The sequence below is a fragment of the Mycobacterium paraffinicum genome, from assembly GCF_001907675.1.
Taxonomy (GTDB): domain Bacteria; phylum Actinomycetota; class Actinomycetes; order Mycobacteriales; family Mycobacteriaceae; genus Mycobacterium; species Mycobacterium paraffinicum_A.
Genome location: NZ_MPNT01000006.1, coordinates 57672 through 237935, shown reverse-complemented (window position 1 = coordinate 237935; position 180264 = coordinate 57672). Strand labels below are relative to the sequence as shown.

Annotated in this window: 156 protein-coding genes, 1 tRNA gene and 3 pseudogenes (1 of these 160 cut by a window edge); 83 read left to right on the top strand and 77 right to left on the bottom strand. The window is 66.6% G+C overall.

Translation table 11 applies throughout. The features are described 5' to 3' along the window. The first annotated feature begins 1 nt into the window (after position 1). Both BRW65_RS09635 and BRW65_RS09630 read left to right on the top strand, forming a co-directional pair. Complete coding sequence (locus BRW65_RS09635) at positions 2–2191, top strand: ATP-binding cassette domain-containing protein (RefSeq protein ID WP_244168050.1); 2190 nt, start codon at positions 2–4, stop codon at positions 2189–2191. A 76-nt stretch (positions 2192–2267) separates the two neighbouring features. Further along, complete coding sequence (locus BRW65_RS09630; protein ID WP_073873886.1) at positions 2268–4220, top strand: acyl-CoA dehydrogenase; 1953 nt, start codon at positions 2268–2270, stop codon at positions 4218–4220. Between the two features lie 30 nt (positions 4221–4250). Here BRW65_RS09630 and BRW65_RS09625 read toward each other — a convergent pair whose 3' ends face one another. After that, a complete protein-coding gene (locus BRW65_RS09625; protein WP_432206411.1) occupies positions 4251–4733 on the bottom strand; it encodes an LppP/LprE family lipoprotein in 483 nt (160 codons plus the stop codon). A 297-nt stretch (positions 4734–5030) separates the two neighbouring features. On the opposite strand from BRW65_RS09625, the gene BRW65_RS09620 reads away from it, so the two are divergent. The 3 genes and pseudogenes from BRW65_RS09620 to BRW65_RS32895 all read left to right on the top strand — a co-directional run. Then, entirely contained in the window at positions 5031–9251 is a 4221-nt protein-coding gene (locus BRW65_RS09620) for a bifunctional nitrate reductase/sulfite reductase flavoprotein subunit alpha (protein ID WP_073873939.1), read from the top strand. A 108-nt stretch (positions 9252–9359) separates the two neighbouring features. Next, on the top strand, positions 9360–9671 hold the full coding sequence (locus BRW65_RS09615) for a hypothetical protein (protein WP_244168049.1): 312 nt from the start codon (positions 9360–9362) through the stop codon (positions 9669–9671). Positions 9672–9751: 80 nt separating this feature from the next. After that, positions 9752–9892: pseudogene (locus BRW65_RS32895) on the top strand (rhodanese-like domain-containing protein); the annotation flags it as partial. 15 nt (positions 9893–9907) lie between these two features. Here the strand turns inward: BRW65_RS32895 and BRW65_RS30910 are convergent. The 12 genes from BRW65_RS30910 to BRW65_RS09545 are packed head-to-tail and all read right to left on the bottom strand — an operon-like array spanning position 9908 to position 22452. After that, complete coding sequence (locus BRW65_RS30910; protein WP_084187780.1) at positions 9908–11623, bottom strand: molybdopterin-dependent oxidoreductase; 1716 nt, start codon at positions 11621–11623, stop codon at positions 9908–9910. A gap of 22 nt (positions 11624–11645) precedes the next feature. Beyond that, complete coding sequence (locus tag BRW65_RS09595) at positions 11646–12137, bottom strand: CAP domain-containing protein (protein WP_432206410.1); 492 nt, start codon at positions 12135–12137, stop codon at positions 11646–11648. Between the two features lie 11 nt (positions 12138–12148). Further along, positions 12149–12766 carry a hypothetical protein gene (locus tag BRW65_RS09590; RefSeq protein WP_073873884.1) on the bottom strand — a complete coding sequence of 206 codons (618 nt, stop codon included), beginning with the start codon at positions 12764–12766 and terminating at the stop codon, positions 12149–12151. Continuing rightward, complete coding sequence (locus BRW65_RS09585; protein ID WP_139272959.1) at positions 12763–13419, bottom strand: Mce protein; 657 nt, start codon at positions 13417–13419, stop codon at positions 12763–12765. The genes BRW65_RS09590 and BRW65_RS09585 overlap by 4 nt, the downstream gene beginning before the upstream one ends. Before the next feature lie 13 nt (positions 13420–13432). After that, the gene (locus BRW65_RS09580) at positions 13433–14911 is read right to left on the bottom strand and encodes an MCE family protein (RefSeq protein ID WP_073873882.1); all 1479 of its coding nucleotides are present in this window, start codon (positions 14909–14911) and stop codon (positions 13433–13435) included. Then, positions 14912–16033 carry a virulence factor Mce family protein gene (locus BRW65_RS09575; RefSeq protein WP_073873880.1) on the bottom strand — a complete coding sequence of 374 codons (1122 nt, stop codon included), beginning with the start codon at positions 16031–16033 and terminating at the stop codon, positions 14912–14914. Beyond that, positions 16030–17376 carry an MCE family protein gene (locus BRW65_RS09570; RefSeq protein ID WP_073873878.1) on the bottom strand — a complete coding sequence of 449 codons (1347 nt, stop codon included), beginning with the start codon at positions 17374–17376 and terminating at the stop codon, positions 16030–16032. The genes BRW65_RS09575 and BRW65_RS09570 overlap by 4 nt, the downstream gene beginning before the upstream one ends. Beyond that, entirely contained in the window at positions 17373–18545 is a 1173-nt protein-coding gene (locus BRW65_RS09565; protein WP_073873876.1) for an MCE family protein, read from the bottom strand. The genes BRW65_RS09570 and BRW65_RS09565 overlap by 4 nt, the downstream gene beginning before the upstream one ends. Further along, entirely contained in the window at positions 18542–19555 is a 1014-nt protein-coding gene (locus tag BRW65_RS09560; RefSeq protein ID WP_073873874.1) for an MCE family protein, read from the bottom strand. The genes BRW65_RS09565 and BRW65_RS09560 overlap by 4 nt, the downstream gene beginning before the upstream one ends. Before the next feature lie 11 nt (positions 19556–19566). Continuing rightward, positions 19567–20835 carry an MCE family protein gene (locus BRW65_RS09555; protein WP_073873872.1) on the bottom strand — a complete coding sequence of 423 codons (1269 nt, stop codon included), beginning with the start codon at positions 20833–20835 and terminating at the stop codon, positions 19567–19569. Positions 20836–20839: 4 nt separating this feature from the next. Further along, positions 20840–21688, bottom strand: a complete 849-nt coding sequence (locus BRW65_RS09550; protein ID WP_073873870.1) for an ABC transporter permease — start codon at positions 21686–21688, stop codon at positions 20840–20842. Further along, the gene (locus tag BRW65_RS09545) at positions 21685–22452 is read right to left on the bottom strand and encodes an MlaE family ABC transporter permease (protein WP_073873868.1); all 768 of its coding nucleotides are present in this window, start codon (positions 22450–22452) and stop codon (positions 21685–21687) included. Before BRW65_RS09545 ends, BRW65_RS09550 begins: the two co-directional genes overlap by 4 nt. A gap of 607 nt (positions 22453–23059) precedes the next feature. On the opposite strand from BRW65_RS09545, the gene stf0 reads away from it, so the two are divergent. The 3 genes from stf0 (at position 23060) to BRW65_RS09535 (ending at position 25275) form a co-directional block, all read left to right on the top strand. Beyond that, positions 23060–23863 (top strand): trehalose 2-sulfotransferase, encoded by an 804-nt coding sequence (stf0, locus tag BRW65_RS09540; RefSeq protein ID WP_073873866.1) that lies wholly within the window; start codon positions 23060–23062, stop codon positions 23861–23863. Between the two features lie 124 nt (positions 23864–23987). Next, the gene (locus tag BRW65_RS31695; protein WP_167374022.1) at positions 23988–24152 is read left to right on the top strand and encodes a hypothetical protein; all 165 of its coding nucleotides are present in this window, start codon (positions 23988–23990) and stop codon (positions 24150–24152) included. 4 nt (positions 24153–24156) lie between these two features. Further along, positions 24157–25275, top strand: coding sequence for a YeiH family protein (locus BRW65_RS09535; protein WP_073873864.1), 1119 nt, complete (start codon positions 24157–24159; stop codon positions 25273–25275). A gap of 16 nt (positions 25276–25291) precedes the next feature. Here BRW65_RS09535 and BRW65_RS09530 read toward each other — a convergent pair whose 3' ends face one another. Further along, positions 25292–27367, bottom strand: coding sequence for a family 2A encapsulin nanocompartment cargo protein cysteine desulfurase (locus BRW65_RS09530; protein ID WP_244168048.1), 2076 nt, complete (start codon positions 27365–27367; stop codon positions 25292–25294). After that, entirely contained in the window at positions 27354–28277 is a 924-nt protein-coding gene (locus BRW65_RS09525) for a family 2A encapsulin nanocompartment shell protein (protein ID WP_073873862.1), read from the bottom strand. The genes BRW65_RS09530 and BRW65_RS09525 overlap by 14 nt, the downstream gene beginning before the upstream one ends. Positions 28278–28663: 386 nt before the next feature. On the opposite strand from BRW65_RS09525, the gene BRW65_RS09520 reads away from it, so the two are divergent. The 8 genes from BRW65_RS09520 (at position 28664) to BRW65_RS09485 (ending at position 37516) form a co-directional block, all read left to right on the top strand. Beyond that, positions 28664–29941 carry a thioester domain-containing protein gene (locus tag BRW65_RS09520; protein ID WP_073873860.1) on the top strand — a complete coding sequence of 426 codons (1278 nt, stop codon included), beginning with the start codon at positions 28664–28666 and terminating at the stop codon, positions 29939–29941. Positions 29942–29950: 9 nt separating this feature from the next. Beyond that, positions 29951–30883: a cysteine synthase A gene (gene cysK, locus BRW65_RS09515; RefSeq protein WP_073873858.1), complete on the top strand. Its 933-nt coding sequence runs from the start codon at positions 29951–29953 to the stop codon at positions 30881–30883. A 2-nt stretch (positions 30884–30885) separates the two neighbouring features. Then, positions 30886–31572, top strand: coding sequence for a serine O-acetyltransferase (gene cysE, locus BRW65_RS09510; protein WP_073873856.1), 687 nt, complete (start codon positions 30886–30888; stop codon positions 31570–31572). A 7-nt stretch (positions 31573–31579) separates the two neighbouring features. Next, complete coding sequence (locus BRW65_RS09505) at positions 31580–31999, top strand: thioredoxin family protein (RefSeq protein ID WP_073873854.1); 420 nt, start codon at positions 31580–31582, stop codon at positions 31997–31999. A gap of 154 nt (positions 32000–32153) precedes the next feature. Next, a complete protein-coding gene (locus tag BRW65_RS09500; protein WP_073873852.1) occupies positions 32154–33275 on the top strand; it encodes an LLM class flavin-dependent oxidoreductase in 1122 nt (373 codons plus the stop codon). Continuing rightward, entirely contained in the window at positions 33272–34393 is a 1122-nt protein-coding gene (locus BRW65_RS09495) for an LLM class flavin-dependent oxidoreductase (RefSeq protein ID WP_073873850.1), read from the top strand. Before BRW65_RS09500 ends, BRW65_RS09495 begins: the two co-directional genes overlap by 4 nt. After that, positions 34390–35775 carry an NtaA/DmoA family FMN-dependent monooxygenase gene (locus BRW65_RS09490; protein WP_073873848.1) on the top strand — a complete coding sequence of 462 codons (1386 nt, stop codon included), beginning with the start codon at positions 34390–34392 and terminating at the stop codon, positions 35773–35775. Before BRW65_RS09495 ends, BRW65_RS09490 begins: the two co-directional genes overlap by 4 nt. 94 nt (positions 35776–35869) lie before the next feature. Further along, positions 35870–37516 carry an NAD-dependent malic enzyme gene (locus tag BRW65_RS09485; RefSeq protein ID WP_073873846.1) on the top strand — a complete coding sequence of 549 codons (1647 nt, stop codon included), beginning with the start codon at positions 35870–35872 and terminating at the stop codon, positions 37514–37516. Positions 37517–37682: 166 nt separating this feature from the next. Here the strand turns inward: BRW65_RS09485 and BRW65_RS09480 are convergent. Further along, a tRNA-Asn gene (locus BRW65_RS09480) sits at positions 37683–37755 on the bottom strand. A gap of 129 nt (positions 37756–37884) precedes the next feature. Here BRW65_RS09480 and BRW65_RS09475 point away from each other — a divergent pair. Further along, positions 37885–38163: a hypothetical protein gene (locus BRW65_RS09475; protein ID WP_073873844.1), complete on the top strand. Its 279-nt coding sequence runs from the start codon at positions 37885–37887 to the stop codon at positions 38161–38163. Here BRW65_RS09475 and dnaG read toward each other — a convergent pair. From dnaG to BRW65_RS09460, 3 genes are read right to left on the bottom strand one after another with little or no spacing between them, the layout of a single operon-like run. Then, positions 38138–40129 carry a DNA primase gene (gene dnaG / locus BRW65_RS09470; protein WP_073873842.1) on the bottom strand — a complete coding sequence of 664 codons (1992 nt, stop codon included), beginning with the start codon at positions 40127–40129 and terminating at the stop codon, positions 38138–38140. The genes BRW65_RS09475 and dnaG overlap by 26 nt on opposite strands. A 30-nt stretch (positions 40130–40159) precedes the next feature. After that, on the bottom strand, positions 40160–40768 hold the full coding sequence (sodC, locus tag BRW65_RS09465) for a superoxide dismutase[Cu-Zn] (RefSeq protein WP_073873840.1): 609 nt from the start codon (positions 40766–40768) through the stop codon (positions 40160–40162). Positions 40769–40821: 53 nt separating this feature from the next. Continuing rightward, complete coding sequence (locus BRW65_RS09460) at positions 40822–42087, bottom strand: deoxyguanosinetriphosphate triphosphohydrolase (protein ID WP_073873838.1); 1266 nt, start codon at positions 42085–42087, stop codon at positions 40822–40824. A gap of 89 nt (positions 42088–42176) precedes the next feature. Between BRW65_RS09460 and BRW65_RS09455 the strand changes: the two genes are divergently transcribed. Continuing rightward, a complete protein-coding gene (locus tag BRW65_RS09455; protein ID WP_073873836.1) occupies positions 42177–44171 on the top strand; it encodes a TPM domain-containing protein in 1995 nt (664 codons plus the stop codon). A 23-nt stretch (positions 44172–44194) separates the two neighbouring features. Here BRW65_RS09455 and BRW65_RS09450 read toward each other — a convergent pair whose 3' ends face one another. The 3 genes from BRW65_RS09450 to BRW65_RS09440 form a co-directional block, all read right to left on the bottom strand. Beyond that, positions 44195–44509: a hypothetical protein gene (locus tag BRW65_RS09450; RefSeq protein ID WP_244168047.1), complete on the bottom strand. Its 315-nt coding sequence runs from the start codon at positions 44507–44509 to the stop codon at positions 44195–44197. 166 nt (positions 44510–44675) lie between these two features. After that, a complete protein-coding gene (locus BRW65_RS09445; RefSeq protein ID WP_073873832.1) occupies positions 44676–45890 on the bottom strand; it encodes a PPE family protein in 1215 nt (404 codons plus the stop codon). Between the two features lie 227 nt (positions 45891–46117). Continuing rightward, positions 46118–47515: a glycine--tRNA ligase gene (locus BRW65_RS09440; protein ID WP_073873927.1), complete on the bottom strand. Its 1398-nt coding sequence runs from the start codon at positions 47513–47515 to the stop codon at positions 46118–46120. 242 nt (positions 47516–47757) lie between these two features. Here BRW65_RS09440 and BRW65_RS09435 point away from each other — a divergent pair, with 242 nt between their 5' ends. From BRW65_RS09435 to BRW65_RS09425, 3 genes are all read left to right on the top strand, one after another. Then, entirely contained in the window at positions 47758–48114 is a 357-nt protein-coding gene (locus BRW65_RS09435) for an ArsR/SmtB family transcription factor (RefSeq protein ID WP_244168046.1), read from the top strand. Beyond that, a complete protein-coding gene (locus BRW65_RS09430; RefSeq protein WP_073873828.1) occupies positions 48111–48503 on the top strand; it encodes a Fur family transcriptional regulator in 393 nt (130 codons plus the stop codon). The genes BRW65_RS09435 and BRW65_RS09430 overlap by 4 nt, the downstream gene beginning before the upstream one ends. A 141-nt stretch (positions 48504–48644) precedes the next feature. Beyond that, positions 48645–49646 (top strand): alpha/beta fold hydrolase, encoded by a 1002-nt coding sequence (locus BRW65_RS09425; RefSeq protein WP_073873826.1) that lies wholly within the window; start codon positions 48645–48647, stop codon positions 49644–49646. 4 nt (positions 49647–49650) lie between these two features. On the opposite strand, the gene BRW65_RS09420 is transcribed toward BRW65_RS09425, so the two are convergent. From BRW65_RS09420 to recO, 3 genes are all read right to left on the bottom strand, one after another. Next, positions 49651–50079: a hypothetical protein gene (locus BRW65_RS09420; RefSeq protein WP_073873824.1), complete on the bottom strand. Its 429-nt coding sequence runs from the start codon at positions 50077–50079 to the stop codon at positions 49651–49653. 113 nt (positions 50080–50192) lie between these two features. Then, positions 50193–51086 (bottom strand): decaprenyl diphosphate synthase, encoded by an 894-nt coding sequence (locus BRW65_RS09415; protein ID WP_073873822.1) that lies wholly within the window; start codon positions 51084–51086, stop codon positions 50193–50195. After that, on the bottom strand, positions 51079–51879 hold the full coding sequence (recO, locus tag BRW65_RS09410) for a DNA repair protein RecO (protein WP_073873925.1): 801 nt from the start codon (positions 51877–51879) through the stop codon (positions 51079–51081). The genes BRW65_RS09415 and recO overlap by 8 nt, the downstream gene beginning before the upstream one ends. A gap of 62 nt (positions 51880–51941) precedes the next feature. On the opposite strand from recO, the gene BRW65_RS09405 reads away from it, so the two are divergent. The 3 genes from BRW65_RS09405 to BRW65_RS09395 all read left to right on the top strand — a co-directional run bounded on the left by BRW65_RS09405 (position 51942) and on the right by BRW65_RS09395 (position 56646). Beyond that, positions 51942–53441 carry an amidase gene (locus BRW65_RS09405; RefSeq protein WP_073873820.1) on the top strand — a complete coding sequence of 500 codons (1500 nt, stop codon included), beginning with the start codon at positions 51942–51944 and terminating at the stop codon, positions 53439–53441. 84 nt (positions 53442–53525) lie between these two features. Further along, entirely contained in the window at positions 53526–55160 is a 1635-nt protein-coding gene (locus BRW65_RS09400; protein ID WP_244168045.1) for a RecQ family ATP-dependent DNA helicase, read from the top strand. Between the two features lie 28 nt (positions 55161–55188). Then, entirely contained in the window at positions 55189–56646 is a 1458-nt protein-coding gene (locus BRW65_RS09395; protein WP_073873816.1) for an aminotransferase class I/II-fold pyridoxal phosphate-dependent enzyme, read from the top strand. Between the two features lie 189 nt (positions 56647–56835). On the opposite strand, the gene BRW65_RS09390 is transcribed toward BRW65_RS09395, so the two are convergent. The 9 genes from BRW65_RS09390 to hrcA form a co-directional block, all read right to left on the bottom strand. Continuing rightward, positions 56836–57615 carry an SDR family NAD(P)-dependent oxidoreductase gene (locus BRW65_RS09390; protein ID WP_073873814.1) on the bottom strand — a complete coding sequence of 260 codons (780 nt, stop codon included), beginning with the start codon at positions 57613–57615 and terminating at the stop codon, positions 56836–56838. A gap of 345 nt (positions 57616–57960) precedes the next feature. After that, the gene (era, locus tag BRW65_RS09380; protein WP_073873813.1) at positions 57961–58860 is read right to left on the bottom strand and encodes a GTPase Era; all 900 of its coding nucleotides are present in this window, start codon (positions 58858–58860) and stop codon (positions 57961–57963) included. Positions 58861–58921: 61 nt separating this feature from the next. Then, positions 58922–60226 carry a hemolysin family protein gene (locus BRW65_RS09375; protein WP_073873811.1) on the bottom strand — a complete coding sequence of 435 codons (1305 nt, stop codon included), beginning with the start codon at positions 60224–60226 and terminating at the stop codon, positions 58922–58924. Next, complete coding sequence (locus BRW65_RS09370) at positions 60223–61518, bottom strand: hypothetical protein (RefSeq protein WP_073873809.1); 1296 nt, start codon at positions 61516–61518, stop codon at positions 60223–60225. The genes BRW65_RS09375 and BRW65_RS09370 overlap by 4 nt, the downstream gene beginning before the upstream one ends. Beyond that, positions 61515–62048, bottom strand: a complete 534-nt coding sequence (gene ybeY, locus BRW65_RS09365) for an rRNA maturation RNase YbeY (RefSeq protein ID WP_073873807.1) — start codon at positions 62046–62048, stop codon at positions 61515–61517. The genes BRW65_RS09370 and ybeY overlap by 4 nt, the downstream gene beginning before the upstream one ends. A 30-nt stretch (positions 62049–62078) precedes the next feature. After that, entirely contained in the window at positions 62079–63137 is a 1059-nt protein-coding gene (locus BRW65_RS09360) for a PhoH family protein (RefSeq protein WP_073873805.1), read from the bottom strand. 197 nt (positions 63138–63334) lie between these two features. Further along, a complete protein-coding gene (locus tag BRW65_RS09355) occupies positions 63335–64096 on the bottom strand; it encodes a 16S rRNA (uracil(1498)-N(3))-methyltransferase (protein WP_073873803.1) in 762 nt (253 codons plus the stop codon). Positions 64097–64202: 106 nt separating this feature from the next. Next, positions 64203–65348, bottom strand: a complete 1146-nt coding sequence (dnaJ, locus tag BRW65_RS09350) for a molecular chaperone DnaJ (protein ID WP_073873801.1) — start codon at positions 65346–65348, stop codon at positions 64203–64205. Positions 65349–65406: 58 nt separating this feature from the next. Further along, positions 65407–66438, bottom strand: coding sequence for a heat-inducible transcriptional repressor HrcA (gene hrcA, locus BRW65_RS09345; protein ID WP_073873799.1), 1032 nt, complete (start codon positions 66436–66438; stop codon positions 65407–65409). Positions 66439–66644: 206 nt separating this feature from the next. Between hrcA and BRW65_RS09340 the strand changes: the two genes are divergently transcribed. The 3 genes from BRW65_RS09340 (at position 66645) to BRW65_RS09330 (ending at position 68518) form a co-directional block, all read left to right on the top strand. Further along, entirely contained in the window at positions 66645–66959 is a 315-nt protein-coding gene (locus tag BRW65_RS09340; RefSeq protein WP_073873797.1) for a type II toxin-antitoxin system VapB family antitoxin, read from the top strand. Positions 66960–67038: 79 nt separating this feature from the next. Then, on the top strand, positions 67039–67638 hold the full coding sequence (locus BRW65_RS09335; RefSeq protein WP_073873795.1) for a carboxymuconolactone decarboxylase family protein: 600 nt from the start codon (positions 67039–67041) through the stop codon (positions 67636–67638). Further along, a complete protein-coding gene (locus BRW65_RS09330) occupies positions 67628–68518 on the top strand; it encodes a sigma-70 family RNA polymerase sigma factor (protein ID WP_073873793.1) in 891 nt (296 codons plus the stop codon). The genes BRW65_RS09335 and BRW65_RS09330 overlap by 11 nt, the downstream gene beginning before the upstream one ends. Here BRW65_RS09330 and BRW65_RS09325 read toward each other — a convergent pair. From BRW65_RS09325 to BRW65_RS09280, 10 genes and pseudogenes are all read right to left on the bottom strand, one after another. Next, entirely contained in the window at positions 68512–69021 is a 510-nt protein-coding gene (locus BRW65_RS09325) for a hypothetical protein (RefSeq protein WP_073873790.1), read from the bottom strand. The genes BRW65_RS09330 and BRW65_RS09325 overlap by 7 nt on opposite strands. Before the next feature lie 177 nt (positions 69022–69198). After that, positions 69199–69714, bottom strand: coding sequence for a hypothetical protein (locus BRW65_RS09320; RefSeq protein ID WP_073873923.1), 516 nt, complete (start codon positions 69712–69714; stop codon positions 69199–69201). A gap of 170 nt (positions 69715–69884) precedes the next feature. Next, on the bottom strand, positions 69885–70103 hold the full coding sequence (locus tag BRW65_RS09315; protein WP_073873788.1) for an MbtH family protein: 219 nt from the start codon (positions 70101–70103) through the stop codon (positions 69885–69887). Next, positions 70081–71376, bottom strand: coding sequence for an NADPH-dependent L-lysine N(6)-monooxygenase MbtG (mbtG, locus tag BRW65_RS09310; RefSeq protein ID WP_073873786.1), 1296 nt, complete (start codon positions 71374–71376; stop codon positions 70081–70083). The genes BRW65_RS09315 and mbtG overlap by 23 nt, the downstream gene beginning before the upstream one ends. Then, positions 71373–75785 (bottom strand): non-ribosomal peptide synthetase, encoded by a 4413-nt coding sequence (locus BRW65_RS09305; RefSeq protein WP_073873784.1) that lies wholly within the window; start codon positions 75783–75785, stop codon positions 71373–71375. Before BRW65_RS09305 ends, mbtG begins: the two co-directional genes overlap by 4 nt. Beyond that, on the bottom strand, positions 75782–82306 hold the full coding sequence (locus tag BRW65_RS09300) for a non-ribosomal peptide synthetase (RefSeq protein WP_073873782.1): 6525 nt from the start codon (positions 82304–82306) through the stop codon (positions 75782–75784). Before BRW65_RS09300 ends, BRW65_RS09305 begins: the two co-directional genes overlap by 4 nt. Beyond that, positions 82266–85296: pseudogene (gene mbtD / locus BRW65_RS09295) on the bottom strand (mycobactin polyketide synthase MbtD). Before mbtD ends, BRW65_RS09300 begins: the two are co-directional and overlap by 41 nt. After that, positions 85296–86618 (bottom strand): polyketide synthase, encoded by a 1323-nt coding sequence (locus tag BRW65_RS09290; RefSeq protein WP_073873780.1) that lies wholly within the window; start codon positions 86616–86618, stop codon positions 85296–85298. The pseudogene mbtD and the gene BRW65_RS09290 overlap by 1 nt, the downstream one beginning before the upstream one ends. After that, positions 86605–87345: a thioesterase gene (locus tag BRW65_RS09285; protein WP_208611776.1), complete on the bottom strand. Its 741-nt coding sequence runs from the start codon at positions 87343–87345 to the stop codon at positions 86605–86607. Before BRW65_RS09285 ends, BRW65_RS09290 begins: the two co-directional genes overlap by 14 nt. Before the next feature lie 20 nt (positions 87346–87365). After that, positions 87366–90875: a non-ribosomal peptide synthetase gene (locus tag BRW65_RS09280; RefSeq protein WP_073873776.1), complete on the bottom strand. Its 3510-nt coding sequence runs from the start codon at positions 90873–90875 to the stop codon at positions 87366–87368. Positions 90876–90975: 100 nt separating this feature from the next. Here BRW65_RS09280 and BRW65_RS09275 point away from each other — a divergent pair, with 100 nt between their 5' ends. Further along, entirely contained in the window at positions 90976–92640 is a 1665-nt protein-coding gene (locus tag BRW65_RS09275; protein ID WP_073873774.1) for a (2,3-dihydroxybenzoyl)adenylate synthase, read from the top strand. An 8-nt stretch (positions 92641–92648) separates the two neighbouring features. Here the strand turns inward: BRW65_RS09275 and BRW65_RS09270 are convergent, their stop codons facing one another. Together BRW65_RS09270 and BRW65_RS09265 are read right to left on the bottom strand one after the other, a co-directional pair. Then, a complete protein-coding gene (locus BRW65_RS09270) occupies positions 92649–93263 on the bottom strand; it encodes a TetR/AcrR family transcriptional regulator (RefSeq protein ID WP_073873771.1) in 615 nt (204 codons plus the stop codon). A gap of 88 nt (positions 93264–93351) precedes the next feature. Beyond that, positions 93352–94098, bottom strand: a complete 747-nt coding sequence (locus tag BRW65_RS09265) for a maleylpyruvate isomerase family mycothiol-dependent enzyme (protein ID WP_073873769.1) — start codon at positions 94096–94098, stop codon at positions 93352–93354. Positions 94099–95056: 958 nt separating this feature from the next. Here BRW65_RS09265 and BRW65_RS09260 point away from each other — a divergent pair. From BRW65_RS09260 to BRW65_RS09250, 3 genes are all read left to right on the top strand, one after another. Then, positions 95057–96439 (top strand): condensation domain-containing protein, encoded by a 1383-nt coding sequence (locus BRW65_RS09260; RefSeq protein WP_073873767.1) that lies wholly within the window; start codon positions 95057–95059, stop codon positions 96437–96439. An 89-nt stretch (positions 96440–96528) separates the two neighbouring features. Beyond that, positions 96529–97878 carry a hypothetical protein gene (locus BRW65_RS09255; RefSeq protein ID WP_073873921.1) on the top strand — a complete coding sequence of 450 codons (1350 nt, stop codon included), beginning with the start codon at positions 96529–96531 and terminating at the stop codon, positions 97876–97878. Continuing rightward, positions 97875–99122, top strand: a complete 1248-nt coding sequence (locus BRW65_RS09250) for a hypothetical protein (protein ID WP_073873765.1) — start codon at positions 97875–97877, stop codon at positions 99120–99122. The genes BRW65_RS09255 and BRW65_RS09250 overlap by 4 nt, the downstream gene beginning before the upstream one ends. Before the next feature lie 54 nt (positions 99123–99176). On the opposite strand, the gene fadD4 is transcribed toward BRW65_RS09250, so the two are convergent. From fadD4 to BRW65_RS09235, 3 genes are all read right to left on the bottom strand, one after another. Beyond that, positions 99177–100706: a fatty-acid--CoA ligase FadD4 gene (gene fadD4 / locus BRW65_RS09245; protein ID WP_073873763.1), complete on the bottom strand. Its 1530-nt coding sequence runs from the start codon at positions 100704–100706 to the stop codon at positions 99177–99179. A gap of 81 nt (positions 100707–100787) precedes the next feature. Beyond that, complete coding sequence (locus tag BRW65_RS09240) at positions 100788–101399, bottom strand: nitroreductase family protein (protein WP_073873919.1); 612 nt, start codon at positions 101397–101399, stop codon at positions 100788–100790. 45 nt (positions 101400–101444) lie between these two features. After that, positions 101445–102527: an NAD(P)H-dependent amine dehydrogenase family protein gene (locus BRW65_RS09235; RefSeq protein WP_073873761.1), complete on the bottom strand. Its 1083-nt coding sequence runs from the start codon at positions 102525–102527 to the stop codon at positions 101445–101447. A 127-nt stretch (positions 102528–102654) separates the two neighbouring features. Between BRW65_RS09235 and BRW65_RS09230 the strand changes: the two genes are divergently transcribed. Together BRW65_RS09230 and BRW65_RS09225 are read left to right on the top strand one after the other, a co-directional pair. Further along, positions 102655–103563, top strand: a complete 909-nt coding sequence (locus tag BRW65_RS09230; RefSeq protein WP_073873759.1) for an enoyl-CoA hydratase — start codon at positions 102655–102657, stop codon at positions 103561–103563. A gap of 38 nt (positions 103564–103601) precedes the next feature. Further along, positions 103602–104018, top strand: coding sequence for a PaaI family thioesterase (locus BRW65_RS09225; RefSeq protein WP_073873917.1), 417 nt, complete (start codon positions 103602–103604; stop codon positions 104016–104018). Here BRW65_RS09225 and BRW65_RS09220 read toward each other — a convergent pair. After that, entirely contained in the window at positions 103997–105016 is a 1020-nt protein-coding gene (locus tag BRW65_RS09220; protein ID WP_073873757.1) for an acyl-CoA dehydrogenase family protein, read from the bottom strand. The two genes, BRW65_RS09225 and BRW65_RS09220, sit on opposite strands and share 22 nt — an antisense overlap. Before the next feature lie 86 nt (positions 105017–105102). Between BRW65_RS09220 and BRW65_RS09215 the strand changes: the two genes are divergently transcribed. Beyond that, complete coding sequence (locus BRW65_RS09215) at positions 105103–106275, top strand: acyl-CoA dehydrogenase family protein (RefSeq protein WP_073873755.1); 1173 nt, start codon at positions 105103–105105, stop codon at positions 106273–106275. Here the strand turns inward: BRW65_RS09215 and BRW65_RS09210 are convergent. Next, positions 106264–107055, bottom strand: a complete 792-nt coding sequence (locus BRW65_RS09210; RefSeq protein ID WP_073873753.1) for a TetR/AcrR family transcriptional regulator — start codon at positions 107053–107055, stop codon at positions 106264–106266. The genes BRW65_RS09215 and BRW65_RS09210 overlap by 12 nt on opposite strands. A 269-nt stretch (positions 107056–107324) precedes the next feature. On the opposite strand from BRW65_RS09210, the gene BRW65_RS09205 reads away from it, so the two are divergent. Beyond that, positions 107325–108512: an amidohydrolase family protein gene (locus tag BRW65_RS09205; protein ID WP_073873751.1), complete on the top strand. Its 1188-nt coding sequence runs from the start codon at positions 107325–107327 to the stop codon at positions 108510–108512. Positions 108513–108523: 11 nt separating this feature from the next. Here BRW65_RS09205 and BRW65_RS09200 read toward each other — a convergent pair whose 3' ends face one another. Genes BRW65_RS09200 through BRW65_RS09185 form a run of 4 tightly spaced genes read right to left on the bottom strand, consistent with a single transcriptional unit; the run spans position 108524 to position 112421 of the window. Further along, positions 108524–109348 carry an enoyl-CoA hydratase/isomerase family protein gene (locus BRW65_RS09200; protein WP_073873749.1) on the bottom strand — a complete coding sequence of 275 codons (825 nt, stop codon included), beginning with the start codon at positions 109346–109348 and terminating at the stop codon, positions 108524–108526. Continuing rightward, positions 109345–110430 (bottom strand): hydroxyacid dehydrogenase, encoded by a 1086-nt coding sequence (locus tag BRW65_RS09195; protein WP_073873747.1) that lies wholly within the window; start codon positions 110428–110430, stop codon positions 109345–109347. The genes BRW65_RS09200 and BRW65_RS09195 overlap by 4 nt, the downstream gene beginning before the upstream one ends. Beyond that, on the bottom strand, positions 110427–111545 hold the full coding sequence (locus tag BRW65_RS09190) for a TauD/TfdA family dioxygenase (protein ID WP_073873745.1): 1119 nt from the start codon (positions 111543–111545) through the stop codon (positions 110427–110429). Before BRW65_RS09190 ends, BRW65_RS09195 begins: the two co-directional genes overlap by 4 nt. A 45-nt stretch (positions 111546–111590) precedes the next feature. Beyond that, entirely contained in the window at positions 111591–112421 is an 831-nt protein-coding gene (locus BRW65_RS09185) for an HpcH/HpaI aldolase family protein (RefSeq protein WP_073873744.1), read from the bottom strand. A gap of 53 nt (positions 112422–112474) precedes the next feature. On the opposite strand from BRW65_RS09185, the gene BRW65_RS09180 reads away from it, so the two are divergent. Then, positions 112475–113620: an acetyl-CoA acetyltransferase gene (locus tag BRW65_RS09180; RefSeq protein ID WP_073873742.1), complete on the top strand. Its 1146-nt coding sequence runs from the start codon at positions 112475–112477 to the stop codon at positions 113618–113620. Further along, positions 113620–114054 carry a Zn-ribbon domain-containing OB-fold protein gene (locus BRW65_RS09175; RefSeq protein WP_073873739.1) on the top strand — a complete coding sequence of 145 codons (435 nt, stop codon included), beginning with the start codon at positions 113620–113622 and terminating at the stop codon, positions 114052–114054. Before BRW65_RS09180 ends, BRW65_RS09175 begins: the two co-directional genes overlap by 1 nt. Here BRW65_RS09175 and BRW65_RS09170 read toward each other — a convergent pair. Beyond that, on the bottom strand, positions 114044–115564 hold the full coding sequence (locus tag BRW65_RS09170; protein WP_084187783.1) for a class I adenylate-forming enzyme family protein: 1521 nt from the start codon (positions 115562–115564) through the stop codon (positions 114044–114046). The genes BRW65_RS09175 and BRW65_RS09170 overlap by 11 nt on opposite strands. Positions 115565–115672: 108 nt before the next feature. Here BRW65_RS09170 and BRW65_RS09165 point away from each other — a divergent pair, with 108 nt between their 5' ends. After that, positions 115673–116539: an SDR family oxidoreductase gene (locus tag BRW65_RS09165; protein WP_073873735.1), complete on the top strand. Its 867-nt coding sequence runs from the start codon at positions 115673–115675 to the stop codon at positions 116537–116539. Between the two features lie 11 nt (positions 116540–116550). On the opposite strand, the gene BRW65_RS09160 is transcribed toward BRW65_RS09165, so the two are convergent. Next, positions 116551–117378, bottom strand: coding sequence for an enoyl-CoA hydratase/isomerase family protein (locus BRW65_RS09160; RefSeq protein WP_073873733.1), 828 nt, complete (start codon positions 117376–117378; stop codon positions 116551–116553). A gap of 52 nt (positions 117379–117430) precedes the next feature. Between BRW65_RS09160 and BRW65_RS09155 the strand changes: the two genes are divergently transcribed. From BRW65_RS09155 to BRW65_RS09100, 12 genes are all read left to right on the top strand, one after another. Beyond that, positions 117431–118681 carry a hypothetical protein gene (locus tag BRW65_RS09155; RefSeq protein WP_073873731.1) on the top strand — a complete coding sequence of 417 codons (1251 nt, stop codon included), beginning with the start codon at positions 117431–117433 and terminating at the stop codon, positions 118679–118681. Between the two features lie 4 nt (positions 118682–118685). Further along, positions 118686–119492, top strand: a complete 807-nt coding sequence (locus tag BRW65_RS09150) for an enoyl-CoA hydratase/isomerase family protein (protein WP_073873729.1) — start codon at positions 118686–118688, stop codon at positions 119490–119492. Positions 119493–119498: 6 nt separating this feature from the next. Then, complete coding sequence (locus BRW65_RS09145; RefSeq protein WP_073873727.1) at positions 119499–120746, top strand: acyl-CoA dehydrogenase family protein; 1248 nt, start codon at positions 119499–119501, stop codon at positions 120744–120746. Continuing rightward, a complete protein-coding gene (locus BRW65_RS09140) occupies positions 120743–121558 on the top strand; it encodes an enoyl-CoA hydratase/isomerase family protein (RefSeq protein ID WP_073873725.1) in 816 nt (271 codons plus the stop codon). Before BRW65_RS09145 ends, BRW65_RS09140 begins: the two co-directional genes overlap by 4 nt. After that, complete coding sequence (locus tag BRW65_RS09135; RefSeq protein WP_073873723.1) at positions 121555–122355, top strand: enoyl-CoA hydratase/isomerase family protein; 801 nt, start codon at positions 121555–121557, stop codon at positions 122353–122355. Before BRW65_RS09140 ends, BRW65_RS09135 begins: the two co-directional genes overlap by 4 nt. Next, positions 122352–123803: a class I adenylate-forming enzyme family protein gene (locus tag BRW65_RS09130; RefSeq protein ID WP_073873721.1), complete on the top strand. Its 1452-nt coding sequence runs from the start codon at positions 122352–122354 to the stop codon at positions 123801–123803. The genes BRW65_RS09135 and BRW65_RS09130 overlap by 4 nt, the downstream gene beginning before the upstream one ends. A gap of 507 nt (positions 123804–124310) precedes the next feature. After that, positions 124311–124970 carry a hypothetical protein gene (locus tag BRW65_RS09125; RefSeq protein WP_073873719.1) on the top strand — a complete coding sequence of 220 codons (660 nt, stop codon included), beginning with the start codon at positions 124311–124313 and terminating at the stop codon, positions 124968–124970. A 96-nt stretch (positions 124971–125066) separates the two neighbouring features. After that, complete coding sequence (locus BRW65_RS09120) at positions 125067–125429, top strand: hypothetical protein (protein WP_073873916.1); 363 nt, start codon at positions 125067–125069, stop codon at positions 125427–125429. Next, a complete protein-coding gene (locus BRW65_RS09115; RefSeq protein WP_084187776.1) occupies positions 125380–126045 on the top strand; it encodes an SDR family oxidoreductase in 666 nt (221 codons plus the stop codon). Before BRW65_RS09120 ends, BRW65_RS09115 begins: the two co-directional genes overlap by 50 nt. Continuing rightward, a complete protein-coding gene (locus BRW65_RS09110; protein ID WP_073873715.1) occupies positions 126042–126800 on the top strand; it encodes an SDR family NAD(P)-dependent oxidoreductase in 759 nt (252 codons plus the stop codon). The genes BRW65_RS09115 and BRW65_RS09110 overlap by 4 nt, the downstream gene beginning before the upstream one ends. Before the next feature lie 6 nt (positions 126801–126806). After that, entirely contained in the window at positions 126807–127694 is an 888-nt protein-coding gene (locus BRW65_RS09105; RefSeq protein ID WP_073873713.1) for an LLM class F420-dependent oxidoreductase, read from the top strand. Between the two features lie 194 nt (positions 127695–127888). Further along, positions 127889–129067 carry an amidohydrolase family protein gene (locus BRW65_RS09100; RefSeq protein ID WP_073873711.1) on the top strand — a complete coding sequence of 393 codons (1179 nt, stop codon included), beginning with the start codon at positions 127889–127891 and terminating at the stop codon, positions 129065–129067. Positions 129068–129139: 72 nt separating this feature from the next. On the opposite strand, the gene BRW65_RS09095 is transcribed toward BRW65_RS09100, so the two are convergent. The 4 genes from BRW65_RS09095 to BRW65_RS09080 are packed head-to-tail and all read right to left on the bottom strand — an operon-like array spanning position 129140 to position 134055. Next, on the bottom strand, positions 129140–130696 hold the full coding sequence (locus BRW65_RS09095; protein WP_073873709.1) for a class I adenylate-forming enzyme family protein: 1557 nt from the start codon (positions 130694–130696) through the stop codon (positions 129140–129142). Next, positions 130693–131895 (bottom strand): acyl-CoA dehydrogenase family protein, encoded by a 1203-nt coding sequence (locus tag BRW65_RS09090; RefSeq protein WP_073873707.1) that lies wholly within the window; start codon positions 131893–131895, stop codon positions 130693–130695. Before BRW65_RS09090 ends, BRW65_RS09095 begins: the two co-directional genes overlap by 4 nt. Beyond that, positions 131892–132851, bottom strand: coding sequence for an acyl-CoA dehydrogenase family protein (locus BRW65_RS09085; RefSeq protein ID WP_073873705.1), 960 nt, complete (start codon positions 132849–132851; stop codon positions 131892–131894). The genes BRW65_RS09090 and BRW65_RS09085 overlap by 4 nt, the downstream gene beginning before the upstream one ends. 7 nt (positions 132852–132858) lie before the next feature. Then, complete coding sequence (locus tag BRW65_RS09080) at positions 132859–134055, bottom strand: amidohydrolase family protein (protein ID WP_073873914.1); 1197 nt, start codon at positions 134053–134055, stop codon at positions 132859–132861. Between the two features lie 249 nt (positions 134056–134304). On the opposite strand from BRW65_RS09080, the gene BRW65_RS09075 reads away from it, so the two are divergent. Beyond that, on the top strand, positions 134305–135417 hold the full coding sequence (locus tag BRW65_RS09075) for an acyl-CoA dehydrogenase family protein (RefSeq protein WP_073873703.1): 1113 nt from the start codon (positions 134305–134307) through the stop codon (positions 135415–135417). Beyond that, positions 135417–136319, top strand: a complete 903-nt coding sequence (locus tag BRW65_RS09070; protein ID WP_073873701.1) for a TIGR03619 family F420-dependent LLM class oxidoreductase — start codon at positions 135417–135419, stop codon at positions 136317–136319. Before BRW65_RS09075 ends, BRW65_RS09070 begins: the two co-directional genes overlap by 1 nt. A gap of 7 nt (positions 136320–136326) precedes the next feature. On the opposite strand, the gene BRW65_RS09065 is transcribed toward BRW65_RS09070, so the two are convergent. Further along, a complete protein-coding gene (locus BRW65_RS09065; RefSeq protein WP_073873699.1) occupies positions 136327–136764 on the bottom strand; it encodes a nuclear transport factor 2 family protein in 438 nt (145 codons plus the stop codon). Positions 136765–136814: 50 nt separating this feature from the next. Here BRW65_RS09065 and BRW65_RS09060 point away from each other — a divergent pair, with 50 nt between their 5' ends. The 3 genes from BRW65_RS09060 (at position 136815) to BRW65_RS09050 (ending at position 139212) form a co-directional block, all read left to right on the top strand. Then, complete coding sequence (locus BRW65_RS09060; protein ID WP_073873697.1) at positions 136815–137444, top strand: cysteine hydrolase; 630 nt, start codon at positions 136815–136817, stop codon at positions 137442–137444. 101 nt (positions 137445–137545) lie between these two features. Then, on the top strand, positions 137546–138739 hold the full coding sequence (locus tag BRW65_RS09055; protein WP_073873912.1) for an amidohydrolase family protein: 1194 nt from the start codon (positions 137546–137548) through the stop codon (positions 138737–138739). After that, entirely contained in the window at positions 138736–139212 is a 477-nt protein-coding gene (locus BRW65_RS09050) for a MaoC family dehydratase (RefSeq protein WP_073873695.1), read from the top strand. Before BRW65_RS09055 ends, BRW65_RS09050 begins: the two co-directional genes overlap by 4 nt. Positions 139213–139260: 48 nt before the next feature. Here BRW65_RS09050 and BRW65_RS09045 read toward each other — a convergent pair whose 3' ends face one another. Both BRW65_RS09045 and BRW65_RS09040 read right to left on the bottom strand, forming a co-directional pair. Next, on the bottom strand, positions 139261–141651 hold the full coding sequence (locus BRW65_RS09045; protein ID WP_073873693.1) for a CaiB/BaiF CoA transferase family protein: 2391 nt from the start codon (positions 141649–141651) through the stop codon (positions 139261–139263). After that, positions 141648–143108, bottom strand: a complete 1461-nt coding sequence (locus BRW65_RS09040) for an aldehyde dehydrogenase family protein (protein ID WP_073873910.1) — start codon at positions 143106–143108, stop codon at positions 141648–141650. The genes BRW65_RS09045 and BRW65_RS09040 overlap by 4 nt, the downstream gene beginning before the upstream one ends. A gap of 261 nt (positions 143109–143369) precedes the next feature. On the opposite strand from BRW65_RS09040, the gene BRW65_RS09035 reads away from it, so the two are divergent. Genes BRW65_RS09035 through BRW65_RS09000 form a run of 8 tightly spaced genes read left to right on the top strand, consistent with a single transcriptional unit; the run spans position 143370 to position 150090 of the window. Further along, positions 143370–144542, top strand: a complete 1173-nt coding sequence (locus BRW65_RS09035; protein WP_073873908.1) for a cytochrome P450 — start codon at positions 143370–143372, stop codon at positions 144540–144542. Continuing rightward, positions 144542–145750 carry an acyl-CoA dehydrogenase family protein gene (locus tag BRW65_RS09030; RefSeq protein WP_073873691.1) on the top strand — a complete coding sequence of 403 codons (1209 nt, stop codon included), beginning with the start codon at positions 144542–144544 and terminating at the stop codon, positions 145748–145750. The genes BRW65_RS09035 and BRW65_RS09030 overlap by 1 nt, the downstream gene beginning before the upstream one ends. Next, on the top strand, positions 145747–146298 hold the full coding sequence (locus tag BRW65_RS09025) for an FAS1-like dehydratase domain-containing protein (RefSeq protein WP_073873689.1): 552 nt from the start codon (positions 145747–145749) through the stop codon (positions 146296–146298). Before BRW65_RS09030 ends, BRW65_RS09025 begins: the two co-directional genes overlap by 4 nt. Continuing rightward, the gene (locus BRW65_RS09020) at positions 146298–146711 is read left to right on the top strand and encodes a Zn-ribbon domain-containing OB-fold protein (RefSeq protein ID WP_073873687.1); all 414 of its coding nucleotides are present in this window, start codon (positions 146298–146300) and stop codon (positions 146709–146711) included. The genes BRW65_RS09025 and BRW65_RS09020 overlap by 1 nt, the downstream gene beginning before the upstream one ends. A gap of 21 nt (positions 146712–146732) precedes the next feature. Continuing rightward, the gene (locus BRW65_RS09015) at positions 146733–147842 is read left to right on the top strand and encodes an acyl-CoA dehydrogenase family protein (RefSeq protein ID WP_073873685.1); all 1110 of its coding nucleotides are present in this window, start codon (positions 146733–146735) and stop codon (positions 147840–147842) included. Next, positions 147839–148291 (top strand): MaoC family dehydratase, encoded by a 453-nt coding sequence (locus BRW65_RS09010; protein ID WP_073873683.1) that lies wholly within the window; start codon positions 147839–147841, stop codon positions 148289–148291. Before BRW65_RS09015 ends, BRW65_RS09010 begins: the two co-directional genes overlap by 4 nt. Next, positions 148288–149457, top strand: coding sequence for a lipid-transfer protein (locus tag BRW65_RS09005; RefSeq protein ID WP_073873681.1), 1170 nt, complete (start codon positions 148288–148290; stop codon positions 149455–149457). The genes BRW65_RS09010 and BRW65_RS09005 overlap by 4 nt, the downstream gene beginning before the upstream one ends. Positions 149458–149478: 21 nt before the next feature. Continuing rightward, the gene (locus BRW65_RS09000) at positions 149479–150090 is read left to right on the top strand and encodes a TetR/AcrR family transcriptional regulator (protein ID WP_073873679.1); all 612 of its coding nucleotides are present in this window, start codon (positions 149479–149481) and stop codon (positions 150088–150090) included. A gap of 36 nt (positions 150091–150126) precedes the next feature. On the opposite strand, the gene BRW65_RS08995 is transcribed toward BRW65_RS09000, so the two are convergent. Next, a complete protein-coding gene (locus tag BRW65_RS08995) occupies positions 150127–151032 on the bottom strand; it encodes an IclR family transcriptional regulator (RefSeq protein ID WP_073873677.1) in 906 nt (301 codons plus the stop codon). Positions 151033–151126: 94 nt separating this feature from the next. Here BRW65_RS08995 and BRW65_RS08990 point away from each other — a divergent pair, with 94 nt between their 5' ends. From BRW65_RS08990 to BRW65_RS08970, 6 genes are all read left to right on the top strand, one after another. Continuing rightward, positions 151127–152176, top strand: a complete 1050-nt coding sequence (locus BRW65_RS08990; RefSeq protein WP_073873906.1) for a zinc-binding dehydrogenase — start codon at positions 151127–151129, stop codon at positions 152174–152176. After that, positions 152176–152289 (top strand): nuclear transport factor 2 family protein, encoded by a 114-nt coding sequence (locus tag BRW65_RS32890; protein WP_432206406.1) that lies wholly within the window; start codon positions 152176–152178, stop codon positions 152287–152289. The genes BRW65_RS08990 and BRW65_RS32890 overlap by 1 nt, the downstream gene beginning before the upstream one ends. Positions 152290–152333: 44 nt before the next feature. Further along, positions 152334–152582 carry a nuclear transport factor 2 family protein gene (locus BRW65_RS32885; protein WP_432206405.1) on the top strand — a complete coding sequence of 83 codons (249 nt, stop codon included), beginning with the start codon at positions 152334–152336 and terminating at the stop codon, positions 152580–152582. After that, positions 152575–153408: an SDR family NAD(P)-dependent oxidoreductase gene (locus BRW65_RS08980; RefSeq protein WP_073873675.1), complete on the top strand. Its 834-nt coding sequence runs from the start codon at positions 152575–152577 to the stop codon at positions 153406–153408. The genes BRW65_RS32885 and BRW65_RS08980 overlap by 8 nt, the downstream gene beginning before the upstream one ends. Before the next feature lie 8 nt (positions 153409–153416). After that, positions 153417–154370 carry an LLM class flavin-dependent oxidoreductase gene (locus tag BRW65_RS08975; protein ID WP_073873673.1) on the top strand — a complete coding sequence of 318 codons (954 nt, stop codon included), beginning with the start codon at positions 153417–153419 and terminating at the stop codon, positions 154368–154370. Positions 154371–154603: 233 nt separating this feature from the next. After that, on the top strand, positions 154604–155728 hold the full coding sequence (locus BRW65_RS08970; RefSeq protein ID WP_244168043.1) for an NAD(P)H-dependent amine dehydrogenase family protein: 1125 nt from the start codon (positions 154604–154606) through the stop codon (positions 155726–155728). Positions 155729–155816: 88 nt separating this feature from the next. Here BRW65_RS08970 and BRW65_RS08965 read toward each other — a convergent pair whose 3' ends face one another. The 4 genes from BRW65_RS08965 to BRW65_RS08950 form a co-directional block, all read right to left on the bottom strand. Then, complete coding sequence (locus BRW65_RS08965; protein ID WP_073873671.1) at positions 155817–156365, bottom strand: hypothetical protein; 549 nt, start codon at positions 156363–156365, stop codon at positions 155817–155819. Then, complete coding sequence (locus BRW65_RS08960) at positions 156362–157600, bottom strand: cytochrome P450 (protein ID WP_073873669.1); 1239 nt, start codon at positions 157598–157600, stop codon at positions 156362–156364. Before BRW65_RS08960 ends, BRW65_RS08965 begins: the two co-directional genes overlap by 4 nt. Then, positions 157597–158829 carry a CaiB/BaiF CoA transferase family protein gene (locus tag BRW65_RS08955; protein WP_073873667.1) on the bottom strand — a complete coding sequence of 411 codons (1233 nt, stop codon included), beginning with the start codon at positions 158827–158829 and terminating at the stop codon, positions 157597–157599. The genes BRW65_RS08960 and BRW65_RS08955 overlap by 4 nt, the downstream gene beginning before the upstream one ends. A 125-nt stretch (positions 158830–158954) precedes the next feature. Next, the gene (locus BRW65_RS08950; RefSeq protein ID WP_084187782.1) at positions 158955–159485 is read right to left on the bottom strand and encodes a nuclear transport factor 2 family protein; all 531 of its coding nucleotides are present in this window, start codon (positions 159483–159485) and stop codon (positions 158955–158957) included. A 114-nt stretch (positions 159486–159599) separates the two neighbouring features. On the opposite strand from BRW65_RS08950, the gene BRW65_RS08945 reads away from it, so the two are divergent. After that, complete coding sequence (locus BRW65_RS08945) at positions 159600–161219, top strand: class I adenylate-forming enzyme family protein (protein WP_073873663.1); 1620 nt, start codon at positions 159600–159602, stop codon at positions 161217–161219. On the opposite strand, the gene BRW65_RS08940 is transcribed toward BRW65_RS08945, so the two are convergent. Beyond that, entirely contained in the window at positions 161209–161649 is a 441-nt protein-coding gene (locus tag BRW65_RS08940) for a hypothetical protein (RefSeq protein WP_073873661.1), read from the bottom strand. The genes BRW65_RS08945 and BRW65_RS08940 overlap by 11 nt on opposite strands. A gap of 111 nt (positions 161650–161760) precedes the next feature. On the opposite strand from BRW65_RS08940, the gene BRW65_RS08935 reads away from it, so the two are divergent. Then, entirely contained in the window at positions 161761–162549 is a 789-nt protein-coding gene (locus BRW65_RS08935) for an SDR family NAD(P)-dependent oxidoreductase (RefSeq protein WP_073873659.1), read from the top strand. Positions 162550–162578: 29 nt separating this feature from the next. Next, on the top strand, positions 162579–163658 hold the full coding sequence (locus tag BRW65_RS08930) for an NAD(P)H-dependent amine dehydrogenase family protein (RefSeq protein WP_073873657.1): 1080 nt from the start codon (positions 162579–162581) through the stop codon (positions 163656–163658). Here the strand turns inward: BRW65_RS08930 and BRW65_RS08925 are convergent. Continuing rightward, positions 163655–164437: an SDR family NAD(P)-dependent oxidoreductase gene (locus BRW65_RS08925; RefSeq protein ID WP_073873655.1), complete on the bottom strand. Its 783-nt coding sequence runs from the start codon at positions 164435–164437 to the stop codon at positions 163655–163657. The two genes, BRW65_RS08930 and BRW65_RS08925, sit on opposite strands and share 4 nt — an antisense overlap. A gap of 107 nt (positions 164438–164544) precedes the next feature. On the opposite strand from BRW65_RS08925, the gene BRW65_RS08920 reads away from it, so the two are divergent. Next, positions 164545–165357: a mycofactocin-coupled SDR family oxidoreductase gene (locus tag BRW65_RS08920; RefSeq protein WP_244168052.1), complete on the top strand. Its 813-nt coding sequence runs from the start codon at positions 164545–164547 to the stop codon at positions 165355–165357. A gap of 11 nt (positions 165358–165368) precedes the next feature. Here BRW65_RS08920 and BRW65_RS08915 read toward each other — a convergent pair whose 3' ends face one another. The 3 genes from BRW65_RS08915 to BRW65_RS08905 all read right to left on the bottom strand — a co-directional run bounded on the left by BRW65_RS08915 (position 165369) and on the right by BRW65_RS08905 (position 168137). Next, positions 165369–166052 carry an alpha/beta hydrolase gene (locus BRW65_RS08915; RefSeq protein ID WP_244168042.1) on the bottom strand — a complete coding sequence of 228 codons (684 nt, stop codon included), beginning with the start codon at positions 166050–166052 and terminating at the stop codon, positions 165369–165371. A gap of 88 nt (positions 166053–166140) precedes the next feature. Next, positions 166141–167196, bottom strand: coding sequence for a hypothetical protein (locus BRW65_RS08910; RefSeq protein WP_073873651.1), 1056 nt, complete (start codon positions 167194–167196; stop codon positions 166141–166143). Between the two features lie 98 nt (positions 167197–167294). Beyond that, a complete protein-coding gene (locus BRW65_RS08905) occupies positions 167295–168137 on the bottom strand; it encodes an SDR family NAD(P)-dependent oxidoreductase (protein WP_073873649.1) in 843 nt (280 codons plus the stop codon). Positions 168138–168255: 118 nt separating this feature from the next. Here BRW65_RS08905 and BRW65_RS08900 point away from each other — a divergent pair, with 118 nt between their 5' ends. From BRW65_RS08900 to BRW65_RS31690, 3 genes are all read left to right on the top strand, one after another. Beyond that, entirely contained in the window at positions 168256–169014 is a 759-nt protein-coding gene (locus BRW65_RS08900; RefSeq protein ID WP_073873647.1) for an SDR family oxidoreductase, read from the top strand. 32 nt (positions 169015–169046) lie between these two features. Then, positions 169047–169850, top strand: a complete 804-nt coding sequence (locus tag BRW65_RS08895) for an SDR family NAD(P)-dependent oxidoreductase (RefSeq protein ID WP_073873645.1) — start codon at positions 169047–169049, stop codon at positions 169848–169850. 100 nt (positions 169851–169950) lie between these two features. Beyond that, positions 169951–170988 (top strand): dihydrodipicolinate reductase, encoded by a 1038-nt coding sequence (locus BRW65_RS31690; RefSeq protein ID WP_073873643.1) that lies wholly within the window; start codon positions 169951–169953, stop codon positions 170986–170988. Positions 170989–171065: 77 nt separating this feature from the next. Here the strand turns inward: BRW65_RS31690 and BRW65_RS08885 are convergent, their stop codons facing one another. Together BRW65_RS08885 and BRW65_RS08880 are read right to left on the bottom strand one after the other, a co-directional pair. Then, positions 171066–172130: an NAD(P)H-dependent amine dehydrogenase family protein gene (locus BRW65_RS08885; protein WP_073873641.1), complete on the bottom strand. Its 1065-nt coding sequence runs from the start codon at positions 172128–172130 to the stop codon at positions 171066–171068. 12 nt (positions 172131–172142) lie between these two features. Continuing rightward, positions 172143–173381: a cytochrome P450 gene (locus BRW65_RS08880; RefSeq protein ID WP_073873639.1), complete on the bottom strand. Its 1239-nt coding sequence runs from the start codon at positions 173379–173381 to the stop codon at positions 172143–172145. A gap of 129 nt (positions 173382–173510) precedes the next feature. Here BRW65_RS08880 and BRW65_RS08875 point away from each other — a divergent pair, with 129 nt between their 5' ends. Next, on the top strand, positions 173511–174569 hold the full coding sequence (locus tag BRW65_RS08875; RefSeq protein WP_073873902.1) for an NAD(P)H-dependent amine dehydrogenase family protein: 1059 nt from the start codon (positions 173511–173513) through the stop codon (positions 174567–174569). Here the strand turns inward: BRW65_RS08875 and BRW65_RS08870 are convergent. Next, positions 174561–175706 (bottom strand): ABC transporter substrate-binding protein, encoded by a 1146-nt coding sequence (locus BRW65_RS08870; RefSeq protein WP_073873637.1) that lies wholly within the window; start codon positions 175704–175706, stop codon positions 174561–174563. The genes BRW65_RS08875 and BRW65_RS08870 overlap by 9 nt on opposite strands. 137 nt (positions 175707–175843) lie before the next feature. Between BRW65_RS08870 and BRW65_RS08865 the strand changes: the two genes are divergently transcribed. The 6 genes and pseudogenes from BRW65_RS08865 to BRW65_RS08840 all read left to right on the top strand — a co-directional run. Further along, a complete protein-coding gene (locus BRW65_RS08865) occupies positions 175844–176968 on the top strand; it encodes an NAD(P)H-dependent amine dehydrogenase family protein (protein WP_073873635.1) in 1125 nt (374 codons plus the stop codon). 53 nt (positions 176969–177021) lie between these two features. Beyond that, positions 177022–177654 carry a TetR/AcrR family transcriptional regulator gene (locus tag BRW65_RS08860; protein WP_073873633.1) on the top strand — a complete coding sequence of 211 codons (633 nt, stop codon included), beginning with the start codon at positions 177022–177024 and terminating at the stop codon, positions 177652–177654. 121 nt (positions 177655–177775) lie between these two features. After that, positions 177776–177910, top strand: a pseudogene (locus tag BRW65_RS08855) (amidohydrolase family protein); the annotation flags it as partial. Between the two features lie 43 nt (positions 177911–177953). Next, positions 177954–178748: an SDR family oxidoreductase gene (locus BRW65_RS08850; RefSeq protein ID WP_073873629.1), complete on the top strand. Its 795-nt coding sequence runs from the start codon at positions 177954–177956 to the stop codon at positions 178746–178748. Then, positions 178742–180214 (top strand): aldehyde dehydrogenase family protein, encoded by a 1473-nt coding sequence (locus BRW65_RS08845; protein ID WP_073873627.1) that lies wholly within the window; start codon positions 178742–178744, stop codon positions 180212–180214. The genes BRW65_RS08850 and BRW65_RS08845 overlap by 7 nt, the downstream gene beginning before the upstream one ends. Positions 180215–180238: 24 nt before the next feature. After that, on the top strand, positions 180239–180264 hold the start of the coding sequence (locus tag BRW65_RS08840; protein WP_073873625.1) for an NDMA-dependent alcohol dehydrogenase. It continues 1138 nt past the right edge of the window; only the first 26 of its 1164 coding nucleotides appear in the window; its start codon is at positions 180239–180241; its stop codon lies off the right edge, out of view.

Here is a 180264-nt window from a genome sequence, read left to right as displayed (position 1 = left end):
GTTGCGATTCGCGGGCACGCAGTGGGTGGCGATCGACCTGAGCCACAACGGCATCTTCGTCGACGGCGCGCGTGCCTCGACGGTCACGATTCGCAATGGTCAGGCGATCAGCATCGGTGATCCGCAGCGCGGTCCCCGGCTAGTTTTCGAAATCGCTCACCCGGCCGGTCCGCCCCGGCAGGCGCCGGCTCGACCGCCCGCTTACCCGCCGCCTCCGCCCGTCCCGCCGCAACCCGCTCATCCGGGCGATCCGAACCTACGGACCCCGACCGAGCGCGAGACCCAGCGCATGCGGGTGCTGCCGCCGCCCCAGCCGCCGGCGGCCGAACCTCCCGCCCACCCACCGCCGGCTCCGCCCGTCCGGGCGATCCCCGCGGCGGATGCACAGGCGAAGACTCCGGGCCTCATCGAGCGGATGGTCACCTCGAAATTCCGCGTCCCCCGTCCGGCCGTCGGCGCAACGGAAACCGGAAACTCCACCTATCGATTGCCGCTCCAAGCCGAGGCCCGCACCCTCGGGGTCACCGCATACCAACTGGGACTGACGGTCGACCGGCGCGACGTGTTGTCGGGCATCTCGTTCTCGGCGCGTCCGGGCACCCTCACCGCCCTCGTCGGGCCGACGGCCACCCGCAACTCCGCCCTCCTCGAGTTGCTCGCCGGGACGAGGCAGCCCAGCTCCGGGCGCGTCACCGTCGACGGCCACGACGTGCACGCAGAGCCGGCATTCATGCGCGCCCGCATCGGCATCGTCTCGCCCCAGGACCCCTTACACCGCCAGCTCACCGTTGAAAGGGAGTTGGGGTACGCCGCCGAACTGCGCCTGCCGCAGGACATCTCACCCGAGCAACGCGACCGCGTGGTCAATCAGGTCCTCGAGGAACTGGATCTCTCGGAGCACCGGTCCACCCGGATCGGCAAGCTTTCACCCGAAGTGCGACGGTGCGCCGGGCTGGCCATCGAGCTCCTCACTCGGCCGACGCTGCTCGTCGTCGACGAGCCAACCGCCGGTCTGGATGCGCAGCAACAACGTCACGTCATGACGATGCTGCGGCGCCAGGCCGACATCGGCTGCGTGGTGGTGGCGACCATGTCATCGCAAACGTCGTTGACGAACCTCGACCTGTGCGACCAGGCGCTGCTGTTGACTTCAGCCGGTACGACGGCGTTCCTGGGGCCGCCCGGGCAGGCCGAATCCGCGCTGGGCACCGCCGACTGGTCGCAAGTGCTGGAACGGGTAAGGGCGGACCCCGCCGGAACCCACCGCGCGTTTCGCGCCCAACCACCGGCGGCTCGCACGCCGCCCGAGATCGCCCCCCCGGCGCCGCCGCCCGCCGAAACCCCGCTGGGGCGGCAAGTCCGGCTGCTGGCCCGCCGCGACGTCCGGCTGCTCCTCGGCGACCGCCTCTACGTCGTGTTCCTGGTGCTGCTGCCGTTGGTGCTGGCGGCCCTGGCGCTGCTGATCCCGGGCGCTTCGGGCCTGACCCGGCCCCATGCCGGCGACGCCCACCCCCACGAAGCCATCGAGATCCTGGCCGCGCTCAACATCGCCGCGGTGATCATCGGCACCGCGCTGACGATCCGCACCGTGGCGCGCGAGCATCGCATCTTGCGCCGCGAGCAGGCGCTCGGCCTGTCGACCGTGGCCTATCTGGCCGCCAAGATCCTGGTGTTCAGCCTCGTCGCGGCGATCCTGACGGCCGTCGTGTTCGCCATCGTCATCGCCGACAAGGGCGGACCGGCGGGTGGCGCGGCCCTGCTGCACAACGCCACCGTCGAGCTCTATGTGAGCCTGGCAGTGACGGCCATCGTGTCCGCGGTGGTCGGGCTCGCCTTATCGAGCCTGGGCAAGTCGCTACGCGAAGTCCTCCCGCTGCTGCTGCCGGTGATCCTGGCCTCCGCGCTCTTCAACGGAAGCCTCGTTCAGCTCGTGAGCAAGTGGGGCTTGCAACAGATCTCCTGGTTCGTGCCCGCCCGCTGGGGCTTCGCCGCAGCCGCGTCCACGGCCAACCTGCGCCGGGTCGACCCCTTGGCCGCCGACTGCCAAACGTGGACCCACTACAGCGGCTGGTGGCTGTTCGACATGATGATGCTTGTCCTGCTCGGCGTCGCGGCGGCCGGCTTCACCCTCTACCGGCTGCGGCCGCGGCAGCGCCAAGCCCCTCAGCGCACCCCGCTCAACACGAACTGAGTCGTCGCTGACCAGCACCGCCAATTGGGATCGGGTCGTTATACCCGCGACGTGAACCGCGAGATACGGTCGGGTTATGGCGCCAGAGACCACCACCGTTGCCGACCAGCTGCGAGACGCCCTCGACGGGCGTTGGCGCGACACCAGAAACCAGCTGCGGTCCACCATGAGCGTGGACCTCTTCCGGCCGCACTACACCCCGAACACCGTGATTGCGCGCACCAAGGTGGCCGAGCAGATGAGGATCATGGCCGCCTTCGGTGCCGCCGCCGACAACTTCCGCAAGGAGCACGGCGGCACCGGCGACATCGGCGCGGCGATCACCATGATCGAGATGCTCGCCATGTCGGATCTGTCGCTGATGGTGAAGGCGGGCGTCCAGTGGGGGCTGTTCGGCGGCGCCGTCGAAAATCTGGGCACCGAGCGCCACCACGAGGCGTACGTGAAGAAGATCATCAGCCTCGAATTGCGGGGCTGCTTCGCGATGACCGAGACCGGACACGGCAGCGACGTTCAGTCGCTGGAGACCACCGCAACCTACGACCCGGCCACGGAGGAGTTCGTCATCGACTCCCCGACGCCGACGGCCCGCAAGGACTACATCGGCGGCGCGGCCGAAACGGCCACCATGGCAGCGGTATTCGCCCAACTGATCACGACCGAGGACGGCAAGCCGGTCAACCACGGCGTGCATTGCCTGCTGGTGCCGATCCGCGACGCGGAGGGCAACGACCTGCCCGGGGTGACGACGTCGGACTGCGAATACAAGGGCGGCCTCCCCGGTGTCGACAACGGCCGCATCGTCTTCGACCACGTCCGGGTCCCGCGGGTGAACCTGCTCAACAAATACGGCGACGTGGCGCCGGACGGCACCTACACCTCGCCGATCGAGAACACCAGCCGCCGGTTCTTCACCATGCTGGGCACGTTGGTGCGCGGGCGGATCACGGTGGGCGGCAGCGCCGGCGCCGCCGCCCGCGTCGCGCTGGACATCGCGACGCGATATGCGTTGCAGCGCAAGCAGTTCAGTGCGCCCGACGACGAGTCCGAGGTGCTCATCATGGACTACCTGGTGCACCAGCGCCGGCTGTTCCCTTTGATCGCGAAGTCATACGCGCTGCAATTCGCCCAAAACGAGCTGGTCAGCAAGTGCCACGACATCCAGACCGCGGACGCGGTGGACGCCGACGAGCAGCGCGAATTGGAGGCGCGTGCCGCCGGGCTGAAGGCGGCCAACACCTGGCACGCGTCGCGCGCGATTCAGGAGGCGCGCGAGGCCTGCGGCGGCGCGGGTTACATGGCGGAGAACCGGCTGGTTGCGCTGCGCGGCGACACCGACGTGTTCACCACGTTCGAGGGCGACAACCACGTGCTGACGCAGTTGGTGGCCAAGGAGCTGCTGACGGCCTACGCCGACGACATCCGCAGCATGAGCCCCGTCGAGTGGGTGCGCTTCGCCGCCAACACTGTCGGCGAGCGCGTCGTCAAACGGACTGCGGCCGAGACGATTATCCAGACGATCGTGGATGCCCGGCAGGACAGCGAGGAAGAGGGCAGCCTCTTCAACCGCGGTACGCAGATCAAGATGTTCGAGGACCGCGAGGAATATCTGCTGGCGTCCGTGGCCCGCCGGTTGCAGGCCAAATCCAAGGAGATGTCGGAGTTCGAAGCGTTCAACACGGTGCAGGACCACGTTTTACACGCGGCGTCCGCGCACATCGACCGGGTGGTGCTCGAGGCGTTCGTCGCCGGCATCGACGCCTGCCCGCACGAGGAGGCGTGCGAACTGCTGGGCATCCTCTGCGATCTGTACGCGCTTTCTGTCATCGACGACGATAAGGCGTGGTACATCGAACATCGGTACCTGTCCACCGAGCGGGCCAAGGCGGTCACCCGAGGCATCAACGATCGGTGCCGCGCGCTGCGACCGCATGCGGAGACACTCGTCGACGGTTTCGGAATCCCCGAGCAGCTGCGCTACGCCGAGATGCTGCATCCGGAGAACCTGACGGACGCCGCCACGCACTGACGCACCGCCTGCTCACGTTGTGACGCAACGCTATTGATTCGGGATCGGACCGAGCGCCTTCAGCTTACCGTCCGGGCCGATCCCGAACTTCACCGTCCCGCTACCGGTGGGACAGCACGGCTGATCGTTACCCTTCAACCACTGGTATTGAACGGCAACGGTGTCGTCGGACGGCGCTAACACGGTGATGTACGGCTTGGGATTCGGGGTGGCAGTACCGAGCGGCGTGTTGTGATCGAAGAACAGCAGCTGCTGCCCGGTGGACTCGCTGGCGATGGTCGGGATGATCTGCACCCAATAGAGCCGGCACTTTTTGGCATGTCCCCGAGCGATTTCCACCCAACTCGTACCGGGGATGGTGATGGGCACCGCCGCGATCGCCCGCCGCACCGCGTCGGGCGTCGGCCCGTCGGAATCCTTGCACGTCTCGGCCGAGGTCGGCGGCGAACTGGTTTGGTGCCCACCGCACCCCGAGGCCAGCAGGATCACCAGGATCACGATCAGCTGACGCACTCGGTGAGCTTAGCGAAGGCTGTGAATGTCCCGTTTATTTGGTCCGAGACCCCGTTCTGACAGGTCATGCATCAGGCCCCGCGGGTAGCCTGGCCGGGGTTGGCTGGTCGATGATGACCCGCCCTGACCTGGGGTTATGCGGCACTCCCGAGAGTTCACGGACGCGCTTGGGCCGGTGAGAGGAAGCCGTAAAGCGGGGGAAACTCCCGATACCCGGTGTCGAAACATCCCGGTCGCACCATTCACGTAAAGCCCGTTGTGCTCAACGGAGGGAAGGCAGGCGTGTCCACCGAGTCCATGGCGTCGAACAACGATGCCGTGAACAGCGTGTGCGCATACTGCGGCGTCGGCTGCGGCATGGTGTTGCAGGTCACAACCGATCCCCAGAGCGGCCGGCGCCACATCGGGAAGTCGGTTGGAAACAAACAACATCCAGCCAACTTCGGCCGGCTGTGCACCAAAGGTGCCACCACGTCGGACTTGCTGAAGGTGCCCGGGCGACTGGAATCGGCGTATCTGCGCGCCGACCGTGGCGAGCCCGCCCAGGCCGTCGCTGTCGAGCGCGCAATCGCCCACTCCGCCCAGCGGTTACGTGCAATCATCGATGCCCATGGCCCGGATTCCTTTGCCATGTATGTGTCGGGCCAGATGTCCATCGAGGCGCAGTATCTGGCGAACAAGCTGACCAAGGGCTTCATCGGCACCAACCAGATCGAGTCGAACTCACGGCTGTGCATGGCCAGCGCCGGCTCCGGCTACAAGCTCTCCCTGGGCGCCGACGGGCCGCCCGGCTCGTACCAAGACTTCGAACACGCCGACGTCTTCTTCGTCATCGGCGCAAACATGGCGGACTGCCATCCCATCCTCTTCTTGCGGATGATGGAACGCGTCAAGGCCGGGGCCAGACTGATCGTGGTCGACCCGCGCCGCACGGCGACCGCCGAAAAGGCGGACCTGTTCCTGCAGATCGCACCCGGTTCCGATCTCGCACTGCTCAACGGGTTACTGCACCTGATCGTCGAGAATGGGCACACCGATCCCGCATTCATCGCCGAGTTCACCGAGGGGTGGGAGGTGATGCCCAGCTTCCTGGCGCAGTACACCCCCGACGCGGTCAGCGAGATCACCGGTATTCCCGAGGACGACATCCGCGCAGCGGCCCGGATGATCGGCGAGGCCGACAATTTCATGAGCTGCTGGACCATGGGCCTCAACCAGAGCACCCATGGCACCTGGAACACCAACGCCATCTGCAATCTCCACCTGGCCACCGGCGCGATCTGCAAACCCGGCAGTGGCCCCTTCTCGCTCACCGGCCAGCCCAACGCGATGGGCGGCCGCGAAATGGGTTACATGGGACCGGGATTGCCCGGACAGCGCTCCGTCCTGTCCGCGGACGACCGCGCCTTCACCGAAGACCAGTGGGGCATCCCGCGGGGAGCGCTCCGCACGGACGTCGGGACCGGCACCATCGACATGTTCTCCCGGATGGCCGACGGCGATATCAAGGCGTGCTGGATCGTCTGCACCAACCCGGTTGCCTCCGTTGCCAATCGGAAGACGGTGCTGGCCGGCCTGGAGCGCGCAGAGCTGGTGATCGCCCAAGACGCCTTCGAAGAAACGGAGACCAACGAATACGCCGACGTGCTCCTTCCTGCGGCCCTGTGGTCGGAAGCCGAGGGCGTGATGGTCAACTCCGAGCGCACCATGACGCTCTTCCAACCGGCGATCGCAGCACCGGGCGACGCGATGCCCGACTGGCAGCTCATCGCCCGGATCGCCTGCGCGATGGGGTTTGCAAACGCGTTCAGCTACAACTCCGCCGAGGAAGTCTTCGAGGAGATCAAACGGTTTTCGAACCCCAAGACCGGCTACGACCTGCGGGGGATCAGCTACGAGCGACTACGGCGGAGCCCGCTGCAATGGCCGTGCGCACCCGAGAGCGCCGGCAACCGCAACCCCATTCGCTACCTCAACGACGGCGTCAGTCAGGCGCGGCTGGTCCGCGAGGACGGCAGCACCCCGCGGTTGGCCTTCCCCACCGAGAGTGGCCGCGCGGTGTTCTTCGCCCGCCCGCACCTGCCGCCCGAGGAAATGCCCGACGGCGACTACCCGTTCCTGTTGAACACCGGTCGCCTGCCGCACCAGTGGCACACGATGACCAAGACCGGCAAGGTCGCCAAGCTCAACAAGCTCAATCCCGGGCCGTTCGTCGAACTCCACCCGGACGACGCTGCACGACTACAGATCGCCGAGGGTGACGCGATAGAAATCGCTTCCCGACGCGGTCGCGCCGTGCTGCCCGCCGCGATCAGCGATCGGGTGCGGCCCGGCAACTGCTTCGCACCGTTCCACTGGAACGACGTTTTCGGCGAATACCTGGCGATCAACGCGGTCACCAATGACGCGGTCGACCCGATCTCGAACCAACCGGAATTCAAAGCCTGCGCCGTCGCACTGGCGAAAGTCGCTGTCCCCGTTGCAGATCCGGGCGCGGGCCCGCAGCCATCGGCGGATGTCGACGCACCAGCTCCCGTGCCCACGGAGGTACCGGAAATCAGCGTGTCACAGGTCGATGCCCTGGCCGCCCTGCTTGGTGTGGCACCGAAGCCCGTGCCGGAATTCGATGAGCTCGGCCGCTCCTATCTCGCCGGGATGCTGACCGCCCTGCGGTCGGAACCAGGTCGATGCGCGGCCGGTGTGCCGACCCTGCCGCCAAGCGCTCCCTTCGATTCGAGCACCCGGCTGTGGGTGGATGGCCTGCTCGCGGGCCTGTTCTCGCGCAACGACGCGCCCCGCGCGACGCCGGCCGCGGCGGTCAAGGAGCCGATCACCGGGCCACCCGAAGCAAAACCCGCCGAGCGCTCGCCCGTCGTCGTGCTGTGGGCGTCGCAGACCGGCAACGCGGAAGAGCTCGCCGCCGACATCGCGGCGCGACTGGGTGAGAAAAACCTGCCCGTCGCGCTGCACAGCATGGACGACTTCCCGGTGACCGAACTGCCGACGGCTCGGCAGCTGCTGCTGGTCACCAGCACCACCGGTGACGGCGACCCGCCCGACAACGGCGCCAGCCTCTGGCGGGCCCTCACGTCCGACGCCGCACCACGATTCGCCGCCACCCGCTACGCGGTGCTGGCGCTGGGCGACTCCAACTATGACGACTTCTGCGGTCATGGGCGCAAGCTCGACGAGCGGCTGGCGCAGCTGGGGGCGACCCGCATCGTCGAGCGGGTCGACTGCGAACCCGACTACGACGAGGCCGCGGCCAGGTGGCTCGACAGTGTCATCGAAGCGCTATCCCGCACGCCCGCACCGGTGGGCCCCGACGGGGGTGCGCCGGTGGCGGCAACCTCCGTGGTCGCCACGCCGCCCCGGCCGGCCGACGGGTCGAAGACAGCCGGGTACACCAAGAAGCATCCCCTGATCACCGACATGGCCCGGAACATCAAGCTCGGCCGGCCGGAATCGGCAAAAGACGTCCGGCAGCTGGTGTTTCGTCTGCCCGAGAACACCATCAGCTACGAGGCCGGTGATGCACTCGGGGTGTGGCCGCGCAACAGTGACCAGTTGGTCGATGAATGGCTGACCGTCACCGGCCTGGACGGGCAGACCCCCGTCGAGGTCGGCGAGCATGGCCTGATGTCGTTGCGCTCGGCGCTCACCGAGCGAATCGAGATCGCCCACATCAGCCGGGACCTGGTGAGGTTCGTCCAGGAGCGCACCGGCGACCCGAAGCTTGCCGAGCTGCTGAAGCCGGAAAACAAAGCCGCTCTGGCCAATTGGACGTGGGGCCGCCAGTCGATCGACCTGTTGGCACAGCATCCGGTCTCCGCGTCGGCCCACGAGTGGCTGCGGGTCCTGAAACGCCTTCAGCCGCGGCTGTATTCGATCTCTTCCAGCCCGAAGGAATGCCCGCAAGAGGTCCACCTGACGGTCTCGCCGGTGCGCTACAACTTCCAGGGCGTCCCACGCCGCGGGGTGTGTTCGACCTACCTCGCCGACCGCTCCCCCGGCGATCGGATCGCCGTTTACCTGCAGCCGTCGAGCAATTTCCGGCCCCCGAGCGATCCGGACACGCCGATGATCATGATCGGGCCGGGCACCGGCATCGCGCCGTTCCGCGGTTTTCTGCAGGAGCGACGCGCCCTGGGGCACACCGGTCCCAACTGGCTGTTCTTCGGCGAACAGCACGCCGCGACCGACTACTACTACCGCGACGAGATCGAAAAGATGTACGCCGACGGGCTGCTCACCGAGCTGGACTTGGCGTTCTCGCGGGACCAACGCGACAAGATCTACGTGCAGCATCTGATGCGCAACCGCGGGGCGGAGCTGTGGCGCTGGCTGCAGGACGGGGCGCAACTGTACGTCTGCGGGACCGCGGACCCGATGGCCAAGGACGTCGACCGCGCGCTGTGCGAACTCGCGGCCGAGCACGGCAGCCTCGACCCCGACGCTGCGAAGGAGTATGTCCGGTCGTTGAGCGCCGACAAGCGCTACCACCGCGACGTGTACTAGCCCCTCCCGCTCTCGCTCGACTCGTAATACGACGGAAACGTCACGCACCTGCCGCTGAAACAACCTCGCTGCACCATTCAGTCATTGGTCGCGCCGAGGAGGGACGTAGTGGCTCTGGATTTTGACGGGCCCCTCGAGGACACCCTGCGGGCCATCTGCCCGCTGCAATGTCGGCTGCGGCGTGGTGCGGCAGCCGACGACCAACCCGATGACCAGGTCGACTGGGCCGGGTTGCCGATCAACTTGGACTTCGCGTTCTCGCCACAGCAGCGCGACAAGGTGTACAAGCAGCACCTGATGCGAAAGCGCGGCACACAGCTTCGGCGGTCGCAGGACCGGGGCCAATGGTGCGCCTGTGACTTCGCGGCCGACGGCCGACGCGTCTACCCCGGCGACGCCGAGTCGATGTCGAGTCGGTAGCACTTCCCCGGCCCCGTCCGACTGGGCGGAGAAGAAATCACCGGGGTTGAAATTCGCGCGGGCCTCAGCGCCAAACTAGGGTGGCCGCCCTGACCGGGGGCGGGCTGACCTACGCCGCACTGAGCGACACGTGCGCCATGGCCACGGCCCTGTCGAAATTGCCCTATAACCGCGGTGCGAACTCCGACGTCAAGGAGATTCTGTCCCAGCTCCGGGGCTAAGCCCGGTCGCGGCGCTCACTGCACCTCGACGGCGACGGCCTGAATCGCATTGCCGCCGTAGCCGAACCGATTCCATTCGGCTTGCTCGGGTTGCGTGTTGCCGGCCTCGTCTGTCGCCCTTGCCCGCACCTTCATGGTCCCGGGAACAGCCCGGTGCGCGAAGAACTCCCACCACTGCCAGCTGTACCGGCGCGCTTCGCCGACCAGTCGGGCCACCTGCCACGGACCGTCATCGACACAGACGTCCACGTGGTCGATTGGTGCCGCGCCCGACCAGGCGACACCTCGTACCACGATTTGCCCGGCGGCCACCGAGCCGGCGTCGGTGGGCTCGACGATCAGGGCGCGGACGCGTTGCAGGCGGACCGGCTCACGGACGACACCGCCGTCGCGCTCGTATTCGTAGTGATACCGGTTGGTTTGGAAGAAGGCCTCGAATGGGTGGCCCACGACGTCGATCTCGGTCAGCCATTTGACCGACGCGACGGAATACCAGCCCGGGACGATCAACCGGACGGGGCGACCGTGCTGCAGTGGCAGCGGTTCGCCGTTCATCGCGTACGCGACGAGCGCACCGGCATCGCAGGCGTCCCGCACCGATAGGGCCCTCTCGAACCGCACCGGCCCCGTCGCGCCATCCACCGGCCCCGAGTCGGCGCCGCGGAACACGACATCATGGGCGCCCGCGGACAGTCCCGCCCGGTTCAGAACATCAACCAGCGGGACGCCGGTCCATTCGGCGGTGCTCGCCGCCCCGGATTGCCATTGCTCACCGTCGACTGGCGGATCGAAGTGGGCGCGACCGTTGCCGGCGCATTCCAGCGTCGCGAGCAGTGACTGTCGCGGCAAGTTGTGGAGATCGCGCAGGGAAAGGCAAAGGGGCCGCTCAACCAACCCGGTGACCGTCAACTGATACAGCTGCGGATCCAGCACCGGTGTCGCGAAGTGGTTGCGAACGTAGAAGTGGGTGGAGGGCATCACGACGCCCCCGATCAGCGCGGGGAGCGACGTCTCGCAATTGAGCGGATCCTCGCGGTGCACGACCAATCCCGGCTCGGCGCCATGGCTTACGATCGGTAACCCGGCGGCAGCCCATGCGCACATGCCGCCCGCCAGGTTCACCGCGTCGAAACCCGAGCGGCGCAACAGGGCCGTCACCGCCGCGGACCGTCCACCCGAGCGGCATACCACGACGATGCGGCGGTCGCGAGGCAGTTCGTCTTCTCGAGTGCGCACGCGCCCGACCGGAAGAAGCATCGCGGTCGGCGCGTGCTCGGTACACCACTCGTCGGGCTCACGCACGTCGAGCAGCAGAGCGCCCGCGTCGATCAACGCTTTCGCGGCTCGGGGGCCGATCTGCGGTGTATCCGAGATGATTTCACCACCGATGGCGATCGGGAACCCTGCGTTCTGCCAGGCTTCGAAGCCACCAACCAGGGTCGCGACGTCGTCGAATCCCGAAGCCCGGAGCACGCCCGCGGCCACCATCGAGCGCCGGCCGCTGGCGCAGTAGACCACCACCGGGGCCGTCGGATCCAAGGCGGAAAGCGAACCCGTCAGGTCCGGCAACGGAATCTCTCGCGCGCCGGGGATGATGCCCCGCATCGTCTCGTCGGCGCCGCGGACATCCAGCAGCTGCAATTGCGGGTCAAGGCCACGCAATTCGGCGAGCTGGCCGATGGTCAGGCGTGGCGAGGCCTCAACCAGCTTCGTGCGCGGCGCCTCGGTCATCGGGAACCTTCCTCCACACCTGTCATCGACGGGGCGCCGGTTGTCCGTACATCGCCACCACGACGGTGCGGTCCATGCTGTTCTCCGACCACACCCCCATGGAGCTGTTCGCGCAGTCGCGGATGATCGCCATGTCGTCGGGGTTGTAGTACCACTGGTTGACCAGTTCCAGGCTGCTGATGGCGATGGCCGGGTTGGTAGCGATCGTTTCGGACGCTTTGCCATGAAACCCTGCGGCGTTGGCCCGGTCCTGCGGCGTCGATCCGTCGGATCCGATGTCGTCGTTGATGTTTCGGTTATTCATCATGTCGTCGGCGTGCCACTGAGCGGCCAGCGTGAGTGCGTTATCCCTGATGACGTCGTTGGTGCAACCGACCTGGTGTTGCAGGGTGTAGACCGCGGAGACCACGGCGCTGTTGAGCCGCTTATTGTCGGCATGCGCGGTTGCCGGGGCCAGCAGCACCGGCGCAGCGAGTATCACGCCCGCGGGTAGTGCGCGTACCCATCCGATCATCACCACTCCGCTCACACCGGGTCGAAGTGCGAAACCAGCCATCGGCCGTTGACTCTTTCCAACGCCACCCGGATAACCGGCTGGGTGTCGGTCGGAGCGCCCTCGCCGATCGTGACGGTCTGATTGACGTAGAGCAAGGCCACGGCGTGGTTGGCCGTCACGGAAACGGGCGCCGCCGCACTGACCTTGGCGACCGCGGTGATGCGCTTTTCCTTGGCCCCCGGAATCACCACCTTGCGGGTCAGCTCCGTGTAGGCGTCCTTGAAATCGCCGGTGAGCCGCTCGCGTGCGGCGCCCAGATCCTTTTCCACCGAGTCCGCTTTGTAGGACAACAAGGCAACCGCGTCCTCGCTGGCGACCCGGACCGTTTCCGTGCGGACTCCGGCCAGGTCGTCGGCCGTGGCCACCACCCACTTGAAGTAGCCCGCCGTGAGCGCCAACAGCAATGCCAACGCGGGCAGCACTCCGTAGGCAACAACTCGCGACCACGGGATCGTGCGGCCCTCCTGCTCGGCGCCGGGCTCGTCTTCGGACGTCTCATCGACGTCGACGGCGTCCGATTCCTCTGGCGCCGCCGCGTCGTCGACCAGTTCCTCGCCCCGCGTAGGGGTTTCACTCAGCGTCGTCATGGCACGAACACCACGTTCGACACCTTGGCGTCGTCGCCGACCGACCGGACCTCGATCCGCATGCGCCATTCCCGCGGCGCCTCTTCGCCGCCGGCGGTCCGGGACTTCACCGCGACCGCAACCAGCACCTGGGCCGCGTCTCCGTGTTGGGATTCCAGCCCCGCATCGGTCACCGTGCCTTCGGATTTGGACTGCGCCGCCTTGACGACCTCGATGAACGGCTTGGAGCGCTGCTCGAAATCCTCGCGGAAGGCCCCGGTGGCCAGATCGATGATGCGCTGCACGTCGGCATCGACCTCCGTGTAGTTGATGGTGGTGAGGTTCACCGCACCCTGACGGGCGACCTGCACGAACAGATCGCGCTGCGCTTGTGCCTCGTGTTTCTGGTAGGCCCGGAACCCGAGCCAACCGGTCAACCCCGCCAGCACCGCCACGACGAGGGCACCGGCCAACAACGCCTGCCCGGTGTGCGACAGCCGCGGGACCACACGGTTCCACACGCGCGCGAGCCTGCTCTTGGCAGCCGGCTGGTCCTCAGCGGTGTCGTCGGCCTCGCTCGCCTGTTCAGCGATATCGTGGTCGCCGGCCGCTGTCGACTCGCCGAGTTCCTCGGCGGCATCGTTGGTTTCGTGCTTCTCGGCATCTTCAGGCATCTTGCTCCTTTGCTTAGGCCGGCGGCACCAGAAGTGACTGCCAGTTCTTGGCACGCGGGTGCGCCAGGTCGAATTCGGTGTACCGACGCCCATCTGGCCCTATGTAGTCACCGTTGGCCGGGTCATAGGTGGCGACGGCGAGCGGCGGCGGCGCAGGCGCCGGCGGCGCGGTGCCCCGCGGCGGTGGAAGCCGCGGGTCTTGTCCCGGCGGATACATCGGCACGCCCTGCCCGCTGTAGGTGGCGTTCGGGTCGCCCTTCCAGTTGTAGCCGTCGTTGAGCGGCACGTATTCTTCGTCGCTCTCGCACAATTCGACCGTGGGCGCGCGTTTCCACGGCTTGCTCTCACACGGGATGTTTCGGACCCCGCGAACGTTGAACTCCGAATCCTGCGGCACGCGGCAGAAGAGATCCGCGGCGGGCCGGTCGGGCGCATCCACGTTGGCCGGCGAGCGGCGCTGAGTCGGCGGCAGATAGCCCGTGGTGCACGGCGGCGGCAGGTTGATGTTGAGGTTGAAGTCCAGCTGGGCGCCCCGGTACTCCTGCTTGGTGTTCGAGCTGGGCACGACGATTGCGGCCATCGCCGCGATGCCCTGCGGGAAGAGCACCAAGAGTTGTTCGATGTCATGGCGGTAGACGACGGCGATGTCGCCCAGGCTGACCAGGTTCGCGAACAGCACCGGTAGCGCCGGCGACACCCGGTCGAGCAGCGCCCGGCTTTCCTCCACCCCGTTGGTCCCCTGCGTCAACAGGTCCCGCACGGCGGCGTCCTGCGCCTTGAACTGGGCCATTATGGCTGCGGTCCGATTCGCCCAAGTGGCAATCGAATCCGAGGTTTCGACCTGTGAGTTGAGCACCGGAGGCGTCTGGTCGATCAGCGCGGCGAGCGGCCCGACGGTGTTTCCCCCGGCAATGGCCAAAGCGGCGGAACCGTCGACGATCCGGGACAGCTCGGGTCCGAGGCCACCGACCGCGCGATCCGTCTCGTCAACCACCGTACGCAGGTTGTCGCGCGGGATCGCCTGCAGCGCACGGTTGGTCACGTCGAGCAGGTGTCCGATGTCGACGGGCACGTCGACTCGGCCGGCGGGAATGACATCGCCGGCTTGCAGCGCCCGGCCATGGTCGCCGTCCTTGCTGGGCTGGGGGGTGAGCTCGATGTATTGCTCGCCGATCGCCGAGCGGCTGTGCACCGACGCTTGGACGTCGGCGGGCACTTTGACGCCGGACTTGATGGCGAGCACCGCGCGGACCCCGGTCGCGGTCACGTCGACCGACTTGACCTGGCCGACGTCGGTGCCGCGATAGGTGACGACCGAGGTCTGGTAGAGCCCGCCCGACTCGGGCAGGTCGACGGTGACGACGTATTCCCCGATCCCGAACAGCGTCTCGGGCAGCTTCATGTAGTTGAATGCCATTGCCCCACAGGACAGGACGGTCACCAGCGACAGGATCGCCAACTGTATCCAGGTTCGACGGTTCAGACGCAGCACTCAGTACCCCCCGAAGTGATACGGATAGGTCAGGGGGTTGCCCGCGGTGGCGGGGCTGGGCTGCATTCCGATCGTCCGTCCCCACAGCAGTTCGAGTTGGGTGAGGTTGCCTTCCCACCGTGAGCCGGTGAAGAAGCCGGTGTCGAGGCGGCTCAAGGTGAGATCGACGATCAGGGTGAGGTTGGCGTAGTCGCCGCGGAACCAATTCCTCGCGGTCGACGCCGGCCACGGGTAAGCCACCAGGCCATCCAGCCCTTTGGTCAAGGACGGTCCCGCATCGGCGAGTGACCGCAGCACCGGCGCGATGTTGCGCAAGTTGTTGACCAGAGACTCCTTGCTCTGGCGCACGGTGTCGGCTGCGACGGCGCTGAACTTGCCGAGTTGATCGATCGCGTCGGCGATCTTGGTGCGCTCGTCGGCCAACACCTTCAGCGCCTTGGGCACGGTCGTCAACGCCTTGTCGACCACCGGGTCCTTATCGGCGAACTGGCCGACCAGCGAGTTGAGATTCTCGGCCGCGGCAATGATGTCGTCGGTCTGGTCGTTGGTCCGGGCGATGAACTCGTCCAGTTGGCGCAGCAGGCTGCGCATGTCGTTCTCGCGTCCGGCGAATGCCTTGGCGATCGACTGCGTGATCTCCTGCAGCTGCCCGATGCCACCGCCGTTGAGCAGGATCGAGACGGAAGCCAGGGTCTGTTCGGTGGTTGGATACATGCTCGCGTGCGACAGCGGGATCAGCGAACCGTCCTTCAGTTGGCCGACCGGCGGTTCGTCCTTGGGCGCCGCGAGTTCGATATGCATCGAACCGAGCAGGCTGGTCTGTCCCAGCTTGGCCGTCGCGTTGGCCGGCAGGTGTACATCGCCATTGATGCGCATGGTGACAAGCGCGTGCCAGTCCTGCAGCTGGATCTTGGTCACATTGCCGACGTTGACGTCGTCGACCCGAACGCGGGTGTTTTCCTGAATCGTGACGACGTCGGGCATTTGGGCCTGAATCGTGTAGGCACCGGGGCCGTTGCCGGAGGTGCCGGGGAGGGTGAAGGAGTTCAGTCCCTTCCAACCACAGCCGGAAAGCGTTGTGGCGCAGGCGAGACACAGCACCGCCATCAGTGCCCGCTTCATGAGACCCCCGCCGGAAGCATCAGGTCCCGCAACACCTGGTTCGAGTTGATAGTGCCGTTCGGCGCGGGTGGCGGCGCCGGCGCTTCCGCCGGTGGTGGTTCGACGGCCGCCGGCGTCGGCGCCTCGGGTGGTGGCGGTGGCGCGTCGGGCGGTGGCGCCGGAGGTGTATACCCGGGCCGCAACCAATCTTCGCTGTAGGTGATCTCGCTGGGGCGGGCCTGAGTGCCGACAAATGGGTTGAGCCCCGCCGGGATGTAGTTGTAGAGCCGGTTTTTGATGATCGGATTGATGTACTGCAAGCACAGCTTCGACACCCGGTCCAGCCGAGCCCGGGACGCCGCCTCGATCGAGCTGCAGATCCACTGCGGGATGTCGGCGAAGTTGTTCAGCGCGATGATGCCGGTCATCGCGCTTTGAGCCGGCTGGTAGATGTTGAGGAAGTTTTGGAACACCGTCGGGGCGACGTGCAGGATCTGCTTGATGTCCATGCGGCTGTCGTTCAACGCGGTCGTGACGGAGGACAGCCGATCGAACGTAACGCCCATGGCTTCCCGGTTTTCGGCCAGAAAGTCGCGTAAATCGGTCAGCGCGCCGTCGAGGCCCTTGACCGCATTGGCGACCTCGTTGGGCGTGTTCGTCAGCAGCGTTGTGACGGTGGCCAGGTTCTGGTTGAACGAGGCCAGCAGATCACTGCTGGACGACAGGGCCGAGACCAGCAGCTGCAAATTGCGGACGGTGCTGAAGATGTCGTCGGCGTGATCGCCGAGCGCGGAGATCGCGGCGGACAGCTTGATCACGGTGTCTCGGGCGGTGTCGCCCTGGCCGCGCACGTTGTCAGCGGTGGAGTTGATGAATTCGCCGAGGGAGTTCACCCCGTCCGGGGAGGTGGGCCGCAACGCCTCGGTCAGTTTTTCCAGCTGCTTGCGAAAGTCATCCCATTCGACCGGGACGGCGGTGCGGCCGAGCGGGATCGACGCGCCGGGGCTCAATTTGGGACCGCCCGAATAGGCGGGAACGAGCTGGACGGCCCGCGGAGTCACCAGCGACGGCGACAGGATCGCCGCGCGGGCATCGGCGGGAATGGCGTATTGCTTGTCGACCGAAAACGTCACCTTGGAGCTGTTGGGTTGCGGCTCGATCTTGTCGATCACACCGACCGTCACCCCCAGGATGCGCACATCGTCGCCGACGAACAGGCCGTTGGCTTCGGTGAAATATGCCGTGTAGGTGTTTCTTTCGACCTCGTTCCACAGCTTCGAGCCGACCAGGAAGGAAGCCACGGCGAGGGTGCCGACCAGGCTGACAGCGGTGAGTCGTTGCAGAGTGCGGCGGCTTATCTTCATTGTCCCCCCGGTTGGGCGTTCGCGGGCTCCGGCTCGGGCGGCGGGCCCGGCGCCGGACCCGGCGAGGGGGGCTGAGACCAAATCGGGTGCGGCGCTTGCTCCGGCGGCACGGGCGGCGTTCCGGTGGGCGGGTCCACCGACTCCGAAGGCAGCTTCTGCTCGGGGTCCAAGAACCGGTTGTACATGCGGGCGTCGATGGTCGGTCCGCTGATCTGACCCGGGATCAGGTTCGCCACGTAGGCCTTGAAAAACGGTCCGGAGCCCAGGCATTCGCCGAACGACATCGCGTAACGCTTGAACTTGGGCAGGCTCGCCTGAATGTCCTGCTTGCGGTTGTCGAGGACTTCGAGGACGCCGTTCAGCTTGTCGAGGGCGGGCTTCAGCTGAGTCCGGTTGTCGTCGACCAGCCCCGACACCTGATGTGACACCGCGGTGAGATTGTTCATCAGCGCATCGATGGAATCACGTTCGTCCAGCAGCGCCGCCAGCAGCGCATTTGAGTCCGCCACCAGAGCGGCGATCTGTTGACTGCGTCGACCCAGCACCGTCGAGACCTTGTTCGCGTTCCCCAGCAGGCTGCGCAGCTGGGCGTCGCGGTTGTTCAGGGTCTCGGAGAAACGGGCCACGCCTTCCAGCGCGGGCCTGACCTCCGACGGTGTTTGCCTGAAGGTGTCCGCCAGAGTCGTTAGAGCAGAGGATAATTGCGCGGTATCCAGTCCGCTGATCTCGGTCGTCAAGTCTCCGAGCGCGTCGGGAAGATCGTAGGGCGAGTGGGTCCGTTCCAGCGGGATGGTGCCCGAGAGCTTCCCCTCTCCGCGTGACGTGAGCTCGAGCATCTTGGCGCCCAGGATGGTTTCGGTCTTGATCGCGGCTTCCGTGCGGTCCCCCAACGTGATGAAGTTACGGACGGTGAAGCTGACTCGAACCTTGGTGCCTTCTAATTTGATGCCGGTGACCCTCCCGACACCCATGCCGGAGACCCGCACCGAGTTGCCCGCCCGGATGCCGCCCGCCTCCGAGAAGTAGGCCGCGTAGTCGTTGGTGTTCTTGATGAAGGGCAGCTTGTCGTATTTGAAGGCCGCGAAGGTCACGCACACCAAGATGAAGACACCCATCGCGCCGATCTTCCAAGGGCTTCGCCCGCCGGCTTTGGTTTCGGACTTGGTCATTGGGGCGTGCACCGCCCGCTCGGCTGGCCGAACAGCTTGATGAAGATCGGGTTGCCCCCCTTTCCGTTGACTTTCATCAAGACCTCGCAGAAGTAGAAGCCGAAGTAGTCGCCGTTGAGGCCCTGCCGGGCCAGAACTTGATAGATGTCGGGAAGCTGCTTGAGCAGGTTGTCGACGTAATCACGGTCCGACAGCACCTGCGCGGACATGCGATCCGTCTCGTGCACAACGTCTTTGATGGGCTGGCGGGCCTGGACAAGCAGGTTGGTGACCGATCCCGCCGCCGCATTGACGTAGGCCAGTCCGGTGGAGATGTCATCTTTGCGCTGCGCCAAGCCATTCACGAACTGGGACAGCTTGTCCAAGGCGCCGGAGAACTCTCGGTCGCGGAGGGCAAACGTGTGCAACACGGTGTTCAAGTTGGTGATCAGCTCGGTGATGAGCTCGCTGCGGCCGGCCAACGTCGAAGTCAGCATCGAGGTCTGGGCCAGTACCGAAGCGACGGTGCCGCCTTGACCCTGAAATATGCGGAGCAACTGACCGGACAGAGCGTTGACCTGATCGGGGTCCAACGCCCGAAACAACGGCCGAAACCCGCCGATCAGCGCATCGATGTCCAGCGCGGGGGACGTCCGCGCTGGCGGGATCGTCGCGCCCGGCGGCAGCCGGCGCGAGCCGGGCCCCTCCTCCAGGGCGAGGTAACGATCGCCGATCAGGTTCTCATAGCGCACAGCGACTTTGGTGCCCTCGGTGAGGCGGACGCCCTTGTCCACCGAGAAACCGATGGTGACGGTGCCGTCGCGCTGCAGGTGCAGGTCACCGACCTTGCCGACCTCGACCCCCGCGATGCGCACGAAGTTGCCGGACTTTAGGCCCGAGATGTTCGTGAACACCGCCTGGTAGCCGGTGCGGTCCTCGAATCGAAACTGGCCGAAGACGGCGATCAGCGTGAAAGTGAACACCGCACACACCGCCGTGAAAGCCGCGATGCGCACGATGATGGCGGACATCTTTCGTCTTTTCACGGCGGCGGTTGTCCCCCACGGTAGAAGTAGCGCGGCGCTTCCGGCGGGTTCTTCGTGGTCGGGAACCAGTTCGCCCACCACGGGTTGCCGACGGCCATGTTGGTTCGGATCTCGTTCGGGGCGGCACCCCACCCGGTGTCGGTCACCAGCGCACGCACCGGGAAGTTGGCGCTCGGGTCGGGCAGCGACCCACAGCTGGGCTTGCCTCCCGGGCCGCCGGTGGCATTGGTTTTCGGTAGGTGTTTCGGGTACCGGTACGGATCGTCACCGAACAGCAGCCCGGCGTCCAAGATCACCGAGTAGCCGTTACCGCCCAACGCGTCTCGCCCGCCGTGGTCCACGTACCACTGCGCGCCCTGGAACAAGCAGGTGAAGGTCGGCGAGTACTTGTTCAGCAGCGCCGTGGTCGGATCGAGCAGGTTGATCGACCGTACGATGTTGGATTCGTTCCTGCCGATGACGTTGATGCCGGTCTGGCTCAAGCCGACCGCCGACAACAACAGCGTGTCAAGCGACCGTTGGTTTTCGGTCAGGGTGGTGCTAGTCGTCGCCGCTGAGTCCAGGATCGACAGAATATTCTGGGCCGCGCCCGAATAGATCGCTGTCGTCTTGCCGAACAGCCTCCAGTCCTTGTCGATGGTGTCCATGCGGGGATTGACGGTCAGCAACACGTCGTTCGCCCCGGTGATCGCCTGCCCGAGCCGTTCGCCCTTGCCGCGCAACGCTTCCGAGAAGGCGGACAAAATAGCGTTCAGCTTCGCCGGGTCGATCGCATGGACCACCGACTGGAGATTCTCGAAAACGGTGTTGACCTCGACCGTCACGTTGCGGGAGTGCAGCACCGCGCCGGGCTTGAGTGGGGTCGCGCTGGGGTGTTCGGGCACGATCAGGTCGACGTATTTCGACCCGAACGCCGTGGTGGATTTGATCTCGGCCTCGAGGTTGCTCGGCAGATATTTGAACGGGCCGGGCTGCATCTTGAGCTGTAGCTGAGCCGCTTTCACGTCGGTGCCAATCGACGCCACCTGGCCGACCTGCACGCCGCGCAGCTTGACCTTGGCGCCCTGCTCCATCACGAGCCCGGCCCGGTCCGACACCAGTGTCAGCGGGATCGATTCCTGGAATTTGCCCGAGAATGCCCCCGCGGTCAACGCGATGATCGTCCCGACGAGGATGAACAGAGTCGGCGCCCACCAGATCGGATCGATTCTGCTGCGGCGAGCCCGATTCCGTGGCCCCGGGCCACTCCCCCTGTGATTGCTCATGCGGTCATCCCGACAGGTTGAAGTTGCCGGACTGCCCGTAGACGGACAACGAAATCGCCAGGCAGACAAACGCCGTGACGATCATCGATGACCGCACCGAGCGCCCGACAGCCTCCCCCACCCCGGCGGGACCACCTGTCGCGGTGAAACCGTAGTACGTGTGCACGACCATCACGCCCGTCGCCATGGTCAGCGCCGCCAGAAACGACCAGAACAAGTCGGTCGGCCGCAGGAAGGTGGAGAAGTAGTGCTCATATACCCCGCGCGACTGGCCGTAGCTGTAGATCGTCAGGAACTTGGCCGCGATGAACGACATCAGCACCGCGACGGCGTAGAGCGGGATGACGACCAGGATTCCGGCGATGATCCGTGTCGACGACAGGTAGGTGATGGCGCGGATGCCCATCACCTCCAGCGCGTCGATCTCCTCATTGATCCGCATGGCCCCCAGTTGGGCCGTCGCGCCGGCACCGATCGTGGCGGCCAGGGCCAGGCCGGCGGTGCACGGCGCGATCATCCGAACATTCAAGAAGGCCGACAGAAATCCGGTCAGCGCCTCGACCCCGACGTTGGACAGCGTGTCGTAGCCCTGGACCGCGACCAGGGCGCCGGTGGTCAGGGTGAGGAAGCCGATGATGCCTACGGTGCCCCCAATAACCGCCAAAGCTCCTGTGCCCATGCCCATCTCGGCGATCAGCCGCAATAGTTCGCCTGGATAGCGGCGTACCGCGTCGATGATGTTGGCCAGTGATTGCCCGTAAAACGCCGTCTGTTCACCGAGCTTGCGGGCGTAATCGGTGACCTTGGGGCCAACGCCGATGATCCACGACGGTTGCCGCGCTGCGTCGGTCATTTCGCGGTGACCTTCACGCCGAGCGCGGTGAGCACGATGTTGATGAAAAACAATGCCATGAAAGAAAAGACCACCGTCTCGTTGACGGCGTTGCCGACACCGGTAGGACCGCCGCCCACGGAAAGGCCCTTGTAGCAGGCGATCAGGCCCGCCGACAACCCGAACAGCGTGGCCTTGATCAGCGACGTCACTACCTGAGGAAGCCCAGTGACGAGGGTCATGCCTGCGACGAAAGCGCCGGGGGTGACGTGCTGAACGAAGACCACGAAAACGTAGCTTCCCGCCAACCCGGTGACCGCGACCACCGAGTACAGCAGAACCGCGACGAACGTGGCGGCGATGATGCGCGGAACAACCAGGGCCTGAATCGGATCGACGCCGATCACCTTCATCGCGTCGATTTCCTCGCGAATGGTGCGCGCGCCCAGGTCGGCGCACATCGCCGTCGACCCGGCACCGGAGACCACCATCGCCGTGACGACGGGCCCGACCTGCGTCACCGACGCCAGACCCGCGCCGGCCCCGGACAGGTCACCGGCGCCGATCTCGACCAACAGGATGTTCAGGACGAACACGATCAGGACCGTGTACGGGATGGACAGCATGATCGTCGGAAAGATGGAAACCCGGGCAACGAACCAGATCTGCTCGAGCAACTCCCGCCACGCCCACGGGCCCCGCACCGCGGCGACCAGCGCTTGGGCGCAAAGCACGAAGAAATCGCCCAACGCGTTCATGGGCTTCGCGATGGTGGAGCCGTTCACAAGGTTCGCCCCGCCCGACCGCCGTTCATATGGCCCAATCCCGTGTTCCATTCTCGTAATGCAATTAATGCGCCGGCAATTAGCCAGGGCGAAAGCGCCGGTTGTTGTTACACGCCGACCGCGGTGTCAATTTGCGCGCCTATGATCACGCGAGGAATTTACGGGCAAACCCAACACCGCGTCAGGGTTGGAATCAACACGAAGCTAAATTGGCCAACCGCGAGCAACCCCTCGCGCACGGCTCGTGCCGTCTGCACACCCGGCACACGAAAATAGAAGAAACCCCAGGTTGTGGCGCTGATTCCTGTTTGAGTTCAGGCCGCGGGGCTCCCAGCCGGTGGAGCGCGAAGAGACGCGGGCCAGCAAGCGGCGAATGTCGCAGACTTCGCGGAGCGGCTCGGCAGCGGCGACGCGGAATGGCCGCTCGTCTCTTGACGAGTTTTTCGTTGCCAACAAGCTAGTTGAGCGCCCACGGCCACCGTCCCATTCGGCTATCGCCGCCAAACGACACGGTTCGGATTATCGATGTTCAAAGCAAGGGTTAGGTTCAGGATGAGGCTAAAAGCACCGATAGCGACAGCATTTCCGCCCGGATACGCTTGCTCGAGTGACCGGTACCCCGTCTTCCTACCTGGTGTTGGCGTCCCAACGGAGCGGCAGCACGCTGCTGGTCGAGTCGCTGCGCGCGACCGGCGTCGCGGGCGAGCCGCAGGAGTTCTTTCAATACCTGCCGGCCACCAGCCAGGCGCCGCAGCCGCGCGAGTGGTTCGCCGGGGTGGAGGACGAATCGATCCTGAGCCTGCTCGACCCGCTTGACGCCGGGACGCCCGACCTGGCGCCACCGGAGATTTGGCGGGACTACATCCGCACGGTCGGAAGGACACCGAACGGCATTTGGGGTGGGAAGCTGATGTGGAACCAGACGCCGCTCTTGCTGAACCGCGCCAAGAATCTCCCGAATCGCAGTGGCGACGGCCTGTTGGCCGCCATCACCGACGTGGTGGGCGAAGAGCCGCTCTTCATCTATGTGCATCGGCCCGACGTGATTTCGCAGGCGGTGTCGTTCTGGCGCGCGGTGCAGACGCGGGTGTGGCGAGGCCGGCCGGACCCGGCTCGTGACGCACGCGCCACCTATCACCCCGGCGCGATCGCGCACGTCGTCACCATGCTGCGCGCCCAAAATGAGGGCTGGCGGAATTGGTTCGCCGACGAAGGCGTCAACCCGATGGAGATCCCGTATCCGGTGTTGTGGCGCAACCTGACTCAGGTCGTGGCCGCCATTCTGGAGGCGCTCGGACTCGACCCACGGCTGGCCCCCGAACCGGTATTGGAACGCCAGGCCGACCAGCGCTCCGATGAGTGGGTGGATCGGTATCGTGCGGATGCCGAGAAGCTCAGCCTACCAACCTGACCGCGGCGGAAACACCCTAAATTCAGGGCGAGCCAATCACTTGGTCCGAACCGCCCGACACGTCACCATTCCGTCAGCGGCCGTGCGGCACCCGGGCCGTCAAACGCGAACGAGGAGCGGTCACGTGGGTGAAAGCGGTCCTGGTGACGGACGCGAGGAAGAGGCCGCGCAGCGGCCCGGCTGGCCCGCGCGGCTCGGCTCGATCTCGGTGGACTGGTGGGCGACCGCGGTGGCCGGAGTAATCGTCGCGCTGGCGGTGGCCAACGTGCTTCCGAAGATTCCGTGGTGATCGGGTGAGCACCCTTCGCGCCGAGCCCGACGAGACGTCCGTCGAGGCCACTTTCACCAGCACGCGCCCGCTCGACTACGTGCCGGGCATTCTGCTTCTCATCGGCGTCGGGCTGCTGGGCAAGTACGCCCAGGTCTGGTGGAACGGGCTGGCCAAACACCACCGCTGGACCGTGCCCGACATCGAATACGTGTTGTGGGCCATCGTGATTGGGCTGCTGATCACCAACACCATCGGCCTGCACCCCATCTTCCGGCCCGGCGTGCTGACCTACGAATTCTGGCTCAAAGTCGGGATCGTGGCGCTGGGTTCGCGTTTCGTGTTGGGCGATATCGCCAAACTGGGCGGGATCAGCCTGGTGCAGATTCTGGTGGACATGACGATCGCCGGAACGATCATCATCGTCGCGGCGCGCGCGTTCGGGCTGTCGGGCAAGCTCGGCTCATTGCTGGCGATCGGAACGTCCATCTGCGGGGTGTCGGCCATTGTGGCGGCCAAGGGCGCTATCCGGGCCCGCAACTCCGATGTCAGCTACGCGATCGCGGCGATCCTGGCCTTGGGCGCGGTGTCGCTGTTCGTGCTGCCGCCGCTGGGGCATGCGATCGGGCTGACGGATCACGAATTCGGCCTCTGGGCCGGCCTTTCCGTGGACAACACCGCCGAGACCACGGCCACCGGCTACCTGTACTCCGACCATGCCGGCAAGATCGCGGTGCTGGTGAAGTCGACCCGTAACGCGCTGATCGGATTCGTGGTCTTGGGCTTCGCCCTGTACTGGGCCGCGCGGGGCCAGGCCGACGAGATCGCGCCCGGGGCGAAGGCCAAGGCCGCGTTCATCTGGGAGAAGTTCCCGAAGTTCGTGCTGGGCTTCCTGGTGGTCTCCGCGATCGCGACGGCGGGCTGGCTGACCAAGGGCCAGACCGCCAACCTCGCCAACGTGTCGAAATGGGCGTTCCTGCTGACCTTTGCCGGGGTGGGGCTCAACACCGACATCCGCCAGATCGCGCGCACCGGATGGCGACCGCTGGTGGTCGCGGTCATCGGGCTCACGGTCGTCGCCGCGGTCTCCCTGGGCATCGTGTTGCTGACGTCGCGCGTGTTGGATTGGTACACGGGCACTTAGCCGCGGGCTTGGGCCGTCAGCCGACGTTGGTGCCGCCCTCGGCGATCCTGCGCACCGCGCGGAGGAACACGTCGATCTCCTCGAACGTGTTGTAGAACGCGAACGACGGGCGAACGGTGGCCTCCAGCCCCAGCCGCCGGAGCGCGGGCTGCGCGCAGTGATGCCCGGCGCGGACCGCGATGCCTTCGGCGTTGAGCGCCTTACCCACTTCGAGCGGCTCGTGTCCCGCGAGCACGAAGGACAGCACGCTGGCCTTCTCGGTCGCGGTGCCCACCAACCGGACGCCGGGAATGTCGGCGAGGCGCGGCGTCGCGTACTCCAGCAACGAGTGCTCGTAGGCCGCGATGCGTTCGATGCCCAACCGCTGCACGTAGCGCAGCGCCTCGGTCAGCCCGACCGCGTCGGCGATGTTGCCGGTGCCGGCCTCGAACTTGGTCGGCGGCCCCTGATATAGCGAGCGTTCGATCGTCACGTCGGCGATCATGTGCCCGCCGCCCTGCCACGGCGGCGTCTCCGTCAGCGCCTCCTCCGTACCGTAGAGCGCGCCAATTCCGGTGGGGCCGTAAATTTTATGTCCCGAGAACACCAGGAAATCGGCGCCCAGCTCGGCAACATCAACGGGCACGTGTTGAATCGATTGGGCGGCGTCGATCAGCACCCGTGCCCCATAGCGATGACCCAATTCCACGATCTTGTCCACCGGGACCACCGTGCCCAGCGCATTGGACACCTGACTGGCGGCCACCAGTTTCGTCCTAGGACCGAGCAGCTCCTCGAATTCGCTCAGCAATAGGTTGCCGGCATCGTCGATCGGCGCAACCTTCAGGATCGCTCCGGTCTTCTGCGAGACGAGTTGCCAGGGAACGATGTTCGCGTGGTGCTCGAGATGGGTGATGACGATCTCGTCACCTGGTTGTAGGTGCTTGCCGCCCCACGCGTGCGCCACCAAGTTGATGGCTTCGGTGGTGCCACGGACGAACACGACGTTTTCGGAGCTTGGCGCGCCGATGAAATCGGCCACGGTGTCGCGGGCCTCTTCGTACGCGTCGGTGGCCCGGGCCGCCAATTCGTGTGCCGCGCGGTGAATGTTGGAATTCTCGTGGGCGTAGAAGTGTGACAGCCGGTCGATCACCACCTGTGGCTTCTGGGTGGTCGCCGCGTTGTCGAACCAGATCAACGGCTTTCCGTTGACGACTTCCTTCAGGATCGGGAAATCCGCCCGGATCGCGTTGACGTCGAATACCTCGTGCTCATCAGGCAGCCGTGGCACCGTCTCCGCAGCGTTGAGGAAGTAGTAGTCGCGCTCGTCGCCGGCCGGCGTGTTCGGTGTCGCGGGTGCCGCATGCGACCAGCGCCGATCGCCGACCGACGGCACCTCGGGCAACGCGAACGGCGCCGCGTATGGCGCGGACGCGGTCGAAGTCTGGTGACCGACGGGGCTGGTGGGCGCGGAGCCGGCCAGCACGCCTGGCACCGTCGGCACGATCCCATGGGTCGGCACGGCGAAGGAGCTGAGATCACCGGTGGGCAGGTACGGCTCCGCGACGCCACCCGTGGCGATACCGGCCGACGGCGCGGCCGTAGTGCCGGGAACGTTGCCGCGGGGAGCCACCGGCACCGTCTGCGGGGGTGCTTCGGGTTCGCGGGAGGTTGGGGCTGGCAGATAAATGTCCGTGAGACCCAGTGCCGGCACCGGCGCGGGATACAAGTCCGCGACGCCCGCCGCCGCCTGCCCCGCTGACGCGCCGGCGGTGGTGTCGGGCGCATTGCCCCGCGGGGCAACCGGCACCGTCTGCGGCGGCGGCTCGAGCTGGTAGGACGTCGGGGCCGGCACGTAGGTATCAGTGACAGCGAGCGCTGGCGCCGGTGTTGGGTAAACGTCTGCGGTGCCCACCGCGGTCTGCCCAGCCGATGTAGCAGCAGTCGTGTCCGGCACGCTGCCACGCGGCGCGACCGGCACCGACTGAGGGGGACTGTCCGGGCCCGGCCGGATGCTGGCGGCATACAGCTGGGTGGCCAGCGCGGCGAGCTCCGCGGCGCTGATGGGCAGGTCGCTTTCCGCGTCTACCGCTCGGTACTCACTTGTACTCATGGAACTGGTCCACGGCGACATCGTCCAGCACGGCGAGCGCGTCGTCGGTAAGCACGGCCAGGGAGGTGTAGAGGGTCACCAGGTAGGTCGCGATTGCCGACTGGTTGATGCCGGTGAATCGCACCGACAGCCCTGGCGCCTGCTCGCCGACCAGGCCCGGCTGGAACAGGCCGACCACGCCTTGGCGTTCCTCCCCGGTGCGCACCAGGATGAACTTGGTCTTGCCGTCTTCCACCGGCACCTTGTCCGATGGGATCAGGGGGATGCCGCGCCAGGTGATGAACTGCGCGCCGAACAGGCTGACCACCGGCGGTGGCACACCACGGTAGGTGGCCTCGCGGCCGAACGCGGCGATCCCCAGCGGGTGGGTCAGGAAGAAGCTGGGCGTCTTCCACACCTTGGTGATCAGCGCGTCCAGGTCGTCGGGCGCCGGAGCGCCCGCCAGGGTCTGGATGGTCTGCTCCGGAGTCGCCTGGGCCAGCAGCCCGTACTCGGGGCTGTTGACCAACTCGAACTCCTGGCGCTCCTTGATCGTCTCGATGGTCAGCCGCAGCTGCTGCGCGATCTGGTCGTGGGGACTCGAGTACAGGTCGGAGACGCGAGTGTGGATGTCAACGAGGGTCGAGATGCTCCGCAGCGTGTATTCGCGCGGGCTGGTCTCGTAGTCGACGTAGGTCTCCGGCAGCGGTTCTTCGGTGCCCGCACCCGCTTCGGCCTTGATCGCGACGCCCTCCGGGTTGACCACCCGGTTCACCCGATACAGGCCCGCTTCCACCGGCACCCAGCTGAGCAGGTGCAGCAACCAGCGGGGCGTGATGGTGGAAAGCTGGGGGACGGTCTTCGTCGCGTTGGCAAGCTGCCTAGCTGCGAGGTCGCCGAGTGCCTGAGACTCGTTTTGAGCCGACGTCATCGTGGTCCTTCCATGCTCGATCAAGCGTTGCAGCGTGGTGCGGCAGGTCCATGATCACCCGCTGTGACCAGGTTCGCGCGCCGAGCCTAGGGGACTCCGGGGACGGCGCAAAGCATTACTCCCGTGCTGAATTAAAGGGCCGTAAAGCACCCGCAATCTGACAGTGATCTTCGTCTGGGCCTATAGTGGGGCCATGCAACAGGCCGTTCAGCCGCGCTTCGTTCCTTCGCGCATCGCCGCCTGCTGTTGTTGTCGCTGTTGTTGATTTCCTGACGCCCTTAAGACGCAGTAGAAATCCCGCGCCCTGCCCTTGGATCGGGCTACCACCGCCCCGCGGTCGCCAGGCGCGCGTTCGCCAGCAGATTCTTTCAGGAAGACAACCACCCATGACAGTGATGTCACTACCCACCCGCGCCTCCGCGCCGGTGGAGACCCGCCACCGGGTTCTCGTCAAGCCGGCAACCGAAGTCGCGCGGATGACGCGCTACCGCGGGGGCACCTACTCCCATACCGTGGACACGGTCGTGTTCGCCGACGGCAGCTCGGCCCGAACCGACCTGATCAGGGTCAATCCCAACCTGCACGCGTATTCCTTGGACTTCTTCGGCATCGCGCCTCATGAGCCATCCCGATACCGCTTGGACAGCTGGTCGGCGCTACCCCACCTGCGCAGCCGCAACCACGAGGCCGAGGTCGACTGGATCCTGCGCAACTCCTTCCCGATGCGCACGACGGCCGAACTGAGCGAACAACTGCGCGCCGCGGGCACCCCCCTGGGGCGGGCCCACATCACCGAACACGAGGCGATCGCCGCCACCCAGGCCGCGGTCTGGCATTTCACCAACGGTTTGACCCTGGACACTCGGCCCCTCAACGTACCCGTCAAGGTGCGCCGAGCGGCCGGACGCGTGATGAGCTTCGAATTCGACGGCGAACCGCAACTCGGTGGTTACTCGGTGTGGGTCGACTCCGACGCCGCCGTCGGCCTGAAGCTCCAAAAGTCGACCGACGGCATTGCATGGCAAGACATTTCGCGTTCCCAGCTGACGGTGGACGCGGGCAAGGGCCGTCATCGACGCACGCTCGGAGTGGGCAGCACACTGTCGGCCAGCAGCCACGGCAGCGGCGGGCGTGGCTATCGCCATTACCGACTGATCGCGACGACCGACGCCGCCAATCCGACCATCGACCATGTTCGCTTCTGGCTGACCGGCGCCCGCCACTACCGCAATGCCGATCGAATTGTGCACCTCTACAATTATCTGATCACTGGGGCGCGCAAAGCCTCGAGCGATACGGTGGAACCACAACTAATCGATACCGAAGCGACCGCCAATTCGGAGCTCATAGGACCGTTTCAAGTGCCAATCCCGTTGACGCTCAACGTCGGTGACGGACACGAACTCGTCGGCTCCGACGGCGAGACGGTCGTCGGCACTGTGCAGGCGGGCACGGACTTTTACCTGCGGCCCGCACCGGGTACGTCCACAACGACGGTCACCGCGACAACACCGGAAATCCTCACCGGAAGGGTGCTGACCGGAATCGCGTTAGAGGGGGCAGGACATGGATTCACGCCCATTGCCCTGACCGTGCCGACGGCCGTGGCCATCGAATTCGACATCAGCTGGCAGACCGACGAGTCATGTACCGACATCGCCTGAGGAAGACAGATGAGCATCGCAGATAACGTCACACAACTGATCGGGAACACGCCGCTGGTCCGGCTGAACCGGGTCACCGAGGGGGCGGTCGCCGACGTCGTGGCCAAGCTGGAGTTCTTCAACCCCGCCAACAGCGTGAAGGACCGCATCGGCGTCGCGATGCTGGATGCGGCCGAGCAGGCGGGGCTCATCAAACCCGACACGATCATCCTGGAGCCGACGAGCGGAAACACCGGCATCGCGCTCGCGATGGTGTGCGCGGCGCGCGGCTACCGGTGCGTGCTGACGATGCCGGACACGATGAGTACCGAACGCCGAATGTTGTTGCGCGCGTTCGGCGCAGAAATAGTCCTGACGCCTGGGGCCGAAGGGATGGCGGGGGCCATCGCAAAAGCCGAGGAGCTGGCCAAAAACGACCAACGGTATTTCATCCCGCAACAGTTCGAGAACCCCGCGAACCCCGCGATCCACCGCAAGACCACCGCTGAGGAGGTGTGGCGAGACACCGACGGCAAGATCGACTTCTTCGTTGCCGGGGTGGGCACCGGGGGAACTCTCACCGGCGTCGCTCAGGTCATCAAGGAGCGCAAGCCGTCGGCGCGATTCGTGGCCGTGGAGCCCGCCGCGTCACCGGTCCTGTCCGGCGGCCAGAAGGGGCCGCACCCGATCCAGGGCATCGGTGCCGGATTCGTCCCGCCGGTGCTCGAGCTGGACCTGGTAGACGAGGTCATCGCGGTCGGCAACGAAGAATCGCTGGATATGGCACGTCGGTTGGCCCGGGAGGAGGGTCTGCTGGTCGGCATCTCCTCGGGCGCGGCCGTGGTCGCGGCGCTGCAGGTGGCCCGCCGGCCGGAGAACGCGGGCAAGCTGGTCGTCGTGGTGCTGCCGAGCTTCGGTGAGCGGTATCTGAGCACCCCGCTCTTCGCCGACCTAGCGGATTAGCCATGCTCGCGGACATTCGACGTGACATCCGGGCCGCCAGGGAGCGCGACCCGGCCCGCCCGACCACGCTGCAGGTGATCTTCGCCTATCCGGGTGTGCATGCGATCTGGGGCCACCGGATCAACCACTGGCTATGGAAGCGCGGCGCCAGGCTCGCCGCGCGGACGTTTGCGGAGGTCTTGCGCATCCTCACCGGAGTCGAGATACACCCGGGTGCGGTCCTTGGCCCGGGGCTGTTCATCGACCATGCGACCGGCGTGGTGATCGGCGAGACTGCCGAGGTGGGCGAGGACGTGACCATCTACCACGGCGTCACCCTCGGCGGTAGCGGACGGGACACTGGCAAACGCCACCCGACCATCGGCGACCGGGTGATCATCGGCGCCGGCGCCAAGGTGCTCGGCGCGATCAAGATCGGCGACGACAGCCGGATCGGGGCCAACGCCGTCGTCGTCAAGGAGGTTCCGTCGAGCGCCGTGGTGACCGGGGTACCCGGACAGGTCATCAGCCGCCACGGGCGAAGCAGCCCGGACGACTCGATGATGCCCGACCTCGTCGGCGTCAGTCTGCAGTCGCTCCTCACCCGGGTAGCCCGGCTGGAGGCGGCCAACGACGGACAACAACAGTCCGAGCTGGTGATCCGCCCACCGGAGGCCGGGGTATGGCACGGCGAAGACTTCTCCATCTGAGGATTTCGTGAGCACTCTTGTCATAGCGGGGACGGCGCTGCTCGCGGCGCTGGCTGTCGCCACGGCGGCCGGCGCGATGGTCAATCGACGCTCCGGGGTGCTGCGCGAAACTAGCCCTGATTCCCAACCGGACACGTCCGACCTTGGCTTGGCACAGACGGGGCCGACCGTGGTGCACTTCAGCGCGGCGTGGTGTGGTCCATGTGCGTCGGTGCGGCGCGTGGTCGACCAGGTCTGCGCCGCTCTTCCCGACGTGTCGCACGTGGAAATCGATATCGACGCCAATCCCGCCGCCGCCAAGCGGCTGTCGGTGTTGTCACTGCCGACCACATTGATCTTCGACGCCGACGGCCGTCAGCGCTACCGTAGCGCCGGAGTGCCGAAGGTCGGCGACCTGCGGGCGGTGTTGCAACCGCTATTGGCTTAGCCCTCGAATCATCAAGTCATCGAACGCCTTTCTACCCCCGCGCGCGGCGTGAGCTCGGCGAAGTATTACTCACGGTGAACTTAACGCGGCTACGGAATGCACGGTCACCCGCGGCGTTGCACAGTGGGTTATCGGCTGCAACGGAAGGCGTGCCATGACCGAGCTACATCTGGCCGTGGGGCTGGACGGCTACGGCTGGCACCCACACGCTTGGCGATACGCCTTCGCGCACAACGCCACCGGCGGCGGACACCTCAGCGGCCGGTACTGGGGCGCCCTGGCCGGCGTCGCGGAGCGGGGCCTGCTCGATTTCTTGACGATCGACGACTCATTCGACGCGCAGCCGGGGCGGCGGCCCGAGATATCCCCACGGCGGCTGGCGGGCCGCGCGGACGCCGTCCTGGTCGCCGCCCGCGTCGCGCCCGTCACCAGACACATCGGTTTGGTGCCCGTCGCGACCGTCACCCACACCGAGCCCTTTCACGTGTCCAAAGCGATTGCGACGCTGGACCATATCTCGCACGGCCGGGCGGGCTGGCAGGTTCGGGTGAGCGCCACCGCGCACGAGGCCGCGTTGGTGGGGCGGGGCAGCCGCATCGAGGCAGACGAGCTGTTCGACGAGGCCGCCGACGCGGTGGAGGTGGCGCGGCGGCTCTGGGACAGCTGGGAAGACGACGCCGTCATCCGTGACGTGGCGACCGGGCGTTACATCGACCGCGACAAGCTGCATTACATCGACTTCGCCGGCAAGTACTTCTCGGTCAAAGGCCCGTCCATCACCCCGCGGCCGCCGCAGGGCCAACCGGTGGTGCTGGCGCTGGCGCACGCGTCGCGGGTCTACGAGTTCGCTGCCGCCGGCGCCGACGTCGTGTTGATCACCCCGCACGACGACGACTCGCTGCGCTCGATCCTGCGCGACGTCGCCCAAGCGCAGCGGGCCACGGGTCGTTCGCTCAAGGTGTTCGCCGACCTCGTCGTCTCGCTGGCCGAAGACCCACTGACGCCCGCCGCCGCCATCTCCTCCGACGCGCACGTATTCGCCGGCAGCGCACGCCATTTGGTCGAGCTGCTCCTTCGTTGGCAGAACACCGGCGTCGACGGGGTGCGGCTGCGGCCCGCGGTCAACGCGATCGACCTGCCCCTGATCGTCGACGAGCTGGTGCCGGCGCTGCAGCGCGCCGGGGTGTTCCGCACCGCCTACCGCGACGGCGAAACACTGCGCGAGCGGCTCGAATTGGCCTCCGCACCCAACCGCTACGCGGCGGTGGCGCGGTGACCGTCACCCCGCTGTCCATCCTCGACCTGTCCCCGATCAGCGCCGGGTGCGACGCCGTGACGGCGCTGCGCAACACGATTGACCTGGCCCAGCACGCCGAACGATGGGGTTACAAGCGCTACTGGCTCGCCGAGCATCACTTCGTCGCGGTGGCCAGCTCGTCGCCGGCGGTGCTGATCGGCCAGATCGCGGCGGCCACCGACCACATCCGCGTCGGCTCGGCCGCGGTGCAGATCGGCCACACCACGCCGATCGCGGTCGTGGAGAGCTTCGGCATTCTCGATGCGTTTTACCCGAATCGTATCGACATGGGCCTGGGCCGATCGGGGCATCGGCGCAAGGAAGCCGCATCGTCGCCGCCGCCGGCACCTTCGCCCGCGCCGGGGCCGTGGCGTGAAGTCGACGGTCTGGTCATTCCCCCGCCCTTTGACCCGACACCGCTGATGAAAAGCGATCGCTTCCGCGCCCAGGCGTCGGTACTCACCCAGCCATGCGCGGTACCACCCGATTTCGCCGATCAGCTCACTGACATCGAAGCGCTGCTCGACGGTACGTACACGGTCAATGGGCAAGACCTGCATGCCGTTCCGGGCGGAGACGGCCAGCTGACTCCGTGGATCTTCGGCAGCACCCGCGGGCAGAGCGCGGAGGTCGCCGGAGCGCGCGGGCTGCCGTTCGTCGCCAGTTACCACATCACGCCGGCCACCGCGTTGGACGCGATCGGCGCCTATCGTGAAGCGTTCCGGCCGTCCGCGCGCCTGGCCAGGCCCTACGTGGTGGTCTCGGCCGACGTCGTGGTCGCCGAGGACAGCGCCACCGCACGTCACCTTGCGTCAAGCTATGGGCACTGGGTGTATTCCATCCGGAGCGGGCAGGGCGCCATCCCCTATCCGGATCCGGATCTCTGCGAGCCCCTCACGGAGGACCAACTCGGGCTGGTGGTAGACCGCACCGCAACACAATTCGTCGGCAACCCGGACGAGGTCGCCGATCGGCTGGAATTGCTGCGCCGAGCGACCGGCGCCGACGAACTCGTGATCACATCGGTCACGCATCGGCACGCCGACCGGCTGCGCTCGCACGAGCTGATCGCCAAGCGCTGGGGGCTGACCGGATGAGCGCGCGAACTGTCAAGCGCCGCAAGCAGATAATCCTCGGCGCGCATTTTCCCGGGGTCAACAACACCACCGTGTGGTCCGATCCCGACGCCGGCAGCCAGATCGCGTTCGAATCGTTCGTGCACCTGGCCAGAACCGCCGAGCGCGGACTGTTCGACTTCTTCTTCCTGGCCGAGGGCCTGCGGCTGCGCGAACACCGCGGCAAGATCCACGACCTCGACGTGGTGGGCAGACCCGACACGTTCACCGTGTTGGCCGCCCTCGCCGCCGTCACCGATCGGCTCGGTCTGGCCGGGACCATCAACACCACCTTCAATGAACCTTACGAGGTGGCAAAGCAATTCACGACGTTGGATCACCTCTCCGACGGACGCGCCGCGTGGAACATGGTCACCTCCTCCGACGCGTTCACCGGGGAGAACTTCCGCCGCGGCGGGTTCCTCGACCACGCCGACCGCTACAAGCGGGCCGAGGAATTCATCACCGTCGCCCGGCGGTTCTGGGACGGTTGGGCGCCCGATGCCGTACTCGCCGACGTCGATGCCGGAATCTACGCCGACCCCGCCCGGATCCACCCCGTCGAGCACCACGGTGCCCAGTTCGACGTCCGCGGCGTGGCCTCGCTACCCGCCGGCCCACAGGGCCATCCGGTGCTGCTGCAGGCCGGTGACTCCGACGATGGCCGTGACTTCGGCGCCCGGCACGCCGATGCCCTGTTCACGCTGCACGGATCGCTGGAGGCGGGTCAGCGTTACTACGCCGACGTCAAGAACCGCGCCGTCGCCTACGGGAGGGATCCGGACCAACTGAAGGTCCTGCCCGGCGCGACGTTCGCGCTCGGTGATAGCCCCGAAGAGGCGGAGGACAACGCGCGTCACATCCGCGAGCAACAGGTCAGCGGCCCGACGGCGATCGCGTTCTTGGAGCAAGTCTGGGGAACCGACCTGTCCGCCTACGATCCCGACGGGCCCCTGCCGGACGTCGATCCCGTCGAAAATCCCGATATCACCCGGGGACGCGTCCGCCATGGCGATCCGAAAACGGTCGCGGCGACTTGGCGGGCCCGCGCGCAAGAAGAGAACCTGTCGATCCGCCAGCTGATCATCGAGGTGACGAGTCGCCAGCAGTTCGTCGGGACACCGGCGCAGGTCGCCGACGAGATCGATCGCCATGTGCAGTTGGATGCCTGCGACGGTTTCATCCTGGTGCCACATCTGACGCCACGCGGCCTCGACGAATTCGTCGACAAGGTGGTGCCACTGCTGCAGGAACGCGGCAGCTTCCGCACCGCATACCGTGGCGCGACGCTACGCGAACACCTGGGCTTGCTGCCGGTGTCGGGCTGGTCGAGCGGTCGGCCGGGCGTCGCGGTCGGCGGCTGACCACTCCGCGCTTCGACCGCTTTTTCAAGATGCGTTCACCGCGATCGACGCTACGGTTGGCCTGAAGGGCTGAGTCACCGGAGGTGAGATTGCGATGTACGACGCGCACGCGCCGCGGATCCCGCCGGCACTGGCCTCGCCGAGCCTGAACCGGGGAGTCGGCTTCACCCATGGGCAGCGGCGGCAGCTGGGCCTGATCGGACGGCTGCCGTCGGCGGTGCTCACGCTCGACCAACAAGCCGACCGGGTATGGCATCAATTGCAGAGCCTGGCAACGGATCTGGGCCGCAACCTGTTGCTGGAGCAGTTGCATTACCGCCACGAGCTGCTCTACTACAAGGTGCTGGAAGACCATCTGCCCGAGCTGATGCCGGTGGTGTACACGCCCACCGTCGGCGAGGCCATTCAACGGTTTTCCGACGAATACCGCGGACAGCGCGGGCTTTTCCTGAGCATCGACGAGCGCGACGACATCGAGGCGGCCTTCGAAACCTTCGGGCTGGAGCCCGACGACGTGGACCTGATCGTATGCACGGACGCCGAAGCCATCCTGGGCATCGGTGACTGGGGTGTGGGCGGCATCCAGATCGCGGTGGGCAAGTTGGCGCTGTACACCGCCGGCGGGGGCATCGACCCGCGCCGCTGCATCGCGGTCTCCCTCGACGTCGGCACCAACAACGAACAGCTGCTGCAAGATCCGTTCTACTTGGGCAACCGGCACGCGCGAGCCCGCGGCGAGGAGTACGACGGGTTCGTCAACCGCTACATCGAAACCGCGCACCGGCTCTTCCCGAAGGCAATCCTGCATTTCGAGGACTTCGGGCCGTTGAACGCGCGACGGATCCTGCACGACTACGGCGAGAAGTACTGCGTGTTCAACGACGACATCCAGGGAACCGGCGCGGTGGTCGTGGCGGCCGTGTACGGCGGCTGCCACCTCACCGGGGTGCCGATGCGCGACCAGCGCGTGATCGTCTTCGGCGCCGGAACCGCCGGGATCGGGGTGGCCGACCAGATCCGCGACGCCATGGTGTCCGACGGCGCCTCCGTCGAGCAGGCCGCGGCGCAGATCTGGCCGATCGACAGGCAGGGCCTGCTGTTCGACGACATGGACGACCTGCGGGATTTCCAAGTGCCCTATGCGAAGAACCGGGCCGAGCTCGGTGTGCCGCCCGGGAACCGGGTGGGCTTGGTGGACGCCATCAAGCTCGCCTCCCCCACCATTCTGCTGGGCTCTTCGACCGTCTTCGGCGCCTTCACCGAGAAGGTCGTGCAGGCCATGACCGCGTCCTGCGAGCGCCCGATGATCTTCCCGCTGTCCAACCCGACCTCGCGGATGGAAGCCATGCCGGCCGACGTGTTGCAGTGGTCCGACGGCAAGGCGCTGATCACCACCGGCACCCCCGTCGCGCCGGTCGAATACGACGGCACCACCTACACGATCGGGCAGGCCAACAACGTGCTGGTGTTCCCCGGAATCGGGCTGGGCATCATCGTGGCGGGCGCCCGGCTGCTCACCAAGGGAATGCTGCAGGCCGCCGCGAAAGCCGTTGTGCAACAAGCGAGCCCGTCAAAACCGGGGGACTCGTTGCTGCCGGACGTCAAGGACTTGCGCGCCATCTCGACGGCGGTCGCCGAAGCCGTCTATCACGCCGCCGTCGCCGACCAGGTGGCGACGCGGACGCACACCGACCCGCGGCAGGCCGTTCTCGATACCGTGTGGACCCCGGCGTACGACTAGCGCGCTTCCGATGAGGCGGCGCCCGGGTCGTTCGGGTGCGGCGCCAGCGGCGTGGGCTTCGGCGCTCCCCTCATCGAGGCTGTAATCCTGCACGCGCGCACTCGCACATTGTCTGCAGATTTACAGGCTCGACGCGCGGAGCACCGGAGACCCAGTCTCAACCTTGCTCCCCCGCCTGGACTCGAACCAGGAACCTATCGGTTAACAGCCGAACGCTCTGCCAATTGAGCTACAGGGGATCAACACGATCGCGGGACGACTCTAGCGTACTGGCATAACCGCACCCAACTGGACAGGGACGGATCGGACGCGCACGCACCGGGCCGGGTGAGGCAGGATGGAATGGTCGATAGTCGGGAGGAACGCTTTTGATCCGGTATGTCGTGGTGCTGGGACTGGGTTACGTGCTGGGCTCGAAGGCCGGGCGCCGCCGCTACGAGCAGATCGTCGGCACCTACCGCGCGCTGACCAGCAGCCCCGTGGCCAAGTCGATGATCGAAGGGGGGCGCCGCAAGGTCGCGAATCGCATCTCCCCGGACACCGGCTTCGTGACCGTCGCCGAGATCGACGACCAAACGGCCATCATGGAGCGCGGCGATGAGCTGGCGGCCGACGAGGCCCTCACATCGTCAGATCGTCGCCGTTAGCCTGCTCCAGCAGGCTGCGGCGGTAGGCCTCCATCGCGACCAGGTCGCCGAATAGCGCGTGGTACTCGTCGCCCTGCTCGATCGGCGACATGCGCTGCAGCTTGGACTTGACCTCGGCGATCTGCCGGCCCATCCACACCTCCTGCAAGCGCGCCAGCACGCCGGCGATGTAACGCACCAGCTTCTCGTCGTCGTCGACCTGGATTGCCTCCACACCGAGCTCGCTGACCAGGCCCGCGGTGAGGTCCGAGCCGGCCCGCTGGCGCACCGCGTCGATCCACTGCGCCCCCGTCATGCCGCTCGACGTGCCGCCCGCGGCCTCGATGGCCGCACGAACCGCGGCGTAACCGGGATGGGTGAAGCTTTCGACCGGCAGGGTATCGAAGACCGGCCCGGCCAGCGCCGGGTACTGCAGCGCCGACTTGAGCGCCGCACGCTGCGGCCTGAGCGTCGGATCACGAGGGTCCGGGAGTGTGGCGGTGGGTCGGCCCGAGGCCGCGGCACGAGGCTGCTGAGCGGCGTTCCGGGCGGCGTTCGGCCCGGAACCGCCCCGGGCCGGGGCCGGCGCCTTCTTGGCCTGGCTGCGCACCCGGTCGATGACCTGCGCCACGTCGTCCCAGCCGACCCAACCGGCGAGCTGGCGGGCGTACTCGTCGCGCAGCGTGGGGTCCTTGATCTGGCTCACCATCGGTACGCAGCGGCGCAGCGCCGCGACCCTGCCCTCGGCGCTGTCCAGGTCCATCTCGGCGATCGCGGTGCGGATCGCGAACTCGAACAACGGCGTGCGCCGCGCCACCAGGTCGCGCAGCGCGCCGTCACCGGATTTCAATCGCAGGTCGCACGGGTCCATGCCGTCCGGGGCGACCGCGACGAAGGACTGTCCGGCCAGGTTCTGCTCGCCGCCGAAGGCCTTGAGCGCGGCCGCGCGCCCGGCCGCATCGCCGTCGAAAACGTAGATCAGCTCGCCGCGGAAGAAACTGTCGTCCATCATCAGCCGGCGCAGCATGGCCAGGTGCTCGTCGCCGAACGCGGTGCCACACGACGCCACCGCGGTGGTGACCCCGGCCAGATGCATGGCCATCACGTCGGTGTAGCCCTCGACGACCACCGCCTGATGCCCCTTGGCGATGTCGCGTTTGGCCAGATCGATGCCGAACATCACCGACGACTTCTTGTACAGCAGCGTCTCGGGCGTGTTGATGTACTTGGCTTCCATCGGATCGTCGTCGAAGAGCCGCCGGGCGCCGAACCCGATCACCTCGCCGGCCGCGCTGCGAATCGGCCACAGCAACCGCCGGTGAAAACGGTCGATCGGACCGCGACGGCCCTGCCGCGACAGGCCGGCCGCCTCCAGCTCCTTGAACTCGAAACCCTTGCGCACCAAATGTTTTGTCAGTGAGTCCCATCCCGACGGCGCGAATCCGCAGCCGAAGCGGTGGGCGGCGTCGGCGTCGAAGTTCCGCTCCGTCAGGTACTGGCGGGCCGGGGCGGCCTCCTCGGATTCCAGCGCGGCTGCGTAGAACTCGGCCGCGGCCGCGTTGGCCGCGACGAGCCGGCTGCGGCTCCCGCGATCGCGCTGCACACTGGTGGCCGGGCCGGTGTAGCTGATGGTGTGGCCGATCCGGTCGGCGAGCAGCTCGACGGCCTCGACGAAGGTGACGTGTTCGATCTTCTGGATGAACGCGTAGACGTCGCCGCCTTCGCCGCAGCCGAAGCAATGGAAGTGTCCGTGGTTGGGTCGAACGTGGAACGACGGCGACTTCTCGTCGTGAAACGGGCACAGCCCCTTGAGGGAATCGGCACCCGCGCGCCGCAATTGGACGTAGTCGCCGACCACTTCCTCGATGCGGACCCGCTCACGGATGGCGGCGATGTCGCGATCGGGAATCCGGCCCCGGCCCTTGGGCCGGGCATCGTCGTCCCCCGCGCGCGGGTGGTGACCCCACGAACCTGCCGGGCTGGACATCGGCTCAGTCTAGAGCGCCGAACCGGCCGGCTATCCGGTTCCGACGACTCCGCATGCCACCCGTTCCATCGCGCTGTCGGTGTTTTCCGCGCCGTGCAGCATCAAGGCTTTGCCCTGGCCGCCCACCAGGACGTCCCGGGTGAACGCGTCGGTGGTGGTGACCAGGTAGGCCGAGCCGTCCGACCGCACCTCGAGCGAGGTCAGGTCGCCGCTTTCGGGCTTGCCGGTATGCCCGGGCGCGTTGTAGTGGCCGCCGGCGGACAGGAAGTTCCCGGGCGGGCCGCCGGTCGGGGCGACGGAGTTGGGCTCGCACTTGCCGATTTCGTGGATGTGCAGGCCGTGGAAGCCCGGCGACAGGATGCCGCCGGCCACCGTCTTGACCGTGACGGTGACGTATCCGCCGGTGAAGTCGAACGTCGCCGTGGCGACCGACCGCCCGTCCGGCGTCTTCAGTTGCGCGCTGAGCGATTCGCCGCTGGGCGCCGGCGTCGTCGTCTCGCCCGAAGATGCCGGCGGGGCGCTCTTCACCGGAGGGGTGGTACCGGGCTGGGTGCTCGCATGTTGGGGTGAGCTGCAGGCGGTCATGGCGACGACGGGAAGCCCCACCGCGAGGGTGGCGATACCGCTGAATTTGGTCATGCCCGGCAGCCTAGTCCGCGGCGGCGACGCCGCTGCCGAGGGATGACACGCCGCTAACGGGTGGCCTGGCGTGCGTCGATGCGCTCCAGCCGACCCTCGGTGTACGAGGCGATCTGGTCGACGATGACCCGGAGCCGGGCACGGTCGTCGGCAGCGGTGATGAACGCCGCGGCGAAGACCGGGTCGAGCGTCTGGGGCGCCCCCGAATACAGCCACTGCGCGACGCGGTGGATCCGTTCGCGCTGCAGGGCCTGGGTGTTCAGATGCCGCGGATCGGACATGATGAACTGCAGGGCCAGGATTTTCAGCAGGGCGACCTCGGCGCGCACCAGGTCGGGCACCAGCAAGTCGGCCCGGTAGCGCACCAGCGGCCCGGGACCCGCCGCGGCGCGGGTGGTGGCGATGGCGGCCGAGGCGAATCGGCCGACCAATTCACTGGTGAGCCGCTTGAGCGCGACCGACGCCGCCAGCGTGGCGTCATACTTGCCGACCGCGGCGACCACCGGCAGTCCCGCGAGCCGCCCCGCGGCGGCCATGAAGTCGTCGGCGCTGACCCGCGAGAATTCGCTCTCGCCCAGTTTGGCCAGCGCGGCCGCCTCGTCGTCGTCGGCCAGCACGCGCAGGTCGATGCGCTGGGAGACGACGCCGTCCTCCACGTCGTGGACCGAATACGCGATGTCGTCGGCCCAGTCCATCACCTGCGCCTCCAGGCACATTCGGCCCTCCGGCGCGCGGGCGCGCACCCAGCCCGCCGGCTCGCGATCCTCGTCGTAGAACCCGAACTTGCGCCTTTGCCCGCGACGGAACCACGGATACTTGGTGACCGCGTCCAGGGATGCGCGGGTCAGGTTCAGCCCCGCGCTATTGCCTTGCTCGTCAAGCACTTTCGGCTCGAGGCTGGTCAGGATGCGAAAGTTCTGCGCGTTCCCCTCGAACCCGCCGTAGTCGGCGGCGACCTCGTCCAGGGCGCGCTCGCCGTTGTGCCCGTAGGGCGGATGGCCGATGTCGTGGGCGAGGCCGGCCAACTCGACCAGGTCGAGGTCGCAACCCAGGCCGACCGCCATCCCCCGACCGATCTGGGCGACCTCCAGCGAGTGCGTCAACCGGGTCCGCGGCGTGTCGCCTTCGCGGGGCCCGACCACCTGGGTCTTGTCGGCCAACCGCCGCAGCGCGGCGCTATGCAGCACCCGGGCACGGTCCCGGGCGAAATCGGTGCGGTGCTGGCCTTCCGTTCCCGGCAAACCCGCAGTCTTCGGCGCTTCGCGTACCCGCCGTTGACGGTCGAAGTCGTCGTATGGGTCTTGCCGATTCCTGGTCACCGACGCACAGTCTGCCAGGGAATGCCGGGCAAAGGACCGCCGCCGTGCACCGCTGTTTGCCCGCGTTGTCGCGGGGCTAAATTGGCGTCATGCGCACTGCTCGCCTGCTCGGCGTGATCGCGACGATCCTGGCGATTGGTCTGAGCGGCGGGCTGTTTGTCGCTCCCGCGGCCGGCGCGCAACCGCCCTTCCGGTTGGCGGGTTACGTCACCGACAATGCGGGCGTCCTGTCTGACTCCGGGCGCGCCGCGGTGACGTCGGCGGTGGACAGGCTCTATACGGATCAACACATCCGGCTGTGGGTGGTCTACGTCGACGACTTCTCCGGCCGGAGCGCGATGAACTGGGCGCAGGACACGATGCGCTCCAGCGATCTGGGCAACTACGACGCCCTGCTGGCCGTCGCGACCACCGGCCGGGCATACGCGTTCCTGGTGCCGTCGACCGTCAAGAACGTCAACGCACGCCAGGTCGATGACTTGCGGCACAACAAAATCGAACCCGCGCTCCACAACGGCGACTGGAGCGGCGCGGCGGTCGCGGCGGCGAACGGGCTCAACGTGGCGCCGGGTTCGTCGGGCCGGGTGGTCCTGCTGATCACACTGGCCGCCATTCTCGCCGCCTTGGCGGCCCTGCTGTTGGTCATGCGATACCGCCGGCGTCGACGGCGCGCGGCCGAATTTGCCGCGGCCCGTCGGGTCGACCCCACCGACCCCCTAGCCCTGGCCGCCGTGCCGCTGCAAGCCCTCGACGACTTGTCCCGCCAGCTGGTGGTGGAAGTCGACAACGCCGTTCGAACCAGCTCCAACGAACTCGACCTGGCGATCGCCGAGTTCGGTGCGGACCGGACCCAGCCGTTCACCGAAGCATTGGACAACGCCAAAGCCGCTCTGGTCCAAGCGTTCACGGTCCGCCAGCAGCTCGACGACAGCACGCCCGAGACGCCCGCGCAGCGCCGGGAATTGCTCACCCGGGTAGTCGTGTCGGCGGCGCGTGCCGACCGCGAGTTGGAGTCCCAGGCCGAGGCGTTCGAAAACCTGCGCGATCTGGTGATCAACGCATCGTCGCGGCTCGACGGACTCACCCAGCAATACGTTGAGCTCACCACCCGCATCGACCCGTCAGAACAGCGGCTCGCCGAGTTGCACGACCAATTCGACGCCGCCGCACTGACTTCGGTGTCCGGCAACGTCACGGCGGCGAAGGAGAGGCTCGCGTTCGCCGACCGCAACATCAGCACCGCCCGGGACCTGGCCGCCGAAGCGGTCAGCGGCCGGCAGGCCGGTTTGGTGGATGCCGTCCGTGCCGCCGAGTCCGCGCTCGGCCAGGCCCGGGCCCTGCTCGACTCGGTCGACAACGCGGCCACCGACATCCAACACGCCATCGATCGGCTGCCGTCGACCATGACCGACATTCAGGCGGACATCAAGCGCGCCGACGAGCTACTGCGGAAAGCGCATCCATCTGCCACGCCCGCGCACACCGAGGACCTGAGCGCGGCGCGCGACGCGGCCGCCCGGGCGGTCGACGTCGCCCGCGCCGGAGCATCCACCGACCCGTTGGGTGCGTTCGCCCAGTTGGCCAAGGCGGACGCCGACCTCAACGGTCTGCTGGTCACCCTGGCCCAAGAGCAGGCCGCGGCCGAGCAGCTCAACCGGTCCCTGGAGCAGGCGTTGTTCACCGCCGAGTCCCGGGTGCGGGCGGTCTCCGACTACATCGACACGCGCCGCGGCAGCATTGGCGCGGAGTCCCGAACCCGGCTAGCCGAAGGTCAACGGCACCTGCAGGCCGCGCGGGACAAGCGGGCGACCAACCCGACCGAAGCGATCTCCCACGCCAACGCGGCGTCGACGCTGGCTTCCCAGGCACAGGCATTGGCCAATGCCGACGTGCAATCGGCTCAGCGCGCCTTCGCCCGTGGCGGTGGCAGCGACATGGGCGCGATGCTGGGCGGAATCATCATCGGCAATGTGCTCAGTGGAGGCATGCGGGGAGGGTTCGGCGGCTGGAGTCCGACGTCATTCGGCGGCTCGTCGCGCGGATCGTTCGGGGGCGGCTTCATGGGTGGCGGCGGCCGATTCTGAGCCGCTCGCGTGAGGCCAGAGGGTCAGCCGGCGGCCGGTGAATGCGGTATCACACCGCCGGTGCGCGGGATTTCGAAGTGGGGTTCGGTCTCGCCTTCCCACCGCTGCCAGTCGTTCCACTGGTTGGCTTCCGCGACCACGGCCGGGGCCGGGACGTCGGCCAGCGTGTCGCCGGCGTCGACGCTCACATCCGGCTTCGGCGCCCAGTGGTCGTAGTCATCCGGCGGCACGGCCACGCCCCACTTGAGCGGAACCGACAGGCCACCGAGCATCCCCGACTCACCCCGAACCGCCGACACCGAGTCATCTGGTAGCGGCGGACCAAGAGGCAAAAGCATGTTGCCCCCTTACACAGCCGTTAGTCGAACGCTGTGGCCGAACCTACTAACACCAAGCAGCCTCATCGTAAGACAAACGTGAGGGAAATACCGGAAAACTGTGGTTTTGCGTCTGCGCAGCGCACGCCGAGGTCCCGGGCCGAAGCAGCGGAGGGCGGCCACAGCCCTAGCCGCCCTTCGTGCGCGGCACCACCTTGGGCCGCGACTGCACCACGTGTGGGTTCTCGCCGCCGCGCCGCCCCCTCTTGTCGGTCTTGTTGTCGTCGGTGCCCCGATCGTCCACCGCCATCGCCATGGCCGCGGTTGAACCCGAACCCGTGGCCGCGGAAGCCCCGGAAGACGTCGGGCCGGTCGCGATCGGCGTCGGCAATTGGGCGCCCAGGGCCGGCACGGCAAGACTGGTCAGGACCGCCGGCACCGGCATCGACCCCTCCCAGGTCGGCGGGACGGTGATCGAGCCTACGAAGCGTGCGGTGCCCAGCCCGGCGGTCGCAACGCCCAGCCCGCCGGCCGACTGCAGCCCTTGGACGCCACCCGCGAGGGCTTGCGGGGCTTCCGCGGCCACCGTGGTGACGCCGGCCACCGCTGGTGCGACGGGTTCCGCACTGTGGGCCAGCACCATCATCGGGGACATCAGCGCGCTCGCGGGGTACATCCCGATCGGCGCCAACGCGGTCATCGTCGTGACCGGCATCGAGGACAGCAACGACGTCACCGACGACAGGCCGGGGAAGAACGCCCCAAGGACCGACTGCAGCTCCGACACGAATGCGGTGCCCAACGACGAGAAGGCCCCGAAAGCCTGGGAGGCGAAGCTCAGCGGCGCCGTCACCACGCTGGCTAATCCACTCAGCAGTGTTGGCGGGACGCTGAACGTCGGCAGCGTCGCCGCCACCGTCTGCGCCCCGATGTGATAGCCCACCATCGCGGCCACATCCTGGGCCCACATCTCCATGTACTCGATTTCGGTCGCCGCGATCGCCGCGGTGTTCTGGCCGAAGAAGTTCGTCGCGATCAGCGCGAGCAACCGGATGCGGTTCGCGAGGACCTCCGGGGTGGGCACCGTGGCCATGAACGCCGCCTCGTACGCCGCCGCCGCCGCGGTCGCCTGGGCGGCCGCCATCTCGGCTTGCCCCGCCGCCGAGATCAGCCACTGCAGATACGGCGTCGACGCCGCCAGCATCGCCGCCGCAGATGGGCCGGTCCAGGGACCGGAGGCCACCCCCGTCACGACCGACTCGAACGACGCCGCCGCCGCGGCCAAGTCCGCCGCCAGTGCCTCCCAGGCCGCCGCCGCCGTCAACAATGGGCCGGGGCCAGCGCCGCCATACATCAGCGCAGAGTTGATCTCGGGGGGGAAGAAAAGAAAAGCTGGAATCACGACATCCCCAACCCACCGACCGAGTCAACGGCACCTAACTACACGCACGACGCCGACACCCCACCTACGCCGACTAGACACGTGAGCAACATTCGCTTTACGAGCCTAAGGCAATCGGCTACCCAGAAGCAGCTTTTTATCAAACGTTTAATACCTCGGCGTGGCGACCGCGCCGACTAACCGGACAGGTGTCCTAAGAAAGCGAACAAGTATGGCGCCGGCGCCGGTTAGCAGCCCTTGAGTCGCGCGGCCAGGTAGTCGGCCACGGCGTTCATCGGGACGCGCTCCTGACTCATGTCGTCACGCTGCCGCACCGTGACGGCGTTGTCTTCGAGGGAATCGAAATCCACAGTCACGCAGAACGGCGTCCCCACCTCGTCCTGGCGCCGGTAGCGGCGACCGATCGCGCCCGCGTCGTCGAAATCGATGTTCCAGGAGGTCCGCAATTCGGCGGCCAGATCACGAGCCTTGGGGCTCAAGTCGGCGTGCCGGGACAGCGGCAGCACCGCGGCTTTGACCGGGGCCAGCCGCGGGTCCAGCCGGAGCAGCGTGCGCTTCTCCATGACGCCCTTGGCGTTCGGGGCCTGGTCCTCGGTGTAGGCATCGATCAAGAACGCCATAAAAGACCGCGTCAGGCCGGCGGCCGGTTCGATGACGTACGGGGTGTAGCGCGTCTCGGTGACCTGATCGTAGTAGGACAGGTCGGCACCGGAATGTTTTGCGTGCGTTGACAAGTCGAAATCGGTGCGGTTGGCGACACCTTCGAGCTCGCCCCAGGGGTTACCGGCGAAACCGAACTTGTACTCGATGTCGACGGTGCGATCGGAGTAATGCGAAAGCTTCTCGGCGGGGTGCTCGAACAGCCGAAGGTTCTCCGGATCGATACCCAGATCGACATACCATTGCAGTCGGGTGTCGATCCAATACTGGTGCCATTCCTTCGCGGTAGAAGGCTCCACAAAGAACTCCATTTCCATTTGCTCGAATTCACGAGTTCGGAATATGAAGTTGCCCGGGGTGATCTCGTTGCGAAAGCTCTTGCCGATCTGGCCGATACCGAAGGGTGGCTTCTTACGGGCCGTGGTGACGACGTTGGCGAAGTTGACGAAGATGCCCTGCGCGGTCTCCGGACGCAGATAGTGCAGCCCCTCCTCGGTCTCGATCGGCCCGAGGTGGGTTTTCAGCATCATGTTGAACTCGCGCGGCTCCGTCCACTGCCCCTTGGTGCCGCAATCCGGACAAACGATCTCCGTCATCGGGACCGTGGCGGGGTCATCGATCCCCTTCTTGGCCGCGTACGCCTCCTGCAAATGGTCCTGACGATGCCGGTGGTGGCAGTTCAGGCACTCGACCAGCGGGTCGTGGAAGACCTCGACGTGGCCGGACGCCACCCACACCTGCCGCGGCAGGATGATCGACGAATCGATTCCCACGACGTCATCGCGGCCGGTGACCACCGACCGCCACCACTGCCGTTTGATGTTCTCCTTGAATTCCACTCCCAGCGGGCCGTAGTCCCACGCCGAGCGGGTGCCGCCGTAGATCTCACCCGAGGGAAAGACGAAGCCGCGCCGTTTGGCCAGGTTGACTACGGTGTCGATGACGGACGCCACGGCGTGGTGCACTCCCTTTCCGGGTTTGATCGGGCACGCGCGGCGATCGACCACCGCACGCAGAGCATTAGTCATGGTAACGATCGGTGCCGCGGTCTTTGACATGCGTCATCACGCATGTGACAGTGGAGGTCGGCCGCCCGCGAGGCCTCCCGGCGGATCTCCCCACAACCTGGCACTTTCCGAGGTGATGACTCTCTCCCATGGCGATGTCCCCCTCCCCGCCTTCGCCGATGCCGACCACCGCTGGTGACATGAGCGTGGTAGCCCACGAGCACGGCGGAACCAGGTCCGGCGCGCCGACCGATTACCCCGTGCCGCCGCCCCGCGAGATCCTCGATGCCGCCGGCGAGCTGCTGCGCGCGCTGGCCGCGCCCGTGCGGATCGCCATCGTGCTGCAGCTGCGCGAGTCGCACCGCTGCGTGCACGAGCTGGTCGACGCGCTCGGCGTGCCGCAGCCACTGGTGAGCCAGCACCTGAAGATTCTCAAGGCCGCCGGCGTGGTCGCGGGCGAACGCTCCGGCCGCGAGGTGCTGTACCGGCTTGCCGACCACCACTTGGCGCACATCGTGGTGGACGCGGTCGCGCACGCGAGCGAGGACACGCTTTGACCGGCGCGAGCGTCCGGTCGACCCGGCAGCGCGCGGCGATTTCGACGCTGATGGAGACGCTCGACGACTTCCGCTCCGCGCAGGAATTGCACGACGAGCTGCGCCGCCGTGGTGAGAACATCGGACTGACCACCGTCTACCGGACACTGCAATCCATGGCGGCGGCGGGGATGGTCGACACGCTGCGGACCGACACCGGTGAGTCGGTCTACCGGAGGTGTTCCGAGCACCACCATCACCATCTCGTTTGTCGTAGCTGTGGTTCCACCATCGAAGTCGGTGACCACGAGGTCGAGGAGTGGGCGGCGCAAATCGCGGCCAAGCACGGCTACTCCGACGTCAGCCACACCATCGAGATCTTCGGCACGTGCTCGCAGTGCGGGTCCTAGGCTGACCCGAGCCGGCCGAACGCGGCGCGGCGCGGCGAAAAAGTGCCGAAAAAAGTGTCCTACCCGCGCTCGCAGCGTGCTCCTACCCATGAGTGGCCCACGGGCCGAGACAAGCAAGAACTCTAGGGAAGTGAGACCACCATGCGGAACCACCCGTCACCCCACCTGCGGCCCGTGCGCGACCCCGAAGTTCCGTCGCTGCAATTTCGCACCATCCACGGCTACCGACGTGCCTTCCGGATCGCCGGGTCGGGGCCGGCTCTGCTCCTGATTCACGGCGTCGGCGACAAGTCCACGTCATGGGAGCCGGTACACGCCAAACTCGCGCAACGGTTCACGGTCATCGCGCCGGATCTGCTGGGCCACGGGGAGTCGGACAAACCACGCGCCGACTACTCGTTGGCGGCCTTCGCGAACGGCATGCGCGATCTGCTCGCCGCGCTCGACATCGACCGTGTCACCGTGGTCGGGCATTCGTTCGGTGGCGGTGTCGCAATGCAATTCGCCTATCAGTACCCGCAGCTCGTCGAGCGCATCGTGCTGGTCAGCAGCGGTGGCGTCGCCCAGGAGGTAAGCGTGGCTCTGCGGTTGGCGGCGATGCCGTTGGGCAGCGAGGCCCTGGCCATGCTGCGCGTGCCGGGCGTGATGCCCGCGGTCCGACTGTTTGGGCGTGCCATGTCGACCGTGCTGGGCTCCACCGACCTCGGACGCGACGTCGCCGACGTGGTGAGCCTGCTGGAGGGCTTCCAAGACCCGCGCGCCTTGTCGGCGTTCGCGCGGACCTTGCGTTCGGTGGTGGACGGGCGCGGCCAATTCGTCACGATGCTGGACCGAAGCTATCTCGCGCAACCCATTCCGGTGCAAGTGATCTGGGGCGAGGACGACCTCGTGATCCCGGTGGAACATGCCCGGATAGCCCACGAGGCGGTGCCGGGGTCACGCTTGGAGATCTTCGAAAACTCCGGGCATATGCCGTTCAAGGACGACCCGGATCGCTTTGTCGAGGTCGTCGAGCGGTTCGTCGACTCGACGCGACCGGCTCAGCACGACCAAGACCTCCTCCGCTCGTTGCTGCGGACTCGGGTCGGGGAAAACGCCCGGGCATCGGTAGCCGTCGCACTGGCCGAATCGGCGGTGTCCTAAAGCGCTAACCCGTCAACGTGCGACGTATCCCGGCGCCCGAATCCAGCACCAGCAGAACCAGAGTGCGCAGGGCGTCGTCCGTCAGGCCGCCGCCGGGAAAGTTATAGCGCAGCATCACGTCGGCGCTTTTGGCCGTGCTCTTGCCCGAATTGCGCTGCACGGCTTTCTCGTTGATCTTCTCGACCAGCGTGACACTGCCGAAGTTGCTCTCTCGGGCCTGCTTGGCGACCTGATCGCTGACCTTCTTGGTGAGCGGCACATCCCACGCCACGACCTGGGTCAGCGACACCAAGTCGAGGTCGTCGGCAATGTTCACCACCCGTAGTGAGGCGATGGTCCCCCCATGACGCACGGTCAGCGCCCCGTCGGTTTCCTCCTCGACCGGAAGGACCTCGCCGAGCACCGATGCCAGACGTTCCTGCAGTGACGGCATCGGATCCTCCCCGTGAGGACCCGCTGCGCCCGGCTCGGCCGGGCTTCCGGTCCCCACGGGATCCTCCCCGTGAGGACCCGCTGCGCCCGGCTCGGCCGGGCTTCCGGTCCCCACTATGCGCTCCCGAATCTTCTATTGCGAGAAGCGTATTCCTCGCAGGCGGCCCACAGGTCGCGGCGGTCGTAGTCCGGCCACAGTTTGTCCTGGAAGATGTACTCCGCATAGGCGGCCTGCCACAACATGAAATTGCTGGACCGCTGCTCCCCCGAGCTCCGCAGGAAGAGGTCGACGTCGGGGATGTCGGGTCGCTGGAGGTGCTGGGCCACCGTCGCCTCGGTGATGCGCTCCGGGTTCAGCCGGCCGGCCGCCGCCAAGCGCGCGATTTCTTTGGTGGCCTCCGCGATCTCGGCGCGCCCTCCGTAGTTGACGCAGTAGTTGACCGTGATGACGTCGTTGTCCTTCGTCATCTCTTCCGCGATCGCCAATTCGTTGATCACGCTGCGCCACAGCCGTGGACGCGAGCCGACCCAGCGGATCTTGACCCCGATGGTCTTGAGGTTCACGCGGCGCATGCGCACCACGTCGCGGTTGAAGCCCATGAGGAAGCGGACCTCCTCGGGCGAACGCTTCCAGTTTTCGGTGGAGAAGGCGTAAAGGCTGAGCCACTTGATCCCGATTTCGATGGCGCCACAGACGATGTCAATGACGACCGCTTCACCCGCCTTGTGGCCGTCGGTGCGAGTCAATCCGCGTTGGGTGGCCCAGCGGCCGTTGCCGTCCATCACGATCGCCACATGATTGGGCAATCGATCGGCCGGGATCGGGGGCGCCGCCGCCTTCGAGATGTGCTGTGGCGGCCGGCTCGGGCCGCCGCCTGGAGCCGGCGGCAGCTCGGGAAACACCACCGGCCAAGTCGACCTTTCGGGAAAGACCGGATAGTCGTCGGGTGCGGGCGGCAGCTGCGGGAAGACGGCGGACGCCGGCTTGCGCTGGGCCTTGCTAGCCACAGTCGCGATCCTGCTCGATCAGCGCTGCCGCGCGTCGTTCGGCGATGGTGCGGTCGACGTGATACGTGCGTTCCACCAATGGCAACGTTTTGAGCTGCCGCTCCAGGTGCCATTGCAGGTGCGCGGCCACCAGCCCGCTGACGTAACTGCGGTGCGATTGCGTGGCGTTTTCGGCGAACTCCCAATCACCGTCGTGCAGCGCGGACATCAGGTCCAGCACGCCCGGCGGCGGCGTCGTCGAACCGGCCGGACGGCAGTGCGGGCAGACGCTGCCCCCGGCGCCGACATGAAACGCCCGGTGTGGCCCCGGTGCGGCGCACCGCGCGCACTCGGTGAGCGCCGGAGCCCACCCGGCGATGCCCATGGCGCGCAGCAGGTAGGCGTCCAACAGCAGGTCCCGGGACCGGCGGCCGTCGGCCACCGCCCGCAGCGCGCTCACCGTGAGCCGGTGCAGGGCCGGGGCGGGGGCCCGCTCCTCACCGGCGAGGCGCTCGGCGGTTTCCAGCATCGCGCACCCACAGGTGTAGCGGCCGTAGTCGCTGACGATGTCGGTGGCGAACGCGTCGATCGAGACCACCTGGGTGACAATGTCGAGATTGCGGCCGGGATGCAGTTGCGCGTCGATGTGCGCGAACGGCTCCAGCCGTGCGCCGAATTTGCTGCGGGTGCGGCGAACACCCTTCGCCACCGCGCGGACCAAGCCGTGATCGCGGGTGAGCAAGGTGACGATCCGGTCGGCTTCGCCGAGCTTGTGCTGGCGCAAAACCACAGCCCGGTCTCGATACAGCCGCATCACCATAGTTTTGCACCCCGCCGCGACAATGCTGGTATCCGCGCCGGTTAGTCTCGTACCCCGTGATTGGCGCTTCCGAGTCAAGTCCTGGGTCCGTTTTCGGATCCGGCGGCCAGCGCCTGCCCACACTGACTGACCTGCTCTATCAGCTGGCCAACCGGTCGGTGACATCGGTCACACTGGTGCGCCGGTCCCTGCACGCCATCCACGCGAGTCAGCCGACGTTGAACGCCTTCCGCGTGGTGCTCACCGAGTCGGCGCTGGCCGCCGCGGCGGCGGCCGACCGGCGGCGGGCGGCCGGGGACACGGCGCCGTTGCTCGGCATCCCGATCGCGGTCAAAGACGACGTCGACGTTGCTGGAGTGCCGACCGCCTACGGCACCGAGGGCTACGTCCCGCCCGCCAGCCACGACGCCGAGGTGGTTCGCCGCCTCAAGGCCGCCGGCGCGGTGATCGTCGGCAAGACCAACACCTGCGAGCTCGGCCAGTGGCCATTCACCAGCGGCCCCGGCTTCGGTCACACCCGCAACCCCTGGTCGCGCCGGCACACTCCGGGCGGCTCGTCCGGGGGCAGCGCGGCCGCGGTGGCCGCCGGGCTGGTCACCGCGGCGCTCGGCTCCGACGGTGCCGGCAGCATCCGCATCCCCGCCGCCTGGACGCACCTGGTCGGCATCAAGCCGCAACGCGGCCGCATCTCCACCTGGCCGCTGCCCGATGCGTTCAACGGCATCACCGTCAATGGCGTGCTGGCCCGCACGGTGGCCGATGCGGCGCTGGTGCTCGACGCGGCGTCGGGCAACGTGGAGGGTGACCGGCACAAGCCGCCCCCGATCACCGCGTCCGACTATGTCGGTATCGCACCCGGCCCGCTCAACATCGCGCTGTCGACCCGCTTCCCCTACACCGGGTTCCGACCCAAGCTGCACCCGGAAATCCTGGCGGCGACGCGGGCCGTCGCCAAGCAACTCGAGTTGCTCGGCCACACCGTCGTCCCCGGCAATCCCGACTACGGCCTGCGGCTGTCGTGGGACTTCCTCGCCCGGTCCACCGCCGGCCTGCGGGACTGGGAGGAGCGGCTGGGCGACGGGGTGGTCCTCGACCCCCGCACGGTGGCCAACCTGCGCATGGGCCACGTGCTGGGTCAGGCGATCCTGCGCACCGCGCGGCGGCACGAGGCCGCCGCCCAGCGTCGGGTGGGTTCGATCTTCGACATCGTCGACGTCGTGCTGGCTCCGACGACCGCCCAACCTCCACCGCTGGCCCGTGCCTTCGACCGGTTGAGCAGCTTCGGCACCGACCGCGCGATGATCGCGGCGTGCCCGTTGACCTTTCCGTGGAACGTGCTCGGCTGGCCGTCGATCAACGTGCCGGCCGGGTTCACTTCCGAGGGGTTGCCGATCGGGGTGCAACTGATGGGCCCAGCCAACAGCGAGGGCATGCTGATCTCGCTGGCCGCCGAGCTGGAGGCCGTGTGCGGGTGGTCGACCAAACAGCCGACGGTGTGGTGGAACGCCGAGACCGGCGGGCAGCCGGTGGCCGGTACCCCGCCGCCGCGAAGGTGAAACAGTAAGCGGCACATCGCCGGAGGTTGACTTCGCTTGGGCGGCTTCGGGTTTGCCGATGCCCCCAGCGGGTAACTGATCGCAGTGAAGCGATCCGGCGGTCTGGACCTCGACGCCGTCGCGCATCGGCACTTCGGCTGGGAACGCCTGACCGATGACCAGCGCGTCGCGATGCGCGCGGTGCTGCACGGCCGTGACGTGCTCGCCGTGCTGCCGACCGGGTCCGGCAAATCCGCCATCTACCAGGTGCCCTCGCTGCTGACCGACGGAATGACGTTGGTCGTTTCGCCCCTGATCGCGTTGCAGGAAGACCAGATCGCCACCCTCGAAGCCAGCGGCGCCGGTACGGCCATCGCCATCAACTCCGCCCTGCGCGCCGGTCAGCTTCGGCGCGGCTGGGATTCCGTCGAACGGGGCGACGCCGATTTCGTCTTCATCGCCCCCGAACAACTGGCGAACGACGAAGTGGCCGACCGGCTGTCCGGGGCGCAGGTCTCCATGATCGTCGTCGATGAGGCGCACTGCGTGTCGGCGTGGGGACACGACTTCCGGCCCGATTATCGGCGTCTGGCCGACGTTTTCCGGCGGCTGGGTGAGTCGATCCCGATCGTCGCCCTGACGGCGACCGCCTCTGTCGTGGTGCGCCGTGACATCGTCGACCGTCTCGGGTTGCGTGATCCGACGGTGGTCGTCGGGAGCTTCGACCGGCCGAATCTGCGGTTGGTCGTCGAGCGTCACCTCGATGCCGACGAGAAGCGGTCGGCGGTGCTCGAGGCCGTGCCGGGACTTGCGACCCCGGGCCTGCTGTACGTGGCCACCCGCAAAGAAGCCGAGTCCTACGCGGAAGAGTTGCGCGCCAAGGGCATCGTCACTGCGGCCTACCATGCCGGCATGAAAGCCGCCGAGCGCGACGCGGTGCACGCCGCGTTCCGGGACGACGAGTACGAGGTGGTGGTGGCGACGTCGGCGTTCGGCATGGGCATCGACAAGCCGAACGTGCGCTTCGTCGCCCATGCGTCCGTGCCGGATTCGTTGGACAGCTACTACCAGCAGATAGGCCGGGCGGGCCGCGACGGCGCCGACGCGCTGGCGCTGCTGTTCTACCGTGCCGAAGACCTGGGTCTGGCACGCTTTTTCTCCACCGGCCGTCCCGACGAACAGCAGCTCGAGGCCGTGTACGGCGCACTGGACGAATCGGACCCGATGCGGCTGAAGGACCTGCACGGGCGGCTCGACGTCCACGGACGCACGTTGACCAATGCCGTCAACCTTCTCGATGAGGCCGGTACGATCCGCTCCACGCGCAAGGGTTTCCTGCGCACGCGCCTGCCGAGCGATGCCGCCGTCGCCCAAGCGCTGCAGGCGACCGAACTCCGCGAACGCGTCAACCTCAGCCGAGTGGAGATGATGCGTGGCTATGCCGAAACGGGTTCGTGCCGAAGGGTTTTCCTGCTCTCCTACTTCGGGGAGAAGTCGGCTGGTCCGTGCGGGAATTGTGACCGATGCCGCGCTGCGGAACGGCCTGATGACGTCGGCGTGGAGCAACCCGCGTTACCCATGGACGCCACCGTGCGGCATCGGGAATGGGGAAACGGCGTGGTGATCGGCGGCGACCGCGATCGCGTCACCGTCCTTTTCGACGAATTCGGCTACCGCACATTGTCGATGGCGGCCGTGCGCGAACACGGGTTGCTCGAGGTGGACGAGGCGGTCGCATAGCCGGCGGCAAGGCGGGTACTCCTTCGCCATGGACCAATCTGATGCTCCACTGTTAGATGCGCTGGTCGATTACCGCGAGAAGAACCGGTACGGGTTCACGCCGCCAGGCCATCGACAGGGCCGCGGCACCGACGAACGGGTCCTCGCGGTGCTGGGGCGCGAGCCGTTCGCCGACGACGTGCTGGCCAGCGGCGGACTGGACGACCGCAGGACCACCCACCAATATCTGAAACGCGCCGAAGACCTGATGGCCGAGGCCGTCGGCGCCGACATCGCCTGGTTCTCCACCTGCGGCAGCTCGTTGTCGGTCAAGGCGGCGATGATGGCCGTGGCCGGGGGCGACGGCAGCCTGCTGGTGGGCCGGGACAGCCACAAGTCGATCGTGGCGGGGCTCATCTTCTCCGGAGTGCAACCCCGGTGGATCACGCCCCGCTGGGACGCCGAGCATCATTTCTCGCATCCGCCGTCACCGCAGCAGGTGGACGAGGCCTGGGAAAAGCACCCCGACGCCGCCGGTGCGCTCATCGTCAGCCCCAGCCCGTACGGCACCTGCGCCGACATCGCCGGCATTGTCGAGGTCTGCCACGCGCGCGGCAAACCGTTGATCATCGACGAGGCCTGGGGTGCACACCTGCCGTTCCACGAGGACCTGCCGACCTGGGCGATGGATGCCGGCGCGGACGTGTGCGTGGTCAGCATCCACAAGATGGGAGCCGGCTTCGAGCAGGGCTCCGTATTTCACGTGCAGGGCGACCGGATCGATCAGGACCGCCTATCGGCGTGCGCCGACCTGTTGATGACCACCAGCCCCAACGTCCTGGTGTATGCCGCCATGGACGGGTGGCGGCGCCAGATGGTGCAGCAGGGACACGAATTGCTCGGTACCGCTTTGGATCTCGCCTGCCAGCTGCGTCAGGACATCGAAACCATCCCCGACGTCAAGGTGCTCGACGACGAATTGCTCGGCGTGCAGGCGTCCCACGACTTGGATCGGATGCAAGTGTTGATGGACGTGTCCGCGACAGGCACCTCCGGTTATCAGGCCCACGACTGGCTGCGCGAGCATGCGCACATTGACACGGGGATGAGCGATCATCGCCGCATTCTCGCGACACTGTCCATGGCCGACGACAAGGACACCGCGAGCCGCCTCGTGGATGCCCTTGCGGCTTGGCGCAAGGCCGCCGACAACTTCGACCCACCGCCGCCCGTCGACCTGCCGTCACCCGAGCAGCTGGAGCTGGAAACCGTCTGCTTGCCGCGCGACGCGTTCTTCGGACGCGTCGAGCAAGTTCCCACCCAGAAGGCCGCGGGGCGCGTTGCCGCCGAGCAGTGCACGCCGTATCCGCCGGGGATTCCCGCGGTGGTGCCCGGTGAACGCCTCAACGACGCCGTGCTGAATTACCTGTGTTCTGGTGTGCGCGCCGGCATGAACGTTCCCGACGCAGCGGATCCATCGCTGCAGACCATCCGCGTGCTTGCCTAGCGGTGACCGCAAGCGCGGCCGTGGCGATCGCAAGCGCGGCCGTGGCGATCGCAAGCGCGGCCGTGGCGATCGCAAGCGCGGCGCAGCCGGGCGCAGCGGGTCGCCACGCTCAGCCCAGCCGGGCGCAGCGGGTCGCCGCCATCGATCCAGTGGCGACCGCAAGCGCAGCCGTCGCCGCCCTTGATCCAGTCAGCGCGGGCGCGACATTACCCGGTTGCCAACGGCTTTGACGCTGTCGGGCAGTAGATGGTTGGCCGCCCCCATTGCTTTGACGAGGACCGAACCGGCGACGACCTTCTGCTCACCGCGCATCAACGCCTCGAACCCTTGCCGCGCGACCTTGGCGGGGTCGTCCTTTGGCCCTTTGCCCATCAGGGAGTCCACCATCTTGGCGCGTGAAAAGAAATTGGTGTCCGTCGGCCCCGGCATCAGCGCCGTGACAGTGATTGCGGTGTCGCGCAATTCGTCCTGGAGCGCTTCGGCGAACGATTGCACGAACGACTTCGACGCGTTGTACACCGGCTGATAGGAGCCCGGCATCTGGGACGCGATGGACGACGTGAACAGGACCTTGCCCGTGTCGCGGTTTGCCATGTCGCGCAGGACCAACTTGGCGAGGTGGACCGTCGAGCGCACGTTGAGGTCGACGATGCTCAGGTCGTCGGCGAGCTCGCTCTTGAGGAACATCTCGCCCCGTCCAGTGCCCGCGTTGAGCGCCGCGGCGGCCAACACCCGGTCGCCTTCAATCGTGCTCTGATACAAGTGCTCCACGCCCTCCGGGGTGCGCAGGTCCACCTGTATCGGCTGCACGCTGGATCCCCACCGGGACAGTTTGTCGGGTACGTCCCTGATGGCGTCGTCGTCGGCGGCCACGACTAAGTCGTAGCCGTGTTGGGCGAACTGTTTGGCCAGCTCGAGCCCAATACCACTGGACGCGCCGGTCACTAAGGCTAACTGTGCTTGGGTCATACGCGACGGCTACCCGTCGCCGAGGCCATCAAACTCTCGCCGGGAAAAGCCAAGTAGCCATGGGTCATCCGCTCCTTGCACCCGGTACGCCTCAGGACGAGCCGCCGAGCGCGTCCTCTTTGCCCAGCTCCTTCATCACGGCGCTAGGGCCGTCGAAGCTGACCTTTTTCAGGCCGCGCAGGGTATTTACCAGCTCGCTGTCGGCGCCGTGCTGCTGAGCGTGATTGCCAGGTCTTCCGGCGAACCGGGGTAGTCGAATCCGAACAGGGACTTCTGAACTTCGGTCACTTGAAATGTCATGCGCACCGGCTACCCGGCCCCGGTGCGGGAAAACCTTCGATGACTTCAGAAACCAAGCCGACCAAGCTGTTTGGGGTCACTCTGCCAGTTCTTGGCGACCTTCACGCGCAGGTCGAGGTAGACCTTCGTACCCAACAACTTCTCGATCTGACCGCGCGCCGCGGTGCCGACCTGGCGCAGGCGGGTCCCACCCTTGCCGATGATGATTCCCTTTTGGCTGTCGCGCTCGACGTAGAGCAGCGCGTGCACGTCGATCAGGTCGTCGCGGTCCGCCCGCGGGCTGACCTCGTCGATGACCACAGCCAGCGAATGCGGCAGTTCGTCGCGAACGCCCTCGAGGGCGGCCTCGCGGATGAGCTCCGCCATCAGGACTTCCTCGGGTTCGTCGGTCAGCTCGCCGTCGGGGTAGTACGCCGGACCGGCGGGCAGCGCCCCGGCCAGCACGTCGATCAGCACGTCCACCTGCGTCCCGGTGGTTGCCGATACCGGGACGATTTCGGCGGAGTCGCCCACCAGTTCGCTGACCGCGACCAGCTGGGCGGCGACCCGGTCTTTGGGCACCTTGTCGATCTTGGTCACGATGGCGACCAGTGTCGTCTTCGGTGCGGTCGAACGGATTTGGTCGACGATCCACCTGTCCCCCGGACCGATCGCCTCATCGGCCGGGATGCACAAGCCGATCACGTCGACTTCGGCGTAGGTGTCGCGCACCAGATCGTTGAGCCGCTTGCCAAGCAGGGTGCGCGGCCGGTGCAGGCCCGGCGTGTCCACCAGGATGATCTGGAAGTTATCCCGGTGCACGATGCCGCGAATGGTGTGGCGGGTGGTTTGCGGCCGGGTCGAGGTGATCGCCACCTTGGTGCCGACGAGTGCGTTGGTCAGCGTCGACTTGCCGGTGTTCGGCCTTCCGACCAAACACACGAAACCAGAACGGAATTCGGTCATCTCGCCGCCCGACCGAGCGTTACTGGACGTGAGCCGCTTGTTCGCGGTGGGTTGCTTGGCGTCACGAGGGGTTCTCTCCGTCGGAGCCGCTGGACTCCGGATCGACCGGGCTCAGCAGGACCGTGCCGATCCGGACCCGTCCCCGGTGGTCGGTGCCGCCTTCGGCCTGGAGCCGCAGGCCATGCGAGACCACCTCGGCTCCGGGGAGCGGAACCCTGCCCAGTTCCAATGCGAGCAGGCCGCCCACGGTGTCGACGTCGAGGTCGTCGTCGAAGTCCACCCCGTACAGCTCGCCGAGGTCTTCGATCGGCAGGCGCGCCGAAACGCGGAACCGCTTGTCGCCCAGCTCTTCTACCGGTGCGGTCTCCGCCTGATCGTACTCGTCGGCAATCTCGCCGACGATCTCCTCCAGCACATCCTCGATGGTCACTAGGCCGGCTATCGCGCCGTACTCGTCGACGAGCAGGGCCATGTGGTTGCGGTCGCGCTGCATCTCGCGCAGCAGCGTGTCCAGCGGCTTGGAGTCCGGCACGAACACCGCCGGACGCATCACCTGGGCCACGGTGATGCCCCGGCCACCGTCACCCGAGAGAAAGCTCTGCTGCACAAGGTCTTTGAGATAGACCACCCCGACGATGTCGTCGACGTTCTCCCCGATCACCGGCAGGCGCGAATGCCCGCTGCGCACCGCGAGGTTCAAGGCTTGACTGGCCAGCTTGTCGCTTTCGATCCAGATCATCTCGGTGCGCGGCACCATCACCTCGCGAGCCGGCGTGTCGCCGAGTTCGAAGACGGACTCGATCATCCGGCGCTCGTCGGCGGCGACGACGCCGCGCTGCTGGGCCAGGTCGACGACTTCGCGTAGCTCGATCTCGGACGCGAACGGCCCGTTGCGCAAGCCGCGGCCGGGCGTCAGCGCATTACCCAGGACCACCAGCAACCGGCTGAGCGGCATCAACAACCACGAGATCAGTCGCAGGGGAACGGCTGTCGTCAACGAAATCGAATACGCGTGCTGACGGCCGAGGGTGCGCGGGCCGACCCCGATGACGACGAAACTGATCACCACCATGGTGGCCGCGGCGCCGAGCAACGCCCAGGTGAGACCGAAGTTGTCGTAAAGGAACAACACCAGCAGCACGGTGGCCGTGATTTCGCACGTGATCCGCAGCAGGACAACCAGGTTGATGTAGCGCGGTCGCTCGGCCATCACCTCGGACAGCGACACGGCGCCGGGCCGCTCCTCGCGCACGAGCTCCTGGACCCGCGCGAGCGACACCGTGCTGATGGCCGCGTCGATCGCGGCGAACAGCCCGCCGACAGCGATCAGCGCCATCGCGCCGAGCAGCCAAGACAGACCGGTCAATTGCCGGAAGACCTCGACGTGGTGACAGGTTGTCCTACGTTGTCGTCGTCGCTCCGCTTCCGGTTCAGGGCCCAGGCGCCAAGGCACACCACGACCCCCAACGCCCCGTAGCCCAGCGCCGAGGGCCACCAGGGCTGGGCGGGTTGGGTGGGTTCCTCGTGCGGGCGCACCGCGAGCACCACCAGGAAGTTGCCGTCGTCGGTCGGTCCGGCGTGCGGCAGCGACTGCGTCTTGGTCACGCTGATCTGGCTACTGCTGCTGCTGGAGTCGTTGGTCTGACCCCAGGCCAACGTGGAGTCGTCGAGCAGGAAGACGTCCTGGCTGCCCCCGGGTTGGGTGTCGTCGCGACCCACCACCGATACGCGGCCGACCTCTAGCGTCTGGTTGGCGGCGGGGACGGAAACCAAGACGTTTTGGTACAGCTTCGGCGGCTCGGGTGGCTTGTAGTCGGGCGGCGGTGGGCCGTTGAAGCCGTCCGGTGGGATCGAGCCCCCGCCATAGAAGCTGCCCGACACCACCCAGCCGTCGCCGACCGCCGTGAAGGGGACCACGCCGACGGTGGCGGCGTCGAGCACCATCCGGGCACCCGGCGGCACGTACGCCTCCCGGTCGGCACCGTTGTATGAGTAACGGAACGTCATCGCCTGGTTCAGCGGATTGAACAGGGCCGGACGGCGGAAGGCGTCGTCGTAGTCGACGTAGTCCCAGTGCCGGGGCCGGACTAGCCGCTGGTTGTCAACCTTCAGCACGTCGACGTTCTCCCGGTGCGTGCTGACGACGTTCTGCACCCGCTGGTTGAAGTCGACCTGCTTGGGCGGTTTCGGCGGGTCGGCGGGATTGACCCGCGTCGGCGGTGCGGCCTTGGCCGCCGCGACCGCCTGGGCCGGAACGTCGAGCCCCCTGGGCGGCGCCACCACCGAGACGTTTCTCGACGCGTCCGGGCCAGGCGGATTGATCGTCGGAAGGGCGTTGGCGGGCGGCATGTTCGGCGGAGGAATGAGCGGTGGGGCCTGCACCGGCACCGTGCTCGGCGGCACGTAGGGAGGCACCTCCGGAATCTGCACCGGGCTCGGCGATGGCTGAGCCCGACGGGGCGGCGCGTCCTGGGAGCACACGTTGGAAGTGTGATACTGCGCCACCAGGTATTGACACCAGTTGCAGCTGGTCGGGTTCGCCCCGCCGCCGGCGCACGGAGCCGCCTCCGCGACACCGATCGTGGTGGCCACCACCGACACCGGTGCCAGGGCTATGGCGGCCGCGGCCGCGATCCCGAGTGCTTTGTGTCGGCTCAATTGTCGAAATACCTTGACTTGTCCAGCAATTGGCGATCGCGCTCCTGCTGGAGATCCTGTCGGTAGGCCTGGACCTGCTCGGCGACCCACTCTTCGAGCAGCCGGTCCTGCAGGGCGAACATCTCTTTTTCCTCGTCCGGTTCGCCGTGGTCGTAACCCAGCAGGTGCAGCACGCCGTGGATGGTCAACAACGCCAGCTCGTGGCCCAGGGTATGGCCCGCCGCGTCGGCCTGCCCGGCCGCGAATTCCGGGCACAACACGATGTCGCCCAGCATCGACGGTCCGGGCTCGGGGGCGTCGGGCCGGCCCCCCGGCTCGAGCTCGTCCATCGGGAAGCTCATGACGTCCGTCGGCCCGGGCAGGTCCATCCAGCGCATGTGCAAGTCGGCCATCGCCGCGGTGTCCAGCAACACCATTGACAGCTCGGCGGCCGGGTTGACGTCCATCTTGGCGATGACAAACCGTGCGACACTGATCAATTCGGATTCGGAGACGTCGACGCCCGACTCGTTGGATACCTCGATGCTCATAAGACGCCCATCAACCAGTCACAGCCTTCATCACCGGCGCCCGCGGGAACCCGACGCCCGCCGGGCGGCCCGGTTGGTCGCCAAGCCGGGCTCCTCGAATTTCGCGTAGGCGTCCACGATTTCGGAGACCAGCCGGTGGCGCACCACATCGACACTGGTGAGCTCCGCGATGTGGATGTCCTCCACGCTGTCCAGGATCTCGATCGCCGAGCGCAGCCCCGACCTTGCGCCGCCGGGCAGATCCACCTGGGTGATATCGCCGGTGATCACCATCTTCGATCCGAAGCCGAGCCGCGTGAGGAACATCTTCATCTGCTCGGCGGTCGTGTTCTGCGCCTCGTCGAGCACGATGAACGCCGAGTTCAGCGTGCGACCGCGCATATAGGCCAGCGGCGCCACCTCGATGACCCCCGCCGACATCAGCTTGGGGATCAGCTCGGGATCCATCATGTCGTAGAGCGCGTCATACAGCGGCCGCAGATACGGGTCGATCTTCTCACTCAAGGTGCCCGGCAAGAAGCCAAGGCGCTCACCGGCTTCCACCGCCGGCCGGGTGAGGATGATGCGGTTCACCTGCTTGGTCTGCAGCGCGCTGACCGCCTTGGCCATCGCCAGGTACGTCTTGCCCGTACCGGCCGGGCCGACCCCGAAGACGATGGTGTTGGCGTCGATCGCGTCGACGTAACGCTTCTGATTTAACGTCTTGGGCCGGATCGTCTTGCCGCGCCGCGACAGGATGTCCAGGGTGAGCACTTCGGCCGGGGACTCGTTGTCCGCGCCCACCAGCATGGCGACGCTGTGGCGGACCACCTCCGGCGTCAGCGGCTGACCGTTGGCGACGATCGCGACCAGCTCGGAAATCGCCCGCTCGGCGAGCGCGACGTCGGCCGGCTCGCCCGAGACCGTCACGGCGTTACCACGCACATGCAGATCGGCGTTCAGGCTGCGCTCCAGCGCGCGGAGATTTTCGTCCGCCGAGCCCAACAAGCCGACGACGACATCGGGCGGAACATCGATGCTGCTGCGTACTTGGGCGTTGGCCTGGAGGCCTCCGGCTGCGTCAACAGCGCTGGTCTCGCGGGGCGTCACGTGGCTCTCGATGCCTGCTTTCTCGGCTTGTCGGTGGTTTGCTCGGCTGCCTAAGTCTACGCCGGGGGCGTTGCGCGGTCAGCTTCCAGCAGCGTATTCGCCGGCAAAGCCTTATCCCTCACCTCGCGGGCTGAGCCGGGCTTCTTCGTCGCGAGACGGTAATCGTGCACGGGAAGTGCGAGTAGCGGCCTGCGAAACTACAGGCTCGACGCGGCATCCCACCGCGGGGTGAGCACTCCGAGCGCGCCCAGCGCCACCGCCGCGGCGGTCGAGGTGCGCAGGACCTGCGGACCCAGCCGCACCGCCACCGCACCCGCCCCGGTCAACGCCGCGATCTCGTCGGGCGCGATGCCCCCCTCGGGGCCCACCACGAGGAGCAACGAAGCCGCGCCCGCCACATCGATGCGCGTCAGCGGGTCGGCGGCCGACTCGTGCAACGCCAGCACCACCCCTCCGGCGCCCACCTCCTCGCGAACCCGCTCGACCAGCGCCGCGGTGGACAGGACGCCGTCGACGGGCGGGATGTGCGCCCGACGCGATTGCCGGGCCGCCGAACGAGCAACGGCGCGCCAGCGGCGCAGGCCCTTGTCCACGCGGGCGCCCTGCCAACTGGCCACACAGCGGGCCGCCTGCCAGGCCAGGAAGGCGTCGGCCCCGGCTTCGGTGGCGAGTTCAATGGCCAGCTCCGAGCGCTCCGACTTCGGCAACGCCTGCACCACGGTCACGGGCGGCTGCCCGGCCGCGAGGCTCCAGCGCTTCAGCACGCGAGCGCACAACCTGTCGCGGCCGGCCTGCTCGACCTCGCAGTGTGCCAGCCCGCCGGCGCCGTCGCCGAGCACCAGTTGCTCGCCGGGGCGGATCCGCCGCACGGTGGCGGCGTGGAATCCCTCGTCGCCGTCGACGACGGCCAGCGAGCCGATGTCGGGCAGCGCGTCGACGTAGAAAAGGGTCGCGACCATGTCGTCTTCCTACGCTGCCGACCGAGCACGCCGCCGAGTGTGGGCGCTAGGGCGCAAATCCGGCCTCAAATCATCCATAGCCCCCACACTCGCAGGCCGAAGGCGGTTAGCGGCCGGTGAAGGTTTCGCGCAGCCGGCTGAACAGGCCGCCGCCGGCGTGCGTCGAGCGGACCTCGGGCACGTCGCGACTGCGCCGGGCCTTCAGCTCGCGCAGCAGTTCCGTGTCGTGGTGGTCCAGCCGGGTGGGAACGACCACCTCGACGTGCACGTGCAGGTCACCCCGGGTGCCCGACCGCAGGTGCGGCATCCCGCGGCCCCGCAGCGTGATGACCGAATTCGGTTGCGTCCCAGGCGGAATGGCGACCTCGCTGATGCCGTCCAGGATGGCGTCGATGGTGACCGTGGCGCCCAGCGCCGCGTCGATCATCGGCACCGACACCGTGCAGTGCAGGTCATCGCCCTCGCGCACGAAGACGTCGTGGGCCTGTTCGTGAACCTCGACGTACAGGTCGCCGGCCGGGCCTCCCCCGGGTCCGACCTCACCCTGGGCGGCGAGCCGAACCCGCATGCCGTCGCCAACCCCGGCGGGGATCTTGACGCTGATCTCGCGGCGGGCACGGACCCGGCCGTCGCCCATGCACTGGTGGCAGGGATCGGGGATGACGACGCCGACGCCGCGGCAGGTGGGACACGGCCGGGAGGTCATCACCTGGCCGAGCAGCGACCGCTGCACCGTCTGGACCTCGCCGCGGCCACCGCAGGTGTCGCACGGGACCGGCACCGAGTCGCCGTTGGTGCCCTTGCCTTGGCAGCGGTCACACAACACGGCGGTGTCGACGGTGACCTGCTTGGTCACCCCGGTCGCGCACTCTTCGAGGTCGAGCCGCATCCGCAGCAGCGAGTCCGAACCCGGACGCACCCGGCCGATCGGACCGCGCGAGGTCGCGCCACCGCTGAAGCCGCCGCCGAAGAACGCTTCGAACACGTCACCCAGGCCGCCGAACCCGCCGCCGAACCCGCCGCCCGCGGCGGCGTTTTCCATCGGGTCGCCGCCCAGGTCGACGATGCGCCGCTTCTCGGGGTCGCTCAGCACCTCGTAGGCGACGCTGATCTCCTTGAACTTCGCCTGCGCGGCCTCATCCGGGTTCACGTCGGGATGCAGTTCGCGCGCCAGTTTGCGATACGCGCGCTTGATCTCCGCATCGCTGGCGTTTCTGCTCACCCCGAGCAGCCCGTAATAGTCGCGTGCCACGCCTGACTCTCCTAAACCTGGTCCTTATCCCGCGCCTGGGCATACCGCGGGTGCGCGTTCATCGAGCACCCAGGACTTCGCCGATATAAAGGGCAACCGCGGCGACGTTGGCGATAGTTCCCGGATAGTCCATCCGGGTGGGCCCCAGCACACCCATTCCGCCGAACACGGTGTCGGAGGTGCCGTAGGCGGTGGTCACCATCGAGGTGCCCGCCATTTGCTCGGCGGCCGTCTCATGGCCGATACGCACCGTCACCTTACCGGCTTCCTGCTGGGCCGCCAGCAACCGCAACACCACCACCTGCTCCTCGAGCGCCTCGAGGATGGAACGCAGTGAGCCGCCGAAGTCGGCGGCGTTGCGCGTCAGGTTGGCGGTCCCGCCCATCAGCAAACGTTCTTCGGTGTGTTCCACCAGCGACTCCAGCAACACCGTCGCCGAGCGGCCGACGGCGTCGCCCAGGCCGTCGGGGGCGCGGAGTTGCCCGGCCAGGTCGGCCACCGCGATCGAGGCCGCCGAAAGCTTCTTGCCGATCAACGCCTGGCCGAGCATCTCCCGGAGCTGGGACAGCTGATGGTCGTCGATGACGTCGCCGAGTTCGACGATGCGCTGATCCACCCGACCGGTGTCGGTGATGACCACCATCAGCAGCCGGGCGGGCGTCAGCGCGATCACTTCCAGGTGGCGGACGGTGGACGACGTCAGCGTCGGGTACTGCACCACGGCCACCTGGCGGGTCAGCTGGGCCAGCAGCCGCACCGCCCGCCGCAGCACGTCGTCCAGGTCGACACCGGACTCCAGGAAGTTCAGGATCGCGCTGCGCTCGGCGGAAGACAGCGGCTTGACGTCGTGGAGCCGATCGACGAACTCGCGGTAGCCCTTCTCCGTGGGCACGCGCCCGGAACTGGTGTGCGGCTGGGTGATGTAACCCTCGGCCTCCAGCACCGCCATGTCGTTGCGGACCGTCGCGGACGAGACGCCGAGGTTATGGCGCTCCACCAGCGTCTTGGAACCGATGGGCTCCTTGGTGGCAACGAAATCGGCGACGATGGCACGCAACACCTCGAAACGCCGATCGTCGGCACTTCCCACTCGTTGTCACCTCCCTGCACCGCGCTGACCGGGTCCATTTTACGGGTCTCGAGCCGGGCTAACGGTTACCAGCAGGCGGGCAGCGGCGGACGGTCGGCGGCGCCGGTGGCGATTACGGGCGCTTCGGCGCTCGCGACGCTTCTTCCGGTTAGCCTGTCCAGCATGAATCGGTCGGGTGAGGGCGACGCGTCGTGGGAGATGGGGCCATGATTTTCAAGGGCGTGCGCGACGGCAAGCCGTACCCCGAGCATGGGCTGTCGTACCGGGATTGGGCCCAGATTCCGCCGCAGCAGATCCGGCTCGACGAATTGGTCACCACGACGACGGTGCTCGCCCTGGACCGCCTGTTGTCGGAGGACTCCACCTTTTACGGCGACCTGTTTCCGCACGCGGTGCGGTGGAGGGGCGTCACCTATCTCGAAGACGGCCTGCACCGGGCGGTCCGCGCGGCACTGCGGAACCGCACGGTGCTGCACGCGCGGGTGTTCGACATGGACATGGCGCCGGGGCCGCCGACGTAGCCGGTCACGTTTGCCCGCCGCCGGGTGTCGACTTAGTGAGGACGTTGGTTTCACACCGCAACTTGCTAGGAGGATCGCCATGTCCCGGTTGCCGGGGGTCTCCGACCGTGACGCCGGTCTAGGCGCCAAGATCGCCTTCTTCTTCACCAAGCGCAAACTGGCCCAGATGACCGGGCTCGAAACGGCCGGGATGCTGGAACCGCTGCGGATGTACGCGCACATCCCCCGGCTGCTCAACGCGTACGGCCGGCTGGAGCAGGCCGAGTCGAAGCTGGACATCCTGCGCCCCCGCGACCGCGCGCTCGCCGAGCTCAAGGCGGCCACAACGATACGTTGCCAGTACTGCATCGACCTTGGTTCGCAGATCGCCCGTCGCTGGGGCATCACCGACGAGGAACTGCTGGCGATGGCCGACTACCGGAACGCGGCGTGCTTCTCCGACGTCGACAAGCTGATCCTCGAGTACGCCACCGCGATCAGCCGCACCCCTGTCGAAGTCAGCGACGAGCTTTTCGATGCGCTGCGCACGCATTTCGACACCGCCCAACTCGTCGGGCTCACCCACGTCATCACGCTGGGCAACCTGCGGGCCCGCTTCAACCTCGCGCTCGGGATCGGCCCGTCAGGTTTCTCGGGTGACCGGGTCTGTGCCCTGCCCGAAATGCACGGTGACACGTGACCCGGATGTGTCGCTGACGGCGCGTTTCGAGGCGGCCCGGCCGCAGCTCGGCGCCATCGCCTACCGCATGCTGGGCTCGATCGACGACGCCCAGGACGCCGTGCAGGAGGCGTGGCTGCGGCTGAGCGGGAGCCCGGCCGACGGCATCGCCAACCTGGACGCCTGGCTGACCACCGTGGTGGCCCGCATCTGCCTGAACATGCTGCGCGACCGCCGGGCCCGGGGTCGCGAGGAGCTGGCCGCCGTCCTGCCGGACCCGATCGTGGAAGCCGACGGCGAGTTCGACCCCGAACACCGCGCGATGCTCGCCGAGGCGGTCGGGCTGGCATTGTTCGTGGTGCTGGATACGTTGCCCCCGGAGCAGCGCCTGGCGTTCGTGCTGCACGACGCGTTCGCCGTGCCGTTCGACCAGATCGCCCCCATCGTCGGCCGGACCCCGGAGGCCACCCGCAAGCTGGCCAGCCGGGCGCGCCGGCGCATCGAAGAGGCCGACCCGGCCCCCGACCGCGACGTGACCGCCCAGCGGGAGGCCGTCGACGCGTTCTTCGCGGCGGGTCGCAGCGGCGACTTCGACCGCCTGGTGGCGGTGCTGCATCCCGACGTGGTGCTGCGCGGCGACTTCGGCCGGGGCGCCGCCGGCTTCCGCGCCGAGGGTGCGCCCGCCGTGGCGAGGCTGGCCCGCGCCTACGCGGGCCCGGACCGCGAGGTGCGCGCCGCGACGGTCAACGGGGCGGCCGGCGCGGTGATCTTCGTCGCCGGGCAGGCCACGGCGATCATGGGATTCGTCGTGCGCGACGGCCTGGTCGCCTCGATCGACGTGCTGGCCGACCCCGTCCGCATCGCCAAGTCAGACCTGGGCGCGCTGCGCGCCGGTCACTGACCAGCGGCCTGCAGCAACTCCATCGCCGACGCCCGCGACAGCACCCAACCGCCCTGGTTGACGAACGTGACGTTCTGCGTGACCGGCGAGGTGAGCTTCGGGCCGGAGACCGCGACGTCGGCCGTGGCCGAACCGGCCGCGGCCGGCTGGATGTTCGTGACATCGAACGACAGGGGCAGGTCGCCGTTCTTGGCCGCCTTCTGCAGCTTCTTGTCGGCGACGTGCGCCTCGATCCCGCTGATGCCACCTTGAACCAGGTTGCTCTTGCTGGAGAAGGAGACGCTCGGGTCGGCCAGGCTGGTCAGCACACCGGTCAGCTGATCGGCGGTCGGCAGGTCGGCGGCCGCAGCCGGAGCCGGAGCCGGATCCTGCGGTAACGGCGCACCGATCGAGGCCAGCCGCACCTGAACCACCGAAGGCGCGACGGAGACCGCGCCGGCGGCCGCACCCCCGATGACGGCGAAGGCTGCCGCGCTGGTGGCGAGCAACTTGACGGTTTTCATGGTTCCCCCTTCGACGGGCACGCCTGGTGAAACGGATCCACGCATCCGGCGTGGTGTCAGCGCGCCTGCTACTCCTGTTGTTTCGCCTCTCGGCACGGCTACGTTACGGCCACGCCATGTGAAGACAACAGGCGGAACCTGTGCCCCCGCTGTGCGGCAGCCCAGAATTCGGGCCGGCTAGTTCGTCGCGGTCGCCGCCTGAATCAGGGCGATAGCGGCGTCATGCTGCAGAATCCAGTTGCCGCCTTGATTGACGAACACCAAGTGCTTCTCCACCGGCCCGGCGAACTTCGGACCGGAGATGGCCACGTCGGCCTGGGCCATGTTCGGGCCGGCCGGCGCGATGTTCGTCACCGCGAACGTCTCGGGAAAGTTGCCGTTGCGGTAGGCCTTTCGCAGATCGTGGTCGGCAACGTGGCCCTCGTCCGGGCTGATGCCGTTCTCGACCAGGTTGTTCTTGGTGGTGTATGAAACGCCCGGGTCGGTGGCCTGATTGCACAGGTTCGCCAGCTGCTCGGGGCTCGGCAGGGCGCCCGGGGGCGGCGGCGGTGGCGGCGGGTCCTGCGGCAACGGCGCACCTAGCGCGGCCAGCCGCACCTGATCCATCGGCGCCGCAATGAAAGCGCCACCGGCGGCTCCCCCTACGACGGCGAACGCCGCCACGCCGGTGGCAATACTCTTCATGGTTTTCACGGTTCCCCCTTCGATACGCATGCACCATGGCGGGATCCCAGCGATCTTGTCTCCCACCCGGTTCCGCGTGACCACGGTTTGGTTGGTGTAAGTGTGCCTGGTGTTACGGGTATTTGTGTCTCGGGCCGGTCACGGTACGGCGACGCTACGGCCGCGTGCGCCGCCGCCTGTTACGTGCGTCGCTCGATCGATTCCCGGAGGCTCTTGGGCCGGATGTCGGTCCAGTTCTGTTCGATGTACTCGAGGCACTCCGCGCGGCTCGCCTCGCCGTGGACCACCCGCCACCCCGCCGGTTTGTCGGCGAAGCTCGGCCACAGGCTGTGTTGTTCCTCGTCGTTGACGAGGACGAAGAAGGTGCCGTTCTCGTCATCGAAGGGGTTGATGCTCATCGCGTCTCCTTGTCGTGCGCTTGGACGGGCCGACCGAACCCACCGTGGATCCCAATACCCGGTCTGACAACAATCCCAAGCAGCTGAGGTTGGGAAATCCTGGCCCCTGCGTCAACCCGGAGAGGTTCGGCAGGAACAACTTGGGGGTGACGTCGGTGACGGCCAGGTCGTAGCCGATCGCTTCCTGCAGGCTGTCGGCGGTCAGCGGTCCGCCCAGGCCGAGCTCCAACAGGTCCAGCACGTCCTGGCCGAACAAGGACGTGAACCACAGCGAGTCGGCGCCGGAACCGTCGATGACGAGGTCGAACCCGTGCACCGTCTCGAGGTTTTCACTGCCCCGGTTGGTGGACAGGGTCAGCCGAACCTGCCCGTCGCGGCCCACCGCGTGGGCCACCCGGCCCCGCAAGTGGCGGATGCGGTCGTCGGCCAACAGGGCCTCCTGCACGTTCGCCGAGAACACGCCGCGGTCGGTGCGGGCCAGCGCGTCGCGGCGTTCGGCCAGCGTCAATGCGTTCCAGTCGGTGGGGTCGGAGAACAGCGAGTTCTCAAAGAAACTCTCCCCGCGGGTGAACAGCGTCACCTGAGGCGAGATGACGGTGATGGTCGAAACCCGGTGCCGGAACAGCTCGTTGAGCATCGACGCCGCGGTCTCGCCGCCGCCGATCACGGCGACCCGCTCGGCGGTGATCCGGTCGTGGCCGGCGGCGCGGTCCCAGAACTGGGCGATCGACAGCATGCGTGGATTGCCGGGCAGCAAGGATTTCTCGGCCTGCCCGGGCCCGGTGATCATCAGGGCGTCGGCGTGCACGGTCGTCTCGTGGGTGTGCAGGGTCCATTGGTCGCCGCTGACGGCCAGGCGTTCGACCTCACCGTGTACCACGTTGAGGCCGATTTGGTCGGCCACCCAACCCAGGTACTGGCTCCACTTGCGATGGGTCGGCGCGGGACGGCCGCGGTCTATCCATTCGGCGAACGACGCCGTGGCGATCAGGTAGGACTGCCAGCTGTAGCGGGTCATCCGCTCGTCGAGTTCGGCATTGCGGCGGGGCACCAGCGCCGAGCGGTACGGGAACCCGACGTCCTTCTCCGGGCTGGTGCCCAGCCGGTGCGCCCCATCGGTCCAACCGCCGCTCGCCTGCCAGTTGGCCGCGACGCCGATGCGTTCGACGGCGATCACCTCGGGGGCATCGACGCCCATGTCCCGCAACGCGGAAGCCTTGGCCGCGACGGCGACCGCCTTGGCTCCAGCACCGAGGATCGCAAGTGTGCTCATCTGGCCAGCTCCCGAAGTGAATCGATCCAAAGATGTTGCAGCACAGCCACATCGGCGCCGCTGAGAATGTCGGGCAGCGTGCGCCATTGTGCGGCCAGCACCTGTTGCCCGTCGTCGAACGTCAGCAGGGCGGCCACGATGGTGAGCTCGTGGCGGACCGCGAGATCCGGTTCGGGCTGCGGCGACACCCCGGCCAGCAGCTCGCGCTCCAATGTCAGCGCGGTGCCGCCGTGGGCGTGGGCGGCGCCGAGGTAGTTCAGTAGCAGTTGCGGCGCGGGCAGCGGCGCGAGGCGCTCGGCGGTGTCGGTGCGCAGGTAGCGCAGCAACCCATAGTCCAGCCCGTCGCCCGGGATCGCCGCCAGCAGTTCCCCCACGTTTCGCGGATCCGCCGACGTGACCCGCAGCGGGTAAATGGAACTCAGCAGTCCGACGGTGTCGCCGGTGTCGATGGTGTGCGCGCCCGAGTCGTCGACGAGAGCGTCGGCGCGCCCGTGCGTTTCGAGCGCCAGCAGGGGCGCTGGCGTGGCCTGATCGCGGGACTGCCGCCACCGCGTCACCGTCGCCGCCGTGGCGGCGATCAGCAGGTTCGGCATCGGCAGGCCCGAGCCCAGCAGCCGACGGGTGATGTCGGCATCGGTGGCGATCATGCGGACATCCAGGTCGCGGGCGCGGTCGTGACGCGGATCGACCCGTCGCGCGCCGAGCTCGGGATCGTCGCCGTCGGACTGGGCGGCCCAGAACTGCACCGTGTCCAGCCGGTGAGCGCGCTCGATGAGCGCGGCGGCCCAGCGCCGGTAGCTGGTGTGCTCGCGGATCGGCGCGGGCGAGCGTCCGGCGGTCAAAGCCGTTAGGGCGGAATCCAGTTCGCCGAGGACCACCCGCCACGACGCCGGATCCATCGCCAGGACGTGGGCGGCCAGCAGCAGGACGCTCGGCCCGGCCGGGGGGCGAAGCCACACCGCGGCGAGCATCGTCCCACACTCCGGGTCTAGGCGGTCGACGGCCCGCGCGACGTGTGCGGGGATTACCGCCTGCACATCGTCGGCGACCGGAATCTCCTCGATGAGCCCGGTGTCGGCGCCCGGTACCGGAACCAGGGTCGTGGCGGACCGGTCCAGGCGGACGCGCAGCACTTCGTGGCCGTTCACGATGCCGGCCAGCGCGGAGTCCAGTTGCTCGCGGGTGACGTTGTCGGGCAGCCGGATGGCCTCGGTCTGCGCCAGGCGGCGCGGTTCTCCGAATTCGTAGAGCCAGCGGCCGTTGGGCAGCACCGGCATGGGCCCGGTGTCGTCGTCGACATCGCTTGCGGCGGCTGCCGTTTCGGAGTCGGTCGCCTCCGCCAATTCGCGGACGTTGGCGCACTCGAGGATGAGCCTGGCGCGCAGCGGAATTCCCCGCGCCCGGGCCGCCTGCACCACTGAGAGGGCCGTGATGCTGTCCAGGCCCAGCTGCAGGAAATCCGCGGAGACGTCGACTCGGGGTTGACGGAGAATCTCCGAAAGAAGGTTGGCCAATGCGGCTTCGGTCGGCGTGGCGGGGTCGGCCTCGGCGGGCGCCGCCTCGGCGCTCTCGAAGGCGCTGAGCGCGGCCTCGTCCAGCTTGCCGTTGACCGTCAAGGGGATCTCGTCCACCGTCACGAAGCGCTGAGGGATCATGTAGCGCGGCAACCGGGAGCCGAGCATGCCGCGCAGCTCAGCCGCCGACGGCGGCCGCGCCGCCCCATCCGCAACCACCACGTAGGCGGTCAGCCGGGCGACCCCCTGGTCCCGGCGCACCAGAACGCCCGCGTGCTGGATAGCGGGATGTGATTCGAGCGCGGCCGCGATCTCGCCCGGCTCGACGCGATAGCCGCGGATCTTGACCTGAGCGTCGGCGCGGCCCACGTAGCCCAGGGAGCCGTCGATGCCCCGACGCACCAAATCGCCCGTCCGGTACATGCGTTCGCCGGTCACGAAGGGATCGGCGACGAACCGCTGGCTGGTCTCGGCCGCACGGCCGAGATAACCGCGGGCCAGCTGGGCGCCGGCCAGATACAGCTCGCCGGTCGCCCCGCACGGCACCGGTCGCAGCGCGGAGTCCAGCACGTAGCCGCGGGTGTGCAGGGTCGGCCGCCCGATCGACGGCTCGTCGTGCTCGGCGATGGCGGCGACCACGCCCTCGACCGTGGTCTCGGTGGGGCCATAGCAGTTGTAGGCCACCATGCCCGTGCGCGCGCACTCGGCGCGGATAAGGATCCAGGCGGGCTTGCCGAGCGCTTCCCCACCCAGCGCCAGCACCGCGAGCGGCACCGTGCTGAGCAAACCGCAGGCCGCGAGTTGGGCAAACATCGACGGGGTGGTGTCAATCATGTCGATGCGGTGCTCGGCGATCAATTCGACCAGCGCCTCGGCGTCGGTCTGGGTGTGCTCGTCCACCACGTGCACGGCGTGACCGTCGAGCAGCGCGACCAACGGCTGCCAGGCGGCGTCGAACGCGAACGACCACGCGTGCGCGACGCGCAGCGGTCGGCCCAGCCGGGCGGCCGCGGGCCGCAACACGTTGTCCAGATGGTCGTCGGCGTAGGCGCCCACCGCCGCGTGAGTCCCGATGACCCCCTTGGGTTCTCCCGTGGTGCCCGAGGTGAAGACGACGTAGGCCGCCTGGCCGGGCGACACCTCGACCGGGCGGAAGTCGGCGCCCTGCGGTTCGCCGGGCGCCGGCGAATCCTCGTCGAGCACGATCGCGGCGCCGGATTGACGCAGGATCGAATCCACCCGTTCCGGCGGGGTCACGGGCTCCATCGGCACGCACGTGCCGCCGGCCTTGAGCACGGCAAGCATCGCGACGATGTATTGCGGTCCCCGGGCGAGCCGGATGCCCACTGGGGTCTCGGACCGCACCCCGCGGTCGGCGAGGCGGGCGGCCAGGCCATTGGCGAGGGCGTCCAGTTCGCGGTAGCTCAGCGCGCCGCCCGCCCAACTGACCGCGATGCTGTCCGGGTTTTTGGCGGCGACGTCGGCGAATCTCGTGTGGATGCCGATCGCCGACGGGGTGGCCGGGGCCGCGCCACCCAGCGGGGCCGTCTCGTCCTCCAGGAGCACGCTGACCTGGCGCAGCGGCCGCTCCCAATCCTGCAGCAGCCGTTCGGCGGCGGTGAGCACCCGCCGGCCGAAGGCCGCGGCGGGGATGGCGCCCAGCGCACCGTCGATCACTTCGACCAGCACCACCAGTTCGCCACCTTCCATGTGTGCGGCGACGGTGATCGGGAAGTGGGACAGGGTTTGCAGGGCGGACGGCCGGAATGTCGCACCGCCGGCGGCCAATTCAGCGTCGGCGGTCAGTCCGTCCAGGGGAAAGTTCTCGTACACCAGCAGGGTGTCGAACATTTCCCCGACGCCGCCGAGCGCGCGCAGTTGGGCATGCCCGAGGTAGCCGTGTTCACGCAGCAGCGCGGCCTCCCGCTGCACCGTGCGGCATTGCTCGCCGACGCTCGCGGCCGGGTCGAGCCGCACCCGCATGGGAACGGTGTTGATGAACAGCCCGATCATGGTCTCCACGCCGGTCAGTTCGGGTGGCCTCCCGGACACCGTGACCCCGAAGACGACATCGTGGGTGTCGGTCAGCCTGGACAACACCAGCGCCCACGCCATCTGCATCAGGGTGTTGACGGTGATGCCGCGGGCGCGGGTCTCGTTCACCAACCGCGCGGTGGCCGCGGCCGGCAGGCGAAGTTCGGTGGTGCGGGGCAGCCCGGTCCGCCGGTCCTCCGCCGATCCCAGCGCCGCCGAGAGCAGGGTGGGGCCGGTAAGGCCGGCCAGGTGCTCGCGCCAGACCCGTTGACTGGCATCCAGATCGCGACTCGCCAGCCAGCCGATGTAGTCGCGGTACGGCCGCGGCCTGGCGGGCAGCGCGGACAGGTCGCCGCCGGCCTGGTACAGGATCATCATCTCGTTGACGAACACCGGCATCGACCAGCCGTCGATCACGATGTGGTGGGCGGTGAGCACCAAACGCCATCGGCTGCACGGCAGTTCGATGAGCAGGAAGCGGATGGCCGGACCGCGCTCCAGGTCGAAGGGGCGCCGGCGTTCACCGTCCTGCAGCGCCTGGACATCCTCGGGCGCCGCGGCGACGGTACGCCACGGCAGCTCGACCCGGGACGGCACGATCTGCACCGGGCGGGCGATCCCTCGGCTGAAGAAGCTGGCGCGCAGGTTGGGGTGTCGCTCCAACATCTTTGTCGCGCAATCACGTAACAACTCGACGTCGAGCGCGCCGGAGATGTCGGCGGCCATGCCGATCACGTAGGGATCGTCGGCATCCCCGTCGGCGAATTCGGCGAGCGTGGTCAGCGAATACAAGCCCTCCTGCAGCGGGCTCAGCGCCATCACGTCCTCGATGTCGGGCGCGACGTCCTTGGTGGCCGTCATGGCGCCCCGTCGCGCGATGAGGACCAAAGCTGCGTCACCGCAGCCAAGGCGTCGGCCGAGAGTCCGGACGTGCTCATCGGCTCGAACTGGGTGTCGGCGTGGTCGGTGTCGTTCTGCCCGTCGACGGCGGCCGCCAGCTGCTGCACCGTCGGGTTCTCGAAGATCATCCGTGGGTTGACCGCCAGGCCGGCGGCCCGCGCCCGCGAGGCGAGCTGCACCGACAGGATGCTGTCCCCGCCCAGGGCGAAGAAGTCGTCGAAGCGACCCACCTCGGGCGTCGACAGCAGTTCGGCGAACACCTTGGCCAGCGCCCGCTCGGTGTCGGTGCGCGACGGCTCCGTCCTCCCGCCGGTGGTGACCGCGGGGCGCGGCAGCCCGGGCCGATTCAGCTTGCCCGAGTCGGTCTTGGGAAGCGCGTCCAGCACGGTCAATGAGGACGGAATCATATAGCCGGGCAGCGTCGCGCCGATCGCGGCGCGCACCTCCGACGTGAACGAGGCCTTCTCGGCGTCATCGGCTATCGGCCGGTGCGGCACAACGTATCCGGCCAGCGAGGTGCCGCCGTGCACCTCCCAGGTACGCGCGGCGGCGGCGGCGACGCCATCAGCCCCCGCCAGCGCCGCTTCCACCTCGGCCAGCTCCACCCGGAACCCGCGGACCTGGACCTGGTGGTCGGAGCGTCCGACGAATTCCAGTTGGCCGTCCTCGGTCCAGCGGGCGAGGTCGCCACTGCGGTACAGACGCGAACCAGGCTCGGGCGCAAAGGGATTGGCCACGAACCGGGTGGCGGTCAGTGCGGGGCGCTTCCAGTAGCCCCGCGCGAGTTGATCGCCCGCGTAATAGAGTTCGCCGACGACGCCGACGGGCACCGGCCGCAGACCGTCGTCGAGCAGGTAGGCATCCGCCCCGGGAACCGGCTTGCCCACGAGGGGATTCGGCGGCTCCAGCCGCCCGCGGGACACCGCGCCGGACGTTTCGGTGGAACCGATGTTGTTCAACAGCTCGGTGTCCGCGCCGGCACACACGGACACCAGCCGCTGCAGCAGCGACGCGCTCACCGGTTCTCCGCCGCACACCAGCCGGGACAGCGTCCGCACCGCGTCGGGGCGGCTGTCCACCAGGACGGAGACCAGGCTGGGCACCGCGGTCACCTGCGCGACCGCGTGCCGATTCATCAACTCGCCGAGGGCCTCCGGGTCGCGGTGTTCGGCATCGTCGGCGAGGATCATCGTCGCCCCCGCCGCCAAGCCGGCCAGCATCTCCATGCCGCCCTCGAGGAACGTGATCGAGGCCTGCGCCAGCCGGATGTCGTGTGCCCGCGGCGGGTAGTGCCGCAGCTGCCAGTCCAGCCGGGCCGCCATCGACCGATGGGTGCCCAGCGCGCCTTTCGGCTTGCCCGTCGATCCGGACGTGAAGACCAGGAACATCGGGTCGTCGGGGTGCGGCGGCGGCAGTTCCCGCCGGTCGACGTCCCCGCTCTCCACCGCGGCGCGCACCTGCGGGTCGTCGAGCGAAAGCACCGTGACGCCGGCGACTTCGGGGATGCCGCCCGCCGCTTCAGCCGTGGCCACCACGACGGGCGGCCGCACGTCGTCGAGCATGAACTGCTTGCGTGCCAGCGGGTAGCCCGGATCGATGGGGAAGTAACCACCGCCCGCCTTCATGATGGCCACCAACGCCACCACCAGGTCGATGCTGCGCCGCGTCGACAACCCGACCAACGACCCCGGCCCGACGCCGCGCGCCGCGAGGAGCGCCGCGAGGTTATCCGAAAGGCGGTGCAGGGCTGGGTAATCGATCTGCTGACCGCCGCAGCGCACCGCGATCCGGTCGGACCCCAAGCCTCGGCTGGGCTCCAACAGTTCCGGAATGCTGCGTGGCCGGTCGCGCGGCGGCCGCTCGCCGCGGCTCCAGTGCTCCAACAGGCGGCGCCGCTCTGCGGCGTCGGTCAGTTGCACGTCTCGCAAGCTCTGATCGACGTTGTCGGCAAATTCGCTGACCACCCGCGTCAACCAGCCGGCCAACCGCTCGATCGTGGCCCTGCTGTACAGCTCGGTGCGGAAGATCAGGTTGCCGTTGTATCCGACTCCGCCCGAGCCGTCGGTACCGAAGAAGTTGACGCTGAGGTCGGCGTGGGCCATGTCGAAGACGGGATCCAGCGAGGTGCACACCGTGTCCTGCTCGCCGCCGCCGGGGGCTTGTTCGATCACCCGCGTCGCCGGCAGATGGTCCCGGACGTGCACGACCACCTGGAACAGCGGATTGCGCGACAGCGATCGCACCGGGCTGACGCTGTCGACGACGCGGTCGAACGGCAGGTCCTGATGCGCGTAGGCGGCCAGCGCCGTTTCCCGTGCGCGGGTCAGCAACTCGCGCAGCGTCGGGTTGCCGGTCAGGTCGTTGCGCAACACCAGGATGTTGACGAAAAACCCGATCAGCTGGTCCAATTCGGCCTCGGTGCGCCCTGCGACCGGGGTGCCCAGCGGGATGTCGAGCCCACCACCCGCTTTGTGCAGCACCACGGCGACCGCCGTTTGCAGCAGCATGAACTCGGTGATGCCCAGCTCGCGGGACAACTCGGCCAGTTTGGCGCGCGTGGCCGCGTCGATGCGGAAGTCGACGGATTCGCCCTCACCGCTTGGCACCCGCTGACGCGGGAAGTCGGGCCGCAGCCCGGTGTCCTCGGGCAGCCCGGCCAGCTGACGGTTCCAGTACTCCCGCTGCTCGGCGGCGACAGGAGATTCCTGACCGCTCGCGTCGCCCAGGAACTCACCCTGCCAGGCCGCGTAGTCGGCGTACTGCACCCGCAGCGGCGCCCAGACCGGGGCTTCCCCGGCCCGCCGCGCCCGGTACGCGGTCATCACGTCGGCGAACAGCACCCCGGCCGACCAGTGGTCGGAGGCGATGTGGTGGACCACCAGCGACAGCACGTGCTCGGCGTCGTCGGCGGTGCGCAGCACCGCCACCCGAACCGGCAATTCGCGGTCCAGCTCGAAGCCGTGCCGGCGCTCGGCGTCCAGCTCCCGCCGCAGCCAGGTCTGATCGGGCCCGGTTGCGCGGCGCACGGAAACCTCACCCGCGGGCCCGACAACCTGATAGGGCACGCCATCCAACTCCACATAGGAGGTACGCAGGATTTCGTGCCGGGCGACGACGTCGCCGATGGCGGCGACCAGGGCATCGATGTCCCACGGACCACTCAGTTTCGCGGCGAAGGGAATGTTGTTGACCCAGCTGGGCCCGTCAACGCGGTAGGCGAACCAGCTGCGCAGCTGGGAGGCCGACAGCGGCATGGGCTCGTCGTGGGCGGTCGCGATCAGCTTGGGTCGCGACTGCCTGAGCTCGCCGGAACCGAGCTGGTCGACCCGCTCTGCCAACGAGCCCACCGTCGCCAGTTCGAAGATGTCGCGGATGCCCACCTCCACGCCACACTCGGAGCGGATCGCGGCGACCAGTTTCGTGGCCACCAGCGAGTGGCCGCCCAAGTCGAAGAACGAGTCGTCGACCCCCACCCGGTCGTGACCGAGCAGCGCGGAAAACAGTGCGGCGATGCGGCGTTCGGTGGGAGTGGCCGGGTCGCGGTATTCGGCGGCGGCCGCGATCTGCGGTTGAGGCAGCGCGGCGCGGTCGATCTTGCCGTGCGCCGTGATCGGGATTTCGTCAAGGGCCACATAGGCGGCCGGCGTCATGTAGTCCGGCAGCGCCGCCGCCACCCGGGCGCGGATCCGCTCGATGTCAACGCTTTCCGGGCCGTGGCCCGGCACCGGCGTGACGTATCCCACCAGGCTCTTGCCCAACCGGGGCAGGTCCATGGCCAGCACCACCGCCTGCCCCACGCTGGGGTCCACCGAGATGGCGGCCGCGATCTCGCCCAGCTCGATGCGGAAGCCGCGGATCTTGACCTGTTCATCGGCGCGGCCCACGAACTCGATGTCGCCGTCGGCGTTGCGCCGGGCAAGGTCGCCCGAACGATACAACCGGCCGCCCGGGGTGAACGGGTCGGCGACGAAACGCTCGGCGGTCAGCCCGGGCCTGCGGTGGTAGCCATGCGCGACATGTGTTCCGCCGATGTATATCTCGCCGATGACCCCAGCGGGAACCGGACGGAGCGCGTTGTCGAGCAGGTGGACCTGCGTGTTGATCTTCGGGCGCCCGATAGGCACCACCCGGGTGCCTTGGGCCCCTTCCACCGGGTAACTGGTGCAGTTGACCACGGTTTCGGTGGGGCCGTAGAAGTTGTACAGCAGCGCATCGAAGGTGGCGTGGAACTTATCGGCGATCTCGCCCGGCAGCGCCTCCCCGCCGATGGGCACGCGGCGCAGGGTGCGCCACTGGCTGACGCCGGGGAGCGAGAGGAACAGCCCGAGCAGCGACGGCACGAAATGCATCGAGGTGATGCCTTCGCGGCTCAGCAGATCCGTCAGGTAGCCGATGTCGCGTAGTCCGTCGGGGCGCGGAATCACCAGCCGGGCGCCCATGATCAACGTGCCGAAGATCTCCCCCATGGACACGTCGAAGCTCGGCGACGCGACCTGCAACAGCCGGTCGGTCTCGTCGACGCGGTACTCGTCGCCGAACCAGACGAAGTATTCGGCGATCGGCGCGTGGGGCACCGGCACGCCCTTGGGCAGACCGGTCGAACCCGACGTGTAGATCAGATAGGCGGTGTTGTCCGGGGACAGCGGCCGGATCAACTCGGCGGGCGCGGTGGCCGGGTACCGCGACAGCTCGGAAACTGGTTCGCGCAGCACCAGTTTGGCGTCAGCGTCGCCGAGGATGAAGGCCAGCCGATCCTCAGGATAGGTCGGATCCACCGGCAGATAGACCGCGCCGGCCTTCAACACGCCCAACGCGGTGATGACCAGTTCGGGTGACTTGTCCAGCAACACCGCGACGCGATCTTCTGTGCCGACGCCCCGCTCGATCAGCCAGTGCGCCAGACGGTTCGACTCTTCGTCGATCTCGCGGTAGGTGTACTCGCGGCCCTCGTATACGACGGCGATGGCGGCGGGCGACAACTCCGCGCGGCGGGTGACCAACGCCGGCAAGGTGGCGGCCGGCGTTTCAAATTTTTCACCGGTCGAGGCCCGGCGCAGCCACTCGGCGTCGTCGGTGCCCATCAGCGCGCACGCCGCCAGCGCCGTGTCGGGGTTCGTCAGCGCGTCGTCCAACAACACGGCGTAGTGCCGCAGTAGTTGATCCACCAGCTGCTGATCCAGCACCTCGACCAGGTACTCGGCCTCGACCAACCCGGCGCCCGAGCGGTCCAGCTCGACCATGAAACTCAGTGGCAGCTGGTTGAAGTGGCCGCGCAACTCCCCGCGCGTGCACCGCACCCCCGGCGGGCAGAAGCCGGCGCCATCGGGCTCGCGTTGCCCGAAGCTCACCCGGGTCATCCGGTCGGCGCCGTGCCGACGATCGGGGTTGGATTCGCGAACCAGCCAGTCCAGGTCGGCGCGCGAATGGGCGAATGCGCCCACCGCGCGGTCCCGAGTTTCGGCCAGCAGCTCGCGGAACGTCTGGTGAGGGCCCGGCCGCAGCCGGATCACCACGGTGTTGCCGTAATACCCGATCGCCGGTTCGGTTCCGACGCCGCGGTTGAGCACCGGAGCGGCGATCAGGAAGTCGGTTGACTGGGTGTAGCGGTGCACCAGCGCGGCGAAGGCGGCCATCAGCACCATGTACGGGGTTGCACCGGTTTCCCGCGCCAACGCCGCCGCCCGGTCGACGGTGCCCGCAGGCAACGGCATCGTGGCGCGTTGCGCGCGCCAGGTGCTTGGCACCACCGATCCGTTGGCGCCCGGAAGCTCAAGCGGTTCGGGCAGATTCGCCATCTGGCTGCGCCAGTATTCGTAATCCGCGGCGGGATCGGTGGCTTCCCCCGGCGGTGGGGCCGCTTGCGGGGGCTCGCCGCGGTAGCCGTCAGGGTCGACGTATGCGCGGGTCAGGTCGGCGAAAAACGGTGCCCACGAGGCGTCATCCCAGGCGATGTGGTGCGCGGTGATCAACAGCATCAGCTCGTCGGCCGAAAGCCGGGCCACGGTGACCCGTAGGGGCGAATCCGTGGCGAGGTCGAAGGGCCGGCGGAAATCGCGCTGCGCCAGCACGTCGAGCCGTAGCCGCCGGGCCTGATCGGTCAGCTCCGACAGGTCGTGTTCGGCCCACTGCGGCCTCAGCTCCTCGCGGATGACCGGATAAGGGTCGCCGTCGGAACCGGTGCCGTACGTCGTATGCAGCATCGCGTGCCGCCCCGCCACGGCCTCGACCGCATGCCGCAGCCGTTCGATGTCGACCGTGCCGGTGACGCGATAGGAGATGCAGACGTTGAGCAGCGCGCTGTCGGGATCCACCGACTGCACGAACCACATCCGGTGCTGTCCGACGGACATGCGCGGGTGTTCGTGGGTTGCCACCGGCGCGCCGGCGGCCGGCCTGGCCAGGCCGCGTTCGGCGATCTTGCGGCGCAACAATTCCAGGCGCTCATCGTCGAGCCGTGCGCCGGCTCGGGTGGTTTCCGTCACGCGGGGAGTCCAACCTTTCTAGCTTCGCGAGCGTCGGGTGTTGCGCCTTCCGGCGGCCCGCTGGAGCCGGCGCGCAACGCATCGATCAATTCGTCGAGGGTGATCCCGCCGAGCATGCGAGCGACCGGGACCGAGCGTCCGACCGTCCGGCGCAGCCGCTTACGCAGATCGAGTGCCAGCAACGAGTCCACGCCGAGGTCGATGAGCGGCGCGGCCGGGTCGATCGAGACCGAGTCACCCAGGTGCAGTGTCGCGGCGAGTTCGGCGCGCACCACCTCGGCCAACGGCCTGGTGACGGACTCGCCCGCTCCCCCGCCGCTTGGGGTCGAATTGAACGGCATTGGCATCCCTTGGCTTTCGAAGAACACCGCGAGCCGGTCGAAGTCCGCGTCGAAGATCAGCGGATCGCCGTCATAGCGGTGCAGGCCGGCCTCGATCGCCGCCTCGGGCGCCATCGCGATCAGACCGGAGCGTTCGGTGCGGGCGATCTCGGCGGCGTCCACGACACCGGCGGCCTGCCAGAGTCCCCACCGGATCGCCACGCCGTCGTGGCCCCGGGCGCGCAGCTGGGCGACCAACACGTCCAGCATCCGGTTGGAGGCGGCATAAGCGGCGTGGTGGTAACCGCCCCACACCCCGAATACCGACGAGCAGGCCAGGATTCGGCAGTCCGGCCGCAGCGGCCACGCGTCGGCCAGCAGCGCCAGCCCACGCACCTTGGCGGCGCATACCGCTGCCACGTCGGCGCCGGTCAGGTCGGCGTGGGAGCGCGGCTCGGCGATGCCGGCGGTGTGGATCAGCAACGACGCCCGCTCCCCGGCGTGCCTGCCGGCTCGGGCCACCGCGACCGGATCGGTGATGTCGCAGCGCACGGCGCGTACCTCGGTGTCGTGGCCCTCGGTCAGCCGGCGCAACGCGGCCTGGTCGAGGCCAGTGCGGCTCAGCAACGTGACCGTTCGCGCCCCGCGCTCGATGCAGTACCGCGCATACTCCAGGCCGATGGCGCCGCTGCCGCCGGTGATGACCACGTTGTCCAGCGCGGCGGCGGCCAGCGGCCGTTCGGCCGCCGAATCGCGGCAGTCCCGGAAGGTTCGGACGTAAGGTCGTAGCACCTCGCTTCCGCGCAGGGCCACCTCGGCCGCGTCACCGAGCAACACGTCGACGACGGCGCCCGCCGCCCTCGCGTCAAGGTCCCGGCCCGCCAGGTCGAGATGTCCGAAAGCCGGGTCGGTGAATTCGAAACCGACGCTGCGATGCATCGCGGCCAGCGCCGCCTGCGCCGGGGACGCGGCGACGTCGTGGGGATGCACGCTTTCCGCGCCCGCGGTGAGCAACCAGACGGCCCGGCAGCGCGGGCCGATCAGGGCGGCGTAATCGGGTAGCCCCGCGTCCGGTCGGCGGGCGATCTGCTCGATCGCCGCCACGGGATCCCGCTCGTCGAGCCCCGGGGCGATGACCGCGACGATCTCCGCCTCCTGCGGTGCGACGACTCGGCAACCGCCCTGTGCGCCAACGGCATCGATCAGCCGCTGCGTCAACGCGCCCTCCGCGCCGGCGGCGAAGAACCCGATGTCGGCGGCCGCCGCGTTCGACGGCGACGCGGGTTGCCAGGCCTCGGTGGCGACGGTGAGCGAGGGGGTCGGCGCCTCGATCAGCGGCTCCGGCGCCGCCCACAGGTGCACCGCCCGCATCGGCGCGTTGGGGAACCCGCGCAGCGGCCGGCGGGCACCGCCGGGAACGGTGTTCGCCCACTGGCACCCGGGATCGGCGGTCGCCACGGTCGCGATGTTCTTCGCCAGCACCTCGGTGATGGCACCCTCGCGGTGGCCCGAGCCGACGACCACGCTGGTCCGTTCGTCGATCAGGTCCGCGAGCGGGTACAGCAACGAGGGATGCGCGGACATTTCGATGAACGTGGTGGCCCCGAGTCGTCGAGCCGTGGTCACCGCCTGATCGAAACGCACGGTATTGCAGAGGTTTTCATACCAGTACTGGGCGAAGCCCACACCGCCGCCGACCTCCCCACCGAAGGTCGAGCCGACGAACCTGACGGGGCTGTCCTGGAAGGCCGAGCGGGGAACCAGCTCGGTCAACTGCGCGCGCAACGGCCGCAGGAGGCTGGTGTGCCCGGGGTAGTCCACGGACAGCTGATGGGTGAACATCCCCCGTTGGCGGGCCAGGCGCACGATGGCCGCCACGGCGTCGTGGTTCCCGGATACCACGGTCGACGAGGGGCCGTTGACCGCCGAGACTTCCAGCCAGTCCGCGGTTTCCCCGATCAGGGACTCGGCCTCGTCGACGCCGGCGCCCAGCACCACCATGGCGTATCGGCCCGCCAATTGGTCGACGATGGTGGCGCGGGCTCCGACCAGCGCGACCGCGTCGGGCAACGTGACCGTTCCGGCCACGTACGCCGCCGCGACCTCGCCGAGGCTGTGACCGACGGCGATTGCGGGGAGCACCCCGTGGAATCGCCATTCCTGGGCCAGGCTGACCGCGTGGGCGAATTGCGCTCCCTGGATTTCGGTCCGCGACCAGTCGCGGTCGGGCCCATCGGTCAGGTAGGGCAACGGTGAGGGCAGCCCCGCGGCGAGGAACGCCTGCGCGCATCGGTCTGCCTCGGCCCGGTATGCCGGAAGTCGTTGATAGGCTTCGGCTCCCATCGATTGCCATTGGTTGCCCTGGCCGGGAAACACGAACGCGATGCCCGGCGCAGCCCCGGCCGACGACCGGGTGACCAGCGGGTGCTCTTCGCCGCGGGCCAGGGCGGACAGCCCGCCGGCGAGCTCGGCGCGGTCGGCCGCCCGGACCACCGCGCGATGCCGCCGCACCCGCCGCAGACCCAGCAGGCTCGACGCTATCGCCGCGGTGTCCGCGTCAGTCCGGTCCAGATAATCCAGGATCGCCCGGGCGTCGTCGACGATCAGCTCTTCGTCGTGCGCAGTGAGCAATACGGGTATGCGACCGTCGGGCAGTGGGGACGTGAGCATCACGCGACCTCGGGGAGGGAGACGATCACGTGTGCGTTGGTGCCGGCGATGCCGAACGCCGACGTCGCCGCGATCCGTTGCCCGGCGACCGCCGGCCACGGGGTCAGCGTCTTCGCCAGACGCAAACCTTGGCTGTCCCAATCGATTTCCCGGCTCGGATCGGTCGCGTGCAGGGTCGGTGGGATAGCACCGTGTTCGGCCGCGACCACCACCTTGGCCAGCCCGAGCGCCCCGCTGGCGGCCAGGGCGTGCCCGACGTTCGACTTCACCGAGCCGAGCAGCGCGCCACCACCGGGCGCCGTGTCACCGTAGGTCTGCGCCAACGACCGCAGTTCCGTGCGGTCGCCGAGGCGGGTGCCGGTGCCGTGGCCCTCGACCATGCCGACCTCCTCCGGACGAATCCCGGCCTGCGTCATGGCACGCCGGAACAAGCGCAGCTGGGCATCACCGCTGGGGGCGCTGAGCCCGGCGCTGCGACCGTCCTGGTTGACGGCGGTGGCGCGAACCTCGGCCACCACCTCGTGGCCGGCGCGCAGCGCGGCCGACTTGCGCTGCAGCACAAACATCGCGGCGCCCTCGGCCCACACCGTTCCGCTGGCCTGCGCGCTGTAGGGGCGGCAGTGGCCGTCGTCGGACAGGGCGTGTTGCTTGGAGAACTCGACGAAAAAGCCGGGCGAGCCCAGCACGTTCACCCCGCCGGCCAACGCCAGGTCGCAGTCGCCGTTCTGGACCGATCGCACCGCGACATGGAATGCGGCCAGCGCAGACGCACACGACGAGTCCACCGTCAACGCCGGCCCGGCCAGCCCCAGCGTGTAGGCGACCCGGCCGGAGATCACGCTCAGCGCCGTCCCGGCGAGCAGGTGGCCGCTGTGCTGGGAGAAGTTGGCCATCTGCGGCCCATACCCGGTGGCCGAGGCCCCGACGAAGCAGCCCACGTCGTGCCCGGCCAGGTCGTCGGGATTGATGCCGCTGTTCTCCAACGCGCGCCAGGAGACGCGCAGCACCACGCGCTGCTGGGGATCCATGGCGACGGCCTCCCGCGGCGAGATGCCGAAGAACTCGGGGTCGAAGATCGTTGCGCCCAAAAGGAATCCACCGCGATCATGGATTTCCTTGAAGCCGCTGCGCCGCGAGCCGGCGAGCAGCTCGCTCACCTGCCAACCGCGGTCGGTGGGGAACGGGCCGAGCGCCTCGCGGCCACCCGACAGCAACTCCCAGTACTTCTCGGAGCTGTCGATGCCGCCGGGCGCTTCGAGCGCCATGCCGACGATCACGACCGGATCGGGCGCGCCGTCACACCGGTTGTCAGACATCGGCATTCACCCGCCGCGCCACCGCGCCGATGTGCTCGTTGAGATAGAAATGGCCGCCGTCGTACAAGAACAACTCGAAGTCCCCCGCGGTATGGTTCTCCCAGAGCCGTAGCGCGGCCGGATCGACCCGGTGGTCGTCACACGCCCCCAATACCCGGATGCCGGCGCGGATGCGCACGCCGGGGGCGCACTGGTAGCGATTGATCGCTTGATAGTCGGAACGCACCGCGGTGGTCAGCAGTTCCGCGAACTCTTCGTCGGCGAGCAATTCGGGGTCGGTGCCGCCGAGATCGGCGATGTCGGCGAGCAATCCGTCGTCGGTGGTGGGGAGCTCCGGCATCGCGGCGACGGCCGACGGCGCGGGACCGGCCGAGACCCACAGGCGCTGCACGGCGGTGTCGTGGGATTCGGCGATCCGGGCGAACTCGAACGCCACGACGGCACCCATGCTGTGGCCGAACAGCCGAAGCGGCGCGACGCGGCTCCACGGCCCCGCTTCGAACAGGCCCCGGGCGAGGTCGTGCACGGTGTCGGGGGCCGGGTGACTCAGCCGGTCCGCGCGCTGCGGGTACTGCACGATGTAGGCGTCCCCGCCCGAAGCCAGCGCGGCCGCCACCGGGCGATAGCTCGCGGCGGCGGCCCCGGCGTGCGGAAATACGACGGTCGCGACGGCCCGCCGGTTCCCGTTCCGGCCGGGCACCCGCTTGATCCAGGATGCGAACTCCGTCGGCATGCTCAGTACAGGGTCGGATGTCATTGTGCCGTCCCGGGTTTCGCGGTGTGGCGACTGGCCGACAGCACGGTGTCGGCGTCCAGCTCGATGACTTCGAGGTACAGCTCGGCAACCTGGTCCAGCCGGGCACCGTCCCGCTCGCGTTCGGTGAGCAATTTCGCGAGTGCCGCTACGGTTCGGGTGGCGAAGATGTCGGCAACCATGACGTTCGGGGTGTCCAGCCAGGTGCGAATACGGCCCACGGCCTGGGTGGCCAGCACCGAGTCGCCGCCGAGCGCGAAGAAGTCGTCGTCGCGACCCACCCGCTCCGTGCCGAGTAGGTCGCCCAGGAGCGTGGCGAGGGCGGATTGCAGCGGCGTCGCCGGGGCGCGGTAGCCGGGTTGCTCGGCCTCCGACACCGCGGCGCCCAGGTCGCGCGCGACGGCCCGGCGGTCGATCTTGCCCCCGTCGGTGAACGGGACCCGCTCCACCAACGCGAAGTGACGCGGAATCATATGCGCGGGAACGATTTCAGCCATCAGATCGGCAAGCCGCGCGGTGCTCAGCCGAACCCCGTCTTCGGGGCACACGGCGGCGGCCAACACGTCTGATCCCCCGGGTCCCGGGAGCAGGGCGGCCACCGCTATGCCCACCCCGGGCAGCCGGCGCAACCCTGCCTCGACCTCACCGAGTTCGACGCGATATCCGCTGATCTTGACCCGGTGATCGGCGCGGCCGACGAACTCGAGCGTGCCGTCGGGCCGATACCTGGCCAAGTCGCCGGTCCGGTACCACCGGCGTCCCGCGTCCTCGACGAAGCGCTCCGCGGTGAGATCGGGCCGCCCGCGATAGCCCCGCGCGACGCCGCGGCCGGACACCCAGAGCTCGCCGGCGACCCAGTCGGGGCAGTCGTCTCCCGCCTCGTTGACGACGCGGCAGGAGTTATTGGTCAGCGGCACCCCGTACGGCAGAGCGGTCCAGTCGGTCGGCAGCTTGTCAGGATCGCCGACTTCGAAAATGGTGTTGTGGACGGGGGTTTCGGTCGCACCGCCCAGACCGGCGAATCGCAGGTTCGGGGCCTCGGTCCGCAGCCGGCGGGCCAGCTCCGGGCGCACCCAGTCGCCCCCGGTGGGAATCACCCGCACGGAAGACAGCCGGCCGCAGCCGACTTCGATCAGCATCTCCAGCCAGCCCGGCATGAAGTGCAGCACGGTGACGTGGTGGGTGTCGATGAGCCGCGCCCACGCGTCGGGGTCGCGGCGCTGCGCTTCGTCGACCACCACGATCGACCCACCCGTCCCCAAGGTTACGAAGATGTCCATCACCGAGATGTCGCCCTCGAGCGTGGACAGGGCCAGGCATCGATCCGCGGGGCCGATGTCGAAGTGGCGGGCGATGAACTCCACGGTGTTCATCGCGGCGTCGTGCGTCACCTCAACACCCTTGGGCTCCCCGGTCGAGCCCGACGTGAACAAGACGTAGGCCAATTCGGCGGGATCGACTCTGACCAAGGCAATTTCGGCGTCGCCGGGCGGCTCGCGCAGCACATCGGCAAGGCAGAGCTCGGGCACCGGCAGGCTCAGCCGCTGCCCACCGCACACCACGGCCAGGCGCACGGCGCCGGTGCGCACGATGCGCTCCGCGCGGTCGCGCGGCTGGTCGATGCCGATCGGCAGGTAGACCGCGCCGATGCTCAGGATGCCCAGCAGCGCGGGCACCTGCTCGGCGGTCTTCGGGCCCATCACCGCGACCGTGTCGCCGGCGCCGACACCCGCCGCGCGCAATGCGGAGGCAACCGCCAGCGCCTGATCGCGCAGCTGCGCGTAGCTGAGGTCCCCGGAGCTGGCGAGTACTGCGGGCGCGTCGGGCCGTTGCTCGGCCTGCCGAAAGAACCCGTCGTGCAACGCTTCCCCGCTGGGTTCGGCGGTGCGGCCGTTGACCGCGTCGCGCACCGCGCGCTGGGAGTCCGGTAGCGGCGGCGGCCCGATCGCCTCCCAGCTGTCGTCCGCGGAGGCCAGCCTGAGCAATTCGTCGATGTGGTAGGCGAACATGGCGTCGACGACGCCAGGGGCGAAAACCCCTTCGCGCACATCCCAATTCACCAGGACGCCGCCGTCGAACTCGGTGACTTGAGCGTCGAGCAGCACCTGCGGGCCCTGGGAGATGATCCACGCGGGCGCGCCGAACTGGGCGGTGACGTCGCGGCTGAACAACTCGCCGAGTCCCAGCGCGCTGGTGAAGACCACCGGCGCCAGCACCTGCGTGCCGCGATGGCGGCTGAGGTCCCGCAGGACCGACAGCCCGGGATAGGCGGAGTGCGCGGCCGCCGACCGCATCGCGTCCTGCACCGCCCCTGCCCGCGCCGACGGGGTGCGCGCACCGGTGAGGTCGACGTCCAGCAGCAGAGACGAGGTGAAATCGCCGACCAACGCGTCGACATCGGGGTGCAGCGGCTGGCGGCCGAACAGGGGCACGTTCAGCAGGAAGCGCGAGGTGGTCGACCAGCGCGCCAGGGCGTTGGCGAAGGAGGCGGCCAGCGTCATCGCCGGAGTGACCCCGCGGGCCTGGGCGCGGGAAAAGAGGGCGTCACGGGTCTCGGGATCCAACCAGTGCCAGACCCGGGTGCTCCTGCGCGAACCGCGGTCGGCGGTGGTGGGGAGCGTCGGCGGATCCGGGAGTTGCGGTATGCGCTGCGCCCACCACGCCCGGGCCGCGTCGCGGGCCGGTTGGGGCCGCGCCTCTTCCGCCTCGATCGCGTGCCGGTACTGCCGGTAGGTGTAGGTCAACGGCGGCAGGTCGCGACCGGCATACAGGGCGGCCAGGTCATCCATCAGGGTCCGGTAGCTCATCGCGTCGGCGGCCTGCATGTCCAGATCGACGTGCAGGCGCGAGCGGTCCCCGGGCAGCCGCGTCAGGGCGAGCTCGAACACCGCGCCGTCGAGCTGCTGGTGCGATTTGGCGTCGCGGATGGCGGCCAGCCGCTGCTCGACCCCCGTGGTGTCCAGCTGGCGCAGGTCCTCGATCGTGACCGGGAATTCGCTGCCGGCTGCCGCGATGCGCTGGGTGCCGTCGGGCAGGAACTCGACCCGCAGCATGGGGTGGCGCCGGGCCAGCGCCGTGGCGGCCGCGCACAGCCGTGCGGGATCGATGGACCCGCCGTCGAATTCGACGTAGAGGTGTCCGGCCACCCCGCCAAGCTGTTGGTTGTCCTGGCGGCCGATCCACATCGCGTGCTGCATCGGGGCCAGCGGGAAGGGCTCGCCGGCAGCCGGGGCCGACTCGGTGGACGCCTCCCGGTGGGCCGGATTGGCCGGCGCCTCGGCGGTCACCAGCTCGGCCCAGGCCTCGACCGTGGGAGTCTCGGCCAGCGTGGCGAAATCGACGGCGACGCCCTGGCGGCGCCAGCGGCCCGCCAGGGTCATCATCCGAATGGAGTCCAGGCCTTGCGCGATGAGGTTGGCGCCTGGGTGGACGTCGCCGACACCGACGCCCAGCAGTTCGGCTACCTCTGCCCGGACGTCGTCAGCCGAGCGCGCGGAGGCACGCACCACGAAACCCTCCCTGAATTAGCACAGGCTGCCCTAAGTTGTGGTGGTTACCCTATCCTTACTGACGGATCACCGCTACTACGCCCCCCGTCTGAGGACCTCGATGACCGCGAACACACGGCAACCCCCGGCCGGGGCACTCGACGGGTTCGTGCCGTTCCCCGCCGATCGCGCGGCCGCCTACCGGGCGGCCGGCTACTGGGCGGGCCGAACTTTGGACACCGTCCTGAGCGACGCCGCGCGGCGCTGGCCCGACCGGACGGCCGTGCTCGACGCGGCAGGGGGCGTCGGCTTGAGCTACGCCCGGCTCGACGATCACGCCGGCCGCGCCGCCGCGGGACTGCGGGCGCTGGGCATCGAGCCCGGCGACCGGGTCCTGTTGCAACTGCCCAATGGGTGTCAGTTCGCGGTGGCGCTCTTCGGGCTGCTGCGGGCGGGCGCCATCCCGGTGATGTGCCTGCCCGGCCACCGGACGGCCGAATTGGGACACTTTGCCACCGTTAGCCAGGCCACCGCGTTGGTGATCGCCGCCGCGGCAAACGGTTTCGATTACCGCGCCATGGCGCACGAACTCGTCGCGGACCATCCGACGCTCGAACACGTCATCGTCGACGGTGACCCTGGCAAGTTCAGCTCGTGGACGCAGCTGTGCGATCAAGCCACCGCCCCGGCGCGGCCCGCGCCACCGGCCGACCCGGGATCCCCTGCCTTGCTTCTCGTTTCGGGCGGCACCACCGGCACTCCCAAACTGATCCCGCGCACCCACGATGACTATGTGTTCAACGCGACCGCCAGCGCGCAGGTGTGCGGGCTCACCGGCGACGACGTCTATCTGGTGCTGCTGTCGGCCGGCCACAACTTCCCGCTGGCCTGCCCCGGCCTGCTCGGCGCCATGACGGTGGGCGCCACCACCGTGTTCGGCACCGATCCGAGCCCCGAGGCCGCCTTCGCCGCCATCGAACGCCACGGCGTCACGGTCACCGCGCTGGTGCCGGCCCTGGCAAAGCTGTGGGCGCAGGCCTGCGAGTGGGAGCCGGTGACGCCTAAGTCCTTGCGGCTCTTGCAAGTTGGCGGCGCCAAGCTTGAGGCGGACGACGCCCGCCTGATCCGCGCCGCCTTGACGCCGGGGCTGCAGCAGGTGTTCGGTATGGCGGAGGGGCTGTTGAACTACACCCGGCCGGACGATCCGCCCGAGGTCGTCGACCACACCCAGGGGCGGCCGCTGTGCGTGGCGGACGAGTTGCGAGTGGTCGACGCCGACGGCGAACCGGTCGCCCCGGGCGAGGAAGGCGAGCTGCTGGTGCGCGGACCGTACACGCTCAACGGCTATTACCGCGCGGAGCGCGACAACGAGCGCTGCTTCGACCCCGCCGGCTTCTTCCGCACCGGTGACCTGGTCCGAATCCGGCCAGACGGCTACCTGACCGTCACCGGCCGGGTCAAGGACGTGATCTGCCGGGGCGGCGAGACCATCTCCGCCGCGGACCTCGAGGAGCAGATGCTCAGCCACCCGTCCGTGTTCTCCGCGGCAGCGGTGCCGCTGCCCGACTCATACCTGGGCGAAAAGATCTGCGCCGCGGTCGTATTCACCGGGCCGGAGCTGACGCTGGCGGAGCTGAACGCCCATCTCGACCAACGTGGCGTGGCCGCCCATGCCCGACCCGACGTGCTTGTCGCGATGAAAGCGCTACCGACCACCCCGATCGGGAAGATCGACAAAAAGGCGATCGCGCGCCAGATTTCGGCCCGACCAGCGCCCAGCTCATAACATATGCGTTAGCCGTCCTTGGCGCGCAGGGCGTTCACAAGCCGATCCATCACCGCGCCGGCATCCGCGCGCGCTTTCCGCTGATCGTCCGCGCGGGCGATGTAAAGCGTTGCCTCGCGCAGCGCCCCCATGACGGTTAAGGCCGTAGCCTCAACGGGCTGGCGCGGAATGCTGCCGGACTCGATCGCGTCGTTCAGCAGCGCCGTCACGAATCCGATGTTGTATCGATGCCCGATGTCGCTCCAGCGTTCCCAACCGAGGACGGCGAGCGCCTCCAGCAGCACTATGCGCTGAACCTCGGGATCGGAGCATGCGTCCAACCACAGGCCCGCGCACAGTCGCATGATTTCGACCGGGTCGGTGTGCCCCGCGGCCGCGACGGCGTCGACCATGCGGGTGGCCATCTCCCCCTCCACTTGCTCGAACACCGCTGCGAAAAGCTCTGTCTTGTCAGCGAAATGGTGATACAGGGCGCCGCGCGTCACACCCGCGTCCCGCACGATAGTCTCGAGCGACGACTCCGCGAATCCCAACGATGCAAAGAGGGGCCGGGCGGCGCTGATCAAGGCGCCCCGCGTGTCGGCGGCACGCTCGGCCTGTGTCCGGCGACCATCCTGCGCCATGCGACCCCTCACCTTTCACGCCTCGTATGCATTCTCATACATACCGCATGAAGGTGGTGAGAGGCGCTACCGCGCGAGGCGGCGTCGGTCAGAACACCCTGAGCCGGCGGACGATGTCCAAAGCCGACGGGTCGCCCTCCGCCGCGACGGCCAGGCCTTCCCAGGTGCCGCGCTGCGTGACCCACCGAACGAACGCTTGCGAGTCGGAGGTGATCCGCGCGGCCACATCGCCCTCGGCGCCGAGGCGCAGGGTCCTGGCGCACAACCCATTCAGCCGGACCTCGACTCCGACGGGTAAAGCGTTGAGCAGGTGCGTGTTCTGTTGCGGCAGCGCCGCCTCGATCCAGGCGAGTGTAGGGGCAAGCCGCAGTTCGTCGACGGTCGGCGGATCCGACTGCAACGGTCCGTCCGGAGCGAACAAGTCGTACCGGAGATGGATGAAGGACTCGAAGACGAAGGTGGTGGGCACCACCGAGGCCGGATAGGTTCCGACATCCCCAATCGGTATGTCGATGTCTTGGCCTTCCACCGCGGCGAGCACCTCCAGCCCTCGTGCACTGACTGCCCGGTAGTCGGCCACGACGTCTGCCGGCGTCATCCAGCGACGTGATTCGACGTAGAGGTCCGCGGCGCGTTCGGCCGGCAGCCCACCAGGATCGGGCAGCGTCGACGGATCGACCGCCAACCAATAGCTACATGCCATGTGCGACAGGAGATCCTGCACGGACCAACCGGAACATCCGCTGTCCTCCGCCCACATCGAAACGGGCAGTCCCGAGCAGACCTCTAAGACAAGTCCGCGTTCCTCCGCGATGGCGTCGAGCGTCGCACTCACGATTCCCAACCTCCTAGATACATACCGTATGTATAAACATACACACTGCATGTATGGAGTCAAGGCCGCACTGGTTTCGGGTTTCCGACAACCCTTGGCGTTCGCCCTACACCCTTGTCGCCTCGCTCCAATCGTCCTGCTGCGCCGGCGTTTCCGTTGGCGGCCAAAACCGTTGTGGCCAGCCAGGGCTGGAGAAGCACCCGGAAGAGTTCCGCGTGGAAATGCCCGGATCCGGCGCGCTTACTCCGCAAAGAAGATGGCCGGACCCGTTCAAGCCTTTCAACGCGCGCCGGTCATATGCGCCGGCTCGAATGTAAAAACGTTGCCCGACACTGCGATAGCCAGCCGTAGGTTGCCACCCGGGTGCGATCTGGCGTCGTCAACGGAGAACCGCGGCGGCCGCGTTCGCATTGTGGATAGCCGCTTCGTCGGTCGGATGACGGGCGCAGGAGATTTCTTTGACTGGTACTATTCCGCCGTAACCGAACCTGAGATATGGTGATCGAGGCGTCGTTCCGCAGGCCCGGGGGTGGCATGAATGGCATCGCCGAGATAGCGCCAGCTATCCGGGATGATCGGGCCGAGGCGTCGAGCAAAACGGCTTTTGGCAGTAGTTGCGAGTTAGCCACGCGCGCCAATTAATCGGTCCGCGTTGTGGTTACCTGGCACGGCAAGACGACGGCGATCGGGCGGGTCTTCTGCATTCTCGTGCGATTGTCACGCCCGAGGAGAATCGTTTATGAGTGCGTCGCGCGACGATCTGACGGAATTCACGGCGTCAAGTCGAACCAGAGTGAGCCAAATCACTTCTGCGTATTCGACGCAGCTAGCGGCACGGCCGCTTGCTGAGCTCGCGGTGCGCAATTCCCTCGACGGTCATATTGATCCGGCAACCAATGCAGGGTCACGTTAAGGTCATCCGGACCGGCGTCGCCTACTGACGGAGGAAAGGTCGCGCATGTTCCTGGGCACGGTTGACGACTGGACAGCCGAGGGCACCGTCGTATCGTGGTTTCCCACCGCTAGTACCTACGAGCAGGCAGCCGAAGCGCAATATCATCCGGCGGCGGTCAGCTATCAGCAGTGCCAGCATCTTCGGTATTACCGCCGCCAGGTCAGCCGGGGCCGCGACATCCCGCGACTGTGCATAGGAGCCTGGGAGATTCGGGGCGTCTGCGACATCGATGCGATGACCCATGCCCTGAATAGCCATGTGCGGCGGCATGACGCCTACCACGACCGATTCGCCTTGGGTGACAGTGACGAGGTGGTTCGCTACGTTATTGCCGACCCGGATAACATAACGCTGGCACCAACGGATCTCGGGGAAATGGCCCCACACCAGATCCGCAAACTGATTCTCGATACGCCCGATCCGCTGCAATGGGACTGCTTCAGCTTCGGAATCATCCAGGGTGAAGACCGCTTCACCATCTTCATTGCAGTGGATCACTTGCGCGCCGACGGCATGTCGGCCGGTGTGATCTTCCTGGACATCCAGACGGCCTACTTCGCCGCGCTGCAGAAGTCGCCAGTTGCGCCGATACCCGCACCTAGCCACCGCGAATACAGCGCGCGGCAACGCGCTTATACCGCAAGCTTGGATGCCGATTCGCCCGAAATTCGGCGTTGGCGGGCGTTTCTCGCGGCGAACAATGGCCTGCTGCCCCGATTTCCCCTGGAACTGGGCGAGGCAGCCGCCGATACGCCGGGGGCCATCGATGTGTTCGACCTCATCGATGACGACCAGGGCCGGCGATTCGAGGCGGCGTGTCGCGCCGCGGGAGCCCGCTTCAGTGGCGGGGTGTTCGCCTGCGCTGCCCTCGCCGAGCATCGGTTGACCGGCGCGCCCACCTACTTCGGGCTGACGCCGTTCGACAACCGCCGAGACCCCGCCCACGCCACCGCAGTCGGGTGGCTGGCCAGCTTCGTCCCCTTGGCGATCCCCACTGCCGGTGCGTCATTCGACGAGGTGGTCAGCGCCGCCCAGGCGTCCTTCGACGCGAACACGGCCCTTGGCGCGGTGCCCTATTACCACCTGCTCGAGACGACCCACGACCAGTTCGAGGTCCCGGACCGACCCGTCCCGATGTTGTCCTTCATCGACATCCGGAAGCTGCCGTTCGGTGACTATTTCGACGGATTGCGCGCCGGCATCTGGGGTGACAACCGGCTGTCGGAGACGGTGTGCATGTGGGTCAATCGCATGCACGACGGCACACAATTGGTGGTCGCCTATCCGGGCACCGATGTCGCCCACGAGTCCATCCAGCGCTACGTCGAGACGTTGCGTGCCGAATTCACGCGAGTGTGCGACGCCGGGTTGTACACCCGCGCCTGATGGATTTGCGTTCTCCCGCGCGGGGTCCCGGCATCGAGACCCAGCGCAGACGTGTCGGCGGGCCGCGCCGCGAGCACGGCGAAACTCCGGTGCCGAAGTTGGCATTGCTGGACCAGGCCGCTTTCTTACGGCTGCGCGCCACCGGTCAAGGCAGTACTGTGCAGTGCACGTGGGTGTACGACCGCGACGTGGATATCGACCAATTGCGGGTCTTCCGCGCCAATCTCGCCGGGGGCCTTCTCGGACGCCGGATCGAGCGTTCGCCGTTGCCGTTCGGGCGTCACCGCTGGGTGGCCGACTACCGCTCACCCGATATCGCGCTGGAACCACGCCGACCCCGGTCGGAGCTCGGTGCGTGGGTCGAACAACGGGCGCAGGTGCCCGTCGATCCCGAGTTCGGGCCGACGTTTCACCTCGGCGTGCTGCCGTTTGACGGTGGCGGTGCGGCGGTCACCTTGGTGGCATCGCATTGTGTGGTCGACGGGCTCGGACTCATCGCGGCAATAACGGAGGCGGTCAACGCGGAGGGCCGTAAACATCGCTATCCGCAGCCGAATTCGCGCGGCCGGCTGCGGGTCGTCTTCGAGGACCTGGCCGATGCGGTTAACGCCTTGCCGGCGGTCATCCGCGCGCTGATCGCGACTCTGACGATCTTGCTCAGGGCGTCGTCCGGCCCGCGGGTTTCGCCCGCGCGGCGGCGACCACGTCCGCCTCTGCCGATCGACGACGAGCGCACCGCGCTGCCATCGGTCACGATGCAAACCGACGCCGCGGCATGGGAAGCGCGCGCGTGTGCCCTCAACGGAAGCAGCAACACACTATTCGTCGCATTCGCGGCTCGGCTGGCTCACCGGATGGATAGGGTGCTTGCCGACGGAAATTCGGTGACGGTCGTCCTTCCGGTCAGCGATCGCACTCCCGATGACGACCGGGCGAACGCGTTGACTTCGATCACGCTCGCCGTCGACGCAGTGGCGGCGGTCGACGACTTGAGCCCCGTGCGGGCGGATGTCAAGAGGCTGCTGACGTCGCTGCAGCGGCAACCCAACGAATTGCTTGCCGGATTGCCGCTCATTCCGTTCACGCCACGATGGCTGGTCCGGCGCGCCGAGGGCGTTGCCATGTCGGCCGGTCAACTTCCGGTTGGCTGCTCCAACCTGGGGAGCCTGGACGCCGCCGTGGGCCGCATCGACGGAGCGGACGCAGCCGAGGTATGCATCCGGCTGGCCGAGCAGGGCATCACACGTCGCCGCATCGAGCAAAACCATGGCCAACTGTTCTGCAGCACAGGAACGTTCAACGGTAGCCGGTTTCTCAACGTCATCGCGTGCCGAAGCGGGACCGACAGTGCGGCGGCCGCCCGCGAGCTCGCCTGTAGCGCGCTGGCCGACCTGCAGCTGTCCGCCACCACCGTCTACGCGGGCCGGACCGGACGGTGACCCTGGACGTCGAGCCGGACCGGCGCGCATACCGCCACAGGTACGCGGCCGGCGCCGCCGCGATCGCGGCTTGGGCGCTGGCCGTGATGTGGTTTGCGATCAAAGTCGTTCCGCTCGACGTGTACTGGATGTCGTACTACGCCGCCGACTACACGCACGGGTTCGTGCGCCGCGGGCTCGGCGGTGAACTGGTTGGCTTGCTCCCCGGGCACTACTTCGCGGTCACGCTCGGTCTGCGGTGGCTGTCGACGGCGGTCTATCTGTGCGGCCTGGCAGTGGTCGCGGGTGTGGTGCTCTTTGGCCGCCGTCGGTCCGAGCGGGGGCTGATGGTTGCGCTGCTGATTCCGTTGCTGCCCTTCGGTGTTCCGTTTGCGGCGTATTCGGCCCGGCCGGACCTGTTCGGCGGGGCGGCCCTGGCGCTGTTCTCTTCTGCGTTGGTGTTGGTGCGTTCCCGCAAGGTCGCGATGACATGGTGCGCGGCCTACGGCGCCGCGATCGCGGCGTTGACGCTGGTGCACGAGGCGATCGGCCTGCAGTTTGCGCTGGGGGCGGTGCTGGGGATCGTCGCCCTGGGCGGTGCGCTGGGAACCGATCGGGGTCCGGGCGCCCTCCTGGCGGTGACGCCGGGAGTCTGCACGACGGCCGCGGTGGGGGCGTTCGGCCGGCACGGCATCGCGGCTCAACTGTGTGCGTCGGTCCCCCATCGCGTGATGCCCAACCCGTTTGCCACGGTCACGTCGCCGACCACCTTGCTGCACTATGTTGTTGACGGGCAATCCATTCGAACCGACTATCACGACTGGGTGTGCCGCAACGTGATGCCGAATTACGACAACGGAATCGGCGATGCCGTCCGCGCCGTCGGCCACATCGGCATGCTCGGTCTCACGGTCTCTCTGATCTTCGGCGCCGGCGCCCTGGTGCTGAGCATGTGGGGGCTCAGTACCATATCGGGCGTGCCGCTCGGCACGTTCGTCGAGGCGCTGCGGGGCCGGATGACGTGGGTCGCCGGCGGGCTGCTGTTGATCGGTCCGGTCTTTTTGACCGGCTATGACTGGACTCGCTGGCTGACGATCGTGACGTTCGATGTCGGCGTGGTGTTCATCCTCTTCGCGGCGGGCCGGCCGGAGATCGAGTGCGCGCCCACGCGAAAAGCGCTGCGTTTCTTCATTTTTCTCGCCGTAACATTCGCGCTGATCCCGGTGGGCACCGTTCCGGGTTTCGGTGGACCGCGGATGATGTAACCTTTGTCAGGTCTATTTCGGCGACCCGAGCCATCCCCCCTTGTTTGACGTGGCCTAGCCTCCGGGGCCAGCCGCGTACTTCTCGATGAGCTCCCGCTTGTACAGCTTGCCGGCGTCACTGCGCGGGAGGTTCGCATCGAAGTGCAGCCTGCGCGGACACTTGTAGTGCGCCAGGCGATTCCGCAGCCACGTGATCAGCTCCTCGGCAAGTTCCTCGGAAGCCAGGGCGGGATCCGCCAGTTGCACGACGGCGGTCACCGACTGCCCCATCACCGGGTCGGGCACGCCGAACACGGCGGCATCGACCACCAGTGGGTGGCCGATGAGACGGTTCTCCGTCTCCTGAGGATAGATGTTCACTCCGCCGGAGATGATCATGTGATTGCGGCGATCGGTGAGATAGAGGTAGCCCTCTTCGTCGAGATAACCAACGTCGCCCACGGTGACCCAACCCTCCGCGCTGCGGGCCGCGGCCGTCTGCGCTTCGTCGTTGAGGTACTCGAAGGGATAACCGCCCTCGTAATAGATCGCACCGATCTGCCCGGGTTCGAGCTCGCGGCCCTCGTCGTCGAGGATGTGCGGCGTGCCCAGCATCGGCTTGCCCACCGATCCCGGGTGGGCAAGCCACTCGTCGGCGCGGATGAACGAGATACCGGCGCCTTCGGATGACCCGTAGTACTCGTCCACGATCGGGCCCCACCAGTCGATCATCTGGCGCTTGATCTCGGGCGGGCATGGCGCAGCGGCGTGGACGACTCGCCGCAACGTGGAGAGGTCGTAGCGCGTCCTGATCTCTTGAGGCAGCCGTAGCATCCGGACAAACATCGTCGGCACAAACTGCGCATGTGTCACGCCGTATCGCTGTATGCATGAGAGCGCATCCTCGGCGTCGAACTTCTGCATGAGAATCGTTGTCGCGCCGACCGATTGCGCCGCCATGGTCCACATGGCCGGCGCAGTATGGTAGGTGGGCGCGGGACTCAAGTAGACCGAGTCGCGGCTCACCCCGAGCGCCCCGAAGACGGGTGTCGACAAACTTGACACGCCGGAGTTCGGCGATTTCAGCGGTCGACGGATGCCCTTGGGGCGACCGGTGCTGCCCGCGGAGTATTGCAGGAGCTGGCCGTCACACTCATCGGTGATGGGCGTCGAAGGTTCGGCAGCCACGCATTCCGGGTAGCGCCGCCAGCCGCGGAGGTCGTCGTCGGCTATCAACGCGACTGTTGGCAGGCCGTCCCCGAGCCGGTCGGACAGTTCGCGGCATGCGTCGCGCATTGCCGCCGAGGAGACGATGGCCTTCGCGCCACTGTCTGTGATGACGTACGCGATCTCGGAGTGGCTGAGGTTGGTGTTGACCAGCGTGTAGTACAAACCGCTGCGCCTGGCCGCCCACATCGCTGTGTGGATGTGTTCGTTGTTCTCCATGAGGATCGCGACAGTATCCCCGGCGAGCAACCCCGAACGTCGCAAGAAGTGTGCGAGCCTGTTCGCTCCGGCTTCGAGGTCCGCGAAGCTCACTACCGTCCCCGAAGGATGGAGGATGACAGCAGGTTTCGCCGATCCCGCGTGATCACGCAACTGCATGCGGCACCATCGATTCCCGCTTCATCCCGCGACGTCGGTGCATCACCGCGGGACGTCGCGGAACGCCGTCACGAGGGGCCGTCACCCCTCTGTCTTACCCCAAGGCCGGTCCCAAAGGTCGATCGCCGCAACCTCTTCCAACGGTTTCCGCCGCACCGGGTGGTGTCCCCCCTTGGGCCAACCGACCGTCAGCAGGGTAGCGATTTTCCAGTCGTCGGGGATTTCGACCATGGACCGCAGTTGATCCTCACACGACCCGTGCCACAGGGTGATCGCGGCGCCTAGGCCTTGCGCGCGAGCCGCGAGCAAGAAGTTCTGCACGGCGGGGAAAATGGAGCCGCCCTGCTGGAGTTCGGTGGTTCCCCGTTGTGGCTGGACACAGAACAGCACGAGCACGGGCGCGTCGCCGCCGACCCTCATGTGTTCGGCCATCGTTCGCAGCACCCGCGATTTGGGGTCGTCGGCCCGGTCGTCGGGCACGGAAAGGCGGTAGAAGTCGGTCATTATTTCCCACGTCTTACGCGCCGCCGCGGTGATGACGTCGCGCAAGCTGCTCGATCGAAGTACGACGAACTTCCACGGCTGCTGATTGCCTCCGGAGGGCGCCCAGCTCGCCGCCCGCAGGCAGGCCTCGATCGCCGTGTCGGAAACGGGTTCGTCGCGGTAGCGCCGGACAGCCGACGCGGAGCGCATGACCTCCCATACGTCCGCCGATGCCGGTGCGACGTTCTCGTCCACTCACTTCCCCTTCGCAGGCAACACACCCCGCCAGGTTCCGCCGCGCACCGGACCGGTGACCAGAGGCAAATCGAGGGTCGACAGCAAGCCGGGCGGCGCGGCCATCACGGCGGGAATGGCGTTCAGTTCGCGCATGACCGTCGCGTAGGTCAGGCCGCGCATGTTGTTCCCGCGGCCGTGCATCTCGATGTCCACGGTGTAGGTGGGCAGACCGTCGACGATGACCCGGTAACCGCCGTGCGGTGACGGGTGCCGGGGCCAGTCGGGCGCGGCGTCTTCACCCATGCGAGTGACGTGTTCGAGCGTGACACGCTCCTCGCGGTCCACCATTCCGACCAGTTTGAATCGCATGCCCCCCACCGTCCCAGGCTCGACCCACCCCGACGCGACCTCGTATCGGGTTGTGGCAACCCACTTCTCAATCGTTGTCTCGACGGAATCGAGCGGCAGGCCAACGCCGTCGGCAACGAGATGCACGGTTGGCGCCCACAGTGCGGCGAGGCGCTCGGTGTCGAACAGCGGCGCCGGATGGTCGGGGTGGCGACCGAAACCCATGAAGTCGAACATGATGTCGGGTTGGTTGATGGGCCCATAGTCCAGTATCTCGAGCATGGTGATGGTGTCGACGCGGCTGCTGAAGCCTGTCATGGTCAGCGCGATCACGTCGTTGGCCCACCCGGGGTCGACACCGCTGTTGAAGAAGCTGGTGCCGCCCTCGGCGCAGGCCTCCTCGAGGAGTTCGACCGTTTCTTTGTCCGCGGCGGGCGGGTAGCACATCGGCACCAGCGAGGTGCACACCACATCCTTGCCCGAGCGCAGGCAGCGCGCGATGTCCTGCGCCGCCTCGCGGTAGCGATAGTCCCCCGAGGCGAAATAGGCCACCACATCCGCGTCCGTCGATAAGGCGGCACCGATATCGCGAGTGGCAATGACGCCGGTCGCCGGCATTCCACACAGGTCACCGGCGTCCCTGCCGTCCTTGGCTTCGGCGTGGACCACCACGGCGGCCAACTCCAGCCCAGGGTGCGCGATGAGGGCACGCAGCGCGCCGACACCGACCTGACCCGGCCCCCAAAGAATCACTCGTGGCTTTCGTTGACCGGCCGCCATCGGCACCCCTTCCGGCCGCCATCGGCCCAAGCGTGAGAACATATCTTCTCATACTCAGATAACACCATTACCGAACGTGGACGAGGAAGCAGGGCCAGCGGTGAACGATTACGAATTCTTGAAGTGGGAGACCTTAGACGACGGCATGATCATCCGGATTTCGCTGAACCGCCCCGAGCAGCGCAACGCCCAGAACCGCGGCATGCTGGTCGAACTCGACGAGGCGTTTGCGCGGGCGGAGACCGACGACACCGTCCGCGTGGTCATCCTCGCCGGCGAGGGCCCGATGTTCTCGTCCGGTCACGATATCGGTTCGGCACAAGCGCGCGCCGAATTCTCCCCGGGTCCGGGCCAGCACCCCACCGTGACGATCAACGGCGGGACCCGCGACGGTGCGGAGAGAACCATGCTGCAGGAATGGCACTACTTCTTTCAGAACAACCTTCGGTGGCGCAACCTCCGCAAGATCACCCTCGCGCAGGTGCACGGCGATGTGTTCTCGGCGGGACTCATGCTGATCTGGGCCTGCGACCTCATCGTCGGAAGCGAAGAAGTGCGCTTCGCCGACGTGGTCGGTACCCGGTTGGGCATGTGCGGGATGGAATACTTCGGCCACCCCTGGGAGTTCGGTCCCCGGCGCACCAAGGAACTCATGCTCACCGGCGATGCGATCGGGATCGAAGAGGCCTACCGCCTCGGCATGGTCAGCAAGATCTTCAAGCGCCACGAGCTGCCCGAGCGCACCCTCGAGCTGGCAAGGCGCATCGCCGAAGTGCCCACAATGGCGGCCCTACTGATCAAGGAGTCGGTGAACCAGTCGGTCGACAACATGGGCTTCTACAACGCGCTGCAATCATGTTTCTCGTTGCACCAACTGAATCACTCTCATTGGGCGCAGATCCGGGAGGACAAGGTTCCCACTGCCGGTGAGGCTCAAGGGGTACCGAATTGGCGGACCGCTCCCCCGATTGTCCTGGCGGTCAAGGACCAGGTCCGGTCGGACGCGTGACCGCCGAATCGTCGTCCGATCACGCGGCGCCACAACCGATGGCGGTGACCATTCGCGGTCACCTGTTCGGCCAGCTGCCGTTCTACGACGTGGTCGACACCAATGAGTCGGTCGTCGTCGACCTGCACAACCGGCCGGACCTGGTGAACTACCGTGGGGCGCTGCAGGGCGGGTTGGTCGCCACGCTCATCGACGTGGCCGGGGGCCGGCTTGCCGTCAAGCACGCGGGTGACGGTAGCGGTGCGGGCACCGCGGACATGTCGATCCATTTCCTGGCGCCGATTGTCGAGGGCCCCGCGCGGGCGAGCGCCACTCTGCTCCGGGCGGGAAAACGGATGATCGTCGTCGGTGTCGACGTATTCGACGTCGGTCGAGACCGGCTCGCGGCACGGGCGACGTTGAGCTTCGCGATCCTGGTGCCCCGGGGTCCCGATCAGCCGGCGGCGACGCCGTAACGCGCGTCGGCGAAGCGGTCCAATGCGGTCACGGGATCGCCGAAGACCATTGCCCAGCCGCGGACCCGGCGGTAGTACAACTGGATGTCACCCTCCATACCGAACCCGTATCCGCCGTGGATGTGCAGGCTGCGCCGCGTCGCATCCCGCGCCGTCTCGTAGGCGAACGCGAAGGCCATGGCCGCCAGTTCGCGAACACGGTCCGGCTCGTCGGCGAAGGCGCAGGCCGCCTTCAGCCCGAGCAACCTGGCCCCGTCGGCGGCGGTGGCGCTGTCGGCCAGCGGGTGCGACACGGCTTGGAAGGAACCGATTGCGGCGCCGAATGCGTGGCGTTGTTTGGCGTAGTCGACGCCGATCTCCACGGCCCTCTTGGCGGCGCCGGCCAACGCGACGGCGGTCATCGCCAGCCACAGGTCGAGCGCCCGCGAAAATAATTCACGCGCCCCTGCTCCGTCGGCGAGCACAACGAAGTCATCCCCAATTGTGATGTCGGCCAAGGGCATTGACGCGAGATTTCCCACCGCGGTGCGGCCGTCTCCGATCGGCGCTGCCAGCAGCCGACCCTCCGACAGGGCGACTACGTGGTCTGCCACCGCCCCTGCGGGCACCAGGCTCAACCGCCCATCGCATGCGGCGCGGGGCGCGAACGTGGCCAGTCTTTCGCCGGCAAGGACCTCGCTCAGCAGCCCGGCGCCGGTCTCCCCGGACTCGGACAGCGTCCGGGCGGCGACCTGCGCTTCGATGATCGGTGCCGATGCAACTGCGCGGCCAAACTGTTCGGCGATCAACGCGAGTTCCAATTCGGAGGCGCCCCATCCGCCATCGGCCTCACCGACTGCCATCTCAACCGCACCGGTATCGAGCAGCGCCTTCCACAGCTTGAGATCGAAGCCCGACGGCTCGGCCGCCCGGATGCGCTCGGAGGTCGACTCGCGGGTGAACAGTGCGGCGAAAGAATCCACCAGCTGCCGCTGTTCGCTCGTTAAGCTCAGGTCCACGACGGTCAGTCCCTCACGTGCGGATATGGTTACTCTCAGATTTGAGATTAGCATTACCGCATGCGACGACAGATTGGCCCACGCCTATGCATTTTCACCTCGACGCCGACACCGCGACCTTCCGCGACGGCGTCCGCGACCACCTTCGTGACGTGTTGAGCCCCGAGTTCGAGGAGCGCATCTACCGCAGTGGCGTCGCACACGACGACGCGTTCGCCAAGGGTCTCGTCGACAAGGGGTATTTCGCCCCCTGCTGGCCCGTCGAATTGGGCGGACAGAACCGCAACGCATGGGACGAGCAGGTCCTCAAGGAGGAGCTCATGCGCTGTGACGCACCGGTGTACCTCTCCGAGACGACCAGAATGGTGGCGTCGATCATCCGCGAAATCGGCACCCCCGAGTTGAAGGATCGGATCCTGCCCGGAGCCATCAACGGCGACATCACCATCGCGCTCGGCTTCACCGAACCCGAGTGCGGGTCGGACGTCGCGGCGGCTGCCACCAAGGCGGTCCGCGACGGATCTGGAGGAGATGCGGACTGGGTGATCAACGGTTCCAAGATGTTCACCACGAACGGTCACATCGCCGACTTCATATTCCTGCTCGCACGCACCAGTCCCGACAAGCCCAAGCACAAAGGCCTGACGATGTTTCTCGTGCCTTGCGCCTCGGATGGCTTTGAGGCACAGGCAGTCTGGACTCTCTCCGGAGAACGGACCAACATCACGTTCTACAGCGATGTCCGCGTCGGCGACGAGTGGCGAATTGGCGAAATCGACGGCGGCTGGGAAGTGCTAGGGCTTTCGCTGCGGTATGAGCACGCATCCGGATGGGGCCCGCACCTCATTCGGCTGTTAAATCATGCCGAACACTGGGCCGCCAGCACCCGATCCGACGATGGCGCACCGGCCATCGCCAATGCCGACGTCAGGCGCCGGCTTGCCCGAGTCGCCATGGAGACCGAGGTGTCGATGCTGCTGCAGCGACGATGCGTATGGATGCACGAACAGGGCGACATACCGGTGGCCGAGGGACCGATGTCCAAGGTGTTCAGTACCGAGGCGCTCGAACGCGCCAGCCAAGACGTGGTCGAAATGGTCGGCGCTGACGGCTTGCGCAGCTATCTCGAGCCGACCGCTCCAGAGCACGGGCGGTTCGAACACTCACTGCGGTTCTCGCTGGGCACCACCATCTACGCAGGCACCAGCGAGATCCAGCGAACAATCATCGCCCAGCGAGGGCTCGGCCTACCCCGTTAACTTCTTGACCCGGCGCGACGAGGCCGCCCGTGGCGGCGCTTTGCGGGCAGGCCTGGCCCTGGTGCCCTCGACGGGCGGCGTTACGGCCTGCTTGCACCACGCCCACAACTGGTCCTCCGTCAGCTTGGGGCCCTTGCCGCCGCCCAAGTGGAAGACCCCGATCTGCGCGAGTGCGGTGAGCGTGGTGTCCAGTAACCTGGCCAGCTGCGCGGGGGTCATGTCGGTGCGCACCAAGCCCGCTCGAGCACACGACGTGATGATCTTGGTCAGCAGCTTCTGATGAGGTTCCCACACTTTGGCAAAGTCATCCGGCCGCTCGATTTCCAGGCTCAGGTTGTAGATGGTCATGACCCGGCCGCCGACCGATTCTGAAGACTCCGCGCGAGATAGCACACCTCGGCAAAAGGCCTCGAGTTGCTCCATCGGGCCGTCGGCCGCGGCGACCTCCTGCCGGATGTCTTCGGTGAACTGACTCGTGACGTTCTCGTACAGCGCCAACAGCAGTTCTTCTTTACCCGCGAAGTGTTGGTAGAACGCCCGCAGGCTCAGGTTCGACCTGTCGATGAGCGTCTGGATCGTGAAGTCGGCCTTACCCGACTCCTCCACCAACTCCAAGGCGGTGGCCAGAAACCGCGAACTGCGGGCGAGAGCGCGGGCCCTCGCCGTGCTCAGGCGCCGCTCGATCGTGCGTTGCTGCCACGTGCCAGGCGCCTCAACATTGTTGTCAACCAGTTCCAAGCCAGTTTCGATCTCGCGGCCGGCGGGCTTCTTCGTAGGCATAATGCCGACAAGAATACCCGGCCGCAGAAGAAAATGTATGACCTACATACACGTGTATGTTGATTATCGCCTTACGTAATTATCGGTTCCCGATCGGCGCACACACCCTGGGAGAGCACAGCGGGATCTCTCCTCGCGCAGGCCCAGCAGTCCGGCCCGTCCCGGATGCATGGCGCCGAATAGCATGCGGTACCGTTGGAAACGGTGATTCTCACTTATGGATCAGTGCATCCTAGCTTTAAGCCGCGGCCCACCGAAGGAGTGCAGCGTTGAGTGCAGACATTCTGATCGTGTCTCCGGACGACCACCTGGTAGAGCCGGCCGATCTGTGGACAAGCAGGCTGCCGGAACGCTACCGCGACATCGGGCCACGGATCGTTCGCTCCAAGGGCCGCATGGATCCAAGCGTCACTTCCGATGTCGCATTCGTCGAGGATGCCAACGGCCGTGACGCGGATATCTGGCGCTATGAGGATGCGGTCATACCGATCCCGCTCATCAGCGCTGCCGCCGGTTACGACCTTGACGAACTCACCACCGATCCGATCACCTACGACGAGATGCGCCCGGGTTGCTTCCGTCCGGCGGACCGGCTCGCGGACATGGACATCGCCGGCATCGAGGCGTCAGCCTGCTTTCCCAACACCTTGGTTCGCTTCTGCGGCCAGCGTTTCCTGTACGGCAAGGACAAAGAGCTTGCCAAGCTCTGCGTCGAGGCCTACAACGACTTCCAGATCGACGAATGGGGCGGTAGCTCAAACGGTCGACTGATCCCGCTGGGAATCATCCCGCTGTGGGACGTCGAACTCGCCGTCAAGGAGGTCGAAAGGGTTGCCGCAAAGGGCATGCGCGCGGTGTGCTTCTCCGAGTTACCCAGCCGCCTCGACCTGCCGTCCATCCACAGCGGCTACTGGGATCCGTTTTTCGCCGCGTGCGAGGGCAACCAGGTGGGCATCATGCTGCACATCGGGTCTAGTTCTTCGCTCACCAAGTCCTCGCCCGACTCTCCGCACGTGGTCACCAGCGCGCTCATGGCGGTCAACTGCACAATCGCTCTGGTCGACTGGCTGTTCTCGGCCAAGCTCGTTCAGTTTCCCAACCTCAAGATCGCGTTCGCCGAGGCGCAGGCCGGCTGGATCCCCTACTACCTGCAGCGTGTCGACGAGGTATGGGAAGACCGCCGGACCTGGGGTGGCATCCATCCCCTGCTGACCGAGCCGCCGAGCAACCAGGTGCCCGGGCGCGTGTACTTTTCCACCTTCGGTGACCCGGTCGCGTTCCGCATTCTCGATCTCGTCGGTCCAGACCAGCTGATGTTCGAAACCGATTACCCGCACAACGACACCAACTGGCCGAGGAGTTTAGAGGTCGCCAACAAGGCGACGGAGGGCCTGGACGATGAGACGAAGCGGAAGGTGTTGTCCACCAACGCCAAAACGTTCTTCGGCATGGTGTAGCTTTCCGAGCGCTACCGCGCCTTCCAATCCGGCTTCCGCTTCTCCAGGAAGGCCCGCGGTCCCTCGATCGCATCCTTGGTCAGCGCAACCTTCATGCGATAGTTCTCGGCGAGCAGCTCGGCCTCATAGATCGGCAGCGTGAGACCCTTGCGCACGGCCATCCGTGAACCGCGGACCGCCAGTGGCGCATTGGAATTGACGATGTCGGCTATCTCCCACGCACGGTCCATCAAGGAGTCGTGCGCCACCAGCTCGGTGAAGATACCCAAGTCGTAGGCGCGCTGGGCGTCGAGTCGTTCATGCTTGCCCATCAAGATCAATCGCATCGCGACCGGCAGTGGCAGGATCCGGGCCAGCCGCACGCCTTCGCGCCCGGACGTCACACCGATGCTGACATGCGGATCCATCAACGTCGCGCGCTCCGACGCGACGGTGATGTCCGCGGTCGTCACCAGGTCCAGTCCCGCTCCGCAGGCAATGCCATTGACGGCACAGATGATTGGCTTGGTCATCTGCAGCCACGGCGGCGTCGCCTCCTGGGGAGCGTCCCACTGCCGCATCGAGCTGAGGATGGGCTCGCCCTGATTGTCGATTCCGGCCGCGTTCTCCATGTCGTGGTCGGCCGCCTTGTTGACGTCCGCTCCGACGCACAGGGCGCGTCCGGCGCCGGTGACGATCACCGTCCAGACGTCCTGGGAACGCTCGATTTCCGAGTAGGCGATCGATAGCTCGGCGATCATCTCGTCGTTGATCGCGTTGAGGACCTCGGGACGGTTGAGGGTCACACACGCCGTGTGGCCCCTCACCTCGACATCGATCGTTGCGTACTGAGTCACCTGATCCGACCCCCGCTCTCCAAAGCGGTTGTGGCGCTGGGACGAAATCCGAACGCGTCTTGAAAACGGTCGCAGAAGCGAGGCCACACATCGGGATTCAGCAGCCGTGGCGGCATGCCGCCGTCGAAAATCGCCTGCCACTGCGTGGCCGTGGCGACGGCGATATCGCGCGCAGCCTCGACCGTGATCCCCGCGGTATGTGGTGTTGCGACCACGTTCTCGAGATGCAGCAGCGGATTGTCCTGGCGCGGTGGTTCCTGGTGGAAGACATCCAGGCCCGCCCCGGCGATGCGTCCGCTGGTGAGCGCATCAAGCAACGCGGCTTCGTCATGGACGGGTCCGCGCGCCGTGGTGATGAAGAATGCGGTCGGCTTCATCGCCGCAAATTGCTTGCCGCCGATCAGCCCCTCGGTCTCACGGGTCAGCGGGCAGGTCACCTGAACGAAGTCTGAGCGCTCGAGGAGTTCGGCAAGCGTGACGACTCGCACCCCACGTGCTTGCGCGCTCGCCTCGTCGAGGTAGGGGTCGAAGACCAGGACCTCCATGTCGAACGGCGCGCACAGCTCGACCAGGCGCCCGCCGATTGCCCCGAGTCCGATGACGCCGAGTGTCTTGCCCGCCAACTGACTGCCGCGCAACGCCATTCGGTCGCTCAGGGGGCCGGCTCGCAGCATTCGGTCGGCGGCCGTGATCTTCTTGGCCAGGTCGAGCATGAAACCGAGCGCATGCTCGGCGACCGCCTCCGCGCCCGGCCCGGAGTTGTTGCACACCGCAATTCCGGCGCGCGTGCACGCGTCCACGTCGATGACGTCGTACCCCGCGCCCGCAGAGCACACGGCGAGAAGCTTTTCGCACCGCCGCAACAAAGCCGGCCCGGCCAGCCACTGTGCACCGTCGGCGTATCCCGCCACGTCACTGCGGGTGGCCACCTGGTACCCGTGCGCGGACTCCAAGGCGGCCCAGTTCTGACCGTCGGCCGCCGTCAAGTCGAGCTTGACCAGATCGACGTCGGCAGTTTCGAGGATCTCGCCGGCGACGGGATCCGTCCACCGCTCGTAAACCAGGCGCGGACGATCGCTCACGTGTTCTTGACTTTGGGTTTCGCCTGCGCCGCCTTGAACATGTCGGCCAGTTCGGCGTTGACGTTCTTGTAGTCGTTGCGGGCGATGGCGCCGTCTCGGCCCTCGACGACGTCGTACCCGAGCCGCAGGTCCTTGTTCTCCATGTGGAAATATTCGCGGCCGATCGGCAACCGGCGGTCTTCGCGCGGCACTTCCATCCACGCCCGCAGGAAGCAGCGCGCCTTCTTCGGATCATTGCTGCTGACGAAGTCGGACCGCGAATGGCACATCGCGAAATTGTTGGCCACTGCGGCCTCTCCGGATTCCAGTCGAAACTCGACCTGCTGCTCGATCAGAATGTTGCGCAGCAATTCCACCGCTTCGACCTCCTGCGGCGTGAATTCACGGCCCAGGGCGTGCATCGCGGGCAGGATGCTGCTGTAGGTGAAGTTGATGCAGATCCGTCCGTCGATTTGGGAGAAGACGGGCACATCGTAGGGCGTCACGTCAGGCTGGTCGTCGGGCTGTTCGCTGCGCCGATGATGCGGGAAGCCCCGGTAGAGCACTTCGAGCAGGTCCGGCCGCTCCGCGAGAACCCGGTTGTGTGCCGCGGGCCCGCTGGCGAACTGGCTTTCCCCGCCCTGCGCCGCCGGATACACGCACAGCAGCGCGAGGATGTCGGCGGCATCGTTGTGCATGGCCAGCTCGGCCCGGGACTTGGTGCCGCGGGCCGGTTGCACGCCACCTGGCAGGATTTCCTCCTGCACACGCACCATCCGGTGACCGAAGGAATTGTTCGACACGAGATAGCCGAGGTGGGTGCAGAAGGCCCAGTAGATTCGTTCGAGTTCCTCGATCGAGTGCTCTTCGACGGGAAACCCGCGGACGCACGCCAGGCCCTTGCCGAACATCAGATCCCGGTAGAGCCGGGCCAGGTCGTCATCGAGATCCGGGTGCCGAGCGTCCTCGGGAGTGATGTCATCCCGGTCCTTGTGCGCCGTCTTGGCCAGGATCGATTCCAGGGCAGCCACGTTGCGGGCCGACAGGTCGAAGGCGAAGTCCTCCTTGCTCGTGAAGTCGGCTCCAGTCCACGCCATCGTGTCAGTGACGGGTTCGGTGTAGATGGCTGTCGGCATCCGGTCCTCCTGATGGGTTGACTCACTTGCGCTATTGGTCTCTCGTCAAATCGGTTCCCGCGGCAACTCGTCCAGCCCGCGCAGCGCTTCTGCGCGCTTTGTGGCCGCCTCCGTCATCATCCCGATGTCAGTCCCCGCCGAGATGAATCGCAATCCCAGTCCGACGAACCGAGTCAGCAGATCAACGGACTTTATTCCGGCCATCCCGAGCGCCACGCCGTGACTACGGCAAGCCGCCGCCACCGATTCTACTGCACTCTGGAAATGAGGATTCTCATACTGCCCGTGGATGCCCATTTCGGCGGTCAGATCGCTCGGTCCGACGAGGATCATGTCGACACCGTCCACCGAGGCGATGGATTCGGCCGCATCGACGGCTTGCGGTGTCTCGACCATCACGGCAACGACCGTGCGCCGTTCGAGCACCTCCACCAATTGTGGCGCCGCACGCTGCTGGAATCCGCTGACCGCATTGGGACCCGAAATCGACCGACGGCCGATCGGCGGAAACCGCGCGGCGCGGACGACGGATTCCGCCTCGGCTTTTGAATTAACGTGCGGGACAATGACTCCCACCGCACCGCCATCCAATACTCGGGCAATGACGCTGGGATCGTGCGACGGCACCCGCACCAGACCCGAGATCCCCGCTCCGAGCGCGCTCATGCACAGCATCTGCGCGCTCTCCAGGGACGTGGATGTGTGTTCCAGATCGACATACACAGCGTCGTACCCGCATGCCGCCGCCACCGCCGGAACATCTGGGGTGCGTGAGTTGAGCAGAGCCAGGCACAGCACCAGCGATTCTCCGCGCAGGGCGTCGCGCAGCGCCGTCGTCATAGGCTCACGGTAGCCGAACGAGAATGCGGTTTCCATCTTTCTGCGAACTGCTGTTATCGAGCCGGTGGGGGGTGTGATAACCATGAGCTATGCCGTCGAATCGCGTCGCCATCGTGGGCGCGGCCCTTTCCGACTGCGGCCGAGTTCCCGACAAGACCGCCATGGCGCTGATGGCGCAGTCCTCGCGGCGCGCGGTCGTCGATGCCGGCCTGACGAAGCAAGACATCGACGGGTTCGGCGCGCACGGGGCGTTACTTCCGCCGGTCGAAGTCAGCGAGTATCTGGGCCTACGACCCGATTGGGTCGACGCGACCAATGTCGGAGGATCCTCGTGGGAAGTGATGGCGAGTCACGCCGCGGCCGCGATCGCGGCGGGCGAAATCGAGGTCGCCTTGCTGACCTACGGGTCCACCGCGCGTTCGGACGTCAAGCGCCGGGCCCGCGCGTCCGCCGCCGCGATGGGCACCGGCGGCGCCCTGCAGTACGAGGCGCCTTACGGGGCGACGTTGATCGCCAAGTACGCCATGGCGGCCAGGCGACACATGATCGAATTCGGCACGACGATCGAACAATTGGCGGAAGTCGCCGTCGCGGCCCACGAGTGGGCCGCCATGAACGAGAACGCGTTTGAGCGCGACCGCATCACCGTCGCGGACGTCGAGGCCGCGCCGACGCTGGCCGACCCGTTCACCTCCAAGCACGTGTGCCTGCGCACCGACGGTGGTGGCGCGGTCGTCCTAGCGAGCGAACGGGTGGCCAAGGATTGTGCGAAAGAGCCGATCTGGATTCTCGGGGCGGCCGACGCGACATCCCACGTGAGCATGAGCCAATGGCCCGATTTCACGACGTCGGCCGCCGCGCGCTCGGGTCCTCGGGCATTCGCGCAAGCAGGTGTCAATCCGGCTGACATCGATGTGTGCCAGCTCTACGACTCCTTCACGTCCACCGTGCTGCTGACCGTGGAAGATCTCGGCTTCTGCGCCAAGGGCGAAGGGGGGCCGTTCATCGCGTCCGGTGCGCTGCGCCCGGGCGGGGCGCTCCCGACCAACACCGACGGAGGAGGGCTGGCCTCCTGCCATCCCGGTATGCGAGGGATGTTCCTCATGGTCGAGGCGGTCCGGCAGTTACGGGGCGAATGCGGACCGCGCCAAGTGAGCGGGGCCAGTCTGGCCTGCGTCCACGCGATGGGTGGCTTCTTCACCCACAGCGCCACGATGATTCTCGGGAGGCAGTGATGACCGCGCCCGATCGGCCCACGATCGATTCCGACGGCCAGGCCTGGTGGACCGCCACGCAAGGCCGCAGGCTGATGGTCAACCACTGCCGCTCCTGCGGCGAGGCCTCGCTGTACACACGGCCCTTCTGCCCACACTGTTGGTGCGAGGACGTCGAATTGACGCCGGCGACCGGGCGCGCGCGGCTGTACACCTGGAGCGTCATCCGCCAGAACGCCGCGCCCTTCGACACCCGCACTCCCTACGTACTGGCCATGGTGGACCTCGAGGAAGGACCACGGCTCATGACGGTCGTGGAGGACTGCGCCGTCGAAGACCTGCGCGCGGACCTGGATCTGATGATCGCTTTCCGCGAAGACGACGACGGATTCGTCGTGCCGGTATTCCGCCCCGCCACCGCCCAGGATCCGTTGACCGCGCCCGTCAACCCGTAGTCGCCAGGCGGTCGGCGATCAGCCGCCGGCGCCCGACCGACCGTGCGTCGAGCTTGGCGCGGTCGATCTTGCCGTTGGCATTGACGGGCAGCGGCTCGTCCCACAACACCAACTCCTCTGGCAGTTTGTATTTCGGCAGCCCCGCGGAGAGGAGAACCCCGGCGACCTCGGCCAGTGTCATCTCGACGTCGGGCTCGAGGACGATTGCCATGGCCAACCGCTCCCCGGTGGTGTCGTCGGCAACCGCATAGGCGGCACATTCGCGGACCCCAGCTATCCGCGACACGGCCTCCTCCACTTCGGCCGCCGGGATCTTCAGCCCGTTGCGGATCACGATGTCCTTGATCCGGCCGACGATGCGCACCCGCCCGCCGACGATCTCCGCCACATCGCCGGTGCGGAACCACTCACCGTCGAACGCCGGCTCGTCGTCGCGGGCATCGGTATAACCGAGAAAAGTGTGCGGCCCGTTGATGCAGCACTCGGTGGCTTCCGCTACGGATCCGATGCGGACGTCGACGTCGTCGAGCGGCACTCCGTCATCGGCATGGCGCACCACCCGCGGTTCGCCCCGCAGACCGGACGTGCTGACCGGCACTTCCGAGGACCCGTACGCGCGCATCACGACGATGCCGAAATCGTGTTCGACGCGTTCGACGATCCGCCGGTCCAGCGTCGTGCCACCGAGATAGACCGCGCGCAGCGGGACCGCGGCATCGCGCGCAGCGGCCTCGTCGAGTAAGCGGTCAAGCAGCCGGTCCGGGCCGCCGTACCACGTCGCACCGGAGGCGACCAGCAGGTCGCATGTCGCCGACGGATCCCAACGGTCCTCGAGGATCACCGGTATCGCGAGCATCGGACCGACGAACAACGCTTGCACGACCCCGGTGACCGATGCGAGCGGGCTGATCAAAAAGATCCGGTCTTCCGCGCCCAGACCTGCCGCCGCGATGTAGTTCGCCGAAGCCTTGGCCAATGTGCTCAGCGAGTGAATCACGCCCTTGGGCCGAGACGTCGTACCCGAGGTGTAGAGCACGAAGGACGGTTCGTCGGCGGGCCGCGCGGGGCGCGGCGATTCGGCGCCCACCCGCTCACCGTCGCCAAGTTCGATCCAATGACAAAGCCCCGATAGTTCGGGCTGGCTGATCGCGGTCCAATTCGGCGCCGCGCCGACCCGCGCTCGGGTGCGGGCGATGATGTCGGCGAGCTGCTTCGCCCCGGCGCTGCGCGGCACGAGCAGGACCACCGCGTCCACCCGCAGCGCCGCGTGGACCGCAACGACCGAGTCCACGTCGTTACCGACCACCAGGACGATTGCGCTGCCCCGGACCACTCCGGCGTCGGCCATGGCGAGGGCGGCCGAATCGATGCGCTTGTCCAGCTCACCGTAAGTGAGCTCGGCGCCTCGGTCCACCACGGCAGGGTGGCCGGGATGCCGCGTGGCAGCGGACCGCACCATGTCAACCGGCTCCCCGGTCCAGAAGCCGGCCGCGCGGTACCGGTGCCGCAGCGCCTCGGCACGCCGCTGCGCATGCCGCAGCAATTCAGTCGCGCCGGTCATGGATGTCCCTCCGATGCAAATTACTGCTCTCGATTGAGTAAATGTAACCTCTCACCCATGCAGTCAATGACTTTCGACAATCAGGTGGCCATCGTCACCGGTGCCGGCGGCGGCCTTGGCCGCTGTCACGCCCTCGAGCTCGCCCGGCGTGGCGCCCGAGTCGTCGTGAACGACCTGGGCAGCAGCGTGGACGGCAGCGGCGCGTCGACGTCGGCAGCGCAAGCCGTGGCCGACGAGATCACAGCCGCGGGCGGCACCGCGATCGCCAACGGCGACTCGGTGGCCACCGAGGAGGGCGGCGCGGCGATCGTCAGGGCGGCGATGGACGCCTTCGGTCAGGTCGATATTCTGGTGAACAACGCGGGGATTCTGCGCGACGCGGCCTTCAAGAACATGACCGCCGAGCAAGTCGACGCGGTCATAGCGGTACACCTGGCCGGCGCCTTCAATGTGACACGGGCGGTGTGGCCGATCATGCGGACGCAGAATTACGGACGAATCGTTCAGACCACTTCTGGTACCGGGCTTTTCGGCAACTTCGGTCAGGCCAACTACGGAGCCGCGAAGATGGGCCTTGTCGGCATGATGCACGTGCTCGCCATCGAGGGTGCCCGCAATGGCATCGCGGTCAACGCCATCGCCCCCATCGCGCGGACGCGGATGACCGAGGACATCATGGGCGAGGCCGGTAAGGCCATGCATCCCGAGCTCGTCACTCCGGTGGTGATCTACCTCTGTCATCGCTCCTGCGACCGCACCGCGCATATCTACTCGGTCGGCGCCGGGAAGGTTTCCCGGGTGTTCATCGGCGTCACCAAGGGAATCGAGGACACGGCTTTGACTGCGGAGTCGGTGGCATCGTCGATCGACGAGATCGACGACAGCGCCACGTTCACCATTCGCGGCGGACCCACCGCCGCCTGATACGCGACCGGTCAACGACCGAGGAACTTGGGCTCCCTGCGTTCGGCGAACGACGCGAGGCCCTCCTGGAGGTCCACGGTGCGTGACACCACCTCCTGTGCCCAGGCTTCTTGCTCGAACGCGCGGTGTCGGTCCGACTCCGACGACACTTTCAACAGCCGTTTGGTCAGTGCCAGCATCACCGTGGGGCCCGCGGCCAGCCGTACCGCGAGTTCCTCGGCGACCGCGCGGGTGTCTTCCGGTGCGGTCACGCGATTGACCAGCCCGAGCTTCTCGCAGGTGGCAGCATCGACCGGTTCGCCGAGCATCAAGAGTTCGGTGGCCTTGCGCAGACCGACAATTCTCGTCAGCAGGTGGACGGCCCCCGAATCGGGAAGGATCCCCCGGTGCACGAACGCCTCCACAAGCTTCGCCCGCGCTGACATGACCACCAGATCGGCTGCCAGCACCAAGCTGGCGCCGGCGCCGGCAGCCGTGCCGTTGACAGCGGCCACCACGGGTTTGTCGCAATCCAATATCGAGGCAATCAATCGCTGCCAGCCTTGCTGGAGCATGCGAGCGATATCACCGGGCCGCTTCTCCGAGAGGCGTTTTGGTTGTGTGTCAGCGTTCGCAGTCTGCGACGGCAAGCCCGCACCGGCACAGAAATGGCGGTCACCGGTCGCGCTCAACAGCACGGCGCGGACGTCGGGTCGGTCGTTGGCCAGGACCAACGCCTCGGTGAGAGCCTCGCGGGCCAAGGGCGACAACGAATTTCCGACATCAGCGCGGTCGATGGTGATTCGCAGCACCCCGTCCTCACCGACGGCCGCCACGATGCCTGATGGTTGCTCGCTCATATCCTCATCCCTGCGTTAACGGCGTTTCCGCTTTTCGGGTATCTTAATTTCCATGCCGGAACCCGGTCAGATTACCGACGAAGGATTGGCCCGGTTGCGCGCCACCATCGGCATCGCGGTCCCCCATACTCAGCCGCCGCATTACTTCAGACCCAATGAAGACTGCTTCCGCCACGTGGCGGAGAGCTACGGCGACGCCAACCCGCTGTGGACCGACGCGGAGTACGCCGCCAAATCCGTGTGGGCTGAGTCGATCGCACCGCCCGCGCTCGTCGGGGGCGACACCCTGATAGGCGAGGACGAGGTGACCACGCTCTCCGACGGAGACCGCGCGCTGACCAAGGGTGACCCCCTGCGCGGCGTCCATGCTTTCTACGCGTCTTCGTCGCGCGAGTGGTGGGCGCCGCTGCGTGCCAATCATCGCGTCTTCCGACGCAGCGCTCTGGTCGCGGCCCTGGACAAGAGCAGCGAATTCGCCGATCGGGCCGTCCATGAGTGGTCGGCACAGGTGTTCCGCGACGACGAAGGCGTCATTTTGGGCGCGCAGTACCGCAACATGATCCGCACCGAACGCAGTAAGGCGCGCGGGCGTAAGAAGTACGAGGCCGTCGAACTGAAGTCGTGGACGCCGGACGAAATCGCGGAATTGGACGACAGATACGCGCGCGAAACACCGCGTGGCGCCGAACCGCGATGGTGGGAGGACGTCGACGAGGGTGACGACATCGGCACCTTGACCAAAGGCCCGCTGACGGTCACCGACATGGTCTGCTGGCATGTCGGCATGGGAACCGGGATGTATGGGGTGCGGCCCCTGCGGCTGGCGTGGCGCAATCGGCAGCGCATTCCCCGTTTCTACACGCCCAACGAATACGGTGTGCCGGATGCGCAGCAGCGTGTGCACTGGGAACCGGAGGCGGCCCGCAATGCGGGGAACCCCACCACCTTCGACTACGGCCGGATGCGCGAGTCGTGGCTTATTCACCTGTGCACCGACTGGATGGGTGACGACGGCTGGCTGTGGAAGCTCGGGTGCGAATTCCGCCTCTTCAACTACGTCGGCGATTTACACACCATCACGGGAAAGGTGGTCCGCAAGTACCTCGCCGGGGACAATCGGCCGGCCGTCGACCTCGAGCTGGCGGCGACAAACCACCGTGGCCAGATCACGGCGCCGGGGAACGCGACAATTCTGCTGCCCAGCCGCGAACACGGACCCGTCCGGCTACCCGATCCACCCGGACGGGCAACCAACCTCTCAGACCTGCTCACCGCCGTGTCGGCGCGATTCGCCGAAGCCTGAGCACATGAGTTACGACAGCGTTGAAGGCCTCAGGGCCGAACAAGAAGGTGCGACCTTGCGCCTGAGATTCGAGCGCGCCGATCGCCGGAACGCGGTCAACGACGTAATGCTCGACGCGATGATCGCGCATCTCGCCGCCGCGGGTGTCGACGAGTCCGTTCGTGTCATCAGGATCGACGCCGAGGGACCCGACTTCTGCGCCGGCTCCGACCTGATCGCCAACAACACCCGCTCCGAGCGAAAGCCCAGGGTGGGCAGCACACAGCGCCGGCTGCCCAACAAGGCGAACCGGCTCATCCCGCTGATGCTCGAGACTCAGGTGCCCATCGTCTCGGTGGTGCGGGGCTGGGCCGCCGGTCTCGGGTTTCACATTGCACTGGCTTCCGACTTCTGCGTCGCCGCCGAGGACGCGCGGTTCTGGGAACCCTTCATGGCCCGGGGCTTCACCCCCGACAGCGGGGCGGCCTGGCTGCTGCCTCGGCTCGTCGGCCTGGTCCACACCCGGCAGCTCCTGATGCTCGGCAAGGAGATCCCCGGATCCACCGCGGCCGAGTGGGGCATCATTCACACCGCCGCCCCTGTCGGTGAACTGGAAACGGCCGCAAGCGAACTGATCAGGGGTCTTGCCGACGCCCCGACGGTGGCGCTGGGGCTCACCAAGTGGCTGCTGCACAGCGGCAACGGGCTCGACCTGGACCGTCACCTGCAGAACGAGGCGATGGCACTTGAGTTATCCAGCCGCAGTGAGGATTTCAAGGAGGGATTGGCGGCGTTCCGCGACAGGCGCGAGGCGAAGTTCCAGGGACGCTAGACGATCATGACACCGCTGCCGATCACCGAGGCCACGAGCGCCGCTGAAGCCGTCGCGGCCGTCGAACAATGGGTCGACGCCGAGGTACCGGTCTCCTGGCGCATCTCCGCCGCCGAGGGTCCCGCTGCCCTGCATGCGGTGCGAAGTCCCGCGGACTACCGCCAGTGGTATCCGATCTTCGCCGCGTCCGGCCTTGTCGTGCCGACCTGGGCACGCGAATACGGCGGTCTGGGCATCGGCAACGAGGTCGCCCTGGCGATCGATCGGGTGCTGCGTCCACTGCGGCTGTCCCGGCTGAATCCCCTGGGACTCAACAACGCCGCCGCAGCGTTGTTCAGCCACGGAACGGAAGAGCAGCGGCTGCGGTTTCTGCCGCCGATCGTGCGCAACGAGGAAAAGTGGTGTCAGCTCTTCAGCGAGCCGGGTGCCGGGTCCGACCTCGCCTCGTTGGCAACGCGGGCCGTCCGGGACGCGGATGAGTGGGTGATCTCGGGCCAGAAGGTCTGGACCACGTGGGCCGACGAGGCCGACTTCGCGATCCTGCTCGCGAGAACCGACCCGGAGGCGCCCAAGCACAAGGGCATCACCTACTTCCTGCTCGACATGCATCAACCCGGCGTCGAGGTGCGACCATTGCGTCAGATCACCGGTGAGGCGGAGTTCAACGAGGTCTTCATCGACAATGCCCGCGTCCCCGACGCGCACCGCGTGGGCGACGTCAACGACGGGTGGCGTGTCAGCGCGTCGACGTTGTCCAGTGAGCGGCAGATGGTTTCGGGCTCCGGGTCGGGCGGCATGGGGCGCCTCGGCGGCTCCGGCACTGATCGCCTGATAGCGCTGGCACGAGAGACCGGCCGGTGGGACGACCCGGTCATCAGGAACAAGATCATGCGGCTGTGGGCACAGGAGCAGATCCGAGGCTGGACCAATGACCGTGTCAAGGCGGCACTTTCGGCCGGCCAGTCGCCGGGAGCCGCGTCCTCGATCGGCAAGGTGCACCAGGCCACGCTCAACCAGCAAATCCAGGACCTCATGGCGGACCTGCTGGGCACCGACGCGGTCGCCTGGCCGGCGACCGACGACCCGGACGCCCTGCCGCGAGACGTCCACGGCATGCTGCGCAGCCTCGCGAACGGGACCGAGGGCGGCACCACCGACATCAACAAGAACATCCTCGGTGAGCGCGTGCTCGGGTTACCCAAGGAACCGGACCCCTGGAAGGGGAAACCCTGGAAGGACATCCCGCGCTCGTGAGCACCTACCAGCGGCTGGTATTGGAAAAGTCCGGCGGTATCGGCTGGCTGATCCTGAACAGGCCGGACGCGGGCAACGCGTTCGACTCGTTGATGCTCGACGAACTCGAGGCGGCCTGGGCCGACCTGGAAGCCGATCCCGCCGTCCGGGTGATCGTCAACACGGCCAACGGCAGTGCCTTCTGCACGGGCATGGACGTGGTGCAGGTGGCGCGCAACAAGGAGGCGATGCGCCGGCATTCACGTCGGACCCGGGACGCCGAGCTGAAGATCTCGTCGTCGCACTGCGGCGTGTGGAAGCCGGTGATCGCCGCAGTGAACGGCGTCTGCGCGGGCGGCGGCCTGCACCTGGTGGCCGACGCCGACATCGTGATCGCGGCCGAGCGGGCCTCGTTCGTCGACCCGCACGTGTCGCTCGGTCAGGCCGTCGCCTACGAGGCGATCACACTGCTTCGCAAGTCCCCGATGGAGGCGATCACCCGAATGGCGTTAAGCGGCAAAGGCGAACGCATCTCGGCGCAACGGGCCTACGAATTGGGCATCTTGTCCGAGGTGGTACCTGCCGATCAGCTCCGCGCCGCGGCGGGACGGCTCGCCACCGCGATAGCCGGCAATTCCCCAACCGCGTTGCGCGCCACCAAAAAGGCGCTGTGGCATTCCCTGGAAGTCGGTATGACCCAGGCGCGTGAAGATGCCGCCGACGAAATCTGGCGGCTGCGTGATCATCCCGATCACGCCGAGGGCGCCCAGGCGTGGCGCGAGAAGCGCGCGCCACGCTGGCAACCGCTGTCGGACGCCGTGGAGGCTTCATGACATACCAGAGACTGGTCGTCGATCGGCACGGGCCGGTGGGCTGGATCATCAACGACCGGCCGGACCGGCTCAACGCTTACGACGCGGTGATGCGTGCGGAATTCCCCAGAGCCTGGGCGGAATTGAATGCCGACCCCGACGTTCGCGTCATCGTGCACACCGGCAACGGGCGGGCATTTCAGGTGGGCGCCGACGTCGAGGAGCTCGACGGCGAGGCCGTGCTGCAGTTTCAGGAGACCATGCGCACACTGGACCTCAAGTTGACGGCGTGGCACTGCAACGTCGAGAAGCCGGTCATCACGGCCGTCAACGGGGTGTGCGCCGGCGGGGGGTTGCACTGGGTGGCCGACGCCGACATCGTCATCGCGTCGTCGAATGCGAGCTTCGTCGATCCGCACGTCTCGATCGGCCAGGTCAGCGCCTTGGAAACCATCGCCCTGATGCGCAAGATGCCAGCCGAAGCCGTGCTGCGGATGGCTCTGGTGGGCAGCCACGAGCGGCTCAGCGCCCAGCGCGCCTACCAGCTCGGCATGATCAGTCAGGTCGTCGACCCGCCACAAAAGCTGCGCGAGGTGGCCCAGGAGCTGGCCGAGAAGATCGCCAGGAACTCGCCGGCGGCGATGCGCGCCACCAAGCGTGCGCTGTGGGGCGCACTCGAATACGGCCTGACGGACGCGTGCCGAGAAGGCGCCAAGCACCTGACGTCGATGTGGGGACACCCCGACCAGAACGAGGGACCCCTTGCCTTCGCGGACAAGCGAAGGCCCAAATGGGCTCCGTTAGAGGCGGATTCGTGAGTCTCACCGAGCTGCTGGGCGGCCTGCCCGAGATCGCAGTACACATGCTCGGTGCCGAGGTGTCGCGCGACGAGCTGACGGCCAGCGCCGACCAACTCGGCGCGTTGCTCACCGAAGGCGGACTGACGACGGGGCAGGTCGTGGCCGCTATGCTGCCCAACGACGCAACCACCATCGCCGCGCTATTCGGCACGTGGCGAGCCGGCGGGGTGTACACACCGCTGAACCCGAGGGCGGCCGATGTCGAGGTCGTGGCCCAGCTGAAGACATTGCGCCCCGTTGCAGTCATCACGACGCCCGCTCTGGCACACCGGTTTTCGATGTCTCACGTCCCCGTCATCGTCGGTGACGCGTTGGCGTGGGTGACGGCGGGACAATGCGACCAGCCGGCCGACGCGCGGTGCTACGACGGCGATGTGGCGCTGCTGCAGTTCACCTCCGGCACCACAGGACCGCCGAAGCCGGTGCCACTTCGTCACACTACCGTGCTCGATCTGATCGACCGACTGTTGGTGAAACTGCGTGGTACCCGAACTGTCACGGAAACCCCCAAGCGCCCACCGATGCCGAACCTTGTGCCCCTGTCGTTGTCGTTGTGGGCCGGTATCTACCAGGTGCTGTTCGCGTTCCGGGCGGGTTCGGGCGTGGTCCTGATGGAGCGATTTTCGGCGTCTGATTTCGCGGCGCTGATTCGGCGGCACCAACTGCGATCCACCGTGCTACCGCCCGCCGCGCTCACCATGGTGCTGCACGACGACTCAGTCACGGACTTGTCGCCGCTGAGGATCGTACGGTCGATCACCGCTCCCCTGTCACCCGTTCAAGCGGCCCGATTCAGGGACAAGTTCGGGGTGATCGTGCTCAACTCCTACGGCCAAACAGAACTCGGCGGCGAGGTGGTGGGCTGGTCGGCCGCCGACGCCCGCGAATGGGGAGAGACCAAACTCGGATCGGTGGGACGGCCGCTGCCGGGCATCGACGTGACCATCGCCGACGACGAGGTGATGGTGCGTACGCCGACGACAGCGGCCCGCAACATCGATCCGGCCTTCCTCGACCGGCTCACCGACGACGGCTGGTTCCACACCGGCGACCTGGGCTGGTTCGACGATGACGGGTTCCTCTGGCTCGACGGCCGGGTGTCAGACATGATCAACCGCGGCGGCCTCAAGGTCTTCCCGGGCACCGTCGAAGACGTCATCCTCGCCGCCGGCGGTGTGCGGGAAGCCGCCGTCGTAGGCGTGCCCGACGAGCGGCTCGGTGAGGTGCCCTGGGCGTTCGTCGTGCGCGGCGATGACACAGTGACAGAGGACAGCCTCACCGCCTGGTGCCGGGAGCGGCTGACGCCGTACCGCGTACCCGTGCGATTCGTGTTCGTCGACCGGCTGCCCCGCAACGACGTCGGCAAGGTGGTCAAGCACGAACTCGCCGCCATGGCCGACGTGTGAGGCTCAGACGGACAACGTAAATTCTCGTAATTGATAATGCTGCTAGCATCTTACGGAAATGCATATTTCCGATAGCGGGCCAGCGGAGACGGGAGCAAGGGTGTGATCGAAGAATTCGTGCGGATGGCCGTCACCTGGGGAGCCATGTGCGCACTGGTCGCGTTCTTCTACTGGATGATGTCGAACATCGGCACGTTTTAACCGCCGCGACGGCTCCCGCCGGTCCAGATCAACCCCCAGCAGGCCGAAGGGCGCTTGCACTGGATCGCCGCGGTCGGCATGCCTCACCGGTATCCGAAGATCAAGGAGGAATCAGCGCGGTGGACGAACAGGATCGCCGACGCAGACGCGGGCTCATCGTTTTCCAGATTTGGATATACGGCCTGTTACTGACGATGTTTCTCATCCAGCTCTCGATGTTGCTGACAAGAGATTGGTAGACCCGTGCGATTGCCCTCTGCGATGTCACCCCGCCGGAACGGTGGGTCTCAGTCGCCGGCAGCCACTTTGGACGAACACGACCAACAGAGCCGTCGGGCACAACGACAAGCGGATCTCTGGCTGATAGCCGGCACGGCACTGATGGGGACTCTGGTGCTCGGCGTAGTCGGGCTCCCCCTCTTCCTGCGTGGCTTGTACCTGTTGCGCAATGCCCAACGCGAGGGCCTATCGGTGCGTCCGTTGATGGTCACGCTCATCGGCTACGTGATCATCCTGGATGCGGCCCTGAACAGCATCGGCTGGGCGCTCGACCTATTCGCCAATCACGCCCTGATCACCCGCACCGTGTTCACCGCGTGGGGGAACCTGATGGACGGGGGATATTTCTGGCACTACAACGAACTCTGGATCGGAGGTGCCAGCGCTCCGGGCGAGAAGGCGTGGGTTCTCGTTTGCGTCCTCATTGCCTTTCCCATGCGGATGGCCGCCGCGATCGGCTTTCTCCAGATGAAGCGCTGGGGCCACCAGTGGATGGTCGTGACGTGCTGGTTCGGCGTGGTGGTGTGGACCGGCTACATCTTCAACATGACGTTGTATGCCGATGTCCGTTACGCGGCCGTGGGCCTGCCGGTGCTGGCCTGGTGGGCCTACAACGTCTTTTACATAACGCCGTTCCTCGCCATCCCCTACCTGCACACGGTCAACCGGGAGATCTTCTCCGACTGACCGATCCCCGAAAGGACTACGGTGTCTGAATCAATCGTGGACGCAACCGCATCGGCCGAGTCGCTGCCGCCGGGCACGACATCGACGTGGGCGCGGATGCACAAGTGGCTCAGGCGAGCACTGTTCGTCTGCCTGTTCGGATTGGTGATCGAGGGATCCCTTACCGTGCCGGTGATTGCGGTCTGGTACGGGTGGCCCACGCTGTCACTTACCGAGATCTGCAGCGAATTGCTCAAGGTGCGGTACTCCAACGACACCCTCGAGTGCACGCAGCCCTATCCCCTCGGCGGTCCGCCCTTCGGCGGTGCCCCCGAAGCGGCTGGGCAGCACACCGCGAAAGACGACTGGGGAGTCCAACCCCACCCGCGGTACAACCGAATCGGCTTCCGCGAACTGGTGAAGATCCACGATGAGCGAATCGCACGGCAGGCTAAGGCGCCTTCGATTCCGAAACCGTAGGTCGGTGCAAAACATGACAGCTCCGCACGTCATCGGCCGTGGCGATGCGATCTCGTGGGCGATCGCAGCGAGTCTCAAATCAGTCGTCCACGACATCGACGAATCGACTCGGCCGACGTCGGACCACGTTGTCATCGTGGTCGGCGTCGATCCGGCGCTCGAACCGACTCCCGTCGGCAGTTTGAGTGCAACAGAGTGGCGCCGATTCGCGGAGCATCCGATGCGACAGGCGCTGAATGCGTTGCAACGCGCGTATTCCTCCATGCGCCAGAAGGGAGGGCGCATCGTCCTGGTGCTGCCGTCCATCGGAATGACCGGGGCGCCATGTCTTGTCCCCTACACCACCGCACTCGAGGGGATCCGCGCGATGGCCAAGTCCGCCGCTCGCCAGTGGGCATCGCAAAACCTCATCGTCAATATGATCGCCGCCCCGCTTCATCTTTTCGCGCCCCGGCTGAGCGCGTCGGCCGGCCACGTGACCGCGGCCGCGCTTCAGGACGATGACGCGCTCATCGAATCGATAGTCGAGACGACACGATTCCTGCTCAAGCGGGATGTGACGGGTCTCGTCGGCGAAACCGTCATCGTCGACGGCGGAGCCATGATGCTCCCATGACGATCGACGGTTACACGGTGCTGGTCACCGGAGCCGGTGGCGGCGTGGGGCACGGAATCGCGCGCGCCCTCGCTCTCGACGGCGCCCACGTCTTCGTCGCCACCCGATCGGAAAACGGGCGGGCAGTCGCGGCCGAACTGGTCGAGGGGGGTCATCGGGCGAGCTGGGTCCGCTGTGACGTCACCGTTCAGGAGTCCGTCGTCGGCGCTGTCGAGGCCGCAGTGAACGGCACCGGGCGCCTCGATGCGCTGATTCACAACGCCACAAGCAACGCATCCAGCCGGCCGCACCGCCTCCAGGACGTCGATGAGGCGCTGTGGCAGGACCACATCGGGGTCTCGGTGACCGGTGCTTATCACTGTGCGCACGCGGCCTTTGAAGCGCTGAGCGAACGGGGAGGGACCTTCTTGGTGATGACCTCGCCCGCCGGCATCGAGGGGAGCGCGACGCTGCCGCTGTACGCCACGATGAAGGGAGCGCTGCGGGGCTTCGCGAAAAGCCTGGCGCGCGAATGGGGAGCCCACGGCATCACCGTCAACGTCATCTCGCCGCTTGCATACTCGCCCGCGATGACCGCAGCCATCGAAGCGGAGCCCGCCATGGAGGAGCGGCTCGCACGGCGGATCCCGCTGGGCCGCATCGGCGATCCGCAGATCGACATCGGTTCGGCCGTCACTTTCCTCGTGGGTCCGCGCGCCCGATACCTCACCGGACAGACGATCGGGGTCGACGGCGGCCACTTCACCAACCTCTAGATCCTCGTGGAAATCGGTCTCGTCCTTCCCCACAGCGGCCCACATGCATCGCCGTCCTTCATCCGCGACTTCGCCCAGGCCGCGGAAGGCTGCGGTACCGACAGGCTCTGGGCGGTCGATCATCTGGTCCTGCCCCAGCACACCGACTCGCCATATGTGCTCGGCCGTAAGCCAACGCCAGTCGCCGACGGTTGGCTCTCCGAAAATCTCGCCCCAAATTTCGAGCTGATGACCACGCTGAGTTGGGTAGCGGGGTTCACGAACAGCATCGGCCTCGGATCATCGATTTCCGTGCTCCCCCTCCGCAATCCGATCGTCAACGCCAAGCAGCTCGCGTCGCTCGACGCGTTCTCGGGCGGCCGCCTCGTCTACGGCGTGGGAGTCGGGTGGCTGAAGGAAGAAGCAACGGCGATGGGCATGCCATGGGACCGCCGGGGTGCCCGCAGCGAGGAACACATCGCGGTCTTGCGGACGCTATGGTGCGCGGCCGATCGCTATGTCGAGTTCCACGGGCAGTTCTATGATTTCGCACCGATGGATCCGCGCCCGCAGCCCGCTCAACGGCCCATTCCGATCCTGGTGGGCGGTCACTCCGATACGGCGCTCGACCGGGCAGTGCGTATCGGCGACGGCTGGATTTCCGCGCCGACGTCCGCGGGCCGGCTGGCCGAACTCATCGCGACCCTGAACCGGCTGGCCGACGCACAAGGCAGATCGCCGGCGAGCCTGTACAAGGTCGCGTCGACCACCTATTCCGACGCCCGATCATTGTCCGAAACGTGTGATGCCTACCGTCGACTGGGCATCGATCATGTGCAAGTCCTCGTCCCCGGCGACGAACCGCGACTGATGATCGATCGCCTACCGGAAGTCGCGACCGCGGCGAGGGGGTGAGCCACCATCGGCGTCGCCGGCCTGTCAGCGACCTTGCGATTGGCGGCGGTTCTAAGTAGCTTAATGCGAGAACGTTTACTCTCGTAATGCGAAAGTGACGTTGCCGTCGCCGCCCCGCCCGATGGCTTGATGGACCATCGACGAAGCACCGGGCGGGGTTTCGGCGACCTTGACAGCGTCTCGAAAGGAACCACATGCCCCAGCCCAAGGCCTTTGAAGTGTGGGATGCGGACAATCACATGTACGAGACGATCGACGCCTACACGCGGTACCTGCCGGAGAAATACTCCCAAGCATTGAAGTTCGTCGACATCAATGGCCGCAAGAAGCTGCAGATCCTCGGCGTTATCACCGAGACCATACCCAACCCCACCTACGAGGTGATTCCCACTCCCGGCGCCTGGGCCGACTACTACCGCGGGAACAACCCGGAGGGTAAGACGCTGCGTGAGCTTGCCGAGCCGATTCGCTGTCCGGACGAGTTCCGGCGTCCGGACCTGCGCCTGGCGCTGATGGACCGCCAGGGCGTTGACGGCGCACTGATGTTCCCGACCACGGCGGGCATGCTCGAGGAACGGACCAAGTGCGACACCGAGCTCACCCACGCGGTTACCCACGCATTCAACCGCTGGCTGCTTGAGGACTGGACGTTCAACTTCAAGGACCGCATCTTCCCCGTCCCGGCGATCTCGCTCAACGATCCGGCGAAGGGCATCGCCGAACTCGAGTGGTGCCTGGACAACGGGGCGAAGACGGTGCTGATCCGGCCTGCGCCGGTGCCGAGGGAAGACGGCACCTCCCGCTCACCGGCCCTACCCGAGTTCGACGACTTCTGGCGGCTCGTCGAGTCGTCGGGTATCTCGGTTCAGATGCACAACTCCGACTCCGGTTACGACCGCTACCTCTCCGACTGGGAGGGCGGTGACGAGTTCCAGGGCTTCCAGCTGACCAAGTTTCGCGGCTTCGTCTACGAGGAGAGCCGCCACATCTTCGACACGCTGGCGGCGTTTATCGCCCACGGCGTGTTCGAGCGGTTTCCCGGCCTGCGCGTCGGCGTGGTCGAGAACGGCGGGTCGTGGGCGCAGCGCCTGATGGATGCATTCGATCGGGTGTACCGCAAGAAGCCGCGCGATTTCGGCGAGCACCCGGGGGATGTCTTCCGCAGGCACGTGTGGGTGAACCCGTTCCACGAGGAGGACATGTCGCACCTCATCGACATCCTCGGTGCAGATCGGGTGATGTTCGGATCCGACTATCCGCATCCCGAGGGGCTGGCCGAACCCGCCGACTTCGTCAAGGAACTCGAGAACCTGCCCGCACCCACCACAGCACGGGTGATGGGCGGCAACCTCAAGGAGCTCATCGGGGTCTAGGCAACACCCGTAATCAGGTGGGTCGACCTCAATTCCGCTATGCGCCTTTTTGATTTGATCTTTGGCCCGGAGTCATAGGCTCCCGAACCGGGTCCGTAGTTCGGTCTTGAGCACCTTGCCGGTGAGGTTGCGAGGCAGCGCATCGACGATCTCGAGTCTTTCGGGCGTCTTGTGCTTGCTCAGCCCTCGGGCTTGGCAATGTTCGGAAACCGAGGAGAGCGTCACCGCCGTGCCCGGGCGAGCGACGACGACAGCGCACACCCGTTCGCCGGTCCGCTCATCGGGTACCCCGATGACCGCGACGTCGGCGACCGCAGGGTGGCTTGCCAGCACGCCCTCGATCTCGAGCGCCGAGATGTTCTCCGCGTTGCGGATGATCGCATCCTTGATCCGCCCCGTCACGGTGACGTTGCCTTCGTCATCGATGCGGCCAAGATCGCCTGTGCGGAACCATCCGTCGTCGTCAAACGCTTGGGCATCCAAGGACTTATCGACGTAGCCCAGGAAACACGGTGGCCCCTTGAGCCGCAGCTCCCCCTCCACGCCACACCCGACTTGCCGCTCGGATTCGTCGACGACGCGTACCGCGACCCCCGCAACCGGTTTGCCGACGGTGTGATCCAACAGCTCCGGAGGACCGTTCGGCGCCTGAGAAGTGGCGACCGGGAACTCGGTCAGGCCCCAGGAATTGGCCACCCCGTTGACTGAAAACACCTGTCGCACCTCACGACTCAACTCGGGGGTGATGGGCGCACCACCGCCGACGCAGCCACGCAAATCGGGATAGAGCGGTTCGTCGCCGTGCTTCGCCTGCGCCGCCATGAAGGCGACGAAGAACGGGGTGGCGCTGCCCAACAGAGTTGGGCGGTGCGCAGCGATGGCGAAGGGGGTCTCGACGGAATCGAAGGCGTCGAACAGCACCAGCAGCATGCCGGTATGTAGGCCGGCGGCGAGCATCGCGGCTCCCCCGATGTGCGACACCGGAAAAGCGATCGGGTTGACATCGCTGCTGGAGGCGCCCACGATACCGACAACCCCTGCCGAGCCGGCGATGACCGAGCGGTCGCAGTGCCGCGCGCCTTTCGGAGCCGCCGTGGTGCCCGACGAATAGTAGATCCACCGCGGTTCCTCGCCGGAGTGCGGCGGTGGAGGCAACGCCGCCGGATCGCCGGCCGGCAGTCTAAGTGCGCTGGTGATGGGCGCATTGTGGTCGATGACCACCACGGACATGGAATGGTCAGCGCCGATCTTATGCGCGAGCGCGGTGTGGTCGAAATTGCGCCACACCCCGGGAACGATCATGACGTCGGTCGCGAGTTGCGTTGTAACAAAACGTAGTTCATTCTCCCGCCAGATCGGCAGTACCGGGTTCTGGACGGCGCCGAGGCGCGCCAACGCCACCATGACGACCATCGTCTCCAGCGTGCTCGGCAGTTGCCACGACACGACCGTTCCCGCACCAATTCCCCGTTGCGCCAGTGCCGCTGCACACGTCAGCGCGGATTCGTGGAGCTGTCCGCACGACAGCGTGCGCCCGTGGTCGTCGACGAGGATCACTCGATCGGGATGCGCTCGCGCTGTCGTTTCGACGAGGGACCAGTAGGTCCGCGCCGCGGGGTATGCGGTCATCGGCTTGGCAAGCGCAATCGGCGCTTGGCAAGAATGTTGCGCATCATTTCCGAACTGCCACCCGAAATGGTGTAGGCCCGAGACCACAGCCAGCATTCACGCAGGCGTTGTTTGGCTTGTTCCACATCAGGGTTCCCAGCCCCCTCGATAATCGTCGTCGCCGCCAGCTCCGCGCCATACGCCGCGACCCGGTGGTAGGTCTCGGCGAAGCTCAACTTCGCGATCGAGCCGTCTCCGGGCTGTTCGTCACCCGATGTCAGCCGTTCCACATGATCGTCGATGAACGCCTTTGCCACTTCGGCCTCGACGGCCAACTCGGCGACCTGCTGGCGGATGTCATCCGAGTCCAGCGCCGGCGCGCCGTCGATGAGCGACTTGCCGGCCACCGTGACCAGATCGTCGATCAACAGTTCGAGCAGGATGACGTTGCCGCCGATACCGAATCGTTCAAAGTCCAGGCCCGCCATGATGATCGACCAGCCCTGGCCCACTTCGCCGATCAGGCTCTGAGCGCCAAGCCTGACTCCAGTCAGGAAGACCTCGTTGACCTCGATCGCGTCACCGATCGTGCGGATCGGGCGGATCTCGACACCGTCGGCGGACAGCGGCACGGCAAAAACCGATAGGCCGTGGTGGCGCGACGACGCCGGGTCGGTGCGGATCAGGGCGAGGCCCATGTCGGCCCAGTGCCCGTCGGTGATCCAGGTCTTTTGTCCGTCGATGAGCCAGCCGCCATCGGCCTGGTGCGCACCGCGGCTGCGTATTGCGGCGATATCGCTACCGGCATCGGGTTCACTGAGCAGTTGGCACCAGACCTGTTCGCTGCGCCGGATGGGAGGCAGCAGCCGCCGCTTCTGCTCGTCGGAGCCGAAGTGCAGGAGCACGTGAGCGGCGAGGTTTACCTGGTCCACCGGACGTGGTGCGCGGGCACGCAGGATTTCCTCGCTCACGATGCGATCGTGCAGCGGGTGGTGATCGTCGCGACCACCGTATTCGACCGGCCAGTCCGCGCCCGCCAGCCCCGCCTCGAAGAGGCTGGCGAACCACGCGCGCAGCAGGGCCTCTTGTTCGGCAGTCTCGGGTGCCCGGTGGCCCTCGCGCGCTTCGATCGGCGGCGCGTGTTGGGCGATGTGGGCCCTGACCCGCTCCCTGAAGTCGGCCAGCTGCGCGTCAGTGGGCCGGTTCCCGAATACGCTCACCAACCCGACACCTCCGCCACCACCGCCCGACTCGAGCGCGTCGTACCTACCAGATGACCGTTGGTGAAGGCGCGACGCAGCTCGTGGTGCAGCGGATACTCCCACGTGAAGCCGATCCCGCCCGACAATTGCATGCACTCGTCGATGGCGGCGGCGGCCTTCGCCGCGACGAACGCGTGCGCCGCCGCCGTCAGCAAAGTCGCCCTTCCGTCGGCCGAAGCGACCGCCCGCGCCGCCCTCATGATGACCGCGCGCGCCTTGACCTCGAAGACAAGCAGTTCCACGAGCCGGTGCTGAACCGCTTGAAAGCTCGCGATCGGCACCCCGAACGCGATGCGCTCCTTGAGGTATGCCGTCAACCGTTCCAGGGTCATCGACACCGCACCCACGGAGTCGGCGGCAATAAGCAACCGAGCCACGGCGATCAACTCGTCGGCCCGTTCCGGAGAACCGATCAACTCGCTGGGCGCGTCCGTCACGTCGATACGCCACACCGTTCTGGTCACGTCCAGCAGATCGGCGTCCAGCTCGAACCGGTCGCGATCCAGGTCGCGGAGGAGGTGAATTCCGTTGCCTCCCAGCGTAACGACAATGTCGACCTGGTCGCCGCGAATGATCCGTGCGGCCTCGCCCACGGTGGCGAAGCCAGCCGTCACGGTGCCGGCGAGCAGGCCAGGCAGCCACTGTTCCCTGACGTCCTCGGGCGCGGAGGCGAGCGCCGCGGCAGCCATCACGGTCCCGAACCACGCCGACCCGTCCTGCGCTCGCCCGAGCTCCTCGGCCACGACGCAGGCCTCGACCGGACGCCAGCCGACGCCGCCCACCACCTCATCGACGAGCAGCCCGGTCCAGTCCATCGCCGCAAGGTCCTTGACCGTTCCCCTATCGCCGCGCTCGGCCAGAAACTCCCGTGCCGACGCCCTCAACAGGTCGAGGTCGACGTCCTCGTCTGCCATCGGGCTGTTAGCTGCGGGTGAGCAGCTGGTCGGCGTTGTCACGCATGATCCGCCGCTTGGCGGCATCGTCGAGCGGATCGAGCAGCTTGGCGAACTCGGACGGCACGGCGAGCCCTTCGGCGTGCGGATAATCCGAGCCCATCACCAGGCAGTCGTCGTAACCCAGACCCGCGACGACCGCGGGGATGTCGTCCTCGGGATACGGCACGACGCGGACGTGGCGACGGAAGATCGCCGACGGGCGCTCCGTCAACTTGCCACCGATCCACGGTCCGTTGCGGCCCATGCCCCGGCTCTTGTCCATGTGCCTGACGAAGAACGGCACCCATTCCGCCCCGTGCTCGGCGACGAGGACTTTCAGACCGGGGAACCGGCCGAAGAGGTTGTCGAAGATGAGGGCGGACAAGGTCTCCTCGATCGGCCGCTGCCCGTAGATGTTCATCCACTGCCACGCCGACATGTGCCAGGAGGCAGGGTCCGGGTTCTGTCCCCACGCGGGCGAGATCGCATTGAAGTACCAGAACGGCATGATGTGGAACACCACGACGCAGCCGGCCTCCTCCAGGCGTGCATAAACGGGGTCGAAGTACGGGTCGCCCGGCGACCGGCCATAGGCCGGCCCCGTCGGCAGCAGCACGAACTTCGCACCCTGGGCGATGATCGCCTCCGTCTCCGCGATCGCAGAATCCAAGTCGCGCAACGACATCAGCGCCGTGGCATAGATCCTGTCTTCGTAGTTGAAACCCCACTCCTCGTCGAACCATCGGTTGAACGAGCGCAGGTTCGCATACAGTGCCGGGGTGTCATCGACATAGTGTTCAGCTGCCAGCGCCATACCGCTTGGATAGATGACCATACGCTCGATGTTCTGGTCCGCCATGACGGCCAGGCGTGCGGCACGCTCGACGAATTCCGGTTGCATGGGCTGCGGCTCGTAGGACTCCTCAGGGTTGCCCGATCCCATTTGCTTGAGCATCTCCTTGAGCGAGCCGGGCCGGTAAGCGACGTCCAGGCCCAGGCCACCCTCGCTGTTGAAGGTGGCGACGCGATGCCCCGCCAGGATCACCTCGACGCCGTCCGCGCCGCGCACGGTGGTGATCGCCCGGTCCCGGAACTTTTCGGGCAGGTAGCGGGTGAACGCATCCCGGGTCTCGTAGCAGTGGGTATCGCAGTCAAAGATGCCGTAATCGAGTTTCGTCGTCACCGCGTCGCTCCCCTTCATTGAGAATGCAAATTCTCTATTTTCAAAAAACATACTATCCTTGTGCGGCAATGGCTATCCCGGGGCGGATGGCCGAAGCGCTTGAGCAGCAGGTCGCGGCGGCTCCGCCGCGACCGCACCGAGGAGACATGGCACCTTCACAATCCCTGGCGTACAACGGGATCGGGCAGGCGGCGACGCAAGTATCCATTTGCCCCAATTCCGCGACGCGGCTGAGCGGGCAGGCCGACCGTGCCCAGCAGTGAGCTCGACGAACTCCGCAGCGTCGTGCGCGACTACCTGACGACCGCGTCGCCCAGCGAGACCGTGCGCAAGTTGATGATGACGGACACCGGCTACGACGAGACATCGTGGCGCCAGATGGCCGGCGAGTTGGGCCTGCACGGCATCGGCGTTCCCGAGCAGTGGGGCGGAGCGGGTGCTGGCATGGCCGAGCTGGCGGTGGTCTTCGAGGAAATGGGGCGCACGCTGCTGTGCTCGCCTTTTTTCGCCACGGTGGCCCTGGCGACCCAGGCCATTCTCGCCAGCGGCGACGATGCCGCGGCCGAAGAGTTCGTCCCCGGGTTCGTCGACGGCTCCGCCACCGCGACGCTGGTCCTCAACGGCCGCCTTGACGCCTGGGACCCCGCCGCCGTGACGCTGCGGGCCGATCGCAGCGGCGCGATCTACCGGATCCACGGAGAGGCACCGCTGGTGATCGATGGTCACACCGCGGACATCATCCTTGTCGCGGCCAACACCGAGTCCGGCATCTCGCTGCTGGCGATTCGGGCCGGGGCAGAGAGGGTTCACCGCACGCCGCTGGCCGGACTCGACCGCACGCGCAAAGTCGCCCGGCTGGAGTTCCGCGGTGCGCATGCGGCTTTGATCGGCACGGAGGGGGCCGCGGCCGACTTCCTGGCACGCACTTCCGACCTCGCCATCGTGGCGCTGGCCGCGGAACAAGTCGGCGCAGCGCAACGCTGCCTCGAGATGGGCGTCGACTACGCCAAGCATCGCATCCAGTTCGGTCGGCCAATCGGCAGTTTCCAGGCGATCAAGCATCGGTGCGCGGACATGCTGGTTCAGGTTGAGGGTGCGCGTTCGGCGGTGTCGCATGCGGCCGAGGTGGCTCACACCGACGACCTGCCGACCACCGCATCGGTCGCGAAATTGGTGTGTTCGGAGGCCTTCCTCCACGTCGCGCTCGACAACATGCGCATCCACGGCGGTATCGGCTTCACCTGGGAACACGACGCCCATCTTTTCGTCCGCCGCGCCAAGGCGGCCCAGTTGATCTTTGGCGGCCCGGATTATCACGCCGAACGCCTGGCCACGCTCGTCTCCGCAACGAAGGGACCCTAGTGACCGTTTCTTTCTCCCTCGAACTGCCGACCCAGCGCGTCGAGGCGGTAGACGAATTCGTGACTGCCGATGCCATTGCCGACATCGCCCGCGCGGCCGAGGCAAGCGGGTTCCACGCGGTCCATGTCACCGATCACCCCGCACCAGATGCGAAGTGGCTCGACCACGGGGGGCACCACGCCCTTGATCCGTTCGTCGCGTTGGCGTTCGCCGCCGCCGCAACGACCCATGTCAAGCTGCTGACCAATGTGTACATCGCTGCGTATCGCAACCCGTTCCTCGGCGCCAAATCGATCCAAAGCCTGGCGGTGCTGTCCGGGGGGCGGCTGATCCTCGGCACCGCCGCGGGCTACCTGAAGCCCGAATTCAAAGCCCTGGGAATCGATTTCGACAACCGCGGCGCCCTGCTCGATGAGGCGCTCGATGTGCTGGCCAAGGTGCTCACCGGCGAAGACCTCGCCTACGACGGAACGTCGTTCGCCGCCCGCGGTGTCCGGCTGCGCCCGCTGCCCGCGAGTCCACCCCCGGTCTGGGTCGGCGGCAACAGCAAGGCGGCGGTTCGCCGGGCGGTGTCGCGCGCTCAGGGGTGGGCGCCGTTCAATACGTTCGGCTACGCGGCGGCGTCACGCACCGCGGAAATCTCGACGATCGATGAGTTGCAGCTCGCCATCGATTGGGCCAAGCAGTACGCGGCCGAGATCGGCCGCACCGCACCGCTGGACATCTGCTTCTCGGCGGGAAACTTGTTGGACGACAGCAGGTCCGCCGAGGAACGTCACGCGACCATCGCACGGCTGAAGAAGGCCGGGGTCACCTGGCTCACCATCGCGCCGTCCGGCACCGACCGGGCCGAGCTCATCGACCGCTCCCGCGCCTTCGCCGACGAGTTCATCACGGGGTGACGCGTTGTCAGGCCATCAGACTGCCGGCGGCGAAGGCGTCCACCATGATCCGGCGATGGGCGAACAACCAACGACCGTTGACGGGTGTCAGCACGTCGCGGTAGCGGCCCCAGTGGTCGAGCCCGATGTCGGTGTGGACGGCGAAGTAACTGCTGACCTCGACCCTGTCGCGAGCCACCGACTCGAACCGGACGCTGGAGAGGTGGTGGCGGACATGGGTCGGCGCCGGCCGCCCCGGTTCTCCCGGCCGCGTCACAGCTTCGCCGAGGCCCGCCTCGATCTCCGCGGGTCCCGTCAGCGGCTCAGCACCTCCAGTGAATTCCAGCACGCCCTCGTCGCCGAAGCACGCCGCCAGGGCGCGAAGATCGAATCGATCTGTGGCCGCGGTGTAGTCAGCCAACGTCTGCCGCACCGACTCCCGAACCTCGAGCTCCCACGCCTCCACCGGTCCTCCTCTCGAAAATTCCCTCCGGCGACACGATAACGTCTATTCTCATGCCGCAACCAAGCCTGAAAGACCTGATCGATCCCGCCAGCACCGCGCTGGTCACCCAGGAATGCCAGGGCGGGGTGATAGGGCCGCAGGCCGGCCTGCCGCTGCTCGCCGAAGAGGCCCAACGCGAGGCGGTGCCCAACATCGTCAACCTGGTCGAGGCCGCCAGGGCGGCCGGCGTCACCGTCGTGCATTGTCTCATGCAGCGGCGCCCGGACGGTCGCGGCTCCAACACGAACGCCCGGCTGTTCGCGGCCGCCAAGTCCTTTCCCGTCGACCTGACGCCCGGCAGCGCCGGGGCATCGGTGCTGCCCCAGTTGGGTCCCGCCGACACCGACCTCGTGCTCACCCGCATCCACGGCGTCGGCCCGATGTGCGGGACCGATCTCGACTCTGTGCTGCGCAACCTGGGCGTCAAGACGATTGTTGGGGTGGGCGTTTCGGTCAACGTGGCAATCACGAATTTCGTCATGGACGCGGTCAACCGCGGTTACCAGTTCGTGTTGCCACGCGATGCGGTCAGTGGATTCCCGCGAGAGTACGCGGATGCGGTCATCGACAACACGCTGTCCCTGCTGGCCACGGTGACCACGTCCGGTGCGGTTGTCGACGTGTGGAATGCGTTGACCTGACCGATAACACCACCCCACGCCTGGATGTTACGCCCCGAGGATGATAACGTCGTTCTCATATAGCGTAAATGATCATATTCGCTGCCCAGGAGGAAAGTCCCGTGTCTTCCCGTTCCTTGCCCTATCCGGTTTTCGACATCGATAACCACATGTACGAGACGACGGACGCGCTCACCAAGTACCTCCCGAAGGAGCACCGCGGAAAGGTCGGTTACGTCGAGGTCAATGGCCGCCCCAAGCTCGTCGTCAAGGACCGCATCAGCCACATGATCCCGAACCCGACGTTCGCGCGGGTGGCGAGGCCGGGCAGCGCCGAGGACTATTTCCTGGGGAACAACCCCGAAGGTTTGAATTTCCGCGAATTCATCGGCGAGGCAATGGATGTCATACCCGCTTACCAGTCGCCCGCCCCCCGACTGGAGCTGATGGACGAGCTGGGCCTGGACCAGTGCGTGATGTATCCGACCCTCGCCAGCCTCATCGAGGAGCGCACCACCGACGACGTCATCCTCACCCACGCGATCATCCACGCGCTCAACGAGTGGATGCACGAGCACTGGACGTTCAACTACCACGAGCGGATCTTCGCGACGCCCGTCGTCTGCCTTCCGATCGTGGACGAAGCCATCAGGGAACTGCACTGGTGCCTCGAGCGCGGTATGAAGACATTCCTGGTTCGGCCCGCGCCGGTGCCGAGCCGCTTCGGCGGCTCGCGGTCCATGGGCCTGCCCGAGTTCGACCCGTTCTGGGAAGAGGTCGTCAACGCCGGCATCCCCGTCACCATGCACGCCTCCGACAGCGGCTACCAAAAGCACCTGATGGAGTGGGAGGGCGGCGAGGAGTACCTGTCCTTCGCGCCAAGTGCCTTGCGCGAGGTCGTGATGGGCCACCGGGCCATCGAGGACACCTTGGCCGCGATGATCTGTCACGGCGCCCTGTCACGCTTTCCTGATTTGAAGATCTTCTGCGTCGAGAACGGCAGTGGCTGGGTGCGCAACCTGCTCGAGCAGCTCAACACCGCCTACAAGATCATGCCCAAGGAGTTCGACGAGCATCCCGTCGAGGTGTTCAAGCGCAACATCTACATCCACCCGTTCCTCGAAGACGACGTCAAGGGCATCATCGACATCATGGGCGAGGACCACGTGATGTTCGGCTCCGACTTCCCTCACCCCGAGGGCATCGGCGACCCGCTGAGCTTTGTCGACCGGCTTGACGGCGTCTCGGAATCGGCCAAGGCGAAGATCATGGGAGGCAACGCTATTGAGCAGCTGGGGCTCAAGGTTCCGGCATGACCCAGGCGCGCACGTCGCCTACCGAGTACGACGGCGTCGCAGGCTTTGAGGCCCACGTCGGCGATCACCTGGGGTATAGCGATTGGCATCGAGTCACGCAGCAGGAGATCGATCTCTTTGCCGAGGCTACCGGTGACCACCAGTGGATCCACGTCGACCCGGAGAGGGCGGCGAGCGGCCCGTATGGCAGGACCATCGCGCACGGCTACCTGACCTTGTCGCTGGTGCCCGTACTGGTGCAACAGATCTACAAAGTGACGGGATTGGCGATGCAGGTGAACTACGGCTCGGACAAGCTTCGGTTCCCCGCGCCGGTGCCGGTCGACTCCCGCATCCGGGCCGGGGCCGAGTTGCTGAAGGTCGATCGCACCGACAAAGGCGGACGGGCCACGGTGCGCGTCACGGTCGAAGTCGAGGGCAACGACCGGCCGGCGTGTGTCGTGGACACGATCGCGGCGATGGTCGACGCCTGAGCAAGCAACGCACACGGTCGCCATAGCGGCCGATGGCAGTTCGCAATCCTACGCGTTGAGAACCCGTTGCCCGATGACGCTTTGCTCGCGCAATGCGGTGATCTCCGCATCGGACAGTCCAAGCGCTCCCAGCACCTCGGCGTTGTGCTGGCCGAGTGTCGGCGCCGCGGTCCGGTGATGGTGCGCCGGGCCCGGCGAAATCTGAAAAGGCCAGCCGGGAAACCTCTGTCGCCCAGTGATCGGGTGGATTAGATCCTGATAGAAACCGCGCGCATCGAGTTGCTCGACGTCATACATCTCGGCGGCCGCGAGTAATCGCTCGGCTGGGACGCGGTGCCGGACAAGCGTTGCCACCAAGTCCTCGGCGGGTCGCCTGCACGTCCAACTCGCGACCACCTCATCGAATTCGTCGTGGTGTTGCAGGCGAGCTTCCGAAGTCGCGAATCGCGGGTCGTCTCGCAGCTCGTCGCGATCAATGGCGCCCAGCAGCGCAATCCAGTCATTGTCGTTGCGCACGGAGATCGCGACCCATTCGTCGGCGAGAGCCGTCGGATAGACGCCTTGGGCCCACACGCGGTGGCGGTTCCCCTCGCGCGGCCGCACCGTGCCCGTCAGGGAATACTCGATCACAGGTTCGGCGGTCACCGCAGCGCCAACCTCGATCTGCGCAACCTCGATGAGCTGGCCCTCACCGGTCCCCCGCCGGTGCTCGAGCGCGGCCAGCAACGCCACACATGCATGTACGCCGACGATCGGATCGGCGGGGCCCTGCAGGTTGCACGGCGGGCCATCCGGGTAACCGGTCACGGCCGACATCCCGGACACCTGTTCGATGTTCAGCGCCCAGCCCACATAGTCGCGCCACGGCCCCTCCAGGCCGAATCCGGGCATCCGCACCATGATCACGTCGGGATTGATCGTCGCGATGCTCTCGTAATCGAGCCCGAACTGTTCGACCACACGCGGGGAGAAATTCTCGACTACCACGTCGGCTTCGGCGGCCAGGCGCAGGGCCAACTCGCGGCCGGCGGCGGAAGTGAGGTCAAGGGTGATGTCGCGTTTGTTGAGATTCGTTCCCTGCCAAAGTGGCCCGCGTTCGTACCAGTCGTCCCCTTCGCGCAGTAACGATCCCGAGTAGCGGTGGCCGTCGGGGCGCTGGATGGATTCGACCTTCACAACGTCAGCCCCGAAGCCGCCGAGGTAGCACGTCAGATACGCGCCCGCCCAGAAGGTGCTCAGGTCGAACACCTTCAACCCGGTGAACGGCAGGGCGACATTGGGGACGACTTCGTCCCGGCTGCGTGCACCGCGCTCGTCCCAGGCGGCCTGCGCGTCTCTTCCCAGGGCTGGAGCGGGCAGCGGTGGCGGGACCGGTGTCTTCGAAAACCGAAACGGCGCTCCGGGTCTGGTGAATTGCCATCCGTCGGCGGCCGCCTCGATGAAGAACCCCCGCTCTGCGTACTGTGGACAGGCGAGTATGGTGTCGCCTTCAGTGACCGGCGCGGCGGGTATCCGCATGGCCTGACTCAGGTCCACCAGATCGGCAACCGTCATCGAATCGAAAAACGGCTGCGCCTTGGCAAAAAACTCGCCGCGCTCGGGCCCACCGAGCATGACCGCGAGTTGATGCTCGCCGAACTCGGGCAACCCGACCATGGCGCACACGTCCAGCCAGTGCTGACCGGTCAGGCAGTTGATGCCGATCCAGCCATCGGCCGCCCGCACGATCCCGAGCATCGGTGCGGCTTTGGAGTTCGTAGGCAGCCCAAGGCTTTTGAGCCGGGCCGCCATCAGCATGGGGTAGGGCAGGGTCGACAGCAACGACTCGAACATCGAGACGTCAACCTCGACGGGCCGGATCGTTCCGGCCGCGGCGATTCGCAGTGCCGTCAGCGCGCCGAGCGCAGCATACGAGCCCGCGATGTATTCCGGGATCCGGGCCCCTGCCTGTACCGGAGCCCGTTCGGGGTCGCGCACGTTGACCCATCCCGCGGCCGCCTGCAGGGTCAATGGAGTCGTTACGCGATCGCGCAGCGGCCCCTCCTGGCCGAAGCTCGAGATTCGCACGACGACGAGCTTGGGGTTGATCCGGCCAAGGGTCTCCGAGTCCAGGCCCCACTCCAAGCGGGCGGTCGACCCTGCCGGCAAGTCCTCGACGAGTACATCCGCCGTCGAGATCAATTCGTGTACGGTCGCGAGCCCGTTCTCCCGGCCGAGATCGACTGTAGCGCCATGCTTTCCAGCGTTCAGGTACTCGAACAGCCCCCCTTGGTCCGGATCCGCCGAGCCGGACGGGCCCCAATGGCGCAACGGGTCGCCCGCCGGCGGCTCGATCTTGCACACGTCGGCGCCCAGATCAACGAGCAGCTTCGTGCAATAGGGCCCCGCAATCTCGGAGGCGAGCTCGACGACGCGCAATCCCGTCAGCGGCCGGTTCACGCGGGTATCCCGATGGCCTTTGGCTCCATGTAGGCCCGCAGTCCCATCACACCGCCCTCCCGGCCGATCCCACTCTGCTTGAAGCCACCGAATGGCGCGTCCCCGGGAATCGTGCCGTTGACCGACACCTGCCCGGTCCGGATCCGGCGAGCGATGCCCACCGCACGGTCGATGTCGCTTCCCCACACCGCACCACCGAGGCCGTAGGCCGAGTTGTTGGCGATGGCGACCGCGTCGTCGTCGTCGCGGTACCGCAGCACCGTCAGGACGGGTCCGAACACCTCCTCCTGTGCGATGTGGGAATCGGCCGAGACATCGGTGAGTATCGTCGGCTCGAAGTAGAAGCCGCTGGTCAGATCCTTCGGACGAGCTCCTCCGGCCACCACCGTCGCACCGTCGGCTTCAGCGCGTTTGACGAAGCCCTCGACGCGATCGAGATGCTCGCGGCTGATCAACGGTCCCATGGTGACCGCCGGATCGACGGGGTCGCCGATCACGACCGCACGGGCCAGCGCGGCGAGTCGGTCCACCACCTCGTCGTGGATGGCATCCGGCAGCAGCAGCCTGCTGTTGAGGATGCACGCCTGGCCGGCATGCATCGTGCAGCCCTCGAACAGCAGCCGCTCCATCAATTCGTCGCCGATGTCGACGTCGGGAAGCAGGATGGTCGCCGACTTTCCGCCGCATTCCAGCAGGACGCGCTTCATGGTGGTCGCCGCGCCCGCCATCACATCGCGGCCGACGACCGAGCTGCCGGTGAAACTGACCATGTCGACCCTGGGGTCCAGGGTCAGGTTTCTGCTGGCCTCCACGCTGGTCGGTGTCACCACGTTGACCACACCCGGCGGGATGTCGGTGTCCTCGTGCACGATTCGGGCGAGGGCGAGCCCCGCGAGCGGCGTCAGCGGTGATGGCTTGAGCACGAGCGTATTTCCGGCAGCTAGCGCCGCGCCCAATTTCATGACGTTGAGGGTGTGCGGGAAGTTCCACGGGGTCATCGCCGCCACCACGCCGAGCGGTTCGTAGCGCAACAGCGTGGTGCCCGCGGCACCCCAGGCATCCAACGGCGCCTCGGCGGGTTCGACCGCCAGCTCAGCGGCATGACCAACCATGAATACCGGACCGTCCACGTGAATAAGCCGCTCGTTTGCCGAACAGCCCCACTCCGCCTGCGCCAGGGCGTAGATCTCCTCGCCCCTGGCCAGCAGTGCGTCGCTGAGCTGCTGCAGGCATCGCGCACGCTCGGCGGGCTCGGCCGCCGGCCACGGACCCGTGTCGAAGGCAGTCCTCGCCGCAGCGATCGCCTGCCCGACCTGCGCAACGCTGGCATCGGGCGCGGTCCCAATCACCGTCTCGGTCGCGGGGTTGATGACGTCGTAACGCCCACTGTCCGGGTCGGTCCACCGTCCGCCGATGTAGTGCCCCTCAGCGTCGAGGAGGGACCGAGACCCAGCCATCATCCGCCTGCCTTCCCTGACTGCTTGCCCGCAGCGCGGCGCGGGCGATGCCTCACGAGAACTTACATACTTTGACTGTGTGTACACAACCCGCCACAGCCGTCCGGCCGCCGATTGACGCTGATTTTCCGGCACATACGCGCTGATTGACAGACGACTCAGATCTGCTGTAGACAACTTGAAAACGGACATTCTTTCATGATCTGTCCGACCAGCTCTCAGCGTCGAGGAAGGCGTGGTGTGCCCACAACTACCGTTCCACTGCACTCACCCGATTTTTATGCCGGTGACCCGTACCCGGCCTACCGGGAGCTTCGTAACACAACGCCCGTCGTGTGGAATGACGTCACCAATTTCTGGGCGCTGTTGAAGTACGAGGACATTCGCTATGTCTCGGGCCACCCACTGACCTTCTCGTCCACAAAGGGCATTTCGATCCCGGACCCCGCCCAACCAGAACCGGTTCAGGAGGGGAATCTGATTTTCACCGATCCCCCGCGCCACCGACAGCTTCGCAAGCTCATCAACTCCGGCTTCACCCGCCGCCAGGTGCAGTTGCTCGAACCCAAGGTGCGCCAGATCGTCAAGGGCATCATCGACGGCGTGGACCCGTCGCGGGACTACGAGTTCGCGGAGGAAATCGCCGCTCCGCTACCCACTCGGATGATCGCCGAGATGCTTGGCGCGCCGCCGGAAGACTGGGAGCGATTCCGCGCCTGGTCGGACGCCGCGGTTGGCACTGCCGACCCCGACATAGAACTGGACTCGATGGTCGCGCTCGCTGAGCTGTACGAGTACTTCACCAAACTCATCGCCGCACGTCGCTCCGGTGAGGTCACCGGGCAGGACGACCTGCTGAGCATCCTGGCCGCGGCCGAGGTCGACGGCGAGCGCCTCACCGACGAGGACCTGCTCAACTTCTCCTTCTTGTTGTTGGTCGCCGGCAACGAAACCACTCGCAACCTCATCGCGCTGGGCACGCTGGCGCTGATCGACCATCCCGAGCAGTTCGCCCTGCTGCGGTCGGACCCGTCGCTGCTGCCCTGCGCGGTCGAAGAGATGCTGCGATTCACCAGCCCGGTCACGCACATGGCCCGGCAAGCCACTGAGGATGTCGAGATCCGCGGCCAGCAGATCAAGGCCGGCGACACCGTCGTCATGCTCTACGGCTCCGCCAACCGCGACGAAGAAATATTCGGCGCCTCCAGCGAAGAGTTCGACATCACCCGTAACCCGAACCCCCACATCGCATTCGGCGCCGGTGAGCATGCCTGCCTGGGCGCGCAGCTCGCCCGTCTGGAGGCCAGGGTGATGTTCGAGGTTCTGCTGGGTGCCTTCCCGACGATCGAGCTCACCGGCGACGTGTCGCGGCTGCGCGCCACGATGGTGCCCGGCGTAAAGCGCATGCCGATTCGGTTGGGAGCGGAAATCTGATGGATTTCGACTACACACCGGAACAGGAGCAACTTCGCAAGGATTACCGGACCCGACTCGAGGCGGTGATGACCCCGGAGCGCCGCGCCGCCGTCGGCAACCTCGCCGAGGGAGGCGCCGCGATCGCCGAATGCAGACGCGCGCTTGGCGAGGCCGGCCTGCTCGGCGTCGCGTGGCCGGTCGAATACGGTGGCGGCGGGCTAAGTGCGCTCGAGCAGTACATCTTCGCCGAGGAAGCACGTAGGGTCAACGCCCCGCTGCCGATGATCACCCTCAACACCGTGGGTCCCACACTGATTCAGTACGGCACCGAGGAGCAGAAAGCCGAGTTTCTCCCCGCGATCCTCGAGGGCACCGTCGATTTCGCGATCGGCTATTCAGAGCCTGACGCCGGCAGCGATCTCGCGTCGCTGCGTACCACGGCGGTGCGCGATGGGGATGAGTTCGTCATCAACGGTTCGAAGATGTTCACCAGCGGCGCCGAGTTCGCCGACTACATCTGGCTGGCGGCACGTACCGACCCGAACGCCAAGAAGCACAAGGGCATAACACTATTCATCGTGCCGACCGACTCACCGGGATTCTCCTGGAAGCCGCTGCACACCATGCCGGGCGTGTCCACCTACTACACCTTCTACGACGACGTCCGCGTCCCCGAGAGCGCTATCGTGCTCGGCGAAAACCAAGGTTGGACGCTGGTGACCAACCAACTCAACCTGGAACGGGCCGCGCTCGGCAACCTCGGTGCCCTGGAACCGCTTTTCAACAAGACGCTCAAATGGGCGTCGACGACGCCGCTTGACGGCGGCATGGTCATCGACCAGCCGTGGGTGCAGCAGGCCCTGGCGCGGGTGGAAGCACAGGTCGCGGCCTACCGGCTGCTGAACCTGCGCGTAAACACGACGATGAGCTCCGGTGCCCTCGGGATGGGCGAGGCCTCCGCGGCGAAAGTATTCGGCACCGAACTCACCCAACAGGTCGCCCGCGAACTGCTCGACGTTGTGGGGCAGGGCGGTGTGCGCAAGGACTCGGCGGCCCCACTCAAGGGCGAGCTGGAAAGCGCGTACCGCCTGGCCGTCATCAACACGTTCGGCGGCGGAGCCAACGAGCTCCAGCGCGACATCATCGCTATGGCCGGTCTGGGGATGCCGCGCGCACCCCGGGACATGCGGGCCAGCGCATCCGAGAAAGGAAGCTCCAACCGATGACCGAGACAACGAAGGATGAGCTGCGCGAACGCCTCGATGCGCTCATCGGGACGCCCACCGACGGAGTCGGCAAGCCCTCCCGCGCCCCTGATCCGGTGAATGCCGCGATGATTCGGCATTGGGCGTACGCGTTGGATGACATGAATCCCGCGTACCTCGATCCCGAGTTCGCAGAGCAGTCCCGCTACGGTGCCCTGGTTTCCCCGCCGGTGATGCTGCAGAGCTGGACAATGCCTCCGCCCAAGCTCGCCGGCATCCATGAACGCGGCGGCGTGCCAATCGAAATCAAGAAGAATCCGCTGCAATTCCTCTCCGACGCGGGCTACACGGGCATCATCGCGACGAATTCGGAGTTCGAGATCGAACGCTATCCCCGCGTCGGTGACGAGATCACCGGTGAGACGGTTTTCGACTCGATTTCGGACGAGAAGACGACGGCAATGGGCAAGGGATTCTTCGTCACGTGGGTGACCACATACCGCGATCAGAATGACGAAGTCATCGGCCGCCAATGGTTCCGCACGCTGCGATTCAAGACGGGAAACTGATGGCCACCAGGCTTGCCCCGTCGATAAGTCCCGACACCGAATTCTTCTGGTCGGGCCTCAAGGACCACAAGCTGCTGATTCAGCGGTGCGCAGACTGCAAGATGTTGCGGGTTCCGCCTCGCCCCATGTGCGGCAACTGCCAGTCACTCAATTGGGACTCCATCGAATCGACCGGACGCGGAACGGTTTACAGCTTTGTGATGCCGCAGTATCCCCCGCTGCCATTCCTCCAGTATCCATACGTGGTCGCCCTGATCGAGCTCGACGAAGGGGTACGCATCGTGTCGAACCTGTGCGATATCGAGCCCGCCGCCATCGAGGTCGGGTTGCCTGTCGAGGTCTTTTACGAGAAGTTCGAAGCCATCCCGAGCGGTGACGAGCTGGTGTTGCACCAGTTCCGGCCTGCGCCCTGACAGACGAGGCATCACGCGAGCATGGATTTCTCCTTTACCGAAGAACAAGAGACGGTCGGCAAGGTCGCCCGCCAGCTCTTCGAGCACCGCTGCACCGCTGAGCATCTCGCCGATCTGGAATCGGGCGAGGTTCGTTACGACCCAGGACTGTGGCGCGAGCTGGCGTCATCCGACCTGCTGGGTATCGCGTTGCCCGAGTCCGTCGGCGGCAGCGGCGGCGGATTCCTGGAACTCGGCGTGCTGCTCGCCGAAGTCGGCTGGAGCGTCGCGCCGGTCCCGGTCTACGCGACCCTCATGCTCGGCGCGGATACCATTGCACGCCACGGTGATTCGGCTATTCAGCAGCGATACCTGCCGAGAGTCGTGGCGGGCAATGCGATCCTGACAGCCGCCCTCGCCGAACCGGGCAACTCCGACCCGACGGCGCCACGCACGATCGCGCGCGCCGACGGCGACGCGTGGACCCTCGAAGGCAGCAAGGAACTCGTACCCGCTGCGCAGCTTGCCGACGCCATCGTGGTTTCGGCCCAGGCCGACGACGGCCCGGGTCTGTTCGTCGTCGAGACTGCGACGAATGGCCTCACGGTCACGCCCGCAAGCACTACCAACGCTGAGCCCTACGCCGACGTCGAACTCGCCGGTGCCCTCGGCCACCGGCTGAACGGGCCCGGCGCCGCGGACGCGGTCGGTTCGCTGTATACCAGGGCGCTCGTCGGGCTGTGCGCGCAACAGGTCGGCGTGACCGAACGAGCCCTCAAGATCGCCGCTTCCTACACCAGCGAACGCGAGCAGTTCGGCAGGCCGATCGGCTCGTTCCAGGCCGTACAGCAACGACTGGCCGATGCGTTCATCGACGTCGAGGCGATCCGCTGGACCACCTGGCACGCGGCGTGGCTGATCGCCGCGGGCCGGCCGGCGAGCCGCGAAGCGGCGATCGCCAAGTTCTGGGCGGCTGAAGCGGGAGCGCGGGTCGTCGCGTCCGCTCAGCAAGTCCACGGCGGCATGGGCATCGACGTCACGTACCCACTGCACCGTTATTTCCTGTGGGCCAAGCAGATCGAGCTTTCGCTCGGCTCGGCGTCCCAACAACTCGCCCGCCTCGGCGCCGCATACCCGGAAGGAATCAAATGACCTCCACCGTCGACCGCACCACCACGCTGGCGTGGAACTCCGTCAATGTCGGCGACGAAGTCACCCCGCTGGAAGTTCCGGTGACCACCACGCTGATCGTCGCCGGCGCCATCGCCTCGCGTGACTACATGCCGGTGCACCACGACCGGGATTTCGCGAATTCCCAAGGGTCCAAGGACATCTTCCTGAACATCCTCACCACCAACGGTCTGTGCGTGAAGTTTTTGCACGACTGGGCGGGCCCGGAGGCGATGATCAAGAGGCTTTCCATCCGCCTGGGCGTCCCGGCATACCCGAACGATCCGCTGCGGTTCACGGGTTCCGTCACGGACAAGTCCAAGACCGACGGCGAAGGGCTTCTCGAGGTCACCTTCAAGGGCACCAACAGCCTTGGCGACCACGTCTCGGGGACGGCAGTGCTCAGCCTGCTCCAAGGTGTGGATGCATGAGCGACGGCATTGGCGGCAAGACGGCGCTGGTCGGGATCGGCCAGACCGAGTTCTCCAAGGAATCGGGTCGCACTGAGATGCAGCTCGCCTGTGAGGCGGTCATCGCCGCGATCCGCGACGCCGGCCTGCGGCCCGCCGACATTGACGGCATGGTGACCTTCAGCGTCGACGAGAACGAGGAGATCGAGGTCGCCCGGAATGTCGGCATCCGCGACCTGACGTTCTTCACCCGGGTCCCGCACGGTGGTGGGGCGGCCGCGGGCACCGTGATGCAGGCCGCGATGGCGGTCGCGACGGGAGCGGCCGAAGCGGTGGTGTGCTACCGCGCGTTCAACGAGCGCTCCGGCTTCCGCTTCGGCGGGGCCGGCCGCCAGCCGGGCGTGACGCCGCTGTGGATGGCGCCCTATGCGCCCTTCGGGTTCATGACACCGGCCGCCTGGGTCGCCTTGCACGCCCAGCGCTACATGACGACCTATGGGGCGACAAACGCCGATTTCGGCAAGATCTCGGTCATCGACCGCAAGCACGCCGCGAAGAACCCCGACGCCTGGTTCTACGGTAAGCCGATAACGCTTGAGCAGCACCAACAATCGCGCTGGATCATCGAGCCGGTGCTGCGGTTGCTCGACTGCTGCCAGGAGAGCGACGGCGGCGTTGCGATGGTGGTGACGAGCGTCGAGCGAGCCAGGGACTTGGCCAAGCCGCCCGCCGTCATCACGGCCGCCGCTCAGGGTGCCGCCTCTGACGGCGAGGTGATGACGAGTTACTACCGCGACGACATCACCGGCCTGCCCGAGATGGGTGTCGTGGGAGACAAGCTGTGGCGGGATTCCGGCCTCAAACCGCAGGACATATCGACGGCGTTCCTCTACGACCACTTCACCCCGTTCGTATTCACGCAACTGGAGGAACTGGGATTTTGCGGTCGCGGCGAGGCCAAGGACTTCGTCTCCGTCGACGAGCTCTCACTCGGGGGCCGCATGCCGATCAACACCAACGGCGGACTGCTCGGCGAGGCCTACATCCATGGCATGAACGGCATTACCGAGGGCGTCCGTCAGGTGCGCGGGACGTCGCACAACCAAGTGGACAACGTAGAACACGTGCTGGTCACGTCGGGCACCGGCGTTCCGACCAGCGGTTTGATTCTCGCTCCCGACCGCTGAACGCGTAGGGCGGGACGGCCGATGACACAGGCTAGCGCGGTCGACACCCGTGCGGCTCTCATCATGGCTGCGTTCGCCTGCTTCCGAACCCGCGGGTTGCGAAAGACTACGATCGTCGACATCGCTCGCGCCGCGAATGTTTCCAGAAGCACATTCTACGAGTACTTCCGGGACAAGGAGACGATCCTCGAGACGTGCGCGGAAGCGGCCTCACAAAGTTTCTACCGCAAACTGGCAAAGGCGATTGACCGCGACGGCGGAAGCACCCTTGAGGAAAAGCTGGTCCGGGCAGGGGTATTCATCAACCAGGCCCGCCGCGTGGTGGAGCCCCAACCCTATTTCGACCAAGAAGAGGTCAACTTGATGTTGACCAAGAACTCATCAACCCTCCTCCGCGAATGTGGCGAATTCTTCACGCCCTACATCTCGGCGGCTAGGTTGACCGGTGAGGTCCGCAGCGACCTCGACGTTCGATCGGCGTCGGAGTGGCTTGCGCGAATACTGTTCTCATTGTTCACAACCCGATCACCGCATCTCGACGGGAACGACTACGCGGTGGCCGAGTTCGTCCGCGCGTATGTCGTGCGGGGCTTCGTCGGTGACCAAGGCAAACGTAGCAGCAGCTTGCCCTGACGACGACTTACCCTGAGCCGTCGCCATGTTCGCCGGCTAGGATCCCGCCTTGGCGCGGGCCCCGTCGATGGATGGCACTGCGTGGCCTGCCACTCGGTCGATCTCGCGCAGCAGAGGTTTCGCGGCAGCATGGATTTCGCTCATCGTCATGGCGCGTAGTGGGTGGAACCCAAGGATGAATCGCACATGCCCCCTCTCGTCCAAGACAGGCGCGGAGATTGTGGCAACCGGGAGCGCATCGCGTGCGCTGTCGCCGGATAGCAGGTTCGCCGAGATGAATTCGACGCGCAGTTGGTCGACGACGGAGCGCAGATTGTGGGGCACCGTCTCGGTAGACAACGTTTCGATCGCATGAGCCGCCTGCGCCAGCGCGGGAGTCATCCAATCGACGTCATAACCGCGGTCGCGCGTCTGAGCCAACACCGTGTGAAGACGTTCCACCAGCGAGGTGTCGCCGGCCGTACCGCGCTGAATCCAGGAGTCCTGTTCGCTTGGGGTATCCCAAGCGGCGCAGGCGATCCCGAACGGCGGCGCATAGGGGATGCGCTCGAGGGAGGCGACCGGTTTGGTAGACCCCTCGGGAGTTTCGAACGCGGTAATCACCAGTTCATCTCCGGTGCGTTCGACTACCGAGGCCGGCGCACCGGTTGCCTCAGCGAGACGGCGGATGGCGTCGCGAGCGACAGTCAGAAATGGGCGCGCGGCTTCCAGCCTCTCCGCGATGAGGGCCACAGTGGGGCCAAGGTCGAACTTCTTGGAAACGGGATCCCGGGTCGCCCAACCGCGGTCGCACAGGGTCTTGAGTATGGAGTGCGCCGTGCCCTGAGAGAGGCCGAGTTCGCGAGCGACGTCGGAAAAGCGGTGCCCGCCACCTGCCGGCCTGCTGAGCAATTCAACGACATCGAGGACGCGCTCGGCCGGTGCTGAAGTGACTCCGCGCATCTTGACTCCCCTCGCGCCGCATCCTACGGTCGACTCAGTATCCAGATAAATGATTCTCTAATAATAGAGATTATTGCATGGGATGTGAGTGCCGGTGCGTGCCGTAGTGCTGCGAGGCGGGAAACTTACGGTTCGCGAGACGGCCGATCCCGTTCCCGGGCAGGGCGAGTTGCTGCTCAAGACCCTCAGCACCGCGATCTGTGCGTCCGATGTGCACTACATGGACCATCCGGAGTTGGCGATCGACGATCCGACGGGTCAGTCGCTCTACGACCCTGACCGAGACATCGTCTTGGGGCACGAGTTCGTGGGCGAAGTGATCGGCCATGGCCCTGGATGCGGCGATGCCTTCCCGATCGGGGCCAGGGTGACGTCGATGCCTATCCGGTTGGTCGACGGCGGGGCCGGCGGTTTACGCATCATCGGACAACACCCCGAGGCGCTGGGCAGTTTCGGAGAGTTACTCGTGGTACCCGAGGCAACGGCGAGGGTGGTAGCGGGTGCGGTGTCCAGCGATGCGGTCGCCGTGGTCGACGCCTTCGCGGTCGGCGAGTTTTATGTCCGCGCCTCGAATTTGCAGCCCGGCGAGATCCCGATCGTCGTCGGCGCGGGTGCCATCGGGCTGTCAGCGGTCGCTGCGCTCAGCGCGCGCGGGATTGACCCGATCATCGTGTCCGACTTCAGCGCCGACCGCCGTGAACTGGCCCACTCCGGGTTCGGCGCGCACGTTCTCGTCGATCCGGCACGGCAGTCGGTGTTCGACGTCTTCCGCAAGTTGCGCGCCGAACGCCACCTGGCCGGCTCCGCCGTGGTGTTCGAATGCGTTGGCGCTGCGGGTCTCATCGACAGTATTGTCGCGGAGGCGGAATTCTCATCACGCATCTACTGCGCGGGCGGCTGGTACACCGGCGACACCCTCGACATCACCGCAGCCACGCGAAACGGCCTCACTCTGCAGTTCGGCGGAGGGCCGCTGCCGCAGGACTGGTACGGCGTGCTGGACGCGGTCGTCGAGGGAAAGCTGGACCCACTGCCCAGCGTCGGCAAGATCATCGGTCTGGACGAGGTGCCCGCCGCACTGGAGGCGGCGCGGCGGTCCGAAGGGCCGCCCCGCGTCGTGATCCACCCGAACGGTGACCTCTGATGTCGGACCGCGACGACGTTTTCGACCTCACGGTCCGGTACGCAACCGCGATCGACAGCCGGCAATACTCGCTTCTTACGACAGTGTTCACCGAGGATGCGCGCGTCGACTAGGTGTGGTCGGCCAGTGGACCGGTAGCGCAGAGGTTGCAGCGTTTATGGAGGCAGCCCACGTCGGCGCGGCGCACACGATCCATCGAATGACCAACCAGGCCATAGCAGTAGACGGGGACACCGCGACGATCCGCACCTACGTCGACGCGCTGATCCTGATGGAGGACGGCTCGGGCGCGAACCCCGTCGGTTACTACGACGACCATGCCGTACGCGCACCGGACGGTTGGCGGATCGACCGCCGCACCTACACCTCGGTTCGGCTCGCTGCAGTGGCGGGCGCCCATGGGTGACATCGCGCAGAAGTACGGACCGTGGGCGCTGATCGTCGGCGCGTCCGACGGATGCGGCGCGCTGTTCGCCGAGCGGTTGGCGCAGGAAGGAGTGAACGTTGTGCTCGTCGCTCGTCGCCAGCACCTTCTCGACACGGTGGCCGAGGCGATCCACGAGCGCACCGGTGCCGAAACTCGGACGGTCGCCCTCGATCTCACCGAGGCCGACGCTTCGCAGTCCATTATCGACGCCACCGCAGACCTCGAGGTCGGCATGCTGGTGTACTGCGCCGGCGGGGATCCGAATTATCAACCCTTTCTTGCCAATCCGGTATCGGCGGCCGAGGCCCTGCTGCAGCGCAACTGCCTGGTGCTGATGCGGTTGTGTCACCACTTCGCGGGCCTCATGGTTGAGCGAGGAAACGGGGGCATCGTGAACTTTACTTCCGGTGCTGCGCTGGCCGGCGGCCGAAACATGGTGGCATACGGAGGAACCAAGGCCTTCGACATGGTTTTCACCGAGGGCCTGTGGGCGGAGTTGCACGACAAGGGCATCGACGTACTCGGTCTGGTCCTCGGCATGACCGACACACCGGCGCTGCGGCAACTGGAGTTCGAGCGCGGCCGACTCAAGTCTGTCGACGAGATTCCCCACGGTGCGGTCACCGCGGCGAGCGTGGTGGATGAGGCGTTCGCCAACCTCGGCAACGGACCGACCATCGCCACGGGCGACGACGTCCGGATGGCCTCTGAACTCTTCAAGTCCATGACACGCAACCAAGTGGTTCGGCTGATCATGCAGGCAAGTGCCGACGTCATGGGTTCCGACGCACGGCAGCGGGGTTAGACAGGGCTATGTTCACCCTTCGCTTCGACATGCGAGCGCCCTCCATCGGAGCGCCGGCCACCGAGTTATACGCCGCGGCCAGTGAGATGTCGGCATGGGCCGAGCAGCATGGCTGTATCGCCGTCGTACTGTGCGAACACCACTGCGCAGACGACGGTTACCTGCCGTCGCCGTTGCTGCTCGGCGCGGCCATAGCCGCTCGCACCAAGCAGCTGATGCTGAATCTGACGATTCTGCTGCCCTTCTACGACCCGGCGCGGCTGGCCGAGGACATCGCCGTGCTGGATCACATCAGCGCGGGAAGAGCCACCTATGTATTCGGAATCGGCTATCGCACTGAGGAATACGCTCACTTCGGGCTCTCCATGTCCGACCGCGGCAAGCTGGCGGACGAGAAGCTCGGCGTGCTACGCCGCCTCCTTGCCGGCGAAGAGATCGAACACGACGGCAGGCGAATGAAAGTCACCCCACGACCGCGCACGCCGGAAGGCCCCATGATGAGCTGGGGCGGCGCCAGCCTGGCGGCCGCGCGGCGTGCCGGCCGCAACGGTCTCGGGTTGCTCGCCAACGGCGGAGTGCCCGGAATGCGGGAAGCGTACGAAAATGCGTGCCGCGACCACGGGTTCGAGCCCGGCTTCGTCCTCATCCCCGAGCGCGACGCGGCGACCAACTGCTTCGTCGCCGACGACGTCGACGCGGCGTGGGACGAGATCGGCAGGTACCTCCTGCACGACGCGATGGCGTACTCGCAGTGGAATCCCGACAACGCCGTGTCCGCCAGCATCAGCACCGCCACGACCGTCGACGAGCTCCGCAATACGTCGTCACATGTGATCCTCTCGGTCGACGAAGCGCGGGAGCGCGTCGCGGCCGGTGAAATGTTCAACATCTCGCCCCTATGCGGCGGGATACCGCCCGCGATCGCATGGCCCTACTTGAAGAGATTCGCCCAGCTGCAGTAGTCGGAAAGGACATGAGATGACCCTTGACCGGGTGGCGCTTCACGAGCGGAGTGCCTTCGCGAAGTGGGAGGGCTATGCAACACCTCCGGCCACGCATCGTGACCTTCGAGCACCAGCACCAGCGCCGTCCGGCTGCGCTGATGCCCACTACCGCAATGCGGCACAGGATCAGACTTGGGTTAGGGCAGCCGCGGTTCGGCGCCCTTAGGAAAACGCAGATAGGAGATTGAGCGATGGTGACTGAGGAATCCAGAAAGTACCGGGTTGTTCACGTAGGCACGGGACTGACCGGCAAGGAGGCACTCCGGGCAATCCTCGGTGATCCTGCACTGGAACTCGTCGGAGTCAAAGTGTCCACGCCCGAGAAAGCCGGAGTCGATGCGGGAAGCCTTTGTGGCGAACCGGAGGTTGGTATATCGGCAACCGACGACCTCGACGCGGTGCTGGCTCTGCGGCCCGACTGTGTCACCTACTGCGCCACCGCCGTCCGGCGCGAGAACGACGCGATCGCCGACATCGTCACCTACCTCGAGGCGGGGATCAACGTCGTGACGATCTCGACGATCCCAATGGTCTACCCGCCTGCAGCACCACCGGAGTGGCGCGCGGCCGTCGAAGCCGGAGCGGCGAAGGGCAATTCGACCTTCTACGCCACCGGCGCGGAGCCGGGCTTCATTAGTCTCAACATCCCTACTGCCCTGCTTGCCGGCGCCGGAAGCGTCGATTCCTACCGGATGGACGAATACGCGCTCGACCTGGACAAGTCCTATCCCATCTGGGAAGTCCTGCACGAATCCATGGGTTTTGGAAAGCCGAACGGGCACGTGCCCGCCCGAATCGCATCGGGCAAGGTCACCCACGACTGGGAGACCGTGGTGCGCTACGTCGCCGACATCCTCGGCCTGGAACTCGATGGAGTGGAACTGGATTGGGAAACACTACTCGCGCCAACGGATCTGCAGACCGCCCTCGGCACTATTGCTGAAGGGACGATTTGCGCACACCGCTGGCAGCTGGCCGGCGTCATCGATGGGCGGTCAGTGGTCGCGGTGCAGTATTTCGCGACGGTGAGTTCCACACCCTGGCCGCATCGTTGGCCGCGGCCGTCGAGGGAAAACCAAGGCGGCATGGTCATCCGGGTCGAGGGACGGCCCAGTATGTCCTTGGAGCTGTACTTCGAGCAATCGCCCTCGGATCGGGTCAATCCGGGTGTCGCGGTGACAGCGCTGGCGGCGGTCAACTCCATACCCGAGGTCGTAGACGCGGCACCTGGCGTGCTTGGCTCTCCCTTGGCGGGTCCAGCAGCTGTGAGCAGGCAATCACGAACTAGATCTCTCCCTTACACCGTTACCCGCTAATGGCGCGGCCGAGGACCACAACAGACACGCCGACGCGCGCCCATTGGCGAACGGATCAATTATGGACAGCCGGTCAAAGCGCCAGACCTCAGCCTGCAATGCTGCCTTCACGCAGGAAGTTCACGGTGTAGGCCTGATACGTCAGGCTGTCGCGATCGAGGCCGATGAGATCGAGGCAGGGATACCACTCCCGTGAATCGACGAACCACTCCCAACGGTTGATATGACCGTCCTCGTCAGTCCAGACGTAATCCCATTCGTGAAGCTTGAGCACAGTCCCGTCGGCCAGCGTTCCCGCATAGGTGTCGCGCACCGCAAACCCCCAGTCGGCAGGCCTGCAGTCGAACGGGGTAACGATTCGAAAGTCGGGCATGTGCTTCCACCACATGCGGAATTCGCAGGTAAGCATGTCGCCGTCGGGTGCGTAGTGTTGCATGGCCGCGAGAACCTCTTCGGAGGCGAGGTCGGCCATCACATGATCGGCGCCGCCATTGAAAAGGGGGCACATCATTACGGCGTCTGGCGCGTAGATCCACTCATCACCGTAAGTGATCTTTTTCGTCTCCGGGGCCCTAGCGTATGTCTCCCATTTTGCGTGGGCCAGCCTGCGGTGCAAGGCAATTCGATCTGAGGTCATGCTTCTTCCTTCCTGCGCACCGGCACATTGGACCACCCACAAACATTGGCCATCGCCACCCGCCGCAGTCCGCTGCGGTCGACTTCGTAGTCAGGGAGGAGATCGAGCAGCGCCTCGAGCGCGATGCGGCTCTCCATCCTTGCCAGCGCCGCCCCCAAACAACTGTGCACGCCATACCCGAAGGCGAGGTTGAAGCCCATTCTGCGCTCCCGGTCGATGTCCAGCCGGTCGGGATCGGGGAACATCCGTTCGTCGCGGGTCGCCGAGCCCGTGACAAGCAGGACTGCGCTCCCTGCGGGAATGGTGTTGCCGTGCAAGGTCACATCGCGGGTAGCGGTGCGTACCTGGTACTGCGAGGGCGCCTCATAGCGCAACAATTCTTCTATGGCGGCGGGCACCTTACTGCGGTCCTTCTGCAACTTCTGCCACTGATCGGGAAAGTCGGCGAAGGCAACCATGGCGTTGCCGACGAGCTTCGTCACCGTCTCGGCGCCCGCTCCCCCAAGCATGGTCGCGAATCCGGTGATGTCGACGTCGGTGAGCTTCTCCACCTTCCCGTCCCGCTCGACCTCGGTCTCGATGAGCCGGCTGATCATGTCGTCACGAGGTTCGGCGCGGCGCTGCTGCACCAGGTCGTAATAGTAGAGCCCGGTTTTCATCGAGGCTTCCCGGCCTGCGGCGGTGGTGGCGATCCCACCGGGGTGGCGTTCAAGGAGCAGATCCAGCCAAATGCGGATCTGGTCGCGGTCCTGCTTGGGCACCCCGAGCATGGTGGTGATGACCTCATTCGGGAACAGCGCCGAGAAATCGGCCACCACGTCGAACGACGACGGGTCGAGGGCGTCGACGCGTTCGTAGACTTTCTCGCGCACCATGTCTTCCAACGCCGCGATGGCGCGCGGCGTGAATACGTTGCTCACCAGCCTGCGCATCTTCTGGTGTTCGGGCGGATCCATCGAGATGATCACTTTGGGCACTGGTATCGCGTCGTCGTGCGCCTGAACCATATCCAGCGTCGCACCCTTTGCCGACGAATAGGTTTCGTGGTCCTTGGTAGCGGGCGCCACGTCGTCGTAGCGGGTCAGTGCCCAGAAATCCCACTTCGGGTTGTAGTAGACGGGCGCACTGTCGCGCAGGCGTCGGAAGGTGTCGTACGCCCCGTTGAAGAAATCTTCAGAGAACGGATCGAATTCGACATGGCCTTCCGAGACCTGATGTGGCGCAGGAGGAGTCACAGAATCGCTCCGGCCTCTTTGTAGGCTTCGATGGTGTCCCAATCCAGACCCGCTTCCATCAGCACCTCCTCGGTGTGCTGTCCGTGCTCGGGCGCTCCCGAAGGGGTAACGGCCGTTTCGTCGAATTGGACGGGGTTGGTGGGCAACGAGTACGGCGCTCCGCTCATCGTCGCGGTCTTCGCGACATAGCCGTTCGCGGTCACCGCCGGGTCCTGGCACACCTCCCCCGGCGTCTGCACCACACCCCAGGCGCCGGACAGGTCTGCGAGCGCCTCACGCCATTCGGCGAGTGTCCGCTGGGCAAACGCTTCGTCCATCAGCGAGATGAGTTCCGCTCGGTTGGCGAATCGCGTTGCCGCCTCGGCAAATCGCGCATCAGCGACGAGCTCGGGTAGGCCGATGGCGCGCATCGCTTCGGCATAGAACTTGTCCAGTTGCAACATCATCAGCTGGACGTAGCGATCGTCTTTCGTGCGGTAGGTTCCGACCAACGGGTTGGGCGCGTCGGCGTGGCGCCAACTCGGAACCGCACCGCCGCCATGAATCTGGCTCACGGCGATGTCGGGGCTGAGGTTCCAAGCCGCAAGCCCGAGAAGGGAGACATCCACTACCGATCCCTCACCGGTGGTCGCCTTTCGATACAGCGCGGCCGCGATGCCCCCGGCGATCGTCATTCCGCCGAGCAGGTCGCCGAAGGCGGGTCGTGAGCGCACCAACTCCTCAGCGTCCTCGGTGAGCATGGTGGCGATGCCGCCGCGTGCCCAGTAAGAGACGCCGTCATAGCCGGGCTTGTCAGCGTCGGGCCCCTTCGGGCCGTGGCCCGACCCGCGTACGTAGACGATGTTGGGGTTGGCGGCCCTGATGTCGTCGACGTCGATGCCCATCTTCTTGCGGCGGCTTGGTAGGTAGCTGGTGAGGAACACGTCGCAGGTGGCCGCGAGCTTGCGGACGACGTCTTGGCCGCCGGGAGTGCTCAGATCGACGCCGATGGACTTCTTGCCCCGATTGGGAATTTCGATCATGTAGTTGACGGCGCCGCCACCCTCGTCGACGATGCCCATCGTGACCAAGCCACGCTGCGGGTCGCCTCCTTCCCGCGGCTCGACCTTGATGACCTCGGCACCCCATTCCGCAAGGACTGCACCGGCAGACGGTACGAAGGTCCACGCGGCTACCTCCAGCACGCGCACGCCGCTGAGTACTTTGTCGACGGAAATGACGGCCTCCATTGGTCGCGATGGGACGGATGCGGGTCTACGACAGCCTAGCAACGGCGGAAACTCCTGCTTACACAGCCGAGAATGTCAGTTTCCGCTGAGTTTGTAAACCGCAGGCCGGCCAGGATGTCCGGACCCTACGGGCGTGCCGACAGCCGTTCGGGCAGGGCCGGATCGCCGTCGGCCCAAAAGGCCCGCCAGGTCGGCATCCGTTGAGGCATGGCCGCGCGCAACCGAACGTCAGTCGGCCAGCGCATGAATTCGGGCCCCGGGCGCTCCGTCACGTCGACGGAGTACCAGGGGTGCTCCCGCCGCTTGACGAAACACCACCGGCCGTCGCGGCGCTCATAGACGTCGTCGTAGCGCATGGTGATCACGTACCATCCGTCGCCGTCTTCGTGTTCGGCGCGGCAGTAAATCGCTCCGATCGCATGATCGGCGTCGACGAAGTCGAACTGGTGACCGCAGATTAGGTGGATGCTGCGGTAGAACCGTCGGAGCACGCGGTCGTACCAGCGCTTCAACGCATCCCTGCCGCGCCCCTCGGCGCCCGCGTCGACATCGTCGACGAACAACGCCACCAATGCATCGAGATCACGGGCATCGAGGGCCATCGCATACTTGCCGGGCAACTGACTGATCGCGAGGCTCGACTCGACTCGGTCCAACCGGTCATCGGCGCTCGAACTCTTCAACCCTGTGGCCATGGCCGTATTGTAGGCTCAAGCCGCCGAATGAGAACCGCTGTTCTCGTCTGCCGAGAAGGCTACTATTCTGCGCTCATGCCCTTTCCGACGATCCTGCCCACGATCCCTGCACTGGTGAGGTATTGCGCGGCGCGTTTCGGCGATAGGCCGTTCCTCATCGCCGACGGGCGGAGATTGTCCTACGCCGATCTCGACCGGCGTTCAGCCGCCCTGGCCGCCGCACTGTTGGCACAGGGCATCAACAAGGGTGACCATGTCGGTATCCTGATGCCCAACAGCGTCGACTGGGCACTGGCGTGGTTTGCCACCACACGCATCGGTGCGGTCGCCGTTCCGCTCAACACCTTCTACCAGGCCTCCGAACTGGCCTGGACCGCCCGCCACGCGGACCTGAGCGCGATCTTGGCGTGGCCGCGGTTCCGCAATCACGACTTCTTGACCCGGTTGGAAGATGCACTGCCGGGTCTCGCCGGTCAGGACCGGCCAGGTCGCATCATGGTCCGCAAGGCCCCGTTCCTACGGACCGTCGCGGTGTGGGGACCGTCCGATCGGACCTGGACGACGAGGATCCACGCCGACGGCGCGCTGCCGGCCGCCGAGGCCGACTTCCTGGTCGACGTGGAATCGTGTGTGACCCCGGCCGACGAGGTGATGATCATCTACACCTCGGGCAGTACCGGTGACCCGAAAGGGCCTGTGCACACCCATGGCACGCTGGTCCGCCACACCTACAACCTCACCTTCATGTACGCCGTCACCCACGACGACGTGATGTTCACGTCCATGCCCTTCTTCTGGGTGGGCGGGCTGATCACCGGATTGCATGCGGTAATCCACCACGGTGCGACCCTGATCACTCAGCCCGCGTTCGATGCAGGAGAGGCGTTGGAACTCATGGAGCGACACCACGCGACCATCGCGCTGGGCTGGCCGCAGCAGGGTAAGACGCTGTCCGAGCATCCCGACTTCTCAGCACGCGATCTGAGTTCGGTGCACCGCACCAGCATGCCCGCGATGGTGCCACCCCAGTATCAGCCCAAGGGCTCCAGCGGCCTGGGAATGACCGAGCTATGCGGCAATCACCTCGGCGTCGATCCGTATCTGCCGCAAACGCCCGATCGGTCCGAAACCGGCGGCCCACCAATCGAAGGGCTGCACCACCTGATCGTCGACCCCGACACTGGACAGCCGGCGCCCATTGGTGTGACCGGCGAAATCTGGGTGCGCGGGTACTCGTTGATGCAACGGCTGCACAAGTGTGAGCGCGAGGACGTGTTCACGCCGGATGGCTACTACCGAACGGGCGACTGCGGCGTCGAGTACGACGACGGTTGGATCAAGTTCACCGGACGGTTGGGCGACCTGATCAAGACGGGCGGTGGCACCAACGTCACACCCAGCGAAGTCGAACTGGCACTGGCCGACTGCGGCGGCGTGCTCGAGGCATACGTGGTCGGAGCGGAGAGCACTGAGCACGGAACGGTGGTCGCAGCGGTGGTGGTGCCACGCGGCGAATCCACACTCGACGCCGAGTCTTTGCGGGTTCAACTGCGCGACCGGCTGTCGGCGTACAAGGTCCCGAAGTACATCTGGGTCACCGCCAAGCGAGACCTTCCGTTCACCGCGACCGGTAAGGTCAAGAAGTCGGAGCTGGCGCGGCAACTCAGCGAACGGTTGCGCTCGACTAGGGGCTAACCGGCTGCCCGTCGGCCATATTCGTGGTCATGAGTGTCAACGGGATGCCGAATAACGGCTCCAGTTTGACTTCGGTCAACTCGAATCCCTCGCCGTGGTGCCGCTGCCGGAAGTCGGACTTGACGCCGTACCTCGCGGCGATGTGCTCGCCCGCAGCGCAATCCGCCGTGCGCACAATGACGGAGAACAGTCCGTCGCCGTTGCGCGCGAGGAAGTCCGCTGCGGTGCCAGCGTCCGTTGGCGCCGCGGCCGTGGGGGCGATGAGCTCGAATCCGCGGTCCCAGTCCAGGCGGACCTGCAGACCAAGCTGCTCGAGCTCGAAAGCCTGGAATCGAAAGCCCAGGGCGCTCAGGTAATCGGCAGCATGATCGAGCCGCTCGAGTCCGATCGCGAAGACAACGTGGTGCAGCTGAGGCAGCGAGGACGACATGTCAACGACTCTACGAGCGCATAAAGACAGATTTCAATTACCGGAAATAACTATTCTCATTGCGGTAGATTCGCGGCTGCATACCCACACGTCCTGGCGGAGAGGCGCTTCGTGGCACTCGAACAGTTCAACCTAGAGGGTCAGGTCGCAATCGTCACCGGTGCCGGGCGCGGCGTCGGCGAGGGTATCGCCAAGGTACTCGCCGAAGCCGGTGCCACGGTCGTTGGTACGGCGCGGACCTCGTCTGAGGTCGAGCAGACGTTCGACGAGATCGAGAAGTCGGGCGGCAAAGGCCTCGCAGTCACGGCCGACGCGCTGCAACGCGCCGACAGCGAGCGCGTCGTCCAGACCGCGGTCGACACCTTCGGCCGCATCGACATCTTGGTCAACAACGTCGGTTTCGCAACTTACGGCCCATTTCTGGGCCTGACCGACGACAACCTTCGGGAAACGTTCGACTATTGTGTCACTTCCGCGTTCACCATGAGCCAGCTGGCCGTACCGCACATGTTGACGGTGGGCCGGGGTTCGATCGTCAACATCTCCTCAGGAGCGGGCCGATTCGGGATCCGGGGATTGTTGCCCTACTCGGTGGCCAAGGGTGGGCTCGAAGCCCTGACCCGCGCCATGGCACAGGAGCTCGCCCCCAAAATCCGCGTCAATGCGATCGCCCTGGGTGCGTTTATGACCACCGGACTGCAGTCCAGCTTCGACCTGATGCCGGGCTCCGAAGAGAAGCTGAAGGAGATGACGCCGCTGCATCGAATCGGTGACGTCGCAGACCTCGGCCGGCTGACGTTGTACCTGTGCACCCGCGATTGCTACGCGACGAACTCGACCTTCATTGTCGACGGCGGCCTCCAGGGGCCGAATTCCTCTCTGCCCATCCCCGACCTGTAGCCAGACGCGCCCACAAAGGAGTAACAACCATGGCAGAGAAGGTTTTACGCGTTGCCGTAATATCGACGGGCGGTGTCGGAAGCATCGCGTTGCGGGCCATCCACCGGCGCGCACATCTCGATCTGGTCGGCGTATGGGTGCACAGCCCCGAAAAGACGGGGCGCGATGCCGGCGACATTGTCGGGCTCGGCCCCATCGGAGTGACGACCACCGCCGATCTGGACGACATCATCAGGCTCAAGCCCGACTGCGTGGTCTACGCGGCTTTGGGTGCCGACATGGATGCGGCCGCAGTTCCCGACTATATCCGTCTTTTGAAGGCCGGCATCAACGTCGTTACGACCAACACACCGGGAATGATGTTTCCCGACAGATGGATTCCAGGTCTGGCAGACCAAGTGCGAGCGGCAGCGCTGGCCGGTGGCGTCACCATATACACCTCGGGTATCGAACCGGGGTTCGCCGGTGATCAGTTCGCCGTCATGCTGTCGACGTTGTCCAACACCATCCGGTCGGTCCGCGCGCAGGAGATCTTCGATTACTCGGCCTACCCCAACGAGTACTCGATGTTCGACGCGATGGGCTTCGGTCGTCCGCTGGACTTCACGCCACTGCTCGAACTGGAGGGCGCACAGCGGTTCGCCTGGGGACCACCTATCGGTCTGGTGGCGCGGGCCCTTGGCGTCGAACTCGACGAAGTGACAGAACGCTACGAGCGCGTGATCACGCCACGCGACCTCCACGTCGCGTGCGGGTTGATCCCGGCAGGCACCTGTGGGGCGGTGCGCGCCGAGACGACCGGGATGGTCAACGGCCATCCGGTGATTGTCATCGAACACATCAACCGCATGGCACCCGATCTGGCGCCCGAGTGGGCGTCAGCACCGCACGGCACCTACCGCATCGTCATCGAGGGCGAGCCACACATCCACTGCGATCTTCGGTTCGGTACCGAACCGACCGCGCAGTCAGCGAACGACGATGCCATGCAGGCGACGGCCATGCGCGTGGTCAACGCAATCCCGTACGTCATCGATGCGGCACCGGGCATTGCCACCTCACTCGATCTGCCGATCACCGCACCTCGCGACGCGTTGGATTTCGGCTAGACGGTGAACATCGGGCCGCGCGGGGCGCCCCTGACCTCGTTGCCGCCGTCGATCGCAAAGCTCTGCCCGGTCATCCAGCTCGACTCGGGGCCCGCCAGATAACGGACGCCGGGCGCGATATCGTCGGACACCCCGAGGCGGCCCAGCGGAACGCGCTCGAGGAAGCTACTGGTCAACTCCTCTAAGTGAATGTAGCCCTGGGTCGTGGCCGCCTCGGTCAAGCCCGGCCGGACGGCGTTGACACGAATCCCCTTGGGGCCCAGCTCGGATGCGGCGACCCGGATCATCATCTCAAGCGCCGCCTTTCCGGCCGAGTAGTGCCCAAGGCCCTCCATCGGAATCTTCGACGACGTCGACGAGATGAAGACGATCGAACCGCCATTCGTCATGAGCGGGGCCGAGTAGCGCAACGCCAGGAAGTTCGACCGCAGATTGCCCATCACGAAGTTGGTGAAGGTCTCGAGGTCCTGCTGGATCAGCGGGCCGGTGCCTCCGATGGCCACCGTGCCCAAGACGATGTCCAGTCGGCCCTTGATGTCATGGGCCGCCTGGGCGGCCGCCGCGACGGTCCCCTCGTCTTCGGGATCGCCCTTCTTAACGACAATTTCGGCATCCGGGACTGCGGCGAGGATGCTGTCGCAGGCCGCGTTCAGGCGCTTGCTCGATCTCCCCAGAAGGTACAGCGCCGCACCGTCAGCGGCGAGCAGCTTAGCGCTCGCCTGGGCAATTCCGGCTGACGCCCCCAGGATGAATGCCGTCTGACCGTCGAGTACGCCCATGCGACCCCGCTTCCTTAATGTATCGGCAGCAGAATACTAATTCTCCTTAATGGGTAAAGGAAGTTCTCAGAACCAACGCGGTGATGTACCGTACCCGTGTGGCAGATATGAGCGGCAAGGTTGTACTCATCACCGGGGCCGCTCGGGGCCAGGGCCGGGCTCACGCCGTCCGGCTGAGCGCCGACGGCGCCGACGCCATCCTCGTCGATCTTTCCGGCCCCCTGCCACCAAGCGTTCCCTACGATTCGGCCACTCCCGAAGATCTGGCGGAGACCGCAGAGCTCGTCACCGCCAACGGCAGTCGCGCCGTCACCGCGATCGTCGACACCCGCGACCATGACGCCCTGTGCGCAGCCGTCGACAAGGGAGTAGCCGAACTCGGCAGGCTCGACGTGATCGTCGCCAATGCGGGGATCTGTTGTCCTGCTCCCTGGGACCGCGTCTCCCCCATCGACTTTCAGGACACCGTCAACGTCAACCTGGTCGGGACCTGGAACACGGTCATGGCCGGAGCGAAGCACATCATCGCCGGCGGACGTGGCGGGTCGATCATCCTGATCGGATCGGTGGCGGGAGTGAAAGTGGAGCCCTTCATGGTGGCGTACACGGCAAGCAAGCACGGCGTGACCGGGCTCGCCCGCTCATTTGCGGTCGAACTCGGCCGCTACGACATCCGGGTGAACAGCCTTCATCCCGGATCGGTCGCGACACCCATGGGTAGCGGGCGGATGATCGAAGCGATGCAGGAGGCGGCGGAGTCCTATTCGCATCCGCAGTACGGTTTCAGCAAGCAACTGATCCCCAACGCGGTGACGATGCCCGAGGACGTCGCCAACGCCGTTGCGTGGCTGGCCTCAGATGAGTCGAGGTTCGTCACGGCCGCCGCGATTTCCGTCGACGTCGGGGTCGCCCAGGCGTAGCAGGACGGCGCTCAGTTCGGCGGGTCGGGCAAAAACGGTGAGTGGCCACCGTCCAACTCGATGACGCGAGCACCGATCCGGCCGACCGCGTTGCGCCGGGCCCAAATCTCGCCGACCGCGCGGTCATCGCGCATGAGCACGTAGTCCGAGGGCGTGTCGGGCCAGCGGTCGATCGGACAACGTTCGATGAACACCGTAAAGGATTGATGTCGCAATTCTTCGAACGCTTTGCGCCCCAGGGCTTCTGGGCAGTCATGATAGAAGCCTTCCCGCACCGCCTCCCAAGACAGGCCGAAGGGGCCCTCACCCTGTTCTTGCGGCTCCGGAAAGGCGATCGCATCGGGGTTGGCGGCCAGGTGGTCGGCGAACGACTGTCCGGGCACGGGCAGGAGGCCACCGACGAAGACCATTCTTTGCACCGGGTGGAGCGTGGCGATGACCGGTGTGCACAGCCCCGAAAGTGAATGTGCCACAACGACAATATCCTCGATGATGTCGGGGGACTCGGCACCCCCCTGCGCTCCCTCGATCGCGTCGATCGCTACGCGCGCCCATTCCAGGGCACCCGCCGAGTCATCATCGACCGGAAGATCCGGCGCAACGACCCGATGACCACGCCGCGCGAGCTCCACGGCGACCCGGTCCCAGCACGAGCCATCATGTAGCCCGCCGTGCAGCAGCGCGAAGAGCGTCATGCCCGGGTCCGCGAGAGCCGGGTGGCGATCCCCGGGCCGGCCAACGGCAACCCGATGACGCGTGTTTGAACTACTTGTTCGGTGTGGCTCACTTGTAGAAGGGTCCCGGTTTGCCCGACTTCTCGAGATGGCCGTAAGGGTCGTAGACCTTGATGTTCGGATACGGGTTCTGCTCGTACGCGGGCTTGGACAGTCCCGCGGTACGCAGCCCCGCCAGTATGGCCAGCGGGACGGCGAACGATACGAGCCCCACCGAAACAGACACCAGGAGCTGGCGCGTCAGCGTCAATTTGCCGCGACCCAGTAGCCGGCGGGCGATCCGGTTGATCAGTATCAGCTCGCCTCCTTCGTCCCGGACGCACATCACGGCCACCATCGCGAATATGAATGAGTCGTAGACCGCCATGATGAGTGGGAAGTGAATGTGGCCGATCTGCAACGTCGGTCCGACTGCCTCGGTGTAGTAGAAGATGCCGAACCTCATCCAGGTGAACTGGACGACTCCGTTGAGCGGCAAGGCGATCACGAAGGCGCCGAGAGCGACAGCGGCAAGCCGATGACGCGCCAGCCAACTCGTGGGCCGAATTAGTGGCTCGAGGAATCGATCGTGCAGTTGCAGAATCCCCAGACCGGTCAACAAGTAGTACGCCGCGTAACCCCCTAGAAAGGACAGCGCGGGTTCCAGGTTCGGCGAGATGTTCACGTACGGCCATGACAGCGGGAAGTGCAACATCCGCGGGTCGAAGATCGCGAACGTTGCCCAGTTGGCCAATGGATCCAGGGCGCCGGTGATCAGCCCCGCGAACGCGATCACCACCGTCCAATGCACCTTGCGTTGCCTCACCGAGAGCCACACCAGGGTGGCGATCAGTCCGATGGCCATTGGAACTGAGCTCAAGGCGACCGCGAGCGGCCAGTTGTCGAACCCGAGGAACGGCGGATATGGTGCGGTCCCCGGGTTTGGGTTGGTGGTGCGCGGATCCCCGTGCGTACCCGATTGCATTGTCGCGACAGTCACGAGCGCGAACACCAGGTATCCGACGATGAAGCACACCCATCCCGCGCTGGACAACGACGGCGAACCACCGACCCGAACGGGCCCTGCGGACCCGGAAACGGAGCTGGTGCCAACCATGTTCGTCATGCCAAACCTTGACATCCTCGCAAGTCCGGAAGCCTGATCCGATGAGAATATGCGTTATCGGCGGTCACAAACAGCCTTTGGGGCGGGTTGATCCAACTTCAACCCGACGTCTCGGCGGATGTTGCGCTGTTGCCCTTGATGACGGGCATGTTCGTCCACGCGCCACGGTCGTCGCGATACCAACCGGCGGCGGCCAACGCACCACCATCGGCATGCACCACGGTCCCCGACACCCATGCGGCCAGCGGGCTGGCGAGAAACAGCACGCAGCCCGCGATGTCCTGCGGGGTTCCGAAGCGACCCAGCGGAATCCAGCGCGGAATGTTGTGCCGCTGCGATGGGTGAATCATGCGGTCCAGCGGGACCTGGGCGCTATCGGTGGTTTCCGGCGCCACGGCATTCACCCGGATGCCCTCTGGGCCCAGCTCGAGGGCGAGGCTCATCGTAAAGCCGGTCACCGCCGCCTTGAAGGCCCCGTACACCGCGAACTGCGGTATGCCCCGGAAGCCCTCGATCGACGAAACGTTCGTAATGCTCGCGCCGCCGGCGGCGGCCCGCAGCAGCGGCAGCATGACCCGGCTGACCAGGAAGATGTGCTTGAGGTTCACCCGATATATGTCGTCGATCTGGTCGTCCGTGAGCCGCTCGAAAGGTGTCGGCCGCGTCACGAAGTGGCCGACATTGTTCACCAACGCGTCGAGGCGCCCGTACCGGCTGCCGATGGCATCGGCAAGCGCCGACATGTCGGCCGCCTCGGTGGCGTCGCCCGTGACGACGAGCCCCCGATCGTCGAGTGCGCTGCGCAGTTCCTGCGACCGCGCCGGGTCGGCCTCGAGCGCGACCACCGACGCGCCCAGGTCGGCAAAGGCCGTCGCCGTGGCGCGCCCGATGCCCGCGCCACCGCCGGTGACGAGCACTACCTTGCCCTTGAAATCGATCATTGCGCCTCCTGTATTTGTCGCCGAAGCGCCGATGTTCGACCCCGACGGGAATATTGATTCTCACATGCGAGAATTACGGCTAACCTTCAGTGACGGATTCGGCCAGAGGAAGCGGGTTATGAGCGACCGGCACTCCAACATCGCTGGGACGCGGATGCTGATCATCGGAGCGTCCTCCGGCATCGGACAGGCGCTGGCAATCGCCGCCCACTCCAGGGGAGCTCATGTCGCGCTCGCCGCACGGCGAGTGGACCTACTGTCAGCACTGGCCAACCGGCTGCACGGGTCGGCATATGAACTGGACGTTTCCGACCCGAGGGCCGTAGAGACCGTCATCGACGATGTCGCCACCAACTTGGGCAAGCTTGACGCTGTGGTGTTCACCAGCGCCGTGGTGCCCTTCGTGCTGATCGAAGACACTGATGTTGAAACCTGGCTGCATTCGTACGCCGTCAACGCCGTCGGTGCTTCCCACGTGCTGCGGGCGGCTCTCCCCCACCTGACCGACAACGCCACGGTCATCGTCGCATCAAGCCACGATGTGGGCCGCCCCCGCGCCGGTGTGGCGGCCTACCACGCGAGCAAGGCCGCGCTCGACGAGATCTTGCGGTCATGGCGGGCCGAGCATCCCGAGCTGGCCGTGATCCGGGTTAGCGTTGGTCCCACTTGTGACACTGAGATCCTGCGCGGAGCCGACCGCGATCTGCTGGCCGACCTTTACCGGGCCTGGGCGCGCGCGGGCCAGATTCCCGACGAGATGTCCACGGTGGACGACGTGGCCAACGCGATGCTTTCCCTGATCGCCGTCTCACGCGCGAACCCCACCGTCGTCAGCGAGATCGTGCATCTTTCCCCGCGAATCGTCAAGAACCGGTGACGATTCCCGCACCGCGAAGGGCGGACGACTGAATGGATCTCGGTTTAAAGGGCGCCACGGCGGTCGTGACCGGCGGTAGCAAGGGGATGGGGCTGGCGATCGCGGAGAGTCTTGGGGCTGAGGGGGCCTGCGTGGCGATCATGGCGCGCGGCCGGGCGGCACTGGACTCGGCCGCCCAGCAGATCCGTTGCGCCGGCGCTCCAGAGGTACTTCCGATCAGCGTGGACATGGCCGACGCCGACTCCATTGCGGCGGCATTCGCAACCGTTGGTGGCACCTGGCACTCCCTGAACGTCTTGGTGCACACCGTCGGCCCAAACGCGGGCGCATTCGACGATCTCGACGACGAAGATTGGCACGCCGCATTCGACCTCGGCACGCTCTCCGCCGTGCGCTCCGTCAGGAGCGCATTGCCCCTGCTGAGATCGGCCGAGTGGGCTCGCATCGTCACCCTCTCTGCGCACTCGATCCAACGACAGAGCCCGCGTCTGGTCGCCTACACGGCGGCCAAATCGGCGCTCTCGAGCTTCACCAAGAACTTGTCCAAAAGCCTTGGAGCCGAAGGCATTCTTGTGAACTGCGTCTGCCCGGGGACCATTGTGACGGCGAGCTTCACCCAGATCCTGCGCGATGTGCTGGCCGCCGACGGGCTGGACGCGTCGGATCCGAAGGACGTGATGACGTGGGTCGAGAGGACTTACGGCCATCCGTGCGACATCGGTCGCGCGGGGCTGCCGGAGGAGATCGCTTCCGTCACCACTTATCTGGCGTCGCGACGCAATGGCTATGTGACCGGGGCAACCGTCAACGTGGACGGCGGGTCGGATTTCATCTGACGTCACGGCCATCCACCAGGCATTGGGAGTTGAGAAATTGACCGCGAGTTCCCGGCCCCTTCGGGTCATTCAGTGGGCGACCGGTGCCGTAGGCACTGAGATGGTCAAGACGATCCTCGACTACCGGACCGACCTCGAGCTTGTCGGAGCGCGGGTGTACTCCGATTCAAAGAACGGCGTCGACGTGGGCACGCTGGTGGGCCGGAACCCAGTCGGCGTCACCGCAACCACCGATGTCGCGGAGATTCTCGCGATGGACGCCGACGTCGTCCTCTATGCGCCGTCGTTCACCAGCCTCGACGATGTGTGCGCACTCTTGGAGACCGGCAAGAATGTTGCGACCGTGTCATTCCTTTTTCACCCCAGGCGCATCGGCGACGCCGACCGCCGGCGGCTGCTGGCCGCATGCAAGAAGGGCAACAGCACGATCCACGCCAGCGGCCTCAACCCGGGCAACCTGTCCGGCGTTTTGCCGCTCGCGCTGTCGGGTATGAGCCGCACTATCGACCGGTTCACCCTGCAGGAGCGCGCCGACTGGTCGCTGTGGGAGAGCACCGAAATAACCTTCGACGGAATGTGGTTCGGGCGACCGACCGAGGACATCACCCCGACGGCCAACGAGTTCCTGACGTTCAACACCGCCTTGTTCACCCAGCAGACCTGGTTCATCGCCGACACCTTGAACGCTGCGATCGACGATGTCACGGTCACCGTTGACGCGGTGCCGGCGACGAAGGACTTCGAGATCTTTGACCACCGGGTTCACGCCGGCACGACGGCGGGGCAGCGGTGGAACTTCGTGGGGAATCGTCGCGGCGAGCCGATCATCGAGTTCGAGACGCTGTGGACGGTCGGCGGCGAGTACCCGGGGCACTGGCCCACTCCGGATGACGGCTGGACGCTCACGCTCGAGGGTGATCCGTCCATGCGCGTGCACTTCTTCTGCCTGGCGAGCTTCTCGCGGCCGGCGACGGTCGCCGAACACGTGCGGGCCGGGCTCGTGGCCGTCGCGCTGCAGGTCGTCAACGCCATACCGGCGATATGTGCCGCGCCAGCGGGTTGCGCCACGATGGCGGATCTACCGCTAATCCGCAGCTACACGGGTTTCGGTGACGGGCCCATAGTCATCACAGATTGACGGAAGCCGTTCCAGCTCAGCCGCATACCCGAGAACAGTGCGCCGGCCCGCGGGCCGGTCAGGAACTCGACTGCGACTCAGGTTCGCGACACCACGCCACGTTCGGTCCAGTGCGCGACGAACGGGGTGATCGTCGAAAGGTCGTAGAGCCCCGACTCGGCCGCGATCACGGCCGGGATGGCGTTGATGGCGTGCATGGCAGTGGCCAGGCAGCCTTGCTCGGCGTGATCCTCGTTGTGGGAGCCGATCACGAGATGGAAACTCATGTTGGGCTTGCCCTCGAAAGTCACCGCATAACCGATCTCCGTCGGCCAGTCGGGGGCCAGATCGTCGGCCATGCGGGTTAGGTGCTCAACGGCGAGTGTGGTTTCGCCGCAGTCGACCACCACACCAAAACGCATGGCGCCTACGGTTCCTGCGGGGATCTCCCCCGCCGCGACTGTGAGCGCCCTTGGCGTGGTCGCGACTTCCCGGAATCCCTCGACGGATCGAATCTCAAGCCCGAGGGCCTGCGCGAGGACCGTCGCGCTGCCGATCCATGCGCTCGCCGCGTAGTCGGTGTTGGTCAGCAACGGGGTGGTGTCGTCCGGCGCATGGCCGAAGCCCATCGCATTGAAAATGAGATCGTGGCTGGCGTAGGTCGAGTAGTTCAGCACCTCCCGCACATTGATCCGGTCGGCGCGCTCGGTGAGCCGCGACAAGATCGGTGCCAGCGACTCGCCGACGAAGCCCGGATAGAGGCCGAGCCCGAGAAATGACGAACCGCCCGCACGACAAGCGTTTTCAATACCGTCGGCCAGCGATGCGTGCAGCGAGCGGGGATGGATGAACCGGCTACCGGTGGCCACCACGTTCTTGCCCGCCGCCAAAAGATCGCAGACATCGGCAAAGCAGCCGGGCGTATCGGTCTCCACCTTGCCCATGTAGAGCACCACATCGGCATCGGTACCGATGATGGCGTCCCGATCGGCGGACGTCAGCACCCCTGATTCCGGCAACCCGCACAACGTGCCCGCGTCAAGCCCGGCTTTGGCCGGGTCGTACACCCGCACGCCGACCAGTTCCAGGCCCGGCCTGCCCAAGACGTGACGCAGCGACATCATGCCGGTAACCCCGGTCGCCCATTGGATCACGCGAGTCATGTCAGACAAACCTCAATCCCATACCACGTCGAGCCGCGGCGGCGAACGGAACATCGTGCCGCTCACATAGGGCGGCGGGGCGGCGGGGTCGAGCCGCAAACCCGGCAATGCGTCAAACAGCGCGTTGAAGAACTTGGTGCTCTCCAACCGTGCCAAGTGCATTCCCAGACACAGGTGTGCTCCGTGACCGAACCCGATGTGCGGCTTGCGCTCGCGGAAGATGTTGAACGACTCCGGGTCCGGCCAACGCGTCTCGTCATGATTGGCGCTACCGAGGTTCACCATCATCGTCGATCCTTTCGGGATCTTGAGCCCGAAGAATTCGGTGTCGGTGCTGACCTCCCGGATGAAATTCAGCAGCGGCGTCTCCCACCGGATGCCCTCCTCGATCGCCTGTGGCAACAGGCTGCGGTCGGCGCGCACGGCGTCGAGTTGGTCGGTGTGGGTCAGTAGGGCCAGCGCGAGGCTCGCTGTCGATCGCGACGTGGTCTCCGCCCCGGCGGGCAGGAGATTGCGCATGAATCCGTAGATTTGCTCGTCGGACATCTTGACGCCGTCGATTTCGGCCTGCGACAGGATGGTCACCATGTCGTCCTTCGGCGACTTGCGTCGGTCGGCGAGCACGCCGATGAAGTACTCCTTCATCTCCGCCGACGCTTTCATGGCGGTCTCCATGTCGGCGCGAAAGCCCAGCAGGTCGATGGCCAGCCGGTGAAACTCGCCGATGTCGGACTCGGGCAACCCGAGAAGGGCCGCGATGATCCGGACCGGGATCGGCATGAACACCGCGTCTACCAGGTTGGCGCGTTTGTGGTCGCGAATCTTCGCGATCGTACGATCTACCAGCGGCCCAACGAGTTCCGCGTCCCAGCGTTTCATCGAGGACTTGGCGAACGCGAATTCGTGCAGGCGCCGGTAGATCGCATGTTCGGGCTCCTGCATCTCCAGGATCGTCGGACCCTGCAGCGGCCGCACCATATCCTCGTAGATGCGGGTGCTGAACGTGATGTTGTCGGTGAACACGGCCTTGACGGCGTCGAACGAGTACGCCGTGAACGTCTGCCTGCCCTCGGGCCCGTCGCGCGGGACGCCCATCTCCGGCCAGCCGGGATGAACGGGCGCCTTTTGACGCAACTCGCGCAGCAGCGGGTACGGGGTGGCGTCACCGTCGGCGCCCATCCCGGCGTTGAACTTCTCCTGCGCCTCGCGGATGCGCTGGTCGATGTCGTCCTTAACCGTCGGCTCCGTCACGTGCCACCTCGTCAGCCCGTCAACCTACATCTTGTCGGTTGCAAACCTACATGATGTAGGTTGGATGGACCAGAAGCTCTGCAACATCCCGAAAGCGCAACCTGGAGCGTCCGATTGGTTATTCGAGTGGTGCAGTGGGCGACCGGCGCCGTGGGCCGGGCGGCGCTGCAAGAGCTTATCGAGAATCCCCGTTATCAGCTGGTGGGGGTCCTGGTCTACGACCCGGCGAAAACCGGGCTCGACGCGGGCGAGCTTTGTGGTCTCCCGCCGACGACCGGCGTGATCGCCACGGCGGACAAGGACGAGATCGTCGCACTGGGCGCCGACGTCGTCGTGCACACGGCCAGCAAGGCACACGCCATCGAGACGAACGCCGAGGACATCTGCCGTCTGTTGGCCGCCGGGAGCACCGTCATCACGACCACGTCGTATAACCACTTACCCAGCTACGGCGCGGAGACTGAATCGGCGTTCATCGACGCCTGCCGGCAGGGCGGGTCGCGGTTCCACGCCGCGGGCGAGAACCCCGGGTTCATGTTCGAGCGACTGGTTGCCACGGTGACGGGGCTGAGCAAGACGATCGACCGCATCGATCTCTACGAGGCGACCGACGTTTCGGCCGTGGACAGCCGGCCGATGCTGGTCGACCTCATGGGCATGGGCAGACCACCGGAAGACGTCAGCATCGATTCCCCGATCATCAAAAAGCTCGACATGGCCTATCGCCAGGCGCTCAATGCCACGGCCGACGTCCTCGGGATCACCCTGTCGCACATCGACGTGGCGGTCGACGCCACCACCCTGCCACACGACATCGAAGTACTCGCCGGCACCATCGAGGCGGGAACGGTTGTCGGACAGCGATTCTCGTGGGTCGGGCACTTTTCTGGGCGTCCGCTGCTGGCCATTCACGAGGAATGGGTCCTCACCCGCGACCTCCCCCAGTGGGGCATGGCTCCGCTGGCGCCCGGTGAAAAAGCGCCCCTGATCCGCGCGGTCATCAAGGGCCAGCCGAGCTTCGAACTGCAGCTCGATGTGGGATTCGATGGCTCGGCGCAACCCGGTCAGCACGCCATGCCGGGCCACCTGATGATCGCGATGGGCGCGATTCGCGCGATCCCGTACGTGCTTGCCCAACCGCCCGGCATCGTGACCGCTCCGGTATTCGGCGCGATCCAACTAGCGTGAGGCGCGCGCGACCGCGCGGGCGATGTGGTCGCTTGGCGCCGCGTGGAAGACGTGCGCACTGCCGTCCGGCAGCACCCTGCGGGCGACGAGATAATCGGATCCCATCCAGCCCTGCCGGATGAACCGGCCGAACCGCAAAAATGTCCCCGGAGCGCCGCTGGCCGACGGGATGAGCTTGACCTGCTCGATCCCGTTCTTCACTCCCTCCCCGGTGAGCGGGCGCGCCGCCGCGAGGCCGCGCACGATCACGGTGGCCGCATCGTGCGACAGCCCGGGCATGGAATGTGCGGGCCGACGACCGTATCTGGCTTCGAAGCGGTCCAGGAAGGCCTGACCGACGGCGTTGCGCTCGTCGTAGCTGTCCAGACCAATCCAGCCGGACAGCTGCCGCCTCCACTCCGCGTTGATGTGCGCCAATTCGAAGGCCGTCGTCGTGTACCGCGGGGGGTCCCAGCCCGCAGCCAGCAGCGCGTCCGTAAACCCCCACAGGCCGTGCCCAAATCCCACATGCACCAGAGCGTCGGGGGCGGCTGCGCGCAACGCGGCGACCGCCTCCGACTTGTCGGCCTCCACCTGGGGAATCGCCACGGTGGCGACGACCTTCAAACCCGCTGCGTCGTAAGCCCTCTGAGCGAACGCAAGATACTCCTTGCCGATCAACGACGACTCGTAGGCGATGGCGATCCGCGATCGGCCGTCCCCGATCATCACCCCGGCGAGCATAACCGGCTCCTCCGGCATCGAGCCGTTGTTCAGCGCAAAGCACCACTCGCCCAGCGCGCCCTCCGATCCCGACAGGGTGACGATCGGAACGCGAGCGGTGGCCTCGACGTGGGAACGCAGCGGCACCACATTGTCCGATACCCACGGACCGTAGATGGCCAGACAGCCCTCGGCCACCAGCTCGTCGAAGGCCCTCTCGACCGCGGCGTAGGTACCGTTGGGCAAGCCAACCACGTTGCGCATGCACAGTTCGATCGGTCGATCGACCAGCCCGGATGACACGGCTTCGTCCATCACCAGGCGCAGTGCGTCGAGGCTGTCATCGTTGGTGTCCCCGGTGGTCGGATAGTCGTTCAGCAGGCCGACTTTCAGGGGAGCAACCGACCCGTACGCGCGAGCCTCGTCGTCTGGCATAGCGGCAACATACCGGATGAAGGTTGTCCAGGCCGATGCGCATCCCTATCCGCAAACCGGAAACAGTGGTTTACATAACCGGCATATCTGCCCTTTCGGGGGTGTACCTTTCGAAGGGGCCGCCCGAAGGAGACGCAATGACGCTCGCATCACCGCTGGAATCCCGCGCGCTGGCTGTCGAGAAGAAGTATCGCGTGATCCAGTGGGGCATGGGCAATGTCGGGACGCTGGCGCTGCGCCACTTCGCACACAACCCCCTCTACGAAGTCGTCGGAGTGCTCTGCAATCGTCAGGAAAAAGTCGGCAAAGACGTGGGCGAGCTCGTCGGGGTGGCGCCGATCGGCGTGCTGGCAACGACCGACAAATCTGCCCTGGAGGCCCTCGACGCCGACTGCGTTTTCTATGCACCACTCTGGTCCGACGTCGACGAGATCTGCCGCCTGCTCCGCGGCGGAAAGAGCGTCGTCGCCTCGGGCGGAGCGTGGTGGCATCGGACCGAAACCAACAGCGCGGACATCGACAAGATCGAAGCGGCGTGCCAAGACGGCGGTACCTCGTTCCACGGAGGCGGCATCCACCCCGGATACGCGGCGGACCTGCTAGTCCTGACGTTGGCGCGGATCGTCGGCAAGACCGACCACATCCACATCTACGAGGCGGTGAACTTCAACAAGGACACGTTGAAGTACTTGGACGAGATGGGTTTCGGCAAAACCCCGACCGAGTTCGCAAAGGGCAATCTCTTCCAAGACGCGTGGTCGTTGTTCGCGCAGTCCCTGACCATGGTGGTCGAGGGGCTGGGCAAAACGGTGGAGAAGTTCACGACGGACGTGGAGCTGGGCATGGCCACCCGCGACATCCCCTATGAGGGGACGCCGGACATGGACATGCCAGGCCTTAAGGGTGTGATCAAGGAGGGCACTGTCGCATCCCAACACCACCTCTGGACGGCGTGGGTGGACGGCAGGCCGTTCATCACGCTGCACGAGCTCTACTCGTTCATCGAACACGACGCCATCGACCCGAAGCCCGATTGGGAGCCGTACTACCACTACCGCGTGGTGATCGAGGGCGACCCAGGCACCGAGCTGATCCTGCGGGGCAGCCAGGAAGCCCGAGAGCACGCGAAGCCCGGCTACATCGGCTACGCCTGGACCGCGATGGAACCGGTGAACTCTATCCCCGCCATCTGCGACGCCCAGCCGGGCTTCAAGTCCCACGCCGAACTAGGTCTCATGACGGTTCGCGGGATCGTGCGCTGAGACGGCCCGGGCCGGCACTCAACATTCAAGCTGAAGGTTGCTACGATCTCGGCATGGCGAAGCGCGGCGGGGCGGACGAGGATCGACGCGCCCGGGGCGAGCAGACCCGCCGTGACCTGATCGACGCGGGTCGCGAACTGTTCGTCGAACACGGATTCTTCAACACGAGCATCAGCGACATCGTGACGAGGTCGGGCGTCGGGACGCGCGGCGCCTTCTACCACCACTTCAAGGACAAGGCCGAGCTGTTTCGAGCCGTATTCGAAGATGTCGAAAACGATCTCACCCTCCGCTCCATCGCCGCTCCCCCGCCGGGCGCGGACGCCTGGGAACGACTCACGCGCGGATTGCACGGATTTCTCGAAGCCGCACAGGAGCCCGCGGTGCAGCGGGTGATACTCGTCGACGGACCGGTGGTACTGGGCTGGCAGACCCTGCGTGAAATCCAGGAGGGCAACAGCATCGCCCTCATCAACGAGGTGGTCCGCGAAGCGATCGCCGAGGGCATCATCGACGATCAACCCGTCGGCGAGCTGACGCACATGCTTGTCGCCGCGCTCGAGGAGGCCTCGCTTCTGGTCGCGCACTCCGCAAACCCCAATAGGGCGCGTCGTCGGGCCGCCAAGATCCTCGACCGGCTTCTGCTCTCTTTCGCCGTCGAACCTCACACGATGCCGCGGCGCTGAACGTTGAAGCGAACTCGTGCGGGCCGCGCCACCGTTGTGGAAATGCATATTTCCGTAAATCGAAATAGTTCCTCTGCTTAGCTGATAGCCTCGTTCTCAACCTCTGTGCGCAAGGAGACCCATGCAGCCCGAAGACATGATCTTGGTAAGCGTCGACGACCACTTGGTGGAGCCGCCGAACCTGTTCGATGGCAGGCTTCCACCCAAGTACGCGGACGCGGCGCCCCGGGTCATCCGCCGCCCCGCCGGCTCGGAACGCACCGCGGGCGCAACCCTCGGCACGATGAGCGCCAAGCTCGATGTCTGACAACGGACAACGCCCGTTGCGAGTCGCGGTCGTGGGCGCCTCCTCGGGTCTGGGCCGGTGCATCGGAATCGGGCTCGCACACCGGGGCGCGCACGTCGCGCTGTTGGCGCGTCGATACGACAGGTTGGTCGACGCGGCTAAGGAAGCGGGCAACGGAGCCGTGGCCGTGGCGTGCGACGTCACCAATTCCGACACCTGCCACGAGGCGATGTCCGAAGTGGTCGGCGCGCTGGGCGGTCTCGATGCCCTGGTGTACACGACCGGCATGGGCGTGCTCGCGCCACTGCGTGAGGTGACGGCGGAACAATGGGCGCAGCTGTTCGCCACCAACGTCACCGGGGCTTCGCTCGTCACGGCGGCCGCCGCGCCACACCTGGCGGCAACGGCGGGCTCGGCCGTATACCTGTCGTCGCTGAGTGCGTCCTATACAACTCCGTGGCCGATGCTCGGCGCCTACGCCGTGACGAAGGGCGCGTTGGACAAGCTCGTCGAGGCGTGGCGCATCGAACATCCGGAGATCGGCTTCACCCGCCTCGCGGTGGGCGATAGTCTCGGCGGCAGCGGTGACGCGCAGACCGAGTTCAACAAGGCCTGGGATCCCGACGCGTTGGAGGCGGCCATCCGATATTGGATGGAAAACAAGTACATGCTTGGTGGGTTGATCGACGTCGAGCATCTGACCGATGTGGTCAATTCCGTGATCCGTTGCGGAAAAAGCAGTTTCATCCCCTACCTGACACTTGCCCCGCGCACCTCCGACGCAGTGAAGGAACTTCGCAAATGGTGAACCACGAATCGCGAATGCTCATCGATGGCAAGCTCGTCGAATCCGTGACCGGGCGACATTTCGAAAACGTCAACCCGGCGACCGAAGAGATCATCGGCGCCACCAGCGACGGGACCCGCGCCGATATGGAACGCGCCATCGCCGCGGCTCGGCACGCGTTCGACAACACCGATTGGGCGCGCAACGGCGATCTCCGTGCCGCCGGGCTCCGGCAACTACAAGCGGCGCTCGAGGCCGAACGCGAGGACATCCGATCCGAACTCGTCGCCGAAGTCGGCTGTCCCGTGCTGTCCACTTACGGACCGCAGCTCGATGTACCGCTCAGGGAAGCCCTTACCTGGCCCGCGGACATGATCAGCGAATTCGCGTGGAAGCGTTCGCTTCCCGACAAGGACGCGTTCGGCATGGGCACCCTTACGACGCGCGAAGTCTGGAAAGAGCCGATAGGCGTCGTCGGCGTCATCACTCCGTGGAACTTCCCTTTCGAAATCATCCTCAACAAGATCGGCCCCATCCTGGCGATGGGCAACACGTGCGTGCTCAAGCCCGCACCGGACACACCGTGGAACGCAACCCGGATCGGCCGGATCATCGCCGAGCACACGGACATTCCCCCCGGCGTGATCAACATCGTCCCGTCGTCTGATCACCTTGTCGGCGAGGTGATTTCGACGTCGCCGCTCGTCGATATGGTGGCGTTTACCGGATCGACCGCCACCGGCAGGCGCATCATGGCCGCCGCCGCCGAGACAGTCAAGCCCACCTTCCTCGAACTCGGCGGCAAGTCCGTGTACTTGGTCCTCGACGAGGATGGTGACATCGGCGGCGCCGTCGGCGGCAGCGCGTTCATCTGCATGCATGCCGGGCAGGGTTGTGCGATGCCGACCCGCCTGCTGGTGCCCAACTCCCGTTACGACGAGGCCGTCGAAACCGTCAAGACAGCGATGGAGAACAACAAATACGGTGACCCGACGGATCCGTCCGTGCTGCAGGGTCCATTGGTTTCCAAGAAGCAGCACGACCGGGTGCTCGGCTATATCGAGAAGGGCAAGCGGGAAGGTGCCCGACTGGTCACGGGCGGCGGGGTGCCCAAGCACCTCCCGAAGGGCTATTACGTCGAGCCGACCGTGTTCGCCAACGTCGACAACAAGATGACGATCGCCCAGGAGGAGATCTTCGGACCGGTGCTGTCCGTCATCGGGTTCGACGGTGACGACGACGCCGTACGCATCGCCAACGAATCGATCTATGGCCTGTCCGGTGTGGTGTTCGCCAATGATCTCGACCGCGCCAAGTCCGTGGCGAGCCGGATCAGAACCGGCACCCTGGGCATCAACGGCGGCCTCTGGTACGGCGCCGACGCACCGTTCGGCGGCTACAAGCAGTCCGGCGTCGGCCGTCAGTGCGGGATCGAGGGGCTCGAGATCTTCACCGAGACAAAGACCGTCGGCTGGCCGGCCTCCTGACCGGACCCCAACGAAAGAGAGACAATGAAGTCCAAAGCAGCGGTGTTGCG

Excerpts from the sequence above, each read along its gene's own strand:
- BRW65_RS08865 (WP_073873635.1), top strand. The coding sequence starts at position 175,844 with ATGACGCTCGCATCACCGCTGGAATCCCGCGCGCTGGCTGTCGAGAAG.
- BRW65_RS09150 (WP_073873729.1), top strand. The coding sequence starts at position 118,686 with ATGAGTTACGACAGCGTTGAAGGCCTCAGGGCCGAACAAGAAGGTGCG.
- sodC (WP_073873840.1), bottom strand. The coding sequence starts at position 40,768 with ATGACCAAATTCAGCGGTATCGCCACCCTCGCGGTGGGGCTTCCCGTC.
- BRW65_RS09340 (WP_073873797.1), top strand. The coding sequence starts at position 66,645 with ATGATTTTCAAGGGCGTGCGCGACGGCAAGCCGTACCCCGAGCATGGG.
- BRW65_RS09000 (WP_073873679.1), top strand. The coding sequence starts at position 149,479 with ATGACACAGGCTAGCGCGGTCGACACCCGTGCGGCTCTCATCATGGCT.
- BRW65_RS09175 (WP_073873739.1), top strand. The coding sequence starts at position 113,620 with ATGACCGCGCCCGATCGGCCCACGATCGATTCCGACGGCCAGGCCTGG.
- BRW65_RS09490 (WP_073873848.1), top strand. The coding sequence starts at position 34,390 with ATGAGCGCGCGAACTGTCAAGCGCCGCAAGCAGATAATCCTCGGCGCG.
- BRW65_RS09120 (WP_073873916.1), top strand. The coding sequence starts at position 125,067 with ATGCACAAGTGGCTCAGGCGAGCACTGTTCGTCTGCCTGTTCGGATTG.
- BRW65_RS09060 (WP_073873697.1), top strand. The coding sequence starts at position 136,815 with ATGCCGCAACCAAGCCTGAAAGACCTGATCGATCCCGCCAGCACCGCG.
- BRW65_RS09010 (WP_073873683.1), top strand. The coding sequence starts at position 147,839 with ATGACCTCCACCGTCGACCGCACCACCACGCTGGCGTGGAACTCCGTC.
- BRW65_RS09395 (WP_073873816.1), top strand. The coding sequence starts at position 55,189 with ATGGACCAATCTGATGCTCCACTGTTAGATGCGCTGGTCGATTACCGC.
- ybeY (WP_073873807.1), bottom strand. The coding sequence starts at position 62,048 with ATGAGCATCGAGGTATCCAACGAGTCGGGCGTCGACGTCTCCGAATCC.
- BRW65_RS09315 (WP_073873788.1), bottom strand. The coding sequence starts at position 70,103 with ATGAGCATCAACCCCTTCGATGACGAGAACGGCACCTTCTTCGTCCTC.
- BRW65_RS09590 (WP_073873884.1), bottom strand. The coding sequence starts at position 12,766 with ATGACGACGCTGAGTGAAACCCCTACGCGGGGCGAGGAACTGGTCGAC.
- BRW65_RS31690 (WP_073873643.1), top strand. The coding sequence starts at position 169,951 with ATGGTCAAGACGATCCTCGACTACCGGACCGACCTCGAGCTTGTCGGA.
- BRW65_RS30910 (WP_084187780.1), bottom strand. The coding sequence starts at position 11,623 with ATGACCGAGGCGCCGCGCACGAAGCTGGTTGAGGCCTCGCCACGCCTG.
- BRW65_RS09190 (WP_073873745.1), bottom strand. The coding sequence starts at position 111,545 with ATGCCGACAGCCATCTACACCGAACCCGTCACTGACACGATGGCGTGG.
- BRW65_RS09185 (WP_073873744.1), bottom strand. The coding sequence starts at position 112,421 with ATGGAAACCGCATTCTCGTTCGGCTACCGTGAGCCTATGACGACGGCG.
- BRW65_RS09560 (WP_073873874.1), bottom strand. The coding sequence starts at position 19,555 with ATGTCCGCCATCATCGTGCGCATCGCGGCTTTCACGGCGGTGTGTGCG.
- BRW65_RS09115 (WP_084187776.1), top strand. The coding sequence starts at position 125,380 with ATGAGCGAATCGCACGGCAGGCTAAGGCGCCTTCGATTCCGAAACCGT.
- BRW65_RS08885 (WP_073873641.1), bottom strand. The coding sequence starts at position 172,130 with ATGACTCGCGTGATCCAATGGGCGACCGGGGTTACCGGCATGATGTCG.
- BRW65_RS09110 (WP_073873715.1), top strand. The coding sequence starts at position 126,042 with ATGACGATCGACGGTTACACGGTGCTGGTCACCGGAGCCGGTGGCGGC.
- BRW65_RS08980 (WP_073873675.1), top strand. The coding sequence starts at position 152,575 with ATGGGTGACATCGCGCAGAAGTACGGACCGTGGGCGCTGATCGTCGGC.
- BRW65_RS08945 (WP_073873663.1), top strand. The coding sequence starts at position 159,600 with ATGCCCTTTCCGACGATCCTGCCCACGATCCCTGCACTGGTGAGGTAT.
- BRW65_RS09275 (WP_073873774.1), top strand. The coding sequence starts at position 90,976 with ATGACCGCGAACACACGGCAACCCCCGGCCGGGGCACTCGACGGGTTC.
- fadD4 (WP_073873763.1), bottom strand. The coding sequence starts at position 100,706 with ATGCAGTTGCGTGATCACGCGGGATCGGCGAAACCTGCTGTCATCCTC.
- BRW65_RS08910 (WP_073873651.1), bottom strand. The coding sequence starts at position 167,196 with ATGACGAACATGGTTGGCACCAGCTCCGTTTCCGGGTCCGCAGGGCCC.
- BRW65_RS08970 (WP_244168043.1), top strand. The coding sequence starts at position 154,604 with ATGGTGACTGAGGAATCCAGAAAGTACCGGGTTGTTCACGTAGGCACG.
- BRW65_RS32890 (WP_432206406.1), top strand. The coding sequence starts at position 152,176 with ATGTCGGACCGCGACGACGTTTTCGACCTCACGGTCCGGTACGCAACC.
- BRW65_RS08925 (WP_073873655.1), bottom strand. The coding sequence starts at position 164,437 with ATGGGCGTACTCGACGGTCAGACGGCATTCATCCTGGGGGCGTCAGCC.
- BRW65_RS09285 (WP_208611776.1), bottom strand. The coding sequence starts at position 87,345 with ATGCCGACGGAGTTCGCATCCTGGATCAAGCGGGTGCCCGGCCGGAAC.
- BRW65_RS09335 (WP_073873795.1), top strand. The coding sequence starts at position 67,039 with ATGTCCCGGTTGCCGGGGGTCTCCGACCGTGACGCCGGTCTAGGCGCC.
- BRW65_RS32885 (WP_432206405.1), top strand. The coding sequence starts at position 152,334 with ATGGAGGCAGCCCACGTCGGCGCGGCGCACACGATCCATCGAATGACC.
- BRW65_RS09005 (WP_073873681.1), top strand. The coding sequence starts at position 148,288 with ATGAGCGACGGCATTGGCGGCAAGACGGCGCTGGTCGGGATCGGCCAG.
- BRW65_RS08900 (WP_073873647.1), top strand. The coding sequence starts at position 168,256 with ATGAGCGACCGGCACTCCAACATCGCTGGGACGCGGATGCTGATCATC.
- BRW65_RS09570 (WP_073873878.1), bottom strand. The coding sequence starts at position 17,376 with ATGAAGATAAGCCGCCGCACTCTGCAACGACTCACCGCTGTCAGCCTG.
- cysE (WP_073873856.1), top strand. The coding sequence starts at position 30,886 with ATGCTCGCGGACATTCGACGTGACATCCGGGCCGCCAGGGAGCGCGAC.
- BRW65_RS09270 (WP_073873771.1), bottom strand. The coding sequence starts at position 93,263 with ATGGCGCAGGATGGTCGCCGGACACAGGCCGAGCGTGCCGCCGACACG.
- BRW65_RS08965 (WP_073873671.1), bottom strand. The coding sequence starts at position 156,365 with ATGACCTCAGATCGAATTGCCTTGCACCGCAGGCTGGCCCACGCAAAA.
- BRW65_RS09425 (WP_073873826.1), top strand. The coding sequence starts at position 48,645 with ATGCGGAACCACCCGTCACCCCACCTGCGGCCCGTGCGCGACCCCGAA.
- mbtG (WP_073873786.1), bottom strand. The coding sequence starts at position 71,376 with ATGAGCACACTTGCGATCCTCGGTGCTGGAGCCAAGGCGGTCGCCGTC.
- BRW65_RS09450 (WP_244168047.1), bottom strand. The coding sequence starts at position 44,509 with ATGCTTTTGCCTCTTGGTCCGCCGCTACCAGATGACTCGGTGTCGGCG.
- BRW65_RS09390 (WP_073873814.1), bottom strand. The coding sequence starts at position 57,615 with ATGACCCAAGCACAGTTAGCCTTAGTGACCGGCGCGTCCAGTGGTATT.
- BRW65_RS09030 (WP_073873691.1), top strand. The coding sequence starts at position 144,542 with ATGGATTTCGACTACACACCGGAACAGGAGCAACTTCGCAAGGATTAC.
- BRW65_RS09355 (WP_073873803.1), bottom strand. The coding sequence starts at position 64,096 with ATGGTCGCGACCCTTTTCTACGTCGACGCGCTGCCCGACATCGGCTCG.
- BRW65_RS09585 (WP_139272959.1), bottom strand. The coding sequence starts at position 13,419 with ATGCCTGAAGATGCCGAGAAGCACGAAACCAACGATGCCGCCGAGGAA.
- BRW65_RS08905 (WP_073873649.1), bottom strand. The coding sequence starts at position 168,137 with ATGATCGATTTCAAGGGCAAGGTAGTGCTCGTCACCGGCGGTGGCGCG.
- BRW65_RS09620 (WP_073873939.1), top strand. The coding sequence starts at position 5,031 with ATGGCGTCGAACAACGATGCCGTGAACAGCGTGTGCGCATACTGCGGC.
- BRW65_RS09135 (WP_073873723.1), top strand. The coding sequence starts at position 121,555 with ATGACATACCAGAGACTGGTCGTCGATCGGCACGGGCCGGTGGGCTGG.
- BRW65_RS09085 (WP_073873705.1), bottom strand. The coding sequence starts at position 132,851 with ATGGCAGACGAGGACGTCGACCTCGACCTGTTGAGGGCGTCGGCACGG.
- BRW65_RS09100 (WP_073873711.1), top strand. The coding sequence starts at position 127,889 with ATGCCCCAGCCCAAGGCCTTTGAAGTGTGGGATGCGGACAATCACATG.
- BRW65_RS09455 (WP_073873836.1), top strand. The coding sequence starts at position 42,177 with ATGCGCACTGCTCGCCTGCTCGGCGTGATCGCGACGATCCTGGCGATT.
- BRW65_RS08920 (WP_244168052.1), top strand. The coding sequence starts at position 164,545 with ATGAGCGGCAAGGTTGTACTCATCACCGGGGCCGCTCGGGGCCAGGGC.
- BRW65_RS09290 (WP_073873780.1), bottom strand. The coding sequence starts at position 86,618 with ATGCCGATGTCTGACAACCGGTGTGACGGCGCGCCCGATCCGGTCGTG.
- BRW65_RS09025 (WP_073873689.1), top strand. The coding sequence starts at position 145,747 with ATGACCGAGACAACGAAGGATGAGCTGCGCGAACGCCTCGATGCGCTC.
- BRW65_RS09240 (WP_073873919.1), bottom strand. The coding sequence starts at position 101,399 with ATGCGCTCCGCGTCGGCTGTCCGGCGCTACCGCGACGAACCCGTTTCC.
- BRW65_RS08845 (WP_073873627.1), top strand. The coding sequence starts at position 178,742 with ATGGTGAACCACGAATCGCGAATGCTCATCGATGGCAAGCTCGTCGAA.
- BRW65_RS09260 (WP_073873767.1), top strand. The coding sequence starts at position 95,057 with ATGTTCCTGGGCACGGTTGACGACTGGACAGCCGAGGGCACCGTCGTA.
- BRW65_RS09015 (WP_073873685.1), top strand. The coding sequence starts at position 146,733 with ATGGATTTCTCCTTTACCGAAGAACAAGAGACGGTCGGCAAGGTCGCC.
- BRW65_RS09305 (WP_073873784.1), bottom strand. The coding sequence starts at position 75,785 with ATGACGGCCACCAAGGACGTCGCGCCCGACATCGAGGACGTGATGGCG.
- BRW65_RS09325 (WP_073873790.1), bottom strand. The coding sequence starts at position 69,021 with ATGAAAACCGTCAAGTTGCTCGCCACCAGCGCGGCAGCCTTCGCCGTC.
- BRW65_RS09500 (WP_073873852.1), top strand. The coding sequence starts at position 32,154 with ATGACCGAGCTACATCTGGCCGTGGGGCTGGACGGCTACGGCTGGCAC.
- BRW65_RS09575 (WP_073873880.1), bottom strand. The coding sequence starts at position 16,033 with ATGAAGCGGGCACTGATGGCGGTGCTGTGTCTCGCCTGCGCCACAACG.
- BRW65_RS08850 (WP_073873629.1), top strand. The coding sequence starts at position 177,954 with ATGTCTGACAACGGACAACGCCCGTTGCGAGTCGCGGTCGTGGGCGCC.
- BRW65_RS09145 (WP_073873727.1), top strand. The coding sequence starts at position 119,499 with ATGACACCGCTGCCGATCACCGAGGCCACGAGCGCCGCTGAAGCCGTC.
- BRW65_RS09225 (WP_073873917.1), top strand. The coding sequence starts at position 103,602 with ATGGCGGTGACCATTCGCGGTCACCTGTTCGGCCAGCTGCCGTTCTAC.
- BRW65_RS08860 (WP_073873633.1), top strand. The coding sequence starts at position 177,022 with ATGGCGAAGCGCGGCGGGGCGGACGAGGATCGACGCGCCCGGGGCGAG.
- BRW65_RS09210 (WP_073873753.1), bottom strand. The coding sequence starts at position 107,055 with ATGCCTACGAAGAAGCCCGCCGGCCGCGAGATCGAAACTGGCTTGGAA.
- BRW65_RS08995 (WP_073873677.1), bottom strand. The coding sequence starts at position 151,032 with ATGCGCGGAGTCACTTCAGCACCGGCCGAGCGCGTCCTCGATGTCGTT.
- BRW65_RS09160 (WP_073873733.1), bottom strand. The coding sequence starts at position 117,378 with ATGAGCGAGCAACCATCAGGCATCGTGGCGGCCGTCGGTGAGGACGGG.
- BRW65_RS09165 (WP_073873735.1), top strand. The coding sequence starts at position 115,673 with ATGCAGTCAATGACTTTCGACAATCAGGTGGCCATCGTCACCGGTGCC.
- BRW65_RS08975 (WP_073873673.1), top strand. The coding sequence starts at position 153,417 with ATGTTCACCCTTCGCTTCGACATGCGAGCGCCCTCCATCGGAGCGCCG.
- BRW65_RS09530 (WP_244168048.1), bottom strand. The coding sequence starts at position 27,367 with ATGAGTACAAGTGAGTACCGAGCGGTAGACGCGGAAAGCGACCTGCCC.
- BRW65_RS09215 (WP_073873755.1), top strand. The coding sequence starts at position 105,103 with ATGCATTTTCACCTCGACGCCGACACCGCGACCTTCCGCGACGGCGTC.
- era (WP_073873813.1), bottom strand. The coding sequence starts at position 58,860 with ATGACCGAATTCCGTTCTGGTTTCGTGTGTTTGGTCGGAAGGCCGAAC.
- BRW65_RS08895 (WP_073873645.1), top strand. The coding sequence starts at position 169,047 with ATGGATCTCGGTTTAAAGGGCGCCACGGCGGTCGTGACCGGCGGTAGC.
- BRW65_RS09550 (WP_073873870.1), bottom strand. The coding sequence starts at position 21,688 with ATGACCGACGCAGCGCGGCAACCGTCGTGGATCATCGGCGTTGGCCCC.
- BRW65_RS09095 (WP_073873709.1), bottom strand. The coding sequence starts at position 130,696 with ATGACCGCATACCCCGCGGCGCGGACCTACTGGTCCCTCGTCGAAACG.
- dnaG (WP_073873842.1), bottom strand. The coding sequence starts at position 40,129 with ATGTCCAGCCCGGCAGGTTCGTGGGGTCACCACCCGCGCGCGGGGGAC.
- BRW65_RS09485 (WP_073873846.1), top strand. The coding sequence starts at position 35,870 with ATGTACGACGCGCACGCGCCGCGGATCCCGCCGGCACTGGCCTCGCCG.
- BRW65_RS09420 (WP_073873824.1), bottom strand. The coding sequence starts at position 50,079 with ATGCCGTCACTGCAGGAACGTCTGGCATCGGTGCTCGGCGAGGTCCTT.
- BRW65_RS09630 (WP_073873886.1), top strand. The coding sequence starts at position 2,268 with ATGGCGCCAGAGACCACCACCGTTGCCGACCAGCTGCGAGACGCCCTC.
- BRW65_RS08955 (WP_073873667.1), bottom strand. The coding sequence starts at position 158,829 with ATGGAGGCCGTCATTTCCGTCGACAAAGTACTCAGCGGCGTGCGCGTG.
- BRW65_RS09555 (WP_073873872.1), bottom strand. The coding sequence starts at position 20,835 with ATGAGCAATCACAGGGGGAGTGGCCCGGGGCCACGGAATCGGGCTCGC.
- BRW65_RS09155 (WP_073873731.1), top strand. The coding sequence starts at position 117,431 with ATGCCGGAACCCGGTCAGATTACCGACGAAGGATTGGCCCGGTTGCGC.
- recO (WP_073873925.1), bottom strand. The coding sequence starts at position 51,879 with ATGCGGCTGTATCGAGACCGGGCTGTGGTTTTGCGCCAGCACAAGCTC.
- BRW65_RS09050 (WP_073873695.1), top strand. The coding sequence starts at position 138,736 with ATGACCCAGGCGCGCACGTCGCCTACCGAGTACGACGGCGTCGCAGGC.
- BRW65_RS08930 (WP_073873657.1), top strand. The coding sequence starts at position 162,579 with ATGGCAGAGAAGGTTTTACGCGTTGCCGTAATATCGACGGGCGGTGTC.
- BRW65_RS09565 (WP_073873876.1), bottom strand. The coding sequence starts at position 18,545 with ATGACCAAGTCCGAAACCAAAGCCGGCGGGCGAAGCCCTTGGAAGATC.
- BRW65_RS09435 (WP_244168046.1), top strand. The coding sequence starts at position 47,758 with ATGAGCGTGGTAGCCCACGAGCACGGCGGAACCAGGTCCGGCGCGCCG.
- cysK (WP_073873858.1), top strand. The coding sequence starts at position 29,951 with ATGAGCATCGCAGATAACGTCACACAACTGATCGGGAACACGCCGCTG.
- BRW65_RS09525 (WP_073873862.1), bottom strand. The coding sequence starts at position 28,277 with ATGACGTCGGCTCAAAACGAGTCTCAGGCACTCGGCGACCTCGCAGCT.
- BRW65_RS09180 (WP_073873742.1), top strand. The coding sequence starts at position 112,475 with ATGCCGTCGAATCGCGTCGCCATCGTGGGCGCGGCCCTTTCCGACTGC.
- BRW65_RS09020 (WP_073873687.1), top strand. The coding sequence starts at position 146,298 with ATGGCCACCAGGCTTGCCCCGTCGATAAGTCCCGACACCGAATTCTTC.
- BRW65_RS08870 (WP_073873637.1), bottom strand. The coding sequence starts at position 175,706 with ATGCCAGACGACGAGGCTCGCGCGTACGGGTCGGTTGCTCCCCTGAAA.
- BRW65_RS08915 (WP_244168042.1), bottom strand. The coding sequence starts at position 166,052 with ATGACGCTCTTCGCGCTGCTGCACGGCGGGCTACATGATGGCTCGTGC.
- BRW65_RS08940 (WP_073873661.1), bottom strand. The coding sequence starts at position 161,649 with ATGTCGTCCTCGCTGCCTCAGCTGCACCACGTTGTCTTCGCGATCGGA.
- BRW65_RS09595 (WP_432206410.1), bottom strand. The coding sequence starts at position 12,137 with ATGATCGGATGGGTACGCGCACTACCCGCGGGCGTGATACTCGCTGCG.
- BRW65_RS09040 (WP_073873910.1), bottom strand. The coding sequence starts at position 143,108 with ATGGCTGGGTCTCGGTCCCTCCTCGACGCTGAGGGGCACTACATCGGC.
- BRW65_RS09520 (WP_073873860.1), top strand. The coding sequence starts at position 28,664 with ATGACAGTGATGTCACTACCCACCCGCGCCTCCGCGCCGGTGGAGACC.